The sequence below is a fragment of the Shimia sp. R11_0 genome, assembly GCF_017744035.1.
GTDB lineage: Bacteria > Pseudomonadota > Alphaproteobacteria > Rhodobacterales > Rhodobacteraceae > Shimia > Shimia marina.
In genome coordinates this window covers 57,128-284,406 of sequence record NZ_JAGHQY010000004.1, presented here as the reverse complement: position 1 = coordinate 284,406, position 227,279 = coordinate 57,128, and the positions used below count along the sequence as shown (strand labels likewise).

Sequence of the window (227,279 nt, the reverse complement as noted above, 5' to 3'; positions counted from 1 at the left end):
GAATTTGTAATATTCCTGATCCGGGCCGATGAGGTTTTTGACGTTGAAGGAGGCGATGGTGAAATGGGTCATTAGATCTGCTCACGACTTACCGAGGCGCGAAATGTCTCGGACCGCACCCGATCCCGGCCCCAGAGCGGGTGCGATTTGGTTACGGTGCAACAAGCTGGGGCGTTGCTTGCTTTGAGAGGGCGCGCGGTTTGGGACGCCGCCCTCGGTGTCGGATGCGCCCCGAGCGTCAGGCATGGCGGCGCAGGGCATCGGCAAAGACATCGGCGTCCACATTGCCCCCCGTACAGACGGCCACCACGGTGTCGCCTTCGATTTGATCGCCATGAAACAGCGCGGCGGCCAAGGCAACTGCGCCGCCCGGTTCGACCACAATTTTCAAACGTTTGAAAGCCAATGCCATGGCGTGCAGGGCCTCATCCTCGGTGACCACAAGGCCGGGGCCGCAGAGGCGTGACATGATTGGGAAGGTGATCTCGCCCGGAGCGGGGGTGATGATCGCATCACAGAGGCTGCCGGAGGTGCGGGCGTTGGTCTCTATCGTGCCTGACGCTAGCGATCGCGCCACATCGTCAAATGCTTCCGGTTCAGCAGTGCGCACGCGCATCTGCGGGGCTTCGGCCTCCAGCGCCAGCGCGATGCCGGAGGTCAGCCCACCGCCACCGCAACAGACCAGCACATCCCCAGAGGTCACGCCCATCTCAGCGGCCTGTGCGGCAATTTCCAGCCCCACGGTGCCCTGACCGGCGATCACTTCGGGCTCATCATAGGGGCGGATCAGGGTGAGGCCGCGCTCTTGGGCAAGGGTGCCGCCCACCTCTTCGCGGTTTTCGCCACCGGCGCGATCATAGAGCACGACCTCCGCTCCCAGCGCGCGGGTGTTGTCGATTTTAAGCTGTGGGGCGTCTTGGGGCATCACAATCACCGCAGGGGCGCCATGTTGTGCCGCCGCCAGTGCAACGCCCTGCGCGTGATTTCCGGAGGAATAGGCGAGGACGCCGCGCGCGCGGGTGGCTGCGTCCAATACGGAGACCGCTGCCCAGCCGCCCCGGAACTTAAAAGAGCCTGTGTGTTGCAGACATTCTGGTTTCACGAGCAGGCGGCGGCCTGCGATCTCATCCAGAAAGGGAGAGGTGAGAAGCGGCGTGCGCCGTGCGTGGTCCTCAAGGCGGTGCGCGGCGGCGCGGATCATATCAATATTCATGAGGGGTCCTGCGGTGGGAGGGCGGCGATCCAATCCGACAGGACCGCCAGAGATTCGGGCTCATCGAGAAAAGGTACATGGGCGCGGTCCGCCACCTCTGCGGCAAACATCGGCGCGCGGGCCTGCATTTGTTCAAAGGTGTCTCGGCTGAGGATGTCGCTGTTGATACCGCGCAGCACGGCCAGAGGGCAGTCGGCCAGTTTATCAAACTGTGGCCACATATCAGAAGCTGGCGCGCGCGGATCAAACTCTGCCAAAACCGCATTGCGCAGTTTGGGATCGTAGTTGATATCAAGGCCGGTGTCTGTGGGCACAAAGTGATGCGCGGCTTCTTCGGCCCAGCGGCTGGCGGGCACATTGGCAAACCCCGGCAGGCGGCTGGCCAGCGCCTCGGCGGCCTCGGCACGGGTTTTCCAAAACGGTTTCCGCCCGATGAAAACGAGGATCACTTCGAGGCCAGCGGTTTCTATCACCGGGCCAATATCGTTAAAACAAACCCCCGTGAGCCGCTCAGGCGCGATGTCTGCCAGTGTCAGGGCGATCAGACCACCGCGAGAGGTGCCCAGAATGGCGGTTTTTGCGAGCCCAAGGTGATCCATCAGTTCCAGCGCGTCCTGCGCCTCGCGGGGGAGCGTGTAGGTGCTGTGATCGGCCCAGTCGGATTGGCCGCGTCCGCGATAGTCCATGCGAATGACGCGCGCGTCTTTCAGATGCGGCCTTACATAGTCAAAATCCGTGGCGTTGCGGGTCAGCCCCGAGAGGCAGAGCACAGCGGGGCCCGGCCCGCCGGTGTCATCGTAGTAGATCGACAGGCCATCGGAGGTGGTGAAATGGGGCATTATACACTCGCTAAATCAGGGATACTTGTGAGGTCAGAAAGAATATGGGTCGGTGTCCATGGCATGCGATCCACTGGCTCAGCCGCGCGGTTGACCCAGGCGGTGGTGAAACCATAGCCCGTGGCACATGCGGCATCCCAGCCATTGGAGGACACAAAGAGCACCTCGTTTTTGGCACAGTTGAACCGCTGCCCCACCAGATCATAGACCTGTGCAGCGGGTTTGAAGATCTGGACATCTTCCACGCTGAGCACATCATCGAGCAAAGCCTGCACCCCGGCACTTTCCACCGCGCCCTTCAGCATATCGGGGGAGCCATTTGACAGAATGGCGGTGTTCATACCGCTGGCTTTGAGTTGTGCCAGCATGGCGGGCACCTCGGGGTAGGCGGCCAACTCCCAATAAAGCGCCAGCAGACGTGCGCGCAGCTCTGCATCACCGTGCAGTCCTGCGGCCTCCAAAGCCCAGTCCAATCCGTTTTGGGTGACCTCCCAGAAATCGGTATGGGCATCCGCCACGGCGCGCAGCCAAGTATATTGCAGCTGTTTGAGCCGCCAGTCATTTGCAACCTTCTGCCAATGCTGGCCAAAGGCCTCCCGCCCCGGTTCTGACGCGGCCTGACGCGCGGCGGCGGCCACATCAAACAGGGTTCCATAAGCGTCGAAAATACAGGTGGTGATGGCCATGCGTTTCTCCCGTTTTTTGTGCAGACTGGCAGGTTTATTTTTGGTGGGAAACCCCTGTTTGCCAATTCACACCAAGGTCTATAGGGTGGCGCGCTCAAGCCGGCCTGCGAGGTCGGGCCATGCTGACAGATGGGATATTTCATGACCGCAGCAAAATCGGGCGATACCGTCCGTATCCACTATACCGGCACGTTGAGCGATGGTTCGGTTTTTGACAGCTCTGAGGGGCGTGACCCGCTGGAATTCACCCTCGGGTCCGGTCAGGTGATCCCGGGGTTTGACAATGCCGTGGACGGCATGAGCGTGGGGGACAAGAAAGTGGCCGAAATCCCTGCCGATCAGGCCTATGGCCCGCGTCATGAAGAAGCCATTCAGGATGTGCCGCGCGAACAGATTCCGGCGGAAATCCCGCTGGAAATAGGTCTGCAGCTGCAGATGCAATCTCCGACGGGGCAGGTGGTGCCAGTGACGGTGGTGGAGATCACTGATGAGATCGTCAAGCTGGATGCCAACCACATGCTGGCGGGCAAGGATCTGACTTTCGCCATTGAGCTCGTGTCGATCAACTGATCCCACGCGCGCCGTATTCTGAAAGCCCGCCCGTAGTTTGGCGGGCTTTTCTTTTGCGTCAGTCCCGTTAGCTTGGTCCGCAAGGAGGAGCTGCGATGGATCTGCTGTCACATCTGGGGTTGAAATATCCGCTGTTGCAGGCGCCGATGGCGGGGGTGTCCACGCCGGAGATGGCCGCCGCTGTGAGCAATGCGGGGGGGCTTGGGGCGCTGGGCCTTGGGGCCGCTGGTGTGGACGGTGCGCGCCAGATGCTGCGCGCCACCCGTGCGCTGACGGATCGGGTGATCAATGCTAATGTCTTCTGCCATGCGCCCGCGATGCGGGATGCGGATGTGGAGGCGGACTGGCTTGCAGCCTTGGCACCGCAGTTTGCGCGCTTTGGTGCCAAACCGCCGGAGGCGCTGCATGAGATTTACCGCAGCTTTGCGGTGGACCGGGACATGTGTGACATGCTGATCGAAGAGGCCCCCGGTGTGGTGAGCCTGCATTTTGGCCTGCCAGACCCGCGTTGGATCAACGCGCTGCAGGCCGCAGGCAATCTGGTGTTTGCCAGTGCCACCAGCCTGGCTGAGGCGCGGGCCTGTGTGGCTGCGGGCGTGGATGCGATTGTGGCACAGGGCATTGAGGCTGGTGGGCATCGCGGGGTCTTTGATCCTGATGCGGAGGACGCCTGTCTGCCGGTGCTGACATTGGTGCATCAGATTACCGCGGCCTGTGACCTGCCGGTGATTGCCGCAGGTGGGCTGATGGAGGGGCGGGATGTGGCGCGTGCATTGGCCGCGGGGGCGGTGGCGGCGCAGCTGGGCACGGCCTTTCTGGACTGCCCCGAATCTGCGGCCGATGCGGGCTATCGCGCGGCGTTGCGGGATGTGGATCTTGGGCCGCCAGTGCTGACAAAGGCCATCTCAGGGCGTGCCGCACGCGCAGTGCCCAATGCCTTTGTCACCCTCGGGCAGGGCCTCAGCCAGCAGGTGCCGGATTACCCTGTGACCTATGATGCGGGAAAAGCGCTGAATGCGGCGGCCAAAGCGGCCGGGGACAGCGGGTTTGGCGCCCATTGGGCCGGCAGCGGGCTGCGCCGCCTGCGCCAAGGTGCTGCTGCAGAGATTTTACAGCAGATTGCCGAGGAGCTGATGCAGGCGCAGCGCTGAGCGGGCCGCACGCGCCTGCTTCATTTGGCTAAAAATATCCTGGGGGAGTCACAGCCTGCTGTGACGGGGGCAAAGCCCCCATCAAAGCCGTCCTGCAAAGACTGGGATCAGCCTTTGTATTTGGACAAGAGCATGGAGCCGTTGGTGCCGCCAAAGCCAAAGCTGTTGGTCATCACCGTGTCCAGACCGGCGTTTTCCACCAGCGTTGTGGCGATTTCATCGGGGTTGATCGCCGGATCGAGCGTGTCCACATTGATCGAAGGCGTGATGAAGTCGCCGTCCAGCATCAGCAGACAGAAGATCGCCTCCAAGGCCCCCGCCGCGCCCTGTGCGTGGCCGGTCATGGATTTGGTGGAGGAAATCGGCGGTGTGCTGCCTTCGCCAAAGACGCGGCGTACCGCTTCCACTTCGCCCACATCCCCCACAGGTGTGGAGGTGCCATGGGCGTTGATGTAGCTCACCTTGCGGTCTTCGGGCAGAGTGGCCACCGCCAGACGCATGGCACGCTCGCCACCTTCCCCGGAAGGCGCCACCATATCATGCCCATCTGAGGTGGCGGCAAAGCCGGTCACCTCAGCATAGATCTTGGCCCCACGGGCCAGCGCGTGCTCCAGATCTTCGAGCACCACAATGCCGCCGCCGCCGGAGATCACAAAGCCATCGCGATCCGCATCAAAGGCGCGGGAGGCTTTTTCCGGCGTGTCGTTGTACTTGCTGCTCATCGCGCCCATGGCGTCAAACAGGCACGACAGCGTCCAGTCGAGCTCTTCGCCGCCACCGGCGAACATCACATCCTGCTTGCCCATCATGATCTGCTCTGCAGCGTTGCCGATACAGTGCAGCGAGGTCGAGCAGGCCGAGGTGATGGAATAGTTGATGCCTTTGATTTTAAACGCCGTCGCGAGATTGGCCGAAATCGTCGAGCTCATGCATTTTGGCACCGCAAATGGCCCAATGCGCTTGGTGGCACCGGTTTTCTCAACCGTCTGATGCGCGGTCAGCATGGCGGAGGTGGAGGGGCCGCCGGAGCCCGCAACAAGCCCGGTGCGTTCATTCACGATCTGCGCTTCGGTCAGCCCCGCATCGGCAATGGCCTGGCTCATGGCGATATGGGCATAGGCCGCACCCGCCCCCATAAAGCGCAGGGCGCGCTTGTCGACATGTTCCTTGATGTCGATGTCGATATGACCGGCGATCTGGCTGCGGAAGCCATGCTCGCTCATCTCAGAACTGGCTGAGATCCCGGATTTGCCCGCTTTCAGCGAGGCTGTGACTTCTTCGGCATTGGTGCCGATCGAGGATACGATACCCAGTCCGGTAACGACGACGCGACGCATCTGCGCTCTCCCTTATCTTGTTGGCCTCTGTGTACGGGATTTGTGCAGGCAGACGCAAGGTGGGTTGGGGGGAGGGGCGCACTTCTGGGGTTTGTGACCATCCTCCTATTGATAATCTGCCTTTGCGATTATTTTTATTTCGTTACGCAATTTAAAGGTTATTATGGAATTTATTTTAATTTCGATTTTGATCGCATGTGTATGGGCGCTTGTTGCAGCTAGATCATACTTTTCAAAGCTAAAACGCCGTAAAAACAGCTCACTAAAATCGCGGAGTGCTTCAACTACCGTCGCGCGTGTGCACCGGCGTTCGACCGAACCCAAGCCTCGTCGTAGTGACGCGATTGTCTCTCCGACTGTTTGCCCCTCGGACGTAATACGAGGTGGAGCCTATGTGGTGGATGGGGACACGATCAAGATCAAACGCAAGCAAATCCGTTTGTTTGGGGTAGATGCCCCTGAGATGAATCATCCTTTCGGCAAAAAGGCCAAGTGGGCTTTAGTGTCATTGTGTAAAGGGCAAGAAATCAGGGCCGAGATTGTCGATACCGATGATCATGATCGGCTGGTGGCGAAGTGTTTTCTGCCTGACGGTCGTGATCTGTCCGCAGAAATGGTCAAGCTTGGATTGGCAATTGATTGGGCCAAATACTCCGGGGGCATTTATCGGGGTATGGAAGTGCAAGGGGTGCGCAAAAAGCTTTGGTTGGCCGATGCACGCCAAAAGGGGCGCATGTATATCTGGGAACAATATGAAAAGCGAAAAATCAGAACGGGTGAAAGCGCAACGGCTGCGTCCGATGAGATAAAGAGCAAGAATACAACGGCTTAATTGCCGGACAAAAGGCGTTCTTGTCTGTGTTTCATTGGTGAAAACTAAAAAAGACCCCGAGGGGCCTTTTTCTTTTCTTCACATTTCGCAGACGCTCAGCTCTCGCTGAGCGCGACTTTCATGTCTTTGACCTCATAGATCACTTCGCCATCCGCTTCGACGATGCCGTCGGCCACGCCCATGGTCAGGCGGCGGGTTTGGATGGCCTTGGTAAAGTCGATTTTATAGGTCAGCATCTTGCGGTCGGGGCGCACCATGCCTTTGAGTTTCACTTCGCCCACACCCAGCGCGTAGCCGCGCCCCTGCCAGCCGCGCCAGCCGAGGTTGAAGCCGGTCAGCTGCCACAGGCCATCCAGACCCAAACAGCCGGGCATGATCGGGTTGCCTGGGAAGTGGCAGTCAAAGAACCACAGGTCAGGCGTTATGTCGAATTCTGCCAGAATATGGCCTTTGCCATGGGCACCGCCGTCGCTGGAGACCTCGGTGATGCGGTCCATCATCAGCATGGGCGGGGCCGGCAGCTGGGCATTGCCGGGGCCGAAGAGCTCTCCGCGGGCGCATTTCAGCAGATCGTCCTTGTCAAAGCTCGTGGGGTAGTCGGCCATCTTGATGGTCCCTTATCGTTAGAGTGGATAGGCCCCCTCTAGCACCTGAAAAGCCTGTCCCGCAAGGCGGCTGTGGCGGCGGAGAATGGTGACGGCACAAGTTGCGACTCATTTTCAATTGAAACTGGAGGGGCAGATGGGCTACACAGACAGCTGACAGACAGGAATATGACGCATGAGCACCGAGGCACTTCGCACTGGCACCCAATGGCTCGCAACAGGCGGGTTGCGCCCGACACGACAGCGTGTGGCTTTGGCCGCATTGCTTGTGGGGGATGGCAACGACCGGCATGTGACCGCAGAAAGTCTCTATGCGTCTGTGCAAGATTCTGGGGAGCGGGTGTCGCTTGCCACGGTCTACAACACCCTGCGTGCCTTTTGTGAGGCGGGGCTGATGCAGGAAATCACCGTGGATGGGGCCAAGAGCTATTTTGACACCAACACCGGTGATCATCCGCATTTCTTCTGGGAAGATGACCGTGTTCTGACCGATGCGCCTTCTGAGGAGCTGGAGATCACCCGTCTGCCTCAGGCCCCGGATGGGGCTGAAATTTCCAAGATTGATGTGGTGATCCGCCTGCGCCGCACCTGATATGCGGCCTATGTGACGTTACGATCTCTGTGCGGTGATGGCGGTTGCGCATTGCCCTGTGGCGTGTTTCCCATAGGGAAATTTTCGGCGCATTTTCCGGGATAAGAGACCGGGCCGACACCCATAGGAGAGCGAGATCATGAAAGCAGTCACATGGCGTGCGTTTGGCGCAGCAGCAGAGGTTTTGCAGGTTGAGGATTTGCCCCAGCCGGTGCCTGCGGCGGGTGAGGTCTTGGTCAAAGTGGCCTTTTCCGGGGTGAACCCCTCTGATGCCAAGGCCCGCAGCGGCAGCCGCCCGGGCGTGACCAAACCACCGTTTGAGTTGATTGTACCCCACAGCGATGGCGCGGGGGTGATCACGGCTGTGGGCGATGGTGTGGAGGCTGCGCGCGTGGGGGAGCGGGTCTGGATCTGGAACGGGCAATGGCAACGCCCTTTTGGCACCTGTGCAGAATATGTGGCGCTGCCCGCCGATCAGGCCGTGGCGTTGCCAGAGGGCGTGTCGCTTGAAGACGGCGCCGTGCTGGGTATTCCTGGGCTGACGGCGGCGCAGACGGTGTTTGGCGATGGCGATGTGGCGGGGCAGACCGTGCTGGTCTCCGGTGGCGGTGGATCTGTGGGCTATCTGGCGGTGCAGCTCGCGGCCTGGGGCGGGGCAGAGGTGATCGCCACCTGTGGCGCGCGCGATATGGCCCGGGTCAAAGCGGCAGGCGCGACGCATGTGTTTGACTACGCCAGCCCGACGCTTGCCGAAGATATTCTGGCGGTGCGTCCGGGCGGAGTGGACCGGGCTGTGGAGGTGGAACTGGGGCCGAACCTGCCGCTGCTCTGTGAGGTCATGGCACCTCTGGGCACCATCGCGGCCTATGGCTCTGCCAAGGATATGGCGCCGGAAATGCCCTTTGGCCCAATGCTGTTTAAGGCGCTGAAGCTGGACATCACATTGATTTACATTCTGCCCAAACCAGAACGGGATGCGGCCATTGCGCGGCTGCACGCGGCCTTTGCAGCAGGCGCGCTGAGCTTTGAAGCCCCCAATGTGTTTGCGTTGAATGAGGTGGCGGCTGCCCATGAACTGGTGGAGGCGGGTGGCCGTAAAGGCGCGGTATTGCTCGCGCCTTAACCGCAGGTCCCTGAGCCGTCTTCTGACATTGGGGAGCTCGCCGTCAGGCGGCGGGGGCGTAGCCTCCGACAGGCTCAAAGCAAAGCTTTGAGCCACCGAAACGACACGACGTTTTAGCTATGGCGCTTGATTAAAACCACTGCCCGGGCTCCATCAGGCCGAGGTCCAGCAGCTGACGGGAGTGCCATTCAAAGGGCACGGAGTTGTGCCAGCTGAAATCTGTGATTTCGAAGGTGGAGCCGGGGTTTGATTTCAGCGCTTTGGCTGTGCGGAAAGAGACCACCGCCGCCGTCAGGTTATTGTGCCAGGGGCAGGCATAGGTGTTGTATTCCGGGTCGCTGAAGGTGAAATCCTCGTTGAGGATCACGTCGGGCTTGCTGCGAAAGATCGAGATCCGGTCGATTTTGCGCTTATGAGCCGGAACATGCTCCTCAAAGCGCCAGCGCAGCCCGCCAAAGAAATCCAGTTGCCGTTCCTTTGGGTGATTGTGGTTGTCCGGATCCGGGCGCGCCAGCGCATAGTAGCCGGATCGATCCAGCAAAGGCGCATCCAGCGTCACCGCATTCGGGTTCTTGGCAAGATCTTCTGCGTAGAGATCAATCACATAGGTGAGCATGGCGTCGCGGCGTTCTTCGGTGTGAAAGGCCAGCATTTCGGCAATGCTGCGGGTCTCACAGAACGGGAAGAACAGGTATTCCGCGTTAAAGCAGTAGTAGAGCCAGATGCCCGGGGCCGCAGCGCTCACCGCATTGACTGTCTCCAGCATGGTCGCACCACGTGGCGTCTCCATGGTGACGCGGACGCAGCTTTGCTCAAGCTCTGCGGGCAAGGCAAAGGCACCCGGCATAAAGGCAATCACAGAGGTGAAGCCCAGTGTCAGATGGTGGTGCAGCGTGCTGGCAACTTCCACATCATCTTCCACAAACACCAGTGCCACAGGTCCTTTGAGAAGATGAGACTGTCCTTCGCGCAGGAACTGCTCCAATGAATCATATGTCACGTGCTGCCCCACATGCGTTTTTTTGTTTTCGCGCACAAACTCTGTCAAAATCCATCGCATTGCAAGCACCCCCAGTTTTGCTGTAGAGACGCGCCTTGAAACCGCGACAGGATGTGTCTCATGGCAGAAAACACGACCACCACGACCACTGAGAAAAAGAAGCTCTTCATCAAGACCTACGGTTGCCAGATGAATGTCTATGACAGCGAGCGCATGGCAGAGGCCATGGGTGGGGCGGGCTATGAGACCACCGACTCGCCGGATGATGCGGATATGATCCTGCTCAACACCTGCCACATTCGGGAAAAAGCTGCTGAAAAAGTCTATTCCGAACTGGGACGTTTCAAGGGCTTGAAGGCCGAAAAGCCCGATCTGAAAATTGGTGTGGCGGGCTGTGTCGCGCAGGCCGAAGGCGAAGAGATCATGCGCCGTCAGCCGATGGTGGATCTGGTTGTGGGGCCACAGGCCTATCACCGCCTGCCGGAGATGGAAGCCAAGACACAGGAAGGCGTGAAGGCGCTGGACACCGACTTCCCCGAAGAAGACAAATTTGAAAAGCTCAAGCGTCGCCCTAAGGCCAAACGCGCGCCCACCGCGTTTTTAACGGTGCAGGAGGGGTGCGATAAATTCTGTGCCTTCTGCGTGGTGCCGTATACCCGTGGGGCCGAAGTGAGCCGCCCGGTAGACCGGGTTCTGACTGAGGCGCGTGATCTGGTGGAACGCGGCGTGCGCGAAATCACCCTGTTGGGCCAGAATGTAAATGCCTACCATGGTGTGCATGGTGGCGGTGACATGACTTTGGCGGGGCTGATCTGGGAGCTCGATAAAATCGACGGTCTGGAGCGCATCCGCTTCACCACCTCCCATCCCAATGACATGATGGATGATCTGATTGAGGCACATGGCACCTGTGACAAGCTGATGCCTTATCTGCATCTGCCAGTACAGTCTGGCTCCAACAAGATCCTGAAACGCATGAACCGCAGCCATGACCGCGACAGTTATATCAAGCTGATCGAACGCATCCGCGCCGCGCGGCCGGATCTGCTTTTATCCGGTGATTTTATCGTTGGCTTCCCTGAGGAAACCGAGGAAGATTTTCAGGATACGATGGATCTGATCAAAGAGGTTCGCTACGGGCAGGCCTATAGCTTTAAGTACTCGATCCGTCCTGGCACCCCGGCGGCGGAGCGGCCTTTGGTGGATCCGGCGGAAGCCAATGACCGGTTGCAGCGGCTGCAGGCCCTGCTGGGGCAGCAGCAGAAAGACATTCAGGACAGCATGGTCGGCAAAGAGGTGAATGTGCTCTATGAAAAGCCCGGTCGTCTTGAGGGGCAAATGGTTGGCAAATCTGACTATTTGCATGCGGTCTATGTGGCCGATCCTGCCGGAAAAATCGGCGACATCAAGCGCGTCAGAATCGTGGAAAGCGCGGCCAACTCGCTTGGCGGTGTGCTGATCTGATATTGGCTCTGGCGGAGAAACAATCCGCAGACTAGTTTGCAATTGATTACGGCGTCTCTTCAGTGAAGCGGCGCCGTCGTCATATTTTGGCCATATTTGTGACATTGGGCCAAGGAATTAAGGATTTCTTCTTCACATGCATGTCTTTTCGGGTCATCTTGATCAAATAGTGAAAGCCTTGATTTAGAACGCGTTTCGTCAAACCGGCTTTCGGGGGATAGGAAGAGGTAGTCGCTGTGGCGAAGAATTCGAAAAACAAAGCGCGGGCCGCGCTTGGGGGCGTGGCAGCTGCCTGTGTTGCGCTTCTCTCCATCGCTGAGCCCGCAATGGCGCAAAACCAACGCACCGTTTTGGGGCAACGCTATGTGCCCACTGTCTGGGTTGATCCGGATGGCTGTGAGCATTGGGTGATGGATGATGGGGTTGAAGGTTACATGACTCCGCATGTGAACCGTCAGGGCATCCCGGTCTGTCGTCGTGGCAACGTCTGCGGGGTGATGAACTCCGATCAGTTCTTTGCCACGGACAAATACGCCATCAACAGTGCCAATCGGCAGCGTCTGGCAGAGTTCTTTTCCAACTCTACGGCCTCCGCTTTCATCATTGCCGGGCACACAGACAGCCGGGCCAGTGATGAATACAACATGCGTCTGAGCTATAACCGCGCCAATGCGGTGGCCAAAGTGGCCCGTGGCACCGGCGCGCGGGTTGTGGATGTGCGCGGCTATGGCGAGCGTCAGCCACGCGCCTCCAACGGCACATCCGCTGGCATGGCGGAAAACCGTCGCGTCGAAATCATCTGTCTGCGTTAAGGAGAGCCTCCTCATGAAACCGATCAAAGGCGCTCTGCTTCTTGTTCTTGCCACAGCTGTTTCTGGCTGTGTGACCAATAAGGTCGACAAGACCGTCGACAATGCCACCGACAATGGCCACCTCAGCAATCTGACGGCGGGCATCTGGGTGGATCCCAACGGCTGTGACCACTGGATCATCGACGATGGGGTGGAAGGCTATCTGTCTCAGCGTCTGGACCCTTACGGCAAGCCGGTGTGTTCCGGTGCCGCCCCTCCCGGCGTGGCGACTGGCCCCTTCAAAGAGGGCTCCAGCTTCGGCGATCCAATCTGATCGCAGCGCATCAGAGCGGCATAAATTCTCGGAGAGTCGCCCGGCACAGGCTGGGCGGCTTTTTGCTTTTGGGGCATATCCGCGGGGCCGTAGAAAGGTGTTGCTGCGGACATTTGAGGCAAAATCTCACGCCGTCATGGAAATTTCACCCAGCTGTGCTTGCACCTCTGCGCGCAACTTGGCACCATTGGGGCAGACCCTTCGCCACAGGAGACGTGATTGCCCAACGGCACGACCACCGCACCGCCCGCCACCACTGCACCGAAACCTACCTCGGTTGAGTTCCCTGACAATCGTTTGTTGATTGAGCTGTGTGGTGAATATGACCGCAATCTTGCAGATATCGAACAGAAGGTCGGGGTACAGATCCTGCGCCGGGGCAACCAGCTCGACATTCATGGCGAAGAGGCCCTGCAGGCTGAAGCGCTGGAGATTCTCACATCCCTTTACACCCGTCTGGAAAGTGGCAAATCCGTGGAAGCCGGAGATATTGATCGCGAAGTGCGTATGGGGGGATCGGAAGAGGATACCGGCGTGCGTGATGGCGATCAGATGGAGATGTTCAAAGGTGGCCCGGTTGAAATCAAGACTCGCAAGAAGCTGATTGAGCCACGCACCGATGCGCAGAAAGCCTATGTGCTGTCGCTGTTCAACAATGAGCTGGCCTTTGGCATTGGCCCTGCGGGCACCGGCAAGACCTATCTCGCGGTGGCTGTGGGCGTGAGCATGTTTATCTCGGGGCAGGTGGACCGGATCATCCTGTCACGCCCGGCGGTGGAGGCGGGCGAAAAGCTTGGCTATCTGCCCGGCGATATGAAAGACAAAGTCGATCCCTACATGCAGCCGCTCTATGATGCGCTGAATGATTTTCTGCCCGCCAAACAGCTGGGCAAGCTGATTGAGGAAAAGAAGATCGAGATCGCCCCGCTGGCCTTCATGCGGGGGCGCACCCTGTCCAATGCCTTTGTGGTGCTGGATGAGGCGCAGAATGCCACCACCATGCAGATGAAGATGTTCCTGACCCGTCTGGGCGAGGGCTCGCGCATGGTGATCACCGGCGATCGCAGCCAGATTGACCTGCCACGCGGCGTGCCCTCCGGCCTGAAAGATGCCGAGCGGCTGCTCAAAGGCATCAAGAACATCAGCTTCAACTACTTCACCGCAGATGACGTGGTGCGCCATCCGCTGGTGGCGGCCATCATCAAAGCCTATGACGCCGATGCCATGCGGGCGCTGAAGGACAAGGAACCAAAGTCCTGACCCTTCATTTGAACAAAAATATCCACGGGGGTGTGGGGGCCGTCAGCCCCCACGCGGTGCAGGGGCAATGCTGACCGATACACTGATCGAAGACGACCGCTGGCTGGCAGTGGGTTTTGAAGACCTGGCTGAGGCGGCGGCGCAGGCCACGCTGGCGCATCTGTCTATTGCGGCTTTGGATTTTGAGATCGCCGTGCTGGCCTGTGATGACGCGCGTATTGCTGCGCTCAATGCGGATTTTCGCGACAAGGACAAGGCCACCAATGTGCTGAGCTGGCCCAGTGAGGAACGGGGCGCAGAAGCAGATGGCGACACGCCAGAGCGGCCAGAGCCGAGTTTTCCGGGCATGCCAGAAGAGCTGGGCGATATTGCGATTTCCTATGACACCTGCGCGCGGGAAGCCCATGAGGCCGGTAAGCCGATGACGGATCACGTGACTCATTTGATGATTCACGGGGTGTTACATCTTCTGGGCTACGATCACATTCGTGACAAAGATGCCACTTTGATGGAAGGGATTGAGGTGGAGATACTTGGCAAACTGGGTCTGGCGGACCCATATGGACTGGATTCGCAGGGGTAATCCTTGCAGATACCTTGGAAAGGACCAATGGGCGACAGTACGGACGGGTCTTCTAACGCAGCGCTTCGCGCGCAGCCGACAGGCCAGAATTCATCGTCAAACGGGTGGCTTGGCCGCCTCTTTGGCAAGGCGGAGACCGAAACAGAAGGGGCTCCGCGCACGGTGGCGCCTTCCGCGCCCGCACCGCAGGCCCATGGCATGGTCAATCTGCGACGCATGCGGGTGGAAGATGTGGCCGTGCCAAAGGCGGATATCGTTTCCGTGGCCCATACCATCACCAAGACAGAGCTAGTGCAGGTGTTCCGTGAAAGCGGGCTGACCCGCCTGCCGGTCTATGAGAACACGCTAGATACGCCGGTGGGCTTTGTTCACCTGAAGGATTTTGCGCTGCGCCATGGGTTCAACGGCACGGGGAATGGCGATTTTGACGTGACTCGTGTGTTGCGCCCGTTGCTGTTTGTGCCGCCCAGCATGACCATTGGTGTGCTTTTGACCAAGATGCAGACCGAGCGGCGTCATATGGCGCTGGTGATTGATGAATATGGCGGTGTGGATGGTCTGGTGACCATTGAGGATCTGATTGAACAGGTGATCGGCGACATCGAAGATGAACATGATGCCGAAGAGGCCGATCTTTTCGTGGAGGAAAAGCCGGGCTGTTATCTGGCATTAGCCAAAACCCCGTTGGAAGATTTTGAGGCGGCCATTGGCCAGTCGCTGAGCCACCACGAAGAGGTGGATCGCGAGGAGATCGACACGTTGGGAGGGCTGGTCTTTATGCTGTCAGGCCATGTGCCTGCACGGGGCGAAGTGGTCGAAAGCCCGGATGGGGTGGAGTTTGAGGTTGTGGACGCGGATCCGCGCCGGATCAAACGGCTGCGTGTGTTTGTGCCAAGTGGTGCCGCCGTGACGCAGGATGGCTGAGAGCGCGGCACCGCGCAGGCGGTGGGCCGTGCCGTGGACGCTGCTCATGCGGGCCTTTCCTCTCGGTTTTCTGGCGGGTCTGGGGCATCCGCCTTTTGACCTTTGGTTTGTCAGCCTGCTGAGTTTTGCGGCGGTTTTTGTTCTGTTGGCGCAGACGCCGCAGTGGCGCAGGGCACTCGCGCTTGGGATGGCCTTTGGCAGCGGATATTTTGCCATGTCCCTGCATTGGATTGTGGAGCCATTTTTTGTGGATCCGCTGCGCCATGGCTGGATGGCCCCTTTTGCCATTGTGTTCATATCTGTTGGGTTGAGCCTGTTCTGGGGCGCGGGTTTTGCTCTGGCGCGATGGCTTGGCCCGCGTGGCCGTGCGGTGGCGCTGACCCTGACGGGTGCGGAAATTCTGCGCGCCTATGTGCTGACGGGTTTTCCCTGGGCGATGCCCTCTTATGTGTTGCTTGACCGTCTGGCGGGGCAGGGCGCGAGCTTTGTTGGCCCTCATGGGATGAACCTTGCGTTTTTCCTGGTGGCTGTGGCCTTGGCGGCAGGGTTTAAGCGTAAACGTGGGTGGCCGCTGGCCGGGGCCGCAGCGGCTTTGGTCTTTGCACTGGGCTGGCCGTTGCCTAAGGCCGACGCGCCTGCGGTGTCTGAGCCGCGCCCGGTGGTGCGGCTCATTCAACCCAATGCGCCACAGCATCAGAAATGGGATCCGGCCTACTCGGGCCTCTTTTTTGAACGGATGGTGCGCTACACCTCTGAGGGCGCGGTGCGGCCCGATCTGATCGTCTGGCCGGAGACGGCTGTGCCGGTTTTGCTCAACTATGCCGAAGAAACGCTGCAGATCATTGCGCGCGCGGCAAAAGGCACGCCGGTGGTTCTGGGCATCAATCGGTTTGAGGGCACGCGAATTTACAACGCTGCAATCTTACTGGACGGCACAGGGCAGGTGCGCGCGCGTTACGACAAACATCATCTGGTGCCTTTTGGGGAATATATCCCATTGGGGGATCTGCTGAGCCAGATCGGCATCACCGGCATGGCCAGCCAATATGGCGAAGGGTTTTCTCCCGGCCCTGGGCCTGCGCTGATGGATCTGGGGGATCTGGGGAAGGCCCTGCTGCTGATCTGTTATGAGGCGGTGTTCCCACAGGATGTGACCGGTGCGCCGGAGCGGCCAGATTTCCTGCTGCATCTCACCAATGATGCGTGGTTTGGCAATTTCTCTGGTCCGTTTCAGCATCTGGCGCAGGCGCGCATGCGGGCGGTTGAGAATGGTCTGCCGGTGCTGCGCGCCGCCAATACGGGGGTGAGCGCGGTCATCGACCCACAGGGCAGGGTGCTGGCATCCCTCGCGCTGAACACGGAAGGCGCGCTGGATGTGACCCTGCCACAGGCCGGGGCCCCCACGTTTTATTCACAAACCGGTGATCTGCCCCTCGCGCTGGGGCTTATTGGGCTGCTTTTGACCGTGGCGTGGCGTCGGCGTCGGCGAAACGCATTGACCCCGGACTGACGGTTGCGTAAGGCAGAATGGATCTTGTCGTCACAACGGCTTCCTGACGTGGCGATTTACTTCTATCGGAGCACTTCATGACACGACAGAACTACACGTTTACTTCCGAAAGCGTTTCGGAAGGCCACCCAGACAAGGTCTGTGACCGTATCTCGGACGCCGTACTTGATGCCTTTTTGGCAGAAGAGCCAGAGGCCCGCGTTGCGGCAGAGACCTTTGCCACCACCAACCGTGTGGTGATTGGCGGCGAGGTTGGTCTGTCGGATCAGGACAAGCTGCATGACTATATGGGCAAGATCGACGAGATCGCACGCGCCTGTATCAAAGACATTGGCTATGAGCAGGACAAATTCCACCACGAGACCGTGGAAATCACCAATCTGCTGCACGAGCAATCCGCGCATATCGCGCAGGGTGTAGATGCGGCTGCGGACAAAGACGAAGGCGCGGGCGATCAGGGCATCATGTTTGGCTATGCCACAACAGAGACCGAGGCGTTGATGCCGGCCCCGATCCAGTATTCCCATGCGATTCTGCGTCGTCTGGCTGAGGTGCGCAAATCCGGCCAAGAGCCCACACTGGGCCCAGATGCGAAATCGCAGCTGTCGGTGGTGTATGACGGCGGCAAGCCTGTGGGGGTGAGCTCCATTGTGCTCTCCACACAGCACCTTGATGAGACCATGAGCAGCGCGGATGTGCGCGCGGTTGTGGAGCCTTACATTCGTGAAACGCTGCCGGAGGGCTGGATCACCGATGCCACCGCGTGGCACGTGAACCCAACCGGCAAATTTGTGATCGGTGGCCCAGATGGGGACGCAGGTCTGACCGGCCGCAAGATCATCGTGGACACTTACGGCGGCGCAGCACCGCATGGTGGCGGTGCCTTCTCCGGCAAAGATCCAACCAAAGTGGACCGTTCCGCCGCCTATGCCGCGCGCTATCTGGCCAAAAACGTGGTGGCCGCGGGCATGGCTGAGCGTTGCACCATTCAGCTGTCCTATGCGATTGGCGTGTCTGAGCCTCTGTCGATCTATGCCGACACGCATGGCACAGGAGATGTGGCCCCAGCGGAGATTGAAAAAGCGATCCGCAATGTGATGAGCCTGACCCCGCGCGGCATTCGCGAAAAGCTGCAGCTCAACAAGCCGATCTATCAGCGCACCGCCGCCTATGGCCACTTTGGCCGCACGCCGGATGCGGACGGTGGCTTCAGCTGGGAGCGCACGGATCTGGTTGAGGATCTGAAAAAAGCCATCTGATTTTTGACAAAGCTGTACAACTTTAGCCTGCCGGAGCGATCTGGCAGGCTTTCTTTTTGGCGTGCGCTTGGCAGTCATTTACTTTACGCAAGTCTTTGGGATGTTGCGATTTCTGTGCAACCGTTGATGCGGGAAACGGGAGAAATTTGGGATGTTGGTCGAAGTGGCTTTGCCGTTGTCGCTGGCGATAATCATGTTTTCATTGGGCTTTGGCCTGACTTTTGCGGATTTTGGCCGGGTGCTCACGATGCCCAAGGCGGTGATCACCGGTATGGTGATGCAGATGCTGGCCGTGCCTCTGGTGGCTTTGATTTTGGTCAGTTTGACGGATCTGCCGCCCGCGCTGGCTTTTGGGGTGATGTTGCTGTCTTTTTGTCCGGGCGGCGCCACCTCGAATTTCCTCACCAAATTTGCGGGCGGCACGGTGGCGCTCTCGATCACTTTGACTGCGATCGTCAGCCTGTTGTCAGTGGTGACGGTTCCGCTTCTGGTGAGCTGGGCTGCAAGGGCTGTTTTCGCGGGGGAGGTGCCTGAAATCGATGTGACCAATATTGCGGTCAACATGTTCTGCCTGACCACTGTGCCAGTGCTGATGGGATTGCTGCTGCGCTATTGGATGCCAGAATTTGCTGCGCGGCATGAGCAAAAGGTGGCTTTGCTGGCAGCGGTGTTGTTTGTGATTGTTCTGATGACGGCGATAGTTGTCCACGCTGATATGCTGATGTCCAATATGGCCGCGCTTGGGCCTATTCTTGTGGCACTAAATGCAACCCTTTTGGTCTTGGGGATTACAGTGGCGCTGGGGGTCGGGTTGTCTCACAGCGATGGGCTGTGCATTGCAGTTGAGATGAGCGTGCAAAATGGGACGTTGGGCATGGCTGTGGCTGGAATTGTGGCGCAGTCTGGGGGGATCCCGGATTTTGCAGTGCCTTCGGCTGTCTATGGTGTGGTCATGTATGTCGCGACATTGCCGGGGCTGTTTGTCTTGCGGCGGATTTTCGGGAAAACTTGACCTTTGGCGCGGCTTTGGGCAAACGCTGCGCGCAAAGATCGAGGATCACGCTGCCATGTCTGACGACACAAACCCGACCAATCATCCTTCCGGCGCACCCTGGCGTAACTTTTATGGCCGGTTCAAAGGCAAGGGGCTGCGCCCCAGCCAGGAAGCCTATCTGGATGAAGATCTGGCGGCGCTGTCGCCCGGAAAGGTGAGCTGGGAAGAAAACCCGGAGCGGGAGCAGATTGATCTGAGCGCGCTGTTTGGCGACAAAGATGTCTGGCTTGAGGTCGGTTTTGGCGGCGGCGAGCATATGGTGCATCAGGCGGTGCAGAACCCGGATGTGGGCATCATTGGGTGTGAGCCTTACATCAACGGGGTTGCCATGCTGCTGGGCAAGATCCGTCAGGCTGGCGCGGATAACATCAAGGTGCATCCCGGCGATGCGCGCGACATGTTTGATGTGTTGCCGGATGGCTGTCTGAGTCGGGCCTTTCTGCTCTATCCGGATCCCTGGCCCAAGAAACGCCACCACCGCCGCCGCTTTGTGACGCCAGAGCATCTGGAGCCGCTGTCACGCAAGCTCAAGCCCGGTGCGATTTTCCGTGTGGCCACTGACATTGAGGACTACGTGCGCCAGACGCTGGAACAGGTGCCGCGCCATGGCTTTGAGTGGCTTGCGGAAAAGCCCGAAGATTGGCGGGAGCCGTGGGAGGATTGGATCTCCACGCGCTATGAGCAAAAGGCGTTCCGCGAAGGTCGCAAGCCGCATTATCTGACATTTCGGAAGGTCTAAAAACGTGAATGTGGTACACACGGCATAGGAGCGTTTAGGAGCTTTCTATGACGAGTTATAAATTTACCAACTGCCACATTCACTTATTCACTTTAGATCATCTTCCGCCCGATTTTCCGATTCCCTATGCACAGGAATTGGCGCGCAGGCCTTGGCTACTTAAGCAAATCGCGAAGGTCATGAAGGGCATTTCCCCCTTACATGCCTACGGAGATATGCTGGAACGTCTTGCGCGCACGATCGAAGTCGGAAACTTGCGCAGTCAGGAAGATGTCTTGCGCACCATATTGCCTCACTACTCTGAGGGAACGCGGTTTGTTGTGCTGCCGATGGACATTGCTCCCGGAGGGTACTCCCGCCCCAAAATATCCCTGCAAGAGCAGCATACCGAGCTCTATCATCTGACACAGAAACCGATCTTCAAAGACCTTTTGCTGCCGTTTGGAAAGGTGCACCCAAGCTGGCCCGGTGCCTTTGATGAATTCCGGCGCTGTATTGAGGAGCTCGGCTTTCATGGGCTGAAGATTTATCCCAAACTTGGCTATGCCCCAGATCATCCGGTGTTGATGGAGCAGGTTTACCCTTACTGCATTGAACACAATCTGCCTGTGATGACCCACTGCTCGCGTGGCGGGGCGTTTGGCAAAGGTCTGCATGGGCCAGAAGGGCAGGAGTTAGGTGCGCCCCATCGCTACATCCCGGTTCTGGAGGCTTTTCCGGAATTGCGGGTCTGCCTTGCCCATTTTGGGGGCGATGCGGAGTGGAAAGCCTATACCGAGGGTATCAATCCGCTTGATCCACGGGAGCGGGAAAAAAATTGGGTCACGTCGATCTATGACATGATCACGTCTGGGACGTATGAGAACCTCTACACGGACATTTCCTATGCTGTGTTCAACTTTGCAGACAATGTGCCCGCTTTGGGGGTTTTGCTTGAAAACGACAAGTTGCGTGAACGCGTCTTGTTTGGGTCAGATTACTACATGACCAAGCAAGAAGACCTGAGTGAGCGTCAGGTTTCCATGCGTCTCAGACACACGTTGGGAGCAGAGGTTTTTGAGCAGATTTCCACAAGCAACACGCAGAGGTGGCTCACTGGGTGACCAGACAGAGCGCTCTGGGTTTTAATTGAAGGCAGAGGGGCCAAACACGTGATGGACCTTGGCCATATGTTGCGCTAACAGCTTGGGTAACTGAACAAAGGATGATGCGCATATGTCTGGCCACGGCACCCCAATCCCGATGACGTCTTCGCCCTGCGGCCCGCTTTCTGGCGAGGCGCATGTGCCCGGTGACAAATCCATCAGTCACCGCAGCTTGATTCTTGGCGCGATGGCGGTTGGCGAGACCAAAATCAGCGGCCTGCTGGAAGGCGAAGATGTGCTGGATACGGGCAAAGCCATGGCGGCTTTTGGGGCGGAGGTGATCAACCACGGCGGCGGCAACTGGTCGGTGCATGGTGTGGGTGTGGGTGGCTTTGCAGAACCTGACACCGTCATTGATTGCGGCAACTCCGGCACCGGCGTGCGCCTGATCATGGGGGCGATGGCGACCTGCGACATCACCGTGACGTTTACCGGTGACGCAAGCCTCAATGGCCGCCCTATGGCGCGGGTGACCGATCCGATTGCGTTGTTTGGGGCCACCTCTGTGGGGCGTTCCGGTGGGCGTCTGCCGATGACCATTGTGGGCGCGGCCAATCCGGTGCCGGTGCGCTATGAGGTGCCAATGCCCTCTGCGCAGGTGAAATCTGCGGTGTTGCTGGCGGGTTTGAATGCGCCGGGACAGACCGTGGTGATCGAGAAAGAAGCCACGCGCGACCACACCGAGCGGATGCTGGCAGGCTTTGGTGCAGAGATCACGGTTGAGGAAACCAATGAAGGCCGCGTGATCACCCTGACCGGTCAGCCGGAGTTGAAACCACAGACCATCGTGGTGCCCCGTGATCCAAGCTCTGCCGCTTTCCCGGTCTGTGCGGCGATCATCACGCCGGGCTCTGATGTGCTGGTGCCAAATATTGGCCTGAACCCAACCCGTGCGGGGCTGTTTTATGCGCTGCAATCCATGGGCGCGGATCTGACCTTTGAGAATGAGCGTGAAGAGGGGGGCGAACCTGTGGCCGATCTGCGCGCGCGCTTCTCCCCCAACCTGAAAGGTGCAGAGATTGATCCGTTGCGCGCCGCCAGCATGATTGACGAGTACCCCGTGCTCTCGGTTGTGGCGGCCTTTGCTGAGGGTGACACCGTCATGAAGGGCGTGAAAGAGCTGCGCGTGAAGGAAAGCGACCGGATTGATGCGATGGCCAAGGGGCTGCGCGCCAATGGCGTTGAGGTTGAGGAAGGCGAGGATTGGTGGATTGTCAAAGGCCGTGGCCATGGCAATGTGCCCGGTGGCGCGACCTGTGAGAGCTTCTTGGATCACCGCATTGCCATGAGCTTCATGGTGATGGGGATGGCCACACAGCAGCCGGTGCACGTGGATGACGGCAGCCCGATTGCTACGTCTTTCCCGATCTTTGAGCCGCTGATGGCGGGTCTTGGTGCAGCGATCACCCGCAGCTGATCTGCACGGCGTTTGAGCGCGCAGACCCTGTGACAGGGCTTTCTGCGCGCGTGCCGGCCTTGATACTTGTGTGGGCAGGCCATGCTGAGTAGAGCAGCAGGGAGCCTTTCATGCGCGTTGTGGGCTGTTTGTGGGGACGGTGGCCCCAAGCGCGGCATGGGCAGGTGGTGACACAGACAGGATAGTATTATGGCATTTACCATTGCAATTGACGGGCCTGCGGCGGCAGGCAAAGGCACAATTTCCAAAGCGGTCGCAGCGCATTTTGACTGTGCGCATCTGGACACGGGGCTGCTCTATCGCGCGGTTGGCGCACGCACACTGGATGGCACGGACCCGATTGTGGCGGCCAAGGCGCTGGTGGCGGAAGATCTGGCCGCGGATAATCTGCGTACGCCCGAAGTGGCGCAGGCGGCAAGTCGGGTGGCTGTGATTGCAGAAGTGCGCGCGGCGCTGGTGGATTTTCAGCGTGCCTTTGCCCGCCGTGCCGGGGGCGCGGTGCTGGATGGGCGCGACATTGGCACGGTGATTTGCCCGGCGGCGGAGGCGAAATTGTTTGTCACGGCCAGTGCAGAGGTGCGGGCCGAACGACGGTTCCTGGAATTGACCGGCAAAGGCACAGAGACGGATTATGAAACGGTTCTCGCCGATGTCAAAGAGCGCGATGCGCGCGATATGGAGCGTGCAGAAGCGCCCTTGAAGCCTGCCGAGGATGCGATTTTGATCGACACCTCCGAGTTGAGCATTGAAGAGGCTGTGGCCAAGGCCGTTGCGGCCATCACGGCAGCACGGGGCGCTTAAGCGCGCGCTCTGCAGGGTCTGATACAAGTTCGCCGCCACCTGAATGGGAGGCGGCGTTTGTATTTTTTGCCTAGCCTTTGCAGGTCGTCTGTGCGCAGGCCCCAGGTCAGGGGGAGGGATCAGGCGGAGGGGTCAGGCGGATTTTTTCGCGTCTGCCTGAGCTTCCTTTGGGGCCGCATGCTGGGCGTCATAGGTGCTGCGGGCGCTGTCGATATTGGGCAGATTTTCAAGCGCCCAATAGCCCATGGCTTTGACCGGCTCATAAAAAGAGCGGCCCAGATCCGTGAGAGAATATTCCACCTTCGGCGGAATGGTTGGGTGGTATTCACGATGCACAAGCCCATCGCGTTCGAGCTCCCTGAGGGTCAGAGACAACATGCGCTGGGAGATGCCGAGGTGGCGTTTGAGTTCGTTGAAGCGCAGCACCTCATAGGTGGCCAGAGAGATTACGATCAGCACGGACCAGCGATCACCAACCCGGCTGAGCACCTCATTGATGCGCAGGCATTCCGGGCAGCTGGCCTCTTTCTTGTCGGTGCTCATGGCGGCTCCTTTCTGGTGGTTCCCTTGGTGTGACTGGGGCTCACCGATGTGCCTTCTTGTGGCAGTTTCTGGTTCTCTCTATATCGTCAGTATCTGTTTTATACCACCCTGTGTGCAGAGATCTCTGCACCCAAGGTCAGACCCATGAGAGAATAGGACATATTCATGACATCCCTGAAGGATCTGATGAGCTGGCGCTATGCCACCAAGAAGATGGACCCGGCGCAAGCGGTGCCAGAAGACAAGGTGGAGGCGATTCTTGAGGCGATCCGGATGGCCCCCACATCCAGCGGTACGCAGCCGTTTGAAGTCTTTGTGGTGACCAATGACGACATGCGCGCCCAGATTCGCAAAGTGGGCTGGGATCAGAGCCAGATCACCGAAGGCAGCCATCTGTTGGTCTTTGCGGCTTGGGACAACTATTCGGCGGAGCGCATTGATGCGGTGCGGACGCATATGGAGGAGTTGCGTGGCGAAAACCCGATGATCTCCCAGTATTATGAGAACCTGAAAGGGGCCTATCTGCCGCGCGATGCCAGCGTGAACCATGACCACGCTGCGCGTCAGGCCTATATTGCGCTGGGCTTTGCCATGCTGGCTGCGGCGGAGCTTGAGGTGGATTGCTGCCCGATGGAAGGGTTTGATGCCGATGCGGTGGATGAGATCATGGGCCTCAAAGAGCTGGGTCTGAAATCTGTGACGTTGTTGCCGTTGGGCTATCGTCAGGAGGGCGCGGATTGGCTTCTGCCGATGCCGCGTGTGCGCAAATCGCGCGAAGCGATGATCAAAGAGATCAAGTAATACAGGCCTTTGTAGTCTGTTTGGGCGGCGGCGTGTCACGGGATACGCCGCCATCTTTGTTTTTGGGCTTGAAAATCGTCACTTTGATTATGTAATAACATATCAAAATGAATGAGGCGGTGCGATGGCCCGAAATTTGAACAGTTCCCTGCGTGGACGGCGGCGGGGCAACCCGATGCAGACCTATGATGCGCTTCCTCCAGAATTGCGCCAGTGGCTCAGCACGGCGGCCTTGCCCTGGAGCCCGGCGTCTGCGCGGGGCATCTGGCGGCGCGCTGGGGGACAGAAGGATCCACAGGCCGCCCTTGCGCGGTTGGATCTGGTAGAGCAGGCGACGTTGCGCAAGGATCGCTGGTCCGTTGGAATGGACTTGCCGAGCTGAGGGAAAATCGCTATAGAGCCGCTGTCTATAAGGCGCAAATGCCATAAAACAACGGGACGAGCAGGGTCGGAATCGCCGGCCCTCTTTGTTTTTTGTGTGTTTTCCGGTTGTTGGCGCGCCCTGACCAACTCGTTCTGCCATAAGGTGGACACCAACCAAGACCGGCGGAGACAACCGCACGGCCAGTTAAAACGTTTGTAAAGGATTGAAACGCCACATGGCTAACACAACCATGGAGGAATTCGAAGCCCTCCTCCAAGAAAGCTTCGAAATGGACACACCGAACGAGGGTTCGGTTGTCAAAGGCAAAGTCATCGCAATTGAAGCGGGCCAAGCCATCATCGACGTCGGCTACAAAATGGAAGGCCGCGTTGAGCTTAAAGAATTCGCAAACCCTGGTGAAGCTCCTGAAATCGCTGTTGGCGACGAAGTGGAAGTTTATCTGCGCGCGGCTGAAAATGCCCGTGGCGAAGCTGTTATCTCCCGCGAGATGGCGCGCCGCGAAGAAGCATGGGATCGCCTCGAAAAAGCTTACGCAGACGATGCACGCGTTGAAGGCGCGATCTTCGGCCGCGTTAAAGGCGGCTTCACGGTTGACCTCGGCGGCGCCGTGGCCTTCCTGCCAGGTTCCCAGGTTGATGTGCGCCCCGTGCGTGACGCTGGCCCTCTGATGGGTCTGAAGCAGCCGTTCCAGATCCTGAAAATGGACCGTCGCCGTGGCAACATCGTTGTGTCCCGTCGTGCGATCCTCGAAGAGTCCCGCGCCGAGCAGCGCGCCGAAGTTATCGGCAACCTGTCCGAAGGTCAGGCAGTGGACGGTGTGGTCAAGAACATCACCGAATACGGTGCGTTTGTTGATCTCGGCGGCGTTGACGGCCTGCTGCACGTCACCGACATGGCATGGCGCCGTGTGAACCACCCATCTGAGATCCTGACGATCGGTGAAACCGTTAAGGTTCAGGTCATCAAGATCAACAAAGACACCCACCGCATCAGCCTGGGCATGAAGCAGCTGCAAGACGATCCATGGGATCTGGTTGCTGCGAAGTACCCACTGGAGTCCGTGCACAAAGGCCGCGTGACCAACATCACCGATTACGGTGCCTTTGTTGAGCTGGAGCCAGGTGTTGAAGGTCTGGTTCACGTTTCTGAAATGTCCTGGACCAAGAAAAACGTGCACCCCGGCAAGATCGTTTCCACCTCTCAGGAAGTGGACGTCATGGTGCTGGAAATCGACGGCGCCAAGCGTCGTGTTTCCCTTGGTCTCAAGCAGACCATGCGCAACCCATGGGAAGTGTTTGCAGAAACACATCCAGAGGGCACCGAGGTCGAAGGCGAAGTCAAGAACATCACCGAATTCGGTCTGTTCATCGGCCTGCCAGGCGAGATCGACGGCATGGTTCACCTCTCCGACCTGTCCTGGGACGAGCGTGGCGAAGATGCGATCCAGAACTACCGCAAAGGCGACATGGTTTCGGCCGTTGTCTCCGAAGTGGACGTTGAAAAAGAGCGTATCTCCCTGTCCATCAAAGCGCTGGGTGGTGACAAATTCGCAGATGCGGTTGGCGGCGTGAAGCGCGGCTCCATCGTGACTGTTGAAGTGACCGCGATCGAAGACGGTGGCATCGAAGTGGAATATGAAGGCATGAAATCCTTCATCCGCCGCTCCGACCTGTCCCGTGACCGTGCAGAGCAGCGCCCAGAGCGTTTCTCCGTCAGCGACAAGATCGACGTGCGCGTCACCAACATCGACAGCAAGACCCGTCGTCTGGGCCTGTCGATCAAGGCACGCGAGATCGCAGAAGAGAAAGAAGCCGTGGAACAGTACGGGTCTTCCGACTCCGGCGCGTCCCTCGGCGATATCCTGGGCGCAGCGCTCAAGGGCGACGAGTAAGATCACCCGATCTTTTGCTTTATGATTTGGGAAACCCCGCCAGCAATGGCGGGGTTTTCTTTTTGTGGGTATCGCCCTGATCGCCCGATTGGCGCAGTTGTCATTATTTGCCAGGCGGCGAAGCCGACCAGCCCCCGACCCTCCCCACGGGAGGGGGCTTCACCCCCACCCAGGGTCGTGGACTTGTCTATGCGCATGAGTTCAGGCGGTGTGGAGCCACCGGTCGTTGGTCAAGCGGGGTGCCAGAGGTTTTCTGCCTCCGGCGCGCTTGTCTTTCAGCTTGGGCTTTCGTAATGCCGCGCGGCCTCTGCGCTGAGCGCCTTCATCGCGGCGCGGTAAGGGGCGGGGCCAAAGCTGATGCGTGCCACGCCCAGAGCGGCCAACGGGCTGATGTCTGCGGTGACATCCAGACACAGCACATTCACCGGGGCCTGCACATGGGCCACCATCCGTTTGATCAGCTCCGGATCAGTCAGACCGGGCACAAACACACCGCTGGCCCCGGCCTCAACATAGGCCGCCACGCGCCGTGCGGCTTCGTCAAAATGCGCCGCATGGGTTTCCGGCGCGGCCTGCAAAAACACATCGGTGCGCGCGTTGATATAGAGCGGCAAATCCTGCGCCTCGGCTGTGGCGCGGATCGCCTGAATGCGGGACACTTGGGTTTGGAGCGGATGCAGCCCTTTGCCCTCTGACACCACGCGGTCCTCAAAATTGAGCCCCACAGCCCCGGTGGTCAGCAGGCCCTTGATGTTCTCAGAAAGCGCCGCCGGGTCGGTGGCATAGCCGCCTTCAAAATCCACGCTCACAGGCAGCTCGGTGGTGGCAGTGATGCGTTTGGCGGTGTCAAACAGCGCGGTCATGGGCAGGTCTTCGCCATCGCTATAGCCCTGCGCCACCGCCACAGACCAGCTTCCGGTGGCCAGTGCAGGCGCGCCGGCTTGGGCAATGGCCGCAGCGCTGCCTGCGTCCCAGCAATTGTAAAGCACAAGCGGCGTGCCCGGTTGGTGTAAGGCGGCAAAAGCCTCTGCGCGGGTTTTCTGTGTCATCCGTCCATCCTCATCGGTTGATACTGTTGTTCGATTTCGATCAGTTTCTGTTTGCGCCACAGCCCGCCGCCATAGCCGGTGAGCGCGCCATCCGCGCCTAAGATGCGGTGGCAGGGCACCAGAATCGCCAGCTGGTTGGCTCCATTGGCGCGCGCCGCAGCACGGGTGGCGGTGGGGCGGGCAATGCTCTGCGCCAATTGGGCATAGGTGCGGGTTTCGCCTGCGGGAATAGCGCAAAGCGCATGCCAGACCTCTTTGGTGAAGGCGCTGCCGTGAAAAGCCATCGGCGTGTCAAAGCGCGCGCGGTTCCCGGCGAAAAATGCGGTGAGTTCCTGTTCCACCTGATCCGTCGGGCCGTAGCGGCCAAAGCCCAGATCGCCCTTGGCAAAATCACGCAGGCGGGACAACTCGCGGGGCAGGGCCTTGCGTTCCACAAACTCCAGCAGATGCAGGTGAGAGGCGCTGGAGACAGCAATCATATCCCCCAGCGGGGTGTTGAACCAATCCGCGCGCAGCAGACCGCCTTGTTTGAGCGCATTTGGCGAACACCCAAGCAGGCGGGCAAAGGCGGTGCGAAAGGCGGAGGCGCTTTCAAAGCTGGCGCTGTGCTGGGCGTCAATCACACGCTCGCCCTGTCGCAGCACCTCAAAGCCCTCGCGCAGGCGGCGCTGGCGGGCCATTTCCAGGAAGGTCATGCCGAACTGACGTTTGAATGACCGGCGCACGGTGGACAAATCAAAGCCCATCTGGGTGATGTGGTGCTCGGACCAGCGGATGTCTGGCCGTTCATCCAGCGCCTGCAAAAGCGCGGCGATGGCCGGGTCCGCCTCGGCTGCCGGAGCGAGGGGATGACAGCGTTTGCAGGCGCGGTAGCCGCCCTCGATGCATTCCCCGATGGTGGCCACGAAAGTACAGTTTGCCGATTTGGGTTTGCGGGCCGGGCAGGTGAGGCGGCAGAAGATGCCGGTGGTGCCGACACAGACATAGGCGCGCCCATCATAGGCGGGATCACGTGCAAGTAGTGCCGCATAAAGCGTGTCGTGGGAGGGGAGGTCAAACATCATGGGGCTACAGTAACGTGCCGCTGGGGCAGGTCAGCCGAAAATCAGGCGTCTATTCTAAAAAGATGGTGAGGTGATAGTCTGCGCATAGTGTGTGTGAAGGAGGATGCTGGCCCATGATCCAGATTGAGCGGTTGGACCATCTTGTGCTGACAGTGGCGAGTATAGACGCCACGGTGGCATTTTACCGCGATGTGCTGGGCTTTGAGGAAGTGCGCTTTGGGGCAGGGCGCGTGGCGCTTTCCTTTGGACAGCAGAAGATCAACCTGCATGAGCTCGGGCGCGAGTTTGAGCCCAAAGCGGTGCAGCCCACCCCCGGGTCGGCGGACCTTTGTCTGATCACGCGTACGCCGCTCCATGAGGTGGTGAGTCATCTGAGCCAATTGGGAATTTTGATCGAAGAGGGCCCTGTGCCGCGCACCGGGGCGATGGGGCCGATCACCTCGGTCTACCTGCGGGATCCGGATCAAAATCTGATCGAAGTTGCCACCTATGACTGACGTCGTGAAAGATGCGCTTTACGCAGATCCCCGTCTGGTCGCCGCATATGACTCAATCAATGCAGGCCGAGAAGATTTTGACTTCTACCAAAGTCATTTGCCGGCACCGCCCGCGCGCGTGCTGGATGTCGGCTGTGGCACCGGGCGATTTGCCCTTGAATTGGCTCAGATCGGCTATCAGGTCACAGGGTGTGATCCGGCGGCTGCGATGATTGCCCATGCGCAAAGACAGCCACAGGCGGGCGCGGTAAGTTGGCGGGTTGGCACCGTATCCACACTGGCAGATGAGGCGCGTTTTGATGCCGCCGTCATGACGGGGCATGCGTTTCAATGCCTTCTCACGGACGAAGATGTACAGGCGTTTTTCACGTCGATAAATGCGCGGTTGAGGCCCAATGGCGTCTTGATGTTTGAAAGCCGAAATCCCGGTGCCAGGGCGTGGGAGCGTTGGAGACCAGAGTTTTCTGCCTCCCCTGTCGAATTGGGAGATGGGCACACTGTTCAGGTGATCCATAAGGTGATTGCGCAAGAGCCGCCCTTTGTGACCTTCGAGGAGCGCTATGTTTTTGCTTCAGACGGATGGAAGGCAGTTTCACAATCAACTCTGCGTTTTGCCTCACACGAAGACATTGTGCTGTTTGCGCAAGCCGCTGGATTTGAGTGTGTTGGGCTGTGGGGCGATTGGTCCGGGGGGAGCTACGACGCGGCGCAGAGTCCGGAAATGATCTTCAAGTTTCGCCTCGCTCAGGGGTGAGAGAAAAAGGCCGGGCGATTGCCCGGCCTTTTTGATGGTGGTGCTTGTCGTGTTACCGGCCCCGGATGCGCGGGTCGAGCGCGTCGCGCAGGCCGTCGCCGAGGTAGTTCACCGACAGCACGGTCAGGGAGATTGCCAGACCGGGCCAGAACACGCGCTCTGGGTAGTCTTGCAGATATTGTACCGCGTCATTGAGCAGGCGACCCCATGTCGGGAAGTCCGGCGGGAAGCCGAGACCGAGGAAGGAGAGCGCGCTTTCGGTGATGATCGCATTGGCGATGCCAAGCGTCGCCGAGACCATGATGGGGGACAGCACGTTGGGCAGGATGTGGCGGGTGATCATGTTCTTGTTGGACGTCCCGATGGAACGCGCCGCCAGAACAAATTCACGCTCTTTCAGCGACATCACATCACCGCGCACAATCCGTGCGGTGGGCATCCATGAGGTGATGCCAATCGCCACGACGATCAGGATGAAGATCCCGCGCTCCGGCCCAACTGCGGAGGAGAGCGGCTCACGGAAGAGCATCATCATCACCAGCAGAAGCGGCAGGATCGGCAGTGCCAGAAACAGATCGGTCAGGCGCATCAGCGGGCCGTCGAGCTTCTTAAAGTAGCCCGCCATAATGCCGATAAAGCTGCCCAGCCCAAGCGCCAGAAGCATCGCGGTCAGACCCACGGCAATGGAGGTCTGCCCCCCGGCCATCATCCGTGCCAGCGTATCGCGCCCCAGTTGGTCTGTGCCAAAGGGATGCGCGAGGCTGGGCCCCTGATTGCGGGAGCGGATGTCAATATAGGTCGCATCATAAGGCCACAGCCATGGCCCAATGAAGACGCCAAACACGATCACAATGAAGATGATCCCGCCCAAGAGCGCGCCTTTGTGCGCCTTGAACTGGTGCCAGACATCCACCCATTGGGACCGCTCTGGGGTGGTCGGTTCGGTGTTGGTGGTATCAGTCATAGCGGATCCTCGGATCAAGAATGCCGTAGAGCACATCTGCGATCAGGTTGAAGAAAACGATCAGGAAGGCGAACATGAAGGTCAGCGTCTGCACGGTGGGCAGGTCGTTGGCCTGAATGGCGCCAATCAGCTGCGCCCCGATGCCGTTCACAGAGAAGACCTGTTCGGTGATGATGGCCCCGCCAAAGATGGCTGGCAGACCCAGCGCGATCACGGTCACCACAGGGATCATCGAGTTGCGCAGCACATGCACCATCACCACAACGCGCTCGCTCAGGCCCTTGGCACGTGCGGTGCGCACATAATCCTGATTGAGGTTGTCCAGCATTGAGGCGCGCATATAGCGGCTGATCTGGGCGGTGGTCTGAAGGGCGAGCACCATCACCGGCATGATCATCTGGCGCAGCTGCTTTACGAAGCTTTCCCAATCCACCACCTCATGTGTGGTGTCATAGATGAAGGGGAACCAGCCAAGGTTCACCGAGAAGATCACGATGATCAGCGGGCCGGTGAAGAATGGCGGGATGGAGTAGCCGATCATGGTGATGAAGGTACCGGCCTGATCGAAGATCGAATATTGCTTATAGGCAGAGTAGATGCCGATCGGCAGGGCAATCAGAATGCCCACGATGTAGGACATGCCCACAACCCAAAGCGTCTGTGGCAGGCGTTCCACCACGACATCCATCACCGGAGAGCGGGTCTGCCAGCTGATGATGCGCAGCTTGCCTTCGGAGAAGGTGGTGCCAAACATGTGGTCAAACAGCACCTGTGGCTCAACCCAGAAGAATTGCACCAGCCATTTGTAGAACCGGATATAGCCGGGCTCGCCAAGGCCAAGGGCCAGGCGCATCTTTTCTTTGACTTCGGGTGGAACGGTCAGGGGAACCTGTGCCATCGGATCGCCCGGCGCAAGCTCGAGCAGAAGGAATATCACAAGGGATATGAAAAGGAGCGTCGGGATCGCAAGGATCAGACGTCGTATGGTGAAGGTCAGCATCGGAGCGCCTTTGTGCGTCTGTTTTTGTTGTTGAGCCTCACGCAGCGACCTGCCCGTGTGTGGCCAATAAAGAGTGAGGGCGAGCCGTGGCCCGCCCTCTCAAACCGTGTCTTACTTGACGCGATGCCAGTCTGCAATGTTCCACAGCTCGGAGTCCCATGTGTTCAGGACAACACCACCGAGGGAGTTTGCATGTGCGGAGACGCGACCACGGTGCACCAGCGGAACGATGGTGAAGCTTTCGTTGGTCAGCATGTCGTTCATCTTCTTGGCGATTTCGCCGCGCTTCTCGATGTCACCAGTGCGGGCCAGTTCGTCGATCAGAGCGTCATAGGCCGGATCACAGAAGCGGTTGATGTTCTCACCCTGCCACTGGCTGTCAGGCTTTGGCTCGCCGCCACAACGGTAGGCCGCCAGATACTGCTGAGGGTCGGTGCCGTTGAAGGTGTTGGCATACATTTCCACGTCTGCGTAGAACTTCTGGAAGGTGTCAGGGGAACCTGGGTCACCACCAAAGAACACGGATGCAGACAGGTTGCGCAGTTCGGTTTCAACACCGATCTCGCTCCACCACTGTTTGATCAGAGCCTGGAAGTCCTGACGCACGGCGTTGGTGGAGGTCTGGTACAGGATGGACAGTTTCACGCCATCTTTGGCGCGGATGCCGTCGCCACCTTTGACCCAGCCCGCTTCATCCAGAAGCGCGTTTGCGCCTGCGATGTCTTGGGTGAAGCAATCGGTGTTGCCGGATGCGTAGTTCACAGGCACTGGCACCAGATCACAGGTCACTTTACCTGCTTTGCCATAGCCGATTTCCACCAGCAGTTCGCGGTCAATCGCCATGGACAGCGCTTTACGCACGTTGATGTCGGACAGGAATGGGTGTGGATGGGCAACAGTCGCACGCTCACCTTCTGGCAGGTCAGAAGATGGGTTGGTCATGTTCATTTCCAGACGCTCAACCAGCGGGCCGAAGCCTGCGATGGCCACGCCTTTGCCGCCTTCTTCCATCTTGGCAATCACATCGGGTGCCAACTGGAGGTTCCATGCGTAGTCGAATTCGCCGGTTTCCAGAACCGCACGGCCCGCGCCGGTTGCGTCTCCGCCCCCTTTGAAGGTCACGGTCGCGAAGGCAGGCTTGGCTGCGTCACGGTAGTTCGGGTTGGCTTCGTACTGGATCACGTCGTTTGTTTTGAATTCGCTCACAACAAACGGGCCAGTGCCGATTGGGCCAAAGTTCTCAGCGGTACACTCAGGCGCTTTGGCACCCATGCAGTTCTCAAATTGAGCTTTCTGCAGGATTGGGGACTGACCGCCCACAAATGGGCCGTATGGGTTTGGCTTGGACTGGTTGAAGGTCACTTTGACAGTTTTTTCGTCCAGTGCTTCGATGGTTTCGACACCGTCAAAGAAGGCCGCCTGTGCGCAGCCGCCTTCGGGATGCATGCAGTATTCACCGGTGAAGACAACGTCGGCGGAGGTCACTGCAGAGCCATCAGACCACACCATGCCGTCAGCAATGGTCCAGGTGATGGATTTCAGATCCTCGGAAACGCCACCGTTGGCCACGGTTGGGATTTCTTTGGCCAGATACGGCACCATTTTGCCGGTCTCGTCATAGCGGGCCAGAGGTTCGATGGTCAGCGAAGCAGCCTCGATGTCTTTGGTGCCCGAAGACAGATATGGGTTCAAAATCGACGGCGCCTGCCAATAGATAATGTTCACGTGGCCGTCCGAACCGCGCTCTGCCATGGCCGCCGGGGCCATCACAAATGCTGCTGCGGCGCCAAGCATCAAAGTCTTTGCTTTCATGTCTCACTCCATGTTGTGCATGTTTCCATGCGTATTCAGATGGTTTCACGTCCACCCGGATTTTGTTGTCATACATGGGAAGTCGGGCAGCGAATCGCTCACAACCCGTGCACAAAAATGTGTCGTACTCCCCTCCGACTTCCGGCATCACAGACCACTCGGTCAAAAATTGCAAGGGGCCTTTGCGTGTCAGGCGACGAAACCGAAGCCGGCTGGTACCCATCGGTTTGACCTTGAAAGGTTGCGGCGATAGCGTCATCGCTGAGGGGAAAACAATAAGATTAGGGGAGTAACCCGGATGCTAGACAACGCCATTGCCTCAATTGAGAACCTACGGGTTGAGTTCCAGACCAAAGATGGACCTGTGGTGGGCGTGGAGGATGTCTCCTTCAAGGTCAATCCGGGTGAAACCGTTTGTATTGTTGGGGAATCCGGCTCCGGTAAGTCGGTTTCCAGCCTGTCTCTGATGCGTCTTGTCGAGTATGGCGGCGGCGATATTGCGGGCGGTCGTCTGCTGTTTGATCGCAGAGACAGCGGCGAGATGGATCTCGCGCAGGCGGATAAAAATCTGATGCGCACGATTCGCGGCAATGAGATCGGCATGATCTTCCAAGAGCCTATGACGGCGCTCAATCCGGTGTTCACTGTGGGGCGTCAGTTGACCGAAGGTTTGCGGCTGCACAAAAAATTGTCAAAGAGTGATGCAGAAGCGCGCGCATTGGAACTTTTGCGTGAAGTCCGGATCCCTGAACCGGAGCGGCGTCTGAAACAATACCCCCACGAACTCTCTGGCGGCATGCGCCAGCGTGTGGTGATTGCCATGGCGATGGCCTGTGAACCGCGGCTTTTGATTGCGGATGAGCCGACCACAGCTTTGGATGTGACCATTCAGGCGGAGATCCTCGCGCTGATGGATCGTCTCAAACGTGAGACTGGCACGGCGGTGATGTTCATCACCCATGACATGGCGGTTGTCGCACAGATGGCGGACCGTGTGGTGGTGATGTTCCGTGGCAATAAGGTCGAAGAGGGCACCGTCGAGGAGATCTTTGAAAACCCGCAGCACGACTATACCAAAGCCTTGCTGGCGGCCGTGCCGAAACTGGGCGAGATGACTGGCACCGATGTGCCAAGCCCGATGAAGCTGTTTGGCGACACCTCCCACAGCACCGATCCGATCCCGGGCACCGATGAGCCGATCCTTGAGGTGAAGAACCTTGTGACGCGCTTCCCTGTGAAGGGTGGGTTGATGCGGCGTACCGTGGCCAATGTGCATGCCGTAGAAGATGTGTCTTTCACTGTGAACAAGGGGCAGACCTTGTCACTCGTGGGAGAATCCGGCTGTGGCAAGTCCACAGCGGGCCGGTCCTTGCTGCGTCTTGTGGAGCCGACCTCAGGCTCTGTGCAGTTTGATGGCAAAGATATCATCTCGCTGAATGCCAAGGATATGCATGCTGCCCGCCAAGACATGCAGATGATCTTCCAAGACCCCTTTGCTTCCTTGAACCCGCAGATGATGTTGCAGGATCAGGTAGCAGAGCCTATGCGCAACTACGGCACCCATTCGGGCAGCGCCCTGATGGACCGGGTTGCCATGCTGTTTGATCGCGTGGAACTGCCACGCAGCTTTATGCGCCGCTACCCGCATGAAATGTCCGGTGGTCAACGTCAGCGGATCGCCATCGCCCGTGCTCTTGCGCTGAACCCCAAGCTGATCGTGGCCGATGAGGCCGTGTCGGCGCTGGATGTGTCGGTGCAGGCGCAGGTGCTCAATTTGATGATGGAGCTTCAGGCGGAACTGGGCATTTCTTACGTGTTCATCAGCCATGATATGGCCGTGGTAGAGCGGGTGAGCCACTATGTGGGCGTCATGTATCTGGGGCGCATTGTCGAAATCGGCCCGCGCCGTGCAGTGTTTGAAAATCCGCAGCACCCCTATACTCAGGCGTTGATGAAAGCGGTGCCAATCGCCGATCCGCGCCAGCGTAAGTCCGAGAAAGATCTGAACTTCAAGCCGATCCCAAGCCCGATTCATCCTGTGGGCTATGAGGCTGCACCGTCGGAGTACAAAGAGGTGGGGCCGGGCCATCAGGTTCTGATCACCGACAGCGGATATTGATCTGATGACAGACAGATTGAGCCCACGGGCGATTTTGGAAAAGCTGGTCTCCTTTCCCACGGTGTCCAGCGACACAAATCTGCCGCTGATTGATTGGGTGGAAGCCTATCTGAAGAGCCATGGCATCGCGGCCCATCGCCACCCGCATGAGAGTGATCCCGCCAAGGCGGCGGTCTTTGCCCATGTGGGGCCAGAGGTCGAAGGCGCAGTGGTGCTGTCTGGCCATACGGATGTGGTGCCCGTGGAAGGGCAGCCTTGGTCGACGGATCCTTTTGAGGTCGTGGAGAAAGACGGCAAGCTCTTTGGCCGCGGTACTTGCGACATGAAAGGCTTTGATGCGCTTGCGATCTGGGCTGTGGTTGAGGCGCATTACGCGGGGGTGACGCGGCCTTTGCAATTGGCTTTGTCTTATGACGAGGAGATTGGCTGTACCGGCGCTGCGCCGCTGATTGAAAGCATGCAGGCACAGTTTCCCAAAGCGGATGTGGTGATTGTGGGGGAGCCGACCATGATGGGGGCGGTGACCGGTCACAAGGGCGGTATCGGCTTTCATGTACACGTGAAGGGGTTTGAGGTGCACAGCTCGCTGATGCACACAGGTGTGAATGCGATCATGTATGGGGCCAAGCTGATCGCCTGGGCCAATGAGATGAACGCGCAGAACAGTGCGCAGGAGCCTGAGGCGTCAGTGGCCGATTTTGTGCCACCATGGAGCACCCTGCACGTGGGCACCATTCAGGGCGGGACCGCGCATAACATCACCGCATTGGATTGCCAGTTTGATTTGACCTTCCGTCTTCTGCCCGGTGAAAGCGCCGATGTCTGGGTGGCGCGCACCAAAGCCAAAGTGGCCGAGATTGAAGCAGAGATGCAGGCGGTTGTGCCGGGCACTTATATCCAGATGGATGAGGTGTTTTCCCTGCCGGGCGTGGTGCCGGAGGCCGATGGAGCCGCTGAAGCACTGGTGCGGCGCTTGACGGGGGACAATGCCAGCCATGTTGTCAGCTATGGCACCGAAGGCGGACATTTCCAAAGCGCAGGCTATTCCACTGTGATCTGCGGTCCCGGGGACATCGCACAGGCGCATCAGCCCGATGAGTTTTTGTCGGTTGCGCAGTTTGAAGCGGGTCAACGATTTATGCAGAAGCTTCTGGAGGCGTGCCGCTGAGCGGGGTGTTCTCTTTCAAATCGGCGTTAATGCCCCTCTAATTTTAACCAATACTTCAAAAAGCCGCCCCCCGGGGCGGCTAAAGGCTTGGCCTGCTGTATACCTGTTGCTAACGTCGGTGCCGTATCGAGTTTCAGGAAACACATGCGGCATACACTTCCGATAGCACCCCAGTTCTATGTGACGGCTCCGCAACCCTGTCCTTATCTGGATGGGCGTATGGAGCGTAAGCTCTTCACGGCCTTGCAGGGCGACAATGCCACGGCGCTCAACGACGCGCTGTCGCAGCAGGGATTTCGCCGGTCCCAGAATGTGCTCTATCGCCCGTCTTGTACCGATTGCAATGCCTGCCTGTCGGCGCGCATTGATGTGTCCCGCTTCAAACCCACCAAGAGCCAGCGCCGGGCCGCGCGGCGCAATACGCATCTTGTGCGGCGCGCGACATCGCCCTGGGCCACAGAAGAGCAGTTTGATCTGTTCCGGCGTTACTTGGACAGCCGTCATGCGGATGGTGGCATGGCGGATATGGATGTGTTTGAATTTGCGGCGATGATCGAGGAAACCCCCATTCGCAGCCGGGTGGTGGAATATACCGATCGCGACAGCGAGCAGCTCACCGGGGTCTGTTTGACTGATATGCTCGAAGACGGGTTGAGCATGGTCTATTCCTTTTATGACCCTGAATATGTGCGCAGTTCGCTGGGCACATATCTTATTCTCGACCACATCGAGATCGCCCGGGAGGCCGGACTGCCCTATGTCTATCTGGGCTATTGGGTGCCTGGCAGTGCGAAGATGGGCTATAAGGCCAAGTTTTCTGGGCTTGAGATCTATTTTGGCGGCGGTTGGCAGCCGATGCGGGACCCGGAAGAATTCGCCGAACAGCACCACCCGCTGGCCACTCCGCCGATTGCAGAGCAGGTGGCAAATATCTCGCTGCCGGATCTGCGTTCGGGCAAGTATTGATCGCGCGTTCCTTCATGCGGTGGTGTTTGGGGATGTGCGCGATTTTACGTGCTTCAGAGTGCATCTGGAACGGCTTCTTGCTTGCTCTGGGATTTTTAGCGGCATTAGAGCGAAGCTGAGGATTGCTGTGCCTATGTCCTGTCCGGTGAGGTTTGGCTGATTGCAGATCGGGAGACGCTTTTGCGTGTGCGAGAGGCTGCCAGTTGGCGGGCAGGCGCCCCGGTAAGTCATCGTTTTGACAATCCCTCATAGGAAGAGGCCGTATCACTCACACGGCACCAAACTGGTATAAAAAAACGCGGCGCCCGAAGGCACCGCGTTCCACGTTCCGGCAGGGCCGGGATGTGTTTATTCTTCAGCGGCCTCTTCGCCTTCACCCTCTTCGTCGTCACCAGCAGAGCGCAGGCCGGACGGAGCGGAGAGGTTGGCGATCACGAAGTCGCGGTCGATGGTTGGCTTCGCGCCAGCTGGCAGGTCGATCTGGCTGATGGTGATCACATCGCCGATGTCTTTGCCGGTCAGGTCCACAACGATCTTCTCAGGGATGTCCCCTGCGGTCACGTTCAGCTCAACTTCTGGACGTACGATGGTCAGAACACCACCTTTTTTGATGCCAGGTGCCGCTTCTTCGTTTTCAAACTCAACGTGGATGAAGAGGTTGATTTTGGATGTGCGACGCAGGCGCAGCAGGTCGATGTGGGTTGGAAGGTCTTTCACGGTGTCACGCTGAACACCGCGGCAGATCACGCGCACGTCTTCCTGGCCTTCAACTTTCAGGTTGAAGAGTGTGGACAGGAAGCGGCCTTCTTTCAGTTTCTTAAACAGAACGTTGAAAGGGATCTGGATTGCGAAAGGCTCACCTTCGCCACCATAAACAACACCAGGAACGTAACCGTCGCGACGCGCTTGACGAGCGGCGCCCTTGCCTGTCCCCGTGCGTACTTCGGCGTTCAGATCAGGAATTTGACCAGCCATTTTGAATTCTCCATATGCATAGGCGGGGTTCCTCCAAGGCTGTAACCCCGCGTGAAGCCGCGCCTATAGCGCGCTTTGGCCTGAATGCAAAGGGGATTCGCGGCTATTGGCCTTGAAATTCCCGCAAAACGCCCCCCGCCTGCATCACTCGGTCATAGAGAGTGAAATCCGCAGGGCGCGCGGCGCGAAACTTCTCCGCCACTTCTGGTGACACGGGCGCGTCCACGTCTGGGGACACATTTTTCTGTTGCGGTACGATGGGGCGTCCGAAGCGCTCCAGCAGAAAGGCCTGCAGTAGATCCTGATGTTCATAGGCAAACAGGTGATGTACGGGCACATCGCCGACGCCCAGAGACAGGAAGGAGGCCTGAGAGCCAATGCCCGCGGGTTTTGAAGGGGTATCGCTAATGGCATCAAGCAAGAAGTCGTCAAAGCTGATGCCGCCGTGGCAGGCCGGATTGCTGGGCGCCATGCGGTGTGGGCTGCGGTATTTGTACCAGCTGCGCGCGTGATCAATCGGATCGCGCACAACGGCCATGCGTTCTGGTGTTATCCCATAGGTCTCTTTGAGGAACGGGGCCATTTTGGCGTGATATTTGCCGATGGTCATATGTTTCACGCGTTTGGTGAAAATCACATCTGCACGCGGGCGCAGGGCCAGTTCATAGGCGGTGGAGCCGGTTTTCGGCACCGATAGGAACGCCAAATTCTGTTTGAAAAAGACCAACATATGCTCAAAACTTCTTGCCCGGCACGTTTATGGCGCACCGGGCAAGAGAATGTCAAAGCGATTGCAGCAAAGCGAGCGGCGGCCTCAGCTCTGCCAGCGGCCCTCGAAGTCTTCCGGGATCATCAGGATATCCCGGTCGACCTCGGAAAGAGTGCGTTTGCCACAGAGCGCCATGGAGACATCGAGCTCCTTGTGGATCACTTCCAGCGCTTTGGTCACGCCGGCTTCGCCCATGGCACCCAGCCCATAGACAAAGGCGCGCCCGATGTAAGTGCCACTGGCGCCCATCGCCACGGCTTTCAAGACGTCCTGACCGGAGCGGATGCCGCTGTCCAGATGCACTTCGACCTGATCGCCAACGGCTTCCAGAATAGACGGGAGCGCGCGGATCGAGCTTTGCGCCCCATCCAACTGGCGGCCGCCGTGGTTTGAAACGATGATGGCATCGGCTCCGACCTTGAGCGCCATACGGGCGTCATCTGCATCCAGAATGCCCTTCAGGATGACTTTGCCGCCCCATTGTTCTTTGATCTTTGCGATCTTGTCCCAATCCAGAGAAGGGTCAAAGCTCTGTGCTGTCCATGCGCCCAGATCGGCCGTGTCGGTCACGCCTTTCACATGGCCCACGATATTGCCGAAGTTGCGCCGTTTCGCGCCCAGCATGCCAATGCCCCAGCGCCATTTGGTCATCAGGTTGGCAATGGTGGAGGGGGTCAGTTTGGGTGGGGCAGAGAGGCCGTTTTTCAGATCTTTATGACGCTGACCAAGGATCTGAAGATCGAGCGTGATCACCAGCGCAGAACACTTGGCGTCTTTGGCGCGCTGGATCAGACGCGAGACAAAGTCCTCGTCCGTCATGGTGTAGAGCTGAAACCAGAACGGTTTGGTGGTGGCTTCGGCGACCTCTTCGATCGAGTTGATAGACATTGTGGAGAGCGTGAAGGGCACGCCGAATTTTTCCGCAGCACGCGCGGCTTTGATTTCGCCATCGGCATGTTGCATGCCGGTCAACCCGACGGGGGCGAGTGCGACGGGCATGGCCACATCTTCCCCGATCATCTGGGTTTTGGTGCTGCGCCCGGCCATATCCACCGCCACACGTTGGCGCAGATAGATGTCTTCGAAATCCGAGGTGTTCTCGCGGAAGGTTTTCTCCGTCCAGCTGCCGGACTCCGCATAGTCGTAAAACATGCGTGGAGCGCGGCGTTTGTGCAGACGCTTGAGATCTTCGATGCAGGTGATGACAGGCATGAGTTTCTGAAACTCCCTCTATTGGTAAGGGTTCCTTACCAATGCGTGCCATTTTCTGCAATCCCTTTGTTCATTAAGATTTTGTTTACCATTTGTGCGCAACTTGTTCTTGTTGTGTGTTAAATGGTGTTGCGGAGGTCCGCATGAAGGGCGTTGTGTTCGTCGAATTGATCCATATGGCCGAATCCGTCATGGGTGAGACGGCTGTGGATCACATCCTCGATAAGATTGAGTTGCAGAGCGATGGCGCCTTCAGCGCGGTTGGCAATTACCCCTGTTCTGAGCTGCTGCGTATTGTGGAGGCGTTTGGAGCCGAACTGAATGTGCCAGTGGAGGCCTTGCATGTGCAGTTCGGCCATTGGATGTTTGCACGATTTGTACAGGGCTACCCGATGTTTTTTGAAGGCAAACCGGATGGGTTTGCCATGTTGGAAGCCATCGAGAATGAGGTGCATGTGGAGGTGCGCAAGCTCTATCCAGAGGTGGAGCTACCACGGTTTACCACGCAGAGGCAGGGGCCTGACAGTCTGCGGATGGTGTATTCCAGCGAGCGCCCGTTGCAGCATTTCTGTCGCGGATTGATTGAGGCCTGTATGGCGCATTTTGACCATCAGGCGACCTTGCAGATGACCGATCACTCTGCGGAGGGGCACTGCACCGCGGAGTTCCTGATACAGAAAGTACAGAAAGCCGCCTGATGTATTTGCGTAAACCCAGCAATGTGGCCGCTGCCGGTCCTGACAGTACGGAGCCTGACGCCCCGCCATCTGACGGGGTGTCGCGGCGACGGTATGAGCGCGAACGCATGGCGCGAGAGCAGGCCGAGGCGCTGCTGGAGGCCAAGAGCCGGGAGCTTTATGAGGCCAATCAACGTTTGCAGGGCTTGCTGGGTTCGTTGGAAGAAGCGGTGAAAGAACGTACGCGCGAACTGGATCAAGCACGGGTTGCGGCAGAATCCGCCAATGAGGCAAAATCCGTATTTCTCGCCTCCATGAGCCACGAGATCCGAACGCCGCTCAATGGCATCTTGGGGATGGCTCAGGCGCTTGCGGACAGTGGGTTGAGTGAGGATCAGAACAAGCTGGTGCGGCTCTTGCAGGACAGTGGAGGGCTGTTGCTCTCCATCATCAATGACGTGCTCGATATCTCAAAGATTGAGGCGGGAAAGCTTGAATTTGAGCTGGTGCCCTATCGGGTGCGTGATCTGGTGGCGCAAATGCAGCAGCACTACGCGTTTCGGGCACAGGTTAAGGGGTTGGCGTTTGAGGCGGTGTTGTCTCCGCGGGCCGATGTTACGGTGCTGGCGGATCCGACACGGGTGATGCAGGTGGCCGGGAACCTTCTGTCAAATGCCATCAAATTCACCCAGAAGGGGGGCGTGCGACTATTGGTGGATCTCACGCCTCAGAAAGAGGGGGCTGCAGTATTGTCGGTCACTGTGTCTGATACCGGACCGGGCATCGCCAAGGCCCAACAGCCGCGCCTGTTTCAGCGGTTCAATCAGGCCAACGCCAGTGTGCGCCGCATCCATGGCGGCACCGGGTTGGGCCTCGCGATCTCCCGTCATATCTGTGAAACAATGGGGGGTGAAATTGTGGTGCGCAGTGACCTGGGGGAGGGCGCAGAGTTTCAGGCCAATATGGCGGTGGAATTGGTGGTTGATGCGGCTGCTGTTGAGGGGGCGGAAGGGACACAGCTACACGCCGCCAGCTTGCGTGGGCTCAATGTGCTGGCGGCAGAGGACAACCGCACCAATCAGATTGTGTTGCGCCATATGCTCAAGAACGCAGGGGTGTCCTTGACCGTTGTGGCGGATGGGCAGGAAGCGGTGCAGGCCTGGCTGGGGGGCGGCTATGATATGATCCTGATGGACATCAATATGCCGGGCATGGATGGGCTTGAGGCCACGCGCATCATTCGCGGGCTGGAGCATCAGAACATGTTGGAGCCCATCCCCATTCTCGCGGTCAGTGCCAATGCCATGGTGCATCAGGTGGCCGATTATCTGAATGGCGGGATGAGTGGCCATGTGGCCAAACCGATCAGCCGAGGCAGTCTGGTTGAGGCGATGCAGGGGGCTTTGCAGGCGACGCCGCGATTTGCATGAGGCCGCGCGAACGACATGAAAATGGGCTGTGTCGTTGGCGGAGATGATGTGGGGGGATCTTGGGGCGAGGAGGTTGAGACCCTCAGTCTTGGGGTCAGATCGTGTCCACTTTGCCAGAGCCGGAGTAGGTCGCAACAATATGGGCATCGGCGGCCTTTTGCAGCTTGGCGATTTCCTGCATCTGATCCTCAGATAAGAGGGGCTGCTCCGGCGCCTGTGCAATGGCAGCGAGGGCTTTGTCTCGCGCCATGTCAAAGGCTGCTTTGCGCCCTGAGGCCTCATAATCGTCTCTGCCCATCCGTTGAAACACATCTGGTGTCAGTTGATCTCGGCATCCGGCAACGGTGTGATCACTGTCTAGAAAATGGCCTCCAACCGGCACCTGGCGCATTTCGTCAAAGTTCAGGGCCGCGTCACTCACATCTGGCACCTTCAGGAAGCGCCGCGTCATGGCACCGAGTTCATTGTCCAGCACGGCCTGCACCGGGCAGAATACGGTGGCACATTCAAGCTGTCCCACGCCGCCCAGCACGTCGGCACCAGAAAGGGCGACGGTCTGCATCAACATGGCGCGTTCCGCCATGGATTGGTGATCGCTGTCAGGCGTGTCCGAGCCGGATCCATAGGTATGTGCCATCAGGCCAAATCCTTGTTTCACCAACTGAATGGAGAGGGAGGCGGCCTGCATGGCCTCTACAGAAGATTGCAGCGCGCTGCCGGTGCGCATGTCCAGCGCAAACATCAGCGGTGTGGCAATCACCGGCAGGCTAGGTGACAGCACATGTGCCATGGTGACCATGCCCACCACTTCGGCAACTGCCATCAGTGCGAGCGCCGCAGGAGACAGGGGCGCGGTGCCACCGGCGCTGGGCAGGGAGCAGGCATGCACGGGCACCCCAAATTTGCCACAGGCGATGATTACCTCTGTGTCCATATGTTTGAACTCCAGAGGGGAAAAAGAACAGGTGATTGTGGAGGTTGAGGGGCGCTGGCGCAGCGCGTCTTCGCCGCCCGCAGCGATGGCGGCGATGTTCAGAAGATAGTCGATGTTCTCTTTCTGATAGGGCTGCATCCACATGTGTTTTTGGGTGCGGGCTGTCATCGTGGCATAGGCGTGAATGTCGGCGGTGACTTCGGGCACGCCATGCACAAAGGGATGGGCAATGAAGCCGACCTGATCAAGCGTATTGGCGACGGCGACGATTTCCTGCACCGCCGCCAGATCCATGTTGCGATAGCTGGCGTCACGTGGATCCACATACCCATGGGCGCCTGTGCCGGTGCGCAGGATGAACCCGGCATCGCGGCGCGGCAGGCTCATATCATAGGCCTCAGACTTGCCAAACAACTGGCAGGATTTTGGGGTGGCCTGCAGCGCTTCCAAGACCAGCGCGCGCGGCATTTTTATGCGGCCTGCGCTGCTGCCTTCGGTGGCACCTGCCGCCAGAAGCGCGGCCTGTGCCGTCGGGTGAACGACCATTACGCCATAGTCAGCCAGCAGATCCAGCACCCGGTTTTGCATCACCTGCATGCGGTCGCTGTCCAGAAAGCCGAAATGTGCGCGCGGGCCGATCACATGTTCCAGAGAGAAGGCGTCGGCAGAGGCGTGGCTGACAGGAGGGGCGCTGCGCCCGCGCCGTTTTCGCCGGCTGGGGTTGCGCACCGTCGGTTTCTCGTCTGTGGCGTGTTCGTGGCTGTCTGAGGTCATATCGGGCCCTTTGGATCGCGTTCACACAGGGCACACTCACGGTCTGCCGACTTGCGAAGTGAGTTTATAGCAAGGGGCAGAGCCCCCGCCAGCGCTCACGTTGCGACAAAAGGTCAGGCCAAGATATCAGACGCGGTGGGCGCCATCGGCCAAAGACTTCACAAAGCTGAGGACCTCATCCACGGATTTGCCCGCGCCGATCTGGCTCACGATGGCGGATCCAACCACGGCCCCATCCGCCACAGAGGCGATGTTTTGTGCCTTTTCCGGGGTGTTGATGCCAAAGCCCACGATCACAGGCAAATCTGTGCTGGCCTTGATGCGCGCCACTTCGGGGCCAACATCGGTGGCTTCGGCTTCGGCCGCACCGGTGATGCCGGTGATGGAGACATAGTAGACAAAGCCGGAGGTGTTTTGCAGCACTTTGGGCAGGCGTTTGTCGTCGGTGGTGGGCGTGGCCAGACGGATGAAGTTCATGCCAGCGGCCTGCGCCGGGATGCAAAGTTCACTGTCTTCTTCGGGTGGGAGGTCGACGACGATCAGCCCGTCGATGCCAGCGGATTTGGCATCCGCGAGAAAATTATCCACGCCGCGCGAGTAGATCGGGTTGTAGTAGCCCATCAAGACAATCGGGGTGGTGTCATCCGTCTTGCGGAATTCTGTCGCCAGATCGAGGGTTCTCTGCAGGGTCATGCCGCCATCAAGCGCGCGCTGCCCCGCCAGTTGGATAGTGGGGCCATCGGCCATCGGATCGGTGAACGGCAGGCCCAGCTCGATGATGTCTACACCTGCTGCTGGCAGGCCTTTGACGATTTCCAGCGAGGTTTCATAGTCGGGATCCCCGGCCATCACATAAGACACGAAGGCCTTTTTGCCTGCGGCAGTCAGTTCGGCGAATTTGGCGTCGATACGAGTCATGCGGATCCCTCAGTTTTAGGTGACAGCAGATGTGCCCAAAACTGAGGGGGAAATCAATCCTTGCTGGGCGGCAGGATACGCACCGTGCGTCAGAAGCTGTGATGATAGCGCAGGCTCAGCTTGTTGACGCCGGGATTGGTGGAACTCAGCCCGCCATTGGATTTGTGGCTGAGTTCCAGCGAGACGGCAGAACTCTCTCCGACATAACGGCCCACGGCAAGGGCGCTGCGGAACTCCAGTGTTTGTCCCAGATCGTTGAGGGAGATGCCTTCAAAGAACAGGCCGGGGCGGAAGCTGCCTTCCAGAAACCAGTCGTTTTGCAAGCTGTAGCGGCTCAGGACGCCAAAGCCGACAAAAACATCACTTTCCTTATCCACCGTCAGGATGCCGCCAAAATGGTGGTTCCACCGCTCGGTGCTTTTGAAAGGGGTCGCTGTGTATTCCAGTTGCAATGTGGCCGCATCCAGTGCCGACCCATCAGAAAAATCCGAGAAGCCGAGCCCAACGACAACCTCCTGAGCGGAGGCCTGTGAAGTGAAAAGAAGCGTCGCACAAACCATGCAGAAGTTTTTCATGGCGTCTTGATCTTTCTTGGTTGGGTATTGAAAGCCATAGTTGCGTGCCCAAGGGGCGCTTTTCAATGGGGCACAAGATTCCGTGAACATCTGCCACAATTCGTGATGCGGAGCCGGTGTTGCCCCCATGCGATCTGGCGCAAAGCACTGTGCAACAGGGCACAGGCGACTTGCGCCGCGCCCAAACTCTGCATAAGAGCAGCACAAACATGTGACAGGAGGCCGGATATGGGTTTCAAAATGGGCATCGTTGGATTGCCGAACGTCGGCAAATCCACGCTTTTTAATGCACTGACCAAAACCGCTGCGGCGCAGGCGGCCAATTTTCCATTCTGCACCATTGAGCCAAACGTGGGAGAGGTGGGTGTGCCTGATGCGCGCCTGGACAAGCTGGCCGCGATTGCGCAGTCCAAACAGGTGATCCCGACCCGCATGACCTTTGTGGATATTGCCGGATTGGTGAAAGGGGCCTCCAAGGGCGAAGGTCTGGGCAACCAGTTTCTGGCCAATATCCGCGAAACCGATGCGATTGCCCATGTGCTGCGCTGTTTTGAAGATGGCGATGTGACCCATGTGGATGGTCGCGTTGATCCGGTTGCGGATGCAGAGACCATTGAAACCGAGCTGATGCTGGCGGATATCGAAAGCATCGAAAAACGTCTTCAGGGGCTGGTGCGCAAAGTGCGTGGTGGCGACAAAGAAGCGGTTCAACAAGAGCGCCTTTTGAAAGACGCGCTGGCCATGCTGGAAGACAGCAAACCTGCGCGTTTGGTTGAGGTGGATGAAGAAGACGCCAAAGCCTGGAAGATGCTGCAGCTCTTGACCACCAAGCCGATCCTTTACGTTTGCAACGTGGGCGAGAGCGAAGCGGCTGATGGCAACGCGCATTCTGCGGCTGTGGCTGAGATGGCCGCTAAACAGGGCAACAGCCATGTGATCATTTCTGCGCAGATCGAAGAAGAGATCAGCCAGCTGGAAGACGAAGAAGCAGAGATGTTCCTCAGTGAGATGGGGCTTGAAGAGGCCGGTCTCGATCGTCTGATCCGCGCGGGCTATGAGCTGTTGCAGCTGGAAACCTATTTTACGGTGGGCCCCAAGGAGGCGCGTGCCTGGACCATCCGCAAGGGCACCATGGCGCCGCAGGCGGCAGGTGTGATTCACGGCGACTTTGAAAAAGGGTTCATCCGCGCGGAAACCATTGCCTATGACGACTATATCGCCTGCGATGGTGAGAGTGGCGCCAAAGAGGCTGGCAAGATGCGTGCAGAAGGCAAGGGATATGAAGTGAAGGATGGCGATGTCATGCACTTCCTTTTCAACACCTAAATCCGCCTCTTAGATCAAGATTTTGAGACGCCCGCCGGTTTGCGCCGCGGGCGTTTTTCTGTGAATGGACGTGCGTATTAAGAATGTGTTTCTTCTTAGGCGTGTGTTGTGCGTTGCCGATCAGGTGATGAAGAAATGACTCTCGGCGTGACCGTCTGCCCCAAATTGATGCAGAGTTTGCCTGTCCGATCCGAGGATTGCGCCCAAAAAACAAACATCAACGGCCAGTTGTGTTGATTTTTTGTGCGATTGCGCGGATTTCCGACAGCGCTGCGGTGCGGAAAATTGCCATGATGCGGCCCCTGTCAAAGGGTAAGGGCGCCAACCGCAGAACGGGACATCTGGGAAACGCAGAGCTGGGAAACGGGGGGTGTGTGACGGCCCACGAATTGGACCTCGAAGAGGCCGCCACACGGTTTGCAACACGAAGTTGCGGGGATCAGGTAACGGATGCACGCCCTTGGGCGCAAGCTCTTCTGTGGCCGCCCCGCCAGGAGAAAAGAATGACCTTTCTGAAATCCACGCTCGCCGGATCTCTGGTTTTTGCCTCACTCGCAGGCGCTGCTATGGCCGAAGATGACACCATCAAAGTGGGTGTGCTGCACTCCCTGTCCGGCACTATGGCGATCTCTGAAACCACGCTGAAAGATACGATGCTGATGCTGATTGATCAGCAGAATGCCAAGGGCGGCCTGCTGGGCAAACAGCTCGAAGCGGTGGTTGTGGACCCTGCCTCTGACTGGCCGCTGTTTGCGGAAAAAGCCCGCGAGCTGCTGACCGTGCATGAGGTGGATGTGATCTTTGGCAACTGGACATCCGTGTCCCGCAAATCCGTGCTGCCGGTGATCGAAGAGCTCAACGGCCTGCTGTTCTATCCAGTGCAGTATGAGGGCGAAGAAAGCTCTAAAAACGTGTTCTACACCGGTGCGGCGCCAAACCAGCAGGCGATCCCGGCGACCGATTACTTCCTTGATGAACTGGGTGTTGAGAAATTCGCGCTTCTGGGCACCGACTATGTGTATCCGCGTACCACCAACAACATTCTGGAAAGCTATCTGAAGGGCAAAGGCATTGCCGATGAGGATATCTTTGTAAACTACACCCCGTTTGGCCATTCCGACTGGTCCAAGATTGTGGCCGATGTTGTGGCGCTGGGCGCGGACGGCAAGAAGGTTGGCGTGATCTCCACCATCAACGGCGACGCCAACATTGGTTTCTACAAAGAGCTGGCGGCGGCTGGCATCTCTGCGGATGACATTCCGGTTGTGGCCTTCTCCGTGGGTGAAGAAGAGCTGGCTGGTCTGGACACCTCCAACCTCGTGGGCCACCTCGCGGCATGGAACTACTTCCAGTCTGCCGACGCCGATGTGAACGCGGATTTTGTGGAAACATGGAAAGCTACCATGGGCGAAGAGCGTGTCACCAACGACCCGATGGAAGCCCATTATATCGGCTTTAACATGTGGGTGAACGCCGCGACCGAAGCGGGCTCCACCGAAGTGGATGCCGTGCGCGCAGAGATGTACGGCCAGGAATTCCCGAACCTGACCGGCGGCACCGCCGTGATGCTGCCAAACCACCACCTGGCAAAGCCGGTTCTGATTGGCGAAATTCAGGAAGATGGCCAGTTTGACATCATTTCTCAGACCGCTGAGGTGCCGGGTGACGCATGGACGGACTACCTGCCAGAATCTGCCGTGCTGGTGTCTGATTGGAAAGATCTGGACTGCGGCATGTACAACACCGAGACCAAGACCTGCGTTCAGACCCTGTCGAACTACTAAGGTTTGATCCTTCTGGGGCCGCGCGTGATGCGGCCCCAACCTTCAATTCGCGGACTTCCTCACATGAGACAGCTCTTTTTGGCGGGCCTTGCCTTCTTGGCCGCCTGCCTGATTTCGCCCGGCTTGGGGCAGGCGCAGGACGCCGCCATTCAGCCGATCCTGCAAGACCATCAGGCGCTGATTGTGAAAAGCTCGCGCAAGACCATTGGCCCGGCAATTGACGCGGTGGCCGCCTCTGGCCTGCCGCAGGCGCAAACTGTTTTGGAAGTTTGGACCGCCAAGAATATGTGGATGCGCAAATCTGACGGGCTGTTTTTCATTGGCGAGAAAATCGACAGCAAAACCTACGCGCTGACCGATTTTGACAGCGGCGAAAGCATTGGGGAATTTGCCAAATCAGAGCTCAAACAGCTCAAACCCAACAGCGGCATCCGCGCGCTGATCGGCACAGCCTTGGTGCAGTTTCAGTTGAGCGACCCCAACATTGAAGCCCGCCGCGCCGCGCTGCTGTCAATTGAACGCGACCCAGAGGCCAGCCTGCTTGCGCCCCTGCGTGCCTCAATTGAAGGCGAGACAGACGCCGCGCTGAAGGCACAAAAGCAGCGCCTCGAACGTTTGCTCACCATTGGCTATGACACAGATGAAAACGCGCGCCTTGCGGCCATCGCCGATATGTCCGGCGATCTCGGCGTGGATGTGCGCGCAACGCTCAATCCGCTGCTGACGACCAAACGCGATGTGGGTGCAGGTGCCGCGCCAGAGGGCGCGAACATCGCCGCGCTTTTGACACCGGGGCAGGGGGCGTTTGATCGCCTCACCGCCTATGACATGCTCGTCGCCAAAGACCTCGCGCCCGCACGCATCAGCCGTGATGACATCCGCACCCAGCTTGCCGCCCATATCGATGGCGCCCGCGTCGGCGGTGTACCGGTGGCGCAGCTCAACACCGAGGCCAACCGTCTGACAGCTTACAATGCGCTGGCAGAGGCAGGCACTGTGCCCGCCTTTGTGACCGACACCGAAATTGACGCAGCGCTTGCCGCGCACACATTTTATGACGCCTATCTGGAGCCGTCCGATGCAGTGACCGATGCCGCCGCTGAGGCGTTAAAAGACATCGAGTTGAAAGTCGGCCTCAACCAGACTCTCGACCTCACGCTGGATGCGCTCTCGCTTGCGTCCATTTACTTCCTTGCGGCCATCGGCCTTGCCATCACCTTTGGCGTGATGGGGGTGATCAACATGGCCCACGGCGAATTCATCATGATGGGCGCCTACACCGGTTATGTGGTGCAACAGATCATCCCCGATCACACGCTCTCCATCATCGTTGCCATCCCCACCGCCTTTGCGGTGACCTTTGCCGCCGGTGTGGCGATGGAGCGTCTGGTGATCCGCTGGTTGCAGGCCCGCCCGCTGGAAACCCTGCTTGCCACCTTTGGCATCTCCATTGCGTTGCAACAGCTCGCCAAAAACATCTTTGGCACACAGGCCCGCCCGCTCACCGCGCCCGGCTGGCTCGATGGCGCCTGGGTGCTCAACGATGTGGTCGCGATCAGCTACATCCGCATCGCGATCTTCATTCTCGCGCTGATCTTCCTTGGCGTCTTCCTCTACATCATGAAGCGCACGCGCCTTGGCCTTGAAACCCGCGCAGTCACGCAAAACCCGCGTATGGCCGCCTCCATGGGGATCAACCCTGATCGCGTGAACATGCTGACCTTCGGCCTTGGCTCCGGCATCGCGGGCATCGCGGGCGTGGCCATCGGCCTCTTTGCCAAAGTCACCTCCGAGCTGGGCAGTGACTACATCGTGCAAAGCTTCATGACAGTGGTTGTTGGCGGAGTTGGCAATATCTGGGGCACACTGGCGGGGGCCACCATGATCGGCTTCCTGCAAAAGGGCATCGAGTGGATGAACCCCTCCAACACCCTGGCCGCCCAGACCTACATGATCATCTTCATCATCATTTTCATCCAATTCCGGCCCCGTGGCATCATTGCCCTCAAAGGCCGCGCGGCGGGGGATTGAACCATGCAGCGTAGTTTCATCGCCAAGAACCCCTCGGTTCTGATCTTTCTCTCCCTTCTGGCGCTGTTCACCCTGCTGGTGACCGTCATGTCCGAAGGTTTTGGGGTGGGGGGCATCTCCACCAGCTTTATCAAGACATTGGGCAAGACCCTGTGCCTGTGCCTGATCGCCCTCGCCATGGATCTGATCTGGGGCTATACCGGCATCCTCAGCCTTGGCCACTTCGCCTTCTTTGGCCTTGGCGGCTATATGATCGGCATGTGGCTGATGTATGAGCGCACCCGCCTGATCGTGGTGGACAGCCTCGCCAACGCCGAAATACCACCCACCGACGGCGAAGTGATCGACGCCATCGGCAATCAGATCTTTGGCGTGGTCGGTAGCAGCGACTTCCCCCTGATCTGGGCCTTTGCTGACAGCCTCACCATCCAGCTGGCGCTGGTTCTGCTGGTGCCCGGCCTTCTGGCGCTGATCTTTGGCTGGCTTGCCTTCCGCAGTCGCGTGACCGGGGTCTATCTCTCCATTCTCACACAGGCCATGACGCTCGCACTGGCGCTCTACCTGTTTCAGAACGACAGCGGCCTGCGCGGCAACAACGGCCTCTCGGGTTTGCAAAACCTGCCCGGCGTGACCGCCTCACAGGATCATGTTTCGCTCTGGTTCTTCTGGGCGTCGGCGGCAGCACTTGGCGCGGGCTATCTGCTCTGTGCCTGGCTGGTCAGCGGCAAATTCGGCTCTGTCATTCGTGGCATCCGCGACAATGAGGCCCGCGCGCGCTTCCTTGGCTATTCGGTGGAAACCTACAAGCTGGTGGTGTTCACGCTCACCGCCTGTATCACTGCCATCGCCGGGGCGCTCTACTACCCGCAGGCCGGCATCATCAACCCCGCCGAAATCGCCCCGATTGCCTCGATCTACCTTGCGGTCTGGGTCGCCATTGGCGGGCGCGGGCGGCTTTATGGAGCGGTGATTGGCGCGGCCTTTGTCAGCCTGCTGTCCACATGGTTCACGGGTGGGCAGGCCCCGGATGTGAACCTTGGCTTTTACACCATCAAATGGGTCGACTGGTGGCTGGTGCTCTTGGGCCTGTCCTTTGTATTGGTCACGCTGTTCGCACCCAAAGGCATCGGCGGGCTGATCGACATCCTGTCTGACCGCCGCGCCGCCAAGGAGGCTTCCCAATGAGCACACTTCTTGAAGTTTCCGGCGTTTCGGTCACTTTTGATGGCTTTCGCGCCATCAACAACCTGTCGTTCCAGATTGGCGAGGCCGAAATGCGCGCGGTGATTGGCCCCAATGGGGCGGGTAAAACCACCTTCATGGATATTGTCACCGGCAAAACCCGACCCGATGAAGGTCGGGTGATCTGGGGGGGGAAATCCATCAGCCTGCTTGGCATGAATGAGGCCCGCATCGCACAGGAAGGCATCGGGCGCAAATTCCAGAAACCCACGGTGTTTGAAGAGCAGACCGTGCAGGAAAACCTGCTGATGGCACTCAAAAAGCCGCGCGGCTGGTTTGCGGTGTTGACCTATCGGCCCAGCGATGCGGATCTGGCCAAGGTCGATGACCTTGCCGCACAGATCGGCCTCACCGATCAGCTCACCCGCACCTCCGGCGAACTCAGCCACGGGCAGAAGCAATGGCTGGAAATCGGCATGTTGCTCGCGCAGGAGCCGCGCCTGCTGCTGGTGGATGAACCCGCCGCCGGCATGACCCCGGCAGAGCGCGAACACACCACCGACATTCTGGTCGAAGCCGCCAAAACCCGCGCCGTTGTGGTGGTGGAGCATGACATGGAATTTGTGCGCCGCCTCAATTGCAAAGTCACCGTGCTGCACGAAGGGGCCGTTCTGGCCGAGGGCAGTCTGGATCACGTCACCACCGATCAGAATGTGATCGACGTCTATCTGGAGCGCTGAGATGCTGACACTCAAAGACATCACGTTGCACTATGGGCATTCCCAGATCCTCAATGGCATTTCCATGGAGGCGCAGCAGGGCGAGGTCACCTGTGTCATGGGCACCAATGGCGTCGGTAAAACCAGCCTGATCAAGGCGATCTCCGGCACCCATCCACGCTCTGGTGGCACGCTGTCGCTGGATGGGGAGGCGCTGCCGCCGCTTCCCGCGCAGGCGCTGGCCCACAAAGGGGTCGCCATTGTGCCGCAGGGGCGTGAGATCTTCCCGCTGCTGACTGTGCGCGAAAACATGGAGACCGGCTTTAACTGTCTGCCCAAGTCAGAGCGCGCCGTGCCCGAAGAGATGTTTGAGCTCTTTCCTGTGCTCAAGGAGATGCAGAACCGTCGCGGCGGGGATCTCTCCGGCGGGCAGCAACAACAGCTCGCCATCGCCCGGGCCCTGATCACCCGGCCCAAACTTCTGTTGCTGGATGAACCCACCGAGGGCATTCAGCCCAATATCATTCAGCAGATTGGCGAGGTCATCAAACTGCTGCGCGACAAGGGAGAGATGGCGATTGTGCTGGTCGAACAGTATTTCGACTTTGCCTATGATCTGGCCGACCGCTTTGTGGTGCTGCGCCGTGGGGAGGTGCTTTTGCAGGGCAGTAAGGCAGAAATGGATCGTGGTGCTTTGTTGGACAGTGTTTCGGTGTGAGGCGACGCTTGCAGGCCTGCGCGCTTTAAGCTCCGGTCCCGTTGCGAAGTGATCGCCTCTTGAACCCTTATTTTTAGGTGAGCTTCGGGGCGAGCAGCCTGTGCATTGCAATTAACCATGGTTGTAAAATCATGGGCTGATCGTTGCGTCGCCATGTGTTTTGAGATTGACACCAAAGCGCATCAAGTTAGTTTATTTTACGACAAATTTTAACATAGTTCCCAGCGACTGCGTCGGCTTGCTGAGCAGTGTCGCGATGTAAGTGGTGACTTTATAGGAGAATTTCGAACTTTTCTCTGTGCGAACGCTGAGAATATTTTTCGTAAGCGCATGTTGCACCGTACGGAGTATGACGCAATTGAACGCTGCAAGATCGTCCTTGCAGGTTGCAACTGATACAGACTGAACGACCAAGGCTGCGTTGTTGGATGCGGGTCACCTTGGCGTGAGTGTGAGGCTGACCGTCTCTTCAGATGCTCCGTGGTTTTTCGACGGAAGCATATTTGGGTTATGCAAGAGATCTGTGCCGATCTCACTCTGTGTTGGTGCGAATTAAATTAAATGCATGCCTAATAGGCGATGCGATCAATTAATATGACGCCTTTTTGTAGAATGCCACAAAAAGGCGCAGAGGAAAAGCTTTGGTTGATTTTGAAATAAGAATACCCATTTTGCCCACCGATGGGTTTTATTCAAATGTGAAGCTCGCGGTGAAATCTCTGCGCAATTTGGGAGGTGTCTATGAAGCCGTCCCTATTCATGTGTCAGTGGGCGGAACACCCAAAGACCCGACACCGGAACTGACCAAAGAGATCAATGCCTGGTCCCAAGATGATCCCAACTTGCATTGGCGAATTATTCCGCCGCAAGTGCGGACCACGGAATTTGCGTCTGTGATCGACAGAATTGCCAATCCACTTGAAAAAGACGTGGTCATTATGTGCGACGCGGATCTGTGTATCACCAAGGATATTCAGCCTTTGCTTGAAATTGTTGCTGCGCAGGATCGGCCGACTCTGGCCGGTATGATGGCGCATCAATCCCCGTTTTCCAAAGACCCTGATGAAAATCGAGAATGGTGGCAAAAGGCTTTTGCATTGTTTGATGTACCCATGCCGGAGTTTGACTACAATCATACGCTGGCCCCTGCATCACAGGGCAAAAGCCCGATGTATATCAATCAGGGCTTCACGGTGATGAACCGCTCTGCCTTTGAGATTTTGGGTAAGCGGATGGCGCAGATCACGCTTGATCTGGCGCGCATGCTGCGGCCCGGTAATAAGCATATTTTTGCTCTGCAGGTGGCCTTGACTGTCGCCATCGAAATGGAACGGGTGCAATTTCTGCAACTCGGGCCTCAGTATAATTGCACCAATGAAGATGCGATGTTGCGATGTGGCCTGTCCTCTCCTGAGGATGTACGGGTTCTGCATTATCAGCGCCGGGACGTCTTTGACCGTCACAAATTTCTTTGTCAGCGTGAGGCCTTTCTGGATTTCTCTTTGGCGGAATACGACAGCGCCATTCTCCAAATGTTTCAGAAGCACGTGTTGTCTCTTGAAGATGTGTTCTTTGAAAGAGGTGCAGCAGTTTAATGCGTGTTTTTGAGAAAATAAAAATTGTCCTTTTATTTGAGGTGGGAAAATGAAGGACACAGCAAAAAGGCCTATGGTTTTATATGGGACCTCCGGGCAAGCCCTGTTCGTCTATGACGAAGTTATGCGCAGCGGGAGCGGGTATGAGGTCGTGGCCTTCATGGATTTGGATTCCGAGGATGGTTTTGAGCAGTACACGCAACTTCCGCTGATCTCCCTGGAAACCTGGAAGAGGGACTATGCCGACTCCAGCTACATGCTCCTGTGTCCCGGCACACCGAGCATTCGGAGAAAGGTAGCGAAAGAGTTCTGCGCGTTGGGCGCGCGGTTCGCGCGGCATTTTGACGGGGATCGGACGGACGCGCCCTGGAAAGCAGTCGATATAGGAGAGGGGAGTTATCTGGGGCTCAACACTCTCGTGGGCAATTGCGTGAAGATCGGGGACCACACACAGCTCATGACCAACATCAATGTCGGCCATGATGTCACCATCGGTGATTACGTGACCATTGCTCCCGGTGCCATTGTCAGTGGCTATGTCGAGATCGAGGATGATGTTTTCATTGGGGCCGGGGCGATCATTTCCAATGGTACACCTGAAAAGCCGATTGTGATTGGACAGGGCGCCATGCTGACGGCAGGCACGGTCGCCATCCGTTCTGTGCCGCCACAAACGCGCATTATTGGTGTGCCAGGACGGCCATTGTAATGAGCGCTGCAGGTGGACATAGCCAGATCCCGGTGATGCGACCGCAATTGCCCGCAACGGCGGATTTGATGCCGTTTCTGCAGGAAATCGACCGAAATCGTTACTATAGCAACCATGGCCCTCTGTATCGTAGCTTTCTGCGAGAACTTGACCAAACGGCTAATTTTCCCGTGTCCTCTTCCATCTTGGTGGGCAATGCAACGCAAGGGTTGACTTCTGTTTTGCGGGTGAAAGGGCTGGCTGGTCGGCCATATTGCGCGCTCCCTGCATGGAGTTTTGTTGCTTCCGCAGCGGCGGTGGTTGAGGCGGGGATGCAGCCTTACTTTGTCGATGTGGAAGAGGACACTTGGGCCTATTCGCCCTTGGCGCTGCGTGACATGCCTTTGGACAAGCTGGCAGCGGTAATGGTTGTCGCGCCCTTTGGGCAAAGCGTGCCGTTGCAAGAGTGGGATGAGTGGTCCTCGCTGACAGGAATCCCGGTGATTATCGATGCGGCTGCAGGCTTTGATTTTGTCATACAGGAGTTGGAAGCCTATCCAAACCTGACCACAGTGGTAAGCCTGCATGCGACCAAAACCCTGTCTTCGGGAGAGGGGGGGTGGTTGATTGACTTCAACAAAGATGTGCTCCGAGATGCTCTGGCAGATGGCAATTTTGGATATCTGGATGGCGCTATTGGCCAGACCTTTGGGCACAATTACAAAATGAGTGAATACCACGCGGCGGTGGGACTGGCCTCGCTCAAGACTTGGGATATGACGCGACGCCGGTTTGCAGAGCGTTTCAACAAGATGGTCGAAGCGCTGGAGCCGCTGCCATTGTCGGTTTTCCCGAACCCATCCAAACCGTCTTTCATCTCTTCCACGTTTCACATCACCACAGAGGTGCCTGCGGATTTTCTAGCATCTGAGCTGCTCAAACGCGGTGTGCTGACCCGGCAATGGTGGGGGGAGGGGATCCACCGTCTCAAGGCGTATACGCATTTTCCCCGTGGTGATTTGAGCACGACGAACAAGATTGCCCCCTATGTTCTGGGATTGCCGTTTAGCGTGGATATGACCGACGGAGAGATTGCGCGGGTGCGCGACGCCATTGCCGAGGCTTTCTATGTTCATGCCATGACCTGACGGTGTGCGGCCCTTCCTTCCCAATGCATTGATTTTTCGATCTGTGATCCGTCCTGCTCCGTAGGTGTGAACATCAGCACGACGCAGGGGATCGGGATGGCCCATACAGGACAAAATGCACCAGAGGAAAATGCGTCCGTGGGCGGGCTTGTGGTTGTCTTGGGGGATCAGCTGTCCTTCGAGCTTGCCGCACTCAAGGCCGCCGATCCGGCGCGTGATGTGATTTTGATGGCGGAAGTGGCCGCCGAAGCCAGTTATGTGCCCCATCACAAGAAAAAAGTCGCCTTTCTGTTTGCGGCGATGCGCCATCATGCTGAGGCGCTGCGCGCAGAGGGCTGGCGCGTGCATTACGCACGGTATGATGTTGCGGACAACAGCGGCACATTGGTGGGGGAGATGGGCCGCGCTTTGGCGACCTACCACCTGTCTGGCGTGCGAATCTGTACGCCGGGCGAATATCGCCTAAAGGCTGAGATTGCAGAATGGTCAGCCGCGCAGCAGGTGCCGTTGACGATGCTGGAGGATGACAGGTTCCTCTGCTCGGAGGCGGAGTTTCAGAGCTGGGCCAAGGGGCGCAAGCAGTTGCGGATGGAGTATTTCTATCGCGAGATGCGGCGCAAAACCGGGCTGTTGATGGCGGGCACAGAGCCTGAGGGCGGGCGTTGGAATTATGATGCGGAGAACCGCAAAGCGGCGCAGGCAGATATTTTCATGCCACGCCCGCGGGCCTTTGCGCCCGATGCGGTGACCCAAGAAGTTCTGGAGCTTGTGGAACGCCATCTGCCGCAGAACTTTGGAGATCTGCACCCTTTTTGGTTTGCCACCACCCGTACCGGGGCGCTTGAGGCTTTGGAGCATTTTGCCACGCAGGCTCTGCCGCTTTTTGGCGATTACCAAGACGCCATGCTCAGCGATGCGCCTTTTCTCTATCACTCCGTTCTGGCGCAATATCTGAACGCCGGATTGCTGGGGCCGATGGAAATCTGTCGCCGTGTGGAGCGGGCTTATTACGAGGGCCATGCGCCGCTCAATGCGGTGGAGGGCTATATCCGGCAAATCATTGGCTGGCGTGAATTTGTGCGCGGGATCTACTGGCTGAAGATGCCGGGCTACACCACGGAGAATTTCTTTGAGGCCAGTCGCCCTTTGCCTGCGTTTTATTGGACCGGGGACACCGACATGCACTGTCTCGCTCAGGCAATCGGGCAGACCCGCAAAGAGGCCTATGCGCATCACATTCAGCGGCTCATGGTGACGGGCAATTTTGCCATGCTGGCCGGTGTCGATCCCCATGCGGTGCATGAATGGTATCTGGCGGTCTATGCCGATGCCTATGAATGGGTTGAGGCGCCCAATGTGATTGGCATGAGTCAGTTTGCCGACGGGGGCGTGCTGGGCTCCAAACCCTATGCGGCCAGCGGCAACTACATCAACAAGATGTCCGATTATTGCGGGGCTTGCCGCTATCGCGTGGCCCAGAAAACCGGGGAAGGGGCCTGTCCCTTCAATGCGCTTTATTGGGATTTTATGGTGCGCAACCGGGAGAAGCTGAGCCGTAATCCCCGGATCGGTCACGCCTACCGCACGTGGGATCGCATGTCAGAGGGGAAGCAGGCTGAGTATTTGGACAGTGCCAAAGCGGTGCTGGATCGGCTCTGGGACTGAGCTTGAGTGGGTTTCAGGTGCTAGCGGCACGCCTCTCGTCGGCAGCGGTCTGAACAATACCGCACCTCCTCCCAAGCCTTGGCCCATTTCTTGCGCCAGCTAAAAGGCCGCTGACAGGTTACACATATCTTTTGAGGCAAGTCGGCCTTTTTGCGCATTTTCATGGGGGAGCCTAAAATGGCAGCTTAAGCTGCTGCGGCGGGGTGGTTTTGGACTTTGCCGCGCGTCTGCGCGTGGGCTTTCGGCTGGCGTGTTTGGTGACAATCGCTGCGGCTTCCTGTTTGAAGCCGGGGCCACGCCGCACAGCCCAGATTTTGTCACGCGCAGCCTTGGCGGCGGTCAGAGGGTCGACAATCGGATGGGGGTAGGCCTTGCCAAGCACATGCCCCGCAGTGTCGGCTTTCCATGGCGTTTGCAGGTGCTGATCGGGAATGTCGCGCAGCTCTGACACCCATCTGCGTGTGAAACGGCCATCCGGGTCTTGGTCTAGGCCCTGTTTGATCGGGTTGTAGATGCGCGGGGTGTTGATGCCGGTGGTGCCGGATTGCATCTGCGTCTGGCTCCAGTGGATGCCCGGCTCATAATCGGTGAAGAGCTGCGCCAGTGCGAGGCCGCTGTCGCGCCACGGCAGCCAAAGGTGATAGCTGGCCACCGACATGACCATGGCGCGCATGCGGAAGTTAAGCCACCCTGTGGCCTGTAGTGCACGCATGCAGGCATCCACAAACGGCAGGCCGGTTTCTCCATTGCGCCATGCGCTGAGCCTGTCGTGATCCGGGGCCGATGGCCGCAGCCCGTCATAGGCGCGGTGCATGTTTTCGAATTCAATGCGGGGCTCATCTTCGAGTTTCTGCATAAAATGACAATGCCAGTGCAGGCGCGCGTTGAAGGAGGACAGCGCGCCTTGCCACTGTGCCGCGCCGCGTGCGGGCGCAGCGGCCAGCGCCAGGTGCTGCCGCTGTGTGGCCTGGGTGGCCTCGCGCATGGAGAGCGTGCCCCATGCCAGATGTGGCGACAGCCGGGAACAGGCATATGCGCCCGTGTGCGGGGAGGACATGGCTTTGCGATAGGTCCGGCCACGCACTGTCAGAAAGCTCGACAATCGTTCTTCTGCGGCCCGTCGCCCTCCGGGTTGGCGCGCGGCGCAGAGATCTGGTGCAAGCTGCAGCGTCTTTGCATCTGGCAGCTCGCCAAGGGGCTCTGAAACAGGCTTCAGTGTGGGGGAGGGGCAGAGGGGCGTATTATGAAAGCTATCCCAGTCTCGGGCCCAGCCACTGCGCGATTTCAGGCGGCGTTGCACCCCGTTTTGGCGCAACTCATGCCACGTGATGCCCTTATCGCGGCACCATGCGGCGACACGCTGATCCCGCCTGTAGGTCCAGTCATTGCCGGTTTCCTCGTGTGACCAGAGATCGGTGAGCCCATGCCTGTTGTGGAGATCCTGCAAGACCGTCTCCATGTCTCCCATGCGCAGCACCAGCGGCTGGCCGCAGATATGCAGATCTTGGCGCAGTTCGGTGAGACTCTCGGCAACAAAATCCCATTGGCGGGCTGAGGCATCTGGCTGTTGCCAATAGTCCGGCTCCACCACGTAGAGCGGGATCAACGGCCCCCGCTGTGCCGCCTGCCAGAGGGCAGCATTGTCTTGCACCCGAAGATCCCGTTTGAACCAGACGATTTGCATCCGATGCCCTTTTGTTACGCGCCCTTTGATGGCTTTGAAAAGACTACGCGCCCGGGTCTCTTTCGGATGTGATCCTGTTGGGGTCATCGCTTTGTTGGTGCGCGCCGCGTTTGACATCTGCGGTCAAGAGCTTGGCATTCAGGGTCAATACCCTGCGCCAGTCAAAACCGTATCTCTATCTCCACATTAACCGATCTGTTCATGACGTGATTGCGCGCAGGGCAGAGCTACAGAGGGTGAGGGAGATATGAGGAAACTGCTATATGCGCTCCTGTTGAGCGGCAACGCGCTGCAGGCACAGCATTGGGTCTTGGGCGCAGGCTATGCGGATTTTGCGGATGCGCAGGCCGAAGACGCGGGCATGATTTCGATGGAGTATCACGCCCGCCCCTTTGTTACGCGTCACCGGTTTTCGCTTGCATGGGGCGGTGCGCTCACCCTGTTTGAGACGCAAGACGCACATGTCGGCGCAGGTTTGGTGGGCCGTTATCAGATGGGGCAGCGCTGGTTTCTGGAAGGCAGCGTCATGCCGGGTCTGTTTGCCCATGACAAGCCGCGCAACGATCTGGGCTCTGAGTTTGAAATTCGCAGCCTTCTGGCCATTGGGAGACGCCTGAAAAACGGCAGTTCTCTGTCGTTGGCGCTGTCCCATATCTCCAACGCCTCCACCGCCTCGCGCAACCCCGGTCTGGATGCGCTGAGCCTGCGCTGGACGATGCCGCTTGGGCGATAGTGCCCCCAATCTGACGATTTTTTGTGAAACCTCATTAGGAGAGAGCCATGACTGATTTTCCAACCCACAGCCTTCACACCGCCCCCGAAGCCGCCAAGCCCAATATGGAAAACGCGGTGCGCGGGTATGGGTTTTTGCCGAACCTATATGCCAAGATGGCGGAATCCCCCGCGATTTTGGAGGGTTACATCGCCTTGGCTGCGAGCTTTGCCAAGACCCATCTGACAGAAACGGAACGCCAGATCATTCTGATGACCAGCAACCGGCTTAATGGGTGCCAATATTGCATGGCGGCGCATACAACGCTCTCGCAACTGGCAGGCGTGGATCCCGAGGTGATCGCCGCCCTGCGCAGCAATAGGCCGCTTGCGGATGTCAAATTTGAAGCGCTGCGCCAGTTTGTGATTGTCATGAATGAAACGCGCGGCTGGCCGAGTGAGGCAGACATCGCAGCATTGGTGGCGGTGGGATATGGGCTTCAAACCGTTCTGGATGTCATCCTCGGTATGGCATTGAAAATGTTGTCAAACTATACAAACCACGTGGCAGATACTGAGCTGGATGCGAAGTTTCAGGACAATGTGTGGACAGCGGATTTCGCTTTGGCTGCAGAGTGAGGGCTGCGCCATCTGTTCTCGTGAGGCTATGTCCGCACTATGGCGTTTCAGGTAAAACCCGAAACGCTTTCAGGGGCGCATGCGTTAACTTTGGTCTCAAGAGGACGCACCGTCGCAAACAGACCTGTTGCGGACGGAAAACGCCCATAAAAACAGGGCGTTTTCTCAGATACCTCCCCGTGTTTTCAGGAGTCTGCTGCGGCGTTTCATCCACGGCAGACTTGAAGTTTTGGCATGGCTCCGTTAACAGCAGGGTCCGATAGACCTCCAGCCAATCGCCAGAGACAGCCTATGCCCACACCGCGCACGCGGGTGGTCCCGTCCCTCTTTTGTCTTTGGAGCTCGGAATGCAGACCAAGCCAGCCCCTTTTGGCCTTTACGATCCTGACCGCGAACAAAGTTCTTGCGGCGTTGGTTTTTTGACACGCAAAGATGGTCTTCAGACCCACGATGTGCTCAAACGCGGGCATGAGGCGCTCTGTGCGGTGCCGCACCGTGGCGGCATGTCATCCGAAGGTGTTGGCGATGGGGCAGGTGTCTCGGTGGACCTGTCAGTGCCCTTTTTCCGCAAGCTGACCGGTGTCGATCTGGCCGCAGGGCAGTTTGGCGTGGGCAACTTCTTTCTGCCAGCAGACGAAAGCCAACATGACCGCGCTGCGCAGTTGATTGAGACCGCGCTGAATGAGGCCGGATTTGAGACCAAGCTCATCCGCAATATGCCGGTGAACAATGAGGCGATTGGGGCGCGGGCGGTCAAATGCCAATTGCCTATCGCGCAGTGGGTTTTTGTCGCTCCCAAAGGCGTGGCGCAGGCGGAGTTTGATCGTCGCATTCATGTGGCCTTGCTGGCGATTGAGGCGGAAGCCTATACGGACCCGGCGCTTGAGGGCCTTTATCCCCTGTCGCTGTCTTCGCGCATGCAGGTCTTCAAAGGACGGCTGAACTCTTGGGAGATCATCCCTTATTTCGCGGATCTCATGGATCCGGATCATGCGGTGCACACGCTGTATTTCCATACACGTTTTTCCACCAACACCGACCCGCATCCCTCTATGGCGCAGCCTTTCCGGTTGATGGCGCACAATGGCGAGCTCAACACCGACAAGAAAAACCGCCTGAGTGAAGCGGCCATTGCGCTGGCACGCAATAAGGCGATTGTACGCCCCAAAGGGCAATCGGACAGCTGCCGTCTGGACCAGACGCTGAATGCGCGGGTCTATGACGAGGGGCTGGATCTTGTGACCGCCGTGGTGGCGATGATGCCGCCTGCGTGGGAAAATGACAGCCGGGTCAGCCCGGATGTGCGGGCTATGCTGGAGTATTTCTCTCTGAGTGAAGAGAAAAACGATGGCCCCGCTGCGCTGGTGTTTGGCGATGGCAATATCATCGGCGCCCGTCTGGACCGTCTGGGTCTGCGCCCGATGCGTTCGGTGGAAACCCATGACTATCTGGCGGTGATGTCTGAGGCCGGGCAAATTGACTTCCCGCCCGAAGAGGTGTTGCGCCGGGGCCGTGTGGAAGCGGGGGGAATGATTTACCTCAACCACGCCGAAGGCCGGATTTATGAAACTGAGGAGGCGCTGCAACAGCTGGCGCAGGCCAAGGATTACGCGGCGCTTCTGGCCGAAGCGCAGGTCAATATTGATGACCTGCCCGTGGCGGAAACCCTGCCTGCGGATGCGGCGGCGCGCTATGACGGGGATCTGGTTTGGGCGGCGCGCTATGTAGGCTACACGCTCAATCAGGAAAGCTTCAAATTCCTGATGGATCCGATGTTGCAGACCGGGGTCGAGAAAGTCTCAGCCATGGGATACGGCAATGCGATCAATGCGCTGTCTGACAATGAAGGCGGCGTGGCCAAATACTTCAGCCAGCGCTTTGCACAGGTGACCAACCCGCCGCTGGATTCCATTCGCGAGGCGGATGGAATGACCCTGCGTGTGGCGCTGGGCGAAAAGCCCCATCTTGGCCAAAGCCGGGCGCGTCAAATTGTGGTGAACAGCCCGGTGCTGTTGATGACGGATGTGTTGAAAATCAAAGCCCAGGCGGACACGCCGTGGGCCAAGTTTGATATCCTTTACACGCCAGTGTTTGGCGATGGTCCTGCCAATGAAGCCTCATTGACCGATGCGATTGATGCGGTGGCGGATGCGGTTGTGGCCTTTGCCCGTGAGCAAGGCGGGATTGCCATTTTGACCGACCGGCATCTGAGTCGGGCGCGTGCGCCTATGCCGATGACATTGGCCATTTCGGCGATTAACCAGCGTCTGATCGAAGAAGGCATGCGCTTTAAGGTCAGCCTTGTGGTGGAAAGCGGGCAGATCTGTTCGTCCCATCACATTTCCTGCGCTTTGGGCTTTGGGGCCTCTGCGGTCTATCCAATGGCTGTGCGGATGCGGGCAGAAGAACTCTATGGCGCTGATGCGCCTGAGGCCTACCGCAAATTCAAAAAGGCCGCTGAGAAGGCCCTGATGAAGACGATGGGCAAAGTCGGGCTTTGCACCGTTGAAAGCTATTCTGGCGGCGAGTTCTTCGAGCCAAACTTCCTTGATACGAATGATCCGGTCTTTGCCAAATATCTGCCCAATATGAAAACCCCCGTGGGTGGCGTGCGCTTTGATGTGGTGGCAAACTCTGTGGCTGATTGGCATGCGCGTGCGCTCACCGTGGAAAGTGAGCAAGACATTCCGATTCTTGGCCTCTTCAAAGAGCGCGCCGAAGGCGCGGGCCACTCTTATGGCACCACAGCCGTGCGTGGATTTGTAGACCTGACCGAAGAGAAAATCAGTTTTGATGCAGGCACGGATGGCGACGATGGAAGCCTTGATGGGGAGACCGATCCTTTCCGCCTGATGACGCTGCGCCAGATGGATGATGCCTTTGGAGTGGATGACAAAGGCTATGTGAACACGTCCTTTGAAAAACTCTCCAAGGACAAGATCGACGACTTTAAGATCACGCCGGGCTATCGCGCATTCAGCGCAATGATGGCAGAAGAGCGCCACCGCCGTCCGGCCGCGCTGCGCGATGTGCTGGCCTTCCCGGCCGACATTACGTTCCTTGATACCGTGGCGGATATGAAGCGCGAGATGATGCTCTTCAACCGTGCGGGCAACAATGACTTTGTCATTCGGGGCGTGGAGGTCGAAGCGCTTGGAGAGGGCGCGTTTTTGCTGCGCCTGACGGGTCCAAAAGCGCAAGATCTTGGCCGTCTTGATGTGCTGGCGGAAACCTTGGTGGATCGTTTTGGCACAGATGTGGAAGGCCATTACATCACCAAAGGCGCTTTGCGTGTGTCTGTCAAAGGGATGGCGTTGGATTATATCTGCCGCATCCGCCCTGCGCCGGATCGGATCGATTTGAGCGCGGTGCAACCGGCCTCTGAAATCACCGGGCGTCTGGCCTCTGGGGCCATGTCCCACGGCGCGCTGGTGGCCTCCGCCCATGAGGCCGTGGCCCATGGCACCAATATGGTGGGCGGCATGTCCAACTCTGGGGAAGGTGGGGAACATATCACCCGCTATGGCACCATCCGTGCCAGCCGTATCAAACAGTTTGCCTCTGGTCGCTTTGGCGTCTGGGCGGGCTATCTGGCGGATCCAAACCTCGAAGAGATTGAAATCAAGATCGGTCAGGGGGCAAAGCCCGGCGAAGGCGGCCAGCTGCCTGCGCCAAAAGTCACGGTTGAGATTGCCGCGGCACGGGGCGGCACGCCCGGCGTAGAGCTGATCTCGCCCCCGCCACACCATGACACCTATTCCATCGAAGACCTTGGTCAGCTGATCCATGATGCCAAAGCCGCCCGCGTGCGCGTGATTGTGAAACTGGTCTCCTCCGAAGGCATCGGCACCATCGCGGTGGGCGTGGCCAAGGCAGGGGCCGATGTGATCAACATTGCGGGCAACACCGGCGGCACCGGTGCGGCGGCGGTGACCTCGCTGAAATACACCGGGCGTGCGGCGGAAATCGGCATTGCCGAAGTGCATCAGGCGCTCTGTGCCAATGGCATCCGCCAGAAGGTTCTGCTGCGCTGTTCAGGCGCGATGCAGACCGGCTCTGACGTGGTCAAAGGCGCGCTTTTGGGCGGGGACAGCTTTGAGTTTGGCACCACCGCGCTGATGATGCTGAAATGCGTGATGGCCAAGAACTGCAACGTGAAATGCCCGGCGGGTCTTACGACCAATCCGGAAGTGTTTGATGGCGACCCGCGTGCACTTGCGCAATATTTGCTCAACATTGCCCATGAAGTCCGCGAGATTCTGGCCGTACTGGGGCTGACCTCTCTGGAGGAGGCGCGTGGGCGGTCTGACTTGCTGCATCTGCTGGATCACCCTTCCTCTGTGGGCAAGCTGGATCTGCGGGCCATGCTGACCAATGTGCCGGAGATCAAAGTCGAAAACCCGATCTATCTCGAAAAAGACTTCTCTGTGGATGATGCTCTGTTGGATCAGGTGAAATCACGTCTGATTGAGGGCGGGGAGCGCCGGATTGAGTTGCGGCCCAATGCGCCTTTGAACAACCGCAACAAGACGGTGGGGGGGCAGCTGGGCGTGGATATCGAACGTCTGCTCAATCATGAACTCGTCGAATTGCCCGCAGCGGCCCACGAAGATGTCAGGGGGCGGCGTTATCTTGATCCGCGTTCCATCCATGTGCAGACCCACGGTTCCGCAGGACAGAGCTTTGGCGCTTTCTGTAACGATGGCATGGTGATGGAGCACACCGGCACCTGTAACGATGGTGTGGGCAAAGGCGCATCGGGCGGTGAAATCATCGTGCGCAGCCCGGGCGGTGCCAAGGGGCGCGAAAACGTATTGATCGGCAACTTTGCCCTCTTTGGGGCCACCGGTGGGCGGACCTTTGTGGAGGGGCAGGCAGGTGACCGTTTTGCCGTGCGCAACTCGGGCGCAACCGCTGTGGTCGAAGGTGTCGGGGATTTCTGCGCCGAATATATGACCAACGGCGCGATCCTCAATATCGGTGACTTTGCCAAAGGTTTTGGCAACGGCATGTCAGGTGGCTTTGCGTATCAGTATGACCCTGAAGGGCGACTGAACGACATGATCAGCAAGGATTCCGTGCTGATGGGCACGCTTGTGGATGGCTCAGATCATGCGCGCATTCACGAAGAGGCCGTGCGGCAGATGCTGACATGGCATGTGGAGGCCACCGGCTCTGCCAAGGGGCAGGATTTGCTGGGCGATTGGGAGAACACGCGCAGCCATATGGCGTGGATCATGCCCAAAGCGCTGCTGCAATATCAGGATGCTGATGCCATTCTGGCGGCGCGCAGCCGCAAGGAGTTGATGGATGAACTGGCGTCTGCATTGGCAGCGCATCAGATTGCGGAGCTCAAGAAAGCCTGGAAACATGGCCGTCCTGTGCATCGTGGGGCTGTGCCTGCCTATGGCGAGATGGACACCGATGAAATGTTCCGCCTGCTGGGCAGCTACATCGTTTTGGAACAGGCACAGGTGATCGCAGCCAAACGTGTCAAAACGGCGGACCGCATTGCGCGAGACAAGGCCGCCCGCAACCTGATCCTGACAGAAGATTTTGGGTTGATGGCGGCTTTGGCAAAACATGCCAAGGCCTCGGTGGAAACCTATGATGACGCCGGTCTGGCGGCGCTGGTGGCCAACAAACGTCTGAGTGATTTCAAGCGCGCGCTGAGCCTGCGCAACATTCTGAGTATGGACAGCCCGGGCACCTATGCCTGGATCCTGCACCAAAGTGCCAAAAACCGCGCGGCGCTGGGCGAGGTGCCCAGCTTTGACGCGCTCTTTGCCGAAAACGCGATGCCAGATGTCATCGCCCGCACTGCAGCGGAGTAACTTCAATGAACGATATGACAACTAAAGTGCCCTATATCCCCGAGGATGCGCCGTTTTCTGGTGAGCAAAAGACCTGGCTGGGGGGCTTTCTGGCCGGGCTGCATTCGCGCCTTGCCACGGGCGCTGGGGCCGCTGCCGCGCCGGCGGCACAGGCCGCAGACGTCAAACACCTTGATATTCTCTTTGGCACGCAAACCGGCAATGCCGAAACCGTGGCAGAGGAGGCTGCCGCGATGGCCAAGGCCAAGGGCTTTGCACCGCGTTTGGCGGAAATGGATGACGTCAGCATGGAGCAGTTGGCGACCATGCAAAACCTGATCGTCGTGGTCTCTACCTATGGCGAAGGGGAGATGCCCGACAATGCGCATCAGTTCTGGGAGGCGCTCAGCGCGACCACCGCACCCCGGCTCGAAAATCTGAGCTACGGCGTGCTGGCGCTGGGCGACACCTCTTATGACGAGTTCTGTCAGGCAGGCAAACTGGTGGACACTCGTCTGGAACAACTGGGCGCGCGGCGTCTTGGTGCGCGTGTGGATTGTGATGTCGATTTTGAAGATGCCGCCGAAGCCTGGATTGCGGCGACCATTCCCGATGCAGGCAGTGTGAGCGCGGCGGAGCCTGCCGCAGATGCCGCTCCCAATAAGGAAAAATCCGGTTGGGGGCGTAAAAATCCCTATGTGTCCACCATGCTGGACAATCGCATCGTCTCTGGCTCGAAATCTGCCAAAGAGATCCGCCACATTGCCTTTGATCTGGGTGACAGCGGCATGTCCTACGAAGCAGGCGATGCTCTTGGTGTGATGCCGGTCAATGCGCCTGATCTGGTGCAGGCTTGGCTGGATCGGCTGGGCGCGGGCGCAGACACAGACATCAATGGCACGGCCTTGGGGGATCTTCTCACCACCGGTCTGGAAATCATGACACCCTCGCGTGATCTGATCCGTGCGGTGGAGCCTCTGGCCAAAAACGATGAGCTGAGCCATGTGGTGAGCAACGGTGACAAAGAAGCGCTGGAGCATTACCTCTGGGGCAAGGACGCGCTTGATTTGCTGAACCTGAACCCGGATCTGGCCCTAGATCCAGCCGAGGTCATGAGCTGGCTCAAACCTTTGCAGCATCGGGCCTATTCCATCTCCTCCAGCCCCAAGGCCCATCCCGGTGAGGTGCATCTCACTGTCGCGGCCGTGCGCTGGATGTATGAAAACCGCCCGCATCGCGGCGTGTGCTCCACCTTCCTGGCCGATCATGTGCCAGAAGGCGCACAGGCCGGGATCTTCATGTCCCCCAACAAGAGCTTCCGCGTGCCCGAAGATGACAGCGTGCCAATGATCATGGTCGGCCCAGGCACAGGCATCGCGCCGTTCCGTGCCTTCCTTGAAGAACGCCGGGAGCGCGGTGCCAGCGGTGCCAATTGGCTGTTCTTTGGCGATCAGCACCGCGCCAGCGATTTTATCTATGAGGACGAAATCAGCGCCTTCAGCGCCTCGGGCCTGCTGACCCGTCTGGATCTGGCCTTCTCCCGCGATCAGGCCGAGAAAGTCTATGTGCAGCACCGGATGGTGGAAAATGGCAAGGATCTGTTCGCTCAACTGGAAGAGGGCGGATATTTCTATGTCTGTGGCGATGCCACCCGTATGGCGCGCGATGTCGATGATGCATTGCATCAGATCGTGCAGACCCATGGCGGCGTCTCCGCAGACGGGGCTGTGGACTATGTAAACGGCCTCAAGCGCGACAAGCGCTACGTGCGTGACGTCTACTGAGGCCGAAAGACCGCACCATTACACAGCCCCTGCTTGCAAGAGCAGGGGCTTTTTGGTTCCTGCGTAGGCTGAATTGATATTTTGAGGCGTGTTTAGGGCTGCCCAAGCTTGAGCCAGTCCACGAACCGCCGCGACAAATCACGCCGATGCGAGGTTCCTGACCAAACCGCTTGCATCACCAGCGGTGGCAAAGACCATTCCGGTAAAATTGGAACGAGCCGGCCGGCGGTCAGGTGCTCCTGTACAAGCGCATGGGGCAAATTGCCAAAGCCCAGACCGGCGCAGGTTGCTGTTAGGGCCCCGTGAATGCTCTGTACTTTGATCCGGCTGCTTTCCAGTTGCACAGTTTCGCTGTGGTGCGCCTTGTGAAGCGTAATGCGGTCATAGGCGCTCCCCATGGCCACGATTGGCAGATGTGCGAGATCCTGCGGTTGTGTCGCGGCCTGATGCCGGATCAGAAAATCCGGCGTCGCGACCAGCATATGGGTCACGCTGCCAATCTGCTGACGGACAAGACTGGAGGAGGGTAAGTCTCCCAGTCGGATGGCAAGATCATAGCCGTGTGAGACCAGATCGACGATCTCATCGGAGTAATCCAGCGTCAGCGCGACATGTTCGTAGCGCGTTGCAAATGCCATGATCCGTGTTTCCAGCTGCGGGTCAGGCACAAAGGCGGGCAGGGCAATGCGCAAAGCCCCTGCCACATCTTCGGCTTCTGATTGAGCTTGGTCCAGAGCGCGCTCCACTTGCAGTAAACCCGCTTGGGCACTCTCAAAAAGGCGCTTGCCGTTTTCGGACAGGGTAAGCTTGCGGGTGGTGCGGTGTATTAGTGTTTCGCCCAGATGGTCCTCCAAACGTGCCACATGGTGGCTGATCACTGATGGGCTGACACCAAGCTCTTCTGCGGCGCGGACAAAGGCCCCGGTTTTTCCGACCGCCACGAAGGCCATTAGGCTTTGGACATAGCGCTGCATTCATTCAATCAATCGAAAAGTGGGTTCTAAAAAGAGCATCTAATCTATTTTATGGGTGTGGGCTATTCTTTTGTACGAAGGAGGCCGGAGCTGATGTATCGCGCACAGAAGATAATCGACACACGTAAGGCCCCCTCTTATGCGGCTCAGATGGCCAAGCACTTTGCCCATAAGATTGATGTGGAAGTCGCAGATGATCTGATCGTGTTTCATTTCAATGCGGGCACAGGTCGCGTGGAAGTGGGGGAAGCCCATTTGACGTTACACGTCGAAGCCGCATCTCAGCCGCAGATGCAGGAGGTCGCCCGGATATTGGCACGACATCTGGAACGATTTGCGTTTCGCGAAGGCCTCTCCATCGCTTGGCCAGATATTCTGTAAAATCCGTAAAGGAGAATGATGATGAAGTTTGTTTCCAGCGCGGCTCTTGCTTTACTTCTGAGTACCTCGGCTATCGGACATGAAGCACCCAATCACGCTCATGCCGCTTTGGTGCCGATCCCGACTTATGCGCAGCCTTACGGCGAAGCCTCCGGGCAGGCTGCTTTACAGGCTGCTGAAGCGCTTTTGGGAACATTTTCGGATGCGGAAAAGGCAGGCTTCATGTTTGATCTTCATGCCGATATCCGCGCGGGTTGGTCTAATCTGCCCGCCGGGATTGTGTCTCGCCGCGGCATTTCCATTGGCGAAATGAGCGAAGAGCAACGCAACTTGTTGTTTGCCTTTCTGGCCTCTTCTTTGGGAGATGAAGGCTATGAAAGCGTGGCAGAAGTGATCGCAGCAGAAGCCTTCCTGAGCACGGATCGTCGGGCCAAACAGCTCAAATGGGCGCCTGAAAACTATTGGTTGTCTTTCTATGGAACACCCTCCGCCGATACCGCTTGGGGGTGGCAATTTGGCGGGCATCATCTGGGTCTCAATATCTCGATCGATGGTAACAGGGTGCAGACCATGTCGCCGAGTTTCATTGGCACAGAACCGGCGATTTTCACGCTCAATGGGGTGGACTATGAAGCGGTTCGCGACATGCATCTGGCGGGATATGCGGTCTTCACCGCCCTGAACGCGGAACAGCAAGCGCGCGCCGATGCGGGCCGCGTACCTGAGGATGTCCTGACGGGGCCGGGCAACGATGATGTCATACCCCCGGTGATTGGTCTCTCAGCGGCTGAGATGACCGCACCGCAGCAGGAACTTCTGCTTGTGGCGATCAAGGAGTGGATTTCTGTGCAACCCAATGAAAATGCGGATCTGCGTATGCAAGCCTTGACCGATGAGCTTGCTGATATCTCATACGCTTGGACAGGATCTGATGAGGTGAATACGCCAACCTATATGCGCATTCAGGGGCCAAGTTTGATCATTGAAATGCTCTCTACGGGGGGCAATGTCGGCAGCAGTGCTGTCGGCGCTGGCCATTATCACACGATGTATCGCAATCCGACTTTTGATTACGGCAAATAGGCTGCGGGCCACAGGAGCACAATATGTCTACGAAGCCTTTGTCAAAGCTCGAGCGTTCCCTGCACTGGGGAGTGGGTTTGGGGATGATCCTGCTCATCGGGTTGGGCCTGTATATGAGCGAAAATCGCCTTTTTGCGTTGTATCCGATTCACAAATCCCTGGGTGTTCTTCTTTTCGCGTTCATTTTGTTTCGCGTTGTCGTCCGCTTGCGACAAGGCTGGCCTGCGCACATCAGCCAAGGCGCTGCTTGGGAACGTAAGCTTGCGCTCATCACCCATTGGATCTTGATTGCAGGGACCCTTGTTTTGCCGTTGTCCGGGATTTTGGATGGCGTGATGGCTGGGCGGGGACTTTCTGTTTTCGGCCTGGAACTGATTGGTGCCAATCTGAGCGACGAGGGACAGCGCCTTGCCATCAGTGAAGGGATATCGGATCTGGCAGGCACGGTGCACGGGTTTGCTGGAAAGTTCTTGGTTGGCGTCATTGCCCTACATGTGGTCGGCGCCTTTAAGCATCACGTGATTGATCGTGATGCCACACTGCGTCGTATGCTGGGGCGCACTTGAACTTTCCTAATTACACGGTTCGGGTTCCAGCGACTAAAGCTGCTTTACAGCAGCCATCGCAGGCTTTGCGTCGCGCAGACCACCGGATCAATCACCGGAATGTCCAGAGCATTTCGGACCTGTTCCACCACAGTTGTCATGCCCGCACAGCCCAAAATCAGAGCATCGATCTGATCCTGTTCTTGGGCCACCAGGGCTTCCTGAAGGATCCGTTGCGCCGCCGCTTCTGGGGCGTGCTCCAGCTCCAGCACCGGCACATCAGAGGCGCGCACCCGCCGTTGAAATCCTGTCAGACCCTGCGCGGCAATATTAGCCTCAATGACGGGCACAGAAACCGAGAGGGTTGTCACCACGCTAAAGGACCAGTTGCGCAGTGCGGCGTAGTGAAAGGCCGTCTGCCCGATGCCGACCACAGGGCAGGGCGCGCGCTTGCTGGCTGCCAAAAGGGCGGTGTCATCAAAACAGCCAATGATAATGCCCTCCGCGCCCTGAGCTGCACTCTGTGACACCAGCTCCAGAAGGTGGGGTTCGGCCGCTGCGCCATCGTCTGGGCCCTGAATGGCTGCGGGCGCTTTGGTGGAAGTGATCCCCTCAATACTCAGCTCAGGGGCGGCGTGACGGGCCACCTCTGTCATTGTTGCGGTCATTGCGGCGGTGCTGTTGGGATTGATCAGCGCCACCGCCATCACAGATCTCCTCTGCCCGCATCTGACCCGCGCCGCGCCCGGCGACGGTTGAGGATCCAGGCGCTCAGCAGAAACACCAGAATGATCAGCAGGGAAAACACGGTTGTCAGCGTGCCCAATGCAAACAGCACCGGCGTTGTGACATTGGTGGTCATGCCGAAAATTTCCAGCGGCAAGGTGTTGTAGCTGCCAGAGGTCAGCAGCGTGCGCGCAAATTCGTCATAGCTGAGGGTGAAGCCAAACAGCGCCACCCCAATCAGCGAGGGCGCAATGATGGGCAGCACCACATGCCGGATCACCTGCCAGGAGGAGGCACCAAGATCGCGCGCCGCCTCTTCATAGGCACTGTCAAAGCGGTTGAAGACCGCAAACATGATCAACAGCCCAAAAGGCAGCGTCCAGGTGAGCTGTGCCCCAAAGCCAGAGGTCGCCCAATGCACCGGCAGACCGGATTGCGACCAGATCAGCCCCACCCCCAGCGACACCAAAATCGAGGGGATCACCAGCGCAGTGATGATCAGGTAAAACAGGACGGTCGACCCGGCAAAGCGCTTGCGAAAGGCCAGCCCGCCCATAAGTGAGACTACAACCGTGGTCGCCATCACCATCACGCCCAACACAAAGGAGCGCCGGAATGCGCCCCAGATGTCGCCCACGGCCTGCTCTTGAAACAGGTCACGGAACCAATGCAGAGAGACACCCCGCATCGGAAAGGTCAGCCCCCCACCGGGCCCCTGAAAGGACAGGATCGCAATGGTCAGGGTGGGACCATAAAGAAAGATCAGAAACAGCGCAAAAAACGCGGTGAGCAGGTAGAAAGATCTGGGCCGGCTGTCCATGGCTCAAAGCTCCTTGCGAATGTCAACAAAGCGCAACAGCGTGCCAATCAGCAAAAGCACCGTGATCAGAAGGATCACCGCTGTGGCGGAGGCTGAGGGATATTGCAGCAGGCCAATATCATTCTGGATCATGCGCCCCACATTGGCGGATTGGCTGCCTGACATGAACCGCACGGTGATGAAATCCCCCATCACCAGCGCCAGCACAAAAATCGTGCCAATCATGATGCCGGGTTTGGTCAGCGGGATCACCACATGGCGCAAGGTCTGCCAGCCGCTGGCACCGGCATCGGTGGCCGCCTCAATCAGCGCAGGATCAATGCGCATCATCGTGTTGAAAATCGGCACCACCATGAACAGCGTGTACAGATGCACAAAGGCGAGGATCACACTAAAATCGCTGAACAGAAGCCAGTCCAGCGGTGCATCAATGACGCCCCAGGACAGGAGTGTGGAATTGGCCAGCCCATTGCGCCCCAGAAAGGGGATCCAGCTGATCATGCGAATGATGTTGGAGGTGAGAAAGGGGATGGTGCAGAGCAGAAACAGCGCAACCTGCCATGTGGTGCTGCGGATGTGAAAGGCCAGATAATAGGCCACAGTGAACCCGATCAGCAGGGTGCAGACCCATGTGATCGCGGCATATTTGAAGGTGTTGAAAAACACCTGATAGGTCACTTTGGAGGTCAGCAGAAAATCATAATTGTCCCAAAGGAAAGCAGGATAGATCGACCATTCCGTGGCCCCCCAGAAACTGACCACCACGATCATCACAATCGGGGCCAGCAAAAACACAGCCAAGACCAATGTCAGCGGCGCAGCCATCAGCCACCCCTGCACATGACGCGATATCATTCCTGCCCTCTTTCTCTTCTTCTGACCGGAAATACTCCGGGGGTATGGGGGCTGGCCCCATTTTGAACTGCCTATGGGGGTTTGCCCTATTGGCAAACGGGGGCTTGAAAGCCCCCGCGCCTTATGGATCAGGCGGCAATGAACTCATTCCACTTGCGCACCATATATTGGTTTTCATCCATCACCGCGTTCCAGCAGGCCACGGCCCCCATCCGGTCATAGAAGGAGCCGCCATCACGCACGGCACCGGCCTTTTCCATCACATCGCCAAAAGGATTGGTGATGTCGCCTTTGGCCTCTTTGCCCTCAAACCAGAAGCCCCATTCATCTTCAGACATGAAGGCTTTGGAGGTTTCAGGCACCGCAGAGTAGTAGCCCTGACGCATCAGAAAGCCACCCACCCAACCGGAGAGATACCAGTTGATGTATTCATAAGCCGCGTCCAGCTCGATGCCAGACAGGGAGGCCGACAGACCAAGCCCGCCGCCCCAGCTGCGATAGCCTTCTTCCAGCGGTTGATAGACACAGGGAATGCCCTGGCTGCGCACTGCGGTGATCGCAGGGGACCACATGGATTGGATCACAACTTCCCCGGAGGCCATCAGGTTCACGCTTTCATCAAAGCTCTTCCAGAAGGCGCGGAACTGACCGTTTTTCTTGGCTTCGGTGAAGATGCCAAGCGTCATGTCGATCTCTTCGCGGGTCATATTGCCTTTGTCCGGGTAGGTGTATTCCCCCATGGATTCGACCACCATCGCCATATCCATGATGCCGATAGAGGAGATGTCGAGGATGGAGGCTTTGCCTTTGAATTCCGGGTTGAGCAGCTCTGACCAGTTCTTGATTGGCCGGCCAATCAGATCCGGGCGGATGCCCAGCGTGTCGGCGTTATAGATCGTGGGGATGAGTGTCATCCAACCGGATTCTTCCTGCACAAATTCCGTGCCATCGACACCCGTGGTGAAGCCCACCGTGTGCGGCGCGGTGCCCTGAGCAATCACGCTCTCAGGTGTCAGCTTGCCAGAGCGGAAAGTGCCCACGATCTTGTCGTAATTGGCGATTTTGGAGGTGTCCATCGCTTGCAGATTGCCTGTGGGCCAGACCTTTTTGCAGATCCAGTATTCAATGTCGGCAATGTCAAAGCTGTCTGGCTGAGTGGCCGCGCGCTGGGTCACGCTGTCAGAATCAAGCGCGGTCATTTCCAGAGTGAAGCCAAGGTCTTCTTTGACTTTCTTGGCCACCTCGTTCAGGTTGGACACCCCGGTGCCAAACTGGCGCAAGGTGATGTTTTTTGTCTCTTGTCCCCAGACCATTGGAGCCGGAAGCGCGGCGGCCGCCACCGCCGCGCCACCTGCCTTCAAAAGGCCGCGACGCGAATAGCGTATCTTTGAGATTGTCGTCATAGCAGTATCCTCTTTGTTGAACAGTTTGTTATCCAGCCAGGGCATGCGCCTCTTGGGCATCCCAATCGAGGCCAATCGCCTCGCCTTCCATCTTCGGGGCGTCGAAGAAATCCCGGTCTGACAAAAGCGCGGTGACTTCCTGATCGCCGGGGATGCTCGCGGTGAGCGCCACATGGGTGCCCTGATATTCAATGGCGGTGACCGTTGCCGGCAGCCGCGCTGCGCCCGCCGGGCGAATTTTTAGCGCATCGGTGCGGATGGCAATCTTGCCCTCTGGCATGGTCACCACATTGTGGGAGCCCAGAAAGCGCGCCACGAAGGCCGTCTTTGGGGCTTCAAACACGGCCCGGGTGGCACCCGCCTGCTCAATGCGGGCGTTGTTCATCACCACGATCTCATCAGCCAGCGCCAGGGCTTCGTCCTGCCCATGGGTGACATGGATGAAAGTGATGCCAAGTTCGCGCTGAAGCTTGCGCAGCTCGGCGCGCATCTTGATGCGCAGGAACGGGTCCAGCGCTGACAGCGGTTCATCCAGCAGTAGCACCTCGGGTTTGGTGATCAGCGCCCGGGCCAGCGCCGCGCGCTGCTGTTGTCCGCCAGAGAGCTGCGCGGGCAGGCGGTCTGCGAGGGGCAGCATGTCCACCAGCTCCAGCATTTCATTGGCGCGGCTCTTGCGCGTTGTGGCATCTGTGCCCTGCATCTTGAGGCTGAAGGCCACATTGTCGCGCACGCTCAGATGTGGAAACAGCGCATAATTCTGAAACATCATCGCGGTGCCGCGTTTGGCCGGGGGCAGATGTGAGACATCTCGTCCGCCCAGCAGAACGGCGCCATCAGAGACGGATTCATGCCCGGCGATCATGCGCAGGGTAGAGGATTTGCCGCAGCCTGACGGCCCCAGCAGACAGGCATAGGTGCCCGCGTCAAAGTGATAGGAAATCCCCTCCACAGCCACGGTCTCGCCGTAACGCTTCACAAGGCTCACCAATTCAAGATCAGGTTTCAAGGTCATGCGACACCCCCAAGGTTAGGAAAACCTTGAGTGGCAACACTTCTCAAAACCAAGATTATTCGTGAAATGCGCCGATGCGCTCCTCAGAGAGTCTTGGATTTTGTGCACGCATTCCTGCGGTTGTGTATTTTTGAGGCTAAAATTGTATACAATCTGATTTTTGGTTGCACACAGTCTTGAGGTTGGCAAAAAAATTTGCACCGGTGAGGGGCGTGACTGATATGAACCCCGGTATGACCCTGCAGACTTCAAACCTAGACCAAATTGTTGGACAGCTGACCGAAGCTGTGCATGAACACCGCATCCTGCCTGGTGCCAAATTGCGCGAGGATGAGGTCGGAGAGATTTTTGGGGTCAGTCGCACCATTGTGCGCCAAGCCCTGCGTGCCATGGCGCATGAGGGGCTTGTCACGATTGAGCGCAATCGTGGTGCCTTTGTTGCGCGCCCCTCTATCAAGCAGGCGCGGGAAGTCTTTGAAGCTCGGGCCTTGCTGGAGCCCCAGACCGCTCGCGCCGCCGCAGAGCGCGCCACGCCTGAGGACATCGCGCAGTTGGAGCGGCACATCACAGCCGAACATGATGCGCTTAAGCGAGGCGAAGCCGGGGTGGCGCTGAAGCTGTCCGGCGACTTTCATCTGTCGATTGCCCGCATTGCGGATCAGAAGATCATTGAGGACTTCCTGCGCCAGTTGATATCGCGCTCCTCGCTGGTGATTGCGCTTTACTGGCGGCGGCGCAATGCGCTGTGTGAAAGTCACGCGCATCATGCGCTGATCACTGCCTTGGGCGCGGGCGATGGGGATGGGGCAGAAGAGCTGATGAAAGGGCATCTGCTGGATTTGTTCACCCAGCTGGACCTGCGCGAATACGATCCTGCCCCGACCTCTCTGCGAGACGCCTTGGGCAAATAGGGGTGTAACGACAGCTACGTCTGTCGTGACGTTTCGTAAAAGAGACACACGTAAAACGGTATTTTGCCATGCACAAACAGTCGCAGCGTTTTTGCGTCTTAGAATGTCGTTAACATTCAACAAAACCCAGACCCGTGGCCTAGGGTTGCCCTGTAAGGTGCCGCCTCGTCAGTTTGATGGGGTGGAGAATTGGGAAGCCGGTGAAACTCCGGCACTGCCCCCGCAACGGTAACAGAGACGAGGTTCGGCAAACGACCACTGGGAAGAGGATCCCGGGAAGGTGCCGCAACCGGGCGAAAGCCGCTCTGAAGTCCGGAAACCAGCCTTGCAGATATGTCAAACCGCGGGTGGCGGTGGGGGCACTTGGCTCGGCTTCGTTCCTCTTCGGTGCCGCCTGTGTCTCCTTTGTCACTTGCTCAAGCAAGGCCGCGGGGCGCGGCAGGAGAGCCAAAATGAGTCATATTCACACCCTGCTGGCGCGTCGAAACCCAGGTCATGCGCTGGAGCAGGCTTTTTACACCGATCCCGAGGTGTTTCAGACCGATCTGGAGGCCATTCACTACCGCACCTGGCTGTTTGCCACCGCGGCCTGTGAGCTGGAAAAACCGGGCAGCTATGTCACCTATAATGTGGGCGCTTACCGTGTGGTGATCGTGCGCGGGGCCGACAATGAGATCCGCGCCTTCCACAACACCTGCCGCCATCGCGGCTCGGTGATCTGCAAGGCCGCCAAGGGCCATGCGCCCAAGCTGGTCTGCCCGTATCACCAGTGGACCTATGAGCTTGACGGCTCACTCCTCTGGGCGCGTGACATGGGGCCGGAGTTTGACCCCACCAAACACGGGCTGAAAACCGTGCATTGCCGCGAACTGGCGGGGCTGGTCTATATCTGTCTGGCCGAAGACGCTCCGGATTTCGCCGCCTTTGCCGAGACCGTGCGCCCCTATCTGGAGGCCCATGATCTGGGGAATGCCAAAGTGGCCTATGAGAGCTCCATTGTCGAAAACGGCAACTGGAAGCTGGTGTGGGAAAATAACCGTGAATGCTATCACTGTGGCGGCAACCACCCGGCACTGTGCCGCACCTACCCCGATGATCCCAGCGTGACCGGTATTGGCGAAGGCGGTGAAACACCGGATCACCTGCAGGCACATTTTGATCGCTGCGAGGCCGCAGGCCTGCCCGCCAATTTCCACCTCAGCGCAGACGGGCAATACCGCGTGGCGCGTATGCCTTTGAAAGAAGGCGCGGAAAGCTACACGATGGATGGTAAAACTGCCGTGCGCCCATGGCTGGGGCGTGTGCCGTTTTCCGATGCGGGCGCGCTGTTGCAGTTCCACTACCCGACCACATGGAACCATTTCCTTGCGGATCACTCCATCCTGTTCCGGGTCACCCCGATCAGCCCCACAGAGACCGAAGTGACCACCAAATGGCTGGTGCACAAAAACGCGGTGGAAGGCCGGGATTATGATCTCAAGCGGCTGACCGAAGTCTGGATGGCCACCAATGATGAGGATCGCCGCGTGGTCGAGGACAACCAGCAGGGCATCAACAGCCCGGCCTATGTGCCCGGCCCCTATTCCCCGACACAGGAATCCGGCGTGCTGCAGTTTGTGGAATGGTATTGCGCAACATTGGCCACCCATCTGGCCCCCGGCAGCATGGCAGCGGAGTGACCCCGATGAAAGACCTCACCACCGCCCCCGCGATCTGGCGTGACAGCGAAATGCTGGAATGTGTGTCGATTGTGCCGGAGATGCCCAACACCGCCAGCTTCACCTTCCGGGCCCCATCGGGCGCGCTGTTTGCCTATGATGCGGGCCAGTTCCTGACCCTGGAGATCCCCGCCCCCGGTGAGCCCGGCGGCGTGGTGCACCGCACCTATACGATCTCCTCCTCACCTTCACGCCCACGCTCGATCACCATCACGGCCAAGGCACAGCCAGACAGCATCGGCACCCGCTGGATGCTGGACAATCTGCGCCCCGGCACCCGGCTGAAAGCGATTGGTCCGGCGGGGCTGTTCACCAATGCCAAGAGCCGCGCGCGCAAATATCTGTTTATCTCTGCTGGCTCAGGCATCACCCCGATGATGTCCATGACCACCTGTATGTGGGATGAAGGGCAAGAGCTTGACGCGGTGTTCATCAACTGCGCCAAACGCCCCTCGGAAATCATCTTTCGCCAGCGGCTGGAACAGATGGCCAGCCGCACCCCCGGTCTGGATCTGAAATTTGTGGTCGAAGAGCCGGACCCCTATACCCCGTGGACCGGCTATCAGGGCCAGTTCAACCAGCTGATGCTGGGCCTGATGGCGCCGGATTATCTGGAGCGGGAGGTCTATTGCTGTGGGCCGGAGCCCTTCATGACCGCGGTGCGCGAAGCGCTGGCTGGTCTGGGCTTTGACATGGACAACTACCATCAGGAAAGCTTTGGCGCGCCAGTGGAAACCGAAGCCGAACAGCCCGCGCTGGATGATGTGGTGCCTGATGAGGACAGCAAGGCGGAAATCCATTTCGCCACCTCCGATGTCACCGCAAAAGTGGCCGAAACTGAAACCGTGCTCGCCGCCGCGCGCTCGGTCGGGCTCAACATCCCCTCAGGCTGTACCTTCGGCGTCTGCGGCACCTGCAAGGTCAAAAAGACCGAAGGCGAGGTGCATATGGTCCACAACGGCGGCATTTCGGACGACGATATCGAAGCCGGTTACATCCTCGCCTGCTGCTCCAACCCGATTGGGAAAGTGGCAGTAGAGGTCTGAGCCCCCCGCTCTCGGGCTCTAAGGAAGGCCCGGCAGACATGCCGGGCTTTTTTTATTCTGTGGGCGAGATCAGCCGTCTTTCAAAAACTGCCCGAGGTCCGGCGGGCGGAAATCCGGCCCCTTCAGTACTTTGCCATCTTCGCGCAGCACGGGGCGGCCGTCAGCCCCCAGTTTGGACATGTTGGAGGCATGCACCTCTTCCATGCCCGCCTGTTTGATCCCATGCAGGCCAAACTCCAGAAAGGTGCCGTCCAACACATATTGGATGTCACACAGTGCATCGAGCACCTCGACCATATCGTCCGCTTCCACGGCTTCGCGCAGCTCGGCGACCTCTTCTTCAAGGATCGCCAGCCGCATCTGCGCGCGGTCGTTCGGAATGGCGGGTGTGTCCACCACGGGCACATCAAAGGCCTCGTGCCATTCCTTCACAAGCGCAAGCGTGTCGCGGGACATCAGAAATCCCAGTCTTCGTCTTCTGTCGCGACCGCTTTGCCGATCACATAGGAAGAGCCCGAGCCGGAGAAGAAGTCGTGGTTTTCGCTGTCCGGGCTGAGGGCGGCGAGAATGGCAGGGTTCACCTCAGAGACTTCCGGCGGGAACAGCGCTTCAAACCCGAGGTTTTGCAGGGCTTTGTTCGCGTTGTAATGCAGGAAGACTTTCACATCCTCGGTGAGGCCCAGCTCATCATACAGCTCTTCAGTGTATTCGTTCTCAATGCCATAAAGCTCAAACATCAGTGCGAAGGCATAATCCTTCAGCTCCTGCTGCTCCGCTTCGGTGCGTTTCTCATAGCCGCGCTGGAATTTATAGCCCACATAATAGCCATGCACCGCCTCATCGCGGATGATCAGACGGATCAGATCGGCGGTGTTGGTCAGCTTGGCGCGGCTGGACCAATACATCGGCAGGTAGAAACCGGAATAGAACAGGAAGCTTTCCAGAAACACGCTGGCAATCTTGCGTTTCAGCGGGTCATTGCCCGGCGCATAGGTGTCAAGGATGGTACGCGCCTTGGCTTGCAGATGCGGGTTTTCCTCGGACCAGCGGAAGGCCTCGTCAATTTCCTTGGTGGAGCAGAGCGTCGAGAAAATCGACGAATAGCTGCGCGCATGTACCGCTTCCATAAAGGCGATATTGGTCAGAACGGCCTCTTCATGCGGGGTCACCGCATCAGGCATCAGAGAGGGCGCGCCCACGGTGTTCTGGATCGTGTCCAGCAGCGTTAGCCCGGTGAAGACCCGGATGGTCAGCTGTTTTTCGTGATCCGTCAGCGTGCCCCAGCTTGGGATGTCATTGGAAAGTGGCACTTTTTCTGGCAGCCAGAAGTTCACCGTCAACCGGTTCCAGACCTCAAGGTCTTTCTCGTCGTCCATCCGGTTCCAGTTGATCGCGCGGGTGATCTTTGTGGTGTGCATATCTTTCATAGGTCTCTCTCCGATCACAGCGTGCAGGACACGCAGCCCTGAACCTCGGTGCCCTCAAGGGCTTCCTGGCGCAGGCGCACATAATAGATGGTCTTGATGCCTTTCTTCCACGCGTAGATCTGCGCGCGGTTGATGTCGCGGGTGGTGGCCTCTGCCGGGAAGAACAGGGTCAGTGACAGGCCCTGATCCACATGTTCTGTGGCCGCCGCATAGGTATCAATCAGCGCCTCTGGGCCGATCTCATAGGCATCGCGATAATACTCAAGGTTGTCATTGTCCATGAAGGCCGCCGGGTAATACACGCGGCCAATCTTGCCTTCTTTGCGGATTTCCACCTTGGACACGATCGGGTGGATCGAGGAGGTCGAATTGTTGATGTAGGAGATCGAGCCGGTGGGGGGCACGGCCTGCAGGTTGCGGTTGAACAACCCGTGTTTCATCACATCCGCCTTCAGCGCGGCCCAATCGTCCCGCGTCGGCAGGTCGATGCCCTCAAACAGCGCTTTCACCACATCGCTTTGCGGCAGCCAGTCCTGCTCTGTGTAGCGGTCAAAGAAGACACCGGAGGCATAGTCAGAGGTTTCAAAGCCCTTGAAGCTGGCTTTGCGCTCTTGTGCGAGATCGCAAGAGGTGCGGATGGCGTGATAGGCCACTGTGGCAAAATAGACCGAGGTGAACTCAATGCCGTCCGCGCTGCCGTAGTGAATACGCTCGCGCGCCAGATAGCCGTGCAGGTTCATCTGACCCAGACCAATGGCGTGGCTGTCGTCATTGCCCTTGCGCACAGAGGGCACGGAGTCGATCGCAGACATTTCCGAAACAGCGGTCAGGGCACGGATCGCGGCCCCAACAGAGCGGCCAAAGTCTTTGCCGTCCATGGTCTTGGCGATGTTGAGGGAGCCGAGGTTACAGGAGATATCGCTGCCCATCTTGGCGTAGCCGAGGTCTTCGTTGAACTCAGACGCCTCATTGACCTGCAGGATTTCCGAACACAGGTTGGACATGTTGATCCGGCCCTCAATCGGGTTCATCCGGTTCACCGTGTCCTCAAACATCACATAGGGATAGCCGCTCTCAAACTGGATTTCGGCAATGGTCTGGAAGAACTCGCGCGCGTTCACTTTGGATTTGCGAATGCGTTTGTCCTCGACCATCTCATTGTATTTCTCGGTCACCGAGATTTCAGAGAATGGCACGCCATAGACCTTCTCCACATCATGCGGAGAGAACAGATACATATCGGCGTTTTTCTTGGCGAGCTCAAAGGTGATGTCGGGGATCACCACGCCAAGCGACAGCGTCTTGATGCGGATTTTCTCATCTGCATTTTCACGCTTGGTGTCCAGAAAGCGCATGATGTCGGGGTGGTGCGCATTCAGATAGACTGCGCCTGCGCCCTGACGTGCGCCCAGCTGGTTGGCATAAGAGAAGCTGTCTTCGAGCAGCTTCATCACAGGGATCACCCCGGAAGATTGGTTCTCAATGCCTTTGATCGGCGCACCATGCTCACGAATGTTGGTCAGCAGAAGCGCCACACCGCCGCCCCGCTTGGAGAGCTGCAGCGCCGAGTTGATACCGCGGCCAATGCTTTCCATATTGTCTTCCAGACGCAGCAGGAAGCAGGAGATCAGCTCCCCGCGGGAGGCTTTGCCCGCGTTCAGGAAAGTGGGCGTGGCCGGCTGGAAGCGGCCAGACAGCATCTCTTCCATGAAGTTCAGCGCCAGCTCTTCGTCGCCCCGCGCCAGACACAGTGCGGTCATCACCACCCGGTCTTCGTAGCGTTCCAGATAGCGTTGCCCGTCGCGGGTCTTCAGCGTGTAGGAGGTGTAATATTTGAACGCGCCAAGGAAGGTCGGGAAACGGAATTTGCGCGCATAGGCCGCGTCCCAGATTTTGCGCATGAAGTTCTTGGAATACTGATCCAGAACCGCTTCTTCGTAATAGCCTTCTTCGACCAGATAGCCGAGTTTTTCGTCCAGCGAGTGAAAGAACACGGTGTTCTGGTTCACATGCTGAAGGAAATACTGCTTTGCGGCCATACGGTCCGCATCAAAGCGAATATTGCCCTCTCCATCATAGAGATTCAGCATTGCGTTCAACGCGTGGTAATCCATCGTGCTCAGCTCGTTGTCGAGCATAGGCTATCTCCCAATTTGTCTAGCCCGGCGCGCAGGCGGTCAATGTCAGTTTGGGTGCCAGCCAGCTCAAACGTATAGAGCAGCGGCACGTTGCATTTTTCAGAAATGATGCGACCCGCCAAAGCATAGGTCGCACCAAAGTTTCTATTTCCGGATCCGATTACGCCGCAAAGCTGATTTCGGTTTTCCGGGTTATTCAGAAAGCGGATCACCTGCTTTGGCACTGCTCCGCGTCCTTCTCCATCGGCATAGGTCGGACATATCAGGACAAAGGGATCACGCAGATCGGGCAGCGGCGCATCTGGCTCAATCGGTATGCGCGCTGCCTCATATCCCAGCCGGTCCACAAACCGGCGCGTGTTGCCTGAAGCTGAAGAGTAGTAAACCAGTGCCGGAGGGCGGCCCGCCACAGCCTCAGCCCAGACGCGCAATCATGTCAGGGCGGAAGCCGGACCAATGGTCGCCACCAGCCACAACAACAGGGGCCTGACGGTAACCAAGTTCGGTCACGTGATCGAGAGCAGAGTTGTCTTCGGTCAGATCGACAACATCATAAGAGATGCCCTTGGCATCCAGCGCGCGTGTGGTGGCGGTGCATTGCACACAGGCGGGTTTGGAGTAGACGATGATGCTCATACTGTCCTCTTTAGTTTAGACAAAGCCGAGGACGCAGTGCCGGGCGAGTCCCGTTTTTTTACGTCCCCGACCCCTCCGTTCGTGGTTAATTTTTTACGCCTGCGGCAGGTCTCCTGACTCGCGGTTCTCTGCTTGGCTGGCCTTCCCAAAAGCACACTTTCAGTGGCGACTTCAACCTTGCTCACCGCTCACAGTTGCGGGGGCAGTGCCAGATTTTCACCGGCTTCCCTCTTAGCCTCCGACCTGAATCGAAGGAACCGAAGCATCACGATATTGGGGGGAAATGTGATTTGCTGTCAACATATAGGGTGAGCCCATATGGAATTTCTTTTGCTCAAACATTGAGCAATCACAGGTCAAACTCATGCAATGAGGCGCAATTCAAGAATTCTGATGGCTCGGGGGCGGCGCAACTGTTGTGGTCATGCCACGGCGTCAGACTTCGTACCTCATCTTAACGCTTTCGCTTGCAACCGGCAACGCCGAGCCTTGCGGAAGCGAAGATAAGTTTTCCGATTTCATGTCCTGAAACAGGATCTGATCCTCTCCGCCTGCGTGCGAAGTTTTGACTGTCGTATCCGAGCTTGATTTGGGTGCAAGCTTCTCCATTGTTTTGGCACGGAAATTACACTTGGGTCTGCGTCGCAGCAGGTCACGAGGCGCCAGACATGGCGCGTCTTGGGGTGTAACATGCGCGCAAAGCGATGGGATCAATCAGGGGGGCAATGCCGACTCACCCAGCATTGTGCCAGTTTGGTCGCCCTCTGTGAGGCGGTTGCCTGTTTCCACAGGCCCAGACATCCGGGCCTGACCGGCAGCGCATCAGCGGTGACAGATTCTCCCGGCTCCACATTGCCAAAGTAGAGCACCAGACGCCGTGCGATTGGTGCCCATGGTGCGGGTTTGTGCAGCGCGGCCTCTGCCTGCTCAAACAGGCGTGAGAAACTTGGGAAGTAAAGGAGGCCGACTGTGTTGTAGTCCATTCCCACATGTGTCGGTAGGTCAAGTCCGCGCGTCTCGCTCAGGGCGCTATTGCGATGTGCCTTGGCCAGTTGGGAGGTGTCGTGCGCGAAGCTGTCAGGCGCCTGATCCAGTACAGGGACCAAGAATGGCGTTGCGCGGCTGACGCTTGCATTCACCCCGGCTTCCATATGCGCCACAAACGTGGATACGAGTCGGATCCGCGCGATCTCCTGACCTCGTGCCAGAATGCAATGATCAGACTGTATCCGGCTGCGACCGGCGGCCCAGAGAGTGGAGATGATCTCAAGTGAGTGTCCCAGCCCGATCAGATCAGGCTGGATCTGGGAGAATTCGGAAGCGCAGAAGGCCGCGTAGAGCTGTCGGCCTTTGGCATCGCGGAACACGGTTGTTTGTTGGCCAACCGCCTCTGCGATCAGCTGCCAGTGTACATCGCCCAGATATTTGAGCCACCAGTCCTCCGCGAGGCCGCGCATTGCGAGCTGCGCCATGCCTAATGTGAGCGTGTGATGACGCGAGGGGGCGCTCGTCTGCGCAAGTGCGGCTGGCATCACGAGGCGGCCTGAAGAGAGGATTTGGCCGTCGCCGCGATATGCGTCGCCAAATGGCGCGCGTCTTCGTCGATTCCCAGAAAGCGTCCAGATCCCCAAGTGTTCAGCCAGCCCAAACCAATGAAGTAAAATCCGGTCTCCTCACAGACGCCACGCTGATAGACCGGGCGCCCCTGCGCATCAAAAACATCGACATCAATCCAGCTGTAATCCGGGCGAAAGCCGATGGCCCAGAGAATGGAGGTGATGCCCTCTTTCTCACAGTCAATCTCGGTGATCTCGCGTTCAGGGCGCCAGAATTTGGTAAAGGCAGGTTCTTCAGGCGCCTCAATATTGTGTTTGGCGATATACGCATCAATGGCGGCGCGAATGCCCATATAGCTGTCGTCGGCGTCATCCAGATTGGCTTCCAGGTCTGGCAGAAACTGAATGGTTTTGTCGGTCATCCCGCTGACCGAGCCATAGAGGGATACGCCCTCAAGCGCGAATTTGCGCAGGTCGATCTCATGGCCGCCATCACGCCCGGTCATATAGTGGTTGGTCTTGGTCACCGCATGCTCGGGATTGGGGTGTTGATCAATGGTGATCTCATAGTACCCCATGTCAAAGAGCCAGTCTGTGGAATCGCGCCCGCGATATTGTCTTGGTGCGCGGGGGGCCGGGCCGACGGCCAGATGCACCTTGCGTCCCTCAAGATGCATGTCTTCCATCAGTTGCACCCCGGATTGTCCTGTGCCCACAACCAAAGTCGCTCCATCCGGCATCTGATCAGGCCGGCGATAGTCTACGGAATGCATCTGATGGATTGAGGGATCGAGGTTGGAGGCAAAGGGCGGCACAATCGGATTGTCATATCCGCCGGTGGCAATCACGATCTGATCTGCGGAATAGTTGCCCTGACTGCTGTCTACAAGATACCCGCCGCCGGGGCGCTTGCTGATCCGGGTGACGTCACAGTTTTCCACAAGAGGGGGGCTGAAACGCTCGGCAAAGGCATCCAGATAGTCCGTGATTTCCTCTTTCACCATAAAGCCATCCGGGTCTTGGCCCTGATATGGAAAGTCCGGCAGGCGACATTGCCAGTTGGGCGTCACCAGACAGAAGCTGTCCCAGCGGTTGACGCGCCAGGAGTGAAACCGCTTGTGACGCTCCAGCACAACGTGATCCAGCCCTTGCTGGCAGAGATAGTAGCTCACGGAAAGGCCGGCCTGGCCGCCGCCAACAACGACAACGGTTTTGTGATTTCGGTGGGTCATGGGGGCTCCTTAGGTGATCTTGAGGCAGGTCACATCTGCCGTGGCGGGGAATGCGCTGGCTTTGTGTTCAATCGCCGTCAGCTGCGCTTCGGCGCTGGTACAGCGGTATCCAAATTTGGCTTCAACGCGGGTGCTGGCCTTCTCCAGAGCGATCCGGCACCGGGTCACAAATTCCTCCAGCGGATATGTCGTGTCCGCGGTCAGAAAATCCCGCACAACCGTGGAAGGGGAATAACACTCTTCGATCTGAGCATCTGGCCAGCGAATGGTGAAACGTGTCTCAGGCATGCAGCGCCTCCTTGGATGACAGGTTGAGATAGGGGGTGCGGGCGTGATCCCAGAAAGGGGCAGAGCCGTTGCGATCTGTCAGATGCACAGTGCTGCCGGTTCCGATGTCGCCGCAGACACTGGCAGCGATCCCAAAGCCTTCGCAGGCCTCGCACACTGCTGCGGCGTGCTCCGGGCGCGCTGTGAGCAGAAAGCCAAAGCTTGGGAAGCTGCGCAGCCAGCGCTCCATTTCCACGCCCCCCGGTTTTGGCAGTGCTTCTAGCTGAAGATCCACAGCCACACCTGAGGATTCCGCCAGCATCAGGGCTGTGCCCACGATCCCGCCCTGGCTGATGTCTTTGCCAGCGCTGACAAGCCCGGCTTCGGCAAGGTCTGGCAGCAGCTCCATGTTGCGGCGCAGGGTCTCTGGTGGGGTGGTCAGCGCCGCGTTCCAATTGTCAAAAGGCTCGCGGTAACTGCCGCGCAGATCCACCGCGCAGATCACCACATCGCCGGGGCGCGCTTCAAAACTCGAAATCAGTGATGTCGCCTGTCCCAGAATGGAGACGGAGAGTTGCAAGGCGTCGGTGCGCAAATTGGTGTGTCCGCCCACCACCGGCACGCCATAGGCTTGGGAGGCGGCCTTCATGCCTGCGAGCACGGGCTGCGCCTCTTGGGCGCTGGGTGCCCAAATGGCGTTGGTCACGGCTCTGGGGCGGCCGCCCATAGAGAGAATGTCTGAGATATTCACCATGACGCCGCACCAGCCAGCAAACCATGGGTCTGCTTTGACAAAGGCATTGATGAACCCTTCGCAGGCGAACAGATCGTAGCCAGAGCGGGTCGGTAAAACGGCGCAGTCATCGCCGGGCATGCCTGCGCTTTCAGAGGACAGCCCCAGTGTTTGAGTGCTTTGCGCAATGTCCAGCTTGCCGCGAATTGAGGGGTGATCGCGCAGGGCACGGGCCATTTTGCGCAGAGGCGGATGGGCGTTGATCATGACAGCCTCCGGCGGCGTGATAGGGATTTCCATCCTGCATAGGGATCTGGCATGGGCGGGTAGAACGACAAATCCGCCTGCATCTCCATATGCGGCACGCCATGGGCTTCCATCTCACGCAGCGGTGTCCAGTGCAGCCGTTGAAACAGTTTCACATTCTGCATCTGGACCTGCGCCAGAAACCGGTCGCACCCACGGGCATGCGCCGTGCATACCGCCAGTCGAATGAGTTCCGCGCCCAGAATGCCCACGCGGCGGTGGCTTTGTGCCACGGCGAGGCGAGAGCCGCGCCATAGACCGGGCTCTGCCTCATGGATGCGCACGGTGCCCACCACCTGATCGGCTTCCGCTGCCAGCGTGCTGATGGCGGCCAAAGGCAATGCGATCTCATCAATGGCGTCGCGGTCGTCGGTGTCAAAAAGCCCCTGTTCTTTGACAAAGGCCTGATGGCGCAGGGCGCGCACGCCGTCCAGTTCCCATGGATGTGTTGCCGCGCGGATGATGAAATCCGGCGATAGAAAGGCCTTCGGGTTCTGATAGCTCATGACACCCCCAGCTTTTCATAGACTGAAAGGGCAGAGCAGGCGCCACATTTGGCGCAGCCCGCTTTGGCGCTCTCTGCACTCATGCCCGCGCGCAGGATCATGCGCGATAGAGGTGCCAGAATGGCGGACATGAACTCTGATGTGGGGGCTGGATGGCTTTCCATCGGGGTGCCAGACACCGGCACAAATGGCACGACAAAGGGATAGACCCCAATTTTGCAAAGTTCTTGGGATGTCGCCAAAATCTCTTCTGGTGTGTCCCCCAAACCTGCAAGAATATAGGTGGAGACCTGACCGCGGCCAAACACCTTCACCGCGGCTTTGAAGCTGTCAAAATAGGCCTCAAGGCTGATTTGCGCCTTGCCGGGCATCACGCGGGCGCGCACCTCTGGTGTGACGGCCTCCAGATGCATGCCAAGGCTGTCAATGCCTGCCTCAAACATGCGCCTGTGCCAGATGTTGTCTTCCGGCGGCTCACATTGGCCCTGAATGGGGATATCCACGGCGGCCTTGATGGCGCGCGCGCTCTCGACCATGACCTTGGCCCCCCGGTCTTTGCCTGCAGGGGTGCCGGTTGTCATGACCATATGTTTGACGCCGTCCAGTTCCACGGCCGCCTTGGCGACTTCTGCGAGCTGTTCCGGTGTTTTATGCGCAATGGTGCGTTTGGCCGCGAGGGATTGCCCGATCGAGCAGAACTGGCAGGTCTTTTTGCGGCTGGCGTAGCGGATGCACTCCTGCAGCACCGTTGTGGCCAAAACATCCTTGGAATGCAGGGTGGCGATATGCTGATAGGGGATCCCGCCCTTGGTTTTCAGATCATAAAACTTCGGACGCATGGGGAATTTGACTTGCCCCAAAGGGGTGCCGCCCTTGGTGACTTCTGCCAGCCCATCTGCATCGGGGGCCTGCACAACATAGGGGCTGTCAAAGGCAGGGGCTGTGTGCACGGGCACCATCACGGTTGCGCCGCCAATCGTAACCGCCTTGTGGTCTGTCGGACCTGCGCCCCCGCGACGGCTTTCCATGCCCACGGTTGGATCCACCATTCGCATGCCATGTGTTTGCAGTTCATTGATCAGAGCAGCATCAGACATCTTCGGCCTCCATCTCTGCGACGCCATGCAGATCTTGCGCCTCTTCAATGCGGTGCACTGGCATGGCGGGTCGGGCATCATGGACAAGATGCAGAAGCTCGGGGCGGGCGTAATGTCCGACGCTGTCCATCATCCGTTTGCGTTTGGTGACCAGTTTCATATCCAGATCCGCAATCAGAATGCCTTCGCCTTCGGTCAGCGGGGGCACCACATGGCGCCCTTCTGGTGAGATGATGCAGGTCATGCAGCCATCGCGCAGCCCCTTCTGCAATTTGGGATCTTCCGAGATGCTGCTGATCTGCGCCTCACTCAGCCAGCCGGTGGCATTCACCACAAAGGCACCGGATTCCAGCGCGTGGTGGCGCATGGTGACTTCGATCTGCTCGCCAAAGATGGGCCCCACAAGGCTGCCGGGAAAATGGCCCACGTGGATGTCTTCATGCTGCGCCATCAGCGCATATCGGGCGAGCGGGTTGTAGTGTTCCCAGCAGGCAAGGGCTCCCACACGGCCCACTTTGGTCTGCACCACTTTAAGCCCGGCACCGTCGCCCTGACCCCAGATCATGCGCTCATGGTAGGTTGGGGTGATTTTACGCCGCTTGAGCGCTAGGGATCCGTCGGCATCAAAAATCAACTGTGTGTTAAAGAGAGACCCCTGGTCGCGCTCGTTCACCCCAAGCACCACAACCACGCCACGCTTGCGTGCGGCATCGGCAACGGCCTGTGTTTCCGGGGAGGGCACAACCACCGCCTCTTCATAGAGGCGCAGGTGCTCTGGCCCTTGTTGCATTGGAGGCAGTACAAAAGAAAAATAGGGGTAATACGGCACAAAGGTTTCCGGGAACACGATCAGCTCCGCGCCTTTTTCTGCGGCCTCTGCGATGGCATTCAGCACCCGTTCAATGGTGCCTGCACGAGCGGTCAAATCCGGCGCGATCTGCACAGCGGCTGCACGGACAATGGGGGTGGTCATTGTTGTATCCTTTGTGTCGGGATGGACGACGCCGTTGCCGCCCGTGGGAGAGGGTGAAAAGGATGAGGTCCCCCGAGGAGACGCCGTTGTCGCCTCGGGGGAGAAGTCGGCTCAGAGGGTCCAGGTGTCGAGGATCAGAGCATTGTCACGCACGTGCAGCAGCTTGAGATCCAGCACATCCTGAGGCGCGATGGGGGTGATGCCGGGCAGCAGGGATGGCTCGCCGTGGCCCATCAGCATTTGTAGCGCAAAGCGGCAGGCATAGACTTTGCCGCCCTCTTTCATGAATTTTTTCAGATTGGCGGCATAGTTCTGTGCGCCGGGGAAGGCTTCGTCTCCCAGTGTCGGAAACCCACGCTGTACGCCCAGCGACACGCCGGGGCCGTATAGCAGGATGGATGTTTCAAACCCTTTGCGTTGCAGGCGGATCGCTTGCAGGATGTTGACCAGCCCAATTGAGCCTTCAAAGGCCACGGTATGGAAGGTCACAAGGGCTTTCTGCCCGTCTTCGGCCTGTACATCTTCAAAGACTTTCTCTTCGTAGTTCACAAAGAAATCACCGTCTTTATGGGCGGGGGTTGTCACGTCTGGCATTGCGCTCTCCTGTTAGCCGCGTTGGTGTTCTCTATTGCTAGACAGCTCGCAGAGGGCTGGGCCACTAATCCATACAATTATGCATTCAATAGAATTGTATTGATTGTATGGTTGCGCCCAATGCATGGGCATTTCTTTGTGGTGCTGTGTGGAAAAAAGGCTATTGCAGTTTATTTTGGAAAATTTCACCCGAAAAACACTGAGATCATTGTTGGTAATATATGCCTACAATATGGAGCTCGGCGACGTAGCGCGGGAGAATGCAATGGACAATTGGCCACATCGAATCGAACAGTCTGGCAAGCCGCGGTATCTGGCCATCGCGGATTGCATCGCGCAGGACATGAAAGATCGTGTGCTCTTGCCCGGCGATCGCCTGCCACCGCAACGCAAGCTGGCAGATATGATCGGCGTGGATTTCACCACCGTCTCCCGCGGGTATACAGAAGCCATCAGTCGCGGACTGATCGAATCTCACGTTGGGCGCGGCACCTTCGTGCTGCCGCAGCAGACGTTCAGCGAAATCAGCGATGAGCGCCGTGCTTTGGCCAATGATCTGACCATGAATGCACCGCCAGAGCCGACCGATCCAGACCTTCTTGAACGGATGCGTGCGGGCCTGTCTGCGGTGTCCAATGATCTTGTGCACCTGCTGCGGTATCAAAGCCCGATTGGCGGAGAGATCGACAAGGAGGCTGCCTCCATCTGGCTCTCCATGCGTGGCTTGGTGCCCAATCTTGATCGGGTCGCGGTCACACCAGGGGCCCATGCCACGATGCTGGCGATACTGACCATTCTGGCGCGACCGGGGGATTGTGTGCTCTGCGAGGATGTCACCTATGCGGGGTTCAAAAAGATCGCCGCGCAGCTCGGCTTGCGCCTTATTGGGGTGCCGATGGACGCGGATGGCATTCTGCCTGACGCGCTGGAGGTCGCCATTCAGACACATCACCCCAAAGCACTTTACCTCAACCCGACGCTCCACAATCCGACCACCATGATTGTGCCGCAGGATCGCAGGCTCGAGATCACGGATGTGATGAAGCGCTATGAGCTGCCGCTGATCGAAGATGATGCCTATGGGTTTGTCTTGCCAGATGCGCCTCCACCCATGGCGGCCAGCGCTCCGGAACTGACATGGTATATTGGCGGGCTGGCGAAATGCATCGGGGCTGGGCTGCGTCTGGCCTATGCTATCGCGCCGAGCGCGCGCGCGGGCTTTGCGATGGAGAACGGCATCCGTGCGGTCTCTGTTATGGCGTCTCCGGTGTCCATGGCGATAGCCACCCGCTGGGTGTTGGATGGGACGGCTGATCAAATCCGACGCTTCATTCGCAAAGAGACAGCCATCCGTCAGAGTATCGCAGCAGATGCCATCACCGAGGCGGCGTTTATAGCACATCCACATGCCTTCAACGTCTGGCTGCGCCTACCAGAGACTGTCACCTGCGCGGCTCTGATGTCCAACATGTCAAATCAGCAGATTGGCATCACGCCAGAAAGCGCCTTTCGTACCATGGGGCATCAGGACCGATTTGTACGTATTTGCCTTGGGGGGAGATTGCCCCGCAAAAACCTGCCGCAGACGCTCACCCATCTGAACAATCAGATTTGGCAGCTCGCCAAAGCGGGGTAGGAAAGCCTTTAGAAAGCGTGGCTGTCTGCGTAGCGAGAGGGCTGCAGGGTGAGGCTACAGAGCTGTTGATCAAAACGGTGCAGGGCAATCCCGGCCTCCTCTTTTGTAAATCGCACAGGGGCCTGCGGCGTCAGGTTCGGCACAATGCTATGGGACAGGCCAGGTGCCACAAAGGCCGGGTGATTTGCGAAGCTGCCAAAACAACTGCGGTGCACATGTCCACAACATATCTGCATGGGTCCCGTGTGCCCCCGCAGCAGCGCGGCGAGTGGCGCGCTGTCGCGCAGCCCAATGGCATCCATGCCGGCAATGCCCGTGGCAAAGGGAGGGTGGTGCATAAACAGCAGGATGGGGTGGCCTTGTCGTGCCTCCAACTGTTGCTGCAACCAGGCAAGCGTCTCTGCTGAAAGCGTCCCATGGGGATGGCCAGAACACAGCGTATCAAGTCCGATCAACGTCAGCTGCTCCAGATCTTCGCACCAGTTGAGCGCCCCGGAACGGGGCATCCATGTCTGAGCGGCGCAGGCCGCACGCATCCTGTCACGATGATCATGATTGCCCGGAATAGCCCGCCACGGCAGTGCCACATCCTCCATGATTTCCATGAAGGTCTCATAAGAGGCCGCACAGCCGCTCTCACTCAGATCGCCAGAAATCACCAGACGATCAATCGGCCCCACCAGATCCTCAAGATCTGGCAGCGCAGCCACAAGAAAGCGCAGCGCTTGGGCCGTATCGACTTGATCATAAAACAGCTGACCTTTCGGCAGAATGTGCAGGTCAGAGATATGCAGAATTTGGGTCATCTCACATGCCTTTGGATTACTTCACGCCAGCGGTCAGGAAGGCCTGAATGAACTGTCGTTGAAAAATCAGAAACAGGATTAGCAAAGGTGCAATCACCATGATGGTGGCGGCGGAAATCACGGAAATATCGACCCCGTTCTCCGGCGCGCCAAACAGGGAGAGACCAACGGTGAGCGGCCTTGTGCTGTCAGAATTTGTTGCAATCAGCGGCCACAGGAAGTTGTTCCAGTGGGTGGAGACCGACACCAGCGCATAGGCCAGATAGGTGGGCCGCGCCGCTGGCACATAGACCCGCCACAGCACGCCCAACGTATGACAGCCTTCCACACGCGCGGCGTCTTCGAGGTCTTTAGGTACGGATTTGAAGGCTTGCCGCATCAGGAAAATGCCAAAAGCGGAGGCCATGTAAGGGGCGCCTATCCCCAGCAGGCTGTCCAGAATGCCAAGGCTGGCCGCGACACGATAGTTTTCAACAATCAGCACCTCTGGCAAAATGAAAAGTTGCAGCAGCACCAGCAGAAATACTGTGTCGCGCCCTTTGAAATCCGCCTGAGCAAAGGCAAACCCGGCCAAGGTGCACAGAAAGAACTGACCGGCCAAAACCAATGTGACCAGCAGGAAGGTGTTCATAAAATACCGAAGCCAGGGCGCACCTTCCCAGGCCGTGAGGAAATTCTCCAGTGTTAGCGGGGCGGTGAGGCGAAAATGCACCGCATCACTGACGTTGTGAAAAGCGGCCCAGAACGCATAGAGCAATGGGGAAATCCACAGCACAGCCAACAGCAGGGCCAGCAGGGGTTCTATGTATCGGCTCATCGGTAGTGGGTCCTTCTGTCCAGCACCAGAAACTGAAAGGCTGCCAAGGCGCCCAGCACCCCCAGTACCAATGTGGTGATCGCTGCGGCTGTCGGGCGATCAAAATAGCTGAACGCGTTTTCCCAGATGTAGTAGAGGATCAGTTTTGTGGAATCTGAGGGGCCGCCCTTGGTCAGGATGAAAAGGTGATCAATCAGCTTGACCGAATTGATCATCGCATTGACCAGAATGAACACGGTGGTGGGCATCAGAAGCGGTAGGACGATGCGGCGTGTATAAGTCCAGCGCGAGGCCCCTTCGATATCTGCAGCTTCCTTGAGATCCGGGGGAATTGTCTGCAAGGCGGCCAGATAGAAGATCATGAAAAATCCGGCTTCCTTCCAGATCGTCACTACACATATCGACCAGAGCGCGGTCTCCGGCTGGCCCAGCCAATTTACAGGGGCTGCGCCAAAGGCTCCGCCAATCTGATTCAGAATGCCAAAGCTGGGTGTGAAAAAGAATAGCCACAGGTTGGCCGCTGCAATCATCGGCAGGACCGTGGGTGTGAAGTAAGCGGTACGTATAAAACTGCGTGCCGGGATTTTGGCGTTGGCCCAAAGCGCCATAACAAGCGCCAGCGTGATGGAAGCCGGTATTGTGACAGCGGCATAGAGAAAGTTGTTCCAAGCCACGTGCCAGAATGTTGGATCGTCAAACAGGAACTGATAGTTTTCCAACCCCACAAATTCCGAGGGCTTGCGGCGCGTGCCACGTGACCAGAGGGAGGTCACCAAAGTGGCCACAGAGGGATAAAGCGCAAAGATCGAGAGCATGGCCAAAGCCGGGCTTAGCAAAAGCCAGCCGTGAATGGCCCTGCGGCGGCGCTCAAGAGAGTGGGGATCAGTCATTGGTGACTCCAAAAGCGCCGGGCGCGCGTGGCGCCCGGCGCTGCAGTGTAACTTACTTGTAGGCGCGCAGCAGACGCTCTGCGGCATCCTGAGCTTCGGTCAAGGCGTCCTCTGCGGTTTTGTCACCGGTCAGCGCGGATTGGATCGCGGCATTCAGCCCGTCACGCACACGCGCGGTTTCAAAGGTCGAGAATTCTGCCACCGCATGCTCCAGCTGGTCACGCGCCACAAGGGCTGGTGGGAACTCCTGCACATAGGCTTTCAGAGCGTCTGTCTCATAAGCGGCTGGAGAGACCCCCATATAGCCGGTGGCAATCGACCATTTCGCGGCTTGCTCTGGCGCGGTCATGAATTTGATCAGTTCCAGGGCGGCTTCTTTCTCTTCATCTGTGGAGTCTTTGAAGACATAGAAGTTGCCGCCACCTGTAGGCGAGCCTAGGCGCACATTGCCGGGCAGCTTTGCCACACCGAAATCAAACTCTGCGTTGTTTTTGACGGCGGTCAGGTTGCCGGTGGAATGCCACATCATGGCTGTTTTTCCTTCAAGGAAGGCCTGACGCAAAGTGCCCCATTCCACGGTGCCTTCGGGCATGATGCCATGCTCAGAAGAGAGGGATTTCCAGAAATCCAGCGTTTCCACAACTTTTGCATCGTCAAAATAGGTGGTCACACCATCGTTGGACATCACCTCTTTGCCGTTCTGGATCGCAAGCGCCTGGAACATCCAATAGGGGTAACCGGTCGAAGGGATCATCAGGCCGTGGGTATCTTCATTTGTCAGGGCTTTGCCCATCGACACCAGCTCGTCCCATGTTGTTGGGGCTTTGTCCGCGTCCAGTCCCGCCGCGCGGAACATGTCTTTGTTGTAGTAGGCGACGATGGTCGAGCGCTGGAAAGGCACGCCCCAGGTTTTGCCTTCAATTTTGCCATTGGCCATCAGGGCAGGGTAGAAACCGTTCAGCCATGCGGCCTCTTCCTCACCGTCAATGAGATCTTCAAAGGGTACCACAAAATCCTGTTCGATCAGGTCATAGGCATCGATGGAGAACATCACCGCCAATTGGGCAGGCTCGCCTGCTTCCAATGCGGCCAGTGACTTGATGCGCGTGTCATCATAGTTGCCCGCATAGATGGCGTTGACTTTGATGTCTGGGTTTTGCGCCTCAAAGGAGTCGATGATGCCATCAACAACTTCGGTCAGCTTTCCCCCAACAGCGATGGGGTAATACATGGTCAGCTCGGTCTCAGCCGCAGCTGGATTGACGAGCGCGGTGGTTGCCGCAAGAATGGCCGCTACAGCAGTCATACGGGTCATATCAAAGTGTCCTTTTGAGCAGGTTCAGTTGACAAAGGGGCCTTTTGGCCAGTTCCGGACGCGGTGTTTTGGCGAATGCACGTCTCGGAATTCTGCTGAGGCTCCTTTTTCAGTTCTCCTGTGTGAGAATTGAAAAGGAGCCGGTTTTTCTGTGGGATCACGACATCGACCTCTTGGCCAAGGTGCTGTGGCGCACTGCCGGGCACGATCACAGCCAAGCCTCTGGCTGCAGGATGTGCCAGGGACAGCCGTGTCTCTGCGCCAAGAAACTCAATGTCGTCTACATGGGTCGTCAGATCGCCCTGTCCTTTGGTGGCGAGAGACAGATGTTCGGGGCGCACGCCAATATGAAGCGCATCGTCAAGCCCGAGGGCCGCGCCCGCAATCAAAGCGGTGGGAGGTTCGCCAACGAATTGTGCGGCAAACATTGTGGCCGGGCGCGTATAAAGCTCGGCAGGGCTTCCGATTTGCTCCACCTGACCTGCGTTCATCAAGACCACCTGATCAGACAGACTCATCGCTTCGCCCTGATCATGGGTCACATAGACCACCGTCAGGCCCAATGTGCGGGCCATGGCACGAATATCCCGCCGCACTGAATGGCGCAGTTTCGCATCCAGATTGGACAGCGGTTCATCCATCAGGCAAAGGGGGCGCTCAGAAACAGCCGCGCGGGCCAGCGCCACGCGTTGACGTTGTCCGCCAGACAGTTCTGCGGGTTTACGCGCCTCCAGACCTTTCAAGCCCGTCATCTCCAGCGCTTTGTGGAGGCGGCGGTCCTGTTCTGCACGTGCCACACGGCGCACTTTGAGGCCAAACCGGACGTTTTCGATCACGCTCAGATGGGGAAACAATGCATAGGATTGAAACACCATCGACAGGTTGCGCTGTGCAGCGGGCAGGGTGGTCACCTCCCGGCCATCGATCTGTATGGTGCCCGATTGTGGCTGTTCTAACCCTGCGATGAGCCGCAAAAGCGTCGATTTTCCGCAGCCGGAAGGCCCAAGGATCGACAGAAACGATCCCTGAGGCAACGACAGGCTGATGTCGCGCACGCCGCCATTGCCATCCCATTGTCGGGTGATTTTATCCAGTGTCAGAAAGCTCATGCTGTGTCTCTTGCATAGGCCACCCGATCAGTGATCGGATCAAGCAGCGTGTGAAATTCTGCGCTGGGCGCGGCGTCCAGAACGATGTGGTCCATGTCCGTCAGCTTCCCGCCGATTGCGGCGGCACGTCGTCCGAACTTGCTCTGGTCTGCCACCAGAATTGAGGCGCGGGCATTATCTTGCATGGCGCGGCGCGCTTGGGCTTCGTCTTCGTGGAAATCCAGCAGACTTCCGTCTGTATCAATTCCACCGACGCCAAAAATGGCGAAATCCGCACGATAGGCCCGCACTGTTTCCAGAACCTGCGGACCCAGAAAATCGCGATCCGGCAGGCGCAGGTCTCCGCCCGGCAGGATGATGCGCACGCCGGGGGCCTCGGCCACTGCCAAAGCCACGTTGAGATTGTTGGTGATGACATGCAGCCCTTGATGGTCCGACAGGGCAGAGGCCACAAAGGCGGGGGTTGTCCCAATGGAAAAGAACAGAGTTGCGTTGTCTGGAATCAGCCGGGCGGCCTCTAAGGCAATGCGCTTTTTTGCGGCTGCGTTGAGCGTTGAGCGCGCGGCGTAAGGGAGGTTCAAGTTGGCATCGATGAACTCGGCGCCACCATGTAGCCGGCGCAGTTTGCCCTCCGCACAGAGCGCATTGATGTCGCGACGGATGGTGTGCTGGGACACTTCCAAAGTCAGGGCAAGGTCTTCGACCAGAACCCGTCCTGAGGTTTGTGCGCGCTGTAGTATTTTGTCTTGTCTGTTCATAAGCACCCTTTCGACGCTCATTTGAGCATCCGCATGTAATAAAAATGCGACAGGATGATTATTTGCGCAGAAATTTTTGGTGCAGCGTCCGCGCGCGCCTACCGGGGCTAGTTCAAACCCAGTGCGGCGGCACCAAAGGCAGAAGCCGCCGCTCCCGCATGTTGGGATAGGGTTATGTCGGGAATTTGCAGGCGGCTCTGGCCAAACCGCGCGGCCACGGCCTGTGGCAGGCCCTCTGCGAGGCGTTCAAGCAATTCGGGGGGGAGCGTGCCGCCCACCACAATGCCCTTGGGGTCCAATACGGAAGATGATAAGTAGATCAGCTCCACCAATTGCGTGCGGGCACGGCTGATCCATGTTTTAAGCGGACCTTCGGCAAGAGGGGCTATCTCGCTAAAGTTGGTTCGGGTGAGCTCTTCAAAACCGTATTCTTTAAGGTACATCTTGAGATCGGCCCAGGTCGGACGTGGTGCCGGCGGTGGCATCATGGCTCCGATTTCGCCGGCATTGCGATGCGCCCCCTGCCAAAGTGTGCCGTTCAGGATGAGACTGCCTCCCAACCCGTCTCCGAGAAAGAGGTAGATAAAGCTGGTCAGGTTGCCGCTGTTACCCAGAAGTTGCTCGCAGCTGGCGGCGGCATTTGCGTCATTTTCGAGTTTGGCAGGGCGATCAAACACTTTGGACAGCTGTGCGACGTAGTCTTCATCTTTACGGGCTGCGAAGTTCTCTGACAGTTGCAGGACCGGCTGCCCAGCGGGATCATGCTGTTTTGAAAATGTTGTTGGGAGGGCCACGCCCACGGCGAGGATATCCGCTTCACGCGCGCCTTCACGCGCCAGCAAGACCTCTGCGCGCTGTCGGATTTCCTTGGTTTCTTCAACCGCAGTGAGCTCGTCGGTCGCAATGCGTTCCTCACCAATCAGTTTGCCGTTGAAGTCGGTCACCACCACCACGGTTTCTTCAAACGTGGGGGAGATGCCGACGGAGTAGCCCGCTTGCGCGACAAGCCCAAGCGTGATTGCTGGCTGTCCCTTTTTGCCACGCAGTTTGCCCAACTCCTGCACCAGCCCATGCGCGATCAGATCTCGGGTCAGATTTGTCACCGACGCCGAACTCAGGCCGGTGTGTTGTGCAAGGGACGCCCGCGAAATCGGAGCCATACGCCGGATCGTGTTCATCACCTGCAGATGCGAGGGACTGAAGTTGTAGGGGGCTGAGAAGAAAATGGAGGTCATGCAGAACATTTGCCATAGCGTCATAAATTTATCATATAAATTTAATAGGTGAGGAAAGGCGACGCGCCAACGTTGCGCCAACACCACATCAGGAGTTTCTGAAATGTCTGTAATGAAATCGCTTCCCGTCAAAGCCTTGTTGCTGGCGGGGCTGACAGCTGGCCCTGTGCTTGCCGAAGATGTCACTGTTTCTGTCTGGTCACGCGCTGATAAAGCCGGCCCATTGCGCCCTGGCAATATCGTAGAAGCCGCTGAAACGCTCAATGGGATGCTGTCTGCCGCGGGCAGTGATAAACGCGTTGTTGTCGAATTGATTGAAACGTCTGCCAAGGGTTTTGATGCGGATGCGCTGGATCTGTTGAAAGCTCATTCTGTTGGTCAGGGACCCGACATCGCCATCGCGGCGCATGAATGGATCGGTGCTTTTGTAGAAGCAGGCTTTGCGGCCAACCTCGAAGATCACATCACCAGCAATGACGCGCTTTATGGCGACATCATTCCCGGCCTGTGGAACTCCGTGTCCTACAAAGGGGCGCGGTATGGCGTGCCGCAAGACTCCGAGGTGCGCATGATTTTCCTCAATAATGACATTCTGCGCGCCATGGGCAAAACCGATGATTTCATCGCGACCCTGCCTCAAAAGGTGGATGCGGGCGATTTCACCATGTTTGATCTCTGTGACCTGAGCGCAGAAGCGGTCTCTGGTGGTCATGCGGAGTTCGGCTTGCTGCACCGGCCAAACGTGGGCCCTGATTTCCAGATGGCGATGGAGAGCTTTGGTGTCGACATCTACAACGAAGAAGAGGCCAAGTTGCAGATGACACGGTCGGGTCTGGAGAAGTTTTACGGTTGGCTTAACTACTGCGTAGACAAGGGGGCATTGCCGGGCGACATGACCAGCTGGACATGGGCCTCTACCCACGAAGCCTTCCGTTCTGGCAAAGCTCTGGCCAAACACCACGGCATCTGGAACGTTGGCAAGCAGATCAAGGCTTTCGGCATCGACGCCACCGCAGAGGCCTATTTTGACAAGCTGACATGGATCAACGCACCCGCAGGTGAACAGGGCGGCTCCCCCGCAAACCTCTCCCACCCGATTGCCTATGTGGTTGCAGATGGTGCCAAGGCGGATGTTTCCGCAATGCTGGTCGCCCTTGCGTCACAGCATGTGCCCAATACCAATCACGCAGTCACAACCAACCATACGCCGATCAACTACGGCCAAAGCGCCATGCCGGCGTTTCAGAAGGATGGCTGGGCGCTGATTGCGGGTATCCCTTTGCTTGAGAAAGCGGGCTACATGCCCAACCATGCCAAGATCGGCCAATTCAACGCGCTGACCTATCAGGGCATTCAAGCGGTTGAAACGGGCGAAATGTCTGCCGCAGAAGCCGCAGAGTTTGTGATCGAAGAGCTCGAAGCCGAATTGGGCGACGATGTGATTATTCTGGATTGATCCCGCATACCAACCGGCTGCCGGGGGTCGCCCCCGGCAGCATCAACAAGGGGATTGGAATGTCGTCACCTCACCTTCGGCAAAGTATCAATGCGGCGCTGTTTCTCGGCCCGGCCATTGTGCTTTTGCTCTGCTTCTTTGTGGCTCCCATCCTGTTGGACCTTTTGATCGCGTTTTCTGACATGGAGCGCACGATCGAGTTCAACGGGTTCACCACCGAGCAATTTTCCAAGATGGTTCGCCCGGATGATGACGCCGTGCTGGGCTACAGCTTTCGTGGATCGTTTTCGCGTGCTTTGGGGCTGACCGCGATTTTTGTGTTTTTCACACTGGCGGTTTTTAATGTTGGACTGGGCCTGTTTCTGGCGCTGACCACCACAGCATTGCCGGAGGGGCAGGGCGCTTTCTTTCGTGCTGTCTGGCTCTTGCCGCGTATGTCGCCGTCTGTGGTTTATGCGCTGTTGTGGCTCTGGGTGACGGATCCCTCCGATACCGGACTGCTGAACCAAATTCTGGTTTACGGGTTTGGAGTGTCGCCGGTGAACCTCCGACTGGACAGCCCCATGCTGTTGATCATTTTGGCCAATGGGTTCATTGGCGCGTCGCTGGGCATGGTGATCCTGACCAGCGCAATCCGGACCATCCCTGAGCATCTCTTTTATGCGGCGCGTGCGGACGGCGCGGGATCCATGTCGATTGTGCGTCACATCGTTTTGCCTGCACTGCGCTGGCCCTTGTCCTACATCACGGTCTATCAAGCGCTCGCGCTGCTGGTGTCGTTTGAATATATTTTCCTGCTGGTGGGGCCCGTCCGCAAAACCATGACCCTTGCCATGCTCGCTTACACCAAGTCGCTGGCTCCGGGCATAGGGGCTGGCCAATACGCCTACGGTGCGGCCATATCACTGATTTTGATCGTGATTGGTATCGTCACCGCGCTGGTGATGTGGCGTTTCACAAATATGAAAAGCCTTCTGGCTCAGCCCAAAATTGAGGTGCACTGATGGCTGATCTTTCTCTTTCTGCGCCCACCACAAACAGCCCCCATACGGATTGGCAAGCTCTGGCACGGCGGTCCCTCTGGGAGCGTCGGCTCAAACGCGTTGTCCTGATTGTTGTGCTCAGTTGTCTCGCCGCCCCCATTGTTCTGTCCTATCTTTGGATGCTGGTGCTCTCGCTGACGCCACAGCAGGATCAGGTCAGCACCGCTGTGTTTTGGCCGCTTCTCGCCATTGTGGCGCCGCTTTTCTTGGCGATCCTTGCCTTGCAGGCCACCCGGTTGGATCGGCGCGCTACGCGGCTGCTGTCTCTGGTGACGTGTTGTATCGGCGGCGTGCTTGTTGTGGTTCTGATCGGACAGGAGTTCACCCTCAGCAACTATCGTTTTCTCATTGATCCAAATATCTCTGAGACGCTGCATGGTCAGGGCACCGTCGGCGGACAGTTTCCTTCGGTTTGGGTGGCCTTTGGCAATTCCCTGCTGCTTGCAGGATCACAGACAATCATCGTGGTCATCGTTTCGACGCTCGCGGCCTACTACCTGTCGCGTTTCAGCTTCGTGGGGCGCGCAGGCTTCCTGCAGGGCATGCTGATCCTCCAAGCCTTCCCGGCGATCACTCTGGTCATCCCGCTCTTCGTGATCATCTTCAATGTCGGGCTGTTGAACACGCTTTGGGGGCCAATGCTGGTTCTGACCACATTGGAACTGCCCTTTTTTATCTTCATCATGAAAGGCTTCTTTGATGCCGTGCCCTGGGACATAGAGCGCGCCGCGCTGGCGGATGGGGCCTCACGGCGTCAAGCCTTCTGGCTGGTGGTCTTACCTCAGGTGCGCGGTGGGATGATCGCGGTTGCGGTCTTTGCCTTCATTAAGGGCTGGGAGGAATACGTCTTTGTCTCTGCTCTGCGTACTGGCAACGCCTTCTGGGTGATGTCTACCTATCTCTACTACGTGGCAGAGGATGTGATGGGCGTGGACTACGGCATGGTTGCCGCAGTCAGCGTGATCTACCTCGCACCCAGCCTGCTTCTCTACATTTTCTGCCAGAAATACCTGACCCAAATGTCGGTCGGCGGGATCAAAGGATAATATCATGGCCCAAATTTCCGTACAGGCGCTGGAAAAGCGCTGGGATGACTTCGCTGCACTGGATGGGATTGATCTTGAGATAAATGATGGGGAATTCGTCGCCATCCTTGGTCCATCAGGATGTGGAAAATCCACAACGCTCTTTCTGCTGGCTGGGATCTACTTGCCTACGTCAGGGGCCATTCGCTTTGACGGCGACATCGTCAACGAAGTTGAACCGCGCCACCGCAATGTTGGCATCGTATTTCAGTCCTATGCGCTCTATCCCAATATGACCGTACTGGAGAACATCATGTTCCCGCTGCGGTTTCAGGATGTGCCCAAGGCTGAGGCGCGTCAGCGTGCAGTAGAGGCCGCGCGTCTGGTTGAAATTGAACAACTGCTTGATCGCGCGCCCGGTCAGCTCTCAGGAGGTCAGCAACAGCGAGTGGCTCTGGCGCGCGCGCTGGTGAAACGGCCTAATTTGCTCCTGTTGGATGAACCCTTGTCCAATCTGGATGCCACTTTGCGTCTGACCATGCGCACCGAAATTCGCCGCATTCAGCGTGAAATGGGCGTGACCACGGTTCTTGTGACCCATGATCAGATCGAGGCCACCACCATGGCAGATCGCGTGATCTGCATGAACGCAGGCAAGGTAGAACAGATCGGCACCCCCGAAGCGCTCTACCACCGCCCGGACAGCCTGTTTGTGGCCAAATTTATCGGCACGCCGCCGATCAATCTGATCGAGGGCAGATGTTTGGGCGGGCAATTCGTGGCGGGCGACATACGCATGGATCTGACCGGTGCTCAGGAAGGCGCGGCGATGGTGCTCGGTCTGCGGCCAGAAGCTTTGCAACCCGCAAAACAGGGGCTTGCTGCCTGCGTGCGCGTGGTAGAGCCCATGGGGCGCGAGGTGCTCTATACCTGTGAAACCCCCATGGGCGTTTTGCGGTTTCTCGACAATCAACCCACCGCTCGTTTTGCCCTCGGCGCCAATGTGACGCTTGGCTTTGCCCCGGAGACGGCCTTGTTCTTCGATCCCCAAAGTCAACGCCGGCTGCCGCAAATTTCCCTGCGCCAGCGTGAACTGGCCTGAAAGCCCACCGAATGAGAGATTTCAAATGACCCAGATTGTGAGCCATCGTGGCGCCAATCAACACGCGCCTGAGAACACTTTTGCAGCAGCGGACAAAGCGCTGCAGCTCGGGGCGGATTACATTGAACTGGACGTGCGCCAAAGTGCGGATGGTGTTCTCTATGTGCATCACGACGCCACGCTTGAGCGCACCACAGACGGACATGGCGCGTTCGGTTTGCAAATGTCGGACACAATAGATCAGCTGGATGCCGGCAGCTGGTTTGATCCAGTCTTTGCCGGTGAACCGGTGCCGCGATTGGATGCCTATTTGGAGCATTTACGCGGGCGGGCCGGTGTCTACATTGAAATGAAATGGTGTGATCCTCTGAAGCTCGCCACTTTGGTGCGGGATCTGGGCATGGTTGAGGAAACATTTTATTTCTCCTTTTCCGAGCAGATGCGCTTCGGGCTGCATGCGGTGGCGCCGGAGTTTCGTAAAATGATCACGCTCAACATTGCCCAATGCCCCAGCCTTGCACCGGCTTTGTTTCATGCGTCGATCATTGAAATGACCCCAGCTCAGATGCGTGTGCCGCAGCTTCTGCAAGCCTGTCGCGACAGCGGCTTGCAAACCATGGTCTACACCAATTCCCCAGCCCCGGCGGAACATGCAGAAATTCACGCGGCCGGGCTTGATTATGTCAACCTTGACCACCCTGACATCAGCGCACAGGCCCGCGCAGTCACAAAAGATCGGACAAGCACATGAAAATAGTCAGCTACAACATCCAATATGGTTTGGGACAGGACGGACGGTACGATCTGGAGCGCATTGCAGAGACAGTCCGAGATGCCGATATCATCTGCCTGCAAGAGGTAGAGCGCTACTGGCAGCGCTCCGGAATGGTGGATCAGGTGGCTCTCTTGGGCGCAGCCCTGCCAGAGTTTCATCTGGTATATGGTGCCAATGTGGATATGGATGCGAGCTATCGTGATGGCGCGGGGCGTCTGGTGCGCCGTCGGCAGCAGTTCGGCAATATGGTGCTGTCGCGCTATCCGATCACAACCTCTCGCAACTTTCCGCTCCCCAAGCGTGGGTTGATTCATCAGCATTCGGTTCAGAAAGGGCTGCTGGAGGCGGTTGTGGATGCTCCGGGTGGTGCATTGCGTATATATTGCACCCATCTGTGCCATCTCTGTCCTGAAACCCGACTGCCTCAAATTGAGCGGATTAAAGAGATTATTGGCAATGCTGTGGCGGAAGGAGCGGCCTGGAACGGAGCCCATCCAGATGACACGGCCGGATGGATCGAGCGCCCGGCACATCCGATGCCAGAGGCTTTTTTTCTGGCAGGGGATATGAATTGCACAGCAGACAGCGCGGAATATGCGGCTTTGGTGGGGCCATATGCCCCCGGTTTTGGCCGGTTGGTGACCCCAGCAGGTTATGTGGACGCCTGGGTGGCCGCCGGGCAACAAGAGAGGGAGGGGGATACCCGATCAGGGCGCAAAATCGACCACCTGTTCTGCACGGCACCACTCTCAGAGGCCATCCAAAGCGCATGGATTGACACTGCGTCTATTGGCTCAGATCATCAGCCTCTATTTGTTCAAATACAGCCTCGCTGACCGGCGCTTTTCCACCGCCGACACCCGCTATACAAGGGATTACGTGCAGATGAGTGGCACCAAAAGGGACCTCTCAGTCTCGCGATCTGCCCAAAATAAAACACCGCATAAAGCGGTGTTTTTTCGATATTGCCAGCTGAATTATGGCGGAGACGAAGTCCGCCGAAGTATGGTCCGGTAGGGTCTAGTAGCGTCTACCGTTAACTATTTAAATCAGATATTTACGCGGTTTTTCCTCCAGATGGGTCTTGATAAATCCCCCTGCATCCGCCCATATTGTGTGGGTAGATCATGGGTAGAGGATTGGCCCGATGGCAAAGAAGATCACGAAGCTTGAAGTTGACGCATTCGACAAACGCGGTCGGCTGTTGGTGTCCGAAGGGCTTTACCTGCAAGTGTCGAAGTGGGGCACGAAGTCTTGGGAATTTCGGTTCACGTTGGACGGTCGCACCCGTAGCATGGGGCTAGGCTCATACCCAAAAATTTCGCTGGCAGATGCGCGCGCCAAGGTGAAGTTGCTAGCCGCCGACGTGGAAAACGGCATTGACCCCATAGAGGTCAAACAAGCCAAGCGACGGGCGAAGACCAAGGCCGAAAAGCCCATGACGTTTGCCGAAGCTGCGTCGGCCTATATCGACGCGAAAGTTGACGTAGACGAAGGCGGCTTCAAGAACCCGAAGCACCGCCAGCAATGGCGCAACACGATTGAAACCTACGCCAACCCCATTATCGGCGGCGTGCCCGTAGCCGACGTAAATACCGATCTTGTCTTGAAGGTGCTGCAACAGGAAACGAAGGCACGGGGCAAGGCCGGGCCACTGTGGAACACGAAGACCGAAACCGCGTCGCGCCTTCGTGGTCGCATTGAAAAGGTGCTTTCTTGGGCCGCGTTTCGCGGTCTTCGGGCAAAGGGCGACAACCCAGCCCGCTGGAAAGGGCACTTGGAAACCGAACTTATCGCACGCAAAGACCTGCGAAAGCCGAAGCACCATGCGGCGTTGCCCTATGCCGAAGTCGGCGCATTCATGGACGACTTGCGCAAGCGCGAAGGCGTAGCAGCGCGGGCGCTGGAATTCAGCATTTTGACCGCAGCACGTTCCGGCGAAGTGCGCGGCGCGACTTGGGCCGAAATCGACCTTGAAGCGAAGGTTTGGACTATCGACGGTTCCCGAATGAAGGCGGGCAAGGAACACCGCGTAGCCCTATGCGACGAAGCCGTTACACTGCTGAAAGCGTTGCCGCGCGAAGAAGGCAACCCGCTAGTGTTCGTCGGCACCGCGAAGACGGGCGGGCTCTCCGAAAACGCCATGAACAACGTGCTTGGCAGCATGGACCGAAGCGAACTTACGCAACACGGTTTCCGCTCTACCTTCCGCGATTGGGCTGGCGAAACGACCGCACACCCGCGCGAAGTGATTGAACATGCCTTGGCCCACAGTCTCAAGGACAAGGCCGAAGCGGCTTACGCGCGCGGAACGCTTATGGCAAAGCGGTCGCGACTCATGGGCGATTGGGGCAAGTATTGCGCCATAGACCGAAGCAAGATTAAAGACGCGGGCGTTGTTCCAATCCGGGGCGCGATATGACAAAGCGCGATCCATCGCAATTCACTATTCGCTCCGACGTGCCGATGCCTACTAAGGGTGCAGGCGGGCGACCGCGCGACCCCCGCCTTGCCGACATATGCGCCCGCGCCGCAGCCGGTCTAGACTGTGGGCAATTCGACAATACCCGTGATGCAGCCAACGCATTCGTAGCCGAATACAAGGGCAAAGCCTACGACCCAAGCGACCGCATTACACACAACGAAGCGGCGAACGATCTTCGCAGCGCGATTGAACGTCATATCGCCGAAGTGACCGAACGTAGCCGCTAACCCCTTCAAATATCGTATAAGTTATTCCCCGCGCGTACACCCGCCTGTCGCGGCATGGTCCTTTCCATACCGATCCATAGTGATCCTGAAAGGAGCCCGCCATGAACGCCCACACGCCCCCCGAAACGTCAGACCTGAACGCCCTTGTGCGCCTGCCCGGCGTGATCGCCCTAACGGGCATGGGCCGGGCCACCATCTACGACTTTATGCAGCGCGGCTTGTTCCCCCAGCCGATCAAGCTTGGCCCGAAGCTGGCGGCATGGCCCGCCGACGAAATTTCCAAGATCAACGCAGCGCGTATCGCCGGGAAGTCGCACGACGAAATCAAGGTGCTTGTGGCCGCACTCATGGATAGCCGCAAAGACCGCGCGTAGCTATTCGGCGGATCAATACTCCGCCTAAGCGTCGCAATAGATGCAGAATAACAGAGCACTACAGGCAGCGCGCCAAAGTGCGAACGTCTACCCACGCACCTACCCACAGGCTGTACCGAAATGACCGCAAACCTCAGACAGAACATACCCGAAGAATTGCGGTCGTACCCCCAATGGGTGTGCCACGATGCAGCAAAACGTCCAATCAATCCCCAATCAGGCCACCTAGCGGATGTAGGCGACCCTACCACATGGGCCAAGTATGAAGACGCCACCAATTCACCGCATGGTGTGGGCATTGGCTTTGTCTTCACCGAAGCCGACCCGTTCGTTGGTATTGACCTAGATGTAGCCGAAGGCGGCACACCATCCGAAGGCCAGCAACGTATTTACGACGCATTCGACACCTATGCAGAACGTTCGCCGTCCGGTCGCGGCTTACACATCATCGCTAAGGGCAAGGTCGCAGAAGGTGGTGTGCGCAATAGCAACTTGGGCGTAGAAATCTATTCGTCGGGCCGGTTTTTTACGTTCACCGGGGATGCTGTACGCAACCAAGCTATAGCGGACTGCCAAAGCCTTGTTGACACACTGCGCGCACAGATTGCGCCAAACAGGGGCGCTGCGCCAACTGCGCCCGACGTACCCGAACGCGAAGCCGACGCCGCGATTGTCGAACGGGCCAAGGCTGCGACCAACGGGGCTAAGTTCGCCAAGCTGTGGGAAGGACATTGGCAATCAGATTACCCGTCGCAATCGGACGCGGATCAAGCCTTGGTCAATTTCCTTGCTTTTTACACACAGAACCGTGCACAGATTGCCCGCATATTCCGCACATCGGCCTTGGGTCAACGTAAGAAGGCACAGCGCGAAGACTACGTAGACAGGACCGTAACGCGGGCTTTGGACGGGCGCGTTTCGGACTACCGCTATACCGCCGAAGCCATTGCCCATGGCAAGGCAAATGCCGACGCGATTTTGGCAACGCACGCCGAGAAAGCCCGCAAAGCCGCACGCAGGGCCGCGAAATCCCGCGTACGCTCTGCGCGTCAACTACAAGGCGAAGACTTCCCAGCTATCAATTGGGTCGTTGAAAACGTCTTACCAGAAGGTTTGACGATTTTCGCGGGCGTACCCAAAGTCGGAAAAAGCTGGTTGGCGCTGGATATAGCGCGCGCGAAAGCTTCGGGCGACAGGGTGTTGGGGCAACCCTGCGAACGTGGCGACGTGCTGTTGTTAGCACTCGAAGACAACGGACGCCGCCTACAGGACCGCTTGCGGCGCGTAGCAGGCAGCGGCCAATGGCCAGCAAACATGGACTACGCAACAGAATGGTCGCGCTTAGACGAAGGCGGGCTTGCCGAAATAGAAAGCTGGATCGAAGACGCGGACGCCCCCGCGTTGATTGTGATTGATACGCTGGCCATGGTTAAGCCCGTGCCCACAGGGCGCAATCAGTCAGCCTACGACTACGACGTGAAGGCCCTGAAGCCGCTGCACAAACTTGCGAGTGAAAAGCGCGTTGCAATCATCGTCGTGACACACACGCGCAAAGCGGCGGCGGATGATCCGGTAGAAAAGGTTAGTTCGACGCTTGGGCTAACCGGGGTCGCAGATACGATCATGTTGCTTGGGCGCGGCCCGCAGGAACAAGCGGGGATACTCTATGCCCGTGGCCGTGACATAGCTGAGTTCAATACCGCAGTTAAGTTCGTTGACTTTCGTTGGCAAATTGAGGGCGACCCCACGTTGGTCTTCGCTGGCGACACGCAGAAAATCCTTATCGACGCAATCAAAAACGGGGCGACTACGCCGAAGGAAATGGAATTGGCTACGGGCATAAACAGCGAAAACGTACGCCAGACATTGCAACGCATGGTGAAAGCTCAACGCGTCTACCGTCATTCGCGCGGGGTTTACACGTTGCCTGCGTGGAACGACCGCCCGCAGTTTTCGTTGGGGACACCCGTCACAAACGTCACAAGTCACAGCGAGTAGGCCAGCCCCCTTAGTTATATCCCCCGTCACAATAGTAACAGATCACAGAAGGGCGAATGTGATTGTGACGGTTGTGACTAGTCCCCAACAGCCAATCGCCCCTTGGACAGCGTGAAAGGAACAAGACATGCAAACAAAAAACTATAGCGCCGAAGCCTTCATAGAGTTTGTCGGAAGCATTTATGTTCGGGCGCACCAATGGGCATATGACGAAGGACACGGCTTGTTTGGTCGCGTGATCCATCAAGCCGCCATTGCAGACAAGCACCGTTGGAAAACTGCGTGCGAATACGGCTGTATGGCTTTGCTGTGCGACGAACTGATTGACGTATCCGAACGACGCAGGATCAATCGAACGGACAAGGGGTTGTTTGCCGACGCCTGCGCTTCGCTGGCTGATAGATACCTAGAACAATTCCTGCACAGTGTGGGTATGGCTGCGTACCCGATGCACGACTACCCAAAGTACCTGGCGTCCAGTGTTGAGCATGAATTCAAAGATCATGGCCTATTGCCCCGTATGGTGGCGAAGGTGTTGGCGCGAGAACGTAACAACTTGTTTTCGGTGGAAGACTACACGAACCATGACAACTTATTCAGAACGACCGCGCACCCTATGCGCACGTTTGTCGAATGGCTGGACCGGTTAGAACACGGTAAGGCCGTAGACCCTACCGGATACAAGCAGCAATACACTTTGCGTAGGCGCGTCGTAGCCCTGCACCGTGTTGGGCTGGCAATGCTGTCGCCAGAGACTTGGCGCAATGGGGTCGAAGCCTAGCATGGAATTGGCGGACGGTTTTTCCGCCGTGCTGTATTGATATTTATTGGTATTTTGGCGACAGGGTTATCCTACCCATGTTCTACCCCTAATTTCCTTCGCGCTAGGCATCCGCAGTGACCCGGCAAAGCATGTCAAAGCGGCGATTCTTCACGTTCTAAATCAATAACTTATCCATATCAGTCTAATTTCGATTGACCGTGTGAATTCGTTTGACCCGCTGACTTTAGGTCGTCTTAGGTGCCCTTAATCGCACTAAATTCGTCAATTCTGTCAGGTAAGAACATTGGATACTTCAAGCACAACAGACGGTTGGGGGGAAACCCCCGTCAAGGCACCGAAGCGCCGTCGTCGCGTGCGGCTGGACACCATTGCGGACACTCGGGCCGAAGCCGCGCGCATCTACCGCAAGGCTGTCAATGGCGAAGTCAAGATCGAAGACATGAGCCGTCTAATCAATGCGCTTTCCGTCATTGGCCGCATGACAATCGACAGCGACCTAGAGGCGCGGCTGGAAGCATTGGAAGCGGGCTAATGAGCGGGGCGTTCAAATCACGGCTGGCCAAGTTGGAAGCCCTGCGTAAGCGCCCGACACGCGTTCGCAACCACGTCGTCACGGTAGACCCGGAAGGCCGGGTTATCGGCCAAATGACGAAGCGCCGACCTGTAATGATCCTCGTTGACCATGGGACCGACGACGAATGGGAAGCGGCGCTTTTGGCGCAGCAATCAAAGCTAATCGGTGGGGCAAAAGCCGCCGAACAACCAACGCACACAGAGGGTTAAGGTCATGTTTTTGGTTAGGAACGACAAAGCACAGAGTTTTCTCACGGCACTTGGCACAAATACGGGCCGCAAGGTTGCGCTAGGCGACTTCGAAAAGCTGGAACGGGTTAAGCCCAATGTCCAAGGGATGCACCTTCGCGCAAAGGAAACCTACGAAAAGCTGCGTTTGCTGCACTTCGATCAAACGCGAAAGACTGTTGATAAGCATGTTGCCGCCCGCACGCTGGCGACGCAGTTGGTGCAAGCCGCCACGAACACCCGCAACGAAATCGTATCGCAAAGCAACGCGCTTTCGGAAAGTGGCCAGCGTGCCGCCGACGAAACCTTTGCGCCACTTGGCAACCGCGCGACCTATGACGCCAAGACGCTGGATTGGATCAAGGAAACCGCTGCGCAGCCCGACGGCATTGGCAAGATCAAAGCGGAAGCGAACAAGTCTATTGCGGTCGCGTCGGTGCTGTATAATTCGCCGCACTTTCTGACCGGACTTGCCGAACAAGTACATAGCAATATGCGCCTGTCTGCCGTCGAAAAATACGCCCCTAAAGCCTATGCCGAATTGCAAGAAAGCGTTGAATTGGCAGGGCTTGTGCCGAAGTACGATAAGTTCGCGGCTAACGTGCATAGCAGCTTCTACACGCCAGCTATCGCGGAACAAGCCGACACCCGCGTAGATATCGAGGCGTAAGACCATGACCCCGGCGCAGGCAGACATAGCGACTATCGCACAATGGCTCACGGATACGTCGCGGATGCGTCGCACCCCCTTGGGCAAGGACCAAGTGCTTGTCGGCCCATACGCCACGTTACTTGGCGTAGACCCCGGCGGCACCGATTGGCCCGACTTGTCCGGGCTGGCAGAAAACGGGCTTGCCCTATTTGTGCCCACAGGTCAGATGCCCGCCACGATGCCAAAGGCCCGGCTGGACATGAAGCCGTATGGCCATGGACCGCTTGTAGGGCGGGTCGATCACCTGTTTGGGCATAAGCTGGGCGAGGACCTGCCCGACGTGCTGACAATCGCTCTAGACGACCCTGCCGTGAGCCTCACGGACGCGCTTCTAGCGGAAGGGCTGGGCGATCTGGACCTAGACGAAGTGGCGGTGCTTGCCTGCCCCCTGTGGACAATTCCAGCGACCGACCGGGCGGAAGTCACCCGCCTGTGCAAGCACCCATAGGATCGAACGCAGCGGGGTATTGGTACTGCCCTTCAACGTGTTCGTAGGCGGTGGTATCTGCGTTGGTGCGCCGCCGAGGCCGCGTCTCATAGAGGCGCGGCCTTTATCCGCCGTCACCACTGTTGCCGCCATTGCCGTCGCGGCTGGGAAAGATATACCGCAAGACGATATAGTATAGGCCAATGACTTGGATCGTAGCGCCAGAAATGAGTGCAATTAGAACTTCGTCTGAGCGGGACGACCAAATCAGCAGGCCCGCGACAATCAATAGCCAAACACAAAGCAAGCCGTAAGTGGCCCACGAAAACTGCTTTCGCAGCTCAATATCCTGTTCATAGTCTTTGATCTTGGCGTTGTTGAACCGTGACGTATAGTTGTCGGGTTCGGACGACGCACCTTCGGCGTCGTCCAAGACCACAAGGCCGGTTGTTGCGGGCTTTGGAGTTGCGTCAGCGTCAGTGCTGTCGGCTTCCTTCGACTTTTGCACTATATACCTGTTCAATCAACTCATTTGGAATGGTTGGCTTTCCAGACAAGTCACGCTTTTCGGCAACTAGCGTCCACGGTTCACCGGGGGCGTGCGTCGCGTTTGAAAGCTGAATGCCGGAATGCTTCTTGTACGAATTCCACACCGATTCAAGATACGGTTCAAGTTCGCCAGCGTATACCGGCGTTTCAATCTCGAATTTTCCGCCGTGCGTCGCAAAGCGCGTCCCAAGCTTCTTGATGGGACCACGCCCGGCGTTTTTGAACTCTATATAGAGGTCGCGGACGACGGGGCCGTGCGGCCAAGCTTCGATGTCCTCATCAAAGAGGGGGCCGCACTTGTTGCCGAGATACCAAGCGTGCGCATAGTAAACCAGCTTGTAGAGTTTGAGTTGATCGACCGCAGGAACGTTTGGTTCGTTCTTCGCACGGTCCAAAAACCAGTTAGCAACCGCCATCGCAGAGGTCGGCGCACAAACAGTAGCATTCATCGCATCCTCCTTTGCTAGCTGCTTTGCGTTCGTGGTTCAGGTCAAAGACCTTATCCACATTTTATGAACATATGGTAGCGAACCGCCCATTTCGTCAAGGGGAAAGCCCTTCAAATCCCATGGGTAGATCATGGGTAGAGCTGATTGATCGCCAAATTAATCAATCAAATCAATGGGTGATGGCGGAGACGAAGGGATTCGAACCCTCGATACCGTTTCCGGTATACTCCCTTAGCAGGGGAGCGCCTTCGACCACTCGGCCACGTCTCCGCTGACCCGTATATGGGGCAGGCTGGGGGGACACAAGACCCAAATTGACGATTTTTCGAATTCCTTTTGTGCCGCAGCCAAAGGGGGGGCGCCTTATCCGCGATAGCGTTTCACCTTGCTGGCCTGAAGGCTGTAGCCCACTTCGGCGAGGCCGGTGCTGGTGGCCATGCTGTGGAAAACGCCGGTCACTTCGACGGGGTCAAACAGATCCCGCATGTCATACGGCGTTTGCGCCGTCACCAACACCAGCTGATTGGCGGGCGGTGGTGGCACGTGAATGCAGGCACCGACAAAAGGGGCCAGAATAAACTCAGAAACGCCGGAGGCCCCAAAATCCAGCGGGACCACAAAACCGGGCAGGCGCACCATCATGCCATCAAACGCCTTTGTCACGCGCTTGGCTTCGGGTTGGTCAAAGCCGGTCGTGAGCTGACCATGCTGCACCACGCCAATCCCGCGCAGCTGCTTGAGCAATTGGCCTGTGTCGCCTTCCGGAATCAACTCAGCCCACGCCAGAGTGAGCACTTCATCGGCCCAGGCCCGTGTGGCGAGCGGGAGTGTGGCCGCAGCAAGGGCTATCCGCAAAAACTGGCGTCTTGAAGCTGTCACTGGCCCATCTCCTTAAGTTTTGTGCCTCACAAGCGCAGCTGCATGCCGTCACTCAAGGACAGTCGATAGGCGCGCAGCGCAGGCAAAAGGCTCACAATTGTGCCCGCACAGACCACGGCGCAGAGCACCAGATATTCTCGCGCTGTTGGCAGGCTGATCTCAAGATATAGTCCAAATGCCGCATCCACATAGCTGCGCGCAAGAAACAATCCCGTGTAAAGTAGACCCACGCCCAAGAGCACGGCCAAAAGGCTCATCAACATGGCCTCCGTCATCAGCAGGCCCAGAATGGTGCGGGGTTTTGCGCCAATGGCGCGCAGTAGGGCCATCTCTCGACGCCGCTCATTCAGGCCTGAGAAAATCATCGCCACCATGCCCAGCAGCGCGGTCATCACCACCATCACGGAGACCCCAAGTAGGGCTGTCTCTGCCACGCCAATCAGGCTCCAGAGTTCGCTGAGGGCCACGCCGGGCAGGATCGCGAGCAGGGGCTCCTCTGAATAGTCGTTGATCCAGCGCTGCAAACCAAAGATCTGCAGCCGTGACTGGGTGCCAATCAATGCGGCGGTGACGGCCTTGGGGGTGAGGTCCATCTTACGGGCGTCTTCGGCGCTGATGGGTGTCTGGGAGCGCCCACCGCCCTGCCAGTCGATATGGATCGCCTCAATGGCCTGCAGGCTGACAAAGACGGTGCGGTCTACGGGGGTGCCGGTCTTTTGCAAAATGCCTTTGATGCGAAAGGGTTTGTCGTCATGTTCGGTGAAAGAGGCCACGCCATGGGCCACCACGATTTCATCGTTCAGCGCATAGTTTAGCTCTGCGGCCACATCGGCCCCCACCACTGCGTCAAACAGATCTTCAAACGCCGCACCCTGCGCAAAATCGACATCCCGTCCGCCACGATATTTGTAGCGCTCAAAAAACGCTTCCGTCGTGCCCAAGACGCGAAAGCCTCGGTGACTGTCTCCGAGGGACAGGGGCACAATCCAATCCACCTCGGGGCGGGCGGCGATGTCCTGATAGCTTTGCCAGGTCACATTGTTGGTGGCATTGCCCACGCGGAAGACCGAGTAAAGCAAAAGCTGTACCCCGCCAGAGCGCGCGCCCATGATCAGGTCGGTGCCCGAAATTGTATCGGCAAAACTGGCTTTGGCGCCGGTGCGGATTTTTTCCACACCGAGGAAGAGCGCAACAGAAAGGGCAATGGCAAAAATCGTCAGCCCTACGGTCAGCCCCCGGCTCAGCAGGGATTTGAGGGCGAGCCGCAACAGGATCATAGCGGACCTCCCATGGTGCGCGGCGATGTGCGTGTCACCTCTGCGATTTCGGAGAGGTCAAGGCAGCGGTCAAACGCCTGTGCGAGCCGCTCATCGTGGGACACCATGATAAGCGTCGCCCCGGCGGCTTGGGTTTGTGTCATCAGCACGTCAAGGAAAGCTGCCTGAGCCGTGGCATCGAGCGCGGAGGTCGGCTCATCCGCCACGATCAGGCGGGGCCGCCCCAAAAGAGCGCGGGCCGCCGCCACCCTTTGCTGCTGCCCAATGCTGAGTTCGCGTGTGTCGGCCTGCTCTACCAGTTCTGGCGCCAGCCCCAGCGCCGAGGTCAACCGCAGGGCCTCTTCTTTCGGGGTTTCCACGCGCTGCCGTCGCAATTTGGCAAAGGAGAGCGGCAGCAGGATGTTTTCCAAGGGCGAGGCATAGGGCAGCAGATTGAACATCTGAAAAATCACGCCGATGTGGTCGGCGCGAAAGGCATCCCGCGCCGCCGGGCGCAGCGCGCCAAGATCCGTGCCGTCAATCTGCACATGGCCTGCGTCGGCTGTTATAATGCCACAGATCAGGCTCAGTAGCGTGGATTTCCCGCTGCCGCTTTCTCCCAGCAGAAAGAGTTTTTCCCCTTCTGCGACCGAAAGCTCTGGTACAGAGAGGGCAAAGCCTGTGCGCCCCTGCCATTCAAATTGCAGGTCTTTGAGAGAGAGGAAGGGGCGCATAAAAGCGTGTTATCCTTGACGGTTAGTTCAGTTCCACATCAGGGGCATCGCGAGAGGCTTCAACGGCGCGCGCGCCCGCTTCGGTCACCACCTGTACCTCCAATTCTTCCGCATTTGGGAAGACATTGAAATAGGCCAAAGTGATCGCGCTCACTTTTGACGCATCTGCACAGCTCAGGCTGTAGTGCGCATGGAACTCAGAATGCGCGTCCTCGTCAGCGTGGGCGTCATGCTCATGGCCGTCGTGATCTTCTTTCTCATGTGCATGGTCGTCGTGATCATGGTCATCATGACCGTCGGTTTTTGCGTGATCGTCATGGTCGTGGTCATGATCGTCATGTTCTTCATGCTCATCCCCGTCATGCAGCGCCACCTCCACCGAGGCCACCTCACAGCCCGCCGCTGTTGGCAGGGCAAACAGGCTCAGCGGATCTTTCAATTGCGCCATGCCCTTTTGAAGCGTCGCTTTGTCCGCGTCTGTGGTTGCCGCATGTTCAAAGCCCACAATATCAAATCCCGGCACGTCCAACTCCAGCGCGATGGTGTTCCCGTCCACCGCGATGTTGAGCGCTCCATGTCCATGTTCATGGGCGTCCAGCGCGCGTTTTTCCTCTGCTAAGGCGGGCAGGGCGGCTCCGATCAGAGTGGTACACAGCAAAGTTGTTTTCAGTGTCATGGAAGGCTCCCGGGAAATGACATCAAAATTGAGCAACTTGTTATGTTATTGCATTTCATATCGCAAGGGATCAAGGGCCGCCGCCGCACAGATGCGCGGCATCTCGCGTATATGCGGATAAAAGAAAGCGGGCGTGTCACCACACGCCCGCTCATCGCGTCAAGGATTCAGAAAACCCGGTCTAAGCTCCTGTGAAACCCGGTTTATTTGGCGTCAAAACAGGTTTGCTTCTGCACGCCCAGACCCGCGATGCCCAATTCCATTTTGTCTCCAGCCTTCAGGTAGGTCTGTGGGGTTTGCCCCATGCCCACGCCCGGAGGTGTGCCGGTGGAGATCACATCCCCCGGCTGCAGGCTCATGAACTGAGACAGATGTGAGATCACTGTGGCCACGTCAAAATGCATCGTCTTGGTGGATCCGTCCTGATAGCGGTGTCCGTTCACTTCCAGATACATCGCCAGATCCTGTGGATCGGCAACCTCATCCCGTGTCACCAGCCATGGGCCAATGGGGCCAAAGGTGTCACAGCTTTTGCCCTTCACCCACTGGCCGGAGCGGTGCAGCTGAAAGTCACGCTCTGACAGGTCGTTGACAACACAATAACCAGCCACGTGGTCAAGTGCCTCTTCGCGGCTGACGTATTTGGTATGTTTGCCAATCACCACGCCCAGTTCAACTTCCCAGTCGGTTTTGACGGATGTGCGCGGGATCTCCACGTCATCGTTGGGGCCCATGATCGCGGAAGTGGCTTTGAAGAAAATCACCGGCTCTTCGGGCAGGGCCATGCCAGATTCCGCCGCGTGGTCCGCATAGTTCAGGCCGATACAGATGAATTTGCCAACCGCGCCAACACAGGCGCCAATGCGGGGATCGCCCTCAACCACAGGCAGGCTGTTGAGATCCAGGCCGCGCAGGGTGTTCAGACTGGCATCGCTCAACGCATCGCCTGCGATGTCGTCCAACACGCCGGAGAGATCGCGGATCGCTCCATTGTCATCCAGCATGCCGGGTTTCTCTGCCCCAACGGGGCCATAGCGCAAAAGTTTCATGTACGTGTCCTTTCTAGCTCAGATGGTCCAGCCGCCGTCGATGGCGAAAGGCTGGCCCGAAGTGTATTTGCTGGCGTCGCTGGCCAGATAGAGCGCGAGTTCCGCGATTTCATCCGCGGTCCCAATACGGCCCATCGGCTGGCGGGCAATGAAATCGCTCATGGCTTTCTCATAGTCTCCTGTAGCGCGCAGGCGGTCATGCAGGCTGGGGCTGTCGACCGTGCCGGGGCAGATGGCGTTGCAACGGATACCCTGCGCCACGTAATCGGCGGCCACAGATTTGGTCAAGCCGATCACCGCACCTTTGGAGGCGCAATAGGCAAAGCGGTTTGGAACGCCTTTCATAGAAGATGCGACCGAGGACATGTTGATGATGGAGCCGCCGCCATTTTCCAACATGGCTGGGAGTGTCAGCTGAATGAGCCGGTACATGGCCTTGACGTTCAGATCAAAGCTGAAATCCCAGTCCTTTTCTGAGCAGTCCAGAATGGTGCCATTGGCAACAAAGCCCGCACAGTTGAACAACACGTCCAGTGCGGGCAGGTCCGCGGCCGCCGCAGTCACTGCGGCGGCATCGGTGACATCCAGTTTCAGCGGGGTGACATTTTCAAATTTGGAGAGCTCCGCCAATGCAGCCTCATTGATGTCGCTGGCGATCACCTTTGCGCCCTCTGCCACAAAAAGTTCGACGGTGGCGCGGCCAATGCCTTGGCCTGCGGCGGTGATCAATGCGTTTTTTCCGGCCAGACGGCCTGTTGTCTCAGTCATGTTGGAAAGTCCTTATGCGTGCTCAGGGAGCAGGGGTGCAGGGATGTTCTGATAGCAAACTGGGCGCAGGAAGCGACGTATGGAGAGTGTGCCCACAGAGGTTGCGCCAAAGTTCGTAGAGGCGGGGTAGGGGCCGCCATGCACCATGCTGTCTGCCACTTCGACGCCGGTTGGGAAACCATTGGCCAGAAGGCGTCCGGCTTTGCGTTCCAGCAGAGGCAAAAGCCGCTGTGCTTCGGAGCTGTCTGCGTCATCCATATGCAGGGTGCAGGTCAGTTGGCCTTCAACCGCACGCGCCACGTCTTGCATTTGCTGCATATCTCGCACGCGGACCAGAACGCCGAGCGGGCCAAACACTTCTTCCTGCAGGGAGTGATTGGCCAGCCAGTCATCCCCGGACACAGTGAAAAGATAGGGAGTGGCGCTGCGGTCATCGCGGGCCGTCCCGACAACCTGCGTCGTGCCTGCCGCATCCGCAAAGCGGGTCGCGCCAAGGCGATAGGCATCAGCGATGCCGTCTGTTAGCATGGTTTGTGCATCCACTGCGTTCAGGGCCGTTTCTGCTGCTGCCTGCAAGGCATCTGCCGCCGCGCCTTCAATGACCACGGCAATGCCCGGATTGGTGCAGAATTGTCCGGCGCCCATGGTCAGTGACCCGGCCCAACCAGTGCCAATTTCCGCCCCGCGCGCGCTTGTGGCGGCGGGCAGAACAAACATGGGGTTGACCGAACCGAGCTCCCCAAAGAAGGGAATCGGATCCGGGCGTTGGGCGCAGATATCAAAGAGCGCTCGTCCCGCTTTCAGGGACCCCGTGAACCCTACGGCACGGATCAGCGGATGCTGTGCCAATGCTGTGCCTACCTCGATGCCATCACTCTGTATCAGAGAGAAAACGCCGGGATGCACATCCGTGCGAGCAATCGCAGCGGCAATGGCCTGAGCCACGATCTCACCAGTGCCGGGGTGCGCAGGATGGCCTTTGACCACCACCGGGCAGCCGGCGGCAAGCGCTGCTGCCGTATCACCGCCCGCTGTGGAGAAGGCGAGTGGGAAGTTGGAGGCACCAAAGACAGCAACCGGCCCGATTGGGCGTTGGATCATGGTCAGTTCCGGGCGCGGTAGCGGGGCGCGATCGGGCAGGGCCTCATCATGACGGCGATCAAGGTAGTCTCCTGCCTCAATATGATCCGCAAAAAGGCGCAGCTGACCGGTTGTACGGCCGCGCTCACCTTCCAGACGCGCGGCAGGCAGCCCGCTCTCTTCCGTGCCTATCTGTGTGATCAGCGCACCACGCGCGTCGATTTCTTCGGCGATGGCGCGGAGAAAAACTGCGCGCTCCTGCCGTGAAGACCAGCCGAAACTGGCAAAGGCCTCTTCGGCAGCCTGCACGGCGGCATCCACATCCGCAGCTGTGCCAATCGCGAAATTGTGGCTTTCCCCGAAAGCTGGGGAGGAGGCAAAATTGTTGGCGCCGCCGACCCAGTTTCCGGCAATCAGATGTTTTCCTGTCAGCATTTTAAAGGCTTTCTTATAGCAGGCCGCGTTGGGCCAGATTGCGCATCAGTTGAGAGGCGCCAAAACGCCATTCGTCACACTCCGTCGACAGGCGCACCGTATTGGTCAATGCCCCCAGTTGGTCATTTGCGATGGTCACCACATCGCCCAGCTTATGAGTAAAGCCGCCACCGGGGGTGTCCCGGTCCTGCGTCGGCGCAAAGAGCGTGCCCAAAAACAGCATCAGCCCATCTGGATATTGGTGATGGCGTCCGATCGTTTGGCGTACCAGATCTGCAGGATCCCGGCTGATCTGTGACATGGATGAATGCCCGTTGAGGATAAACCCATCAGTCCCTGCCACGGTTAGCGTCAGATCCGCCTTGCGCACATCATTGAGCGAAAATGTTTCATCAAACAGGCGGATCATCGGGCCAATTGCACAGGATGCGTTGTTGTCTTTAGCCTTGCTCAGAAGCAGGGCCGAGCGGCCCTCAACATCGCGCAGATTCACGTCATTGCCGAGCGTCGCGCCCTTGATTTCCCCTTGCGACGTCACCGCCAGCACAACTTCGGGCTCCGGGTTGTTCCAAGTGGAGATCGGATGCAGCCCCACGTCTGCACCGTGGCCCACAGAAGACAGCACCTGCGCCTTGGAGAAGACCTCCGCATCCGGGCCAATGCCTACTTCAAGATATTGACTCCAGAGGCCTTCGGCGATCAGCGCTTGTTTGACTTCCTCCGCCGCTTCCGAGCCTGGCACGATGTTAGACAGGCTGTCGCCAATGCGTGCGCCAATCCGATCGCGGATGGCTTCGGCCTTCGCAGGATCGCCCGCCGCCTGTTCTTCGATCACACGCTCTACCATGGAGCCTGCAAAGGTCACGCCGCAGGCTTTCACCGCCTGCAGATCGCAGGGGGCAAGCCATGCATGCCCCGCATTTAGGGGGCCAAGCGCTGTGCCGGGGGCGGTGCGTGTATAGGTCGCTGCATCGTCTCGTTCCAGAATGTCGCGCACGGTTGGCGCCTCTTTGGAGGTGATATCCATCACCTCTCCGTCGCGCAGGGTCACAACACAGGGGCCAACACCAGGGCGTTCCACGCGCCCAAGCCAAAGCCCGGTTTGATCTAGTGTCAGGTCTGTCATATCACTCTCTGAAGTTGTAGGCGCGGGCCGCATTGCCACCGAGTATGGCAGCGCGGTCGGTGTCGCTCAGGTCGCTTAGCAAAGCGTCGGTTGTTTCAAGCCAGCGTGCATAGCTGCTCGCCAATGTGCACACGGGCCAGTCGCTGCCCCAAATCAGGCGCTCAGGGCCAAAGGTTGTCAGCAGATGATCCACATAGGGGCGCAGATCCTCCGTGCGCCAATCCTCTGCAGCTTCCGTGACCATGCCGGAGAGTTTGCAGAACGCCTGTGTTTCCTGTGCCAGTGCGGTCATGTCTTCGGCCCATCCCGCTATCTCGCCATCGCGAATGTAGGGCTTTGAAGCGTGGTCAATCACCACCCGCATGTCTCCATGGCGCTTCAATAGCTTACGCAAATTGCCTAGATGCGGCGGCAAGGTCAGCGCATCAAAGGTCAGATCCTGTGCCACCAGCGCCTCAAAGGCCGGTGTTAAGGCATCCCCGAGCATCCAGTCTGGATCAGCGATGTCCTGTATCATCGGGCGCAATCCGACGAGGGCGGCATCTGCCGCCAACGTCTCAATCTGATAGGGCGCGTCTGCGGCGTCAAAGTCGACCCAGCCGACCACGCCTTTGATAAAATCGTGCTCGGCCGCAAGGCTGAGCATGAACGTGGTTTCCGCCACCGTTGGGGCAGCCTGCACCAGAACCGTCCCCTCAATCCCTGCCTGCGCGAGCAGCGGCGACAGGTCATCGGGTAGAAAGTCACGATAGATCGGAGCAAGCGTTTCTGTCAGCCAGCCGTAGTCGCCACGCGCCAGTGACCAGAAATGCTGATGCGCATCAATCCTCATCCGATCACGCCTTTTTTCAGAATGATATTGCCATAGAGCCGGCGCTCACCAGTCTGTACGACGGCAAAGGCCGAAGCGGCGCGTGCATAAAACGCAAAGCGCTCCAACGTCTGTACCGGCACCGGGTTGTCAGCGGTTGCATCAATGATCCGCTGAAAATCCGACACGGCTTCTGGCAGGGCATCAGGATCTCCGACCACCTGCATGGTCAGCGCCGGATCAGGCACGAAGCTGTCCAGCGGCATCACGGACAGCACGGCCTCAAGGATTTCGCTTGCGCTGGAGCCATCCGCACGCAGACAGGTCGGGCCGCTGCTGCTTCCAGGGAAGTTTGCATCGGCGATGACGATCTCATCGCCATGACCCATGGCGCGCAGACAGTGCAGCAGATCGGGCGACAGGAGCGGATTGATGTTACGCAGCATCAGAACGCTCCGATGGCAGTGGTGCATCCGGCCTGATCAACCCTTCACTGCGCAGATCATGCCACAGGCCGTCGGGTATGATAGTATCCATCAGGCGGGCATTTGCGCTGACTTCTGCGCCGGACACGGCTCCGGGCACAACGGTTTTGACACAGGGGTGACCCAGCACAAACTGCAAGGCCGCGGCAATCAGGGGCGTGTCATGGGCAGCGCAGACCGCTTCGATTTTGCGTACTCTGTCCATGATGTGCTCTGGCGCTGTGTCGTAGTTGTATTTTGCGCCTTCCACCGCGCCGGTGGCGAGAATGCCGGAGTTGTAGGGCCCGCCCAGAATGATGCCCACATCCCGTTTTTCGCAAAGGGGCAAGAAGCTGTCGAGCGCCTCTTGCTCCAAAAGCGTGTAGCGTCCAGCCAGCAGGAAGCCGTCAAAATCGCCCAGACCGAGCAGTTTTTCACAGACCTGCCACTCATTCACACCGGCGCCAATCGCGGCGATCTCTCCCGCGTCACGCAACTCGGTCAGTGCCCGATATCCACCGCCATCAAATAATTCCCGCACCTTGGCATCAGAGGCCTCCTGGCTGCCCTGACTGAACACACAGACATCATGCACAAGCAGAATATCCACGTTTTCCACACCCAGACGGGCCTTGCTGGCCTCATAGGACCGCATCACGCCATCATACGTGTAGTCAAAAACGATACGCTTCTGTGGGACATCCACAAAAGCTTCCGGTGTCACCTCATGGGGCTCGCAATCTACAAGCAGTCGGCCAATCTTGCTGGACAGCTGAATGGTGTCGCGTCCAAAGCGCGCGATCGCCTCGCCAAAGCGCATCTCTGAGCGGCCAAGCCCATATTGAGGCGCGGTATCGAAAAAGCGCACCCCGACATCATGAGCGGTTTGCAAGGCATCCTGCGCATCTGCGTCGCTGACTTTGCGATACAGATTGCCCAGAGGAGCGCCGCCAAAGCCCATCTGGGTCAGCGGGACTGGTCGGGATGTGCGGTTGTTCAGAAGGCGCGTTTGGGAAATGGACATCGGGTCTCTCTCTATGCCTGAGGCGCGTTAAAAAGGGTGGGTTTGGTGCTGTACAGCTCTTCAATCCGCGGCATCAGTTGGCCAAGGTGGTGACGCATTTGGGCCTGCGCGGCAGCTTCGTCTCCGGCGCAGATTGCTTCGAAGATGGCGCGATGCTCATCCAGTGTCTCTGCGACACGCCCCTGCGTTGGCAGCATCAGTAAGCGTGCGCGCCGCACTTGCAAAGAGACGGTTTGGGCCACAACCGGCAGGCGCTGAAAGCCGGTGAACTCCATCAGAAGGTTGTGAAATTCTTCATCGGCTTCATAAAATCCTGCGATGTCCCCGTCTTCGACCAGAAGCTCCTGCATGCGCATGTTGCGGCTCAACCGCTTGCGTTGCTCTTCTGTCAGGTCGCGTGTCACCTTGGCGATCGTGGCCAGTTCCAGAGCTTCGCGCAGGAACACACCTTCCCGAATTTCAGACATGGAAAAGTAGGACACATGTGTGCCGGATTGCGGCACCACATCCACCAGCCCCTCTGAGGCCAGTCGGGCAATCGCTTCAGTGACAGGCGCACGGGAGACACCCAGCCGCTCACAGATCGGCGCCTTGCGCAGATTGGCACCGGGAGGGAAGTCTAGCGCCAGAATGGCGTCTTTCACAGACAGGTAAACACGCTGCGCGAGGGAGCCTTCAGAGGGGCTCGTGTCTCGCAGTAAGCTGGCATCAATATCAACAATTTTGGTCATACTAAGATGAATATCATGCTAACATGTTAGTTGACAAGTGATGTTTTGCAGCCTAGCAAAATGGGGAAGGCAAGCGAGAACATCATGCAAGCACCACAAAAAAACACAGGAAATCAAAGCGCTAATGGGGATGTGCTGCGACTCAGCCCATCTGACAACGTTGTGATCGCGCTGCGAGAGCTGGCAGCGGGGGAGCGTGTCGCCCATGTGCCAGAGCCCCTTACCAGTGCAGTTACCCGTGGTCATAAAATCGCGTTGCAGCCCATCGCAGCGGGTGAAAACGTCATCCGCTACGGGCAGATCATCGGCGAGGCCAAGGCGGACATTACGACGGGTGATCATGTGCATGTGCACAATCTTGGCATGGGAGCGCACCAGCAGGACTATGCTCATGCCTCGGCCTCTGTGCCGCTGTCAGAATGCCACGAGGCGCGCACCTTCGATGGTTACCACCGCGCCAATGGCAAAGTAGGGACGCGCAACTACATCGGGATTCTCACCACGGTGAACTGTTCTGGCTCAGTTGCACGCTTCATTGCAGAGGCTGCGGAGAAGGGGGGGCTGCTTGAATCCTTCCCGAATGTGGATGGGATCGTGCCTATTGTGCATGGCACCGGCTGTGGCATGTCGGGTGAAAACGAGGGCTACGCAGCGCTGTTTCGCACGCTCTCCGGCTATGCCCAGCATCCGAATTTCGGTGGTATTCTTCTGATTGGCCTTGGCTGCGAGGTGATGCAGGTCGCCAGCCTTGTCGGCGGACAGCCAATCCGGGCAGATGGCGCGCTGCGCTACATGACAATTCAACACGAAGGCGGCACGCGCCGCACCATCGAGCGGGGGGTTGAGGAACTGCGCGGGATCGCAGAACTCGCCAATCAGGCGAAACGCGCGCCTGCGCCTGTGAGTGAAATCATGGTTGGCATGCAATGCGGCGGTTCAGATGGCTATTCTGGCATCACGGCCAATCCGGCGCTGGGCTATGCGTCCGATCTTCTCGTGCGCCATGGTGGCACCACCATCCTGTCTGAAACCTCCGAAATCTATGGTGCAGAACACCTGCTGACACGGCGCGCCGAAACCGAGGCTGTTGGGGAAAAGCTCATCGAGCGTGTGCGCTGGTGGGAGGATTACACTGAGCGCAACGGCGGCGAGATGGACAATAATCCAAGCCCCGGCAACAAGCGCGGCGGCCTGACAACCATTCTTGAAAAATCGCTCGGCGCCGTCGCAAAAGGCGGCACCGCTCCTCTGCGCGATGTCTATCAGTTTGGTGAAATTATCGACAAACACGGCTTTGTCTTCATGGACAGTCCGGGCTTTGATCCCTGTTCTGTCACAGGGCAGGTGGCCTCCGGCGCCAATCTGATTGTCTTCACCACCGGACGGGGATCTGTGTCCGGCTATCAGCCGACCCCGTGCATCAAACTCGCCACCAATTCCGAGATGTATGCGCGCCTGTCTGAGGACATGGATCTGAACTGTGGCGACATCGTTACCGAAGGGGTGAGCATCGAAGCCAAGGGTGAAGAGCTGTTTGAAATGTTGATCCGCGTCGCATCCGGCGCAGAAACAAAAAGCGAAGCCTTGGGCTTTGGCGGGGTTGAATTTGTCCCCTGGCAAATCGGCGCGGTGATGTAACCGGGCGCCAGTTGGGGAGGACAAAACATTGGGAGGAGAAATGACCAAACTGGTCGAAATGGCGGGAATCGATAAGTTCTTCCCGGGGGTGCATGCGCTCAAACGGGTTGAGTTTGATCTGGCATCCGGTGAAGTCCACGCTTTGATGGGCGAAAATGGTGCTGGCAAAAGCACGCTGATGAAGATTCTGTCGGGAATTTATCAGCGCGACGGGGGCACCCTCAAGATCGAAGGCGCGGAGGTGAACCCGAGTTCTCCAAGCGAAGCGCAGGATCTCGGTATCGGTATCATTCATCAGGAACTCAGCCTGATGAATGACCTGACCGTGGCTCAGAATATCTTCATCGGTCGCGAGCCGCGCAAAAGCTTTGGGCGTCTGGATGAGGCCGCGCTCAATGCGCAAACCGCAGAGATTTTTGCGTCCATGAACCTCAATCTGGATCCGAAAACCATCGTCGGCACCCTGACCATCGCCAAGCAGCAGATGGTAGAAATCGCCAAGGCGCTGTCGTTTCGCTCCAAGGTTCTGATCATGGATGAACCCACGGCCGCGCTCAATGACGCGGAGATTGCGGAACTGTTCACCATCATTCGCCGCCTGAAGTCGGAGGGTGTCGGTATCGTCTACATCAGTCACAAGATGGATGAGCTGAAACAGATTGCTGACCGCGTGACGGTGATGCGGGACGGTGAATATGTGGGTGTCGTTCAGGCCGCAGACACGCCGATCAGTCAGATCATCGCTATGATGGTGGGGCGCGAAGTCACCGAAGAGCCTCTGGATGTGCCCGATCTCACCGGTGCAGAAGTGTCGCTTCAGGTGTCCGGGCTGAGCCGGGGGCGTGACATTCAGGATGTCAGCTTCGCAGTGCAGCGCGGTGAGATTTTGGGGTTTGCTGGCCTCATGGGGGCAGGGCGCACCGAAGTGGCGCGCGCGCTCTTTGGCGCGGATGCCAAGGATGCAGGGGTGGTGAAGGTGCATGGCCAGACTGTCAGCATCAAGTCTCCAAGCGATGCCGTACGCGCAGGCATCGGCTACCTGTCTGAGGATCGGAAACACTTTGGCCTCGCAACAGGCATGAACGTGCGGGACAATGTGGCGCTCGCCTCGCTGGATCTGTTCTCTTCTGCGGCTGGGGTGCTCAATGAAGCGGGCATGGCGCAGACCGCAGAGAAATACATCGCACAGCTGGGCATTCGCACCCCGTCTGACACGCAGGAGGTACGCCTGTTGTCCGGGGGCAATCAGCAGAAGGTCGTGATCGCCAAATGGCTGCTGCGTGACTGTGACATTCTGATTTTTGACGAACCCACGCGCGGCATCGATGTGGGGGCCAAATCTGAAATCTACAAACTGCTCGAAGACCTCGCAGCAGACGGCAAGACGATCATCGTGATCTCCTCTGAATTGCCGGAAATCATGCGCCTCAGCCACCGTATCGCGGTGATGTGCGAAGGCCGGCTGACCGGCATTCTGCCGGGCGGCAAAGACACCACTCAAGAAGACATCATGCAACTGGCCACTCAAAGGGAAGCGGTCATGCAGGTAGCGGAGACAGTACAATGAGCACGGCCACCGACGTAAACGAGAAATCGCCCCTTTCAGGGCTTGGGGAATCCGGGGCCTATCAAAAACTCTTGGCCTTCGCGAGCTTGATCGTTCTGTTGATCGGTTTCTCGATTGCCTCGCCAAACTTCATGCAAACATCCAATATGATCGCCATCCTGCAGGCCACCTCGGTCAATGGCGTTCTGGCAGTGGCAGCCACGCTGGTGATCATCACTGGCGGAATTGATCTCTCCGTTGGCACGCTTATGACCTTCTGCGCGGTGATCGCTGGTGTTGTGCTCACCTATTTGGGCATGCCGCTTCTGCTCGGGGTCGCAGCGGCGATTGCCGCGGGTGCACTCTGCGGCCTGTTGTCTGGCACATTTGTGGCCAAGATGAAAATTCCGCCCTTTATCGCCACCTTGGGGATGATGCTGATCCTGAAAGGCCTTTCGCTGGTGATTTCCGGCACGCGGCCGATCTACTTCAATGACACGCCGGGGTTTGACCAGATCTCGCGCGGCTCCCTGATTGGCAAAGTGATCCCATCTCTGCCGATCCCAAATGGGGTGCTTATCCTGTTCATCGTTGCGATTGCCGCAGCATACATCCTGAGCCGTACCGTGCTGGGCCGTTACACCTTTGCTTTGGGGTCTAACGAGGAGGCCGTGCGCCTGTCCGGTGTGAACACCGATCGCTGGAAAATGCGCATCTATGCACTGGCCGGTGGCATTTGCGGCATCGGCGGCATTCTAATCGCCTCGCGTTTGAACTCCGCGCAGCCTGCTCTGGGGCTGGGCTATGAGCTTGAGGCCATCGCCGCCGTTGTGATTGGGGGTACGTCGCTTTCCGGTGGTCGTGGCACCATTCTGGGTACGTTAATCGGCGCTCTGATCATGGCTGTGCTCACCAACGGGCTGCGTGTGCTTTCGGTGGCGCAGGAATGGCAGACCGTTGTCACCGGCGCGATCATCATTCTTGCGGTCTATGCCGACATGGTGCGCCGCAACAAATCCGGGTGAAACCCGGCGGTGTCGGGGCCATGCCCCGTCATCCCACAATTCCTACGAATTGCATGACTTATACATGGAGGAGAAAATCATGCTGACACGTCGTTTTATTCTAGGGGCCCTTGGTGCCGCTGCGATGAGCGTACCGGGATCCCTGGCTGCGGCCGAGGAGATGTACATCCCGCTGGTTTCCAAAGGGTTCCAACACCAGTTCTGGCAAGCGGTTAAGCTCGGTGCAGAGCAGGCTGCAGACGAGTTTGGTGTGCGCATCACCTTCGAAGGTCCAGACAATGAGACCATGGTGGATCGTCAGATCGACATGCTCGCAGCGGCACTGGCCAACAAGCCAGCTGCAATTGGCTTTGCGGCGCTGGACAGCCAGGCGGCGATCCCTCTGCTGCGTCAGGCCAACGATGCAGGCATCCCAATCGTCGCCTTTGACAGCGGCGTAGACAGCGACATCCCGCTGGCCACCGCCACCACCGACAACGCTGCAGCGGCGGGCATGGCCGCTGACAAAATGGCGGAACTGATCGGTGGCAAAGGCAAAGTGGCCGTTGTGGCCCACGACCAGACCAGCCGCACGGGCATCGACCGTCGCGATGGCTTCGTAAACCGCATCGAAGCCAACTATCCCGACATCGAAGTGGTGACCGTACAATATGGTCAGGGGGATCACCTGAAATCCACTGAGGTGACCAAGGCGATCCTGACAGCAAACCCTGATCTGAATGGCATCTTTGGCACCAACGAAGGCTCCGCCATCGGTGTGGTGAACGGCGTTCAGGAGCTGGGCACCGAGGGCATCGTGATCATCGGCTATGACAGCGGCAAGGCGCAGACCGACGCCGTACGCAGTGGCCTGATGGCGGGTGCGATCACACAGAACCCAGTGGGCATTGGCTATGAAACCGTTAAGGCGGCGGTCATGGCGACCAAAGGTGAGACCGTGCCTGCGCTGATCGACACTGGCTTTTACTACTATGATGCCTCCAACATCGATGAGCCAAAAATCCAGGCCGTTCTCTACGATTGATTTTGAGTACGGATATCTGACGTCAAAGGCCCGCTCTCCAGCGGGCCTTTTTCTTTCTCCTGCGATAAGCCGCCCTCACACTCCGAAGTGCTGCCTATTTTTTGAACAGTGCTTCTGCCAGTTTCTCCAAAAATAGCAGGGCGGCTCAGACGGCCGCATGCCCCTTCTTTTTAAGGATGAGAGAGCACTTTTCTATGGAGGGCTTATTTTTAAGGCTTTCTCCTGTTCCAGTGCTCAAAATATCCATAGGCTGAGGTTATAAAGTTGTAGGTTAAATCAACTTCTCTTGTCTATGAAACATGACAAACTGATCAAAGACGAAAGTGATCACCAAGAATCCTGCGTCCTGATCTGAAACCAACAGAGGAAGAAAAATGAAAAAAGCTGCGTCATTTTACGCAAGCCTGGCCTTGAGCGCCCTGGTTGCCACGGGGGCTGTCGCCGAAACCGAGCTGACAGTATATACGGCAGTCGAAGCGGAAGATCTGGCCAGATACGCTGAGACATTCAACGAAAGCTATCCGGACATCAAAATCAACTGGGTGCGTGATTCCACCGGCATCATCACAGCCAAGCTGCTGGCCGAGCGTGACAATCCACAGGCCGATCTTGTCTGGGGGCTGGCGGCCACGTCACTTCTGTTGCTGAAGTCCGAAGGCATGCTGGAGCCCTACGCACCAGAAGGTGTGGAGAAGCTTGATTCCAAATTTGTCGACAGTGGTGAGACCCCGTCTTGGGTGGGCATGGATGCCTGGGTGGCTTCTGTTTGCTACAACACCGTTGAGGCCGAAAAGAATGGTCTGACCCCGCCGACCTCCTGGCAGGATCTCACCGACCCGATGTATGAAGGTCACGTGATCATGCCAAACCCGAACTCTTCGGGTACGGGGTTCCTTGACGTTTCAAGCTGGCTGCAGCTCTTTGGTGAAGAGGGCGGTTGGGAATATATGGATGCGCTGCACAACAACATTGCGCGCTACACCCATTCCGGCTCCAAGCCTTGTAAACTGGCCGCCGCAGGCGAAATCCCGATTGGTATTTCCTTTGCCTTCCGTGGCGCCAAGTCAAAAGCCGCAGGCGCGCCGCTGGAAATCATCGTGCCAAGCGAAGGCGTAGGCTGGGATATGGAAGCCTCTGCGATTGTGGCTGGCACCGCCAATCTCGAAGCCGCTCAGAAGGTTCTGGACTTCTCTGTCACCAAAGAAGCCAACGAAATGTACAACTCCGGCTATGCCGTTGTCGCCTATCCTGGTGTGGCCAAGCCGGTTGAACATTTCCCAGAGGGCCTGCTGGATGCGATGATTGACAACGACTTTGAGTATGCTGCGAACAACCGTGCGGCCATCCTCAAAGAGTGGCAATCTCGCTACGATGGCAAATCTGACCCCAAATAACCCAATCGCTGCGGGGGCTCAGGCCCCCGCACAGATCCGTCAATTACCCGCTGTCCCGACATGGTCTGGCCTGTGCCGGAACTGTTGGTGTGCGCGATCAGCGAAGATCTAAGGACTGAACCCGTGACTGCAGAACAAACATCAGGTGACTTCTACCTGAGCATAAAAGACTTATGGAAAGCGTTCGGAACCTTTCTGGCTCTCAGGGACATTTCACTGGACATCAAAGAAGGCGAATTCATTTGTTTTCTCGGGCCATCCGGCTGCGGAAAAACAACGCTGCTGCGGGCCATTGCTGGCCTTGATCTGCAAACCCGCGGGTCGATCACGCAGGACGGCAAAGACGTCTCCAACCTGCCACCTTCAGAGCGCGATTTTGGTATCGTCTTTCAGTCCTACGCGCTGTTCCCCAACCTGACGATTGAGAAAAACATCGCCTTCGGTCTGGAAAATGCAGGCCGCAGCAAAGGGGAAATCGCCACCCGCGTCAAAGATCTGCTGAAGCTGGTTGGCCTGCCCGATCAGGGCAAAAAATACCCCGCGCAGCTCTCAGGTGGTCAGCAACAGCGTATTGCGCTGGCCCGCGCCATCGCCACCAAACCGGGGCTTTTGCTTCTGGATGAGCCGCTCTCGGCGCTGGATGCCAAAGTGCGCGTGCATCTGCGCCACGAAATCAAAGAGCTGCAGCGCAAGCTGGGGGTCACAACTGTCATGGTGACCCACGATCAGGAAGAAGCGCTTGCCATGGCTGACCGCATTGTCGTGATGAACCATGGGGTGATCGAACAGGTCGGCTCCCCCACTGAGGTCTACCGCGAGCCCAGCAATCTGTTTGTCGCCGACTTCATTGGCGAAATGAACCAGATCGACAGCGCTGTGGCCAATGGCGGCCGTCTGGCCATTGGTGAAGATAGCTTTGCCTGCCATGCCCATGATTTTTCCGATGGTGCCGCCGTTGTGGCCGCCATCCGCCCCGAAGACATCATTCCCCATGAGGCGGGATATCAGTCTGAGGGCGCCGATCAGAACTGTATCGAAGTGCTCTTGCATGAGATGGAGTTCCTCGGATCCTTCTGGCGCTGCCGTCTGCAGAATGATCGCTTTGGCGGCGCAGAGCTGATTGCCGATTTCTCTATCAACGCCGTGCGACGTCTGGGTCTTGCCGAGGGCAAACCGATGATCATCGAGCTGCCCGCAGACCGGCTGATGGCGTTTGATCGTTCGGGAGAGAGCTGATGACAATGGCGTCTTCACATACTTCCGAACTGCCCCCGGGCAAGGACATCAAGGGAAAGCTGAGCCGCGATGATTTGATGATGCGCGGCGGCATGATCATCATTGCGCTCTATCTGGTGATCACCCTGGCGTTCCCGCTGTTTTCCATGCTGTCCAAATCCTTTTCGACCTATCGCTTTGAACTCTCTCAATATGAGTTTCAGGTCAGCGATGAGGCCGGCGTGTTTGATGGCACCGTGCTCACCGGCGCGGCGCTCAATGCCCAGACAGAGGCCTATGCCGACAGCGATCTGAGCACCGGTGCCGATGGCCGCCTTGGCGTGACAGCTTTCTTCCCCGAGTTCAGCTTCCGCAGCCCGGTGATGTATCAGATCCGCAATGTCGTAGAAGATGGCCGCTTTCTGGTCGGCTCCACGCTTTATGATGACACCACGTGGCAAACGCTGGATTCCAACACCTTTCGACGGGTGCAGCTGAGACCGACAAAATCCACCGGCGTGGACAACTTTGTCAGCTACTTCTCTACGCCAGCGCTGTTTAATTCTATCAAGAACTCTCTCTGGATTGCAGTGCTCTCCACGGTGGTCACAGTCTCTCTGGCCTTCTGGTTTGCCTATGCGTTGAACCGCAGCTGCATGCGCTTCAAAGGCTTCTTCCGTCTGATCGCCATGGCACCCATCCTTGTGCCGTCGCTCTTGCCCGGCATCGCGCTGGTCTATCTCTTCGGCAATCAGGGCATGATCAAAGAGCTGCTGTTTGGGGCCAGTATCTATGGGCCAATCGGCATTGTCATTGGCTCGGTCTTCTTTACCTTCCCACATGCCTTCATCATCATCTCGGCGGCATTGGCCATCTCTGATGCCCGCCTCTATGAGGCCGCGACCAGCCTGCGTGCCACCCCATGGCGCACTTTCTGGACGGTCACTGTCCCTGGCGTGCGCTATGGTCTGATCTCTGCCGCCTTTGTGGTGTTCAATCTGGTGATCACCGACTTCGGCTTGCCCAAGGTGATTGGCGGACAATTCAATGTGCTTGCGGTGGACATCTACAAACAGGTGATCGGTCAGCAGAACTTTGAAATGGGGGCGGTGGTCTCTGTGGTGCTTGTGGTGCCTGCCATTCTGGCCTTTGCCATCGACCGTATGGTGCAGTCCAAACAGGTGGCGCTGCTGTCCGCGCGCTCCGTGCCCTATCAGCCCACGCCCAATGCGGTGGCAGACCGGGGCTTCCTGATCTACTGTTCTCTTGTGGCGCTGTTCATCGTGGGCATGCTGGCGGTCTGTCAATTTGCTGCGCTGGTGAAGTTCTGGCCCTATGATCTCAGTCTGAGCCTGAACAACTATCAGTTCGATAAAATGGACGGCGGCGGCTGGGCCTCTTATTTCAACTCTATCAAGCTGGCGTTGCTGACCGCGATCTGTGGGACATCGGTGGTGTTCTTCGGGGCCTATCTGGTGGAGAAATCCAACGGCTTTGGCGCAGGGCGCGCGGTGTTTCAGATGTTTGCCATGCTGCCCATGGCCATTCCGGGCATGGTGCTGGGCCTCGCCTACATCTTCTTCTTCAACAACCCGGACAATCCGCTCAATGCGATTTACGGCACCATGACCATTCTGGTGATCTGCACGGTGACACACTTCTACACCGTGTCTCATCTGACGGCGATGACCTCGCTCAAACAGATGGACCGGGAGTTTGAAGCCGTATCGGCCTCACTCAAGCAGCCAACGTTGAAGCTCTTTGCCCGTGTCACCGTTCCGGTCAGCCTGCCCACCGTCTTGGACATTTCCATCTATCTGTTTGTGAATGCCATGACGACGGTATCTGCCGTGGTGTTCCTCTATTCGCCCAAAACAACATTGGCCTCCATTGCCGTGTTGAACATGGATGATGCAGGCGACATCGCACCGGCTGCGGCGATGGGGATGATGATCTTTTACACCAATGCGGCGGCACGGATCATTCACCTGATCGCGTCGCGTGGCATCCTGCGCCGCACACAGGCCTGGCGCACGCGCTAAGCCTGCGACCATCGCCAAAGAGACAAAGCCCCCGCCGCTTATGTGGTGGGGGCTTTTTTCTGAGCCTGTACGGAACGTGCGATTTCCATGAACAGGCGGATCACCCGCACATCGCGACGCTGTGTGAGATGCACCAGCGTTTCGCTCATGCTCACATCCAGATCAGCCAGTTCCATCTGCTGCACGCGCGGATCCTGTACATATTCCGCCTTGGACACAAAGCCGATCCCGGCCCCAGAGGCCACAATCTCCCGCACCGCTTCACGACCCTCCGCGACAATCGCAGGGGTCAACGTGCGGCCTTGTCCGGCTGCGGCATCCACCAGCTTCTGACGCGTCTGCGAACCCTGTTCGCGAAACACCAGCGGATAGTTTGACAACTCTTCAAGCGTGATCGAGGGTTTGTCTTCGGCAATGACCTCCCGCGCGACAAAAGCCACAATATCCGTAGCCCCCAGATCCAGCGTTGTCACATCCTTGCCCGCTTCCTGACTGCCGATCACCCCGATTTCCGCATTATACGCCCGCAGGGCTTCGATGATGTTTTCCGTGTTCCCCACCTGCATAGACACTGTCACCTTCGGATAGCGCTTCAGAAAACGGCGCAGAATATCCGTCACGTGGTGCGCCGAATCCACCAGAATGCGGATCTCCCCCTCGGTTGAGGCTGAGGCCTCTGAGAGGTTCTCTTCGATCTGCTGCTCAATCTCAAAAAACTGCTTGGTCAGGCGGAACAGCTGCTCTCCGGCGAGGGTCAGGCGCACCCGTTTACGCTCACGGTGAAACAGCAGAACGTCATGATCCTGTTCGAGCTTGCGCACCTGCTCAGAGATCGCAGGCTGCGACAAAAACAAGGCCTCCGCCGCCCTGGAGAAGCCGCCCATGAGGGCCACATGATGAAAGGCTTTCAGCTGGCTGTGACGCATTTTTGTCCCTGACTTTGCTTATAGGTTGAGCCTATATAACGATTGATATTTGCAATTTCACATATAGATGCCATTGCTGCAATGCTGTTCTCAACAATCAATTTCGGAGAGCTGAAATGGTCGCTCAGAAGACGCAAATTGCCCCGCCCAAATTGGGGGAACCCTTCCTGTTAACACCTGGCCCACTGACCACGTCTTACGCGGTCAAAGAGGCGATGTTGCGTGATTGGGGCAGCTGGGATGATGATTTCCGCGCCATGACCAAATCCATGCGTAGCCAGCTACTTGAGATGCTGGGCGAGGGGGCGGATGACTTTGATTGCGTGCCCATGCAGGGCAGCGGCTCTTTCGCAGTGGAGGCTATGCTGGCCTCCTTCATCCCAAAAGATGGCAAAACACTGGTTCTGGCCAATGGCGCCTATGGCAAACGGTCTGCCCAGACGCTGGAGTATCTGAACCGCGAACACATCGTGTTGGACAAAGGGGACTATCTCCCGCCACGCGGTGACGAAGTGGCCAAAATCCTCGCAGAGGACCCTGCCATCACCCATGTTGTGGCCATCCACTGCGAAACCAGCTCCGGCATTCTGAACCCGATTGAAGAAATCTCTGAAGCCACCTATGGCGCGGGCCGCAAACTTCTGATCGACAGCATGTCCGCCTTTGGGGCCATCGAACTGAAGGTGGCGGATATCCGCTACGAGGCGATGGTGTCTTCGGCCAACAAATGTATCGAAGGCGTGCCTGGCTTTGGCTTTGTCATTGCCCGCAAGAGTGAGCTTGAGGCCGCCAAGGGCAACAGCCACTCCCTGTCGCTGGATGTGCATGCCCAATGGGCGCACATGAACAAGACCGGTCAGTGGCGCTTCACCCCGCCAACCCATGTGGTTGCGGCCTTCCTTGAAGCGCTGAAGGGGCATAAGGTCGAAGGCGGCGTCGCAGGCCGCGGCGCACGCTATGCCCGGAACCGCGATGTGATGGTCGAAGGCATGCGCGAGCTTGGCTTTGAAACCCTGCTCAAAGACCGCTGGTTGTCGCCGATCATCGTGACCTTCTTCTGCCCTGCGGATGAGAACTTCGTCTTTGATCAGTTCTATGCGCTGATGAAAGAAAAGGGCTTTATCATCTATCCCGGCAAGCTGACCGTTGTGGACAGTTTCCGCGTCGGCTGCATCGGGCAGATGGACGAACACATCATGCGGCAGGTCGTTACCGCCGCCAAAGAAACGCTGGCGGAAATGGGGGTGGCGAGTGCCGCGCCTCCGGCTCTGGCCCTTCAAGAACGCGCCAAGCTGGCCGCTTAAAGTTTAAAAAGGAATCCCAAATGACCATCCACGCGCCCGTAGAAGCGAACACCCGCGTTTATCCCACCCCAAAGGTTCCGGCGATTGCCATCTGTCTGGACGGTTGCGAGCCAGAGTATCTGGAAGTCGCCATCGCCAAAGGCCTGATGCCAAACCTCAAGAAGATGCGCGAAACCGGCACAGACCGCCTTGCGCATTCGGTGATCCCGTCCTTCACCAACCCCAACAACCTCTCCATCGCCACCGGCCAGCCTCCAAAAGTGCACGGCATCTGCGGCAACTATCTGATTGACCCTGATACCGGCGAAGAAGTGATGATGAACGATGTGCGCTTCCTGCGCGCGCCTACCATCTTCTCTCAGTTCTACGAAGCGGGCGCCCGCGTCGCCATGGTTACCGCCAAAGACAAGCTGCGCGCGCTGCTGGGCGCTGGCCTGAAGTTTGACGAAGACCGTGCGGTGGCCTTTTCCTCCGAACGCTCCGGCGAAACCACCAAAGCAGAGCATGGCATCGACAACGCCTCTGAGTGGCTTGGTATGGAAGTGCCAGAAGTCTATTCCGCTGAGCTGAGCGAATTTGTCTTCGCCGCCGGTGTGAAGCTGCTCAAGGAATTCAAACCGGACGTGATGTATCTCTCCACCACGGACTACATTCAGCACAAATTCGCTCCAGAACAGCAGGGCGCGCTGGATTTCTATGAAATGTTTGACCGCTATCTGGGCGAACTGGACGCGCTGGGCGCGGCCATCGTGGTCACCGCTGACCACGGCATGAAGCCCAAGCACCACGCAGATGGCACGCCCAATGTGATCTATACTCAGGATCTGATGGATGAGTGGCTGGGCAAAGACGCCGCGCGCGTGATCCTGCCGATCACCGACCCCTATGTGGTGCACCACGGTGCGCTGGGCTCTTTCGCAACCATCTATCTGCCAGAAGGCGCAGACCGCGCAGAGATGATCGCCAAGCTGAGCGCACAGGACGGCATCATTCTGGCGGTGGACAAAGAAGAGGCCATGGAGCGCTTTGAGCTGCCCGGTGACCGGATTGGCGATCTTGTGGTGATCTCTGGTGAAAACGTCACCATCGGCACCTCTGAGCACCGCCATGATCTGGCCGCTCTGAAAGAGCCGCTGCGCAGCCATGGCGGCCTGACCGAGCAGGAAGTGCCCTTTATCGTGAACCGCGTGATCGAGCTGCCAGAGGCACCCGTGCTGCGTAACTTTGATGCCTTCTTCTACGCCACAACAGCGGCAGCGCTGTAACGCCATGAAAGATCAAACCATGTCCACAACGGAAATCCGCAACGAAGGGATGCGCATTGATGGGAAGGTTGTCTTCACCGAAGACACCATCCCGGTGCTTTATCCTTACACCAATGAGGTGGTTGGCACGGTGCCTGCAGGCACGGCAGAACATGCGCGTCAGGCCTTTGAGATTGCGGCGAACTACACGCCAAAACTCACCCGCTATGAGCGCAGCCAGATCCTGCATCGGGCGTCAGAGCTGATTGGGGAGCGCCGCGACTATCTCGCAAAATGGCTGACACTGGAGCTTGGCATCTGCCACCAGCACGCCATCTATGAGACCAAACGCGCGCAGGACGTCTATCAATTTGCTGCCGCTGAGGCGCTCAAGGATGATGGCGAGATTTTCTCCTGTGACCTGACCCACAATGGCAAGGCGCGTAAGATCTTCACCACCCGTGAACCCGTGCGCACGATTTCCGCCATCACGCCTTTCAACCACCCGCTCAATATGGTGAGCCACAAAATCGCCCCGGCGATTGCGACCAACAACTGCATGGTCTGCAAGCCCACCGAGCTGACACCACTCACGGCTTTGGCGTTGGCGGATATCCTCTATGAGGCGGGCTTGCCGCCGCAGATGTTCCAGGTGGTGACCGGGCTGCCAGCCGATATTGGTGATGAAATGATCACCAATGACAACATCGACATCATCACCTTCACCGGTGGTGTGCCTGTGGGCAAGATGATTGCCACCAAGGCGGGGTACAAACGCACCGCGCTGGAGCTGGGCGGCAATGACCCCCTGATCATCTGTAATGATCTCAGCGATGCGGATCTGGAAAAGGCGGCCACCATCGCCGTGGCCGGGGCCACCGGCAACTCCGGTCAGCGCTGCACCGCGGTGAAACGTATTCTGGTTCAGGAAAGCGTGGCAGATCGCTTTGTGCCATTGGTGCTTGAGAAGGCCAAAGCTATCAAATTCGGCGATCCGCAGGATCCTGAAACTGAGCTGGGCTGTGTGATTCACGATAAGGCCGCTGAGCTGTTTGAGCAGCGGGTCTATCTGGCCGAACGGGATGGGGCGGAGATCCTTTACCATCCGGGCCGTCAGGGCGCGTTGCTGCCGCCGATCGTGGTCGACAAAGTCCCCCATGACAGTGAATTGGTGATGGAAGAGACCTTTGGCCCCATCGTGCCTATCGTGCGCGTGCCCGACAATGACGATGAGGTCATGGCGATTTCAAACTCCACCGAGTTTGGCCTGTCCTCTGGCGTCTGCACCAACGATCTGAACCGGGCGATTGCCTATATCAACGGTCTGAACGTGGGCACCTGCAACATCTGGGAGCAACCCGGCTACCGGATTGAAATGTCGCCCTTCGGCGGGATCAAAGACAGCGGCAATGGCGTGAAGGAAGGGGTCATCGAAGCGATGAAGTTCTTCACCAACGTCAAGACTTATTCGCTGCCTTGGCCCGGCTGACGGCAAAGACATCTCTTTCTTCCCGTAACTATGAGGCCCTTCAGGGCCTCATTTTTTATGAGCGAAGATCTGAGTATATCGTGTCGGGTCGGGATGCCGATATCGCCAGATCCTCACTTGTAAAACGCCAGCACCACGATACCCACCGCCACAATGCTTGCCGCCAAAAGCCGGTTGGATTTGGGGCCTTCTCCAAACCACATCACCCCGATCAACGCGGCAAAAATCACCGAACTTTCACGCAGCGCTGAGACAATCCCCAAAGGCGCGAGAGTCTTTGCATAAAGTACCAGCGCATAGGCCAGCCCCGAGATCACCCCTCCGGCCAATCCCGTCAGTACATGACGCGGCGCAAGGCGATGCACCCGCTCCCAGCGGGTGGTGAGCACAAAGACCGCCACAAAAATCTCGGCCACAAACAGCACGGCAATATAGCCAAGGTTGTTCTGAGACAGCCGGATGCCGAACCCATCAATCAACGAATAGCTCGCAATCATGGCGCCTGTGGCCAGCGCTGCGGCAATGGCGCTCAGGTTTTTTCCTTGCCCGGCTCCACCCAGCGACAGGTAGGCAATACCTGCTGAAATCAGCAAAATGCCCATCCAGGCTTCAAAGGGCAGATATTCCCCGGCAAAGACCACCGCGCCCGTGGTCACCAGCACCGGCGTGATGCCGCGCGAGATCGGATAGACCACGGAGAGATCTCCGGTGCGATAGGCGATGTGCAAAAACCAGTAATACCCCCAATGCACCACCGTGGAGCCGATGATAAACGGATAGGAGGCGGGGGCGGGCAGGCCGGTGAAGGGCAGCACAAACAGCGCTGGAACCACATGTCCAAGCGCAATAAAGCCAAGCACAAGCGTGCGATCTGGCGCGCCTTTGACTATGGCATTCCACAAAGCGTGCAAAAACGCCGCCGACAGAATGATTAGAAGCAGAGACGGCGTCATGTGACAGACACGACGGCAAGAAAAAGAGGCATTGAGAGTATTTCCGGAAGCTGGAGGCTGACGCCTGAGTGTGGCCGCGAGAGCCTGTGTAACACATTTGTGACGCTGGCGTGCCGCGTGGGTCAAATCGGAAAAAGCTGTGGTATCATCAAAATAACCAATGATCCCTTCCAGTGGTGCGTCTTGGCAGGCACGCCTCGCCCCCAATTCAAAAAGACGTATGCTTTCGCTTCTGATCGGTCCCAAGATCCTGAAATTAGGCGGGCATTTTCGCTATGCGCAGCGTTCTGTACCAAGTTGACAAGGCCTCAGATTTGCCTGATACACCGATCAGAAGTGCGGGCCGTTAGCTCAGCTGGATTAGAGCAGGGAACTTCTAATTCTCAGGTCGGGGGTTCGAGTCCTCCACGGCTCGCCACCCTTCATAAACTGTTGCAGCGCTGGGCGCAGCGGATGGGGTTTGAATTTGTGGGGATATTATGTTGAAAAACGTGTCGCTTAATGGGAAAAATATTTACAAGTACATTCAGTTAAAGGTTGTTTTTTTTAAGTGGAAACAAAGACCCTTGAGAGAATGTTGGATTGCCCTCTCTCTACAGGTTTTTGTGATTATGTTCGGTTGTGCCATTGGGGGGATGGCTTTTCCGAAGTACGCGTACTCTCAAGCGGGGGTTGATCCGCTTGTGCATCCAGCTAATAGGTATACAGCAGAGAATATTTCTGTTGATCGATTGTCTTATTGGGAAGGTGCCGTAGTTGCGCAGTTTTTAGGTTTTTCTGACGGTGGTAGCCAGATGGCAGCCCTATCAAACGTATTGAGTCTTAGCAATGCCTCAAGACTGGATGCGTCTATTGTCGGATTCCCTGACAATATATTCGGCGGTAGCGAAGTATCCTATGAGGCGCGAATCGTTATCTTCATATATGACGCAGAATACGAGTACAGCTTGACCACCAGTGGGGCTAGCCTGAAAGGGTTTGGGGGCATTGATTTTTCGGAAGCCAATGCTGTGATCAAAGAAGTAGCAAAGGCAGGGCTTTTTAAGCAAGTGAATGGATGCTTTGCTAGCTGGTCGGCTTCCGAACGCAATGAAATAAGAGGGTTCATTCTCGCGATATCGGACGATTTACCAGGAGATGAGGCAATAAAATGCATTGAACGGATTACTCCGGCAGCGTTTGGTATTTCTTCTTTTGTTTCGAGATATGACTTTAGTCAGTTTGATTTAAGACAGGATGTCTTGAAAGATGCGATTGCTTCTAGGCCTATAATTTTTGATGATTATAGTGAGAGGTTCTTGCAATTATCGGTAGCGGCTGCGTGCAGAATGGATCTGGGGGATTATAGCTTTCTGTGCCCGCTTCGAGTTATTAACTCTATTTTTGAAAATCATGCGAAACTAACTACTTTGAGATTTCATGCAAAATGACAAATTCTAGGATCAGGATCCATTAATTGTATTTTTCGGCGTGTTGCACATTTCGAGAATCGAGCGGTGACCATGTCGGATCTATTCTGGCTGACGGATGCGCAGATGGCGCGTCTTCAGCCCTTCATTCCCAAGTCCCACGGCAAACCACGGGTTGATGACCGGCGTATGTTGAGCGGAATTATCGTCATTAATCGTAATGGTTTGAGGTGGTGGGGCGCTCCTTCGACCTATGGACCACACAAGACGCTCTACAATCGCTGGAAACGTCTCCTCTCACACATTCCGAGAATATGTTGCCGGGCAACGGGAGCGACAAAGGCATTTTCGCGCAGATGATGTCCGGTCTGGCTGGTGCACACTCCGAAGAAACGACGGTGATGATCCACGCCAACTATCTGAAGACCCGCCGCACCGCCACCAGTCTGAGGCTCAAAAGGGGGGGCGTGGGCGCCTGATTGGTCGCACCAGAGGCGGCATGAGCTCCAAACTGCATGCAATCTGCTATAGCCATGGACTTCCGCTCAGCCCGTTTGTCACCGCGGGTCAAGTGAGCGACTATATTGGCGCACGCGCATTGTTGCGCAGTCTGCCGGATGTCAACTGGCTGATCGGGGATCGTAGTCATGATGCCGATTGGTTCCGAGAAGCATTAAAAGACAAAGGGATACGCGCCTGCATTCCAGGTCGTAAACAGTGCAAGAAGTCCCTCAAATACGACAAGCGCCGCTACAGGATCGAGATCATGTTCGGAAGGTGGAGAGATTGGCGGCGTGTCGCAACACGCTATGCTAGATGTCCCCAGGTCTTCCTGTCAGCCATCGCACTTGCCACACTCGTTATCTACTGGCTGTGAGTCCTGACCCGAAAGCGTTCGTAATGAGTGCAATGCTCTTATTAGGAGAGTATAAAGGGGATATTCACCTTAGGAGTATTATAACCTCCAATAGAATATGCGAGGAGTTCGCGCTTGAAATTCGTAATTTACAACAGTTTAAGCCTGCATCCTGCGTTCGAAGCCGTTGATATGGAGATTCTGCGCGAAGCCTTTAAGTTCAATGCGACGCATGGCATCACGGGGTTTCTGTATCGCTGTCATCAGCATTACTACCAGTATTTTGAGGGCGCCGCAGACATCATTGACGATCTGTTGCCTCGCATCGCCAAAGACAAGCGCCATACGGACTTTCAGGTGCTGCAAGTGGATGAAATTTCATCTCGGCGTTTCACCGGGTGGTCGATGGGATACTCCCGTGCCGCAAGTGAACTGCAGAATGCGTTGCTCAGCCCTTCAAGCAGTGCAGAGGCTGTCCGGGAGCGGCTGACCCTTGAGGCGCAAAAGCAGCGCGCCACACATATCCCTCCGCAAAAGAAGATGTGAGCGCGCGGCGTCTGTGGAAGCAGCGCCCCGCTGGGCGCGCGCAGTCCGGCGCGTCAGTCGATCTTGCGCTTGCGAAACCGCAGCGCCTGCATTTTCATAAGTTGCCTGTACATAAAATTGCCCCAGGGCGGCGCCACAAAAGCGGTGGCATTGATCTTGCCCTTGCGTAGCACGCCCTTCGCCTTGGAGAAGGTGCGGAAGCCTTCTTCGCCATGATAATGCCCCATGCCCGAGGGGCCGATGCCGCCAAAGGGCATGTCGTCCACGCCCACATGCATCACGGTGTCATTGATACAGACACCGCCAGAATGGGTGCGCGCCAGAATGTCATCGCCGCGCGCCTTGTCCCAGTCAAAGTAATACAGCGCGAGTGGACGGGGGCGTTCATGCACATAGGCCAGCGCGGCGTCCATTGTATCATAGGGCAGGATCGGCAGGATCGGCCCAAAGATCTCTTCCTGCATCACCAGCATCTCATCGGTCGCGCCCAGCACGATGGTCAGCGGCATCTTGCGTGTGCCGGTGAAATCCTCGTCTTTGGGATTGATGCGGATCACCTTGGCCCCTTTGGCCTCCGCATCACTCAGATAGCTTTCCAGCCGCGCCTTCTGCTGATCGGTGATGATCGCGGTGTAATCGTCATTGTCACGCAAGGATGGATAAGACCTCGACATGGCCTTGGTGAACGCGGCGGCAAAGGCATCGACCTTGTCGCGCGGGCAGAGCACATAGTCAGGGGACACACAGATCTGTCCGGCATTGAAGCCTTTGCCAAATCCGATCCGGCTTGCGGCCTCATCCAATGGGTAGTCCGGGTGAATGATCGCCGGGGATTTTCCGCCCAGTTCCAGCGTCACAGGCGTCAGGTTGTCCGCCGCTGCGCGCATCACGATCTTGCCGACCTGCGTTGAGCCGGTGAACACCAGATGATCAAACGGCAATTTGGTGAAGGCGGTGGCCACCTCGACCCCGCCTGTGACCACAGTGATCTCATCTTCTGCAAAAATCTCTGCCAGCATCTCCTGCATCAACGCGCCTGAGGCTGGGGCATATTCGGAGGTTTTGATCATGGCGCGATTGCCTGCAGCGATGGCCCCCACCAGCGGCGACAGCCCCAGAAAGAACGGGAAGTTCCACGGCACCACAATGCCCACCACACCAACCGGCTGATAATGCACCTCGACACGCGCTGGCATGGCCACCAGCGGCGTGTGGCGGCGCTGTGGCTTCATGAACTTTTTCAAACGCTTGCGGTAATAGGCAATGCCTTCCAGCACCGGGCCAATTTCCGCCATTTCTGTCTCTGCCGCCGCGCGATTGGAGAAATCCGCGCGACAGGCTGCAATCATGCGGTCGCGGTTGTCTAAAATGGCATTGTGCAATTTGTCCAACCGGCGAATGCGGCTGGCATGATCTGGCATCGGATCGGCCAGCGCCGCCTTTTTCTGCGCCAGCAACAGCGCATCCAGATCACTCTCTGCAGTCGGGGCGGGGGAAAGCTGTGTGACCGTCATCATGGGTCTCCTCGGGGTCTTTGGGGTCTGGTCTTCGGCTGAAGAGGCAGGGGCCTCTGCCAAAGCATATGCGCCGGTCTCTTGCGAAGATTGACAGGATTCGTCGCTGGGTCGGGCCTCGGGTTTTACCATAGGCCCCGCCTCGCGCTTTGGATACCGCAATGCTGCATTGCGCAGCGTCACCCGTTGTCCGGAGCTGCCACCACACCGGCCACATCGCCGCTGTCTTCTGCGTGCCACATCACCCCTGCATCAATTGGGTGGATCGGGCGCGGTGTCTTGGCAAAGGCGATCCGTGACAGCTCTGGAGAGGTCAGGCCCGGCCCGTCAATTTCCACCACCTGCGCGGGGGGGAAGTATTCGTCAAATCCGGCGCGGAAATGGCCGCGCGACTTCACCACCACAGTATTGAAATCGCCAATATCAAGGCCAAAGCGTTCCACAAAGGCAGGCTCGCAAAGCTGACGGCGAATGCTCGCCACGATGATCAACACCCCCTTGCAGCGCAGCAAAGCACAAAGACCCAGATCCTGTTGCCCCCCGGCATACAGGCCACGCCGACAGGCCACAGGCCCCTGCGTCACCTGCAGGACTTCTACCTCTGCGGTCAGTTTGCCGGACTCGGCATAGGTTTCATCCCGGTTGAACGCTGCGCGAAAGACCGCGCCCTCTCCCTGTGCCGCAGCCTCATGTGCCAGAGCTGGGTCAAACAGCATGCCAAACAGGGCGTTTGTCACATCTGCTGCCAACATCGCCTGCAAGATGGCCAGCGTATTGCCACGTCCGCCGCCACCGGGGTTGTCGGCCACATCCCCATAAATGCGTGGGGTTGCGTGATCTCCCATCAGCGTGATCGCGTCCTCAAGTGCGGTCAGTCGAATCTGAAACGCCTGCCGCGCATTCCAGAAACGCTGGCCAATCTCGCGCGCGGTTGCCAGTGCCTGAACAGCGTCATCGGCCGTCACCGTCACATTGACCCCGGCCTTGGCCGAATCGCCCACCGAGAACCCGGCACACAGTGAAACATTCCAGATCGCGCCTGTGGCCCGTGCCACGGCATCTTGCATCATCTCCCCATAGGGGCCGCGCGTGGTGTCCAGCGTGGTGGAGGGGGGGATAAACGGCAGCCGCACAAGCGCGCGCCCGGTGCGCGCCCCTGTCAGCAGGCGTTGCATCGCGCCGGCCGCTTCCACGCCGCGATCATATTGGTCCACATGCGGGTTGGTGCGATAGGCGGCAATGAAATCCGCCCCCGCAATCATCGCCGGGCTGACATGGGCATGCAGGTCCAATGTTGTCACCAAAGGTGTATCCGGCCCAATGATGTCGCGGATCAGGGTGATCATTGTGCCATCCGGATCTTCGTCATCTGTGGCGATACAGGCCCCATGCGCGTCGAGATAGACCCCATCCACATCCGCAGGCAGCCGATCGCGCACCACCTGCAACAACTCTTTCAGAAAGCCGCCGTCCATCATGCCGCCCGCTCCGGCAAAGGCGGCAAAAACCGGCACCGGTTCAAAGGCACCAAGACTGTCCATAAAGCCCCTTGTTCCGGCAGAGACGACCGGCGGCACCTTGGCCACATCTGCGGCAAACGCCTCTCCGATCACCAGCCGCTGCGCGGCAAAATCGGCCCGGTCCGTGATGGGGGCGGCGCGGTTGCTTTCCAGATGGAAATGGATCAGGGCAATACGAGGAAGCGTCATTGGGCAGGGCTTTTCTGTTGGGGTGGTGCCGGGCAGGGCAGGAGCCTATCGCGCCTTTAAGGTGGCAAGCAGGTCCGTCCTTGAGCGCGAGCGGTGTTTGTTCAGGGCCGCGGCGGTTTCCTGAGGCTTGCGATCCAGCGCCAGCCGCATGATTGTGGCATGCTCTTCATCCACCAGCTTGATGTAGTCGGGGTCAAAAATCTTTTTGGGCAGCAGGATCCGCCGATAGCGCTCTGAGTGCAGGCTCAGAATGCGGATGAAAAACTGATGCCATTCCGATGTATGCGCCCCGATCAGCGCCATATGAAACGCCCGGTGATAGAATTCTCTTTCATAGAGCACGGAGTCTTCTCTCTGGCGTTCTCGCTCCAGCCGGTGAAACGCCAGCACAAGCTGCTCTTCCCAGTCGGAATCCCCATGTTCCACCGCCTGCACAACGGCCTGCGCTTCCAGTTGATCACGCAAATCCAGGACTTCGATCAGATCCTCTGAGGACAGTCCGCGCACGGAAAACCCCGTCATACCCTTGGTCTGGACAAAGCGTTCCCCCGCCAAACGGTTGAGCACTTCACGGCAAGATCCGGTGCTGCCGCCATAGTCCGTGGTCAGCTCGCGCACTTTCAACTTCTGCCCCGGTGCCAGTTTGCCGGAGCGAATGTCTTCCAGAATCAAATCGTAAATTCGGTTGGTCACTGGCTCTTTCGTGGCCGGACCAGAGGCGGGGTTCAGGAAATCGGTACGCATCTCGAAAGCCTAGCATGCGTTTGGTCACTGGAAAATAGTCGAAATGAATTTTATTGACCGATAATTTTCTAAGAGATACATATTCATATATCATCGAAATTATAAAAATGTTCGAACATATGGAAAATCGCTACACAGTCGCCCCTATGCCCACCCCCATCGACATGGGGATTTTGTCCACACTTTCAGGCGTTTCCGTCGCCACAGTGGGGCATCTGACCTGGAGCGGTTTTCTTGATCACAGCCGGATCACGCCGCGCCAGATCGGCAAGAGAATCATGGGCACAGCGGTGACGCTGCATCTGCCAACCCCGGATTCGACCTTGCTGCACCACGCTGCGGGCCGTGTGCGCCCCGGAGATGTGGTCGTAATTGACCGCGCGGGCGATCAGCGTCTGGCCTGTCTGGGCGGCAATGTGGCCTTTGCACTGGTACAGTCTGGCGCGGCGGGTGCCATCGTGGATGGGCCGATCTGTGATCCCGATGAAATTCGGGAGCATGACTTCCCGGTCTGGTCTCATGGGGTCTCCCCGATCACCACCCGGCGCACCGGCCCGGCCGGATGCCTGAACCTGCCGGTATCCTGTGGGGGCGTCACGGTGCACCCCGGCGATTTGATCATGGCCGATGAAAGCGGCGTGATCTGCATTCCTCGCGCAGAAGCCGCCACATTGGCACAGGCTGCCGCCGCCAAAGAGGCCACGAGCACCCGTCGCCGTGCTGAAATGCAGCAGGGCGCCACTTTGGGGGCGCTCTCAGGGGCGGATGATCTCGTCGCTAAATATGCCATCAGCCCGGAGGCACAGTCATGAGCCAGCTTGCCGCCACACATATCGCCGATGCCCGCGATGCGATCACGGCCGAAACCCCTTTTCTGATCCCGGTCGGTTCCACCGAACCGCATGGGCGCTTTACTCCGATGGGCGACTACCGCCTTGTGGATGAACTCGCCAAACGTCTGGCCGCCGCCACCAACAGCATCGCCGTGCCGACTCTGCCTTTTGGCCATGCCACCTATTTTCAGAACGCACCGGGCGGCATTGCGCTCTCAGCGGAAACCTTCGGTGCGGTCTTCTCAGAGATCGTCGGCGGGTTGGTGCGGGATGGGGTCAAAAACATTCTGGTTCTCAATGGCCACGGCGGCAATTCCGCCATCATCGCCAATCAGCTGCGCCTGATGCGGGCGCAACATGGCATCATCATTCCCTCGGTCAATGTCTGGGGCAAATTTGACGACGCAGTCTGGGAGCGCGCCCAGCCAAAGTTTGGCATCCGGGCCAAAGGCCATGGCACAGAGCCCATGGGCTCGCTCAATCGCTATCTCTTCCCTGACGACTGCCCGCCGCAAAAAGACGTGTTTCGCGCCGGCAAAGGCCGCATGAAAGGTCTGCCTCTGATCTCCATGCATCAGGGGAAGTTTGAGGATCTGGAAGTCAATCTGCCCATATTTTCCGAAGACATCAGCGAAGATGCTAAGATCAACGGCGAGGATGTGCCCTTCAGCGCTGAGGCCGGAAAGATCTTCTTTGACGACATTCTGCACAAGCTCACCCGCTTTGTGGACGCCCAATTCAACCGCAAATCTGCACATCTCAACCAAGGGAGGAACACATGTTCAGAACACTCAAAAGCGTAGCCACCGGCACCGCGCTCGCACTCGCCGCCATGACCGGCGCCGCCACCGCCGCGGATGACTTTCCAAACGGCCCGGTGACCATCGTGGTCGGGGCCAAACCCGGCGGCGGTCTGGATACCCTGTCCCGCATCTTTGCTCCGGCCCTGACTGAGGCGCTCGACAATCAGCCTATCGTGGTGGCCAACCGCCCCGGCGCCGGACAGCTGATAGGCCTGAAGTTCACCAAACCTGCCAAGGCGGACGGCCAGACCATCGTGATGATCTCTGGCTCTGCCATGATCGCCACCATGGTCAAGGAAACCGGCGTGGATGTGCTGGAAGATTTCAAACCGGTGGCCCATGTCGCCGTGGCCAATCTGGCCGTTGTGGCCCCCAAAGCGCGCAACCTGAATTCTGTGGCAGATCTCAAACAGGCGATCCTTGATGCCGATGCCGCAGGCAATCAGCTGCGCTGGGCCCACACCGGCAAAGGTTCCATCACCGATGTTGCCATGACAAGCTGGCTGCTTGCCAACGGTCTGCAGGACAAGGTGCAGGATGTGCCTTTTGCGGGGGGCGCGCCCGCCCGCGCGGCCATCATTGGCGATCAGGTGGCATTTGGTGTGGTCGGCACCCACCACTATCTGGCCAACCTCGACACCATGAGCGCCATTGGCGTGATGGCCGAAGAACGTGACGGTCTGGCACCGGACATGAAGTCCTTCGCGGAGCAGAACACAGAGTTTGTCGCAATGCCTGCGCCTTACATTGTACTCGCGCCCAAGGACACGCCCGATGAGGTGGTCAAGGAGCTGACCGCAGCCTTCAAATTCGCCATCGACGATCCTGCCACGCAGGAGAAAGTCAAAAACGCCAACCTCAACGTGATCTTCATGGATGGCGAAGCCACCCACGAGCACATGAAAACCCTGATGGATGGCTGGCGTCCAACCACCGACTCCGTCGCAGGCTCGCTCTAAGCAGGTAACTTGATCAAGACGGAAGGCAGCCCCTCTGCCTTTCGTCATCAGAATATGGGAGGGAAACATGCCAAAGTGGCTAGACGGCGAGATCCTGTTCGGTCTCTTTATGATCCTTGTGTTTCTGGCAGGCGCCTATGACATCCTGTCTGTGGGCGGACTGGCCAGCATCTTTCAGGACAGCGGCATAGCCTTTGCGCTGGTCATCATCGCATTGTCGGTCCTTCTGCTGGGCGTTGTGATCCTGTCCCCTGCGGCACGCAACGACGCGGTGGAACCCTCTCAGGCCACGCGCGTGCGGCCCTTCATGACGCGACGCGGCGTGGTGATTGGGCTGGTGGGTTGTGCCTATCCCATCCTGTTCTGGGCGGCGGAATATCTCATCGCCACTGCCATTGTCGGATTTGTCGCCATTGGGCTCTTCACAGAGCAATTTGGCCGCAAACAGGTGACGCTTGCGCTCTGCTTTACCGTGTTTTCCTACCTGCTGTTCTTTTTCTTTCTTGGCATCACCGAAGGCGACGGTGCGCTGATCTCGACGGGATTGAACGACAAGGTCCCCACCTGGCGCCGCGATTTTTTCGCAGCCTTCTGAACCCAGCCGAACCCGGTCATAAGGAAATAGAATATGTCTTCATTCTTGGAAGGTATGTCGGCCTTTATCTCCAGCCCAAGCGCTGTGTTGGTCGCCATCATCGGCTCGGTCGCAGGGATCCTTGTGGGCGCCGTCCCCGGTCTCAGCGGCACCACAGCCGTTGCTTTGCTGCTGCCGTTTTCATTCTATCTGGATCCGCTGATTGCGTTGATCCTGATGTATACAATCTCCAAGTCCTCCGATTTCGGGGGCTCGATCCCCGGCATCCTGTTCAACACTCCCGGGACCCCTTCCGCCGCCGCGACCATGATCGAAGGTCATCCGCTGGCGCGAAAGGGCTACCCCGTGAAGGCTCTGCGCGCCGCCACTGCAGCCTCTGCAACCGGGGATTTTTTCTCCGAATGCCTGCTGATTTTTGGTGCGGCCTATCTGGCGGTCTATGCCGTCAAAATCGGCCCGCCTGAGCTGGTCACCATCTATATCATGGCCTTTGTGGTGATCTCCTCGATCATTGGTGAGTCGATGATCAAAGGCATCATCAGCACGCTGTTTGGCATCACGCTGGCATTGGTGGGCTTTGATCCGATCTCCGGCAATCTTCGCATGACATTTGACCAACTGCCCCTGATGGATGGTCTGCCGCTTGTGCCGGCTCTGATCGGGATCTTTGTGGTGGGGGAAGTCTTTCACCGCTTTGATGTGAAAGACTTCGGTGCCTCCACGCAGAAAGACAGTTCAGGCGCAGGCTCCGCCGCACCGGATGTCAGCAGACCCGATGACACGTTCGGCCTGAGGGATTATCTGCGCGTGCTGCCCACCATTGTGCGCTCCATGTTCATTGGCGCCTCCGTCGGCATGTTCCCCGGCATTGGAGCCTCTGTTGCCTCTTTCCTGTCCTTTGGCGAAGCCCGCCGTCAGGCCAAGCCGGATGATGACTGGGGCCATGGCGAGGTCAAAGGGGTGGCCGCATCCGAAGCCGCCAACAACGCCACATCCGGGGCCAATCTGATCCCCTTGCTTACTCTGGGCATTCCGGGCTCAACACAGGCAGCGCTTCTGGCTGGGGCGATGCTGATCCATGGCATCACCGTCGGCCCGCAGGTGTTCACCGAAGATGGCGTGCTGATCTACTCTCTGTTTAGCGCAGGCCTGTTCTGTATCCTCGCCTATTTTGTCGTTGGTTTCTGGTTTAGCCCGATGATTGGCCGCATCATTCTCGCCGTGCCCGCACGCATCACCTATTCGTTGATCCTGATGATCTCGGTCTCTTCGGCCTATGTGCTGCATTCCTCGCTGTTTGATGTCTGGATCATGGTGCTGTTCGGCGTGCTCGGCTATCTCTTCCGGCGCTACAATTACAACATCCCGGCTTTCATGATCGCCCTGCTTCTGGGCGGTGGCATGGAGCGTGCAGCGCGTCAAACCATGCTGTTGGACAATGATGGCCTCTGGATCATCTTCCAGCGCCCGATTTCCCTCACCATCCTGATCCTTACGGTGATCATGGTGATCATGCGGATCCGCAAGGCGCGCATCAACAAAGCACTGGCGGCGCTGCAGGACGACTGACCCACCGCCACGTTGCCCATCTCTTGTGGCCGCTTTCTGTGTGGATAAAACAGAAAGCGGACCACCTCTGAAACCCTGAGGTTCCCCATGGCCATCCCTTCTGAAATCGCTGCTGGCGCGGCGGAAATGACCCAATGGCGCCGCCATCTGCACGCCCATCCTGAGCTGGGCTACAAGGAATTTGCCACCGCAGATTTTGTCGCTCATCACCTCAGGGAGTGGGGCATTCCTTTTGAACGCCTTACGGAAACGGGCATTGTGGCCACCCTGCGTGCCGGGGATGGCAATCGCGCCATCGGTCTGCGCGCCGATATGGATGCGCTGCCCATGAGCGAAGAGACCGGTGCCGACTGGGCCTCAACAACCCCCGGCGTCATGCATGCCTGCGGTCATGATGGGCACACAGCCACCCTGCTGGGGGCCTTGAAATATCTGGCTCAAACTGGTCGATTTTCCGGCACAGTGCATGCCATTTTTCAACCGGCCGAGGAAGGGCTTGCAGGGGCGCGTCGCTTGATTGAGGCCGGGCTGTTTGAAAAATTTCCCTGCGATATGGTCTTTGGTCAACACAATGATCCGCTCCTGCCTGAAGGCGTGATGAGCGTGGTCAAAGGGCCCGTCATGGCCGCCTCTGATCGCTTCTCCATCACTGTGACCGGCAAGGGCGGTCACGCCGCGCGCCCCCATCACAGCATTGATCCACTTCTGGCTGGGGCGCAGGTCGCGCTCTCGCTGCAGACCATTCTGGCGCGGCGCATCGACCCGCTGGAAAGCGGTGTTGTCTCTGTCACGCAATTTCATGCAGGCACCACTGGCAATGTGATCCCGGAGGTGGCCGAACTTGCCGGAACCGCCCGCAGCCTCAAGCCGCATGTGCAGGATGATCTGGAGCGACTGATCACCGAAGTCGCCCAAACCGCCGCAGCCACTGTGGGCGCGCAGGCTGTGATCTCCTATCGCCGCGGCTACCCCCCGGTGATCAACGCAGACGCTCCGACGGATCTGGGGGCAGCAGCGGCGCTTGCGGTTGTCGGTGAGAACCACCTCATGAGACAACGTCCCCCCGCGATGGGCGGGGAGGATTTTGCCTTTATGGCACAGGCCTGTCCGGGCTGTTTTGCCCGCATTGGCACCGCACGGGCCGGTGAAGACACCGCACCGCTGCACAACCCGCGCTATGATTTCAATGATGCGGTCCTGCCCATCGGTGCGGCATGGTTTGCTCAGGTGGTCGAAACCTCCCTGCCTCAGGCTTGATCCACATCCGTGCAGTGCCGAACGCGCGCCAGTCTCACACCTGCCTAGGGGCAGAGTGTCACTTCGGTGGCCTTGTCCCGGCAGACCTGCGTCAGCGCCTCTGGCAGGGCGTCGCTGAAAAGCCGGTCCACCTCGGTAAAATCCAGAATACGGGTGGGGGCGTTGCGCTGAAACTTGCTGTGATCTGCCAGCAGCCAGGTTTCCCGCGCCGCCGCATGGGCGGTCTGTGACACCACAATCTCATCAATGGCAAAATCATAAGCTGTGCCGCTTTCTGCCACCGCCGAACAGCCCAGCACCGCGATGTCAAAAGCAAATTCCTGCACCATCCGCATGGCAATCGGCCCGACCAGCCCGCCATCTTCGGGCCGTGGGCGACCGCCAGTCAACAGCACATCACAGCGCTCGTTGCCCGAGAGGATCTGCGCCACATTCAGATTGTTGGTGACCACCAAAAGCCCGTCATGCCCCAAAAGCGCGCTGGCCAGCGCCTCTGTGCTGGTGCCGATATTGATGAACAGGGCAGACCCATTGGGGATCTGCGCCGCACAGGCCTGCGCCATGGCCGCCTTGGCCTCCGCATTCACCCGACTGCGCTCTTCATAGGCAATGTTGCGCACACCTGAAGGCAGCACCGCGCCGCCATGCACCCGTTCCAGCCGCCCGGCATTGGCCAGTTGGGTCAGATCCCGGCGAATGGTCTGCACCGTCACATCAAAATGCGCGGCCAGCCCTTCAACGGTCACTTTGCCGCTGCTGCGGGCGATGTCTAGGATTTCACGTTCGCGGAAACTGTTGCGCATGTTCGTTATTCTTCGTTTTGGTCTGCCAAGCCGTGGCAGGGTTTTTATGAAGTTACAATGAAAACCTGTGCGGTCACGTGGAAATTTCTTGACCTGCGAACATTTTTTTGTTCGTAAGGGCGCGAAAATGTTCGAAGGTGTTCCAATGGAAGCGCAAACAGAAAAAACCGTTGATCTCTTTGTCATCGGCGGCGGCATCAACGGCTGCGGCATCGCCCGCGATGCGGTGGGGCGGGGGCTCTCCGTCGAACTGGCGGAAATGAAGGATCTGGCCTGGGCCACCTCTTCGGCCTCCACCAAGCTGTTTCACGGCGGTCTGCGCTATTTGGAGTATTTTGAAGTGCGTCTGGTGCGCGAGGCATTGATAGAGCGCGAAACCCTGCTGCGCGCCATGCCCCACATCAGCTGGCCGATGCGTTTCGTGTTGCCCATGCACAAAGACATGCGCTTTGACAGTGAAACCCCCACCTCCCGTGTGTTCTCATTTGTGATGCCATGGATGAAAGGCCGCCGTCCCAGCTGGCTGATCCGCATGGGGCTGTTCATGTATGACAATCTTGGGGGGCGCAAAATCCTGCCCGGCACCCGTACGGTGGATCTCACCACCGATGCCGCAGGTGAGCCGCTGAAATCCAAATTCACCAAGGCCTTTGAATATTCCGACTGCTGGGTCGAAGACAGCCGCCTTGTGGTGCTCAACGCCCGTGATGCCGAAGCGCGCGGCGCCACCATCCGCACCCGCACCAAAGTCATCTCTGCCGAACGCAGCGAGGGTCTGTGGCAGATCGAAATGGAAGATGTGGACAGTGGCGAACGCCGTGTGACCCGCGCCCGTGCTCTGGTGAATGCCGGTGGGCCTTGGGTGGCCGATGTCATTCGTGGGGTGATGAAGCAGAATTCCTCTGCAGGGGTGCGCCTTGTGCGCGGCTCCCACATTGTCACCAAGCGCCTGTTTGATCATGACCGCTGTTATTTCTTTCAGGGCGAAGATGGTCGCATCATCTTTGCCATTCCCTATCAGGATGATTTCACCCTGATCGGCACCACCGACAAAGAACACACAGACGCCGACACCGCGCCAAGCTGCACCGACGAAGAGGCGCAGTATCTCTGCGATTTTGCCTCCAACTATTTTGACAAACCCATTGGGCTTCAAGACATCGTCTGGCGCTATTCTGGTGTACGTCCGCTCTATGACGATGGGGCATCCTCGGCACAGGCGGCAACGCGGGACTATGTGCTCAATCTTGATGACACAGGCGCGCCGGTGCTCAACGTCTTTGGCGGCAAAATCACCACCTATCGTAAGTTGGCGGAGGCCGCGCTGGCCAAGATTGTGCCCTTCTTCCCCGAAGCCACCGCACCATGGACCGCAGGGGTGGCCATGCCGGGCGGCGATTTTGAGGTGCAGGAGGTGCCCAGCAAAATCGCAGAGCTTCTGCGCAGCTACCCCTTCCTGACAAAGCGCTGGGCGACCCGCCTGATCCGCGCTTATGGTACCGAGGCCACAGAGGTCCTTGGCACGGCCAAAACAGAGGCGGATCTGGGCATTGATTTTGGCGCCACCCTCACAGAATCTGAGGTGCGCTGGCTGATGGAGAAGGAATATGCCCGCACCGCCGAAGATGTGATCTGGCGGCGGTCCAAACTCGGCCTGCGCCTCTCAGAGCAGGAAATCGCCGCTTTGGACGCCTATATGCAGGATACGCGGCAAAAAGCCTCTGCCTGACAGGCAACACGGAATTGATCTTTGGCCCGCAGCGGCCTATACAGCGCCCGCACGATGCCGTCGTGCGGGCGTTTTTTGTCCCGCCGCTGGCAGAGGAGAACCATTCGGATGTGATCGGATCCGCTGATCCGATACCGCAAGTCACAGACACCCCTGACGCAAAAAAGGATGTGAGAAAAATGGCTGAAAACAAGACGCCTGACATATTGTATACCATTGTAGACGAAGCACCGGAGCTGGCCTCCGCGTCCTTCCTGCCAATCATCCGCAAATTTGTGTCTGCCGCGGGCATCACCGTGGGCACCCCGGACATTTCGCTGGCGGGCCGCATCATCGCGACCTTCCCGGAAAACCTCACCGACGATCAGCGCCAATCTGATGATCTGGCCGCTCTGGGCGAACTGGTGAAAACCCCTGACGCCAATGTGATCAAGCTGCCAAACATCTCTGCCTCTGTGCCACAGCTGGTGGCCGCGATCGAAGAGCTGCAGGGGCAGGGCTACAACATCCCGTCCTATCCAGAGGCACCACAGTCTGACGAAGAAAAGGCGATCCGCGCACGTTACGACGGCATCAAAGGCTCCGCTGTGAACCCTGTGCTGCGCGAAGGCAACTCCGACCGCCGCTCCGCCCGCGCGGTCAAAAACTTTGCTCAGAACAACCCACACTCCATGGGCGCTTGGGTCTCTGACAGCAAAACCAAAGTCTCCTCCATGCCGGGCAACGATTTCTACGCAAACGAAGTCTCCGCCACCATTTCTGCGGATCAGGCCGGTGATGCGAAAATCGAATTTGTTGGCAAAGACGGCGCCGTGACCGTTCTGAAAGACGGCTGGCCGCTGGAAGAAGGCACCGTTGCTGACGCCACCTTCATGTCCGCCAAAGCGCTGGGTGCCTTCCTGGCCGAGGCGATTGAAGACACCAAAGCAGACGGCACCATGTTCTCCCTGCACATGAAAGCCACCATGATGAAGGTCTCCGACCCGATCATCTTCGGCCACGCAGTCAAAGCATGGCTTGGTCCGGTTTGGGAGGCGCATGGCGACGCCATCGCAGCGGCGGGCGGCTCGCCAAACTCCGGTCTGGGTGCGGTTCTGGCCGCCATCGACACGCTGGACAACGCCGAGGCGATCAAAACCGAAATCGCCGCGCTGGACCGTCCGTCCATGTATATGGTGGACAGCGACAAAGGCATCACCAACCTGCACGTGCCTTCTGACGTGATCATCGACGCCTCCATGCCAGCGGTGATCCGCGCAGGCGGCAAAGGCTGGGATGAGGCCGGCAACAAGGGTGACACCAATTGTGTGATCCCGGATCGCTGCTACGCCACCGTCTATGACGAAACCATCAACTTCTTCAAAGCCAACGGCGCGCTCGATGTGACCACCGCAGGCTCTGTGGCAAACGTGGGCCTGATGGCACAAAAGGCGGAAGAATACGGCTCCCACCCAACCACTTTTGAGGCGCCAGCAGACGGCACCATCCGCGTTGTTCTGGCCAACGGTGAAACCCTGCACAGCCACGACGTTGAGGCGGGTGACATCTGGCGCTCCTGCACCGTGAAGAAAGCGCCGATTGAGAACTGGATCGAGCTGGCGATGGACCGCCAGCGCCTGACCGGCTCTGAGGCGATCTTCTGGCTGGACGCAAACCGCGCCCATGATGCCGAGCTGATTAAATACGTCACCCCGGCACTGGAAGCGGCGGGCAAGGCCGACCTGTTCCAGATCATGGCCCCACGTGAGGCGACCGCACAGTCGCTGAAAACCATCACGTCCGGTGCCGACAGCATCGCCATCACCGGCAACGTGCTGCGCGACTACCTGACCGATCTGTTCCCGATCCTTGAGCTGGGCACCTCTGCCAAAATGCTCTCCATCGTGAAGCTGATGCAGGGCGGCGGTCTGTTTGAAACCGGCGCGGGCGGCTCTGCCCCCAAGCACGTTCAACAGCTGGTCGAAGAAAACCACCTGCGCTGGGACTCCATGGGCGAATTCTGTGCCCTTGGTGAAAGCCTGAACTTCCTCGCGGATGCCAAAGGCAACGCCAAAGCCGGTGTTCTGGGGGTCGCAGCCGAAGCCGCAACCCAGGGCATTCTGGATGACAACCGCTCCCCATCCCGCAAAGTGGGTCAGCCTGACAACCGCGACAGCCACTACTGGTTCGCGCGCTACTGGGCCGAAGCACTGGCGGCACAGTCTGACGACGCCGATCTGGCAGCCGAGTTCGCCGCTGTTGCCAAAGCGCTGGCAGAAGGCGAAGCGGCCATCCTGTCCGAGCTCGCAGCGGCCCAAGGCCCAGCCGCAGACATCGGCGGCTACTTCCGCCCCTCTGTTGAGCTGAAAGCCAAAGTGATGCGCCCTTCGGCCACACTGAACGCAATCATCGACTAAACCCCCGCCCCGGACCTGATCCGGGGCCTCGCGAAAACAAGACAAAGCCGCCCAGAGACTGGGCGGCTTTTTTGCGAATAGCTGTCTAATGACTGGTATTGGGGTTTTGTCACATTAGGGGGGATCTTGATCTTCCTCTAGTTGATCATACATCATTCTCATGCAGTTTAGTCGAGTATTGAAAAACCTGTCCGCTTGGGCAGATTCAGGCGTTATATCTAAAGACATCGTAGCAAAGGGTCGTATTTTTGACCTTGGTAAATTTATCGCGTTGGATCACGATGATCGACGGATCGTTGATGTCGTGGATGGGTTGAAGAGCCATGTCGGACAGCCCTTTGAGGAACAGCCTTGGGTGTATTGTGTGTCATCCGGTATGCAGCGCCAGTCCGGCATGCTCCGTTGGCGGAAATTTGTTGGGCTCGTGGAACCCCGCTCAAACGGCGAAGTTTTCGTCAGAGAGTGCATGGCAATGCCAAATGGGTTTCTCCCTCTTTTTGACTTTTGGTTTTCACATACAGATACCGGCACCCGATGCATGTGTTTACGGTCGCATCTGCACGAGGGTTTTGGCCACTTGGGGGAATTTCCGGACAATAGTGCGGAGGCCGTTGCCCGCTATCCCTTGGCGATCGCGCTCTTAAATACGCGTGGGTGCGCGATTGATCAGCGACCGCCGCCAAGATTGATCAACAAAACTTCAAAGCGAAAAGGAAAACCTAAAACGCCGGGGCATTATACTGTCGATTCAAAAGAATATCTAACTGCTCTTGGTGCGTCTGCATCGCAGACTATCGGTGATGGCAGCCATGCAAGTCCAAAACCGCATTTGCGCAGAGCACATGAAAGGCGGCTGGCAGATGGTCGACGGCTCTGGATCCCATCGGCGCTCGTGAACGTACGCAAGGAAGGAGACATTGCCTTTGTGGAACGTCGCAAAGCCTATGTTGGCAGCGATCTTCTGTAGGTCTGCAAAACACGGCAGCGCGTAGGCCTGATTAGGCTGCCCCTCCCGCTTTGGCGCTTCTTCCACAACAACTGTCCGACTTTCTAAAGAAGCCGCCCTGCGCGGTGCCTATCTGTCTCTCAGCCAACTTGCTGTGAGGTGCGATGAAAGCCATTCGATCCTTTTTAAAACACAACGCCTGGTGCCGCGATCTTTGTGTGGTGATCATGCTCATGACACTTGCCGTCACTCTGGCGTTGCTGGTGCTCTATACCGTGCCATTTGAGCTGCCTGCGCCATAAGGCCGTGCAATCGGCAGCAGGACAAAGAGCACAGTCTTTTCCTGCTTGGCAGCAGCCCGCCTGCAGCCTATGCAATGGGCTCGAAACTCTACTCAAGGGCCCTGTTATGACTGTGCTTACGATTGATCCCCAGCGTCTCAACACTGTGCGTAAGGCACGCAAAATCGGTCGGCCGAAGCTTGCCAAGCTTGTGGGGCTGACAGAGCGGCAACTGACCAAGTTGGAAACCGCTTCCACAAGCGTGACGCTGCCAGAAGCCACCTTGATCCGCATCGCTACTGTGCTGCAGATCCCAGCGCCTGCACTCACCGGGGAGCTGCCACTGGGTGAGGGTAACTTGGAGCCAGTGCAGCCCATTGCGCACAGCTCCTCCTGTAGCTGCTGCGGCTGAGCAATATAGCGCGGCGTCCGCTGGCGCGCCTCTGGCCAGCGTCAGAAGAGCCGCGTGCGGTCAGCTCAGTGGGACCTGCAGCCCGGCCTTGACGCGGTCGATCACCACATTGCTGTGAAAGCGCCGGATGTTGGGGTTGTCATTGAACACCCGGCGGCTGAACTCCTCATAGGCGGACATGTCCGGCGCGGTCACCACCAGAATGAAATCTGCCTGTCCGGTCACATAGTAGCATTGTTGCACATCATCGAGCTTGAGCATGGAGCGGCGAAATTCATCAAGCAGGTCCGTGCGCTCGCGCTCCATTTCCACTTCCACAACAAAAGTCATCGGGCGCCCCACGGCCTTTGCACTGACCACAGAGATATCCGCCTCCACGATGCCCTCTGTCCGGTAGCGGGTCAGGCGACGCTGCACGGCAGAGCGGGAAATGCCCGCGATCTCTCCAAGCTCATCGGCGGTCAGGCGGTTATTCTTTTGCACCGCTGTCAACAGGCGCCGATCGATGTCATCCAAAGAAGTGGGCACTGTGATCTCCTAACCCTAAAATGAAGGCATAATGTGCGTGTTGTAGCCTCATTCGGGCGAATTGCCCGATGTTCTGCGCTACCCTGTGTGGCGCAACCCGTTTCTGTCAACCCTCAGCCCCTCAACCCACAGCCTCATGGCCTTTCGCGCCCGCTCCGCCCACTCTGGCCCTAAACGGCCACCAAGGGATCTCAACCATGCCTCTCACCTTTCAGCATCATCACCAGGTTGTTTTTGGCGATTGTGACCCGGCGGGTCTTGTCGACTACCCCAATATCTACCGGTGGATGGACGGCAGGTTTCAGCGCTTTCTACACCGCTATGGCGGTCATGGCGCAGTCTGTGATGCCTTGAACGCCGTAGGTCTGGGAATGACGGAGACACAGGCCAGATACCGCCGCCCGTTGCGAGATAGCGACGCGCTCACCATCCGCATGGAGATCACTGACTGGGCCGCCAAATCTTACCGTCTGTCCCATCGCGGATATGTCGGGGAGGATCTGGCCTTTGAGGGGATCGAAGGGCCTGCGCTCTTTGAAATGCGTGAGGGACGTATACGGGCCGGGCAGGTTGCCCCTTTGAAAACTCTGTTAGAAAGCCCCCCTGAGACATGAGCCACACCTTAGCCAACCCGTTTCGCAGCCAAGGACTCCCGACCCGTCAATCCGACACGCTTCCCAGCCGGGACGCCGAGACCGTGGCCAAACTGCTCACACTCTGCCCGGCCCACGCCGAAACCCCGCTGCGCGACATGGCCGATCTCGCAGCCAAGCTTGGGGTTGCCACTTTCCACATCAAAGATGAGCGCGCCCGTATGGGGCTCGGCTCCTTCAAAGCGCTGGGTGCCGCCTACGCCATCGCCCATGATGCGGCCCGCGCGCAGCCGCAAGACTGGGCGCGCGCGCTGACGGGCCGCACCTATGTCACCGCGTCGGCCGGCAACCATGGCCTGTCCGTCGCAGCTGGCGCGCGGCTGTTTGGTGCCAAGGCGGTGATCTATCTCTCCCACACCGTGCCTGCCGCCTTTGGTGCGCGTCTTGAGGCACAGGGGGCTGAGGTCGCTTGGGCAGGTGAGGATTATGAAGCCAGCATGGCCGCCGCCGCAGCAGCAGCAGAGGACAAAGGCTGGTCGCTGCTCTCTGACAGCACATGGCCGGGCAATGAGGAGTCTGGCTTTCGTGTCATGGAGGGCTATCTGCAAATGGCGTCAGAGGCCGCCGCGCAAATGCCTGCGCCGCCCACGCATATCTTTCTGCAGGCCGGTGTTGGCGGTCTCGCCGCCGCCGTCGCGGCCTTTGCACGCGCCACTTGGGGCGATGCGCCGCAGATCATTGTGGTCGAACCCGAAGCGGCCCCTGCGCTGATCGAGTCCATCCGCGCAGGCCAGCTTGTCGACACCAGCGGCTCGGTTTCAGAGATGGGCCGTCTGGATTGCAAAACCGCCTCCATGGTGGCGCTCAATGGGCTGGCGATGGATGCCGACACCTTCGTGACCATTTCAGAGCAAGAGGCCCGTGACACTGTCGAAACCCTCAAAGCCCACGATATCGCCAGCACCCCTTCTGGCGTGGCAGGTGTCGCCGCCGCGCTGCTCAAACGTCCAAATCTTGGTCCAGCCGATCGCATTCTGACGATCGTCAGCGAAGGGCCGGAAGATGTCTGAGACGATGCCGACCCGTGGCTTCCCGCCGTCAGAGTTCCACTCCCGCATCTCCCGCCTGCAAAACGCCATGGCCCGCGCTGGCCATTCCGCGCTGCTGCTCACCTCTGCGGCGGACATCTTCTACACTACCGGCTTCCTCACCCGTTTCTGGGAAAGCCCCGCCCGCCCGTGGTTTGTCCTCATCCCAGCCACCGGTGCCCCGATCGCCGTGATCCCCGCCATCGGCGCCGACCTCATGCGCAAAACATGGGTCACCGACATCCGCACATGGGACGCGCCCTTCCCGGGAGATGATGGCGTCAGCCTGCTCAGCGAAACCCTCGCCGAAATCGTCCCCGCCACAGGCGCCATCGGGCTGCCCATGGGCCTTGAAACCCAGCTGCGCATGCCGCTGGCGGATTACATCCAACTCACCCAAGCCCTCGCGCCACGTCGCTATATCGACGCCACCGACACAGTCCAACGCACCCGTGAAATCAAATCAGAGGCTGAGATCAGCAAAATCCGCGCCACCTGCGCTGTGGCCGATCGCGCTTTCGCCCGCATCTCTGACTACGCCGCCGAAGGCCACACCCACGCACAGGTCTTTCGCGATTTTCAGCGCGTTCTGCTGGAGGAAGGTGCCGATTGGGTCAGCTACACCGCTGGCGGCGCGGGGCAGGGCGGCTACGGCGATGTCATATCCCCCGCTGGCGATCAGCAGCTCACCGCTGGCGACATCCTCATGCTGGACACCGGTGCAGTGCTGGATGGCTACTTCTGCGATTTTGACCGCAACTTCGCCATCACCCGCGCCGATGATGCTGCCAAGCGCGCCTACGACCAACTCTACCAAGCCACGGATCATGTGCTCACCACGCTGCGCCCCGGCCACCGCGCCTGCGATGTGCACGCCATGTTTGCCCAAAGCCTCACCGCCCAGGGTGCCACCCCCGGCGGCGGGCGGCTTGGCCACGGACTTGGTGTCACGCTCACCGAATGGCCGAGCTTCACGCCGCATGACACCACAGAGCTGCGCGACGGCATGGTGCTCACGCTGGAGCCGGGCGTGGAAATCGCCCCGGGCCGCTTTCAGGTGCACGAAGAAAATATCGTCCTGCGCGCGCATGGCTGTGAGCTGCTGTCCACCCGCGCCCCTGCGGCGCTCCCGATCCTGAGGTAACCCCATGGACATCGCCCCCTTCACGCTCGGCCCTCCTGCCTCCGGTCACCACACATTGGGCCTCATCGTGCTCAAATTTGACGAAACGCTGGAGCAGGATTTCCGCCGTCTCTTCCCCTCCCGCGATCTCGCGCTTTACACCAGCCGCGTGCCCTCCGGGGCCGAAGTCACCACCGACACCTTGCAGGAAATGTCCCAAACGCTGCCTGCCAGCGCGGCGCTCTTCCCACCTGCCGCCCGCTTTGATGTGGTCGGCTACGGCTGCACCTCCGGCACCACCATGATCGGAGCCGCGCAAGTGGCCGCACTTGTGCAGCAAGGCGTGAAAACACCCGCAGTGACCGATCCGCTCACCGCCGCCATCGCCGCCTGCCGCGCGCTCAACATCACGCGTCTTGGCATGGTCACACCCTATGTGGCTGAGGTCTCTCTCCCGGTGCAACGCGCCTTTGAGGCCGCCGGTATCGCGGTGCCCGAACTGGTTTCCTTTGGCGAAGCGGGGGAGGAGAACGTCGCTCGTATCACCGCCACCTCCGTCAAAGCCGCCGCAACCCAAGTGGGTCTGCAAGATGTGGAGGCGGTGTTTCTCAGCTGTACCAACCTGCAAACGCTGGATCTGATTGCCGATCTGGAGGCCACGCTTAACAAGCCGGTATTCAGCTCCAACACCGCGCTGGCCTGGCACATGGCCCAGCTTTCCGGCGCGCCGCTGGCGTCGGAGGCGGCGGGCCGCCTCTTTGGCAAACCATAGGTCAAAAACGCCAGATATGTCGCGCTCCGACCTGCCGCGCATGTCATCCCGCGTCAGGCTGCAACAGAGGATAGGGGGAGAGAGCCTGTGAAAATTGGATTTATCGGATTGGGCAACGTGGGCGGCAAACTCAGCGGCAGCCTGCTCAGAAACGGCAACGCGCTTTATGTCCATGATCTCAGCGTTGATCTTGTGGCGGACAAACTGGCGGACGGGGCCAAGGCGGTTTCTGGCGCGGCGGAGATGATGCGGCTTTGTGATGTGGTGATCACCTGCCTGCCGTCCCCCGCCGCCTCAGATGCTGTGATGCAGGAGATGCTGACAGAGGTCCGTCCCGGCAAAATCTGGATGGAAATGTCCACCACTGATGCCGCCGAGGTCAAACGCCTCGGCGCGCTGGTCATCGCCGCAGGGGGGGCGGCGGTGGATTGTCCGGTCTCGGGCGGCTGTCACCGGGCAGATACGGGCAATATCGCCATCTTCGCGGGCTGTGACCGCGCCACCTTTGAACGCGTCCTGCTGCTGCTCACCACCATGGGGCGGCGTGTGTTGCACACCGGCGATCTCGGCTCGGCTTCCGTGCTCAAAGTGGTCACAAACTATCTTGCCACCGCGCATCTGGTGGCCAGTGCCGAGGCGCTCACCACTTGCGCCGCTGCAGGCATGGATCTCAACACCGCTTATGAGGCCATCCGCATCAGCTCTGGCAATTCCTTCAGTCATGAAACCGAAAGTCAGGTCATCCTTAATGGCTCGCGCGACATCTCTTTCACCATGGATCTGGTCAAAAAGGACATCGGCCTGTTTCAGGATGTGGCCGACCGCGCCGGTGTGCCGCTTGAACTCAATCCGCTGATGATTGCGATGTTTGACGACGCCATTGCCCGCTATGGGGAAAGAGAACTCAGCCCCAACATCATCAAACGGCTGGAGGAGGCCACGGGACTTTGCGTGCAGGCTCCGGGCTTCCCGTCAGAGATGGTGGATGATGAGCCCGAGGAGCCGGGCTATGAAGTGATCCCCAAAGGGGCGCAACGCGCGGTCGGTTAAGATGTTGATCGCGCAAAATCCACCGCCGCGTTGCTGTTGGAATACCGACGCAATACAGACGTGACTTTCGCCGACCTCCAAAGTGTTAACACCCCTGCAGGCGTTCAGATCACGCTTTGGGGTGGGTGCGGTTGTAGACTTCCATCAAACGGGCCGTATCCACCTGCGTGTAGGCCTGTGTCGTGGACAGAGAGGCATGGCCCAAAAGCTCCTGAATAGCTCGCAAGTCCCCGCCAGCACTCAACAAATGCGTTGCAAAGCTGTGGCGCAGTGCATGTGGTGTCGCGCTTGCGGGCAACCCCAGCTGTTGCCGTGTCTGCTGCATGGTTTTCTGCACCACGCGCGCACTCAATGGGCCACCTCTTACGCCACGAAATACGGCGCCATCTTCTGTAACCATATGAGGTGAAAGGGAAATATAGTGTTCCATCGCCGCGCGCGCCGCATCCAACACGGGCACAAGCCGTTCCTTACCGCCTTTACCAACAATCCGCAGGGTTTCAGGAAGGGGGACGTCTTTGCCTTTTAAATCAAGGGCTTCTGAAATCCGCAACCCGCAACCATACAGCAGGGTGATCACGGCGACATCGCGCGCCCCGACCCAGTCTTCCTGTGATTGAAGTTCAACAGTTTCAAGCACTTGCAGCGCGGCATCTTCCGCCAACGGACGTGGCAGCTTGGCCTGAAATTTCGGCGCCCGCATGGCCAGAACCGCCGTTGGTTCAAAGCCTTCGCGCTCTGCCAGCCAGCGGTAAAAACTCTTTACCGCCGATAGCTTACGCGCCAAAGACCGAGGCGCAATACCGCTGCTTCTGGCCTGCGCCATCCAGCTGCGCATATCCGGAACGCCAATGTCTTTCAGCGGGGCCAGCCCTTGCGGCTCTCCCCTGTGCATTGTCATAAACGTAATGAAATCAGACACATCGCGCCGATACGCCGCCACGGTGTTGTCTGAAACATTTTCTAACGCCACCTTATGCGCCAGAAAGCGCTCCAGAGCCTCCTGCGCGGCCGGGCTGATCACGCCAGCCAGCGGCGCATGGCGCGCTCAAAGACACCGGCAAAAAAGGCCAGAAGATCAGTGCCTTGTTGCGGTGTGAACTGATGTGGGTCTTCCGCTCCCATGACCAGAAGACCGGGCAGTTTGCCCGCACCGAAATCCAACTTGAGACAGGCTTCAGAGCGGATCCAGTCCGCATCCTCTCCATAGATCAGCGCGCGGCCCCCTTGCACTTGGCGCAACGTGACCTGACGCTGTGGTATATTGCGTCCACCGGTCAGATAGTCTTCGATAAAGCCCGGTGCGCCTGTGGACAAAACATCGCCCAAACGCGCCAAGGCGTGGTCGCCATCGGTCTCTTGTTCCGTTTCAAGCACCAGCCGGATGGCATCCACGCGTAAAATATCGGCAACTTCGCCGCCCAGATCATGGAGGAAGCGCTCAAACTCAACCGGATCCAGCATCCGCAGAATCGCCCGATGCACCTGATTTGTGCCAGCCAGATTGTCATATGCGGCGGCAATGACACTGCGGTGGGTGTCTTCCAGACGATCAAGCCGCGCTTCGAGGCGTTCCATCGCTATGCCGCGCAGATCGACAATATTGCCGCCCATGGTTTTTTCATTTGCTGCAATCAGCGCGCGCATCAGATCGCGGTCTTCGAGAATCACATCGGGCGCAGAGATGATCTTTTCACGCAGATCATCTTCGATTTTTGGGTTACTGCTCATATCCGTGCCATTTTTGGTCGTTGCAGCAACCTTATCAGAGCGGTTTCGCAATTGCCGCAACTTTTTGTGTCAGGCCCGCCAACTGGCAAACCTGTGCTAATTTATGCCAGTGCAGGTCCGCGTGCTCAGAAGTTTTTGGCGGCTTCGCGCAGGGCAAACTTCTGAATTTTCCCGGTTGAGGTTTTGGGTAGCTCGCCAAAAACCACCTTCTTGGGTGTCTTGAACCCGGCCAGTTCTTTGCGGGCAAAAGCGATGATCTCGGCTTCGTCTGCGCTCTGTCCGTCCAGAAGCTCGATAAAGGCGCAGGGCACTTCGCCCCATTTTTCATCGGGCTTGGCCACAACTGCGGCGAGGCTCACAGCGGGGTGATGCATCAGCACGCCTTCCACTTCGACGGAGCTGATATTTTCGCCACCGGAAATGATGATGTCCTTGGCGCGATCCGTGATCTGCACATAGCTGTCGGGGTGCTGTACCGCGATGTCCCCAGAGTGGAAATATCCACCAGCAAAGGCCTCTTTGGTCGCTTCCGGGTTTTTCAGATAGCCTTTCATCACCGCATTGCCACGGATCATGATCTCACCATCCGCAGTACCATCCATCGGAATTTGCGCCATTTTTTCATCCATGACGGTGATGTCATCCATAAAGGGCATCGGCACGCCCTGACGTGCTTTGATGGCCGCCCGTTCCGTGCCTTCAAGGTCGTTCCAACGCGTTGTGTCCCAAAGGCATTCCGTCGCTGGCCCATAGACTTCGGTCAGCCCGTAGACCTGGGTGACATGAAAGCCCATCGGTTCAATCTTTGCCAAAGTGGCCGGGGCAGGGGGAGCGCCCGCGGTGAAGACCTCCACCACATGGTCAAAGCTGCGCCGCTCTGCCTCGGGGGCATTGACCAAAGTGTTCAACACAATCGGTGCGCCGCCAAAATGGGTGACGCCCTCATCGGCGATGGCATCAAAGATGTTCTTCGCGGTGATGTCGCGACAACAGACAATGGTGCCGCCCACCATGGGCATCATCCAAGTGTGGCACCATCCGTTGCAGTGAAACAGCGGCACAATTGTCAGATACACGGGGTGCAGTGTCATCCGCCAGCTCAGCACCTGTCCCATCGCGTTCAGATAGGCTCCCCGGTGGTGATAGACCACGCCTTTTGGTTTGCCCGTGGTGCCCGAGGTATAGTTCAGCGCAATGCTCTCCCATTCATCTTCGGGCATGATCCATTCGAAATCTGGCGCGCCTTGCTCGATCAGATCCTCATATGTGGGATGCCGACCACTTGCGGGATGTCCAAACTCTGGCGCCGCGACCTCAATGATCTGAGGCGTTGTTCCGGACATTTCCGCCACGGCCGCTTCGGCCAAAGACACAAAGGCGCTGTCCACCAAAACAACTTTGGCTTCTCCATGCGCAAAGATGTAGGCCACAGTGGCCACGTCCAAACGGATGTTGATCGCGTTCAGAACACCACCACAGGCTGGCACGCCAAAATGCGCTTCGGCGGCTTCCGGCACATTGGGCAACAGCGTGGCCACCACATCTCCGGGTGCAACGCCGCGCTGCTTGAGGGCAGATGCCAGTCGACTGCACCGCTCATAGTAGGCCCGGTAAGATAGACGTGTTGCGCCATGCACCAGTGCAAGCCGCTCAGGAAAAACTTGTGCAGCGCGTTTGAGACTGGACAAAGGGGTCAGCGGCACATAGTTCGCCGCGCATTTTTCCAATCCTGTTTCGTCAGCCATCCAACCCATGGGCGATTCCTCCCGATCAAAAATTTTGCGGGCACATTGCTATCTGTCGTGGGAAATGAAAAGTCGGTAATAATACGCACGGATTGATGGGTTTTCGGGAAATTTATGTACGCGAGCGGCGGTTTCTCTGTTTGTGGGGTGTGCAGTTACCAAGGTTGTACTGACGTTTAGGTTGCAAAAGTTAGAAGCGATTTTGTTGAAACTTTCGATCGAATGCCTGTTATCCATTTGGAATTGTTTACCAATTCTAGATGCTGACACAAAATAATCCCAATTGCGGCCAACTGCGCGCACATTGAAAACGTGCAGTGGCAAGCACTCGGATGGAAAACCCTCTAGAATTTGGTGGATGGAATGGTGGGCACACTGAGAGAAAGGGCGCGTCTTGCTTTGGCGGCGCGCAAACAAACAACGGGACAGAAACCCGTATTATCTACAGCTGGCTGTGGTCTTGTTACCGGAAGCCGCGTGGCGACTCCCGGGGGATGGGCAAGTGTGGAGAAGCTTTGCATTGGGGACGAAGTTCTCACATTTGACGCAGGATTTCAGCGCATCACAGCGCTGGTTCCTGAGGTTGTTTTTACCTCTGAACAATTGACGCCACGCCCTCTGTGGCCTCTGCATGTGCCAAAGGGCACTTTGGAAAACAGACAGGATCTGATTGTACCTCCGCATCAGGGTATTCTTGTGGAAAGCCCTGACGTGCGGGATGCTTGGGGGGATCCCTATGCCTTGCTCCCTGCCGCTGCGTTGGAGATTGTCGAAGGTGTTGAGCGTATTGAGCCACAGGGCAGCCTGTCTGCGGTGCTCCCGGTCTTTGCGGAGGATCAGATGGTGTTTGTGAACGGGGGCACACTTGCGTTTTCCCAATGCTATTGGGGGCTGCGCGCAGGGGTGCGGCCGCGCTTTGGTAGAGCGCCTAACTATAAAATGCTACCTGTGAACGCGGCGCAGGCGTTGCTGGAAACTGGCCGTGTCAAAACGTTGGGAGTGCCAGTTCCAGAGCTCAGGCAGGCTGCCTGACGCCACATTAAGCAAAGCTTACGGGTAAACACAAAACGCCCGGACCTGAAAAAGGTCCGGGCGTTTTCATTTTTTTGAAGAGTGACTTAGGCGGCAGCTTTTGCAGCTGGGCCAAAGCGGCCGTAGAAGGTTTGACCTTTGTCAGCCATTTCACGCAGCAGCGGTGGGCAGGCAAAACGGTCGCCGAATTTTGCGGCCAGTTCGTCGCAACGCTCCGCAGCCCAAGCGGCACCAACAATGTCGAGCCAGCTGAAGGGGCCACCGGACCATGGCATGAAGCCCCAACCCAAGATCGCGCCAACGTCGCCTTCGCGGATGTCTTCCAGAACACCGGCTTCCAATGCGCGCACAGCTTCCAGAACCTGCGCAAAGATCAGGCGGTGCTGAACTTCGACAACATCAGGCTGTTCTTCCAGCAGAGGGAACTTCTCGTTGAAGCCTTCCCAATAGCCAAGGCGCTTGCCTTTTTCATCGTAGTCAAAGAAGCCACCTTTGGATTTGCGGCCCAGTCGGCCTTCTTCAACCATCCAGAAGGTCACGTCATCTGCCACCGATTTAGGATAGGCATCGCCCATGGCTTCCATGGTCGCCTTGGCAATTTTCGCGCCAAGATCAAAGGAAGTTTCATCCACCAGCTGAACCGGACCCACTGGGAAGCCCAGCAGCTGCGCAGCGTGATCCAGAAGCGGACGGCCAACGCCTTCGCCAGCCATCATCACGCCTTCGTTGATGTAAGGAATGATGCAGCGGTTGGCGTAGAAGAAGCGCTCATCGTTCACAACGATTGGGGTCTTCTTGATCTGACGCACATAGTCCAGCGCCTTGGCGACCGCACGATCGCCGGTTTCATCGCCCTTGATGATTTCCACCAGAGCCATCTTCTCTACTGGGGAGAAGAAGTGAATGCCGATGAACTGCTCCTTGCGCACAGAGGCTTCGGCCAGACCAGTGATCGGCAGGGTCGAGGTGTTGGAGGCAAAGATCGCGTCCTCGGGAATGATGGCTTCGACCTTCTTGGTCATTTCCGCCTTCACGCCCACATCTTCGAATACGGCTTCGATGATCAGGTCGACGTCAGAGAGGGTGTTGAGATCTGTGGTCGCATTGATGCGGCCCAACATGGCCTCTTTCTTCTCGGCCGTCACTTTGCCGCGCTTCATGCCCTTGTCGAGATAGGTCTCTGTGTAGGCTTTACCGCGATCCGCCGCTTCCTGAGAAGTGTCAATCAGCACAACATCCATGCCCGCCTGTGCGGATACCAGCGCGATGCCCGCGCCCATCATGCCTGCGCCCAGAACGCCAACTTTCTTGACGGATTGATCTGGAACGTCGGGGCGGTTTGCGCCTTTTTCCAGTGCTTCCTTGTTGATGAACAGGGACTGGATCATGGCAGAAGACGACGGGTTCATCAGAACGTTCACAAACCAGCGCGCTTCGATCTTCAGAGCTGTGTCAAATGGCACCTGCGCCCCTTCATAGATCGCAGAAAGCATGGCTTTGGCCGCTGGGTACACGCCCCAGGTGTTGCCGTTGACCATGGCAGAGGCGCCCACGAAGGTCATGAAGCCTGCAGGGTGATACGGATCGCCGCCCGGCATTTTGTAGCCTTTGGCATCCCATGGTTTCACAATGTCCGCATCTGTGGCGTTCAGCACCCACTCGGTCGCGGCGGCGACAGGATCGTCCACCACTTCATGAATGATGCCAGCCGCTTTGGCTTTCTTAGGATCGACCATCTTGCCCTGCAGCAGGAAGGGGGAGGCCGCCATCGCGCCCATCATGCGCACAAAACGCGTGGTGCCGCCCATGCCCGGGAAAATGCCAACCATGATTTCAGGCAGGCCAATTTTGGCTTTTGGATTGTCGGCGCAGAAGATCCGGTGCGTTGCCAGCGGCAGTTCCAGACCAATACCCAGTGCAGTGCCCGGCAGAGCGGAAGCAATAGGCTTGCCGCCCTTGTTGGTTTTCGGGTCCATGCCCGCGCGTTCGATTTTGCGCAGGAACTGGTGGCCCTGCATGGTGAAATCAAACAGCGCCTGCGCAGGCTCATCACCTGCTTCCTCACGGATGGACCCCAGAACGTTGAGATCCATGCCCCCTGCGAAGGTGCCTTTTTTGCCGGAAGTGATCACAGCGCCTTTGATGTCGTCATTGGACAGCACTTCGTCGATCAGCGCGTTCAGCTCACCAAAAGACTCGCTGCGCAGGACGTTCATGGATTTGTCAGCCACGTCCCAGGTGATGATGGCGACACCGTTGTCGCCGACGTTCATTGTGAAATCAGTCATGTCTCTTATCCTGTTGTCGGCGGATTACACGCGTTCGATGATGGTGGCAGCACCCATGCCGGATGCGATGCAGAGCGTGGCCAGACCTGTTTCTTTGTCCTGACGCTCAAGCTCGTCGAGCAGCGTGCCAATGATGATCGCACCGGTCGCGCCCAGCGGGTGACCCATGGCAATGGAGCCGCCGTTGACGTTGATCAGTTCAGGATCCACCTCAAAGGCCTGCTGGAAGCGCATTACAACAGAAGCGAAGGCTTCGTTCACTTCAAACAGATCAATGTCGCTGATCGCCATGCCTGCGTCTTTTAGGATCTTCTGGGTCGCAGGGACAGGACCGGTCAGCATGATGGTGGGGTCCAGACCAATTTTGCAGGTCTGCTTGATCACCGCGCGCGGTTTGATGCCGTATTTTTCGCCAAATTCCTTGTTGCCGATCAGAACACCAGCAGAGCCGTCCACGATGCCAGAGGAGTTCCCGGCGTGGTGGATGTGGTTGATCTTCTCCAGATGCGGGTACTTCATCAGCGCCAGTTTATCAAAACCGGGCATCACTTCGCCCTGTTCTTTAAACGCAGGCTTCAGGCCGCCCAGCGACTGCATGTCGGTGCCCGGACGCATGTATTCATCTTTGTCCAGAATGGTCAGACCGTTGATGTCTTTGACTGCCACGATGGATTTGTCAAAACGGCCTTCTTCCCACGCCATTGCTGCCCGGCGCTGGGATTCCATGGCCAGTTGGTCCGCTTGATCACGGGTGAACCCATATTCCGTCGCGATGATGTCAGCAGAGATGCCCTGTGGAACAAAATACATGTCCATGGCAACGGATGGGTCAACGGCGATGGCCGCGCCATCCGACCCCATTGGCACGCGGCCCATCATCTCAACACCACCAGCGATATAGGCGTCGCCCGCGCCGCCTTTGACTTGGTTGGCGGCAAGGTTCACAGCTTCCATGCCGGAGGCGCAGAAACGGTTGATGGCCAGGCCGGGGATGCGCTCATCCAGATCGGAGGCGAGCACGGCTGTACGTGCGAGGCAGCCGCCTTGCTCTTTGACTTGGGTCACATTGCCCCAGATCACATCTTCCACGGCGTGGCCTTCGAGGCCGTTGCGTTCTTTCAGGCTGTTCAGAACAGTCTTGGACAAGGCAACAGAAGTCACCTCGTGCAGGCTGCCGTCCTTGCGGCCTTTGCCGCGCGGGGTGCGCACGGCGTCATAGATATAGGCTTCGGTCATTGTGGTCTCCTATTATCAGGCGATTTTAGGCACGGTCCGCGGGGGAGCCGGGCATCAGGTCATAGGGGTGTTTCCACCCCGGTGTTTCGGAAATATTGGTCAGCCAGCGATCAATATTGGGCCACTGGCTGCGGTCAAAACCAAAGGGTTCAGGGTAGTAAAGATACGAACAGCAGGTCAGATCGGCATTGCTCAGGCTTTCCCCCACAATCCAATCGCGGCCTTCAAGGTGTTTGTTCAAAATATCATAGGCCGCTTTCAAACGACCTTGATTAAAGGCGATCACTTCTTTGGGCTGCTTATCCGCAGGCAGGAAGTGGATCAGGAAACGGGTCACGCCAGCAACAGAGCTGAACTTGTGATTGTCCCAGAATTGCCAACGCAGGATTTCGCGACGCTCCGCGTCATCCTTGCCAGAAAACTTGCCAGTTTTTTCAGAGATGTAATCCTGAATCACAGAGGCCTGAGACAGCTTGAGATCCCCATCCACCAAAACCGGAGCTTCCCCCATTTCATTCACCGTCTCACGATAGGCGTCAGATCGGGTTTCTCCGGCAAAGAAATCAACTTTCACAGGGTCCCAGTCGAGGCCGGAAAGCTCCAGCGCCAGAGCGGCCTTGTAGGAATGTCCGCTTTCCCCAAAGCAGTAGAGTTTGATTGTCATGCCGTCCTCCCCTTGGCAATGTGATGCGCGGCCATTGTCAGCGTTTTCGGGCGTCCAAGGTCGCGTTGAACTGGCGCAGACGCTGCGCCAGCTGATCTTGATCCGTTACAACGTCAAAGTTTTCAAACAGAAACGAAAGCGCTTCACCTTCATCCAGACCAGCCTCTGCCGCAAAGCTTCGGAGCTTCCGGTAGCCGTCCTCAGTCATCGCAACTGGGAACCGACGGGTCAGTCTGAAACGCTTGGGCATCTGTCCTCCACTATGACGCCAGAAACGGGAAGGGGGCGGGGACTACCCCCGCCCAGCTTTATCAGAATTGGTCTGCAGTCAGCGCCATGACGGTGTCGCCACCAGTCTGGATGCGTGCCAGATGCAGGCCAGTCGCAGGCAGACGACGTGCCATGTAGTAGCGACCAGTCGCCAGTTTGGTTTCGTAGAATTCTGCATCGCCCTCACCGGAGGCCAGCGCAGCATTCGCCGCTTTGGCCATCTGTGCCCACATCAGGCCGAGGCAGACGTGACCAAAGAGATGCATGAAGTCGTTGGAGCCAGACAGCGCGTCATTTGGGTTCTTCATGCCAGCCTGCATGAAATACATGCCGGCGGCCTGCAGATCCTTGGAGGCTGCTTTCAGCGGTTCCACGAAGTCTTTCAGCGCTTCATCTTCACCGTTTTCTTTGCAGAAGGTCTTCACAAGATCAAAGAAGGCCATCACGTGCTTGCCACCATCAACAGCCAGCTTACGACCGACCAGATCCAGCGCCTGAACGCCGTTGGCACCTTCATAGATCATCGCAATACGGGCATCACGGGTGAACTGGCTCATGCCCCATTCTTCGATGTAGCCGTGACCACCGTAGACCTGCTGTGCCTTGACGGTCATGTCATAGCCTTCATCGGTCAGGAAGCCTTTGATGACAGGGGTCAGCAGGGAGATCAGGCCATCGGCATCCTTGTCTTCGCTGCGATGCGCTTTGTCGATCATGGTTGCGCCCCAGAGGATGAACGCACGTGCGCCTTCCACGAAGGATTTCTGATCCATCAAAGAGCGGCGGATATCAGGATGCACGATCAGTGGATCGGCTGGGCCATCCGGGTTTTTCGCACCGGTCACATCACGGCCCTGCAGGCGGTCCTTGGCATATGCCAGAGCGTTCTGATAGGCGGCTTCCGCCTGAGCCAGACCCTGCATGCCCACACCCAGACGCGCTTCGTTCATCATGGTGAACATGGCGCGCATGCCTTTGTTCAGATCGCCAATCAGATAGCCTTCGGCTTCGTCGTAGTTCAGCACACATGTGGAGTTGCCGTGGATGCCCATCTTCTTTTCGATGTTGCCAACAGAAACGCCATTGCGCGCGCCGATGTTGCCTTCGTCATCCACGAGGAATTTCGGCACGATAAAGAGGGACACGCCTTTGATGCCTTCTGGGCCACCGGGTACTTTTGCCAGAACCAGATGCACGATGTTGTCGGCCATGTCATGGTCGCCGGCGGAGATAAAGATCTTCTGGCCGGAGATTTTGTAGGTGCCATTGTCCTGCGGCTCAGCCTTCGTGCGCATCAGGCCCAGATCGGTGCCGCAATGTGGCTCTGTCAGGTTCATGGTGCCGGTCCATTCACAGGAGACCATCTTGGGCAGCCATTTGTTTTTCTGCTCGTCTGTACCGTGCGCAAGGATTGCGGCGGCGGCCCCGTGGGTCAGGCCTTGATACATGGTGAAAGCTTGGTTGGAGGCAGAGAACATCTCACCAACGGCGGTGCCCAGCAGGTACGGCATGTTCTGACCGCCATACTCTTCGGGCATATCCAGCCCGGTCCAGCCGCCTTCTTTGACCTGCTCAAAGGCAGCCTTGAAGCCAGTCGGAGTGTAAACGATGCCATTTTCCAAACGGCAGCCTTCCTGATCACCCACCACGTTCAGCGGTGCCAGCACATCTGCTGTCAGTTTGCCGGCTTCCTCCAGAACGGCATTGGTGAATTCAGCTTCCAGCTCGTCGTAGCCCGGAATGTCAGAGCTCGAAACTTTCAGCATGTCGTGAAGGACAAACTGCATGTCTTTGACGGGTGCGGTATATGTTGGCATTGGCCTCTTCCCTTTGGATGATCCGTTACGGAATGTCTTTGCAGCGCTTACTGCGCGGCGTCTTTTTGATCTTGGAGATCAGCAATGAATTGCTCGCCCCATTTCAACTGTTCACGGAGGTCGTGGATCGCCTCGTTGAGCTCATCGCGCTGTTCTTCCATGTCCTTGAGACGGTGCTGCGCCACTTGATAGGTGCGCTGCATCTGGGTCGCCTGTTGGTCGCCCATGTCATAAAGGTCGAGAAGTTGGCGGATCTCTTCAAGCGAGAACCCAAACCGTTTGCCGCGCAAAATCAGCTTGAGGCGGGCGCGGTCACGTTTGGTGAACAAACGTTTTTGGCCTTCGCGAATTGGGAACAAAAGTTCCTTGGATTCATAGAACCGAAGAGTCCGAGGTGTGACGTCATAAGCGTCACACATCTCGCGGATGGTCATCGTGTCTTCGCTCATCATTGCGTCCTTTCGTGTCGGAAGGTGGTTACAAAATGGGCTTCGGGAATTGATTTACTATAGTGCTTGACGTTAACGTAAGTAGGACGTCACGTCACAATTCTATGTGACGTAGGATCATTTTTTTAAGTAGGGTCAGGCGGACTTTCCCGGAAAAAACCGCGCTGCAGGCGAGCGCAGGCCAAAGAAAAAGCCCCCGAAATGTGGGAGCTTTCTGCATAAGTTTAAGCTGTAGACCTCGACGTCACGGCGACTCTCTCGATGGCAGCTTTCGTCTTGAAAAGAAGGTTAGCTGGTCGCTTTCGTTAAGAAGCCCGCAGTTTCGTCGCGCAGTTCTTTGAGTTCACGCATCGCTTCCTCAAGTTGTTGCCGCTGTTCTTCGAGCTCTTCCATTTGGCGGTCGGCCATATCCACAAAGGCCTGCATCTGTGCTGAAGTGCCTTCGTGTTCATAGATGAGGAGCCATTGACGAATGTCTTCGAGTTTGATGCCAAACCGGCGACCGCGCATAATCAGCGTCATGCGTGCGACTTCGCGGGGGCCGAAGTACCGGCTGCGTCCTTCGCGTTCGGGCTGAAGCAGTTCAATATACTCATAATAACGCAGGGTTCGCGGGGTCACGTCGAATCGTGCGCACATTTCCTTAAAACTCAGGCGAGTATCAGACATTTGCAGGGCCTCCTTGAAAGCGAAACTTAGTTTGCATCTGCAGCAAGAGCAACCGCCCCCTTGAATACCGCGACAATTGACGCTCATAAATGACGGATTGCGGGCGGAGAGAGCGAATGGACACCCAGAAAGCAAAAATGGCGGAACACTTCATAAATGCGATTCCGCATTGCAAAGCGCTGGACATGAAGTTGACCAATATCGGGGATGGTAAGGCAGAGATGGTTCTGCCCTACAATGATAATATTGTTGGGGATCCGGAAACGGGCGTTCTGCATGGCGGAGCTGTGTTTGCTTTGATGGACACCTGCTGCGGAGCGGCTGCTATGTGCCACCCGTCGTCTCCCTCCAGTACGGCGACAATCGATCTTCGTATTGACTACATGCGCGCCGCCACGCCGGGGCAAAGTATCCGCACCAAGGCTGAATGCTATCATATCACGCGTTCCGTTGCTTTTGTTCGTGCCACCGCAGTGGATGAAGATGACGCGCTGCCAGTGGCGACGGCCACGGGCACTTTCACTGTGCAAAGGAGCTGATCCATGGCCCGGTCCCGTCCCGAACCTGTACAGGTCGTGAAGCAACGCCGCGATGCGGCGATGAGCGCGCTTGTGCACGGTGTTCCCTATATCAATTTCCTCGGCATCGAGTTTGAGCGCCGCGGCGATGAACTCACCGCCATCCTGCCATTTGATGACAAGCTGATCGGCAATCCTATGTTGCCCGCCATCCATGGGGGCGTCACCGCGGGTTTCTTGGAAACCACTGCCGTGATCGGTTTGGCGTGGTCTGGCTTGTGGGATGATATCGAAAGCGGGCGCATCACAATGGAAAGCCTGACCGCAGGGCATCTGCCACGTCTGCCTAAGACCATTGATTTTACGGTCGACTATCTGCGGTCTGGACTGCCGCGTGACGCCTATGCCCGCGCGCGGGTCAACCGCTCTGGCCGCCGCTATGCCTCTGTGCATGTGGAGGCCTGGCAAGATCAGCGCGACGTGCTCTATGCACAGGCCACCGGCCATTTCTTGATGCCAACACGGGATGAATGATCTTAAGGCGGCCACCGGTGAGCTAGGGGATATCTCCCATCGGCGAATTTTGCATGTCGCGCTTCCGATTGTGATCTCAAATGCCACTGTGCCGATTCTGGGCGCGGTGGATACGGGGGTTGTTGGGCAGATAGGGGAGGCTGCGCCGATTGGCGCCGTCGGTATTGGCGCGGTGGTGCTGGCGGGACTCTACTGGATTTTTGGGTTCCTGCGGATGGGCACCACTGGCCTGACGGCCAAAGCGCTTGGAGCAGGTCGTCACGGTGAAGTTGCCGCTATGCTGACACGTGCCGTGGTGATCGGCCTCTTTGCGGGTGTCCTGCTGATCCTCACGCAGGTGGGGCTATTCAAAGCTGCATTCTGGCTGTCTCCCGCCTCGCCCGAAGTTGAGGCACTGGCCGCGCAATATCTGCAGATCCGTATCTGGTCTGCGCCCGCCGCAATTGCGCTTTATGGGGTGACCGGATGGTTGATTGCACAGGAGCGCACCAAGGCCGTGCTGGTGGTGCAGCTGTGGATGAACGGCCTCAATATCCTGCTGGATCTCTGGTTTGTCCTGGGTCTCAACCTGGGCGTTGAAGGGGTGGCTTTTGCCACGCTTATTGCAGAAGTCTCCGGCTGTGCCTTGGCGCTTTGGATGTGCCGAGAGGTCTTCGCAAACCCTGAGTGGAAGTCGGTTGCCCGCATTTTGGATCGCGCGTCCCTGCGGGAAATGGCGCGCGTGAACGGAGATATTCTGCTGCGATCTCTGATGCTGCAGTCGATCTTTATGTCCTTTCTGCTGTTTGGTGCTGACTTCGGAGATGACACTCTGGCCGCCAATCAGATTTTGATGCAGTTTCTCTATATTACCGCTCATACTCTGGATGGATTTGCCTTCGCTGTTGAAACCTTTTCCGGCAAGGCTGTTGGTGCGCGCAATCGCTCCGCTTTGCGTCGCGCGGCCAAAATGACAGGGATCTGGGCCGCAGTTGGCGGCGTTCTGCTGGGGGTGGTGTATTGGGGATTGGGTGGGCTCATCATTGACGCCATGACCACGTCGCTCAACCTTCGGGACTTGGCGCGCGATTTTCTGCCATGGGTGATCTTGTCACCTGTGTTGGGCATTGCGCCATTTATGTTGGACGGCATCTTCATCGGCGCCACTCAGACCCGCGATTTGCGCAACATGATGGCCGTTTCTGCTATCATTTATTTCCTATGCGTGCTGGTGATGGTGCCGCTTTGGGGCAATCACGGCCTCTGGGCCGCATTGATGGTCAGCTTCGTGGCGCGGGGGCTCTCCCTCGCTCTGCGCTATCCCGCCCTTGAGGCCAAAATCTCTTAAGAGCGATCCTTACGTTTGTTCAAAATAGGGTCGCCAAAGGCAGGTCGCGCGGCCTGCCTTGTGCTGTTTGCTTGCGTGTTGGGAATTTTTCTTGATCCGAAAAGCGAGTCAGACTAGTTATATGAACAAGTGTTCAAATAATTCAGAGGAGGGTCCCAATGTTCATGCACACGATGAAGTTCGACTTGGGTGAGGACGTCAACGCGCTGCGTGAGATGGTGCATCGCTTCGCTCAGGAGCGCATCAAGCCCATGGCTGCGGAGATCGATCTGAACAACGCATTTCCAAACGAACTCTGGAAAGAATTTGGCGATTTGGGGCTGCTTGGTGTGACCGTGTCTGAGGAATATGGCGGTGCAGGCATGTCCTATCTGGCGCATGTGATTGCGGTCGAAGAAATCGCACGGGCCTCAGCCTCTGTGTCCCTGTCTTACGGCGCACACTCCAACCTTTGCGTCAATCAGATCAAGCTCAATGGCAACGAAGAGCAAAAGGCCAAGTTCCTTCCGCGCCTGATTTCGGGCGAACATGTCGGCGCTTTGGCCATGTCCGAACCCTCGGCCGGCTCTGATGTGGTGTCGATGAAACTGCGCGCTGAGAAGCGCAATGATCGCTATGTGCTCAACGGCAACAAGTATTGGATCACCAATGGCCCGGATGCGGATACGCTGGTGGTTTATGCCAAGACCGATCCAGATGCAGGCCCGCGCGGCATCACCGCTTTCCTAATCGAGAAAGAGATGAAAGGCTTCTCCACCAGCCCGCATTTTGACAAACTGGGCATGCGTGGCTCCAACACGGCTGAGCTGATCTTTGAAGATGTCGAAGTGCCGTTTGAAAATGTCCTTGGCGAAGAGGGCAAGGGCGTCGCTGTGCTCATGTCGGGGCTGGACTATGAGCGGGTTGTGCTGGCAGGCATTGGCACCGGTATCATGGCGGCCTGTCTGGATGAGATCATGCCCTATATGGTGGAGCGCAAACAGTTTGGTCAGTCGATTGGCAACTTCCAACTGATGCAGGGCAAAATCGCGGATATGTACACCGCGATGAACTCCGCGCGCGCCTATGTCTATGAATGCGCGAAAGCCTGTGATGAGGGCCGTATCACGCGTCAGGATGCGGCGGCCTGCTGCCTCTATGCCTCCGAAGTGGCGATGACGCAGGCCCATCAGGCGGTGCAGGCCATGGGGGGCGCGGGCTATTTGTCTGACAATCCGGTGGGCCGCATCTTCCGGGATGCCAAGCTGATGGAAATCGGCGCAGGCACCAGCGAAATCCGCCGCATGCTGATTGGTCGTGAACTGATGACCGCACAGGCCTGACAGTAGGGTTGTTTAAAAACAAAACGACCGGCCTTGCGGAAGGCCGGTCACATGTAAGGGCAGGGTGCCCTGACCCATCAGGATCAGAATTTATGCACGTAGGACATGCCAACCAGAATTGGGTCAATCTCAGCGGTGCCCGCTGCGTTACCGCCAATGGTGACGTCTGTGTCGATGTCAAACCAGCGCACGTTCAGACGCACCGCGCCTTTTTCAGAGATCTGATAGTCCACACCAGCCTGCACGGCCACACCCCAGCTGTCGTCAAGTTCGATGGATGCGGCGTTACCGATCAGCTTTTCATCGGAGAAAGCGGTGTAGTTCAGACCGATACCGGCGTAGGGCGACCATTTGGACCCAGTGTCAAAGTGATAGTTGATCGAGAGGGTGGGCGGCAGGTGTTTGGTGGTGGCCGCTGCGTTGCCGTCCAAAGAAATCTCATGTTTGAACTGCGTCGCCGCCAGCAATTCGATACCCACATTGTCCCAGATGAAGTACTCTGCGGTGAAGATCGGACGCACGTCGCTGTCGATGGTTGCCGCGGCGCCATTCACGGTGCCGTTGTCGGATTTCGGGTTCAGGTAGCCAAGACCGATCCCCAAAGTCCAATCCCCCGCAGACTGCGCATAGGCTGCGCCGCCCGCCACTGTCGCGATCGCTGTGCTAAGAGCCAAAACAGTACTGATACGTTTCATGGTGAGACCCATTCTTTCATTGTTATTCCATGTCGTGAGTCCCGCGTAGGGGATTTGCCGAGTCGCAACTCTGATATGAGTCAAAAACGAAAAACAAACCCGTTTGAGCTGCGTCAAATACCGCGCTGCGCCGACCTTCGGGCTGCTGGAACTTTGCGCGCAGTCCAGCACAGACGCCATACCTCAGCGCCACAATTCAAGATGGGGGCCCTATGAAGCTGCAATCCAAAATCATCACAGGATCCGAAGAGTTTGCCGCCAACCGCGCGGCACATCTGGAGATGCTCGCCACTGTGCGTGAGGTGGCTGAAGCTGCCCGTATGGGGGGCGGCGAAAAATCCCGCGCCCGTCATGAAAGCCGGGGCAAAATGCTGCCGCGCCGCCGCGTGGCCGGGTTGTTGGATCCGGGGTCGCCGTTTCTTGAGGTGGGGGCGACCGCAGCGCATGGCATGTATGAGGGCGCAGCCCCCTGTGCTGGCGTGGTGGCAGGCATCGGGCGCGTGCATGGTCAGGAGGTCATGGTTGTCTGCAATGATGCGACCGTAAAAGGCGGCACCTACTATCCCATGACCGTGAAAAAACACCTGCGCGCGCAGGAAATTGCAGAGCAGAACAATCTTCCCTGCGTCTATCTTGTGGACAGTGGCGGTGCCAACCTGCCCCAGCAGGATGAAGTCTTCCCGGATCGCGATCACTTTGGCCGCATCTTCTTCAATCAGGCCAACATGAGCGCCAAGGGCATCCCCCAGATCGCCGTGGTCATGGGCTCCTGCACCGCAGGCGGCGCCTATGTGCCCGCGATGTCGGATGTGACGATCATCGTGAAAGAGCAGGGCACCATTTTTCTGGCAGGGCCGCCACTGGTGAAAGCGGCCACAGGGGAAGTGGTGAGCGCCGAAGATTTGGGCGGCGGGGATGTGCACACGCGCCTATCCGGTGTGGCGGATTATCTCGCAGATGATGATGCCCATGCGCTGGCTCTGGCGCGCGATGCGCTCAAACATCTCAACCGCAGCAAACCGCAAACCGTCGCGTGGCAGTCGCCAGAAGAGCCAGCCTATGACCCCGAAGACATTCTCGGTGTGGTGCCGGGCGGATTGCGCACGCCTTATGACATCCGTGAGGTAATTGCCCGCGTCGTCGATGGCTCGCGGTTTGACGAATTTAAAAAGCGCTTTGGCGAAACGCTGGTCTGCGGTTTTGCCCATGTCAAAGGCTGCCCGGTCGGGATCATCGCCAACAATGGGGTGCTCTATTCTGAAAGCGCGGCCAAAGGGGCGCATTTTGTGGAGCTCTGTTCCCAGCGTGGCATTCCCCTGGTGTTCTTGCAAAACATCACCGGCTTTATGGTCGGGCAGAAATATGAAGCCGAAGGTATCGCCCGCCATGGCGCCAAAATGGTGACCGCCGTGGCCACCACCAAAGTGCCAAAAATCACCATGCTGGTGGGCGGCTCCTTTGGGGCGGGCAACTACGGCATGGCGGGTCGGGCCTATTCACCTCGTTTCTTGTGGTCATGGCCCAACTCCCGGATTTCGGTGATGGGAGGCGAGCAGGCCGCAGGCGTGCTGGCCACTGTCAAACGCGATGCTATTGAGCGTCAGGGAGGGGAATGGTCGGCGGAAGACGAAGCGGCCTTCAAACAGCCCACACTCGACATGTTCGAAGAGCAAAGCCACCCGCTCTACGCCTCTGCACGCCTGTGGGACGATGGCATTGTGGACCCGCGCAAAACCCGCGACGTGCTGCATCTGAGCCTGTCGGCGTCTTTGAATGCCCCAATTGAAGAGACCAAATTTGGCGTCTTCCGCATGTGATCTTCTCTTGACCCTAAAATATCCCCGGGGGTCCGGGGGCAGGCAGCCCCCGGTCCGACGTCTCAACACAAAGGATGCGCCCGATGTTTGATAAAATTCTGATTGCCAATCGCGGCGAAATCGCCTGCCGCGTGATGGAGACCGCCCGTGCCATGGGCGTGAAAACCGTCGCCGTCTACTCTGATGCGGATGCCACCGCCAAACATGTGGCGCTGGCCGATCAGGCCGTGCACATCGGCGGCGCAGCACCGGCAGAGAGCTATCTCAAAGGGGATGTGATCATCCAGGCGGCGCTGGATACCGGCGCGCAGGGCATCCACCCGGGCTATGGTTTCCTGTCGGAAAACCCTGAGTTTGTGGAGGCTGTTGAGGCCGCAGGGCTTACATTCATTGGTCCCTCTGCCAGCGCGATCCGTGCGATGGGCCTCAAAGACGCGGCCAAAGCCTTGATGGAAGAGGCCAATGTGCCGGTGGTGCCGGGCTATCACGGCACCAATCAGGACGGTGCGTTTCTGGCAGAGCAGGCTGCAGAAATCGGTTATCCGGTTCTGATCAAGGCGGTTGCGGGCGGCGGCGGCAAAGGCATGCGGCTTGTGGAGAATCCTACTGATTTCGCGGATGCGTTGGTCAGTGCGCAGGGGGAGGCCACCACAGCCTTCGGCAATCCCGATGTGCTGATCGAGAAATTTGTCACCAGCCCCCGCCATATTGAGGTGCAGGTGTTTGGCGATGGCACAGAGGCGGTGCATCTGTTTGAACGGGACTGCTCTTTGCAGCGTCGGCACCAGAAGGTGATCGAGGAGGCCCCGGCGCCGGGCATGACAGAGGCGATGCGCGCCGCCATGGGGGAAGCGGCAGTGCGCGCGGCCGAGGCGATTGGCTACAAAGGGGCAGGCACCATTGAGTTTATTGTGGATGGCAGCGATGGTCTGCGGCCTGATGGGTTCTGGTTCATGGAAATGAACACCCGCCTTCAGGTGGAGCATCCCGTGACCGAGATGATCACCGGTGTGGATCTTGTCGAGTGGCAATTGCGGGTCGCCGCAGGGGAGCCGCTGCCCAAAACGCAAGAGGCGCTCAGCATCACAGGGCATGCCTTTGAAGCCCGGATCTATGCCGAAGATGTGCCCAAGGGCTTTTTGCCTGCAACCGGCACGCTGTCCCACCTTGCCTTCCCACAGGATGCGCGCATCGACAGTGGTGTGCGCGCCGCCGACACCATCAGCCCATGGTACGATCCGATGATTGCCAAGCTTGTGGTGCATGGGCCAACCCGGGCGGTGGCGCTTAAAAAGCTCGAACATGCGCTGCGCAACACGGATGTGGGCGGCACGGTCACCAATGTCAGCTTTCTGGCGCTTTTGGCGGCGCAGGAAGATTTTGCCGCCGGGCGTGTGGACACCGGCTTGATCGAACGCCACATGGACGCACTGGCAACCCAGCCCACGGCCTGTTCCAAAGCCCGTGCGGTAGCGGCGCTGACAGCTTTGGGAATGCGGCCACTGGATGGATCTGCGCCGGCCGAGACGCTGGTTCTGTGGTCTCCTCTGACCCATAGCCTGTCCCTGATCCACAATGATGTGCCCTTTTCGGTGGATGTCACGGTGACCGGCACCGCGGAGTATCTGGTTGCCCTTGAGGATGCGACACATCGCGTCACGTTCCGGGGCGGGAGCTGGTGGGTGGAGGGCACCAAGGTCACCGCCCGCACGGCACGCCACGGCGCAGAGTTGACGGTGTTCTGGGGCAATGGATACCGCTTTGTGGTGGTGGATCCGCTTGAGCGAGAAGAGGATGCCGGGGCCGGTGGCAACACGATTGTTGCGCCGATGCCGGGGCTTGTGAAGGCGGTCTTTGCCGTTGCGGGGCAAGAGGTGACCCAGGGGGATCGTCTTGCCATTTTGGAAGCCATGAAGATGGAACACGCCATGCTGGCTCCCCGCGATGGTGTCGTGGCGGATGTTGTGGTTGCTGAAGGGGCGCAAGTGGAAGATGGCACGGCGCTGATCCTGCTGGAAGAAGAGGAAGACGCATGAGTATCACGCTGCATCACGTCCCCTTTTCACGCTCCTTTCGGGTGCTCTGGCTGTTAGAAGAGCTGGGGCTTTCTGCACAGATTGTCATGCACAGCATCCGCGCAGGCACCATGCGCCAGCCGGACATGCGCGCACTCAGTCCCGCAGGGCGGGTGCCTGCGCTGGAAATTGACGGGATGTGCCTCTTTGAAAGCGGCGCAATCGTTGAATATCTTGCCGAAACCCATCCAGAGGCTGGCTTGGCCGCTTTGCCCGGCACGCCCGACCGCGCGCGGTATTTGCAAATGGTGCATTTTGCCGAAACACAGGCGTCTCTGCTGGAACAGTTGAACATGTCGCATGTGTTTCTGCGTGACCCGGCGCAGGCCTCCCCGACCGTCATCAAGCTCACCACCATGCGGTTGCACGCCACGCTGGGCGCGCTGGAAAGCCTGCTCGGCGATCAGGAGTTCCTTTTGGCGCAAGGATTTTCGGCAGCGGACATCATGATGGGGTTCAATCTCTTTGCTGCACCTTACTATGTGGATCTCGCAGAGTTTCCAAAACTATGTGCCTATCGCGACCGCATTGCCGCGCGCCCAGCCTATGGGGCGGCCCGTGCCAAAGATGGCGAACAGGAGTTCTACACGCAGAACTTTTACCCCGTGCCGGAAGGAGCCTGACCCATGGCATACCGCGTTGAGATTTTTGAAATGGGCCCGCGTGATGGGTTGCAGAATGAAAAACGTCAGATCCCCACGGCGGAGAAAATCGCACTGGTCGACTGTCTCAGCCGCGCCGGGTTTCGCCGTATTGAGGTCGCCAGCTTTGTCAGCCCGAAATGGGTGCCGCAGATGGCGGACAGTGCCGACGTCCTTGCGGGCATCTGTCGACATGACGGGGTGCACTATGCGGCGCTGACGCCCAATATGCGTGGTTTTGAGGGAGCCGTTGCCGCCAAGGCGGATGAAATTGCGATCTTCGGCTCCGCCTCTGAAGGGTTTTCCAAGGCCAATATCAACGCAACAATCGCAGAGAGTTTTGAGCGTTTTGCTCCCATTGTCGCGGCGGCCAAAGAGATTGGCCTCCCGGTGCGCGGCTACGTCAGCTGTGTCACCGATTGTCCCTACGATGGTCCCACACCCCCACAGGCGGTGGCAAAGGTGGCAAAGCATCTGCATGAAGTGGGCTGCTATGAAATCAGCCTTGGGGACACCATCGGGCAGGGCACGCCTGAAACCATTTCGGCGATGCTTCAGGCGGTATTGGATTACGTTCCGGCGGACAGGCTGGCCGGACATTATCACGACACGTCTGGGCGGGCGCTGGCCAATATCGAAGCCTCCCTTGATCACGGGCTGCGGGTGTTTGATGCGGCTGTCGGCGGGCTAGGGGGATGCCCCTATGCGCCGGGAGCTGCGGGCAATGTTGCCACAGAAGCGGTGCATGGGCGGCTGACGACCTTGGGCTATAATACCGGGCTTGATGGCGATGTCCTCGCACAGGCCGCAGATCTGGCACGCAACATGCGCAGTTTGCCCGCACTTTAAAGATAAGGAACACCACCAGTGACTTATGAGACACTTTTGATTGACGTGGATGACCGGGGTGTTGCCACCCTCACCCTGAACCGTCCCGAAAAGCACAATGCCATGTCCGGCCAGATGATCGTGGAGTTGAAAGCAGCAGCACAGGCGCTGGGCGCGGATGAGGCCGTGCGTGTGGTTGTACTGACTGGCGCGGGCAAGAGCTTTTGTGCAGGCGGGGATCTGGGCTGGATGCAGGCGCAGATGGCCGCCGATGCAAAAACGCGCTTTATAGAGGCGCGCAAACTGGCGGAGGCCTTGCAGGCTCTGAACACCTTGCCAAAGCCGTTGATCGGCCGGCTGCAGGGCAATGCGTTTGGCGGCGGTGTTGGGCTGGCCAGCGTCTGTGACGTGGCCATTGGCGTGGACAGTTTGACCATGGGATTGACCGAAACCAGACTGGGTCTCATCCCGGCCACCATCGGTCCCTATGTTCTGTCGCGTATGGGAGAGGCCATGGCGCGGCGCGTGTTTATGTCTGCGCGCCTGTTTGGTGCCGCCGAAGCGGTGACTTTGGGGCTTTTGGCCAAAGCCGTCTCTTCCGAGACGCTGGACGCGGCCGTTGAGGCGGAAGTGCAGCCTTATCTGTCCTGCGCGCCACAGGCCGTGGCGCGCGCCAAAGCCCTTGCGCGCACGCTGGGCCCGCGCATCGATGATGCGGTGATTGATCACACCATTGGGGAATTGGTGGCCTGTTGGGAAGGGCAGGAGGCCCAAGATGGCATTCAGGCGTTTTTCAATAAGGAAAAGCCGTCCTGGGCGCGATAGGCCGCATTTTTGCAAGAAACTGCGCGGATCCTGCTGCGCTCAACTGAGCTGCAATGCGATGCTAGGTCTTCCGGCCGCGATCACCCTACACTGGGTGGTTGCGGTTTCTCTATGGGGTAACCTATTGCGAGTAATCTGCTTTCATCCTGTGGTGGTGGTCATGCGACAATGCGCAGAGCGGAAATTGAGCGTTGCAGCGTTTCTGTCGGGAGAGGCATTGCAGAAATGCACCGGGAGAGTCGCTAATATGACTATTTTAGTCGGAAAAGCGTAGGACGTGGAATCAAAGACATAATGTCCAGTATTCAAGGGGGAGGGGACAAAAAAACTGGTTGGCCGATTGACGCACGTCTTTGTGAAATTGGCTTAATGTGCTGAAAATAAACAATATTAACCAATTTTACACCCATCTAAAATATCGCGGGAATTATTGACCCCGGCAAGGGGCGGGAGTAAACCCGCAGAGAGCCTTTACAGCCATTTGACTGCGCCGCAGATGCGGGCATGAAAGGAGCTACCTTTGGAAGAGATACTCAGGGAATATTTCCCCATTCTCGTCTTCATGGCCGTCGCCATAGGTCTTGGACTGGTCTTCATCCTCGCAGCCGTGGTTCTGGCCGTTCGCCATCCTGATCCGGAAAAAGTGTCTGCCTACGAATGTGGTTTCAACGCATTTGATGACGCGCGTATGAAATTTGACGTCCGGTTCTACCTCGTTTCCATCCTTTTCATCATCTTCGATCTCGAAATTGCCTTCCTTTTCCCCTGGGCGGTGGCCTTCAAAGATGTCTCGATGATCGGCTTCTGGTCCATGATGGTGTTCCTCGCTGTCCTGACCATTGGCTTTGCCTATGAATGGAAGAAAGGGGCCTTGGAATGGGAGTGATGACGGGCGCAAATACCGCTGGCGTGGACAAGGAAGTTGTCACGCAGGCGCTGAATACTGAATTGCAGGACAAAGGGTTCCTGCTGACCAATGCCGAAGATCTGATCAACTGGGGCCGCACCGGCTCTCTGCACTGGATGACCTTTGGTCTGGCCTGCTGCGCGGTTGAGATGATGCACACTTCCATGCCGCGCTATGATGCAGAGCGTTTTGGCATCGCACCGCGCGCCTCCCCACGTCAGTCTGATGTGATGATCGTGGCAGGCACGCTCACCAACAAAATGGCACCTGCATTGCGCAAGGTCTATGACCAGATGCCAGAGCCACGCTATGTGATCTCGATGGGCTCTTGTGCCAATGGCGGCGGCTATTACCACTACAGCTACTCTGTTGTGCGCGGTTGTGACCGTATTGTGCCTGTCGACATCTACGTGCCCGGTTGCCCTCCGACCGCCGAAGCCCTGCTTTATGGTCTGTTGCAGCTGCAACGCAAAATTCGCCGCACGGGGACAATTGAAAGATGAGCGAAGACCTCAAAGAACTTGGCGCTTACATTGAACTCAAGCGTCCGGATTGTGTCATTGGCTGGGATGTTGCGTTTGACGAGCTGACAATTGATGTGGCCCCGGCCAACATCGCCCCGTTTGTGTCCTTCCTGAAAACCGATGCAACCTGCCGGTTTTCCACGCTGGTGGATGTGACGGCCGTAGACTACCCAGAGCGTGCGAAACGGTTTGATGTGGTCTATCACTTCCTCAGCATGTTCCAGAACCAGCGCGTGCGCCTGCGCGTGTCTGTACGCGAAGATGAAATGGTGCCCTCGATTGTGCCGGTGCACCCCTCTGCCAACTGGTTTGAGCGCGAAGTCTTTGACATGTTTGGCATCATCTTCTCCGATCACCCGGATCTGCGCCGCCTGCTGACCGATTATGGCTTCCGTGGCCACCCGCTGCGCAAGGATTTCCCAACCACCGGCTACACCGAAGTGCGCTATGACGAAGTGCAGAAGCGCGTGGTCTATGAGCCTGTGCAGCTCACACAGGACTATCGCCAGTTTGATTTCATGTCGCCATGGGAGGGTGCGAACTACATCCTGCCCGGTGACGAGAAAGGGGACGCGAAGTAATGCCTTTGGAATGTCTTGTCGAAGATGACCTGATGGGCTGCGCTGTCTCTTTCGGGATACTGGCCACACCGTTCTTTGTTATTCTTGGAGCCCTGGTTTGGCTTGGTGTGGCTGTGCGCAGAAAAGCGCGTTTGAATAATAAGGAGAACGGCTAATGGACGGCTCCAAATTTGACGACGGCAGCGTGGATGCGCTGAGCGGTGAACAGAAGATCCGCAACTTCAACATCAACTTCGGCCCGCAGCACCCGGCGGCCCACGGCGTGCTGCGTCTGGTGCTGGAACTGGATGGCGAGATTGTCGAGCGGTGCGACCCGCACGTCGGCCTGCTGCACCGCGGCACCGAAAAGCTGATGGAAAGCCGCACCTACCTGCAAAACCTGCCCTATCTCGACCGCCTCGATTATGTGGCGCCGATGAACCAGGAACATGCATGGTGTCTGGCGATTGAAAAACTGACCGGCACAGAGGTGCCGCGCCGCGCCCAGCTCATTCGCGTGCTGTTCTGCGAAATTGGCCGTGTGCTGAACCATCTGATGAACATCACCACACAGGCGATGGACGTCGGCGCGCTGACCCCGCCGCTCTGGGGTTTTGAAGAGCGTGAAAAGCTCATGGTATTCTATGAGCGCGCCTGTGGTGCGCGTCTGCACGCCAACTATTTCCGCCCCGGTGGTGTCCATCAGGATCTGCCGGACAAGCTGGTGGATGATATCGAAGAATGGGCCATCGAGTTCCCAGAGGTCATTCAGGACATTGATGACCTGCTGACCGAAAACCGGATTTTCAAACAGCGCAATGTGGACATTGGTGTGGTCACCGAAAAAGACGTGCTTGATTATGGCATGTCCGGTGTGATGGCGCGCTCTGTGGGCATGGCATGGGATCTGCGCCGCGCGCAGCCTTATGAGTGCTACAACGAGTTTGAATTCCAAATTCCGGTTGGCAAAAACGGCGACTGCTATGACCGCTACCTGATGCGCATGGAAGAGATGCGCCAGTCGGTCAGCATCATGCGTCAGTCCATTGTGAAACTGCGCGAAGCCACCGGCGATGTGCTGTCGCGCGGCAAGCTGACCCCGCCCAAACGCGGTGACATGAAAACCTCGATGGAAAGCCTGATCCACCACTTCAAGCTTTACACCGAAGGCTTCCACGTGCCTGCCGGTGAAGTCTACGCCGCTGTCGAGGCGCCCAAAGGCGAATTTGGCGTCTATATGGTGGCGGATGGCACCAACAAACCCTACCGCGCCAAGCTGCGCGCGCCGGGCTATCTGCACCTGCAGGCGATGGACCACATCGCCACCGGCCACCAGCTTGCTGACGTTGCCGCCATCATTGGCACCATGGACATCGTGTTTGGGGAGATCGACCGCTAATGCTCCGTCGTCTGTATCACGAACAGCCCGAAAGCTTTGCTTTCACCGCCGCCAACCAGACTTGGGCGGAAGGCCAGATCACCAAATATCCCGAAGGCCGTCAGGCCTCTGCCGTGATCCCGCTTTTGTGGCGCGCGCAGGAACAGGAAGGCTGGCTGTCCAAGCCCGCGATTGAGGCCGTCGCCGACATGCTTGGCATGGCCTATATGCGCGTGCTTGAGGTGGCGTCCTTCTACTTCATGTTCCAGCTGCAGCCAGTGGGTTCCGTTGCTCATATTCAGATCTGCGGCACCACCTCCTGCATGATCTGCGGCGCAGAAGATCTGATCGCGGTCTGCAAAGAGAAGATCGCGGCCAAGCCGCATGAGCTTTCGGCAGATGGCAAATTCTCTTGGGAAGAGGTCGAATGTCTTGGGGCCTGCACCAACGCCCCCATGGCACAGATCGGCAAAGACTATTTTGAGGATCTGACCGCCGAAGGCTTTGCCAAGATGCTGGATGAGATGGCCGCAGGCAAGGTGCCCACGCCGGGTCCACAGAATGGCCGTTACGCTTCCGAGCCGCTTGCCGGCCTGACCAGCCTGACCGACCACGACAGCGGCAAGACGCAATACAATGCCTCCGTGCAGCTGGCGACCGACATTGGCGACAGCATCAAGCGCATTGACGGCACCGAAGTGCCAATCCTGACCCCATGGGTGGGCAAGGACGGTGTGGTTGCTGGCCGTGCCGCCGAAGGCCAGCCGCCCAAACCTGCGCCCGCACCCAAACCGGCTGTGAAACAGGCGGAAGAGGCCAAAAAAGCAGAGGCGCCAAAGGCGGCAAAATCTGCGCCAAAGGTCTCTGAAGGCTCTGATGATCTGAAAAAGCTGAAAGGTGTTGGCCCTGCATTGGAGAAGAAACTCCACGATGCTGGCGTGACATCTTTTGCACAGATCGCAGCATGGGGGGCGGACGACATTGCAGAAATGGATGACAAGCTCTCCTTCAAAGGCCGCATTGAACGGGACGGTTGGGTCGATCAGGCCAAGCTCCTTGCCGCTGGTGAAGAGACCGAATTCTCAAAGAAAGTCGCCAAGGGCGACGTGTACGAGGATTGATCCATGGCGGCTGATTTTCAGAACTCTCCCACTGCCAAACAGGGGCGCTTTGCCGCCGTTGTGATCGCAGGCACGGGGTTGTTCTGGATTGCAGCCATTGTGATCGGGGAATGGCTTGCGCTGCCAGAGCGCACGCGGGCCCTGCTCGATCTGATCGCTTTGGCGGGGTTTGTCTTCGCCTTGGTGTTGATATTCAGAATCTGGCGCGCGCGTCAGGAAGACAAAGGGTAACGGGATGCTCCAAGATCAAGACCGTATCTTTACCAACCTCTACGGCATGCATGACCGTACTTTGGCAGGTGCAAAGGCGCGTGGTCATTGGGATGGCACCGCAAAGCTGATCCAAGAGGGGCGTGACAAGATCATCGACACCATGAAGGCCTCTGGCCTGCGTGGGCGCGGTGGTGCGGGCTTCCCGACCGGCCTGAAGTGGTCCTTCATGCCCAAGGAAAGCGATGGTCGTCCGGCCTATCTGGTGATCAACGCCGATGAATCTGAGCCCGGCACCTGTAAAGACCGCGAAATCATGCGCCACGATCCGCACACGCTGATCGAAGGGGCGCTGATTGCCTCTTTCGCCATGAACGCACACACCTGCTACATCTACATTCGCGGCGAGTACATCCGCGAGCGCGAAGCGCTTCAGGCGGCCATTGATGAAGCTTATGATGCGGGTCTTCTGGGCAAAAACGCAGCCGGATCTGGCTGGGATTTTGACCTGTTCCTGCACCACGGGGCAGGGGCCTATATCTGTGGTGAAGAAACCGCTCTGCTGGAAAGCCTTGAGGGCAAAAAAGGCATGCCCCGCATGAAGCCACCCTTCCCGGCGGGCGCAGGTCTTTATGGCTGCCCGACCACGGTGAACAATGTGGAATCCATCGCAGTCGTGCCGACCATCCTGCGTCGCGGCGGCGAGTGGTTTGCAAGCTTTGGTCGCCCCAACAATGCAGGCACCAAACTCTTCGGTATTTCCGGCCATGTGAACAATCCCTGTGTGGTCGAAGAGGAGATGTCGATCTCCTTTGAGGAACTGATAGAGAAGCACTGCGGCGGCATTCGTGGCGGCTGGGACAACCTGCTGGCTGTGATCCCCGGTGGCTCATCGGTGCCCTGTGTGCGCGGTGAAAACATGCGCGATGCGATCATGGATTTTGACTATCTGCGCAACGACCTTGGCTCTGGCCTTGGCACCGCAGCGGTCATCGTCATGGACAAGCAGACCGACATCGTCAAAGCGATCTGGCGTCTGTCCAAATTCTACAAACACGAAAGCTGTGGTCAGTGTACCCCGTGTCGCGAGGGCACCGGCTGGATGATGCGCGTGATGGATCGTCTGGTGAAAGGCGAAGCAGAGATCGAAGAGATCGACATGCTTTGGGATGTGACCAAACAGGTTGAAGGCCACACGATCTGCGCGCTTGGCGATGCGGCGGCCTGGCCAATTCAGGGCCTGATCCGCAACTTCCGCGATGAGATCGAGGACCGGATCAAAGCCAATAAAACCGGGCGCAAAAGCGCCATTGCAGCGGAGTAATCCAAGACCATGATCAGAACTATCGTAAAAAGCCAGCGTCTGTCGCCAGCCTCTATCGCGGTGCTGCTTGTCGCAGCCACAGCGCTTTCGGCTTGTGGAGATGGCTTCCGCGATAGTTTCCGCAATAAAAGCGCTTCGGTCACCTTCGACGGATTTAATTTCAAGTCCAAGGCCAAAGAAGTCAGCAAGGATGCGCGCGATCACTTCACGGTCACGGTGTCCCGGGCCAACCAAAGCCTGAACGGTGCGCGTCAGGCCGGGGCCCATGAGGCGGTCAAATACTGTATCGGCGAATATGGCACCTCCAATGTGGAGTGGGTTGTTGGCCCTGAAAGCGAAGGGCTCATTCCTGTGGATGACAAAATTCAACTCGAAGGGTTCTGTCGTCCGTGACCTGTTATCTGACATACCCCGGTTGTTATTGCCTATCAGTGTGTCCTGCGTCTCACCTGAGCGCGGCAAAGACTTGCTTTGCCAATGCAAAAGGAGTGTCCGCATGAAACCGTTGATGTCTGCCGTTCTGGTATCCGCCATTTTGACTGGCAGCATGGCGCTGGCCAATCCCCCTCTGCGGGAAGTCAAAGAGATTGACGAGCCGCTTTACTGGGCGCTGGTCGCTTTTGAAATTTCCGAAGTCTGCGACAGCATTGATGCGCGCACCGTCAAGGGGCTCTCTGATGGCTGGGGCTTGATCCGCAAGGCCCGTCAGTTGGGCTACAGTGACGAAGAAATCAAAAGCTATATGAGGTCTGACACCGAAAAGGCGCGTATGCGTGCCCGTGGTGAGGCCTATTTCAAGCATAAGGGCGCGTCTTACGACGATCCCGAAACATTCTGTGCGCTCGGGCGGACAGAAATCGAACGAAACAGCCAGATCGGCGTGTATTTGAGGGCGAAGTGAGCATGTCTGACCTCCGCAAAATCATCATCGACGAGCAAGAAGTCGAGGTAGAGGGCGCAATGACCTTGATCCAGGCCTGCGAACAGGCCGGGGTTGAAATCCCGCGTTTCTGCTACCACGAGCGCCTGTCGATCGCAGGCAACTGCCGGATGTGTCTTGTGGAAGTTGTCGGCGGGCCGCCCAAGCCCGCCGCCTCATGCGCCATGCAGGTGCGCGATCTGCGCCCGGGGCCAGAGGGTCAGCCACCAGTGGTGAAAACCAGCTCCCCCATGGTCAAAAAAGCGCGTGAAGGTGTGATGGAATTCATGCTGATCAACCACCCGCTGGATTGCCCGATCTGCGATCAGGGTGGCGAGTGCGATCTTCAGGATCAGGCCATGGCCTACGGCATCAGCGAAAACCGCTTCAAAGAGCCCAAACGTGCGGTGGATGATCTCAACCTCGGCCCGCTTGTGGCCACAACCATGACCCGCTGCATTTCCTGCACCCGCTGTGTGCGTTTCACCACCGAGGTGGCCGGCATCACTCAGATGGGGCAAACCGGTCGTGGCGAAGATGCGGAAATCACCAGCTACCTGAACCAGACTCTGGACAGCAACCTGCAGGGCAACATCATTGATCTCTGCCCGGTGGGCGCGCTGACCTCCAAGCCATATAGCTTCACCGCCCGTCCTTGGGAGTTGACCAAGACGGAAACCATCGACGTGATGGATGCGCTTGGCTCCAACATCCGTGTGGACACCAAGGGCCGCGAAGTGATGCGCATTCTGCCACGCAACCATGACGGCGTGAACGAAGAGTGGATTTCGGACAAAACCCGTTTTGTCTGGGACGGCCTGCGCCGTCAGCGTCTGGACACGCCTTATGTGCGTGTCGATGGCAAGCTGAAGCCCGCAACCTGGGGCGAAGCGCTCTCTGCTGCGGCCACAGCCATGAAAGGCAAGAAGCTGGCCGCGTTGGTCGGGGATCTTGCACCAGTCGAAGCGATCTTTGCGCTGAAACAGATTGTCGAAGGGCTCGGTGGGGCCATTGAAAGCCGCACCAATGGCGCGCCTATTCCGGCGGACAACCGCTCGGCCTATGTGGGCAATGCCTCCATCGAGGACATTGAGGGTGCCAAGGAGATCATCCTGATTGGCACCAATCCGCGCAACGAAGCGCCGGTTCTGAACGCGCGCATTCGCAAAGCCTGGACCAAAGGCGCCAATGTCACCGTGATTGGTGATGGCACCATGGATCTGACCTATGACTACACGCACGCGGGCACAGATCGCGCAGCCCTTGGCGCGCTGGCCGATGAAGCGACCGCCAAAGAGGGTGTGATCGTGATTGTGGGGCAGGGCGCGATTGGCGAAGGCGATGGCGTGGCCGTGCTGAGCAACGCCATGGCGGCCACCGAAAAGATGGGCGGCAAAATGCTGGTGCTGCACACCGCGGCGTCCCGTGTTGGTGCGCTTGATCTGGGCGCGGTGACCTCTGGTGGTCTGGACGTCGCCACCGAGGGGGCTGAGGTGATCTTCAACCTTGGCGCGGATGAAGTGGACATCGCCAAAGGGCCGTTTGTGATCTACCAAGGCAGCCATGGCGATCGTGGCGCAAACCGCGCCGATGTGATCCTGCCCGCCGCGGCTTATACCGAAGAAAACGGGCTTTTCGTGAACACCGAAGGGCGCCCACAGTTGGCCATGCGCGCAGGCTTCGCACCGGGGCAGGCCAAAGAAAACTGGGCCATCCTGCGCGCCTTGAGCGCAGAGCTGGGTGCCACGCTGGCCTATGACTCGCTGGCGCAGCTGCGTCAGGCGCTGGTGAAAGAGGTGCCGCACCTCAAACAGATCGATCAGGTTGTGGAAAATGAATGGCAACCGCTGGAACCTGCCAAGCTGAAAAACGGCGATTTCAAATCTGCGGTCTCCGACTTCTATCTGACCAATCCAATCGCACGCGCCAGCGCGCTGATGGCAGAGCTCTCAGCGGCGGCCAAAGCGCGGTCCGAAACCAAGATGGCAGCGGAATAATCAAGAACATGTCTCTGTCTCTCCGTCATATCCTGCTTGCTCCGGTCGCTCTCGCCGGGCTCTCGGCCTGCACTGCGCAGACCGGCGGAGAGGTGGCGCGCGGTGAAGTGGCGTTTGATCCCATCTACGAAGGCGTGGAAACCCGCCTTCTGGAAGGGGATCTGGTGAATTTCCGCGTCGCCATGAGCGGTGCGCGGGATGCAGAAGATGTACATGACTACGCTGAATGTGCGGCGGCGCAATACGCGCTGATCCGCGGCTTCGGCTTTGCGCGCCATGTGCGCACAACAACAGATAATCAAGGTGGCCTCTGGAGTGGAGATGCGGTCTATACCATCTCTCCCGCGCTGCCGCGTGGTCTGAAGACAATTGACGCAGAAGTCGTTGTCGCGAACTGCGAAGACAACGGAATACCCACGGTGTGAGGACCTATGCTAGACTGGCTATACACATTCTTTACCACCACTAACCTTGGCATGTTGCTGACAATCGTTGGGCAGGTGCTGCTGGTTGTCGTGCCGCTTCTGGTCGCGCTGGCTTTCCTGCTTTATGCCGACCGTAAGATCTGGGCCGCCGTGCAGCTGCGCCGTGGCCCCAACGTCGTGGGCACCTTTGGCCTGCTACAGAGTTTCGCCGACTTTGTGAAATATGCGGTGAAAGAGATCGTGTATCCGGCGGGCTCTGACAAAGTGGTCTTCCTGCTCGCCCCAATGGTGAGCCTCGTGATGGCTCTGATCGCTTGGGCGGTGATCCCTTTCAACGATGGCTGGGTGGTCTCCGATCTCAATGTGGCCATTCTCTATGTCATGGCGATCAGCTCGCTTGAAGTCTATGGCGTGATCATGGGCGGCTGGGCCTCCAACTCCAAATATCCCTTCCTTGGCTCGCTGCGCTCTGCGGCACAGATGATCTCTTATGAGGTCTCGCTGGGCCTGATCATCATCGGTGTGATCATCACCACCGGCTCGATGAATTTTGGTGACATCGTCAACGCACAGGACGGCAACTATGGCGCATTGAGCTGGTACTGGCTGCCGCATTTCCCAATGCTGTTCCTCTTCCTGATTTCCGCCATGGCCGAAACCAACCGCCCCCCGTTTGACTTGCCCGAAGCGGAATCCGAACTGGTGGCAGGCTATCAGGTGGAATATAGCTCCACGCCCTTCCTGCTGTTCATGATTGGCGAATATGTGGCCATCGTGCTGATGTGCGCGCTGGTGTCCCTGCTGTTCCTCGGCGGCTGGCTGTCCCCGGTGAACTTCCTGCCTGACGGCATTTTATGGATGCTGGCCAAGATCTGCTTTGTCTTCTTCATCTTCTCGATGGTGAAGGCCATTACCCCGCGCTACCGCTACGACCAGCTGATGCGCATTGGTTGGAAAGTCTTCCTGCCCATGTCCCTGATCTGGGTTGTGCTGGTGTCTTTCCTTGCAAAATTCGAGCTCTTCGGCGGCGCATACGCCCGCTGGGCGATTGGAGGCTGATATGACGGCAATCGACTACAAACGTGCCGCCGGCTACTTCCTGCTGAAGGATTTCATCGGTGGCTTCAAACTGGGCATGAAGTATTTCTTCAAACCCAAGGCCACGGTGAACTACCCACACGAAAAAGGCCCGCTGTCCCCGCGTTTCCGCGGCGAGCACGCCCTGCGCCGGTATCCAAACGGCGAAGAGCGCTGCATTGCCTGTAAGCTCTGTGAGGCGATCTGCCCGGCGCAGGCGATCACCATTGATGCAGAACCCCGCGAAGATGGCTCCCGCCGCACCACGCGTTATGACATCGACATGACCAAATGCATCTATTGCGGCTTCTGTCAGGAAGCCTGCCCGGTGGATGCCATTGTCGAAGGCCCAAACTTCGAGTTTGCGACCGAAACCCGCGAAGAACTGTTCTATGACAAGGCCAAGCTCTTGGAGAATGGCGCACGTTGGGAAGCAGAGATCGCACGCAACCTGGAAATCGACGCCCCGTACCGTTGATGCCTCAATAAAGAGTGAGACCCGATGAGCGACAGCAAAACCCCCTATCAGGCGATGTTCGCCCAGTATCAGGAGATGGCCAAAGCCTTCAATCCTGCGCTGGAATCCTTCACGCCCAAAGGGTTTGAGGCGCTCTGGCCCACCATGCCCAAAGACGTCATGGAGATGTTCTTTGGCAACACCATCAATCAGGGCGGGCTTGATGCCAAGACCCGCCTGCTGCTGACCTTGGGCGCGCTGACCATGCTGGGCGCTCAGGCAGATTCTCAAATTCGGCTCACCATTCGGCACCTGATCGAAGTGGAAGCCACAAAACAAGAAATCGTGGAAACCATCGGACAGATGTCGATGTTCGCAGGTATCCCCGCCACCACCCGCGCAATGGAAATTGTGCAGGAGGTTCTGGCGGAAAAAGAGGGAAGTGACACATGACCATCGCAGCTCTTGCGTTCTGGCTGTTTTCGATCTGCGTGATCACCGGCGGGTTCTTCACCGTCATCAGCCGCAACCCGGTGCACTCGGTGCTCTGGCTTATTCTCGCGTTTCTGAGCGCGGCGGGGCTTTTTGTACTGTTGGGGGCAGAGTTTGTGGCGATGCTTCTGATCATCGTCTATGTCGGGGCCGTGGCCGTGCTCTTCCTCTTTGTGGTGATGATGCTGGATGTGGACTTCGCCGAACTTAAGGCAGGCATGGCGCAATATATGCCGCTCGCGCTGCTGATCGGGGTGATCCTGCTCATGCAACTGGGCATGGCCTTTGGCGTATGGCAGTTCGCCGATGAAGCGCAGGCCCTGCGCGGTGCTGTCACCCCCACCGATGCCCACAACACGCAGGCTCTGGGTCTGATCCTCTATGATCAATACTTCCTGCTCTTCCAACTGGCGGGTCTGATCCTGCTGGTTGCGATGATCGGAGCGATTGTGCTGACCCTGCGCCACCGCAAAGACATCAAGCGTCAGGATGTGCTGCAGCAAATGTGGCGCGATCCCAAAGACGCGATGGAACTGAAAGACGTAAAACCGGGGCAGGGGCTGTAAGCCCCCCGGAAGAGATAAAAAGAACCGAGGGACCAAATATGATTGGTTTGGAACACTACCTAGGCGTGGCGGCAGCGCTTTTCGTCATCGGCATTTTCGGCCTCTTCCTGAACCGGAAGAACATCATCATCCTGTTGATGTCGATTGAACTTATTCTGCTGTCTGTGAACATCAACCTTGTGGCCTTCTCGGCATTCCTCGACGATCTGGTCGGGCAGGTCTTCGCGCTCTTCGTGATGACTGTGGCCGCCGCAGAAGCCGCCATCGGTCTGGCCATCCTCGTCTCCTTCTTCCGCAACCGTGGCACCATCGCGGTGGAAGATGTCAACGTGATGAAAGGCTAAGCGATCATGGAAAGCTTCATCCTCTTCGCGCCGCTTTTCGGCGCTCTGGTCGCGGGCTTCGGCTGGCGGGTGATTGGCGAAAAAGGCGCACAATGGCTCACCACCGGTCTGTTGTTCTGGTCGTGTTTCCTGAGCTGGATCGTCTTCATCGGTCTGGATGCCGAACAGGTCAAACAGGTGCATGTTCTGGACTTCATCCAATCCGGCCATCTGGACACCGCCTGGTCCATTCGCGTGGATCGTCTGACCGCGATCATGCTGATCGTGGTGACATCGGTCTCCGCCCTCGTGCATCTCTATTCCATGGGCTACATGGCCCATGATGAGAACTGGAAAGAAGGTGAGCACTACAAGGCACGCTTCTTCGCCTATCTCTCATTCTTCACCTTCACCATGCTGATGCTGGTGACCGCCGACAACCTGCTTCAGATGTTCTTTGGCTGGGAAGGTGTGGGTGTCGCCTCCTACCTGCTGATTGGCTTTTACTACAAGAAACCTTCGGCCAATGCGGCTGCGATGAAAGCATTTGTGGTCAACCGCGTGGGCGACTTTGGTTTCCTGCTGGGCATCTTTGGCATTTACATGCTGACCGACAGCATCAAGTTTGATGATATTTTTGCCGCCGCCCCAGCGCTGGCAGAGATGACCATCACCTTCTTGTGGCGCGATTGGAATGCGGCCAATCTTGTGGCCTTCCTGCTCTTCATTGGCGCGATGGGCAAATCGGCCCAGCTCTTCCTGCACACATGGTTGCCGGACGCGATGGAAGGCCCGACGCCAGTGTCCGCTCTGATCCACGCGGCAACCATGGTGACCGCCGGTGTCTTCCTTGTATCGCGCATGTCGCCGCTGATGGAATATGCTGGCGATACCAAAGCCTTCATCGTCTTCCTTGGCGCCTCGACGGCCTTTGTGGCCGCCACCATCGGTCTGGTGCAAAACGATATCAAACGTGTGATCGCCTATTCAACCATGTCTCAGCTGGGTTACATGTTTGTGGCGGCTGGTGTCGGCGTGTACTCCGTGGCGATGTTCCACCTCTTCACGCACGCTTTCTTCAAAGCGATGCTCTTCCTTGGTGCAGGCTCTGTGATCCACGCGATGCACCACGAGCAGGACATGCGCAACTACGGCGGTCTGCGTAAGAAGATCCCCTATACATTCTGGGCGATGATGATCGGCACCCTGGCCATCACCGGTGTGGGTATCCCGCTCACGCATATTGGCTTTGCCGGTTTCCTGTCCAAAGACGCCGTGATCGAAAGCGCCTATGCGGGCACTGCCGGAGGCTATGGCTTCTGGATGCTGGTTGTGGCGGCCGCGCTCACCAGCTTCTACAGCTGGCGTTTGATTTTCCTCACCTTCTATGGCGAGCCACGTGGCAACAAACACACCCATGATCACGCCCATGAAAGCCCGATGGTCATGCTGATCCCACTGGGCGTGCTCTCACTTGGGGCGATCTTTGCGGGCATGATCTGGTATGGCTCCTTCTTTGGTGACCACGATCAGGTCAACAAGTTCTACGGCGTGCCTGCGCATCATGCAGAGCACAGCGAAGATCATGCGGAGGGTCACAAAGACGATCATGCCGAGGCCAAGCAAGACGATCATTCTCATGACGCGCATGGGGATGAGGATCACGCGGCCAAACATGACGATCCGGCGCATGCGGCTGTGGCCATGGCACATCACGGCGAGGCCCCAAAAGGGGCGATCTTCACCCACCCGGACAACCATGTCATGCACGATGCGCATTACGTGCCAACATGGGTCAAGGTCAGCCCGTTTATCGCAATGCTCGCAGGCCTTGTGATGGCGCTGTGGTTCTACATCTGGAACCCGTCCATGCCGGCCAAATGGGCAGAGAGCCAGCGTCCGCTGTACCTCTTCCTGCTCAACAAATGGTACTTTGACGAGATCTACAATTTCATCTTTGTCCGCCCGGCGCAGGCTTTGGGACGTTTCCTTTGGAAGCGCGGCGATGGTGACGTCATTGACGGCGGCATCAACGGTCTCGCCATGGGCATTGTGCCTTGGGTCACCAAATTGGCGGGCCGCGCACAGTCCGGCTACATCTTTACCTATGCACTGGCCATGGTCCTCGGCATCGTTGTGCTGATCACATGGATGACGCTCAGCGGAGGAGCGCACTAATGAACGACAGCTTGCTCTCCCTTGTCACCTTCTTGCCGACGTTTGCAGCGCTGATCCTTGTGGTCTTCCTGCGCGGCGAAGATGAGATGGCACAGCGCAATGCCAAACGCGTCGCTCTGACCACCACAGTGATCACTTTCCTTGTGTCGCTGTTTATTCTTGCGGGCTTTGATCCCTCCAATCCGGGCTTCCAGTTTGTGGAAGAACGGGAATGGGTCATGGGCATGACCTATAAAATGGGGGTCGATGGCATCTCGGTTCTCTTTGTGATGCTGACCACCTTCATCATGCCTTTGGTGATCTGGGGCTCTTGGGGCGTCACCAAGCGCGTCAAAGAATATATGATTGCCTTCCTGCTTCTGGAAACCCTGATGCTGGGCGTGTTCATGGCGCTGGATCTGGTGCTGTTCTACCTGTTCTTTGAGGCAGGCCTGATCCCGATGTTCCTGATCATCGGAATCTGGGGCGGGGCCAACCGCATCTATGCCTCCTTCAAGTTCTTCCTCTACACCTTCCTTGGCTCGGTGCTGATGCTGGTGGCGATGGTCGCGATGTTTGTTCAGGCGGGCACCACCGACATTCCAACACTCATGACCCATGAATTTGCATCTGACACCATGCATGTTCTGGGCTTCACGGTGATTGGTGGCGTGCAGACCCTGATGTTCCTGGCCTTCTTCGCCTCTTTTGCGGTGAAAATGCCGATGTGGCCGGTGCACACGTGGTTGCCCGATGCCCACGTGCAGGCGCCAACCGCCGGCTCTGTGGTTCTGGCCTCGATTTTGCTGAAAATGGGCGGCTATGGCTTCCTGCGCTTCAGCCTGCCAATGTTCCCAATTGGGTCAGAGGTCATGACGCCGCTGATCCTGTGGATGTCTGCAATCGCGATAGTCTACACCTCGCTGGTGGCGCTGGTGCAGGAAGATATGAAAAAGCTGATTGCTTATTCTTCGGTGGCGCATATGGGCTATGTGACCATGGGCATCTTTGCCGCCAACCAACAGGGCATTGACGGCGCGATCTTCCAGATGCTGAGCCACGGCTTCATCTCCGGCGCGCTCTTCCTTTGTGTCGGCGTGATCTATGACCGCATGCACACCCGGGACATCGACGCCTATGGCGGCCTTGTGACCCGCATGCCAGCCTATGCAACCATCTTCATGTTCTTCACCATGGCCAATGTCGGCCTGCCGGGCACTTCCGGCTTTGTTGGGGAATTCCTGACGTTGATGGGCGTGTTCCAGGTCAACACATGGGTGGCACTGGTGGCCACGGCTGGGGTGATCTTCTCGGCGGCCTATGCGCTGTATCTCTACCGCCGCGTGGTCTTTGGTGATCTGATTAAGGAAAGCCTGAAATCGATCACCGACATGACCAGCCGTGAAAAGATGATCTTTGCTCCGCTGGTGGCCATGACCCTGATCCTGGGTGTCTACCCCTCACTGATCACGGACATCATCGGCCCATCGGTCGAGAACCTGATTTCCAACTATGAAACCGCATTGGCTCACGGCGCGTCCGTTGACCAAGCCGCCTCGCACTAAGGAGCGCTTGAGATATGCTTCAGGCTGATCTGAATATCATTCTCCCAGAGATCCTTCTGGCTCTCTATGCCATGCTGGCGCTGGTGACCGTGGTTTATACCGGCAAGGACAAGCTCGCACCGTTGCTCACATGGGTGACGGCCGGTGTGTTCATCCTGCTTGGGGTCTGGATTGGTGTGTCCGGCAACGGCGACAATGCAGCGTTCAATGGCACGTTCAACGACGATGCCTTCTCCCGCTTTGCGAAAGTGGCGATGCTGCTGTCCGGGGCGGCAGTTCTGGTGATGGGACAAGATCACATGTCCCGCCGTGGCATGCTGCGGTTTGAGTATCCCATTCTCGTTTCCCTGGCGATGGTGGGCATGATGACCATGGTCTCCGCAGGCGACCTGATTGTGCTCTACATGGGGCTGGAGCTGCAGTCTCTGGCGCTCTATGTGGTCGCGTCCCTGCGTCGTGACGGCGTCAAATCCACCGAAGCGGGGATGAAATATTTCCTGCTCGGCGCGCTGTCTTCTGGTCTTCTGCTTTATGGCTCTTCGCTGGTCTATGGGTTCTCCGGCACCACGCAGTTTGCGGGCATCATCGAAGCTGTCGGCCATGGCCACGCGCCGCTGGGCCTGCTGTTTGGCCTGACTTTTGTGGTCTCTGGTCTGGCCTTCAAAGTGTCTGCCGTGCCGTTCCACATGTGGACCCCGGATGTCTACGAAGGCGCACCAACCCCGATCACGGCTTTCTTTGCCACCGCGCCAAAACTGGCCGCCATGGGGCTTTTTGCACGGGTTCTCTTTGATGCCTTTGGCGGCGTGATTGGCGACTGGCAACAAATCCTGGCCTTGCTCTCCGTGCTGTCCATGTTCCTTGGCGCCATCGCGGCCATTGGTCAGACCAACATCAAACGCCTGATGGCCTATTCCTCCATTGCGCATATGGGCTACGCCCTCATGGGCCTTGCGGCGGGCACCGCGCTTGGGATCGAAGCGATGCTGGTCTACATGGCGATCTACATGGCGATGAACATCGGCACCTTTGCCTTCATTCTTTCCATGGAGAAAGACGGACGTCCGGTGACCGACATTGCCTCCCTGAACATGTATTCCAAACAGTCTTCTGGCCGCGCGCTGGCCATGCTGTTCCTGCTGTTCTCGTTGGCAGGTGTGCCCCCATTCCTCGGCTTCTTTGGTAAGCTCTATGTGCTGCGCGCCGCTTTCGAAGGCGGGCTGGCGTGGCTGGCGATCGCCGGTGTGATTGCCTCTGTGATTGGCGCTTTCTACTATCTGCGCATCGTGTACTTCATGTATTTCGGTGAAGAGACGGACGGCCTTGATCAGGCGCGCTCCCCGGTACAGAACATCCTGCTTGCCGCCAGCGCTGCGGTGATGCTTCTGGGGATTGGGAATTTCTTTGGCGTCGACAGCGCGGCACAGACCGCCGCCGCCGCGTTGATGCCACATCACTGATCTTTAGAGGATCGGCAAAAGAATGAGGCGCGCCCCTTGGGGCGCGCCGTTTCATTTGATAGGGGCATTGGGAAGGGTCGTTTCGACCAAGCAAACAAATCTGGTGAGAAGACACAAACGATGAGCAACTGGCCTCAGGACTATGGTCGCCGTGTGTTGGCGGAAGTGGACAGCACCAATGCCGAAGCAGCACGGATTGCGCCTCAGCTTGCCGGGCCGGAATGGATCCTCGGCCTGCGCCAGACGCAGGGGCGTGGGCGTCGTGGGCGCGCATGGGTGGATCCAACTGGCAATTTTGCAGGCACGCTGGTCATGCGCCCCGCCGAAAGCCCTGATCAGGTGGCCCTGCGGTCGTTTGTGGCTTCGCTGGCACTTTATGAGGCTTTTGTCGCGGTCACCGGGCGCAGCGACGGGCTTTCTCTGAAATGGCCCAATGACGTGCTGCTCAATGGCGGCAAAGTGGCGGGCATTTTGTTGGAAAGCGCGGGCATGGCCGGCGGCGCAGTCAGCCATATCGCCATCGGCATTGGCGTCAATCTTGCACAGGCGCCAGATACAGGCGCGGTCGAGACACAGGCCACACGTCCGGTGTCGCTCCTGTCTGAAACCGGCGCCGCGGTCAGCCCCGAAGAGTTCTTGGATGCGCTGGCCCCGGCCTATGCCCAGTGGGAGGCACAGTTTGTCACCTATGGGTTTGAGCCCATCCGCACCGCCTGGCTGGCCCGGGCTGCGCGTATCGGTGAGGTGATCACAGCACGCACCACACGTGACGAAACGACAGGAACCTTTGAAACAGTGGACAGCGCGGGCAATCTGGTGTTGAAGACCGCGAAGGGCCGCGTGGCCATCCCCGCGGCAGACATCTTTTTCTGATCCGCACTTAAGGGGGATCTCCACCCATGCTTCTGACCATTGACTGTGGCAATACCAACACCGTGTTTTCCATCTGGGACGGAGAGAAATTCCTCTGCACCCTGCGCACCTCCACACACCACGCGCGCACGGCAGATGCCTATTTCACGTGGTACTCCACATTGATCAATCACTATGGGATCGATGCGGACATCACCGATGTGATTATCTCCTCTACCGTGCCACGTGTGGTCTGGAACCTGCGGGTCTTTGCGGATCGGTTCTTCAACTGCCGCCCGCTGGTGGTTGGCAAACCCGATTGCAAACTGCCCCACACGCCGCGCGTGGATCAGGGGGCGCAGCCGGGGCCGGATCGTCTGGCCAATGCGGTGGCGGCCTATGACCGTCACGGCGGCAATGTGGTTGTGGTGGATTTTGGCACCGCCACCAACTTTGATGTTGTTGCCGAGGATGGCGCTTATGTGGGCGGCGTGATTGCACCGGGGGTGAATCTCAGTCTGGAAGCGCTGCACTCCGGCGCGGCGGCCTTGCCCCATGTCGATGTCAGCCAACCGGAAAAAGTGATCGGAACCAACACCGTCGGCTGTATTCAGTCTGGGGTGTTCTGGGGCTACACCGGCCTGATCGAAGGCATCATTGCCCGGATCAAGGCCGAATACGGCGCCCCGATGAAAGTGGTGGGCACAGGTGGGCTCGCACCGCTCTTTGAGCAGGGCGACCATCTGTTTGACTCCATCGAAGATGATTTGACGATGCACGGCTTGACCGTCATCCACGACTTTAACAAGGAGCAGGGCGCATGAGCGACCGCTTAATCTATTTGCCGCTCGGCGGCTCCGGCGAAATTGGCATGAATGCCTATGTCTACGGCTACGGGCCAGCAGACAATGAGCGTCTCATCCTCGTCGACATTGGCGTGGCCTTTTCCGACATGGAAACCAGCCCGGGTGTTGACCTGATCTTTGCCGACATCCGCTGGCTGGAAGAAAACAAACATCGGCTTGAGGCCGTGTTCATCACCCATGGTCATGAAGACCACATCGGCGCCGTGGGGCACTACTGGAGCAAACTGGAGGTGCCGGTCTATGCGCGCGCCTTCACCGCCCATCTGGCCCGTCACAAGATGACGGATCGGGGACAGCCCGAAGAGATGGTGCGCACCGTTTCCCCATGGCCTGAGGTCACCGAAGTGGGGCCGTTCAAAGTGGGCTTCCTGCCGGTCAGCCACTCCATTCCCGAGAGCGCAGCTTTGGTCATCGACAGCCCAGCAGGCCGCGTGATCCACTCTGGTGATTTCAAACTGGATGAAACCCCGCTGGTGGGCGAACCTTTTGATCCCGCGCTCTGGGCCGAAGTCTCCAAAGATGGGGTCAAGGCGCTGATCTGTGACAGCACCAATGTCTTCTCCCCCCATGCAGGCCGCTCTGAAGCCTCTGTGGGGCCAGAGATTGAGGCGCTGGTATCTGCGGCCCCCAATATGGTTGTGGCCACCACCTTTGCCTCCAACGTGGCCCGCGTGAAGACGCTGGCAGAGGCTGGCGACCGGGCCGGGCGCTCTATCTGCCTGATGGGCCGCGCCATGCGTCGCATGATCGAAGCCGCCATTCAAACCGGCGTGCTCGCCAATTTCCCCAAAGTGGTGAGCCCCGAAGATGCCGCCACCATCCCGCGCGAAAACCTGATGTTGCTGGTGACCGGCTCTCAGGGGGAACACCGCGCCGCCAGCGCGCAGCTCGCCCGCGGCAAATACAATGGCATCAAGCTCAAAGAAGGCGATCTCTTCCTCTTCAGCTCCAAGACCATTCCGGGCAACGAAAAAGGCGTGATCCGCATCATCAACCAATTCTCTGAAATGGGCGTGGATGTGGTCGATGACAGCTCTGGCAAATACCACGTTTCCGGCCATGCCAACCGCCCGGATCTGGCGCGCATGCATGAGATCGTGAACCCGACCATGGTGATCCCGAACCACGGCGAACACCGCCACCTGCGGGAACATGCCAAGCTCGCAAACGCCAGCGGCCGCGCCTCTATTGTGGCGGTCAACGGCACCATGCTGGACCTCACCGGGGATCAACCTTCTATTGCGGGCTATGTGGAAACCGGTCGCACCTATCTGGACGGCAGCGCACAAATCGGCGCGCTGGACGGCATCGTGCGTGATCGTCTGCGCATGGCGATGAATGGCCATGTGATCGTGACCATCCTGCTGGATGAAGATGATGAACCACTGGGCGAGGCCTGGTGCGAGCTGATGGGTCTGCCGGAAATCGGCCGCTCTCAGGCACCGCTGGTGGATGTGCTCGAAGAGGACGTCACCCAATATCTGGGCCGCGCCAAAGAGAAAACGCTCTCTGATGACGACAAACTCGAAGGCGACATCCGCCGCATCGTCCGCAACAGCACCCGCGATGAAATTGGCAAAAAGCCCGAAGTGACCGTGATTGTCAGCCGCCTGAGCTGACACCGCACCATCCGAGCAAAAACAGCACCTACACAAAAGAAAAGGGCCCTTAAAGGGCCCTTTTTTGATGCTTGGCATCAGATGTCTGTATTCAGCGCCGCCCCTCTGTTGGGGCGCGTTACTGGCTGCGGCGTTCTTCAAAGCTTAGGGCGATGAAGCTGGGCATGTGATCGCCCATGCCAACAACCTGATTGTCGTTGCGACGGTCATAGCGACCACGGCCACGTCCGCGCGTGTTGCTGTTGCTGCGACCACGGGTGTCATCTCGTCCGCCCTGCGCGGGCGCTTTGCGCGGTTCTGCCGCTGCCTCTTGCACCTCAGGCTTGGCCTCTGCTTTGGGGGCCTCTTCCTTGGGTTTGCGCGGCTTGCGAGGCTCAACCTTCACCGGGTTTTCAATGCGCGGGATCTCTTTCTGGATCAGCGCTTCCACCGCTTCAAACTGCTTTTCATCGCGCGGGCTGCAAATGGTGATCGCCTTGCCCTCACGCCCGGCACGGCCGGTACGCCCGATCCGGTGCACATAGTCTTCGGCATGGCCCGGCACGTCAAAGTTGAACACATGGCTCACGCTGGGCACATCAAGGCCGCGCGCGGCCACATCAGAGGCCACCAGAAGGCGCAGTTCGCCACCCCGGAAGGCATCCAGTGTCTTGGTGCGCTGCGATTGATCCAGATCGCCATGGATCGGCGCGGCATCATAGCCATATTTCTTCAGAGACTTGGCACAGATATCCACATCCGTCTTGCGGTTGCAGAAGATCACCGCATTGGTGCATTTGTCGCCTTCCGCATCCAGAAGCGCGCGCAGCACTCGCCGCTTTTCGCTGCCTTCACGATCCCGGCGAGAGGCTTTGAACATCACAACATTCTGCTCAATGGTTTCGCTGGCGGTGGCCTGACGGGCCACTTCCACGCGTTCCGGGTTGGACAGGAAAGTGTTGGTGATGCGCTCAATCTCCGGTGCCATCGTGGCCGAGAAGAACAGCGTCTGACGGGTGAAAGGTGTCAGGCCAAAGATGCGCTCAATATCGGGAATGAAGCCCATATCCAGCATGCGGTCCGCTTCATCCACCACCATGACTTTCACGTCAGACAGGATCAGCTTGCCACGCTCGAAATGGTCCAGCAGGCGACCGGGGGTGGCGATCAGCACGTCCACGCCCTTGTCGATGATCAGCTCTTGTTCCTTGAAGCTCACCCCGCCAATCAACAGCGCTTTGGTCAGCTTCAGATGTTTGGAATAGGTGTCAAAGTTCTCTGCCACCTGCGCGGCCAGTTCCCGCGTTGGGCACAGCACAAGACTGCGCGGCATCCGGGCGCGGGCGCGTCCACGGGCCAATAGCGAGAGCATGGGCAAAGTGAAACTGGCGGTCTTGCCTGTGCCGGTTTGCGCGATGCCCAAAACATCCCGACCTTCAAGCGCAGAAGGAATCGCGCCTGCCTGGATGGGGGTTGGGCTTTCATAACCAGCTTCGGTGATGGCTTTCATCACCTTCGGGTTCAGGTTTAGATCAGAGAATTTTGTCATATGTATCCGTGATTTACGGACACTCTTTGGCCCGTAGCGGCTTTCAGGATCAGGCCCGTATGGCCCCGCAACACGCGGTGAATTCGATCCACGACGCCTTCTATAACACCCAAGGCCTCAGGTCAACGAAACCGACATTGCCGTCGGAATTGACGTTTACTGGGAAACACTTGGCTCAAAATCTGCGAAGTGTTTCCGCCGTTTTGCCGCCAAAGCCAGCCGGTGCTCTTGTAAAACGCCATGTGCTGCCAGTTTTTCCAGCAACATTGGATGCGCCACACAGACCGCTTCATAAAAATCGCGCAGCCCATCAGGCTCCTGCGCCAAATGGGCAAAAAGCTTGTGCAGATTGAGCCCGCCTTTGCCTTCGGCCTGTGCCGCGCCCAGTTCATCGCGATAAGAGCCTTTGGCATGGCGATAGGCAAAGCTCTGTTCCCAATGGGCCCAACCGGCAGTGTGCACATGCAGGAGTGTCATATCCGCCAAAGCCTGCTGACCGGGGTTCTGCTGCTCTCCCTGAAAGACATTGTGGATCTTCAGCCGCATATCTTCCTGTCCGGTGCGCACAAACATCTTTCCGGCCACATGGCTGACAAAGCCGTTTTTCAGATAGGGTGCAAAGGTGGGGTACACTTCCGCCACAATCCGCCGCCGCGCAGCTTTGTCTTTGATGAAGGATTTGAAATACAGCGGATCGGCGCTGCCATCGGGGTTGCTCAAAGCTTCGGCCGGGCGCACGCGGGCGCTCAAACAGGTGGCAGGCAGCGCGGCAAGCTGATCGCCAATGGCGTGTTCGGAAAAGAGGAATTCATCCACATCACAATGTAGCAGCCAATCCACATGCTGCGCCCGTTGATAGGCATGTCGGGCGTTGAAAGACTGGCGCACCTGATGCATCGGCGGTGTCTTCCCGCGCGCCTTGATCCAATAGTTTGCGCCGGTGCTCACCGGTGTGACCTGCGGATGCGCCTTCAGAAATGGCTTCACCTCCGGGTTGGGGGCATCCAGATAAATCCAGATATGCTGCGCGCCCAGCTCCAGATGATGGGCCACAAAATTGAGGATCTCCTGCGCGGGGGCTTTGATGGTGGCCACCACGCCCCAGCTGGCTGCGGGCTTGGTCATTTGCGCGCCTGCTGCCGTGCCTTCTTGGCGCGCATCTGCGCCAGCCGTCGAAACACGCCACCGCGCTCCGCGATCAACGCCTGCAACAGATGCTCCGCCAAGGGCGCAATCACCGGATCTTTTTGCGACAGCTCCCACACCGGGGCGATCACATTAATATCCAGCCCGCCATGCAGCAGCGAAAACGGCTCCATATCCAGCGGCAGCCGAGTTTTCACGCGTTTGCCAAACCCATGCTCCTTGCTGGGATCTAGTCCCCCAAAACTGCGCTCAAATTCATACAGCTTCATCATGCCAAACAGCATGCGCAGCCCTTGTCCGGCCTCCCGCTGTGCGGCGGTTTCCCCATGATCGGCAAAAGTCTGCACCGAGCTCACCAGCCAGCGCAGATTGAGTGTGTCCAAAAGGTGATCGGCCTCTTCCGCCCAGATCCGGCGAAACAGCGCCGGAGCCTGCGCCGGATAGGCGCGTTTGCGCAGATTGGAAATCAGCTGTGCATTCAGAAATGCCAACTCGCTGAGGCCGACAAACTCCTCGGCAATCTGCCGCCGTTTGCGCGCCCAGCTTGTATTGGGATCCGCCGGGCCTTTCTGTGCGGCGCGTTCCGGCACAATCGCCTCCCGCAGCACTCCCAGATTGACGTCAACCGCAGGCAGGTCTTCAGGCCCAAAGTCAAACGGATCGCGCCGGCCTTCGTAGCGCTCCATCATATAGGCGAAACCGCCGGGGTAGGTGAGGGATGTCTCAGTCATGGGGCGATGTTCGCACGGGGAAAATCCCCGTGCAATCGCAACCTGTGTCAGACCATCATTTCCTTGGTCGCGCTCAGCGTGACATCAGGATAATCGCGGGCCACACGGTCGATGTCCCACTGCAGACGGGTCAAGAACACCACATCGCCATCATGGTCATAGCTGATGTGTTGCTTGTTCATATCGGCAAATTTTTCAACCGCTTGGCGGGTGCCATGCACCCAGCGCGCAGAGGTGAACTGGCTCTGTTCAAACCGCACCGGCAGACCGTATTCCATCTCGATCCGGCTGGCGAGCACCTCAAACTGAAGCTGGCCCACAACCCCCACGATGAAGCCCGCGCCAATCATCGGCTTAAACACTTTGGCCGCACCTTCTTCGGCAAACTGCATCAGCGCTTTTTCAAGGTGTTTGGCCTTCATCGGGTCGCCTGCGCGGATGCCTTGCAGCAATTCCGGCGCAAAGCTCGGAATGCCCGAAACCCGCAGCGCTTCCCCTTCGGTCAGCGTGTCCCCAATGCGCAGTTGGCCGTGGTTGGGAATACCAATGATATCCCCCGCCCAGGCCTCTTCTGCCAGCTCCCGGTCAGAAGCGAGGAACAGCACCGGATTGGAGATCGCCATAGGCTTTTTGGTGCGCACATGGGTGAGCTTCATGCCACGTTTGAAATGCCCAGAGGCCATGCGCACAAAGGCCACACGGTCGCGGTGCTTGGGGTCCATATTGGCCTGCACCTTAAACACAAACCCTGCGACTTTCTTCTCTTCGGGGGCAATCTCACGCGGCTCGGCGGTCTGCACCTGCGGCTCAGGCCCATAGGTGCCAATGCCATCCATCAGCTCTTTCACGCCAAAGGAGTTGATCGCAGAGCCAAACCAGATCGGCGTCATATGCCCTTCCAGCACCGCCTGCGGATCCAGCTGAGGCAGCAGCTCCTTGGCCATTTCGACCTCTTCGCGCAGCTGTTCCAGCAGATGCTCCGGCACATGGTCGGCCAGTTTCGGATCATCCAGACCGGCGATCTGCACGGTCTCGGCGATCACATTCCGATCCGCCCGATCCATCAGCTCCAGCCGGTCGTTGAGCATGTCATAGCAGCCAAGAAAATCGCGCCCAACACCAATCGGCCAGCTGGCCGGGGTCACGTCAATCGCGAGATTTTCCTGAATTTCGTCAATAATGTCGAAAGTATCGCGGCTTTCGCGGTCCATCTTGTTACAGAAGGTCAGGATCGGCAGATCCCGCAGGCGGCAGACTTCAAAAAGCTTCTGAGTCTGGCTTTCCACACCTTTGGCCCCGTCAATCACCATCACCGCCGCGTCCACGGCGGTCAGCGTGCGATAGGTGTCTTCAGAGAAGTCACTGTGGCCCGGCGTATCCACCAGATTGAAGCGGAAATTGCCAAAATCAAAGGACATGGCCGAGGCGGATACGGAAATCCCGCGATCCTTTTCCATCTGCATGAAGTCCGAGCGCGTGCGCCGGGCTTCCCCTTTGGCGCGCACCTGACCCGCCATCTGAATGGCACCACCATACAGAAGAAACTTTTCTGTCAGCGTGGTCTTACCGGCGTCCGGGTGCGAGATGATCGCAAAGGTGCGACGGCGCGCAATCTCGGGCGGCAATTCGGGGCGGTTTGTGCTCGTGTCCAACATGGTCGCGCGTATAGGTCCCACAGCGCCTTTTCGCAAGGAAAAGCGGCTCAAACCTACTTGGAAGACGCGCGGCGCAGCAACTCAACCGCATCCGGGCGATCCAGCAGGCTTTCATGCACCTCAAGATGGGCAGGCGCGCTGCGCCGACCATTGTGGCCGCTGTGCTGGTGGATTTTTTCGGTGACCTCTTTGGGCAACGCCGCCTTCGTGCGCATGTCCATCTGCATGGTCTCCGCCGAAATTCCTTCGGCAAAAATGATCTGATGGGTGTCAAACATGATCTGATAATAGTCCACGAACCCACCTTCGGCGGCATAGACGGTGTCCCCGTTGACCAGATGACGCGCCTTGACCAGAAGCTCGCTGCGCCCCACACCGATATGGTCCTGTCGTTGATACACAAACAGCCGGTGATCGGGACTTACCCGCAGATCCCCGGTGTTGTTGAGCGTTCCGGCTGTGATCACGATCGGTGCAAATTCGCCAGTGGCCCGCTGAACGGTATGCCCCATCCAGCGCAGCTCTTGGGGCCCATCGTCGCGCGTCAGCACCCGATCCCCCACTTGCAGATCTTCCACTGCTTTCTGTTCCCCGGTGGCCATGGTGATCCGGGTGCCTTTGGTGAAACTCACACAGGCCAGCTGTGCCAGACGGGTAGAGGCCGCTTCCCGGTCTATCCCCACAAGCACATAGGCCATCTTGGGGGTGAGGGGGGCCAGAGGCGCGCCGTAAATCTGCACCACGCCGCCGTCATCATCCACTTCCACCAGCACCAGCACCTCGATGGTGTCTCCGCTGGGAGGCATGAAAGTTGCCACACAATCCAGAAAAACACGGGCATCCGCCGTGCCCAGCCCCGCGCCACCCGCAACATAATTCTGGCCATCGCCATCCGTACGCAGAGCCAGACTCTGCTCCTGCGCATCCGCGCTCAACGTGTAAATATCATCCGGCACCAGCTCTTCAGCAAAGGAGAGCGAATCTCCCATGTTTGCCCCATCTGTCACGGTCAGGACTTCAGCCCGATAAACGGGCAGCCTCTGGGACGGCAGCGAAGAATTGTGAACCTCTGACACTGTATTCTACTTTCTACTTCAAACCTGCGACGGCCTTTACACGCATCTTTCCTCTTGGACAAATATGGCAGCAGCATGCCCTAGCGTCGGCATTATACTGGCATCCAGAAAGATTTGGGTATTTCTTGTGCTCATAACAGCGGGGAGAATCGCATGGAATTGGGAATCAAAGGTAAACGGGCGCTGGTATGTGCCTCGTCCAAGGGTTTGGGGCTGGGCTGCGCGCGTGCTTTGGCCGCAGAAGGCGTCGATCTGATCATGAATGCCCGTGGCGCAGAGGCGCTTGAGGCGGCGGCGGCGGCCATCCGTGCGGAGTTTGGGGTAGAGGTCACGGCCATCGCCTGTGATGTGACCACCGAGGACGGGCAGGCCCGTCTGATTGAGGCTGCACAGGGTGTGGATATTCTGGTCAACAACGCAGGCGGCCCGCCTCCCGGCATGTGGACAGACTGGGAGCGCGACGATTTCATTGCTGCGCTGGATGCCAATATGCTCGCGCCCATCGCGCTGATCAAAGCGCTGGTGCCCGGCATGATGGAACGTGGCTGGGGCCGGGTGGTGAACATCACCTCCGTATCCGTGAAATCTCCGATCCCGGTCTTGGGCCTCTCCAATGCCGCACGTGCGGGTCTCACCGGCTATGTGGCGGGCACCGCCCGTCAGGTGGCAGGTGCAGGCGTGACCATCAACAACCTGCTGCCCGGCATCCATGCCACCGACCGCGCCGTGGCGCTGGACACTGCCGTGACACAGCAGCAGGGCATCACCATGGAAGAGGCACAGGCACAGCGCGCCGCCACCATCCCCGCAGGCCGCTATGGCACCGCTGATGAATTTGGCGCAACCTGCGCCTTCCTCTGCTCACACCACGCAGGCTTCATTGTGGGGCAAAACGTGTTGCTGGACGGTGGCGCTTTCGCCTCTGCCAGCTAAAGGGGGCTTTGAATGGCGCGAGGTGTTGGTGTGTCTCAGGGGTTTTCACTGAAAGATCATCTCTTCAATGCAGAAAGCATGGCGGATCTGGCGGCAGAATATGCCGCCGGCATTCCCGGCTTTGATGCAGAGGGCTTTCAGGCCGAAGCCGTTGCTGGCTTTCCTGAACGTGAGCTCATGGAGCGCATGGAATGGATTGCCGACTGCATCGAAAAACGCCTCGCGCCGGATTTCCCCACCATGGCGGATCAGCTGGAGGCCGCCATGCCCCCCGCGCTTGATCCCACACGCAAAGACGATGATTTCGGGCGTTTCATTCATGCGGTGCCCGGCATTCTTGCGGTGCGTCACGGGTTGGAAGACCATCGCGACCGCAGCTTTGATCTGCTGCACGCCGCAACACAGCGCTTCTCGATGGAGTTCTACATCCGCCCCTTCCTCAACCGCTGGCCTGAGGAAACCTTCGCCCGTCTGGAGGATTGGGCACAGGATGAAAACTACCACGTCCGCCGTCTGGTCAGCGAAGGCACCCGCCCCAAATTGCCATGGGCCAAAAAGATCGACATTGATCCGCTTGCTCCCCTGCCGCTGCTCGCGCAGCTGCACAGCGATCCAACCCGCTATGTCACGCGCTCGGTTGCCAACCATCTCAACGACATTTCCAAGATCGACACCGATCTTGTCGTGCAGCATCTCACCGCGTGGCAGGCCAAAGGCGCGCAGGCCGCCAAAGAGCTGGATTGGATGACCCGCCATGCCCTGCGCACCGCTGTGAAAGCCGGACATCCCGATGCGCTGGCGCTGCTGGGCTTTGCCGCAGACGCGCCGGTCAGCGTTGTGTCTCTCTCAGTTGGCGGTGATCAGATCGCCATTGGGGATGCGCTGAGCGTGGCGGTGACGCTGCAAACCGATGCCAAACAGCCCGTGCCGGTGCTGGTGGATTACGTTCTCACCTTCCACCGCCCAGATGGCAAAACCGGCCAGAAAGTGTTTAAGCTCAAACAGGGCAAACTGCCCGCAGGCGGCCGTCTGGACCTGACCAAGAAACATCCGCTCAAGGCAAACGCCTCCACCTTCAAACTGCACCCCGGCCCACATAGGCTTGCGGTGCAGGTCAATGGCCAGAAGCACGCCGAAGTGGCATTTGATTTGGTGGACGCTGGGTAATTCCCTGACAGGCTTTCACGTTTTTGTGGGGCGGCTGGTGCGCAACATGTCGGGCTGCTAGGCGAAAGGTCTCACCAACCTGGGGATAAGACCATGCAGGCCACCGCCATCATTTCCATTTTTGCCACCATCATTCTTCTCAGTTTGCTGTTCGCCCCCAGACGCGCCTCGGTGGCCAGCTTTTTTGGCGGTCAAACAGACACTGGACAGGCCCCATCGCTCTGGACGCTGGTGCTCTCTCAGGTGACCACATGGATCTTTGCCCGCTCGCTGATGAATGCCGCCATTCTTGGCTTTTACTACGGCATTGCTGGCACATTGGCCTATGCCGCCTATTACGGCTCCTTCCTCACCGGTGGGTATATTGTCGACCGCATGCGCGCGCAGGGAGCGGGGTCGGTGCAATCTTGGCTGTCAGAGCGTTTTGGCACCACCGGCACCAGCGCCTATAACATCGTGATCGCCCTGCGCCTGCTGTCTGAGGTCTTCGCCAACCTGCTGGTGGTGGGGTTGATTTTCAGTGCCGCTCTGCCGGATGTGGCCAATATTGGCACCATCGCCATTCTCACAGTCGGCGTGCTGGCGCTGGCTTATTCGGCCTGGGGCGGGCTCTCTGCGGCGCTGCGCACTGATGTGGTGCAGATGAGCCTCTTCCTTGTGGTTTTCGGTGCTGCCTTTGTTGCGCTTTTGCTGCGCCCGGAATTCAACTTTGCCGCCGTCATGACCGCGCCGGGCGCGTCAGGCCCGCACAACGGCTGGGTGCTGTTGCTGGTGGCCGCGTTGCAGGTGTTTTCTTACCCTGTGCATGACCCGGTGATGATGGATCGCGGCTTCCTCACCGATCGCGCCACCACCCGCAAGAGCTTCTTCCACGCGTTCTGGCTCTCCACCCTCTGCATTCTGGCCTTTGGATTTTTCGGCATTCAGGCCTCTTTGGAAGGTGCCGCCTATGAAGGTCAGCTGATTGGCACATGGGCCACCATGTTGCCGGGCTGGGTCTTCACCCTGTTGATTGTCTCCCTTCTGGTCTCCGCCCTGTCGACGCTGGATTCCGCTCTCAGCTCTGCCGCGCGTCTGGTGGTTGAGGAACTGCGGCTCGCGCCACGCTCGCTTGCCGGTGGGCGCATCGCCATGGTGGTCTTTGCTCTGGCGGGTGGGGCCTTGACGCTTTGGGGCAATCAGACCCTGTTTGATGCGGTGGCTGTTTCTGGCACGGCGTCCATGTTCCTCACCCCGGTTCTGGTGGTTGGGCTTCTGACCGGGCGGGACGTGCCGCTCTGGTCTTATATGGTCAGTTTCGCCGCCGCCTTCACCGGTGCCATCACCTATATGTTCCGCGACAACCCCGTGTTTTCCGCGCTGCTCTATGAGGGCCATAAATACGAACAGCTTCTGCAGATCTGCGTGATCGTTCTGGCCATCGGTTTTGCCGCAGTTGCCTTGGGCAGTCGCAGGGTTGATGCACGCGTGGGGGGCTGATACATCTGCGCGAAACCCGATGGAAATGCTCGGGGACCGCATGAGGCTTCAGGTGCAATCGCAAACCAATACGCTCACACCCCGGCTTGAAATCCGCAACCTGCGCCGCCGCTTTGGCAATCGCCAGGTTGTGGATGATGTCTCCCTGTCTCTGCAGTCTGGCAAGGTCACCTGCCTGCTTGGCCCCTCCGGCTGCGGAAAATCCACCACGCTGCGTATGATTGCCGGTGTGGACATGCAAGACAGCGGTGAGATCTATGTGGATGGCAATCTGATCTGCGACACCGTCTTTCGTGTCCCGCCAGAGCGCCGCCAGATCGGCCTGATGTTTCAGGACTTCGCGCTGTTCCCCCATCTGAGCGTCTGTGACAATGTCGCCTTTGGCCTGAAGGGCAGCAAAGACGCCAAACGCGCCCGCGTTCAGGAACTCCTTGCCAAGGTCAATCTGGGCTGGGCTATCGACAAATTCCCCCATGTCCTCTCCGGCGGCGAACAACAGCGCATCGCGCTGGCCCGCGCGCTGGCACCACGCCCGCGCATCATGCTGATGGATGAGCCATTTTCAGGCTTGGACAACCGCCTGCGCGATGGCATTCGCGATGAAACCCTCGCTGTGCTCAAAGAGGAAGACACCGCCGTCCTTCTGGTGACCCATGAGCCCGAAGAGGCCATGCGCATGGCCGATGACATTGCGCTCATGCGCAACGGCAAGATTGTGCAGCAGGGCGCGCCATATAACATCTACAACGCCCCGGTGGACAAACAGGCCGTGGCCTTTTTCAGCGACATCAACGTGATCCGCTCCACCAGCCATGGGGCGCTGACCGAAACCCCGTTTGGTCAGTTTCTCACGCCGGGGCTGGAGGATGGGGCTCCTGTGGAGATCGTGATCCGCCCACAGCATCTCAAGCTGGATTTTGACCGCGCTGGCAAAGGCCCGCTGCCCACAGCCTCCGATGGGGTGGCGGCGCGTGGCATCGTGACCCGCGCCCGCTTCATGGGCAATGAAAGTCTGGTGGAATTTCAAATGGATCACGACGCCTCACATCTGAAGGTGACCGTGCCCAATGTCTTCCTGCCCAAAGAGGGCACCGCGCTCTGGCTGACCATCCGCCGCGACCGCTGCTTTGTGTTCCCGGCCGAGGCCTGAACCTAACGCTGCTTTTCAAAATCTCTCAGGCTCTTGCCCGGTTCTTCCACAAACAGGCCGGGCAGGGGGGTGACCTCGGCAAGCTGATCCACCCGCAGGCTGGCAAAACCATGACTGGTTTCATCCCAGACCGCCAGGGACCAGACCCGCCCCCAATAGGCCAGTTTCAGAGGTCGCACATCGCGGCTCACCTGTTGGCTGTCGACGATCCTGAGCTTCTGTTTTGCCCGGATCGCGGTGCGCAGCGGTTCAAGATGGCGCAGCGCCTGTACGTTCTGGTCAAAGGGATAGCTGGCAAAACCAAACCCCTGCGCCACGCCGCCCACCTCTTCCGGCAGCGCCTCATCAATTTTTGCGCTCAGGCTTTCCGCTGCCGCCCGCAGCGGCCCCTCCATTCCTGTGCCCACCACCGCCAGCCCGATATGCAGGGCCTCAAGCTCTTCTTCGGTCAGGTTGAGCGGCGGCAGGGTCAGCGCGGCCTTGGCGCGATAGCCGGTGCCGCGCGCACCTTCAATGGCCACACCGCTGGCCGCCAGCGTTTTCATATCCCGGTAAATCGTTCGCAGAGACACCGCCAAAGCCGCAGCCAGATCTTCTGCGCGATGCAACTCCCCATCTTTGAGCATCTCCATCAGGGCAAAGAGCCGATCAGAGCGATTTTGCGAGCTGGCCATCTGGCGATTCCCTTCATTCATGACAAAATAATGTCACCTGACAGAATAGTGTCAAAATAGCTCATGAAAACCTGTAATTTCCCGCCATTCAGTCCCGCGCGTGTCTTTTCCCCCTTTCTGCCAAGGGGTAGGTACAAGACAGGTTTAAATTTGCAGGCAAACGCCTGAGACATGGGAGAGACATCATGGGTATTGGAAACATTGGTCTGCCGGGCATTCTTCTGATTGCAGTTGTGGTTCTGGTGCTGTTTGGGCGCGGCAAAATCAGCGGCCTGATGGGCGAAGTGGGTAAAGGCATCACCTCGTTTAAGAAAGGCATCAACGAAGGCCAGCAGGAGTTGGAAGAAGAAGCGGCGGATGCGGCCAAGGATGTCACGCCGGAAACCGACAAAGACAAAGTCTGATCTGAGGCCCATTTCTTATGTTTGATTTGGGGTTACCGGAACTCTTGGTGATTGGTGTCGTCGCGTTGATCGTGGTCGGCCCCAAAGATCTGCCAGTGCTGTTTCGCACCGTGGGGCGCTTTGTGGGCAAGGCCAAAGGTATGGCACGGGAGTTTTCCTCCGCCATGAACCAGGCGGCGGATCAGGCCGGCGTCAAGGATGTCACGGATACGCTGAAAGGCGCCACCGACGGGCTCAACAAAGTGTCCAATCCGCTCAAAGCGGCCACCGATGCCATCAACGACAGCGCCAATGAGGTCAAACGCTCCATGAGCTATGAGCCGGGGGCCGAAACCACACGCCTGTCCAAAGAACGCGCCGAAGCGGCGGAAAAAATCCGCCAGAAGTCGGCAGAAATGGCACAGGAACGGCTGGACAGAGAGGCGGCAGAGAAAGCCGCGGCTGAAAAGGCCGCCAAGGATGCGCCGAAAAAGGATGAGGCATGAGCAACACAGATGAGATTGAGGACAGCGCTGCGCCGCTGATTGAGCATCTGGCCGAATTGCGCACGCGCCTGATCCGCTCGGTTCTGGCGTTTGTGGCGGCGATCAGCTTCTTCTTCATCCCCGTCGGGGGTGATTTCATCGCCGAACACGTGCTGCATTTCCTTGTGGCCCCTATTGTGGAGGTGTTGCGTGATCTGGGTGATCCTTCCCCCACGTTGCAATTCACATCCCCACAGGAATATCTCTTCACGCTGTTCCGCATTTCCATGGTGGGCGGCTTTGCGCTGGCCTTCCCGGTGATCGGCTATCAGCTTTGGCGCTTTGTGGCACCGGGGCTCTATAAAAGTGAAAAAGGCGCTTTCCTGCCCTTCATGATTGCCTCACCCTTCATGTTCCTGCTGGGCGCCTCCTTTGCGCAGCTGGTTGTGACCCCTCTGGCGATGCAATTCTTCCTCGGCTTTGCGGATGTGGCCTCGGTTTTTGCGAACTTCATGGCGCCAGCGGTCGAAGATGTGCCCGGTGCTGTGGCGGCCACAGCCCCTGAAGCCAGCGAAGGGGTGCAGATCACCTTCTTTGGTAAGGTCAATGAAAGCCTTGATATCACGCTGAAATTCATCATGGCCTTTGGTCTGTGCTTTCAGTTGCCGGTGCTGCTTACCCTGATGGGCAAAGCGGGTCTGGTGAGTGCCGATGGGCTGGCCTCTGTGCGTAAATACGCCATGGTGGGCATTCTGGTGCTGGCCGCTCTGGTCACGCCCCCCGATGTGGTGACACAGCTGATCCTCTTCTCGGTGGTCTATGGGCTTTATGAAATCTCCATCTTCCTCGTGCGCCGTGTGGACAAAAAACGTATCGCTAAACTCAAGGAAGAGGGCGTCTATTTTGAAGATGACGAAGAGGCCGAAGACCTCGCCGACATCGACAGCAAATAACGCCGCTGCCAGTAAGATCAAAACGCGCCTCTTTGGGGCGCGTTTTTTGCGGCCTGCCTGCCCTTGTTGTTGTGCAAAGAAAGTGCTTTTTAAGCGCAGCAACTTCGGAGGCCCGCCATGGATGACATCACATTGACCCGCATCGCCGAGGCGCTGGAACGCCTGAGCCCCGCACCTCTGGCCGCGCCGGATTTTGCTGCGGCGGATGGCTTTGTCTGGCATGTGGATCCTGACCGTCTGGAACCGGTGGCTCAGATCAACCGCGTGGCGCTGGATCTGCTGGTGGGCATTGACCGCTCCCGTGACACGCTCTTGGACAACACCCGCCAGTTCGCCCGCGGATTGCCCGCCAACAATGCGCTCCTGTGGGGCGCGCGCGGCATGGGGAAATCCTCCATTGTCAAAGCCGTACATGCGCAGGTGCTGGCCGAAGGTTTCCCGCTGAAAATTGTCGAGCTGCAACGCGAAGACCTGCCCACCGTCTCCCGTCTGCTGAACCTGCTGCGCGCCAGCTCGGAACGTTTCATCCTTTTCTGTGATGACCTCAGCTTCAGCCACGACGACCAGCACTACAAATCCCTCAAAGCGGTGCTGGATGGCGGCATCGAGGGCCGCCCGGAAAATGTGGTTTTCTATGCCACCTCCAACCGCCGCCACCTGATGCCTCGCGATATGATCGAAAACGAACGCTCCAGTGCCATCAACCCGGCGGAAGCGGTGGAGGAAAAGGTCTCCCTGTCCGATCGCTTTGGCCTTTGGCTCGGCTTCCACCCCTGTTCACAGGATGCCTATCTGGCGATGATTGATGGCTATTGCGCCGCCCATGGCGTGACGGTTGATCCAGAGCGCCTGCGCGCTGAAGCGATTGAATGGCAGGCCACACGCGGCGCGCGCTCTGGCCGTGTGGCCTGGCAGTTCTTCCTGGATCTCGCAGGCCGCGAAGGTGTCGCGCTCCCCTGAGCCAAAGAGACAAGCCCCCTCGCTTCCTCTTGACAGAAATATCCCGGGGGTTTGGGGGCTGGCCCCCAATTGGGGATGTGTTTGGGGGCTGGCTGCGCGCGAAAATAGCGTTTGAGCGCTGACTCCTGCGGATGACGTCGGGACGAAACGCAGCCTTCAGTACCGCCACGTTACCCCGTGACGATCCGCGCCTTATTTCAGGTAAGGCGCAGGATCCACACTGTCAAAACCGTCCCGCACTTCAAAATGCACAAAGGCATTTTCCGCAGGCAGCGCCGCCATGGCCTGCCCACGTTTGACGTTGGTCCCTTTGGCCACTTTCACATCCGCCACGTTGTAATAGACCGTCATCAGATTGTTGGGATGGCGCACCACCAGAATGGTCACGTCATCCGCATCTGTGGTGATGGCTGCGACTTTGCCATCTGCTGCGGCAGACACCGGCGCGCCGGCGTCACCGGCAATGTCGATGCCATTGTTCTTGCCCTTGGCATAGGGGCGGATGATCTTGCCGGACACCGGATAGCTCATCGCCGCCGTGCTGGCGCTCTGCTCTTTGGACAGGTCAGGCCCCTTGGGTGGCTCAAGCGTTGCGGCTGCGGCTGTGGCGCTGTCATCAGGCAGCGGTTGTGACGCGCTCGGCGGTGTCGGTGTGCGGGAGCCTTCACCAGGTTTGCTGGTGGCGGCCGCGCTGGTCGCTGCGGCTTGTTGCGCTTTCTTCTCTGCGGCCGGATCCGCTGGTGGGATCAACAGCGTCTGATTTTCCCGAATGGTGAAATCACTGCCCAGCCCATTCCATTCGGCCAAGGCCCGTACGGAGACATTGTACAGCCGCGCGATGGTAAAGGCGGTTTCACCGCGTTTCACGATGTGCTTGATCGGCTCAACGCCCGTTGGCGCATCTTTGGGCGGCTTTGCCACAGGCTGCAGCGTTTCTGTTTGCACCGAGGTATCGGCATTGTTGATGGCCCCACCGGCCAATGCTGCGATGTCCACGCCACCCGGAGGGGTGACCATGCCGCTGCCGCCCGTGGCCGCAGAGGGTTCTGCCACGCGGTAGGGCAGGGCGATGATCTCATCTTGGCGCAGCGTCGCATCCACCGCGATGCCATTGGTGCGCGCCAGCTCTTCGGCGGGAATGCCCACACGTTGCGACACATCCTGCAAAGTGTCGCCTCGCTGGGCCACCGCCACTTGATAATTCGGATAGGAGATCACGCCCCGGTCATCTGGCGCCGGGCGTTTTGCGGTTGCCGTCAGCGCCGCATCACTGGTGTCCAGCCCGCCGCCAACATCGCCTCGGAAGTCGTAATCAAAGCCACCCTCACAGGCCGCCAAAACACAGAGTGCCAGACCGGTGCCAATCAAACGGGCGCTTTTGGGCAGGGAATAAGCCATCTCGAAATCCTCACACGCGGCCCCTTAGGTGGGGTCTGATGCCAAAGCCGCTGTTGTTTGTGTCACGGGGAGTTGTGACATGTTTGCGTTGTGGTCGCTGTTTTGCGTTTTTGTACCTTTGCGCCCTCACATGGTCAAAGCTTACGGGAATGCCAAGGGGAAAGCGCCCCAAAATCAGTCATTTTCCCGCGCCACACCCTCCAGCAAAGGCACAAACCGCACAGCCCGCATTTCATCATAGTCAAATCCGGTTTCGGTGCGCCGCACGCGGATCAGGCTCTGAACCGCATCTGACTGTCCGACGGGCACCACCATAATACCGCCAATCTTGAGTTGCGCCAAGAGGGGGCCCGGCGGGTCCTCGGCGGCGGCGGTGACAATAATGCGATCAAAAGGCGCCTGATCTGGCAGGCCAAAGCTGCCATCGGCAATCAGCGAAGTGATGTTCACAATGCCAAGCGCATCAAACACGCCCCGCGCTTCCATCACCAGCCGCTTGTGGCGATCTACCGTGTAAACCCGCCGCGCAAGCTGGCTGAGAATGGCCGCCTGATAGCCTGAGCCCGTGCCCACTTCGAGCACCTTGTCACGCGGCGTGATCTCAAGTGCCTGCGTCATCAAGCCCACCACGGAAGGCTGAGAAATGGTCTGTCCACAAGAAATGGGCAGCGGCGTGTCCTCATAGGCGCGTTCCGCAAACAGCCCACGCACAAACAGCCCCCGGTCCACATGTTCCATCGCAGAGAGCACAGCCTGATCCGTCACCCCACGTGAGCGCAGGGCGAAGAGAAACTGCATTTTGCGTTCTGCAAGGAGGTCGGGGTCGGTCATTCGATGCCTTTCAACGCCGCCAGAGCATCATGTGCCGTCAGATCGGCGCGCATCGGTGTGACAGAGATATAGCCTTCCAGATTGGCCGCCGCATCCGTGCCCTCTGCGGTTTTGCGCTGCTGATCCCCGCCTTTGGCCCACAGGAAACGCCGCCCGGAAGGCGACGTGTGCGGTTCCACAGAAAAACAGGTGTCCTGACGCAGCCCCTGTGAGGTGACACGCGTGCCTTTGACATCTGCCGCCAGCACGGGCGGAAAGTTGATGTTGTAAAACAGCCCATAGGCCGCATCATTGGGGACATCTGTCGCCAGAATTTTGCGCAGCACCTCTGCGCCATGTTCGGCGGCGGCCTCAAAGGGATTGTCCGCGGTGTAATTCTGTGGCCCGAGAAACTG

At 58.1% G+C, this 227,279-nt stretch carries 220 protein-coding genes, 2 tRNA genes, 1 pseudogene and 3 riboswitches (2 of these 226 running past the window's edge); of the genes and pseudogenes, 134 read left to right on the top strand and 89 right to left on the bottom strand.

Annotated elements, in window-relative coordinates:
• The 4 genes from J7382_RS10670 to J7382_RS10655 form a co-directional block, all read right to left on the bottom strand.
• A protein-coding gene (locus J7382_RS10670) for an endonuclease/exonuclease/phosphatase family protein (RefSeq protein WP_209069012.1) crosses the window boundary here: on the bottom strand, positions 1–72 show its start. It extends 1,119 nt beyond the left edge of the window; the window shows 72 of its 1,191 coding nt (coding positions 1–72); the start codon lies at positions 70–72; its stop codon lies off the left edge, out of view.
• 166 nt (positions 73–238) lie between these two features.
• Positions 239–1,213 carry a threonine/serine dehydratase gene (locus J7382_RS10665; protein WP_209069011.1) on the bottom strand — a complete coding sequence of 325 codons (975 nt, stop codon included), beginning with the start codon at positions 1,211–1,213 and terminating at the stop codon, positions 239–241.
• A complete protein-coding gene (locus tag J7382_RS10660; protein WP_209069010.1) occupies positions 1,210–2,052 on the bottom strand; it encodes an alpha/beta hydrolase in 843 nt (280 codons plus the stop codon). The genes J7382_RS10665 and J7382_RS10660 overlap by 4 nt, the downstream gene beginning before the upstream one ends.
• Complete coding sequence (locus tag J7382_RS10655; RefSeq protein WP_209069009.1) at positions 2,052–2,738, bottom strand: haloacid dehalogenase type II; 687 nt, start codon at positions 2,736–2,738, stop codon at positions 2,052–2,054. Before J7382_RS10655 ends, J7382_RS10660 begins: the two co-directional genes overlap by 1 nt.
• A gap of 141 nt (positions 2,739–2,879) precedes the next feature.
• Here J7382_RS10655 and J7382_RS10650 point away from each other — a divergent pair, with 141 nt between their 5' ends.
• On the top strand, positions 2,880–3,308 hold the full coding sequence (locus J7382_RS10650; protein ID WP_058241264.1) for a peptidylprolyl isomerase: 429 nt from the start codon (positions 2,880–2,882) through the stop codon (positions 3,306–3,308).
• 95 nt (positions 3,309–3,403) lie between these two features.
• Positions 3,404–4,459 carry a nitronate monooxygenase gene (locus J7382_RS10645; RefSeq protein WP_209069008.1) on the top strand — a complete coding sequence of 352 codons (1,056 nt, stop codon included), beginning with the start codon at positions 3,404–3,406 and terminating at the stop codon, positions 4,457–4,459.
• 107 nt (positions 4,460–4,566) lie between these two features.
• Here J7382_RS10645 and fabB read toward each other — a convergent pair whose 3' ends face one another.
• A complete protein-coding gene (fabB, locus tag J7382_RS10640) occupies positions 4,567–5,796 on the bottom strand; it encodes a beta-ketoacyl-ACP synthase I (protein ID WP_209069007.1) in 1,230 nt (409 codons plus the stop codon).
• Positions 5,797–6,193: 397 nt separating this feature from the next.
• Here fabB and J7382_RS20135 point away from each other — a divergent pair, with 397 nt between their 5' ends.
• Positions 6,194–6,628 carry a thermonuclease family protein gene (locus J7382_RS20135; protein WP_348540023.1) on the top strand — a complete coding sequence of 145 codons (435 nt, stop codon included), beginning with the start codon at positions 6,194–6,196 and terminating at the stop codon, positions 6,626–6,628.
• Positions 6,629–6,723: 95 nt separating this feature from the next.
• On the opposite strand, the gene fabA is transcribed toward J7382_RS20135, so the two are convergent.
• Complete coding sequence (gene fabA / locus J7382_RS10630) at positions 6,724–7,233, bottom strand: bifunctional 3-hydroxydecanoyl-ACP dehydratase/trans-2-decenoyl-ACP isomerase (protein WP_209069005.1); 510 nt, start codon at positions 7,231–7,233, stop codon at positions 6,724–6,726.
• Between the two features lie 175 nt (positions 7,234–7,408).
• On the opposite strand from fabA, the gene irrA reads away from it, so the two are divergent.
• Positions 7,409–7,825 (top strand): iron response transcriptional regulator IrrA, encoded by a 417-nt coding sequence (gene irrA / locus J7382_RS10625; protein ID WP_058241238.1) that lies wholly within the window; start codon positions 7,409–7,411, stop codon positions 7,823–7,825.
• Between the two features lie 139 nt (positions 7,826–7,964).
• Positions 7,965–8,948: an NADPH:quinone reductase gene (locus J7382_RS10620; RefSeq protein ID WP_209069004.1), complete on the top strand. Its 984-nt coding sequence runs from the start codon at positions 7,965–7,967 to the stop codon at positions 8,946–8,948.
• Positions 8,949–9,078: 130 nt separating this feature from the next.
• Here J7382_RS10620 and J7382_RS10615 read toward each other — a convergent pair whose 3' ends face one another.
• A complete protein-coding gene (locus tag J7382_RS10615; protein ID WP_209069156.1) occupies positions 9,079–9,948 on the bottom strand; it encodes a hypothetical protein in 870 nt (289 codons plus the stop codon).
• Positions 9,949–10,068: 120 nt separating this feature from the next.
• On the opposite strand from J7382_RS10615, the gene miaB reads away from it, so the two are divergent.
• From miaB to cmk, 13 genes are all read left to right on the top strand, one after another.
• Positions 10,069–11,412 carry a tRNA (N6-isopentenyl adenosine(37)-C2)-methylthiotransferase MiaB gene (miaB, locus tag J7382_RS10610; RefSeq protein WP_209069003.1) on the top strand — a complete coding sequence of 448 codons (1,344 nt, stop codon included), beginning with the start codon at positions 10,069–10,071 and terminating at the stop codon, positions 11,410–11,412.
• A 326-nt stretch (positions 11,413–11,738) separates the two neighbouring features.
• Positions 11,739–12,224 carry an OmpA family protein gene (locus J7382_RS10605; RefSeq protein WP_209069155.1) on the top strand — a complete coding sequence of 162 codons (486 nt, stop codon included), beginning with the start codon at positions 11,739–11,741 and terminating at the stop codon, positions 12,222–12,224.
• Between the two features lie 13 nt (positions 12,225–12,237).
• Positions 12,238–12,537: a hypothetical protein gene (locus tag J7382_RS10600; RefSeq protein ID WP_209069002.1), complete on the top strand. Its 300-nt coding sequence runs from the start codon at positions 12,238–12,240 to the stop codon at positions 12,535–12,537.
• Between the two features lie 219 nt (positions 12,538–12,756).
• The gene (locus J7382_RS10595) at positions 12,757–13,797 is read left to right on the top strand and encodes a PhoH family protein (protein ID WP_209069001.1); all 1,041 of its coding nucleotides are present in this window, start codon (positions 12,757–12,759) and stop codon (positions 13,795–13,797) included.
• Positions 13,798–13,864: 67 nt separating this feature from the next.
• On the top strand, positions 13,865–14,380 hold the full coding sequence (gene ybeY / locus J7382_RS10590) for an rRNA maturation RNase YbeY (protein WP_209069000.1): 516 nt from the start codon (positions 13,865–13,867) through the stop codon (positions 14,378–14,380).
• A 27-nt stretch (positions 14,381–14,407) separates the two neighbouring features.
• Complete coding sequence (locus J7382_RS10585) at positions 14,408–15,304, top strand: hemolysin family protein (RefSeq protein WP_209068999.1); 897 nt, start codon at positions 14,408–14,410, stop codon at positions 15,302–15,304.
• A 46-nt stretch (positions 15,305–15,350) separates the two neighbouring features.
• A complete protein-coding gene (gene lnt, locus J7382_RS10580) occupies positions 15,351–16,814 on the top strand; it encodes an apolipoprotein N-acyltransferase (RefSeq protein ID WP_247744949.1) in 1,464 nt (487 codons plus the stop codon).
• Between the two features lie 24 nt (positions 16,815–16,838).
• A riboswitch (SAM-SAH riboswitch) is annotated at positions 16,839–16,887 on the top strand.
• 4 nt (positions 16,888–16,891) lie between these two features.
• A complete protein-coding gene (gene metK / locus J7382_RS10575; RefSeq protein WP_209068997.1) occupies positions 16,892–18,073 on the top strand; it encodes a methionine adenosyltransferase in 1,182 nt (393 codons plus the stop codon).
• A 151-nt stretch (positions 18,074–18,224) separates the two neighbouring features.
• Complete coding sequence (locus tag J7382_RS10570) at positions 18,225–19,085, top strand: bile acid:sodium symporter family protein (RefSeq protein WP_209068996.1); 861 nt, start codon at positions 18,225–18,227, stop codon at positions 19,083–19,085.
• A gap of 55 nt (positions 19,086–19,140) precedes the next feature.
• Complete coding sequence (gene trmB, locus J7382_RS10565) at positions 19,141–19,866, top strand: tRNA (guanosine(46)-N7)-methyltransferase TrmB (protein WP_209068995.1); 726 nt, start codon at positions 19,141–19,143, stop codon at positions 19,864–19,866.
• Between the two features lie 47 nt (positions 19,867–19,913).
• On the top strand, positions 19,914–20,969 hold the full coding sequence (locus J7382_RS10560; protein ID WP_209068994.1) for an amidohydrolase family protein: 1,056 nt from the start codon (positions 19,914–19,916) through the stop codon (positions 20,967–20,969).
• Positions 20,970–21,081: 112 nt separating this feature from the next.
• Complete coding sequence (gene aroA, locus J7382_RS10555; protein ID WP_209068993.1) at positions 21,082–22,428, top strand: 3-phosphoshikimate 1-carboxyvinyltransferase; 1,347 nt, start codon at positions 21,082–21,084, stop codon at positions 22,426–22,428.
• 189 nt (positions 22,429–22,617) lie between these two features.
• Positions 22,618–23,229 (top strand): (d)CMP kinase, encoded by a 612-nt coding sequence (cmk, locus tag J7382_RS10550; protein ID WP_209068992.1) that lies wholly within the window; start codon positions 22,618–22,620, stop codon positions 23,227–23,229.
• Positions 23,230–23,361: 132 nt separating this feature from the next.
• On the opposite strand, the gene J7382_RS10545 is transcribed toward cmk, so the two are convergent.
• Entirely contained in the window at positions 23,362–23,772 is a 411-nt protein-coding gene (locus J7382_RS10545) for a helix-turn-helix domain-containing protein (RefSeq protein ID WP_209068991.1), read from the bottom strand.
• A 165-nt stretch (positions 23,773–23,937) separates the two neighbouring features.
• On the opposite strand from J7382_RS10545, the gene J7382_RS10540 reads away from it, so the two are divergent.
• From J7382_RS10540 to rpsA, 3 genes are all read left to right on the top strand, one after another.
• Entirely contained in the window at positions 23,938–24,573 is a 636-nt protein-coding gene (locus J7382_RS10540) for an NAD(P)H-dependent oxidoreductase (RefSeq protein WP_209068990.1), read from the top strand.
• A gap of 124 nt (positions 24,574–24,697) precedes the next feature.
• Entirely contained in the window at positions 24,698–24,955 is a 258-nt protein-coding gene (locus J7382_RS10535; protein ID WP_209068989.1) for a DUF6525 family protein, read from the top strand.
• A 217-nt stretch (positions 24,956–25,172) separates the two neighbouring features.
• Positions 25,173–26,849: a 30S ribosomal protein S1 gene (gene rpsA / locus J7382_RS10530; protein ID WP_058238134.1), complete on the top strand. Its 1,677-nt coding sequence runs from the start codon at positions 25,173–25,175 to the stop codon at positions 26,847–26,849.
• Between the two features lie 275 nt (positions 26,850–27,124).
• Here rpsA and J7382_RS10525 read toward each other — a convergent pair whose 3' ends face one another.
• Both J7382_RS10525 and J7382_RS10520 read right to left on the bottom strand, forming a co-directional pair.
• Positions 27,125–27,898 (bottom strand): isocitrate lyase/phosphoenolpyruvate mutase family protein, encoded by a 774-nt coding sequence (locus tag J7382_RS10525; RefSeq protein ID WP_209068988.1) that lies wholly within the window; start codon positions 27,896–27,898, stop codon positions 27,125–27,127.
• Complete coding sequence (locus J7382_RS10520) at positions 27,895–28,962, bottom strand: trifunctional transcriptional activator/DNA repair protein Ada/methylated-DNA--[protein]-cysteine S-methyltransferase (protein WP_209068987.1); 1,068 nt, start codon at positions 28,960–28,962, stop codon at positions 27,895–27,897. The genes J7382_RS10525 and J7382_RS10520 overlap by 4 nt, the downstream gene beginning before the upstream one ends.
• Before the next feature lie 113 nt (positions 28,963–29,075).
• Here J7382_RS10520 and J7382_RS10515 point away from each other — a divergent pair, with 113 nt between their 5' ends.
• The gene (locus J7382_RS10515; RefSeq protein ID WP_209068986.1) at positions 29,076–29,459 is read left to right on the top strand and encodes a VOC family protein; all 384 of its coding nucleotides are present in this window, start codon (positions 29,076–29,078) and stop codon (positions 29,457–29,459) included.
• Positions 29,452–30,213: a class I SAM-dependent methyltransferase gene (locus J7382_RS10510; protein ID WP_209068985.1), complete on the top strand. Its 762-nt coding sequence runs from the start codon at positions 29,452–29,454 to the stop codon at positions 30,211–30,213. The genes J7382_RS10515 and J7382_RS10510 overlap by 8 nt, the downstream gene beginning before the upstream one ends.
• Positions 30,214–30,265: 52 nt before the next feature.
• Here J7382_RS10510 and J7382_RS10505 read toward each other — a convergent pair whose 3' ends face one another.
• The 3 genes from J7382_RS10505 to J7382_RS10495 form a co-directional block, all read right to left on the bottom strand.
• The gene (locus J7382_RS10505; protein WP_209068984.1) at positions 30,266–31,177 is read right to left on the bottom strand and encodes an ABC transporter permease; all 912 of its coding nucleotides are present in this window, start codon (positions 31,175–31,177) and stop codon (positions 30,266–30,268) included.
• On the bottom strand, positions 31,170–32,177 hold the full coding sequence (locus J7382_RS10500; protein WP_058238129.1) for an ABC transporter permease: 1,008 nt from the start codon (positions 32,175–32,177) through the stop codon (positions 31,170–31,172). The genes J7382_RS10505 and J7382_RS10500 overlap by 8 nt, the downstream gene beginning before the upstream one ends.
• Positions 32,178–32,288: 111 nt before the next feature.
• Positions 32,289–33,989, bottom strand: a complete 1,701-nt coding sequence (locus tag J7382_RS10495; protein ID WP_209068983.1) for a peptide ABC transporter substrate-binding protein — start codon at positions 33,987–33,989, stop codon at positions 32,289–32,291.
• Between the two features lie 298 nt (positions 33,990–34,287).
• On the opposite strand from J7382_RS10495, the gene J7382_RS10490 reads away from it, so the two are divergent.
• The 3 genes from J7382_RS10490 (at position 34,288) to J7382_RS10480 (ending at position 38,242) form a co-directional block, all read left to right on the top strand.
• Positions 34,288–36,108, top strand: coding sequence for an ABC transporter ATP-binding protein (locus tag J7382_RS10490; protein WP_209068982.1), 1,821 nt, complete (start codon positions 34,288–34,290; stop codon positions 36,106–36,108).
• A 4-nt stretch (positions 36,109–36,112) separates the two neighbouring features.
• Positions 36,113–37,276 (top strand): acetylornithine deacetylase, encoded by a 1,164-nt coding sequence (argE, locus tag J7382_RS10485; protein WP_209068981.1) that lies wholly within the window; start codon positions 36,113–36,115, stop codon positions 37,274–37,276.
• A gap of 144 nt (positions 37,277–37,420) precedes the next feature.
• Positions 37,421–38,242 carry an arginyltransferase gene (locus tag J7382_RS10480; RefSeq protein ID WP_209068980.1) on the top strand — a complete coding sequence of 274 codons (822 nt, stop codon included), beginning with the start codon at positions 37,421–37,423 and terminating at the stop codon, positions 38,240–38,242.
• A 348-nt stretch (positions 38,243–38,590) separates the two neighbouring features.
• Here the strand turns inward: J7382_RS10480 and J7382_RS10475 are convergent, their stop codons facing one another.
• The 3 genes from J7382_RS10475 to J7382_RS10465 form a co-directional block, all read right to left on the bottom strand.
• Positions 38,591–39,217 (bottom strand): 50S ribosomal protein L25/general stress protein Ctc, encoded by a 627-nt coding sequence (locus J7382_RS10475; protein ID WP_209068979.1) that lies wholly within the window; start codon positions 39,215–39,217, stop codon positions 38,591–38,593.
• Between the two features lie 103 nt (positions 39,218–39,320).
• Positions 39,321–39,947 (bottom strand): hypothetical protein, encoded by a 627-nt coding sequence (locus J7382_RS10470; RefSeq protein WP_209068978.1) that lies wholly within the window; start codon positions 39,945–39,947, stop codon positions 39,321–39,323.
• A gap of 84 nt (positions 39,948–40,031) precedes the next feature.
• Positions 40,032–41,198, bottom strand: a complete 1,167-nt coding sequence (locus J7382_RS10465) for an alpha-hydroxy acid oxidase (protein WP_209068977.1) — start codon at positions 41,196–41,198, stop codon at positions 40,032–40,034.
• A 143-nt stretch (positions 41,199–41,341) separates the two neighbouring features.
• On the opposite strand from J7382_RS10465, the gene J7382_RS10460 reads away from it, so the two are divergent.
• Complete coding sequence (locus tag J7382_RS10460; protein ID WP_209068976.1) at positions 41,342–41,896, top strand: heme NO-binding domain-containing protein; 555 nt, start codon at positions 41,342–41,344, stop codon at positions 41,894–41,896.
• Entirely contained in the window at positions 41,896–43,305 is a 1,410-nt protein-coding gene (locus J7382_RS10455) for an ATP-binding protein (protein ID WP_209068975.1), read from the top strand. Before J7382_RS10460 ends, J7382_RS10455 begins: the two co-directional genes overlap by 1 nt.
• A 94-nt stretch (positions 43,306–43,399) precedes the next feature.
• On the opposite strand, the gene J7382_RS10450 is transcribed toward J7382_RS10455, so the two are convergent.
• The 3 genes from J7382_RS10450 to J7382_RS10440 all read right to left on the bottom strand — a co-directional run bounded on the left by J7382_RS10450 (position 43,400) and on the right by J7382_RS10440 (position 46,506).
• Entirely contained in the window at positions 43,400–45,013 is a 1,614-nt protein-coding gene (locus J7382_RS10450; protein ID WP_209068974.1) for a trimethylamine methyltransferase family protein, read from the bottom strand.
• A 126-nt stretch (positions 45,014–45,139) separates the two neighbouring features.
• Complete coding sequence (gene trpA, locus J7382_RS10445; protein WP_209068973.1) at positions 45,140–45,931, bottom strand: tryptophan synthase subunit alpha; 792 nt, start codon at positions 45,929–45,931, stop codon at positions 45,140–45,142.
• Positions 45,932–46,020: 89 nt separating this feature from the next.
• Positions 46,021–46,506, bottom strand: a complete 486-nt coding sequence (locus J7382_RS10440; protein WP_209068972.1) for an acyloxyacyl hydrolase — start codon at positions 46,504–46,506, stop codon at positions 46,021–46,023.
• 228 nt (positions 46,507–46,734) lie between these two features.
• On the opposite strand from J7382_RS10440, the gene ychF reads away from it, so the two are divergent.
• The 10 genes from ychF (at position 46,735) to J7382_RS10390 (ending at position 59,362) form a co-directional block, all read left to right on the top strand.
• On the top strand, positions 46,735–47,832 hold the full coding sequence (gene ychF / locus J7382_RS10435; RefSeq protein WP_058238117.1) for a redox-regulated ATPase YchF: 1,098 nt from the start codon (positions 46,735–46,737) through the stop codon (positions 47,830–47,832).
• A gap of 503 nt (positions 47,833–48,335) precedes the next feature.
• Positions 48,336–49,616: an urea ABC transporter substrate-binding protein gene (gene urtA, locus J7382_RS10430; protein ID WP_209068971.1), complete on the top strand. Its 1,281-nt coding sequence runs from the start codon at positions 48,336–48,338 to the stop codon at positions 49,614–49,616.
• 63 nt (positions 49,617–49,679) lie between these two features.
• A complete protein-coding gene (gene urtB / locus J7382_RS10425; RefSeq protein ID WP_209068970.1) occupies positions 49,680–51,647 on the top strand; it encodes an urea ABC transporter permease subunit UrtB in 1,968 nt (655 codons plus the stop codon).
• A gap of 3 nt (positions 51,648–51,650) precedes the next feature.
• Positions 51,651–52,832 carry an urea ABC transporter permease subunit UrtC gene (gene urtC, locus J7382_RS10420; protein ID WP_209068969.1) on the top strand — a complete coding sequence of 394 codons (1,182 nt, stop codon included), beginning with the start codon at positions 51,651–51,653 and terminating at the stop codon, positions 52,830–52,832.
• Entirely contained in the window at positions 52,829–53,569 is a 741-nt protein-coding gene (gene urtD / locus J7382_RS10415) for an urea ABC transporter ATP-binding protein UrtD (protein ID WP_209068968.1), read from the top strand. The genes urtC and urtD overlap by 4 nt, the downstream gene beginning before the upstream one ends.
• Position 53,570: 1 nt before the next feature.
• Positions 53,571–54,266, top strand: coding sequence for an urea ABC transporter ATP-binding subunit UrtE (urtE, locus tag J7382_RS10410; RefSeq protein WP_209068967.1), 696 nt, complete (start codon positions 53,571–53,573; stop codon positions 54,264–54,266).
• Between the two features lie 641 nt (positions 54,267–54,907).
• Positions 54,908–55,861, top strand: coding sequence for a hypothetical protein (locus tag J7382_RS10405; RefSeq protein ID WP_209068966.1), 954 nt, complete (start codon positions 54,908–54,910; stop codon positions 55,859–55,861).
• A gap of 49 nt (positions 55,862–55,910) precedes the next feature.
• Positions 55,911–56,570 (top strand): acetyltransferase, encoded by a 660-nt coding sequence (locus J7382_RS10400; RefSeq protein WP_209068965.1) that lies wholly within the window; start codon positions 55,911–55,913, stop codon positions 56,568–56,570.
• Entirely contained in the window at positions 56,570–57,697 is a 1,128-nt protein-coding gene (locus tag J7382_RS10395; protein WP_209068964.1) for a DegT/DnrJ/EryC1/StrS family aminotransferase, read from the top strand. Before J7382_RS10400 ends, J7382_RS10395 begins: the two co-directional genes overlap by 1 nt.
• A 96-nt stretch (positions 57,698–57,793) precedes the next feature.
• A complete protein-coding gene (locus J7382_RS10390; protein ID WP_209068963.1) occupies positions 57,794–59,362 on the top strand; it encodes a cryptochrome/photolyase family protein in 1,569 nt (522 codons plus the stop codon).
• 20 nt (positions 59,363–59,382) lie between these two features.
• On the opposite strand, the gene J7382_RS10385 is transcribed toward J7382_RS10390, so the two are convergent.
• Both J7382_RS10385 and J7382_RS10380 read right to left on the bottom strand, forming a co-directional pair.
• Positions 59,383–59,526 carry a DUF2256 domain-containing protein gene (locus J7382_RS10385; protein ID WP_209068962.1) on the bottom strand — a complete coding sequence of 48 codons (144 nt, stop codon included), beginning with the start codon at positions 59,524–59,526 and terminating at the stop codon, positions 59,383–59,385.
• Positions 59,527–59,534: 8 nt separating this feature from the next.
• Complete coding sequence (locus tag J7382_RS10380; RefSeq protein WP_209068961.1) at positions 59,535–61,046, bottom strand: FAD-binding domain-containing protein; 1,512 nt, start codon at positions 61,044–61,046, stop codon at positions 59,535–59,537.
• A gap of 247 nt (positions 61,047–61,293) precedes the next feature.
• Between J7382_RS10380 and J7382_RS10375 the strand changes: the two genes are divergently transcribed.
• From J7382_RS10375 to J7382_RS10360, 4 genes are all read left to right on the top strand, one after another.
• Entirely contained in the window at positions 61,294–61,779 is a 486-nt protein-coding gene (locus tag J7382_RS10375) for an acyloxyacyl hydrolase (RefSeq protein ID WP_209068960.1), read from the top strand.
• 47 nt (positions 61,780–61,826) lie between these two features.
• Positions 61,827–62,396: a carboxymuconolactone decarboxylase family protein gene (locus J7382_RS10370; RefSeq protein WP_209068959.1), complete on the top strand. Its 570-nt coding sequence runs from the start codon at positions 61,827–61,829 to the stop codon at positions 62,394–62,396.
• A 347-nt stretch (positions 62,397–62,743) separates the two neighbouring features.
• Positions 62,744–68,230, top strand: coding sequence for a glutamate synthase-related protein (locus J7382_RS10365; protein WP_209068958.1), 5,487 nt, complete (start codon positions 62,744–62,746; stop codon positions 68,228–68,230).
• A gap of 5 nt (positions 68,231–68,235) precedes the next feature.
• Positions 68,236–69,993, top strand: a complete 1,758-nt coding sequence (locus J7382_RS10360) for a sulfite reductase flavoprotein subunit alpha (protein WP_247744948.1) — start codon at positions 68,236–68,238, stop codon at positions 69,991–69,993.
• A gap of 92 nt (positions 69,994–70,085) precedes the next feature.
• On the opposite strand, the gene J7382_RS10355 is transcribed toward J7382_RS10360, so the two are convergent.
• Complete coding sequence (locus tag J7382_RS10355) at positions 70,086–70,967, bottom strand: LysR family transcriptional regulator (protein ID WP_209068957.1); 882 nt, start codon at positions 70,965–70,967, stop codon at positions 70,086–70,088.
• Positions 70,968–71,060: 93 nt separating this feature from the next.
• Here J7382_RS10355 and J7382_RS10350 point away from each other — a divergent pair, with 93 nt between their 5' ends.
• From J7382_RS10350 to J7382_RS10340, 3 genes are read left to right on the top strand one after another with little or no spacing between them, the layout of a single operon-like run.
• A complete protein-coding gene (locus tag J7382_RS10350; protein ID WP_209068956.1) occupies positions 71,061–71,348 on the top strand; it encodes a DUF2218 domain-containing protein in 288 nt (95 codons plus the stop codon).
• A gap of 21 nt (positions 71,349–71,369) precedes the next feature.
• On the top strand, positions 71,370–72,431 hold the full coding sequence (locus tag J7382_RS10345) for a DUF3500 domain-containing protein (protein ID WP_209068955.1): 1,062 nt from the start codon (positions 71,370–71,372) through the stop codon (positions 72,429–72,431).
• 23 nt (positions 72,432–72,454) lie between these two features.
• A complete protein-coding gene (locus tag J7382_RS10340) occupies positions 72,455–72,997 on the top strand; it encodes a cytochrome b (protein WP_280638118.1) in 543 nt (180 codons plus the stop codon).
• 44 nt (positions 72,998–73,041) lie between these two features.
• On the opposite strand, the gene J7382_RS10335 is transcribed toward J7382_RS10340, so the two are convergent.
• The 5 genes from J7382_RS10335 to J7382_RS10315 all read right to left on the bottom strand — a co-directional run bounded on the left by J7382_RS10335 (position 73,042) and on the right by J7382_RS10315 (position 77,792).
• A complete protein-coding gene (locus J7382_RS10335; protein WP_209068953.1) occupies positions 73,042–73,683 on the bottom strand; it encodes an aspartate/glutamate racemase family protein in 642 nt (213 codons plus the stop codon).
• On the bottom strand, positions 73,683–74,522 hold the full coding sequence (locus J7382_RS10330) for an ABC transporter permease (RefSeq protein ID WP_209068952.1): 840 nt from the start codon (positions 74,520–74,522) through the stop codon (positions 73,683–73,685). The genes J7382_RS10335 and J7382_RS10330 overlap by 1 nt, the downstream gene beginning before the upstream one ends.
• A gap of 3 nt (positions 74,523–74,525) precedes the next feature.
• Positions 74,526–75,377, bottom strand: a complete 852-nt coding sequence (locus J7382_RS10325) for an ABC transporter permease (RefSeq protein ID WP_209068951.1) — start codon at positions 75,375–75,377, stop codon at positions 74,526–74,528.
• Between the two features lie 128 nt (positions 75,378–75,505).
• Positions 75,506–76,771, bottom strand: coding sequence for an extracellular solute-binding protein (locus J7382_RS10320; RefSeq protein WP_188128127.1), 1,266 nt, complete (start codon positions 76,769–76,771; stop codon positions 75,506–75,508).
• A 37-nt stretch (positions 76,772–76,808) separates the two neighbouring features.
• A complete protein-coding gene (locus tag J7382_RS10315) occupies positions 76,809–77,792 on the bottom strand; it encodes an ABC transporter ATP-binding protein (protein ID WP_209068950.1) in 984 nt (327 codons plus the stop codon).
• A gap of 233 nt (positions 77,793–78,025) precedes the next feature.
• Between J7382_RS10315 and J7382_RS10310 the strand changes: the two genes are divergently transcribed.
• The 3 genes from J7382_RS10310 (at position 78,026) to J7382_RS10300 (ending at position 81,467) form a co-directional block, all read left to right on the top strand.
• Complete coding sequence (locus J7382_RS10310) at positions 78,026–78,703, top strand: GntR family transcriptional regulator (protein WP_209069153.1); 678 nt, start codon at positions 78,026–78,028, stop codon at positions 78,701–78,703.
• A gap of 138 nt (positions 78,704–78,841) precedes the next feature.
• A riboswitch (cobalamin riboswitch) is annotated at positions 78,842–79,046 on the top strand.
• Positions 79,047–79,155: 109 nt separating this feature from the next.
• The gene (locus tag J7382_RS10305) at positions 79,156–80,382 is read left to right on the top strand and encodes an aromatic ring-hydroxylating dioxygenase subunit alpha (RefSeq protein WP_209068949.1); all 1,227 of its coding nucleotides are present in this window, start codon (positions 79,156–79,158) and stop codon (positions 80,380–80,382) included.
• A 5-nt stretch (positions 80,383–80,387) separates the two neighbouring features.
• Positions 80,388–81,467 carry a hybrid-cluster NAD(P)-dependent oxidoreductase gene (locus tag J7382_RS10300; protein ID WP_209068948.1) on the top strand — a complete coding sequence of 360 codons (1,080 nt, stop codon included), beginning with the start codon at positions 80,388–80,390 and terminating at the stop codon, positions 81,465–81,467.
• A 69-nt stretch (positions 81,468–81,536) separates the two neighbouring features.
• Here the strand turns inward: J7382_RS10300 and J7382_RS10295 are convergent, their stop codons facing one another.
• From J7382_RS10295 to J7382_RS10235, 13 genes are all read right to left on the bottom strand, one after another.
• Positions 81,537–81,923 carry a nucleoside triphosphate pyrophosphohydrolase family protein gene (locus J7382_RS10295; RefSeq protein WP_209068947.1) on the bottom strand — a complete coding sequence of 129 codons (387 nt, stop codon included), beginning with the start codon at positions 81,921–81,923 and terminating at the stop codon, positions 81,537–81,539.
• Positions 81,923–82,894: a class 1b ribonucleoside-diphosphate reductase subunit beta gene (gene nrdF, locus J7382_RS10290; RefSeq protein ID WP_209068946.1), complete on the bottom strand. Its 972-nt coding sequence runs from the start codon at positions 82,892–82,894 to the stop codon at positions 81,923–81,925. Before nrdF ends, J7382_RS10295 begins: the two co-directional genes overlap by 1 nt.
• A gap of 14 nt (positions 82,895–82,908) precedes the next feature.
• Positions 82,909–85,032: a class 1b ribonucleoside-diphosphate reductase subunit alpha gene (gene nrdE, locus J7382_RS10285; protein ID WP_209068945.1), complete on the bottom strand. Its 2,124-nt coding sequence runs from the start codon at positions 85,030–85,032 to the stop codon at positions 82,909–82,911.
• Positions 85,014–85,421, bottom strand: a complete 408-nt coding sequence (nrdI, locus tag J7382_RS10280) for a class Ib ribonucleoside-diphosphate reductase assembly flavoprotein NrdI (protein ID WP_209069152.1) — start codon at positions 85,419–85,421, stop codon at positions 85,014–85,016. Before nrdI ends, nrdE begins: the two co-directional genes overlap by 19 nt.
• 25 nt (positions 85,422–85,446) lie before the next feature.
• Positions 85,447–85,668 (bottom strand): glutaredoxin-like protein NrdH, encoded by a 222-nt coding sequence (gene nrdH, locus J7382_RS10275; protein WP_058238094.1) that lies wholly within the window; start codon positions 85,666–85,668, stop codon positions 85,447–85,449.
• A gap of 85 nt (positions 85,669–85,753) precedes the next feature.
• Positions 85,754–85,945, bottom strand: a riboswitch (cobalamin riboswitch).
• A gap of 433 nt (positions 85,946–86,378) precedes the next feature.
• Positions 86,379–87,200, bottom strand: a complete 822-nt coding sequence (locus tag J7382_RS10270; RefSeq protein WP_209068944.1) for a Pnap_2097 family protein — start codon at positions 87,198–87,200, stop codon at positions 86,379–86,381.
• On the bottom strand, positions 87,200–88,456 hold the full coding sequence (locus tag J7382_RS10265) for an MSMEG_0569 family flavin-dependent oxidoreductase (protein WP_209068943.1): 1,257 nt from the start codon (positions 88,454–88,456) through the stop codon (positions 87,200–87,202). The genes J7382_RS10270 and J7382_RS10265 overlap by 1 nt, the downstream gene beginning before the upstream one ends.
• 9 nt (positions 88,457–88,465) lie before the next feature.
• Positions 88,466–88,744, bottom strand: a complete 279-nt coding sequence (locus J7382_RS10260) for an MSMEG_0570 family nitrogen starvation response protein (RefSeq protein WP_209068942.1) — start codon at positions 88,742–88,744, stop codon at positions 88,466–88,468.
• The gene (locus J7382_RS10255) at positions 88,737–89,723 is read right to left on the bottom strand and encodes a sll0787 family AIR synthase-like protein (RefSeq protein ID WP_247744947.1); all 987 of its coding nucleotides are present in this window, start codon (positions 89,721–89,723) and stop codon (positions 88,737–88,739) included. Before J7382_RS10255 ends, J7382_RS10260 begins: the two co-directional genes overlap by 8 nt.
• Positions 89,720–90,268, bottom strand: coding sequence for an MSMEG_0567/Sll0786 family nitrogen starvation N-acetyltransferase (locus tag J7382_RS10250; RefSeq protein ID WP_209068941.1), 549 nt, complete (start codon positions 90,266–90,268; stop codon positions 89,720–89,722). The genes J7382_RS10255 and J7382_RS10250 overlap by 4 nt, the downstream gene beginning before the upstream one ends.
• Positions 90,265–91,365 (bottom strand): MSMEG_0568 family radical SAM protein, encoded by a 1,101-nt coding sequence (locus tag J7382_RS10245; protein ID WP_209068940.1) that lies wholly within the window; start codon positions 91,363–91,365, stop codon positions 90,265–90,267. Before J7382_RS10245 ends, J7382_RS10250 begins: the two co-directional genes overlap by 4 nt.
• Complete coding sequence (locus tag J7382_RS10240) at positions 91,358–92,338, bottom strand: Nit6803 family nitrilase (RefSeq protein WP_209068939.1); 981 nt, start codon at positions 92,336–92,338, stop codon at positions 91,358–91,360. The genes J7382_RS10245 and J7382_RS10240 overlap by 8 nt, the downstream gene beginning before the upstream one ends.
• Positions 92,339–92,449: 111 nt before the next feature.
• Positions 92,450–92,932 (bottom strand): MSMEG_0572/Sll0783 family nitrogen starvation response protein, encoded by a 483-nt coding sequence (locus J7382_RS10235; RefSeq protein ID WP_209068938.1) that lies wholly within the window; start codon positions 92,930–92,932, stop codon positions 92,450–92,452.
• Between the two features lie 265 nt (positions 92,933–93,197).
• On the opposite strand from J7382_RS10235, the gene J7382_RS10230 reads away from it, so the two are divergent.
• Positions 93,198–94,568, top strand: coding sequence for a PLP-dependent aminotransferase family protein (locus J7382_RS10230; protein ID WP_209068937.1), 1,371 nt, complete (start codon positions 93,198–93,200; stop codon positions 94,566–94,568).
• An 8-nt stretch (positions 94,569–94,576) separates the two neighbouring features.
• Here J7382_RS10230 and J7382_RS10225 read toward each other — a convergent pair whose 3' ends face one another.
• From J7382_RS10225 to J7382_RS10195, 7 genes are all read right to left on the bottom strand, one after another.
• The gene (locus tag J7382_RS10225) at positions 94,577–95,374 is read right to left on the bottom strand and encodes a phosphodiesterase (protein WP_209068936.1); all 798 of its coding nucleotides are present in this window, start codon (positions 95,372–95,374) and stop codon (positions 94,577–94,579) included.
• A gap of 16 nt (positions 95,375–95,390) precedes the next feature.
• Complete coding sequence (locus J7382_RS10220) at positions 95,391–96,191, bottom strand: carbohydrate ABC transporter permease (protein ID WP_209068935.1); 801 nt, start codon at positions 96,189–96,191, stop codon at positions 95,391–95,393.
• Positions 96,188–97,081: a sugar ABC transporter permease gene (locus tag J7382_RS10215; RefSeq protein ID WP_209068934.1), complete on the bottom strand. Its 894-nt coding sequence runs from the start codon at positions 97,079–97,081 to the stop codon at positions 96,188–96,190. Before J7382_RS10215 ends, J7382_RS10220 begins: the two co-directional genes overlap by 4 nt.
• Before the next feature lie 52 nt (positions 97,082–97,133).
• A complete protein-coding gene (locus tag J7382_RS10210; protein WP_247744963.1) occupies positions 97,134–98,387 on the bottom strand; it encodes an ABC transporter substrate-binding protein in 1,254 nt (417 codons plus the stop codon).
• Positions 98,388–98,392: 5 nt separating this feature from the next.
• Complete coding sequence (locus J7382_RS10205) at positions 98,393–99,505, bottom strand: ABC transporter ATP-binding protein (RefSeq protein WP_209068932.1); 1,113 nt, start codon at positions 99,503–99,505, stop codon at positions 98,393–98,395.
• Positions 99,502–100,263, bottom strand: coding sequence for a DeoR/GlpR family DNA-binding transcription regulator (locus J7382_RS10200; RefSeq protein WP_209068931.1), 762 nt, complete (start codon positions 100,261–100,263; stop codon positions 99,502–99,504). Before J7382_RS10200 ends, J7382_RS10205 begins: the two co-directional genes overlap by 4 nt.
• A 107-nt stretch (positions 100,264–100,370) precedes the next feature.
• A complete protein-coding gene (locus J7382_RS10195) occupies positions 100,371–101,522 on the bottom strand; it encodes an ROK family transcriptional regulator (protein ID WP_209068930.1) in 1,152 nt (383 codons plus the stop codon).
• A gap of 79 nt (positions 101,523–101,601) precedes the next feature.
• Here J7382_RS10195 and J7382_RS10190 point away from each other — a divergent pair, with 79 nt between their 5' ends.
• The 15 genes from J7382_RS10190 (at position 101,602) to J7382_RS10120 (ending at position 114,728) form a co-directional block, all read left to right on the top strand.
• Positions 101,602–102,954, top strand: a complete 1,353-nt coding sequence (locus J7382_RS10190) for an extracellular solute-binding protein (protein ID WP_209068929.1) — start codon at positions 101,602–101,604, stop codon at positions 102,952–102,954.
• Between the two features lie 59 nt (positions 102,955–103,013).
• Positions 103,014–103,958 carry a sugar ABC transporter permease gene (locus J7382_RS10185; RefSeq protein ID WP_209068928.1) on the top strand — a complete coding sequence of 315 codons (945 nt, stop codon included), beginning with the start codon at positions 103,014–103,016 and terminating at the stop codon, positions 103,956–103,958.
• On the top strand, positions 103,958–105,043 hold the full coding sequence (locus J7382_RS10180; protein ID WP_209068927.1) for a carbohydrate ABC transporter permease: 1,086 nt from the start codon (positions 103,958–103,960) through the stop codon (positions 105,041–105,043). Before J7382_RS10185 ends, J7382_RS10180 begins: the two co-directional genes overlap by 1 nt.
• Before the next feature lie 4 nt (positions 105,044–105,047).
• A complete protein-coding gene (locus J7382_RS10175) occupies positions 105,048–106,124 on the top strand; it encodes an ABC transporter ATP-binding protein (protein WP_209068926.1) in 1,077 nt (358 codons plus the stop codon).
• A 25-nt stretch (positions 106,125–106,149) separates the two neighbouring features.
• Positions 106,150–106,875, top strand: a complete 726-nt coding sequence (locus J7382_RS10170; protein WP_209068925.1) for a glycerophosphodiester phosphodiesterase family protein — start codon at positions 106,150–106,152, stop codon at positions 106,873–106,875.
• Complete coding sequence (locus J7382_RS10165; protein WP_209068924.1) at positions 106,872–107,735, top strand: endonuclease/exonuclease/phosphatase family protein; 864 nt, start codon at positions 106,872–106,874, stop codon at positions 107,733–107,735. Before J7382_RS10170 ends, J7382_RS10165 begins: the two co-directional genes overlap by 4 nt.
• A gap of 311 nt (positions 107,736–108,046) precedes the next feature.
• Positions 108,047–109,321 carry a site-specific integrase gene (locus tag J7382_RS10160; protein WP_209068923.1) on the top strand — a complete coding sequence of 425 codons (1,275 nt, stop codon included), beginning with the start codon at positions 108,047–108,049 and terminating at the stop codon, positions 109,319–109,321.
• Complete coding sequence (locus J7382_RS10155) at positions 109,318–109,611, top strand: hypothetical protein (protein WP_209068922.1); 294 nt, start codon at positions 109,318–109,320, stop codon at positions 109,609–109,611. Before J7382_RS10160 ends, J7382_RS10155 begins: the two co-directional genes overlap by 4 nt.
• A gap of 101 nt (positions 109,612–109,712) precedes the next feature.
• Positions 109,713–109,985, top strand: coding sequence for an AlpA family phage regulatory protein (locus tag J7382_RS10150; protein WP_209068921.1), 273 nt, complete (start codon positions 109,713–109,715; stop codon positions 109,983–109,985).
• A 120-nt stretch (positions 109,986–110,105) separates the two neighbouring features.
• A complete protein-coding gene (locus J7382_RS10145) occupies positions 110,106–111,983 on the top strand; it encodes an AAA family ATPase (protein WP_209068920.1) in 1,878 nt (625 codons plus the stop codon).
• A gap of 127 nt (positions 111,984–112,110) precedes the next feature.
• Entirely contained in the window at positions 112,111–112,764 is a 654-nt protein-coding gene (locus J7382_RS10140; RefSeq protein WP_209068919.1) for a hypothetical protein, read from the top strand.
• Positions 112,765–113,050: 286 nt separating this feature from the next.
• A complete protein-coding gene (locus tag J7382_RS10135; protein ID WP_209068918.1) occupies positions 113,051–113,299 on the top strand; it encodes a hypothetical protein in 249 nt (82 codons plus the stop codon).
• Entirely contained in the window at positions 113,299–113,550 is a 252-nt protein-coding gene (locus J7382_RS10130) for a hypothetical protein (RefSeq protein ID WP_209068917.1), read from the top strand. Before J7382_RS10135 ends, J7382_RS10130 begins: the two co-directional genes overlap by 1 nt.
• 4 nt (positions 113,551–113,554) lie before the next feature.
• Positions 113,555–114,238 (top strand): hypothetical protein, encoded by a 684-nt coding sequence (locus J7382_RS10125; RefSeq protein ID WP_209068916.1) that lies wholly within the window; start codon positions 113,555–113,557, stop codon positions 114,236–114,238.
• A gap of 4 nt (positions 114,239–114,242) precedes the next feature.
• Positions 114,243–114,728, top strand: a complete 486-nt coding sequence (locus tag J7382_RS10120; protein WP_209068915.1) for a hypothetical protein — start codon at positions 114,243–114,245, stop codon at positions 114,726–114,728.
• 103 nt (positions 114,729–114,831) lie between these two features.
• On the opposite strand, the gene J7382_RS10115 is transcribed toward J7382_RS10120, so the two are convergent.
• The 15 genes from J7382_RS10115 to J7382_RS10045 form a co-directional block, all read right to left on the bottom strand.
• Positions 114,832–115,215 (bottom strand): hypothetical protein, encoded by a 384-nt coding sequence (locus J7382_RS10115; protein WP_209068914.1) that lies wholly within the window; start codon positions 115,213–115,215, stop codon positions 114,832–114,834.
• Positions 115,184–115,705 carry a type II toxin-antitoxin system antitoxin SocA domain-containing protein gene (locus J7382_RS10110; protein WP_209068913.1) on the bottom strand — a complete coding sequence of 174 codons (522 nt, stop codon included), beginning with the start codon at positions 115,703–115,705 and terminating at the stop codon, positions 115,184–115,186. The genes J7382_RS10115 and J7382_RS10110 overlap by 32 nt, the downstream gene beginning before the upstream one ends.
• 180 nt (positions 115,706–115,885) lie before the next feature.
• Positions 115,886–115,975 (bottom strand) — tRNA-Ser (locus tag J7382_RS10105).
• A 93-nt stretch (positions 115,976–116,068) separates the two neighbouring features.
• Positions 116,069–116,584: a DUF3299 domain-containing protein gene (locus tag J7382_RS10100; RefSeq protein WP_209068912.1), complete on the bottom strand. Its 516-nt coding sequence runs from the start codon at positions 116,582–116,584 to the stop codon at positions 116,069–116,071.
• A gap of 26 nt (positions 116,585–116,610) precedes the next feature.
• Positions 116,611–117,858 carry an ABC transporter permease gene (locus J7382_RS10095; protein ID WP_209069150.1) on the bottom strand — a complete coding sequence of 416 codons (1,248 nt, stop codon included), beginning with the start codon at positions 117,856–117,858 and terminating at the stop codon, positions 116,611–116,613.
• Positions 117,858–118,574, bottom strand: a complete 717-nt coding sequence (locus tag J7382_RS10090) for an ABC transporter ATP-binding protein (protein ID WP_209068911.1) — start codon at positions 118,572–118,574, stop codon at positions 117,858–117,860. The genes J7382_RS10095 and J7382_RS10090 overlap by 1 nt, the downstream gene beginning before the upstream one ends.
• Before the next feature lie 22 nt (positions 118,575–118,596).
• On the bottom strand, positions 118,597–119,250 hold the full coding sequence (locus J7382_RS10085; RefSeq protein ID WP_209068910.1) for a DUF2796 domain-containing protein: 654 nt from the start codon (positions 119,248–119,250) through the stop codon (positions 118,597–118,599).
• A 203-nt stretch (positions 119,251–119,453) separates the two neighbouring features.
• Positions 119,454–120,299, bottom strand: a complete 846-nt coding sequence (locus tag J7382_RS10080; protein ID WP_209068909.1) for a fumarylacetoacetate hydrolase family protein — start codon at positions 120,297–120,299, stop codon at positions 119,454–119,456.
• 18 nt (positions 120,300–120,317) lie between these two features.
• The gene (locus J7382_RS10075; protein WP_209068908.1) at positions 120,318–121,067 is read right to left on the bottom strand and encodes an SDR family oxidoreductase; all 750 of its coding nucleotides are present in this window, start codon (positions 121,065–121,067) and stop codon (positions 120,318–120,320) included.
• Positions 121,068–121,079: 12 nt separating this feature from the next.
• A complete protein-coding gene (locus tag J7382_RS10070) occupies positions 121,080–122,582 on the bottom strand; it encodes an aldehyde dehydrogenase (NADP(+)) (protein WP_209068907.1) in 1,503 nt (500 codons plus the stop codon).
• Positions 122,583–122,595: 13 nt separating this feature from the next.
• Positions 122,596–123,708: a fumarylacetoacetate hydrolase family protein gene (locus tag J7382_RS10065; RefSeq protein ID WP_209068906.1), complete on the bottom strand. Its 1,113-nt coding sequence runs from the start codon at positions 123,706–123,708 to the stop codon at positions 122,596–122,598.
• Between the two features lies 1 nt (position 123,709).
• A complete protein-coding gene (locus J7382_RS10060; protein WP_209068905.1) occupies positions 123,710–124,540 on the bottom strand; it encodes an amidohydrolase family protein in 831 nt (276 codons plus the stop codon).
• Positions 124,537–124,965 carry an RbsD/FucU family protein gene (locus tag J7382_RS10055; RefSeq protein WP_209068904.1) on the bottom strand — a complete coding sequence of 143 codons (429 nt, stop codon included), beginning with the start codon at positions 124,963–124,965 and terminating at the stop codon, positions 124,537–124,539. The genes J7382_RS10060 and J7382_RS10055 overlap by 4 nt, the downstream gene beginning before the upstream one ends.
• The gene (locus J7382_RS10050) at positions 124,955–126,007 is read right to left on the bottom strand and encodes an aldo/keto reductase (protein ID WP_209068903.1); all 1,053 of its coding nucleotides are present in this window, start codon (positions 126,005–126,007) and stop codon (positions 124,955–124,957) included. The genes J7382_RS10055 and J7382_RS10050 overlap by 11 nt, the downstream gene beginning before the upstream one ends.
• 11 nt (positions 126,008–126,018) lie before the next feature.
• Positions 126,019–126,738, bottom strand: a complete 720-nt coding sequence (locus J7382_RS10045; protein ID WP_247744945.1) for a GntR family transcriptional regulator — start codon at positions 126,736–126,738, stop codon at positions 126,019–126,021.
• Positions 126,739–126,822: 84 nt separating this feature from the next.
• On the opposite strand from J7382_RS10045, the gene J7382_RS10040 reads away from it, so the two are divergent.
• The 7 genes from J7382_RS10040 to J7382_RS10010 all read left to right on the top strand — a co-directional run bounded on the left by J7382_RS10040 (position 126,823) and on the right by J7382_RS10010 (position 136,622).
• Positions 126,823–128,376, top strand: coding sequence for an altronate dehydratase family protein (locus J7382_RS10040; protein ID WP_209068902.1), 1,554 nt, complete (start codon positions 126,823–126,825; stop codon positions 128,374–128,376).
• A 40-nt stretch (positions 128,377–128,416) separates the two neighbouring features.
• A complete protein-coding gene (locus tag J7382_RS10035; protein ID WP_209068901.1) occupies positions 128,417–129,943 on the top strand; it encodes a sugar ABC transporter ATP-binding protein in 1,527 nt (508 codons plus the stop codon).
• On the top strand, positions 129,940–130,947 hold the full coding sequence (locus tag J7382_RS10030) for an ABC transporter permease (protein ID WP_209068900.1): 1,008 nt from the start codon (positions 129,940–129,942) through the stop codon (positions 130,945–130,947). The genes J7382_RS10035 and J7382_RS10030 overlap by 4 nt, the downstream gene beginning before the upstream one ends.
• Before the next feature lie 79 nt (positions 130,948–131,026).
• A complete protein-coding gene (locus J7382_RS10025) occupies positions 131,027–131,971 on the top strand; it encodes an ABC transporter substrate-binding protein (protein WP_209068899.1) in 945 nt (314 codons plus the stop codon).
• 374 nt (positions 131,972–132,345) lie between these two features.
• Complete coding sequence (locus J7382_RS10020) at positions 132,346–133,365, top strand: putative 2-aminoethylphosphonate ABC transporter substrate-binding protein (RefSeq protein ID WP_209068898.1); 1,020 nt, start codon at positions 132,346–132,348, stop codon at positions 133,363–133,365.
• A gap of 123 nt (positions 133,366–133,488) precedes the next feature.
• Positions 133,489–134,601, top strand: a complete 1,113-nt coding sequence (locus J7382_RS10015) for a putative 2-aminoethylphosphonate ABC transporter ATP-binding protein (protein ID WP_348540021.1) — start codon at positions 133,489–133,491, stop codon at positions 134,599–134,601.
• The gene (locus J7382_RS10010; protein WP_247744944.1) at positions 134,601–136,622 is read left to right on the top strand and encodes a putative 2-aminoethylphosphonate ABC transporter permease subunit; all 2,022 of its coding nucleotides are present in this window, start codon (positions 134,601–134,603) and stop codon (positions 136,620–136,622) included. Before J7382_RS10015 ends, J7382_RS10010 begins: the two co-directional genes overlap by 1 nt.
• Before the next feature lie 38 nt (positions 136,623–136,660).
• Here the strand turns inward: J7382_RS10010 and J7382_RS10005 are convergent, their stop codons facing one another.
• A complete protein-coding gene (locus tag J7382_RS10005; RefSeq protein WP_209068896.1) occupies positions 136,661–137,548 on the bottom strand; it encodes a LysR substrate-binding domain-containing protein in 888 nt (295 codons plus the stop codon).
• Between the two features lie 116 nt (positions 137,549–137,664).
• Between J7382_RS10005 and J7382_RS10000 the strand changes: the two genes are divergently transcribed.
• From J7382_RS10000 to phnY, 3 genes are read left to right on the top strand one after another with little or no spacing between them, the layout of a single operon-like run.
• Positions 137,665–138,852 (top strand): 2-aminoethylphosphonate--pyruvate transaminase, encoded by a 1,188-nt coding sequence (locus tag J7382_RS10000; protein ID WP_209068895.1) that lies wholly within the window; start codon positions 137,665–137,667, stop codon positions 138,850–138,852.
• Positions 138,853–138,872: 20 nt separating this feature from the next.
• Complete coding sequence (gene phnA, locus J7382_RS09995) at positions 138,873–140,117, top strand: phosphonoacetate hydrolase (RefSeq protein ID WP_058238085.1); 1,245 nt, start codon at positions 138,873–138,875, stop codon at positions 140,115–140,117.
• A 19-nt stretch (positions 140,118–140,136) separates the two neighbouring features.
• The gene (gene phnY / locus J7382_RS09990) at positions 140,137–141,585 is read left to right on the top strand and encodes a phosphonoacetaldehyde dehydrogenase (protein WP_209068894.1); all 1,449 of its coding nucleotides are present in this window, start codon (positions 140,137–140,139) and stop codon (positions 141,583–141,585) included.
• Positions 141,586–141,698: 113 nt separating this feature from the next.
• Here phnY and J7382_RS09985 read toward each other — a convergent pair whose 3' ends face one another.
• Positions 141,699–142,538: a DMT family transporter gene (locus tag J7382_RS09985; protein ID WP_058238149.1), complete on the bottom strand. Its 840-nt coding sequence runs from the start codon at positions 142,536–142,538 to the stop codon at positions 141,699–141,701.
• A gap of 340 nt (positions 142,539–142,878) precedes the next feature.
• Here J7382_RS09985 and J7382_RS09980 point away from each other — a divergent pair.
• The 4 genes and pseudogenes from J7382_RS09980 to J7382_RS09965 all read left to right on the top strand — a co-directional run bounded on the left by J7382_RS09980 (position 142,879) and on the right by J7382_RS09965 (position 145,349).
• Positions 142,879–142,956, top strand: a tRNA-Arg gene (locus J7382_RS09980).
• A gap of 61 nt (positions 142,957–143,017) precedes the next feature.
• Positions 143,018–143,968, top strand: a complete 951-nt coding sequence (locus J7382_RS09975; protein WP_209068893.1) for a hypothetical protein — start codon at positions 143,018–143,020, stop codon at positions 143,966–143,968.
• A 72-nt stretch (positions 143,969–144,040) separates the two neighbouring features.
• Positions 144,041–144,824, top strand: a pseudogene (locus J7382_RS09970) (IS5 family transposase).
• A 114-nt stretch (positions 144,825–144,938) separates the two neighbouring features.
• Entirely contained in the window at positions 144,939–145,349 is a 411-nt protein-coding gene (locus J7382_RS09965) for a BLUF domain-containing protein (RefSeq protein ID WP_209068892.1), read from the top strand.
• A gap of 53 nt (positions 145,350–145,402) precedes the next feature.
• On the opposite strand, the gene J7382_RS09960 is transcribed toward J7382_RS09965, so the two are convergent.
• From J7382_RS09960 to J7382_RS09950, 3 genes are all read right to left on the bottom strand, one after another.
• Positions 145,403–146,863, bottom strand: a complete 1,461-nt coding sequence (locus J7382_RS09960; protein WP_209068891.1) for a coniferyl aldehyde dehydrogenase — start codon at positions 146,861–146,863, stop codon at positions 145,403–145,405.
• Positions 146,864–147,042: 179 nt separating this feature from the next.
• Positions 147,043–148,572 carry a M81 family metallopeptidase gene (locus J7382_RS09955; RefSeq protein WP_209068890.1) on the bottom strand — a complete coding sequence of 510 codons (1,530 nt, stop codon included), beginning with the start codon at positions 148,570–148,572 and terminating at the stop codon, positions 147,043–147,045.
• Between the two features lie 45 nt (positions 148,573–148,617).
• The gene (locus J7382_RS09950; RefSeq protein ID WP_209068889.1) at positions 148,618–149,316 is read right to left on the bottom strand and encodes a GntR family transcriptional regulator; all 699 of its coding nucleotides are present in this window, start codon (positions 149,314–149,316) and stop codon (positions 148,618–148,620) included.
• Positions 149,317–149,423: 107 nt separating this feature from the next.
• On the opposite strand from J7382_RS09950, the gene J7382_RS09945 reads away from it, so the two are divergent.
• From J7382_RS09945 to J7382_RS09920, 6 genes are all read left to right on the top strand, one after another.
• On the top strand, positions 149,424–150,128 hold the full coding sequence (locus J7382_RS09945; RefSeq protein WP_209068888.1) for an RraA family protein: 705 nt from the start codon (positions 149,424–149,426) through the stop codon (positions 150,126–150,128).
• A complete protein-coding gene (locus tag J7382_RS09940) occupies positions 150,125–150,952 on the top strand; it encodes a creatininase family protein (protein ID WP_209068887.1) in 828 nt (275 codons plus the stop codon). The genes J7382_RS09945 and J7382_RS09940 overlap by 4 nt, the downstream gene beginning before the upstream one ends.
• Entirely contained in the window at positions 150,928–151,911 is a 984-nt protein-coding gene (locus J7382_RS09935; protein WP_209068886.1) for a tripartite tricarboxylate transporter substrate binding protein, read from the top strand. The genes J7382_RS09940 and J7382_RS09935 overlap by 25 nt, the downstream gene beginning before the upstream one ends.
• A 67-nt stretch (positions 151,912–151,978) precedes the next feature.
• Positions 151,979–152,506, top strand: a complete 528-nt coding sequence (locus J7382_RS09930) for a hypothetical protein (RefSeq protein WP_209068885.1) — start codon at positions 151,979–151,981, stop codon at positions 152,504–152,506.
• Between the two features lie 33 nt (positions 152,507–152,539).
• Positions 152,540–154,075: a tripartite tricarboxylate transporter permease gene (locus J7382_RS09925; RefSeq protein WP_209068884.1), complete on the top strand. Its 1,536-nt coding sequence runs from the start codon at positions 152,540–152,542 to the stop codon at positions 154,073–154,075.
• Positions 154,076–154,162: 87 nt separating this feature from the next.
• Positions 154,163–155,332, top strand: a complete 1,170-nt coding sequence (locus J7382_RS09920; protein ID WP_209068883.1) for a M20 aminoacylase family protein — start codon at positions 154,163–154,165, stop codon at positions 155,330–155,332.
• A 44-nt stretch (positions 155,333–155,376) separates the two neighbouring features.
• On the opposite strand, the gene J7382_RS09915 is transcribed toward J7382_RS09920, so the two are convergent.
• Positions 155,377–156,135, bottom strand: a complete 759-nt coding sequence (locus J7382_RS09915) for a DeoR/GlpR family DNA-binding transcription regulator (protein ID WP_209068882.1) — start codon at positions 156,133–156,135, stop codon at positions 155,377–155,379.
• Positions 156,136–156,262: 127 nt separating this feature from the next.
• Between J7382_RS09915 and glpD the strand changes: the two genes are divergently transcribed.
• From glpD to J7382_RS09890, 5 genes are all read left to right on the top strand, one after another.
• On the top strand, positions 156,263–157,864 hold the full coding sequence (glpD, locus tag J7382_RS09910) for a glycerol-3-phosphate dehydrogenase (RefSeq protein WP_247744943.1): 1,602 nt from the start codon (positions 156,263–156,265) through the stop codon (positions 157,862–157,864).
• Between the two features lie 179 nt (positions 157,865–158,043).
• Positions 158,044–160,260, top strand: coding sequence for an NADP-dependent isocitrate dehydrogenase (locus J7382_RS09905; RefSeq protein ID WP_209068881.1), 2,217 nt, complete (start codon positions 158,044–158,046; stop codon positions 160,258–160,260).
• A gap of 160 nt (positions 160,261–160,420) precedes the next feature.
• Entirely contained in the window at positions 160,421–161,227 is an 807-nt protein-coding gene (locus J7382_RS09900) for a hypothetical protein (RefSeq protein ID WP_209068880.1), read from the top strand.
• Positions 161,228–161,370: 143 nt separating this feature from the next.
• Complete coding sequence (locus J7382_RS09895) at positions 161,371–161,508, top strand: hypothetical protein (protein WP_158500631.1); 138 nt, start codon at positions 161,371–161,373, stop codon at positions 161,506–161,508.
• A gap of 106 nt (positions 161,509–161,614) precedes the next feature.
• A complete protein-coding gene (locus tag J7382_RS09890; RefSeq protein ID WP_209068879.1) occupies positions 161,615–161,899 on the top strand; it encodes a helix-turn-helix transcriptional regulator in 285 nt (94 codons plus the stop codon).
• A gap of 60 nt (positions 161,900–161,959) precedes the next feature.
• Here J7382_RS09890 and J7382_RS09885 read toward each other — a convergent pair whose 3' ends face one another.
• Positions 161,960–162,427 carry an Lrp/AsnC family transcriptional regulator gene (locus J7382_RS09885; protein WP_209068878.1) on the bottom strand — a complete coding sequence of 156 codons (468 nt, stop codon included), beginning with the start codon at positions 162,425–162,427 and terminating at the stop codon, positions 161,960–161,962.
• Between the two features lie 197 nt (positions 162,428–162,624).
• On the opposite strand from J7382_RS09885, the gene J7382_RS09880 reads away from it, so the two are divergent.
• The 5 genes from J7382_RS09880 to J7382_RS09860 all read left to right on the top strand — a co-directional run bounded on the left by J7382_RS09880 (position 162,625) and on the right by J7382_RS09860 (position 167,053).
• The gene (locus J7382_RS09880; RefSeq protein ID WP_209068877.1) at positions 162,625–163,041 is read left to right on the top strand and encodes an acyl-CoA thioesterase; all 417 of its coding nucleotides are present in this window, start codon (positions 162,625–162,627) and stop codon (positions 163,039–163,041) included.
• Positions 163,038–164,090, top strand: coding sequence for a pyridoxal-phosphate dependent enzyme (locus J7382_RS09875; protein WP_209068876.1), 1,053 nt, complete (start codon positions 163,038–163,040; stop codon positions 164,088–164,090). Before J7382_RS09880 ends, J7382_RS09875 begins: the two co-directional genes overlap by 4 nt.
• Positions 164,083–165,252: a Xaa-Pro peptidase family protein gene (locus J7382_RS09870; RefSeq protein ID WP_209068875.1), complete on the top strand. Its 1,170-nt coding sequence runs from the start codon at positions 164,083–164,085 to the stop codon at positions 165,250–165,252. The genes J7382_RS09875 and J7382_RS09870 overlap by 8 nt, the downstream gene beginning before the upstream one ends.
• Positions 165,253–165,256: 4 nt before the next feature.
• Positions 165,257–166,003, top strand: a complete 747-nt coding sequence (locus J7382_RS09865; RefSeq protein ID WP_209068874.1) for an aspartate/glutamate racemase family protein — start codon at positions 165,257–165,259, stop codon at positions 166,001–166,003.
• A gap of 87 nt (positions 166,004–166,090) precedes the next feature.
• Positions 166,091–167,053 carry an NAD(P)-dependent oxidoreductase gene (locus tag J7382_RS09860; protein ID WP_209068873.1) on the top strand — a complete coding sequence of 321 codons (963 nt, stop codon included), beginning with the start codon at positions 166,091–166,093 and terminating at the stop codon, positions 167,051–167,053.
• A gap of 109 nt (positions 167,054–167,162) precedes the next feature.
• Here J7382_RS09860 and J7382_RS09855 read toward each other — a convergent pair whose 3' ends face one another.
• From J7382_RS09855 to J7382_RS09845, 3 genes are all read right to left on the bottom strand, one after another.
• Positions 167,163–168,077, bottom strand: a complete 915-nt coding sequence (locus J7382_RS09855) for a tyrosine recombinase XerC (RefSeq protein WP_348540020.1) — start codon at positions 168,075–168,077, stop codon at positions 167,163–167,165.
• The gene (locus tag J7382_RS09850; RefSeq protein WP_209068872.1) at positions 168,074–168,784 is read right to left on the bottom strand and encodes a DUF484 family protein; all 711 of its coding nucleotides are present in this window, start codon (positions 168,782–168,784) and stop codon (positions 168,074–168,076) included. The genes J7382_RS09855 and J7382_RS09850 overlap by 4 nt, the downstream gene beginning before the upstream one ends.
• Before the next feature lie 125 nt (positions 168,785–168,909).
• The gene (locus J7382_RS09845) at positions 168,910–170,538 is read right to left on the bottom strand and encodes an AMP-binding protein (protein WP_209068871.1); all 1,629 of its coding nucleotides are present in this window, start codon (positions 170,536–170,538) and stop codon (positions 168,910–168,912) included.
• A gap of 354 nt (positions 170,539–170,892) precedes the next feature.
• Here J7382_RS09845 and J7382_RS09840 point away from each other — a divergent pair, with 354 nt between their 5' ends.
• Positions 170,893–171,561, top strand: coding sequence for a Hint domain-containing protein (locus tag J7382_RS09840; RefSeq protein ID WP_247744942.1), 669 nt, complete (start codon positions 170,893–170,895; stop codon positions 171,559–171,561).
• 86 nt (positions 171,562–171,647) lie between these two features.
• Here J7382_RS09840 and J7382_RS09835 read toward each other — a convergent pair whose 3' ends face one another.
• The 7 genes from J7382_RS09835 to J7382_RS09805 all read right to left on the bottom strand — a co-directional run bounded on the left by J7382_RS09835 (position 171,648) and on the right by J7382_RS09805 (position 178,954).
• Positions 171,648–173,849: a 3-hydroxyacyl-CoA dehydrogenase NAD-binding domain-containing protein gene (locus J7382_RS09835; RefSeq protein WP_209068869.1), complete on the bottom strand. Its 2,202-nt coding sequence runs from the start codon at positions 173,847–173,849 to the stop codon at positions 171,648–171,650.
• A 24-nt stretch (positions 173,850–173,873) separates the two neighbouring features.
• Entirely contained in the window at positions 173,874–175,085 is a 1,212-nt protein-coding gene (locus J7382_RS09830; protein ID WP_058238071.1) for an acetyl-CoA C-acetyltransferase, read from the bottom strand.
• 25 nt (positions 175,086–175,110) lie between these two features.
• Positions 175,111–175,749, bottom strand: a complete 639-nt coding sequence (locus J7382_RS09825) for a glutathione S-transferase family protein (protein WP_209068868.1) — start codon at positions 175,747–175,749, stop codon at positions 175,111–175,113.
• A gap of 37 nt (positions 175,750–175,786) precedes the next feature.
• Positions 175,787–175,999, bottom strand: coding sequence for a hypothetical protein (locus J7382_RS09820; protein WP_209068867.1), 213 nt, complete (start codon positions 175,997–175,999; stop codon positions 175,787–175,789).
• Between the two features lie 61 nt (positions 176,000–176,060).
• On the bottom strand, positions 176,061–177,836 hold the full coding sequence (locus tag J7382_RS09815; RefSeq protein WP_209068866.1) for an acyl-CoA dehydrogenase C-terminal domain-containing protein: 1,776 nt from the start codon (positions 177,834–177,836) through the stop codon (positions 176,061–176,063).
• A 47-nt stretch (positions 177,837–177,883) separates the two neighbouring features.
• Entirely contained in the window at positions 177,884–178,285 is a 402-nt protein-coding gene (locus J7382_RS09810; protein WP_209068865.1) for a MerR family DNA-binding transcriptional regulator, read from the bottom strand.
• Positions 178,286–178,573: 288 nt separating this feature from the next.
• Entirely contained in the window at positions 178,574–178,954 is a 381-nt protein-coding gene (locus J7382_RS09805; protein ID WP_058238067.1) for a MerR family DNA-binding transcriptional regulator, read from the bottom strand.
• Positions 178,955–179,070: 116 nt separating this feature from the next.
• On the opposite strand from J7382_RS09805, the gene J7382_RS09800 reads away from it, so the two are divergent.
• The 4 genes from J7382_RS09800 to J7382_RS09785 all read left to right on the top strand — a co-directional run bounded on the left by J7382_RS09800 (position 179,071) and on the right by J7382_RS09785 (position 182,655).
• Positions 179,071–179,493, top strand: coding sequence for a PaaI family thioesterase (locus tag J7382_RS09800; protein ID WP_209068864.1), 423 nt, complete (start codon positions 179,071–179,073; stop codon positions 179,491–179,493).
• A gap of 3 nt (positions 179,494–179,496) precedes the next feature.
• On the top strand, positions 179,497–180,006 hold the full coding sequence (locus J7382_RS09795) for a PaaI family thioesterase (protein WP_058238065.1): 510 nt from the start codon (positions 179,497–179,499) through the stop codon (positions 180,004–180,006).
• Positions 179,999–181,333, top strand: coding sequence for an MATE family efflux transporter (locus J7382_RS09790; protein ID WP_209068863.1), 1,335 nt, complete (start codon positions 179,999–180,001; stop codon positions 181,331–181,333). Before J7382_RS09795 ends, J7382_RS09790 begins: the two co-directional genes overlap by 8 nt.
• 158 nt (positions 181,334–181,491) lie before the next feature.
• Positions 181,492–182,655, top strand: coding sequence for an isovaleryl-CoA dehydrogenase (locus tag J7382_RS09785; RefSeq protein WP_209068862.1), 1,164 nt, complete (start codon positions 181,492–181,494; stop codon positions 182,653–182,655).
• An 83-nt stretch (positions 182,656–182,738) separates the two neighbouring features.
• Here the strand turns inward: J7382_RS09785 and J7382_RS09780 are convergent, their stop codons facing one another.
• Complete coding sequence (locus J7382_RS09780) at positions 182,739–183,350, bottom strand: OmpW family outer membrane protein (protein WP_209068861.1); 612 nt, start codon at positions 183,348–183,350, stop codon at positions 182,739–182,741.
• Positions 183,351–183,562: 212 nt separating this feature from the next.
• Here J7382_RS09780 and J7382_RS09775 point away from each other — a divergent pair, with 212 nt between their 5' ends.
• The 27 genes from J7382_RS09775 to J7382_RS09645 all read left to right on the top strand — a co-directional run bounded on the left by J7382_RS09775 (position 183,563) and on the right by J7382_RS09645 (position 210,335).
• The gene (locus J7382_RS09775) at positions 183,563–185,167 is read left to right on the top strand and encodes a carboxyl transferase domain-containing protein (RefSeq protein WP_209068860.1); all 1,605 of its coding nucleotides are present in this window, start codon (positions 183,563–183,565) and stop codon (positions 185,165–185,167) included.
• Positions 185,168–185,250: 83 nt separating this feature from the next.
• On the top strand, positions 185,251–187,203 hold the full coding sequence (locus J7382_RS09770; protein WP_209068859.1) for an acetyl/propionyl/methylcrotonyl-CoA carboxylase subunit alpha: 1,953 nt from the start codon (positions 185,251–185,253) through the stop codon (positions 187,201–187,203).
• On the top strand, positions 187,200–187,865 hold the full coding sequence (locus J7382_RS09765) for a glutathione S-transferase family protein (protein ID WP_209068858.1): 666 nt from the start codon (positions 187,200–187,202) through the stop codon (positions 187,863–187,865). Before J7382_RS09770 ends, J7382_RS09765 begins: the two co-directional genes overlap by 4 nt.
• 3 nt (positions 187,866–187,868) lie before the next feature.
• On the top strand, positions 187,869–188,732 hold the full coding sequence (locus J7382_RS09760) for a hydroxymethylglutaryl-CoA lyase (RefSeq protein WP_209068857.1): 864 nt from the start codon (positions 187,869–187,871) through the stop codon (positions 188,730–188,732).
• Between the two features lie 18 nt (positions 188,733–188,750).
• Positions 188,751–189,536 (top strand): crotonase/enoyl-CoA hydratase family protein, encoded by a 786-nt coding sequence (locus J7382_RS09755; protein WP_209068856.1) that lies wholly within the window; start codon positions 188,751–188,753, stop codon positions 189,534–189,536.
• 520 nt (positions 189,537–190,056) lie between these two features.
• Positions 190,057–190,422 (top strand): NADH-quinone oxidoreductase subunit A, encoded by a 366-nt coding sequence (locus J7382_RS09750; protein ID WP_058238057.1) that lies wholly within the window; start codon positions 190,057–190,059, stop codon positions 190,420–190,422.
• Positions 190,413–190,946 carry an NADH-quinone oxidoreductase subunit B gene (locus J7382_RS09745; protein ID WP_188128126.1) on the top strand — a complete coding sequence of 178 codons (534 nt, stop codon included), beginning with the start codon at positions 190,413–190,415 and terminating at the stop codon, positions 190,944–190,946. The genes J7382_RS09750 and J7382_RS09745 overlap by 10 nt, the downstream gene beginning before the upstream one ends.
• Positions 190,943–191,548, top strand: a complete 606-nt coding sequence (locus J7382_RS09740) for an NADH-quinone oxidoreductase subunit C (RefSeq protein ID WP_209068855.1) — start codon at positions 190,943–190,945, stop codon at positions 191,546–191,548. Before J7382_RS09745 ends, J7382_RS09740 begins: the two co-directional genes overlap by 4 nt.
• 154 nt (positions 191,549–191,702) lie before the next feature.
• Positions 191,703–192,926 carry an NADH-quinone oxidoreductase subunit D gene (locus tag J7382_RS09735; RefSeq protein ID WP_209068854.1) on the top strand — a complete coding sequence of 408 codons (1,224 nt, stop codon included), beginning with the start codon at positions 191,703–191,705 and terminating at the stop codon, positions 192,924–192,926.
• Positions 192,926–194,026, top strand: coding sequence for an NADH-quinone oxidoreductase subunit NuoE (gene nuoE, locus J7382_RS09730; protein WP_209068853.1), 1,101 nt, complete (start codon positions 192,926–192,928; stop codon positions 194,024–194,026). Before J7382_RS09735 ends, nuoE begins: the two co-directional genes overlap by 1 nt.
• Before the next feature lie 3 nt (positions 194,027–194,029).
• On the top strand, positions 194,030–194,257 hold the full coding sequence (locus J7382_RS09725; RefSeq protein WP_209068852.1) for a DUF5337 domain-containing protein: 228 nt from the start codon (positions 194,030–194,032) through the stop codon (positions 194,255–194,257).
• A gap of 4 nt (positions 194,258–194,261) precedes the next feature.
• Entirely contained in the window at positions 194,262–195,560 is a 1,299-nt protein-coding gene (gene nuoF / locus J7382_RS09720; protein WP_058238050.1) for an NADH-quinone oxidoreductase subunit NuoF, read from the top strand.
• A gap of 9 nt (positions 195,561–195,569) precedes the next feature.
• Positions 195,570–195,953, top strand: coding sequence for a hypothetical protein (locus J7382_RS09715; protein ID WP_209068851.1), 384 nt, complete (start codon positions 195,570–195,572; stop codon positions 195,951–195,953).
• A 103-nt stretch (positions 195,954–196,056) separates the two neighbouring features.
• A complete protein-coding gene (locus tag J7382_RS09710) occupies positions 196,057–196,461 on the top strand; it encodes a DUF5333 domain-containing protein (RefSeq protein WP_209068850.1) in 405 nt (134 codons plus the stop codon).
• 2 nt (positions 196,462–196,463) lie between these two features.
• Positions 196,464–198,476: an NADH-quinone oxidoreductase subunit NuoG gene (gene nuoG, locus J7382_RS09705; RefSeq protein ID WP_209068849.1), complete on the top strand. Its 2,013-nt coding sequence runs from the start codon at positions 196,464–196,466 to the stop codon at positions 198,474–198,476.
• Between the two features lie 8 nt (positions 198,477–198,484).
• Entirely contained in the window at positions 198,485–198,901 is a 417-nt protein-coding gene (locus J7382_RS09700; protein WP_209068848.1) for a hypothetical protein, read from the top strand.
• 6 nt (positions 198,902–198,907) lie between these two features.
• Positions 198,908–199,960: an NADH-quinone oxidoreductase subunit NuoH gene (gene nuoH / locus J7382_RS09695; RefSeq protein WP_209068847.1), complete on the top strand. Its 1,053-nt coding sequence runs from the start codon at positions 198,908–198,910 to the stop codon at positions 199,958–199,960.
• A 1-nt stretch (position 199,961) separates the two neighbouring features.
• Positions 199,962–200,456, top strand: a complete 495-nt coding sequence (gene nuoI, locus J7382_RS09690) for an NADH-quinone oxidoreductase subunit NuoI (protein ID WP_058238141.1) — start codon at positions 199,962–199,964, stop codon at positions 200,454–200,456.
• 24 nt (positions 200,457–200,480) lie between these two features.
• Complete coding sequence (locus J7382_RS09685; protein WP_209068846.1) at positions 200,481–200,888, top strand: carboxymuconolactone decarboxylase family protein; 408 nt, start codon at positions 200,481–200,483, stop codon at positions 200,886–200,888.
• 2 nt (positions 200,889–200,890) lie between these two features.
• Positions 200,891–201,493, top strand: a complete 603-nt coding sequence (locus tag J7382_RS09680) for an NADH-quinone oxidoreductase subunit J (RefSeq protein WP_144432450.1) — start codon at positions 200,891–200,893, stop codon at positions 201,491–201,493.
• A 38-nt stretch (positions 201,494–201,531) separates the two neighbouring features.
• Positions 201,532–201,837 (top strand): NADH-quinone oxidoreductase subunit NuoK, encoded by a 306-nt coding sequence (gene nuoK / locus J7382_RS09675; RefSeq protein ID WP_058238042.1) that lies wholly within the window; start codon positions 201,532–201,534, stop codon positions 201,835–201,837.
• A gap of 6 nt (positions 201,838–201,843) precedes the next feature.
• Entirely contained in the window at positions 201,844–203,994 is a 2,151-nt protein-coding gene (nuoL, locus tag J7382_RS09670) for an NADH-quinone oxidoreductase subunit L (protein ID WP_209068845.1), read from the top strand.
• On the top strand, positions 203,994–205,538 hold the full coding sequence (locus tag J7382_RS09665; protein WP_247744941.1) for an NADH-quinone oxidoreductase subunit M: 1,545 nt from the start codon (positions 203,994–203,996) through the stop codon (positions 205,536–205,538). Before nuoL ends, J7382_RS09665 begins: the two co-directional genes overlap by 1 nt.
• Before the next feature lie 14 nt (positions 205,539–205,552).
• On the top strand, positions 205,553–206,998 hold the full coding sequence (nuoN, locus tag J7382_RS09660) for an NADH-quinone oxidoreductase subunit NuoN (protein WP_209068843.1): 1,446 nt from the start codon (positions 205,553–205,555) through the stop codon (positions 206,996–206,998).
• A gap of 120 nt (positions 206,999–207,118) precedes the next feature.
• The gene (locus tag J7382_RS09655; protein WP_209068842.1) at positions 207,119–207,871 is read left to right on the top strand and encodes a biotin--[acetyl-CoA-carboxylase] ligase; all 753 of its coding nucleotides are present in this window, start codon (positions 207,119–207,121) and stop codon (positions 207,869–207,871) included.
• Positions 207,872–207,897: 26 nt separating this feature from the next.
• Complete coding sequence (locus tag J7382_RS09650; RefSeq protein ID WP_209068841.1) at positions 207,898–208,674, top strand: type III pantothenate kinase; 777 nt, start codon at positions 207,898–207,900, stop codon at positions 208,672–208,674.
• On the top strand, positions 208,671–210,335 hold the full coding sequence (locus J7382_RS09645; RefSeq protein WP_209068840.1) for a ribonuclease J: 1,665 nt from the start codon (positions 208,671–208,673) through the stop codon (positions 210,333–210,335). The genes J7382_RS09650 and J7382_RS09645 overlap by 4 nt, the downstream gene beginning before the upstream one ends.
• Before the next feature lie 118 nt (positions 210,336–210,453).
• Here the strand turns inward: J7382_RS09645 and J7382_RS09640 are convergent, their stop codons facing one another.
• The 5 genes from J7382_RS09640 to J7382_RS09620 all read right to left on the bottom strand — a co-directional run bounded on the left by J7382_RS09640 (position 210,454) and on the right by J7382_RS09620 (position 216,384).
• The gene (locus J7382_RS09640) at positions 210,454–211,863 is read right to left on the bottom strand and encodes a DEAD/DEAH box helicase (RefSeq protein WP_209068839.1); all 1,410 of its coding nucleotides are present in this window, start codon (positions 211,861–211,863) and stop codon (positions 210,454–210,456) included.
• Between the two features lie 156 nt (positions 211,864–212,019).
• On the bottom strand, positions 212,020–212,988 hold the full coding sequence (locus J7382_RS09635) for a glycosyltransferase family 2 protein (RefSeq protein WP_209068838.1): 969 nt from the start codon (positions 212,986–212,988) through the stop codon (positions 212,020–212,022).
• A complete protein-coding gene (locus J7382_RS09630) occupies positions 212,985–213,740 on the bottom strand; it encodes a hypothetical protein (RefSeq protein ID WP_209068837.1) in 756 nt (251 codons plus the stop codon). The genes J7382_RS09635 and J7382_RS09630 overlap by 4 nt, the downstream gene beginning before the upstream one ends.
• Positions 213,741–213,787: 47 nt before the next feature.
• Entirely contained in the window at positions 213,788–215,395 is a 1,608-nt protein-coding gene (locus J7382_RS09625) for a peptide chain release factor 3 (RefSeq protein ID WP_209068836.1), read from the bottom strand.
• Positions 215,396–215,448: 53 nt separating this feature from the next.
• The gene (locus J7382_RS09620) at positions 215,449–216,384 is read right to left on the bottom strand and encodes a Hint domain-containing protein (protein ID WP_209068835.1); all 936 of its coding nucleotides are present in this window, start codon (positions 216,382–216,384) and stop codon (positions 215,449–215,451) included.
• Between the two features lie 240 nt (positions 216,385–216,624).
• Here J7382_RS09620 and J7382_RS09615 point away from each other — a divergent pair, with 240 nt between their 5' ends.
• From J7382_RS09615 to J7382_RS09600, 4 genes are all read left to right on the top strand, one after another.
• On the top strand, positions 216,625–217,404 hold the full coding sequence (locus J7382_RS09615; protein ID WP_058238031.1) for an SDR family oxidoreductase: 780 nt from the start codon (positions 216,625–216,627) through the stop codon (positions 217,402–217,404).
• Between the two features lie 12 nt (positions 217,405–217,416).
• Complete coding sequence (locus J7382_RS09610; protein ID WP_209068834.1) at positions 217,417–218,571, top strand: DNA alkylation repair protein; 1,155 nt, start codon at positions 217,417–217,419, stop codon at positions 218,569–218,571.
• Positions 218,572–218,664: 93 nt separating this feature from the next.
• Positions 218,665–220,050 carry a sodium:proline symporter gene (locus J7382_RS09605; RefSeq protein WP_209068833.1) on the top strand — a complete coding sequence of 462 codons (1,386 nt, stop codon included), beginning with the start codon at positions 218,665–218,667 and terminating at the stop codon, positions 220,048–220,050.
• Positions 220,051–220,069: 19 nt separating this feature from the next.
• On the top strand, positions 220,070–221,200 hold the full coding sequence (locus tag J7382_RS09600) for an ABC transporter ATP-binding protein (protein WP_209068832.1): 1,131 nt from the start codon (positions 220,070–220,072) through the stop codon (positions 221,198–221,200).
• A 2-nt stretch (positions 221,201–221,202) separates the two neighbouring features.
• Here the strand turns inward: J7382_RS09600 and J7382_RS09595 are convergent, their stop codons facing one another.
• The gene (locus J7382_RS09595; protein ID WP_209068831.1) at positions 221,203–221,874 is read right to left on the bottom strand and encodes an HTH domain-containing protein; all 672 of its coding nucleotides are present in this window, start codon (positions 221,872–221,874) and stop codon (positions 221,203–221,205) included.
• A gap of 185 nt (positions 221,875–222,059) precedes the next feature.
• Between J7382_RS09595 and J7382_RS09590 the strand changes: the two genes are divergently transcribed.
• From J7382_RS09590 to J7382_RS09575, 4 genes are all read left to right on the top strand, one after another.
• Positions 222,060–222,278 carry a twin-arginine translocase TatA/TatE family subunit gene (locus J7382_RS09590; protein ID WP_209068830.1) on the top strand — a complete coding sequence of 73 codons (219 nt, stop codon included), beginning with the start codon at positions 222,060–222,062 and terminating at the stop codon, positions 222,276–222,278.
• A 17-nt stretch (positions 222,279–222,295) separates the two neighbouring features.
• Positions 222,296–222,763: a Sec-independent protein translocase protein TatB gene (gene tatB / locus J7382_RS09585; protein WP_058238026.1), complete on the top strand. Its 468-nt coding sequence runs from the start codon at positions 222,296–222,298 to the stop codon at positions 222,761–222,763.
• Positions 222,760–223,695 (top strand): twin-arginine translocase subunit TatC, encoded by a 936-nt coding sequence (tatC, locus tag J7382_RS09580; RefSeq protein WP_058238025.1) that lies wholly within the window; start codon positions 222,760–222,762, stop codon positions 223,693–223,695. The genes tatB and tatC overlap by 4 nt, the downstream gene beginning before the upstream one ends.
• A gap of 117 nt (positions 223,696–223,812) precedes the next feature.
• Positions 223,813–224,655 (top strand): ATP-binding protein, encoded by an 843-nt coding sequence (locus tag J7382_RS09575; RefSeq protein ID WP_209068829.1) that lies wholly within the window; start codon positions 223,813–223,815, stop codon positions 224,653–224,655.
• Between the two features lie 192 nt (positions 224,656–224,847).
• Here the strand turns inward: J7382_RS09575 and J7382_RS09570 are convergent, their stop codons facing one another.
• The 3 genes from J7382_RS09570 to surE form a co-directional block, all read right to left on the bottom strand.
• The gene (locus J7382_RS09570) at positions 224,848–226,053 is read right to left on the bottom strand and encodes a LysM peptidoglycan-binding domain-containing protein (protein ID WP_209068828.1); all 1,206 of its coding nucleotides are present in this window, start codon (positions 226,051–226,053) and stop codon (positions 224,848–224,850) included.
• A 174-nt stretch (positions 226,054–226,227) separates the two neighbouring features.
• Positions 226,228–226,884 carry a protein-L-isoaspartate(D-aspartate) O-methyltransferase gene (locus J7382_RS09565; RefSeq protein WP_209068827.1) on the bottom strand — a complete coding sequence of 219 codons (657 nt, stop codon included), beginning with the start codon at positions 226,882–226,884 and terminating at the stop codon, positions 226,228–226,230.
• Positions 226,881–227,279, bottom strand: partial view of a 5'/3'-nucleotidase SurE gene (surE, locus tag J7382_RS09560; protein WP_209068826.1) — the 3' portion only. It continues 384 nt past the right edge of the window; 399 of the gene's 783 nt are visible here — the last part of the coding sequence; its start codon lies off the right edge, out of view; the stop codon is at positions 226,881–226,883. The genes J7382_RS09565 and surE overlap by 4 nt, the downstream gene beginning before the upstream one ends.

What these genes read in the sequence shown, in the direction of transcription:
- J7382_RS10160 (WP_209068923.1), top strand. Translation starts at nt 108,047, where the DNA reads ATGGCAAAGAAGATCACGAAGCTTGAAGTTGACGCATTCGACAAACGC.
- J7382_RS10175 (WP_209068926.1), top strand. Translation starts at nt 105,048, where the DNA reads ATGGCCCAAATTTCCGTACAGGCGCTGGAAAAGCGCTGGGATGACTTC.
- J7382_RS09800 (WP_209068864.1), top strand. Translation starts at nt 179,071, where the DNA reads ATGGACACCCAGAAAGCAAAAATGGCGGAACACTTCATAAATGCGATT.
- miaB (WP_209069003.1), top strand. Translation starts at nt 10,069, where the DNA reads ATGGCAGAAAACACGACCACCACGACCACTGAGAAAAAGAAGCTCTTC.
- J7382_RS09805 (WP_058238067.1), bottom strand. Translation starts at nt 178,954, where the DNA reads ATGTCTGATACTCGCCTGAGTTTTAAGGAAATGTGCGCACGATTCGAC.
- irrA (WP_058241238.1), top strand. Translation starts at nt 7,409, where the DNA reads ATGAGCACCGAGGCACTTCGCACTGGCACCCAATGGCTCGCAACAGGC.
- J7382_RS10385 (WP_209068962.1), bottom strand. Translation starts at nt 59,526, where the DNA reads ATGAAAATGCGCAAAAAGGCCGACTTGCCTCAAAAGATATGTGTAACC.
- tatB (WP_058238026.1), top strand. Translation starts at nt 222,296, where the DNA reads ATGTTTGATTTGGGGTTACCGGAACTCTTGGTGATTGGTGTCGTCGCG.
- J7382_RS10535 (WP_209068989.1), top strand. Translation starts at nt 24,698, where the DNA reads ATGGCCCGAAATTTGAACAGTTCCCTGCGTGGACGGCGGCGGGGCAAC.
- J7382_RS09935 (WP_209068886.1), top strand. Translation starts at nt 150,928, where the DNA reads ATGTTCAGAACACTCAAAAGCGTAGCCACCGGCACCGCGCTCGCACTC.
- J7382_RS10170 (WP_209068925.1), top strand. Translation starts at nt 106,150, where the DNA reads ATGACCCAGATTGTGAGCCATCGTGGCGCCAATCAACACGCGCCTGAG.
- trmB (WP_209068995.1), top strand. Translation starts at nt 19,141, where the DNA reads ATGTCTGACGACACAAACCCGACCAATCATCCTTCCGGCGCACCCTGG.
- nuoH (WP_209068847.1), top strand. Translation starts at nt 198,908, where the DNA reads ATGCTAGACTGGCTATACACATTCTTTACCACCACTAACCTTGGCATG.
- J7382_RS09850 (WP_209068872.1), bottom strand. Translation starts at nt 168,784, where the DNA reads ATGAGCAGTAACCCAAAAATCGAAGATGATCTGCGTGAAAAGATCATC.
- J7382_RS10210 (WP_247744963.1), bottom strand. Translation starts at nt 98,387, where the DNA reads ATGACTGCTGTAGCGGCCATTCTTGCGGCAACCACCGCGCTCGTCAAT.
- J7382_RS09950 (WP_209068889.1), bottom strand. Translation starts at nt 149,316, where the DNA reads ATGCGTACCGATTTCCTGAACCCCGCCTCTGGTCCGGCCACGAAAGAG.
- J7382_RS09955 (WP_209068890.1), bottom strand. Translation starts at nt 148,572, where the DNA reads ATGACGCTTCCTCGTATTGCCCTGATCCATTTCCATCTGGAAAGCAAC.
- J7382_RS09615 (WP_058238031.1), top strand. Translation starts at nt 216,625, where the DNA reads ATGGAATTGGGAATCAAAGGTAAACGGGCGCTGGTATGTGCCTCGTCC.
- J7382_RS10050 (WP_209068903.1), bottom strand. Translation starts at nt 126,007, where the DNA reads ATGTCCATTTCCCAAACGCGCCTTCTGAACAACCGCACATCCCGACCA.
- fabB (WP_209069007.1), bottom strand. Translation starts at nt 5,796, where the DNA reads ATGCGTCGCGTCGTCGTTACCGGACTGGGTATCGTATCCTCGATCGGC.
- J7382_RS09820 (WP_209068867.1), bottom strand. Translation starts at nt 175,999, where the DNA reads ATGCCCAAGCGTTTCAGACTGACCCGTCGGTTCCCAGTTGCGATGACT.
- J7382_RS10500 (WP_058238129.1), bottom strand. Translation starts at nt 32,177, where the DNA reads ATGCTGACCTTCACCATACGACGTCTGATCCTTGCGATCCCGACGCTC.
- J7382_RS09650 (WP_209068841.1), top strand. Translation starts at nt 207,898, where the DNA reads ATGCTTCTGACCATTGACTGTGGCAATACCAACACCGTGTTTTCCATC.
- J7382_RS09985 (WP_058238149.1), bottom strand. Translation starts at nt 142,538, where the DNA reads ATGACGCCGTCTCTGCTTCTAATCATTCTGTCGGCGGCGTTTTTGCAC.
- J7382_RS10660 (WP_209069010.1), bottom strand. Translation starts at nt 2,052, where the DNA reads ATGCCCCATTTCACCACCTCCGATGGCCTGTCGATCTACTACGATGAC.
- J7382_RS09960 (WP_209068891.1), bottom strand. Translation starts at nt 146,863, where the DNA reads ATGACGGTCACACAGCTTTCCCCCGCCCCGACTGCAGAGAGTGATCTG.
- J7382_RS10505 (WP_209068984.1), bottom strand. Translation starts at nt 31,177, where the DNA reads ATGACTGATACCACCAACACCGAACCGACCACCCCAGAGCGGTCCCAA.
- nrdH (WP_058238094.1), bottom strand. Translation starts at nt 85,668, where the DNA reads ATGAGCATCATCGTCTACTCCAAACCCGCCTGTGTGCAATGCACCGCC.
- J7382_RS10455 (WP_209068975.1), top strand. Translation starts at nt 41,896, where the DNA reads ATGTATTTGCGTAAACCCAGCAATGTGGCCGCTGCCGGTCCTGACAGT.
- J7382_RS09745 (WP_188128126.1), top strand. Translation starts at nt 190,413, where the DNA reads ATGGGAGTGATGACGGGCGCAAATACCGCTGGCGTGGACAAGGAAGTT.
- J7382_RS10380 (WP_209068961.1), bottom strand. Translation starts at nt 61,046, where the DNA reads ATGCAAATCGTCTGGTTCAAACGGGATCTTCGGGTGCAAGACAATGCT.
- J7382_RS10030 (WP_209068900.1), top strand. Translation starts at nt 129,940, where the DNA reads ATGAGCACGGCCACCGACGTAAACGAGAAATCGCCCCTTTCAGGGCTT.
- J7382_RS10560 (WP_209068994.1), top strand. Translation starts at nt 19,914, where the DNA reads ATGACGAGTTATAAATTTACCAACTGCCACATTCACTTATTCACTTTA.
- J7382_RS09945 (WP_209068888.1), top strand. Translation starts at nt 149,424, where the DNA reads ATGTTCGAACATATGGAAAATCGCTACACAGTCGCCCCTATGCCCACC.
- J7382_RS09915 (WP_209068882.1), bottom strand. Translation starts at nt 156,135, where the DNA reads ATGCGCAACAGTTTCCGCGAACGTGAAATCCTAGACATCGCCCGCAGC.
- J7382_RS10525 (WP_209068988.1), bottom strand. Translation starts at nt 27,898, where the DNA reads ATGACACAGAAAACCCGCGCAGAGGCTTTTGCCGCCTTACACCAACCG.
- nuoL (WP_209068845.1), top strand. Translation starts at nt 201,844, where the DNA reads ATGGAAAGCTTCATCCTCTTCGCGCCGCTTTTCGGCGCTCTGGTCGCG.
- J7382_RS10360 (WP_247744948.1), top strand. Translation starts at nt 68,236, where the DNA reads ATGAACGATATGACAACTAAAGTGCCCTATATCCCCGAGGATGCGCCG.
- J7382_RS10390 (WP_209068963.1), top strand. Translation starts at nt 57,794, where the DNA reads ATGGCCCATACAGGACAAAATGCACCAGAGGAAAATGCGTCCGTGGGC.
- J7382_RS10145 (WP_209068920.1), top strand. Translation starts at nt 110,106, where the DNA reads ATGACCGCAAACCTCAGACAGAACATACCCGAAGAATTGCGGTCGTAC.
- J7382_RS09630 (WP_209068837.1), bottom strand. Translation starts at nt 213,740, where the DNA reads ATGACTGAGACATCCCTCACCTACCCCGGCGGTTTCGCCTATATGATG.
- urtA (WP_209068971.1), top strand. Translation starts at nt 48,336, where the DNA reads ATGACCTTTCTGAAATCCACGCTCGCCGGATCTCTGGTTTTTGCCTCA.
- J7382_RS10340 (WP_280638118.1), top strand. Translation starts at nt 72,455, where the DNA reads ATGTCTACGAAGCCTTTGTCAAAGCTCGAGCGTTCCCTGCACTGGGGA.
- J7382_RS09780 (WP_209068861.1), bottom strand. Translation starts at nt 183,350, where the DNA reads ATGAAACGTATCAGTACTGTTTTGGCTCTTAGCACAGCGATCGCGACA.
- J7382_RS10325 (WP_209068951.1), bottom strand. Translation starts at nt 75,377, where the DNA reads ATGATATCGCGTCATGTGCAGGGGTGGCTGATGGCTGCGCCGCTGACA.
- urtE (WP_209068967.1), top strand. Translation starts at nt 53,571, where the DNA reads ATGCTGACACTCAAAGACATCACGTTGCACTATGGGCATTCCCAGATC.
- J7382_RS09865 (WP_209068874.1), top strand. Translation starts at nt 165,257, where the DNA reads ATGGACATCGCCCCCTTCACGCTCGGCCCTCCTGCCTCCGGTCACCAC.
- J7382_RS10350 (WP_209068956.1), top strand. Translation starts at nt 71,061, where the DNA reads ATGTATCGCGCACAGAAGATAATCGACACACGTAAGGCCCCCTCTTAT.
- J7382_RS10355 (WP_209068957.1), bottom strand. Translation starts at nt 70,967, where the DNA reads ATGCAGCGCTATGTCCAAAGCCTAATGGCCTTCGTGGCGGTCGGAAAA.
- nuoE (WP_209068853.1), top strand. Translation starts at nt 192,926, where the DNA reads ATGCTCCGTCGTCTGTATCACGAACAGCCCGAAAGCTTTGCTTTCACC.
- J7382_RS10035 (WP_209068901.1), top strand. Translation starts at nt 128,417, where the DNA reads ATGACCAAACTGGTCGAAATGGCGGGAATCGATAAGTTCTTCCCGGGG.
- J7382_RS10260 (WP_209068942.1), bottom strand. Translation starts at nt 88,744, where the DNA reads ATGCCTGAGACACGTTTCACCATTCGCTGGCCAGATGCTCAGATCGAA.
- nuoG (WP_209068849.1), top strand. Translation starts at nt 196,464, where the DNA reads ATGTCTGACCTCCGCAAAATCATCATCGACGAGCAAGAAGTCGAGGTA.
- J7382_RS10600 (WP_209069002.1), top strand. Translation starts at nt 12,238, where the DNA reads ATGAAACCGATCAAAGGCGCTCTGCTTCTTGTTCTTGCCACAGCTGTT.
- J7382_RS10475 (WP_209068979.1), bottom strand. Translation starts at nt 39,217, where the DNA reads ATGGCTGGTCAAATTCCTGATCTGAACGCCGAAGTACGCACGGGGACA.
- J7382_RS09975 (WP_209068893.1), top strand. Translation starts at nt 143,018, where the DNA reads ATGTTGAAAAACGTGTCGCTTAATGGGAAAAATATTTACAAGTACATT.
- J7382_RS09645 (WP_209068840.1), top strand. Translation starts at nt 208,671, where the DNA reads ATGAGCGACCGCTTAATCTATTTGCCGCTCGGCGGCTCCGGCGAAATT.
- J7382_RS10085 (WP_209068910.1), bottom strand. Translation starts at nt 119,250, where the DNA reads ATGACACTGAAAACAACTTTGCTGTGTACCACTCTGATCGGAGCCGCC.
- J7382_RS10395 (WP_209068964.1), top strand. Translation starts at nt 56,570, where the DNA reads ATGAGCGCTGCAGGTGGACATAGCCAGATCCCGGTGATGCGACCGCAA.
- J7382_RS10190 (WP_209068929.1), top strand. Translation starts at nt 101,602, where the DNA reads ATGTCTGTAATGAAATCGCTTCCCGTCAAAGCCTTGTTGCTGGCGGGG.
- J7382_RS10220 (WP_209068935.1), bottom strand. Translation starts at nt 96,191, where the DNA reads ATGAGCCGATACATAGAACCCCTGCTGGCCCTGCTGTTGGCTGTGCTG.
- J7382_RS09905 (WP_209068881.1), top strand. Translation starts at nt 158,044, where the DNA reads ATGGCTGAAAACAAGACGCCTGACATATTGTATACCATTGTAGACGAA.
- J7382_RS09740 (WP_209068855.1), top strand. Translation starts at nt 190,943, where the DNA reads ATGAGCGAAGACCTCAAAGAACTTGGCGCTTACATTGAACTCAAGCGT.
- J7382_RS09835 (WP_209068869.1), bottom strand. Translation starts at nt 173,849, where the DNA reads ATGACTGATTTCACAATGAACGTCGGCGACAACGGTGTCGCCATCATC.
- J7382_RS09895 (WP_158500631.1), top strand. Translation starts at nt 161,371, where the DNA reads ATGAAAGCCATTCGATCCTTTTTAAAACACAACGCCTGGTGCCGCGAT.
- nrdF (WP_209068946.1), bottom strand. Translation starts at nt 82,894, where the DNA reads ATGAAAGATATGCACACCACAAAGATCACCCGCGCGATCAACTGGAAC.
- J7382_RS10180 (WP_209068927.1), top strand. Translation starts at nt 103,958, where the DNA reads ATGGCTGATCTTTCTCTTTCTGCGCCCACCACAAACAGCCCCCATACG.
- nuoF (WP_058238050.1), top strand. Translation starts at nt 194,262, where the DNA reads ATGCTCCAAGATCAAGACCGTATCTTTACCAACCTCTACGGCATGCAT.
- J7382_RS09810 (WP_209068865.1), bottom strand. Translation starts at nt 178,285, where the DNA reads ATGAGCGAAGACACGATGACCATCCGCGAGATGTGTGACGCTTATGAC.
- J7382_RS10495 (WP_209068983.1), bottom strand. Translation starts at nt 33,989, where the DNA reads ATGAAAGCAAAGACTTTGATGCTTGGCGCCGCAGCAGCATTTGTGATG.
- J7382_RS10620 (WP_209069004.1), top strand. Translation starts at nt 7,965, where the DNA reads ATGAAAGCAGTCACATGGCGTGCGTTTGGCGCAGCAGCAGAGGTTTTG.
- J7382_RS10465 (WP_209068977.1), bottom strand. Translation starts at nt 41,198, where the DNA reads ATGCCTGTCATCACCTGCATCGAAGATCTCAAGCGTCTGCACAAACGC.
- fabA (WP_209069005.1), bottom strand. Translation starts at nt 7,233, where the DNA reads ATGGCCGACTACCCCACGAGCTTTGACAAGGACGATCTGCTGAAATGC.
- J7382_RS10065 (WP_209068906.1), bottom strand. Translation starts at nt 123,708, where the DNA reads ATGACAGACCTGACACTAGATCAAACCGGGCTTTGGCTTGGGCGCGTG.
- J7382_RS10655 (WP_209069009.1), bottom strand. Translation starts at nt 2,738, where the DNA reads ATGGCCATCACCACCTGTATTTTCGACGCTTATGGAACCCTGTTTGAT.
- J7382_RS10075 (WP_209068908.1), bottom strand. Translation starts at nt 121,067, where the DNA reads ATGACTGAGACAACAGGCCGTCTGGCCGGAAAAAACGCATTGATCACC.
- J7382_RS10375 (WP_209068960.1), top strand. Translation starts at nt 61,294, where the DNA reads ATGAGGAAACTGCTATATGCGCTCCTGTTGAGCGGCAACGCGCTGCAG.
- J7382_RS09765 (WP_209068858.1), top strand. Translation starts at nt 187,200, where the DNA reads ATGAGTATCACGCTGCATCACGTCCCCTTTTCACGCTCCTTTCGGGTG.
- J7382_RS10010 (WP_247744944.1), top strand. Translation starts at nt 134,601, where the DNA reads ATGACAATGGCGTCTTCACATACTTCCGAACTGCCCCCGGGCAAGGAC.
- J7382_RS10315 (WP_209068950.1), bottom strand. Translation starts at nt 77,792, where the DNA reads ATGACCTTGAAACCTGATCTTGAATTGGTGAGCCTTGTGAAGCGTTAC.
- trpA (WP_209068973.1), bottom strand. Translation starts at nt 45,931, where the DNA reads ATGACTCGTATCGACGCCAAATTCGCCGAACTGACTGCCGCAGGCAAA.
- J7382_RS10400 (WP_209068965.1), top strand. Translation starts at nt 55,911, where the DNA reads ATGAAGGACACAGCAAAAAGGCCTATGGTTTTATATGGGACCTCCGGG.
- J7382_RS10265 (WP_209068943.1), bottom strand. Translation starts at nt 88,456, where the DNA reads ATGACCCACCGAAATCACAAAACCGTTGTCGTTGTTGGCGGCGGCCAG.
- argE (WP_209068981.1), top strand. Translation starts at nt 36,113, where the DNA reads ATGACAGACAGATTGAGCCCACGGGCGATTTTGGAAAAGCTGGTCTCC.
- cmk (WP_209068992.1), top strand. Translation starts at nt 22,618, where the DNA reads ATGGCATTTACCATTGCAATTGACGGGCCTGCGGCGGCAGGCAAAGGC.
- J7382_RS10000 (WP_209068895.1), top strand. Translation starts at nt 137,665, where the DNA reads ATGGTCGCTCAGAAGACGCAAATTGCCCCGCCCAAATTGGGGGAACCC.
- J7382_RS10215 (WP_209068934.1), bottom strand. Translation starts at nt 97,081, where the DNA reads ATGACTGATCCCCACTCTCTTGAGCGCCGCCGCAGGGCCATTCACGGC.
- ychF (WP_058238117.1), top strand. Translation starts at nt 46,735, where the DNA reads ATGGGTTTCAAAATGGGCATCGTTGGATTGCCGAACGTCGGCAAATCC.
- J7382_RS10130 (WP_209068917.1), top strand. Translation starts at nt 113,299, where the DNA reads ATGAGCGGGGCGTTCAAATCACGGCTGGCCAAGTTGGAAGCCCTGCGT.
- J7382_RS09840 (WP_247744942.1), top strand. Translation starts at nt 170,893, where the DNA reads ATGGTGGGCACACTGAGAGAAAGGGCGCGTCTTGCTTTGGCGGCGCGC.
- J7382_RS09815 (WP_209068866.1), bottom strand. Translation starts at nt 177,836, where the DNA reads ATGCCAACATATACCGCACCCGTCAAAGACATGCAGTTTGTCCTTCAC.
- J7382_RS10060 (WP_209068905.1), bottom strand. Translation starts at nt 124,540, where the DNA reads ATGAGGATTGATGCGCATCAGCATTTCTGGTCACTGGCGCGTGGCGAC.
- J7382_RS09775 (WP_209068860.1), top strand. Translation starts at nt 183,563, where the DNA reads ATGAAGCTGCAATCCAAAATCATCACAGGATCCGAAGAGTTTGCCGCC.
- J7382_RS10090 (WP_209068911.1), bottom strand. Translation starts at nt 118,574, where the DNA reads ATGCGCCCCTTCCTCTCTCTCAAAGACCTGCAATTTGAATGGCAGGGG.
- J7382_RS10645 (WP_209069008.1), top strand. Translation starts at nt 3,404, where the DNA reads ATGGATCTGCTGTCACATCTGGGGTTGAAATATCCGCTGTTGCAGGCG.
- J7382_RS10185 (WP_209068928.1), top strand. Translation starts at nt 103,014, where the DNA reads ATGTCGTCACCTCACCTTCGGCAAAGTATCAATGCGGCGCTGTTTCTC.
- glpD (WP_247744943.1), top strand. Translation starts at nt 156,263, where the DNA reads ATGTTCGAAGGTGTTCCAATGGAAGCGCAAACAGAAAAAACCGTTGAT.
- J7382_RS09890 (WP_209068879.1), top strand. Translation starts at nt 161,615, where the DNA reads ATGACTGTGCTTACGATTGATCCCCAGCGTCTCAACACTGTGCGTAAG.
- J7382_RS10045 (WP_247744945.1), bottom strand. Translation starts at nt 126,738, where the DNA reads ATGACCAAAATTGTTGATATTGATGCCAGCTTACTGCGAGACACGAGC.
- J7382_RS09825 (WP_209068868.1), bottom strand. Translation starts at nt 175,749, where the DNA reads ATGACAATCAAACTCTACTGCTTTGGGGAAAGCGGACATTCCTACAAG.
- J7382_RS10195 (WP_209068930.1), bottom strand. Translation starts at nt 101,522, where the DNA reads ATGACGCTATGGCAAATGTTCTGCATGACCTCCATTTTCTTCTCAGCC.
- J7382_RS09760 (WP_209068857.1), top strand. Translation starts at nt 187,869, where the DNA reads ATGGCATACCGCGTTGAGATTTTTGAAATGGGCCCGCGTGATGGGTTG.
- J7382_RS10230 (WP_209068937.1), top strand. Translation starts at nt 93,198, where the DNA reads ATGGACAATTGGCCACATCGAATCGAACAGTCTGGCAAGCCGCGGTAT.
- phnY (WP_209068894.1), top strand. Translation starts at nt 140,137, where the DNA reads ATGTCCACAACGGAAATCCGCAACGAAGGGATGCGCATTGATGGGAAG.
- J7382_RS09710 (WP_209068850.1), top strand. Translation starts at nt 196,057, where the DNA reads ATGAAACCGTTGATGTCTGCCGTTCTGGTATCCGCCATTTTGACTGGC.
- urtC (WP_209068969.1), top strand. Translation starts at nt 51,651, where the DNA reads ATGCAGCGTAGTTTCATCGCCAAGAACCCCTCGGTTCTGATCTTTCTC.
- J7382_RS09725 (WP_209068852.1), top strand. Translation starts at nt 194,030, where the DNA reads ATGGCGGCTGATTTTCAGAACTCTCCCACTGCCAAACAGGGGCGCTTT.
- J7382_RS10605 (WP_209069155.1), top strand. Translation starts at nt 11,739, where the DNA reads ATGGCGCAAAACCAACGCACCGTTTTGGGGCAACGCTATGTGCCCACT.
- J7382_RS10300 (WP_209068948.1), top strand. Translation starts at nt 80,388, where the DNA reads ATGAAAGACCTCACCACCGCCCCCGCGATCTGGCGTGACAGCGAAATG.
- J7382_RS10490 (WP_209068982.1), top strand. Translation starts at nt 34,288, where the DNA reads ATGCTAGACAACGCCATTGCCTCAATTGAGAACCTACGGGTTGAGTTC.
- J7382_RS09770 (WP_209068859.1), top strand. Translation starts at nt 185,251, where the DNA reads ATGTTTGATAAAATTCTGATTGCCAATCGCGGCGAAATCGCCTGCCGC.
- J7382_RS10665 (WP_209069011.1), bottom strand. Translation starts at nt 1,213, where the DNA reads ATGAATATTGATATGATCCGCGCCGCCGCGCACCGCCTTGAGGACCAC.
- J7382_RS10480 (WP_209068980.1), top strand. Translation starts at nt 37,421, where the DNA reads ATGCGGCATACACTTCCGATAGCACCCCAGTTCTATGTGACGGCTCCG.
- J7382_RS10585 (WP_209068999.1), top strand. Translation starts at nt 14,408, where the DNA reads ATGGGCGACAGTACGGACGGGTCTTCTAACGCAGCGCTTCGCGCGCAG.
- J7382_RS10305 (WP_209068949.1), top strand. Translation starts at nt 79,156, where the DNA reads ATGAGTCATATTCACACCCTGCTGGCGCGTCGAAACCCAGGTCATGCG.
- J7382_RS10650 (WP_058241264.1), top strand. Translation starts at nt 2,880, where the DNA reads ATGACCGCAGCAAAATCGGGCGATACCGTCCGTATCCACTATACCGGC.
- J7382_RS09565 (WP_209068827.1), bottom strand. Translation starts at nt 226,884, where the DNA reads ATGACCGACCCCGACCTCCTTGCAGAACGCAAAATGCAGTTTCTCTTC.
- nuoK (WP_058238042.1), top strand. Translation starts at nt 201,532, where the DNA reads ATGATTGGTTTGGAACACTACCTAGGCGTGGCGGCAGCGCTTTTCGTC.
- J7382_RS10200 (WP_209068931.1), bottom strand. Translation starts at nt 100,263, where the DNA reads ATGAACAGACAAGACAAAATACTACAGCGCGCACAAACCTCAGGACGG.
- J7382_RS10110 (WP_209068913.1), bottom strand. Translation starts at nt 115,705, where the DNA reads ATGAATGCTACTGTTTGTGCGCCGACCTCTGCGATGGCGGTTGCTAAC.
- J7382_RS09930 (WP_209068885.1), top strand. Translation starts at nt 151,979, where the DNA reads ATGCCAAAGTGGCTAGACGGCGAGATCCTGTTCGGTCTCTTTATGATC.
- J7382_RS10205 (WP_209068932.1), bottom strand. Translation starts at nt 99,505, where the DNA reads ATGAGCTTTCTGACACTGGATAAAATCACCCGACAATGGGATGGCAAT.
- J7382_RS10310 (WP_209069153.1), top strand. Translation starts at nt 78,026, where the DNA reads ATGACCCTGCAGACTTCAAACCTAGACCAAATTGTTGGACAGCTGACC.
- tatC (WP_058238025.1), top strand. Translation starts at nt 222,760, where the DNA reads ATGAGCAACACAGATGAGATTGAGGACAGCGCTGCGCCGCTGATTGAG.
- metK (WP_209068997.1), top strand. Translation starts at nt 16,892, where the DNA reads ATGACACGACAGAACTACACGTTTACTTCCGAAAGCGTTTCGGAAGGC.
- phnA (WP_058238085.1), top strand. Translation starts at nt 138,873, where the DNA reads ATGACCATCCACGCGCCCGTAGAAGCGAACACCCGCGTTTATCCCACC.
- J7382_RS10070 (WP_209068907.1), bottom strand. Translation starts at nt 122,582, where the DNA reads ATGCTGACAGGAAAACATCTGATTGCCGGAAACTGGGTCGGCGGCGCC.
- J7382_RS10295 (WP_209068947.1), bottom strand. Translation starts at nt 81,923, where the DNA reads ATGTCCCGCGACACGCTTGCGCTTGTGAAGGAATGGCACGAGGCCTTT.
- aroA (WP_209068993.1), top strand. Translation starts at nt 21,082, where the DNA reads ATGTCTGGCCACGGCACCCCAATCCCGATGACGTCTTCGCCCTGCGGC.
- J7382_RS10570 (WP_209068996.1), top strand. Translation starts at nt 18,225, where the DNA reads ATGTTGGTCGAAGTGGCTTTGCCGTTGTCGCTGGCGATAATCATGTTT.
- nuoN (WP_209068843.1), top strand. Translation starts at nt 205,553, where the DNA reads ATGCTTCAGGCTGATCTGAATATCATTCTCCCAGAGATCCTTCTGGCT.
- J7382_RS10125 (WP_209068916.1), top strand. Translation starts at nt 113,555, where the DNA reads ATGTTTTTGGTTAGGAACGACAAAGCACAGAGTTTTCTCACGGCACTT.
- J7382_RS09790 (WP_209068863.1), top strand. Translation starts at nt 179,999, where the DNA reads ATGAATGATCTTAAGGCGGCCACCGGTGAGCTAGGGGATATCTCCCAT.
- J7382_RS10250 (WP_209068941.1), bottom strand. Translation starts at nt 90,268, where the DNA reads ATGAGCTATCAGAACCCGAAGGCCTTTCTATCGCCGGATTTCATCATC.
- J7382_RS09610 (WP_209068834.1), top strand. Translation starts at nt 217,417, where the DNA reads ATGGCGCGAGGTGTTGGTGTGTCTCAGGGGTTTTCACTGAAAGATCAT.
- J7382_RS09735 (WP_209068854.1), top strand. Translation starts at nt 191,703, where the DNA reads ATGGACGGCTCCAAATTTGACGACGGCAGCGTGGATGCGCTGAGCGGT.
- J7382_RS09900 (WP_209068880.1), top strand. Translation starts at nt 160,421, where the DNA reads ATGCAGTTTAGTCGAGTATTGAAAAACCTGTCCGCTTGGGCAGATTCA.
- J7382_RS09700 (WP_209068848.1), top strand. Translation starts at nt 198,485, where the DNA reads ATGTCTCTGTCTCTCCGTCATATCCTGCTTGCTCCGGTCGCTCTCGCC.
- J7382_RS10025 (WP_209068899.1), top strand. Translation starts at nt 131,027, where the DNA reads ATGCTGACACGTCGTTTTATTCTAGGGGCCCTTGGTGCCGCTGCGATG.
- J7382_RS10515 (WP_209068986.1), top strand. Translation starts at nt 29,076, where the DNA reads ATGATCCAGATTGAGCGGTTGGACCATCTTGTGCTGACAGTGGCGAGT.
- J7382_RS09875 (WP_209068876.1), top strand. Translation starts at nt 163,038, where the DNA reads ATGAGCCACACCTTAGCCAACCCGTTTCGCAGCCAAGGACTCCCGACC.
- J7382_RS10470 (WP_209068978.1), bottom strand. Translation starts at nt 39,947, where the DNA reads ATGTTGGTCTTTTTCAAACAGAATTTGGCGTTCCTATCGGTGCCGAAA.
- J7382_RS10240 (WP_209068939.1), bottom strand. Translation starts at nt 92,338, where the DNA reads ATGACCACCCCCATTGTCCGTGCAGCCGCTGTGCAGATCGCGCCGGAT.
- J7382_RS09590 (WP_209068830.1), top strand. Translation starts at nt 222,060, where the DNA reads ATGGGTATTGGAAACATTGGTCTGCCGGGCATTCTTCTGATTGCAGTT.
- J7382_RS09830 (WP_058238071.1), bottom strand. Translation starts at nt 175,085, where the DNA reads ATGACCGAAGCCTATATCTATGACGCCGTGCGCACCCCGCGCGGCAAA.
- J7382_RS10055 (WP_209068904.1), bottom strand. Translation starts at nt 124,965, where the DNA reads ATGCTGCGTAACATCAATCCGCTCCTGTCGCCCGATCTGCTGCACTGT.
- lnt (WP_247744949.1), top strand. Translation starts at nt 15,351, where the DNA reads ATGCGGGCCTTTCCTCTCGGTTTTCTGGCGGGTCTGGGGCATCCGCCT.
- ybeY (WP_209069000.1), top strand. Translation starts at nt 13,865, where the DNA reads ATGCTGACCGATACACTGATCGAAGACGACCGCTGGCTGGCAGTGGGT.
- J7382_RS10235 (WP_209068938.1), bottom strand. Translation starts at nt 92,932, where the DNA reads ATGCCAGACGTGACAACCCCCGCCCATAAAGACGGTGATTTCTTTGTG.
- J7382_RS09880 (WP_209068877.1), top strand. Translation starts at nt 162,625, where the DNA reads ATGCCTCTCACCTTTCAGCATCATCACCAGGTTGTTTTTGGCGATTGT.
- J7382_RS09575 (WP_209068829.1), top strand. Translation starts at nt 223,813, where the DNA reads ATGGATGACATCACATTGACCCGCATCGCCGAGGCGCTGGAACGCCTG.
- J7382_RS09685 (WP_209068846.1), top strand. Translation starts at nt 200,481, where the DNA reads ATGAGCGACAGCAAAACCCCCTATCAGGCGATGTTCGCCCAGTATCAG.
- urtB (WP_209068970.1), top strand. Translation starts at nt 49,680, where the DNA reads ATGAGACAGCTCTTTTTGGCGGGCCTTGCCTTCTTGGCCGCCTGCCTG.
- J7382_RS10165 (WP_209068924.1), top strand. Translation starts at nt 106,872, where the DNA reads ATGAAAATAGTCAGCTACAACATCCAATATGGTTTGGGACAGGACGGA.
- J7382_RS10020 (WP_209068898.1), top strand. Translation starts at nt 132,346, where the DNA reads ATGAAAAAAGCTGCGTCATTTTACGCAAGCCTGGCCTTGAGCGCCCTG.
- nuoI (WP_058238141.1), top strand. Translation starts at nt 199,962, where the DNA reads ATGACGGCAATCGACTACAAACGTGCCGCCGGCTACTTCCTGCTGAAG.
- J7382_RS09925 (WP_209068884.1), top strand. Translation starts at nt 152,540, where the DNA reads ATGTCTTCATTCTTGGAAGGTATGTCGGCCTTTATCTCCAGCCCAAGC.
- J7382_RS09625 (WP_209068836.1), bottom strand. Translation starts at nt 215,395, where the DNA reads ATGTTGGACACGAGCACAAACCGCCCCGAATTGCCGCCCGAGATTGCG.
- J7382_RS09940 (WP_209068887.1), top strand. Translation starts at nt 150,125, where the DNA reads ATGAGCCAGCTTGCCGCCACACATATCGCCGATGCCCGCGATGCGATC.
- J7382_RS10270 (WP_209068944.1), bottom strand. Translation starts at nt 87,200, where the DNA reads ATGCCAGCCGCACTTGCGCAGACGAGCGCCCCCTCGCGTCATCACACG.
- J7382_RS09920 (WP_209068883.1), top strand. Translation starts at nt 154,163, where the DNA reads ATGGCCATCCCTTCTGAAATCGCTGCTGGCGCGGCGGAAATGACCCAA.
- J7382_RS10335 (WP_209068953.1), bottom strand. Translation starts at nt 73,683, where the DNA reads ATGGCGGTGGCGCTGATCAATCCCAACAGCACCGCCGCAATGACCGCA.
- J7382_RS10510 (WP_209068985.1), top strand. Translation starts at nt 29,452, where the DNA reads ATGACTGACGTCGTGAAAGATGCGCTTTACGCAGATCCCCGTCTGGTC.
- nrdE (WP_209068945.1), bottom strand. Translation starts at nt 85,032, where the DNA reads ATGCTCGACAACGAGCTGAGCACGATGGATTACCACGCGTTGAACGCA.
- J7382_RS10450 (WP_209068974.1), bottom strand. Translation starts at nt 45,013, where the DNA reads ATGACCTCAGACAGCCACGAACACGCCACAGACGAGAAACCGACGGTG.
- J7382_RS09620 (WP_209068835.1), bottom strand. Translation starts at nt 216,384, where the DNA reads ATGGGAGATTCGCTCTCCTTTGCTGAAGAGCTGGTGCCGGATGATATT.
- J7382_RS09715 (WP_209068851.1), top strand. Translation starts at nt 195,570, where the DNA reads ATGATCAGAACTATCGTAAAAAGCCAGCGTCTGTCGCCAGCCTCTATC.
- J7382_RS09655 (WP_209068842.1), top strand. Translation starts at nt 207,119, where the DNA reads ATGAGCAACTGGCCTCAGGACTATGGTCGCCGTGTGTTGGCGGAAGTG.
- J7382_RS09595 (WP_209068831.1), bottom strand. Translation starts at nt 221,874, where the DNA reads ATGGCCAGCTCGCAAAATCGCTCTGATCGGCTCTTTGCCCTGATGGAG.
- J7382_RS10245 (WP_209068940.1), bottom strand. Translation starts at nt 91,365, where the DNA reads ATGTCTGATGCTGCTCTGATCAATGAACTGCAAACACATGGCATGCGA.
- J7382_RS10150 (WP_209068921.1), top strand. Translation starts at nt 109,713, where the DNA reads ATGAACGCCCACACGCCCCCCGAAACGTCAGACCTGAACGCCCTTGTG.
- J7382_RS10330 (WP_209068952.1), bottom strand. Translation starts at nt 74,522, where the DNA reads ATGGACAGCCGGCCCAGATCTTTCTACCTGCTCACCGCGTTTTTTGCG.
- J7382_RS10440 (WP_209068972.1), bottom strand. Translation starts at nt 46,506, where the DNA reads ATGAAAAACTTCTGCATGGTTTGTGCGACGCTTCTTTTCACTTCACAG.
- J7382_RS10005 (WP_209068896.1), bottom strand. Translation starts at nt 137,548, where the DNA reads ATGCGTCACAGCCAGCTGAAAGCCTTTCATCATGTGGCCCTCATGGGC.
- J7382_RS10545 (WP_209068991.1), bottom strand. Translation starts at nt 23,772, where the DNA reads ATGAGCACCGACAAGAAAGAGGCCAGCTGCCCGGAATGCCTGCGCATC.
- J7382_RS10255 (WP_247744947.1), bottom strand. Translation starts at nt 89,723, where the DNA reads ATGATCAACGCCCATCCGCCTCTGCGCAAAATGGCCCGTGCCCTGCGC.
- J7382_RS10225 (WP_209068936.1), bottom strand. Translation starts at nt 95,374, where the DNA reads ATGACCCAAATTCTGCATATCTCTGACCTGCACATTCTGCCGAAAGGT.
- rpsA (WP_058238134.1), top strand. Translation starts at nt 25,173, where the DNA reads ATGGCTAACACAACCATGGAGGAATTCGAAGCCCTCCTCCAAGAAAGC.
- J7382_RS10540 (WP_209068990.1), top strand. Translation starts at nt 23,938, where the DNA reads ATGACATCCCTGAAGGATCTGATGAGCTGGCGCTATGCCACCAAGAAG.
- J7382_RS09600 (WP_209068832.1), top strand. Translation starts at nt 220,070, where the DNA reads ATGGAAATGCTCGGGGACCGCATGAGGCTTCAGGTGCAATCGCAAACC.
- J7382_RS10460 (WP_209068976.1), top strand. Translation starts at nt 41,342, where the DNA reads ATGAAGGGCGTTGTGTTCGTCGAATTGATCCATATGGCCGAATCCGTC.
- J7382_RS10155 (WP_209068922.1), top strand. Translation starts at nt 109,318, where the DNA reads ATGACAAAGCGCGATCCATCGCAATTCACTATTCGCTCCGACGTGCCG.
- J7382_RS09570 (WP_209068828.1), bottom strand. Translation starts at nt 226,053, where the DNA reads ATGGCTTATTCCCTGCCCAAAAGCGCCCGTTTGATTGGCACCGGTCTG.
- J7382_RS10365 (WP_209068958.1), top strand. Translation starts at nt 62,744, where the DNA reads ATGCAGACCAAGCCAGCCCCTTTTGGCCTTTACGATCCTGACCGCGAA.
- J7382_RS10120 (WP_209068915.1), top strand. Translation starts at nt 114,243, where the DNA reads ATGACCCCGGCGCAGGCAGACATAGCGACTATCGCACAATGGCTCACG.
- J7382_RS09635 (WP_209068838.1), bottom strand. Translation starts at nt 212,988, where the DNA reads ATGACCAAGCCCGCAGCCAGCTGGGGCGTGGTGGCCACCATCAAAGCC.
- J7382_RS09870 (WP_209068875.1), top strand. Translation starts at nt 164,083, where the DNA reads ATGTCTGAGACGATGCCGACCCGTGGCTTCCCGCCGTCAGAGTTCCAC.
- urtD (WP_209068968.1), top strand. Translation starts at nt 52,829, where the DNA reads ATGAGCACACTTCTTGAAGTTTCCGGCGTTTCGGTCACTTTTGATGGC.
- J7382_RS09785 (WP_209068862.1), top strand. Translation starts at nt 181,492, where the DNA reads ATGTTCATGCACACGATGAAGTTCGACTTGGGTGAGGACGTCAACGCG.
- J7382_RS10520 (WP_209068987.1), bottom strand. Translation starts at nt 28,962, where the DNA reads ATGATGTTTGACCTCCCCTCCCACGACACGCTTTATGCGGCACTACTT.
- J7382_RS09640 (WP_209068839.1), bottom strand. Translation starts at nt 211,863, where the DNA reads ATGACAAAATTCTCTGATCTAAACCTGAACCCGAAGGTGATGAAAGCC.
- J7382_RS09845 (WP_209068871.1), bottom strand. Translation starts at nt 170,538, where the DNA reads ATGGGTTGGATGGCTGACGAAACAGGATTGGAAAAATGCGCGGCGAAC.
- J7382_RS10040 (WP_209068902.1), top strand. Translation starts at nt 126,823, where the DNA reads ATGCAAGCACCACAAAAAAACACAGGAAATCAAAGCGCTAATGGGGAT.
- J7382_RS10370 (WP_209068959.1), top strand. Translation starts at nt 61,827, where the DNA reads ATGACTGATTTTCCAACCCACAGCCTTCACACCGCCCCCGAAGCCGCC.
- J7382_RS09605 (WP_209068833.1), top strand. Translation starts at nt 218,665, where the DNA reads ATGCAGGCCACCGCCATCATTTCCATTTTTGCCACCATCATTCTTCTC.
- J7382_RS10080 (WP_209068909.1), bottom strand. Translation starts at nt 120,299, where the DNA reads ATGAAACTTTTGCGCTATGGCCCCGTTGGGGCAGAGAAACCCGGCATG.
- J7382_RS09665 (WP_247744941.1), top strand. Translation starts at nt 203,994, where the DNA reads ATGAACGACAGCTTGCTCTCCCTTGTCACCTTCTTGCCGACGTTTGCA.
- J7382_RS09795 (WP_058238065.1), top strand. Translation starts at nt 179,497, where the DNA reads ATGGCCCGGTCCCGTCCCGAACCTGTACAGGTCGTGAAGCAACGCCGC.
- J7382_RS10345 (WP_209068955.1), top strand. Translation starts at nt 71,370, where the DNA reads ATGAAGTTTGTTTCCAGCGCGGCTCTTGCTTTACTTCTGAGTACCTCG.
- J7382_RS10140 (WP_209068919.1), top strand. Translation starts at nt 112,111, where the DNA reads ATGCAAACAAAAAACTATAGCGCCGAAGCCTTCATAGAGTTTGTCGGA.